Origin of the sequence: Dyadobacter sp. CY356 (assembly GCF_021440195.1) — a bacterium.
Classification (GTDB): Bacteria; Bacteroidota; Bacteroidia; order Cytophagales; family Spirosomataceae; genus Dyadobacter.
Window position 1 is genome coordinate 115,343 of the sequence record NZ_JAJTSZ010000009.1, and the last position, 175,086, is coordinate 290,428.

The following is a 175,086-nucleotide window of genomic DNA, read 5'->3' on the forward strand; positions in this document are numbered from 1 at the left end:
GGGAAAAAGCAAAAGTTGTTTGCGTTGATGGTACTTGCGACAATGAAAATACCGAAGTGGAAAAGATGATTGATGATGATCAGATCCTGACTCAGATTCCTCACACTTTTCAAAAAATTAATTTTACCGTTCCTCTCAAAACGGTTTTTTCATACACCATAGCGTGTGAAAATGAGATTTATAAAAATCTCTTCTCTCCCCCACCCGAATTATCCTGAGTTATTTCATCGGTTTTATTGACTGAATCAGACTGTCCATATCACTTTTCGCCATTTCTTACAGAACTGGCAATCAGTGCTTTTACAGCTTGTTCACAATCATTTTTTAACGATAATAATTTAGAATCTAATGTGTGAATCATATAATAAGCTTTTTGAAAATAATCAGCGTTGGGTACAAAACAGAATTGATAAAAATCCCGATTTCTTTAACGACCTGGCTGAAAGACAATCTCCGCAATTTTTATGGATTGGCTGCTCAGACAGCCGTGTTCCTGCCAACGAGATAACCGGGACAATGCCAGGTGATATTTTCGTGCACCGGAATATTGCCAACATGGTGATCCATACCGATATCAGCATGTTAAGCGTCCTGGATTATGCGGTAAATGTGCTTCATGTTAAACACATCATCGTTTGCGGACATTATGGATGCGGCGGTGTTGCTACTGCTATGGGTAATAAGCAAGTCGGACTGATCGATAACTGGCTTCGTCACATCAAGGATGTTTATCGTTTGCATAAGGATGAATTAAACGCAATTGAAGATGTAGCAAAAAGAAGCGACCGGCTTGTTGAGCTCAATGTTCTGGAACAGGTCCACGATCTTACAAAGACCTCAATCGTTCAAAATGCCTGGTCAAACGGAGACTCACTTCATGTGCATGGCTTGGTTTATGACATAAAAAACGGCTATCTGCAGGATCTTAATATCACAGTTGGCGATAATGAGGATATTGAAGCCGTGTATAAACTGGATGCACTGGAGCACGCCATCAGCTAGTCGACAACTTAAAATTTCTATTGAACCATTCCTATGTCAACGAATAAAAATAATCTGTTTTCGAATCTCAGGTTCGATTTCCCGGCGGGGTTAGTTGTTTCCCTGGTCGCCTTGCCTTTATGTTTGGGCGTAGCACTGGCCTCAACCGGAAGGCCTGACCTTTTGTTTTCCGGAATAATCGCCGGCGTAGTGGGCGGGATTGTTGTAGGTTTTTTAAGTGGTTCTTCACTCGGCGTCGCGGGTCCGGCTGCGGGCCTGGTTGTAATCGTTTTGACAGCAATAAAAACGCTGGGAAGTTTTGAAGCATTTTTGCTCGCAGTTGTTATTGCAGGCGCAATTCAGCTTCTCGCGGGATTTATGAATGCCGGCATTATCGGTTATTACTTCCCTTCATCAGTGATTAAGGGCATGCTGGCAGCCATTGGCATAACACTTATACTAAAAGAAATACCTCATGCATTTGGGTATGATGCCGATTTTATGGGCGATGAAGCATTCAGCCAAAAAGATGGGCAAAATACCTTTACAGAGGTTTATAACGCCATACGGTATAGCAGCACGGGTGCCATTATTATTTCGGTCGTTTCTTTGGGACTTTTGTTATTATTTGACAAACCCTTCATGAAACGTATTGAGCTTTTCAAATTTTTGCCCGGTGCATTGTTTGTCGTGTTAATGGGAATTTTGCTTAATGCTTTCTTTTTGAATTACTTCCCGGAAATTGCGATGGGTGGCGAACATCTGGTTCAGCTTCCGGTTGCATCCAACGTTGCTGAATTTTTAAGCTTTTTCAAGACGCCCGATTTCAGTGCCATCAACCGGATAGAGGTTTATACGGTTGCCGTGACGTTAGCCATAGTTGCCAGTCTGGAATCTTTATTGTCAGTCGAGGCAACAGATAAGCTTGATCCGTATAAAAGAACCACACCGACAAACCGTGAGTTGAAAGCGCAGGGTATTGGAAATATGATTTCCGGACTTATCGGAGGTTTACCCGTTACGCAGGTGATTGTTAGAAGTTCGGCAAACATCGAGTCAGGTGGGAGGACGAAAATGGGGACAATCATACATGGATCCATTTTACTGCTTTCGGCGATTTTTATTCCAGGATACATCAACTATATCCCCTTGGCATCTTTGGCTGCCATTCTACTTTTGGTTGGTTATAAACTCTCCAAATTCTCTCTTTATAGCGGCATGTACAAATTAGGGAAAGAGCAATTCCTTCCTTTTATCGTGACTGTTGTGGCAATTTTGAGTACAGATCTATTGAAAGGCATTGGGATAGGAATGGTTGTGGCGATCTACTTTATTTTGAGAAAGAATTACAAACACTCCTATCATTATAAAAAAGAGGAGTATAAAGACGGCGAGGTGATCACGATACAATTGTCAGAAGAAGTTACCTTTTTAAATAAAGGATCTATAGGAAGTACCCTCGACAGTTTACCGGAAAATTCAAAAGTAATTATTGACGGTACAAAATCGTTTAATATCGATTATGACGTTTTAGAACTTATTCAGGAGTTTAGAAAACATACGGCTCCGATGAAAAATATCATCGTTGAAACCGTCGGAATTGAAAATGTTGCCACAGTTGGAGGTCATTAATAAATATCGTAACCTTGATAATTCGTCAGCAAATGAAAATCCCCATAGCCTTTAATGGTTATGGGGATCATTTTTTTATTCAGTTTGAAAATCACTCATTCGGTTTTCCCTGTCTTTGTTTCAGCCTCTGAATCAGCATATCATTGAAAGTTCGTTCCGCTTTATATAATTCAATAATCTGGTTAGCAGAAATGACTTTTAGAAACCGGTTTTGATATTCTTTTTCAAGATCCAGATCCTGTTGTTTCAAATCTTGTACTTCTTTCAGGTTGTTTAAAACCTGCTCATCCGTTTTTCCCTCGGCCTTTTTATCATTAATAATTTTGCGCTGAGCACGATGAATTTCTCTTCTTTTTTGAGAATACTCGTTATAAATCGGCCAAAAGCCGGTTGACTGCTCCGGCGTTAAATTCAAACGATTGGTAATAATCGCGATCTTGGCATCCTGAATACGCTGCATTTCCTCACCGGATGGACGTTGTGCCCATGCCATAGCGGTGGAAAAAAGCGTAAAAAGCAAGATCAGTGATATTCCTTTAACGTTGCTTAATATTTTTGGTGAGTTCATTTTGTTAGATCAATAAATTTCAAATTTTTTCCGAACCGGAGCCTGTTTCAAGGATTTGCTGACGGAGGAATTCCTCGTCCATACCATCCAGATAGTTCAAAACAGTTGAGTCCGTATCAAAAGCTTTTTGCACAACCTGATGTTCACTTAGATCATAATAACTGATATTCTGATCTTCCAGATAACTTACAATTGAAGCATCACTTACTTTACTAAGCGGCTCCTGCCCCAGCGAACCCTGGCGTTCCGGGAATGTAACCCAAACCATTACGAGTAAAAAGCTCATCGCTGCGACCAATCCCGCTGACCTTTGCCAGCTCCATTGAATCAACGGCTTTCGAACAACTTCATTTGGTATCCTCGACTGAATGAGTTGGGGTAGATTTTCAAAATAGCCATCAGGTACCGAAAAAGGCGTCTCCTTTTTCAGATCGTCTAACCGTATGTGCTTTTTGTCCATGACTATACGTGTTTCTTTGTCTTACTTATCTTTGACCTAAACAATTACAAATGGTTTAATCCGTTTCGTTTAAAAAGTCTTCTATTTTTTTTACGGCCCAGTGATAGGATGCTTTTAAGGCTCCAACCGATGTACCCGTAATTTCCGAAATCTCTTCGTATGGTAACTCCTCATAGTATTTAAGGTTAAATACCAGTCGCTGCTTTTCGGGTAATTTCAATAAAGCTTTTTGAAGTTTTAATTGAATGGCATCTCCGCTAACCAAAGGATCGGCTTCCAGCTTTTCACTCAATTCACTTTCAACATCATAGATGGAAACAAAAAAGCGTTTACGTTTTTTGTTTAAAAAGTTGATGGCTTCATTACTTGCTATGCGATATAACCACGTATAGAGCTTGGAATCGCCTCTGAAATTTTCAAGCGCTGTCCAGGCTTTTATAAACACATCCTGCGTAATATCATTTGAGTCGTCGTGATCCACGACCATTTTCCGCACCAGCCAATACACCTTTTGCTGATACTTCCGCACCAGTTGGTTGAACGCGTTTCTACGCGTTTCGGGGTTCTGAAATAATGCTAATAATTCTTCGTCAGACATTTAATACTCAGTCCTAGTCTGATTGTTTGATAAAAGGGCTAAATCTTAAACGATTTTTACCTTTTCAAAATACAATGGTGGTTATTGAATCTTCACTAAGAATCAATAATAGTTTATTTTTTTGTACAGGGCAAATAAAATTCGAGTCTTGTACATAAGCAGAAAGTTATCTTACTTATATACAAGACTCAAAGGCATTCCGGTTCCAATGGCTATTTTAATTTGCCAGAAGAATATATTATTTTTTCTTGGCGATCGCACGTTTTGCAGCTGCAACAATATCAGCGGCAGTCAAGCCATATTTTTCCATCAATTGAGCAGGTGTTCCACTTTCTCCAAAACTATCGTTGACAGCAACATATTCCTGCGGAACCAGGTCATTTTTAACAATTACCTGTGCAATACTATCGCCCAATCCACCAATACGGTTATGCTCCTCAGCTGAAACAGCGCAACGCGTTTTTGCAATTGATTTCAGAATTGCTTCTTCATCAAGCGGTTTTATTGTATGGATGTTGATTATTTCAGCACTGATACCTTCTGCTTCCAATTGCTCACCAGCCTGGATCGCTTCCCAAACCATATGGCCAGTTGCAAAGATACTAACGTCCGTTCCTTCACTTACCATCCAGGCTTTACCTATTTCAAAAACCTGATCAGCAGCTGTGAAAATTGGAATAACCGGACGACCAAAACGTAAATAAACTGGTCCTTCGTAATCAGCAATTGCGATTGTAGCAGCTTTTGTCTGGTTGTAATCGCAAGGATTGATAACTGTCATACCTGGAAGCATTTTCATCATGCCGATATCTTCAAGGATCTGGTGTGTTGCACCATCTTCTCCCAAAGTTAGACCTGCGTGAGAAGCACAGATTTTTACATTTTTACCTGAATAAGCAACGCTTTGACGGATCTGGTCATAAACACGGCCTGTGGCAAAGTTGGCAAAAGTTGTTGCAAAAGGAATTTTACCACCGATTGTCAAACCAGCAGAAACACTGATCATATTGGCCTCAGAGATACCACACTGAACAAATCTTTCAGGATTTTCTTTGATGAAAGGTTCCAGTTTCAAAGAACCAACAAGGTCAGCACAAAGTGCTACCACGTTTGGATTCTTCTGTCCAAGTTCATGCATCCCGGCGCCAAAGCCCGAACGGGTATCTTTTTTTTCGGTGAAGGTGTATTTTTTCATTATTTGTATCGATCTAATGTCTAAAATTATTTTTTGCTATTTGTTCTAATTTACTCAGGAAATAAGTGGCACTTGGACAGTTTGGGTGGCTGGCTGCGTTTTGGACTGAGAAACCGTATTTAATCATTCTCGCCGTAAAAATATCCTTAACACCTATTCCCCTACCTTGCTGTTGAATAAAAATATTCTTCAATGTAACAAATGGCGAGGCTTCCTCTTCGGGTTTATCAAAGCTAAATTGCTCCTTTAACAAAAGACTCAAAGTTAAACTGTCAGCCAAAAACCATGATTCAATTTTTCTAACTGCTACAATTACTACTCTGTTCGTATCGCTGGTTATCCGATTTTTTGTTACTGTAATACAAGCATCTTCATCAAGATCAGTAAGAATTACTATTTTCTCTGCCTTCCTGGCTTTATACAATTCCAAGGATTCCCGAAGATTTTCAGGCAGCAAATTCCCACTACCCTTAGCATCCAGGACTGGCTTCAAACATTCAATTCCCAAATTGGTCAGGTATTGTTGAAAATTTTCAGATTCAATAATTTTCCTTTCAGTTTTACCTTCACAAATGAAACCAACTCTTACCATGGAAGACCAGCTCCAAGAGCATTTGTAAGCCAGGCTTCATCTGCATTTAGGCCATAAAATGCTCCTTTTGCCAACTGCTTAATTTCAGTTTTACCATCAACCTTATTTACCAAAATCATCTCATCCTCTTTCAAATGGCGAACCAGTGTTTGAGAATGCGTATTTAGCCAGATAATATGACCGTTGTCTTCACACTTACTTCGAAACATTTCTACTAATACTTCAATAGCATATGGACTTAATCCATTTTCTGGTTCTTCAATACATAAGAATTGAGGTTCATCCGATTGAAACACAGCTACCAATAGACAGATAATATTGTATGTTCCATCAGAAATAAGGTTTTTCGTAAACGGCTTTTTGGAGCCAATTTCGTATATTAAAAGTGAATCCGTTCCTCCAATATTGTCAGAATGAATCTCAACTCTCTCAAAACCTGGAATCAGCAATTGCAAATATTCTGTAATTTCTTCTCTTTTGCTTTCATCTTCAAGCAGACGTTTAAGAACTTTCTCGAGATTCGTATTAGCAAAGTTTAGTTTTGAAGAATCTGTATAGTTAATCTTTTGGTAATCAACTCTTCCAATGAAATATCTGGAAAAAGATTTCGAAAAAAGATAAAACTTGTCCTTTCTGTCAAACAAACTTAAAAAACCATCTGTTTCGAATTGATCAGCATAATAATAACGACCTTCCGTTTCGAAACTAAATTCTTCCGATACCAACTTGAACTCACATGTTTGATCTTCTAATTGTCGATTTTGAAGATTTTCAGCCGATCCAAAAATTCTTAAGCGGTTATTAGAATCCGGCCAAAGAAGAAACTCCAAAGCCTCAAAAATATTCGACTTCCCCACGCCATTCGCACCGACAAAAACCGTAAACGGGTTTGGCTCGACGATTTCGAGATCGACCAGGGATTTGAAATTCTTGATATGGAGCTTCTTTATTTTCACTTTATCGTGACAAATTTTCTGTTATTATCAATCAACAAAAACATCATTAAGATCTACTACTAACTCAGGAAACACAAAGGAGTTCATCTTTTCTTCCTCAGTAAAAGGCCGCTTGCCAACATATTTCCCCTCCTCATTCAACGTGTAAACCAACACAATTTTATCAGCAGGTTCAACCAACCAGTATTCCTTTACACCGGCTTCCTCATACACCTGAAATTTTTCAAACATTTCCTTTTTCGTATTTCCGGGAGATAGTATTTCAATAATAACATCCGGTGCTCCGATACAGCCGCGATCATCCAGTTTTGAAAGATCACAAACGATGCAAATATCAGGTTGCACAACGGTAATTATTTCATCATCTCCGTTTTTGTTACGACGAGGTAAACGTACGTCAAACGGTGCTGTATACCACTGGCAGGGAAGATCAAGCAAGTATTTATCAATTTGCCTCCCAAGATTTCGTGAAATATCCTGATGACGACGAGCCGGAGCGGGCGACATTTTGTAAATGTACCCTCTGATCAGTTCCAGACGTTCCTGAAATTGCCATTGCAGATAATCTGCATAGGTATATTGCCGCGAAAAGTCCAGTTGATCTATGCTTGTCATTTTTCGGAATTTCTGATCTCAATAATCCCCCATCGACTCTTCCAACTGCGCCAATGCTGCCGCTAATTGTTCGTCGTTTGGTGCAACACCGTGCCATTTATGGCTTCCCATCATAAAATCAACGCCATAACCCATTCCGGTATGAAGGATGATCATAATTGGTTTTGCATGCCCGGCTTTGCTTTTTGCTTCATAAAGAGCTTTTACAACCGAAGCCATATCGTTTCCTTCTTCAACTTCCATTACTTCCCAACCAAATGCTGCATATTTGGCACCAAGATCACGATTGTCCATAACTTTCGCCGTAGGACCGTCAATTTGCTGACCATTTAAGTCAACAACTGCAATCAGGTTGTCTACTTTGTGGTGTGGAGCAAAAGTTGCTGCTTCCCAAACCTGGCCTTCCTGCTGCTCGCCATCACCCATCAGGACATAAACAAGACTTGTATCGTTATTCAATTTCTTAGCCAAAGCAGCTCCGATTGCCACAGACATGCCTTGTCCCAATGAACCGGAAGCAATACGAATTCCTTCCAAATGTTCGTGAGGAGTCGGGTGACCTTGCAATCTTGAATTTAGTTTACGGAATGTAGCTAATTCAGGAACCGGGAAATAACCTCTGCGCGCCAGAACGCTATACAACAAGGGGGAAATATGGCCGTTTGAAAGGAAGAAAAGGTCTTCACCTGCGCCATCCATTTCAAATACTACTTTGCCGTCTTTCTCATTCAGCTTCATGCGTTCAAAATACAACGCAACTAATAAATCAGTACAGCCTAATGATCCTCCAGGGTGTCCCGACTGGCAACCATGTACCATACGAACGATATCCCTGCGAACTTGTGCTGCTACTTTTTCTAATTGTTCAATTTCCATTTCTCGATTTTATTATTTTATTGGAGCGTAAAACAGCTGGATTAAAATTCGCGACATCTATTAAACGAACTGCGAATTTCGGATTTATTAATATGAGTAATTGACTTTTAATTACTCAGTTTTACTCAAAATTTGATCAGTATGGTTTTTAGTATCCACTTTCTGGATTATTTCAGAAATAATACCGTTTTCATCTATGACGAAAGTTGTACGTGCTGTCCCCATATAAGTTTTGCCATACATACTTTTTTCTACCCAGACACCATAAGCTTCCACGATCGCGTGATCAGTATCGGCTAATAATGGAAAAGGCAGATCATACTTTTTGATAAATTTCTGATGTGATTTTTCGTTATCAACACTCACGCCCAAAACAACATATCCCTTTATCAAAAGCGATTCATAATTGTCTCTCAGGTTACAAGCCTGGGCTGTACATCCTGGCGTATCATCTTTGGGATAAAAATAAAGAATTACTTTTTTGCCCTTGAAATCGGAAAGTTTTACATCATTTCCGTTCTGGTCTTTTGCTGAAATTTCCGGTGCTGCCTCACCAATCTGAAGTCCCATAATTTATTTTCGTTTTCGTTTTTTGGGTGTGGTAACAGGTTCAACCAAATCAGTTTGCAAGATAGTACTATTTCCGGCCCCATCTTTAACTTCTAACATCAGATCGCCTTCAAAAAGTTGGCTTTCATCCATTTTTTCTGACCAGATAAAACCTGTTTTGGCATCATAGTTCATCAGAACCCATTCGCCGTTTACATAAGCTTTAAAATTATCAATCCCGGAAATCCCGTCACTGATGTAGGCCCTAATCCGTTTTGTGCTATGCTCAACCAGCCTGACCCGTGGTGGAATGGTATCTTTTTGAATGACAAAAGTGCCCAGCTCTCTGGTTTTAAAAGTAATTTCATCATCCTTCCAGGTTCCTCCGATAAAGCGATAACCATAACCCGTATACCTATAAATACCGCTTCTTTCTTTTTTAACCGGTATTTCTTCGGGTTTGAAAGAAATCGTTACATAATCTTTCAATGGAATTCCCTTATCATTAATCGTCAGCGAATTATAATTTTTCTGACCGACTACGTACAAAGTATCAAATAAAGTATTGGTATCAAATTTAAGTGACCACTTATCCGACTGATATGTTGTTAATTTACCCGGACTTATTTTCGATCTTAAATAAGTTCTTGCCGTTGTATTTCCAATTTTCACCGAATCAGGAATATAATCCCTTAAATCAGTCAGGAAAACTGCTGTTTCATTTTCATAAAGATCCGGCGCTTTTTTTACCTCTTTTCCATATACATAAAAGGTAGCAAGCGGCATTGTGCTGCGATAATATTTCGCCCTCACTTTTAATGTATTATTAGAAATTTCACTTTGGATCCATTCCGGATTTACTTCCATATCATAAACCGGAAGCGGTGGATTTGGCATTTCGCCTTTTATCGAAAAAGTCAGAATTGATGAATTTTCGTAGGAATCAAAAATTTTAATTATGACCTGATGCGTCAGGGTGTCATTGATAAAAAGTTTGCCTTTGTAGGCCCCCGTTTTGTAAAGATCAAACTGATTACCATCTGGCACATAACATTTCAAAAAACGCTGTCCGGTTTCCTGCTCTGTTTCGTAATCAATCAGGTTATTATAATCCCTTGTAGCAGCGTTTGGGAAAATCTCCATGTTATAGGCGAAAACTTCCTGTTCGTCCAGTTTTATTTCGATACACTGCAAACCATAGCGAAAGCCTGTTCCGGTCATCATATCATGCGCCAATAGTTCCAGACCAACCGTTCCCGTTGCAGTAATCGTTGCCGGAATATGGTATGTTCCGTCTTTTTGGCGAACCGGCGCGTATGTTTGTCTTTCAAATTTTCCGTTTACCCTGCCATTGATATCCGTCGGACGAATCGCAACATTGACAAATTTTGGCGGCGTTACATCTTTGATTTCATTAAAACCAAAATACAGCGGGTTCAAGTAATTATCTTTTGAATCACGTATTTCAAAATGCAAATGCGGCCCGGCAGACCCTCCGGTATTACCGGAAAGCGCGATAACCTCTCCTTTTCTGAAAGCATATTTACCAGCTTCCGGAAAAAGATCTATTTCAAAAGTCTGTTTTTTGTATTGTTCCGTACGAACATAATTGGCCAGCGAATCACTGAATTTCAGCAAATGGCCATAAACCGTTGTTTGCCCGTTTGGATGACGCAGATAAATGACATTTCCATAACCACTTCTTTGCACAGCCACTTTGTAAACATATCCTTCCGCAGCCGCATAAACCGGCAAACCTTCAACCTGTTGCGTACGAATATCCAGCCCTGCGTGAAAATGGTTTGAGCGCAAATCACCCAAACCACCAGCCAGAGAATTGGAAAGCCCGGGCCTGATCGGAAATTGATAATAACCTTGCGGATACGATTGTTTCTGAGCAAAACCAGAAAGAACAGCAAACAAAAAAAGAAAGAAAATGAAACTTGTGCGTCTGATTGCCAATGGATTATAAAACATGAATTGAAATTGATAAATAAACTTTCCCTCTCCTTACTTCACCGACAATTCCAAAAGTTTTTTACCCTCAATTGAACACGTCAACTTATCCCCTATTTGTACTGATGAAACGCCTTTTGGTGTTCCCGTAAAAATCAGATCGCCTTTTTTCAACATAAAATATTTTGAGACAAAAGAAATCAGGTAGTTGATGCGGAATAACATCATCGAAGAATTGCCCGACTGGCGTGTTTCTCCATTCACATCAAGGCTGAAATTAATATTCTGGATATCTTCAAAATCCGAAACCGGTAGAAATTCTGAAACAGGTGCGGAGCCGTTAAATGCCTTTGCCAGTTCCCATGGTAAACCTTTACTTTTCAATTCCGATTGCAAGTCGCGCGCAGTAAAATCGATTCCTATTCCGATTTCGTCATAATATTTATGTGCAAAACGTTCTTCAATATTCTTACCAACACGATTTATTTTGACAACCAGTTCAACTTCGTGATGAATGTCTTTTGAAAAATCAGGATAGAAAAAAGGTTCGCCGGCACGGATCTGCGCCGTTTCAGGTTTCAGGAAAATAACCGGCGACTCTGGACGCTCATTTTTAAGCTCTTCAATATGTTCCGTATAATTACGGCCTACACAAATAATTTTCATTAAAAAAGATTTGAGATTTAATGGATAGTAAGATCAGAAAATCGATTCTGATTAAAGACAAAACTACTGACAAAGCCGGCTCCCACATAATATTTCTGTCATTTTTTCAATCTAAAAAAATATGTTTTCAGGATGAAGTTCAAGGTATTAACAAATCCCTTCCTTCATTTTTCAAATTTTGATTCGACAATTTTTAATAGAAGTGTCGTTATTTGTATGTGTTATGGTAAGATTGAAATGAAATTAATCAACAAAAATTTAGACATGAAGAAGCAGATTTCCCTTTCTTTATTCAATACGATTTGCCTTTTCGTTTTTACAATTTTACTTTTTTCCTGTGATACGCTCCGCAAAAATCCTGCCCCGGTAGCTCAGCCCCGCAGAACAAATACCACAGCAAACCGCAGACCAGTAAGCACGCCTGCAAGAAAACCAGCCAATAACCGCCCGGCAGCACCAAAGGAAAAACCTGCCTATACAAATTCCAGTCCATCCGGAAATTATAGAAAAGAGATTCCACAAGTCGTGGAAGTAGCCAGGACATATTCCGGAACTCCTTATCGTTCAGGAGGTAATGACAAAAATGGAATCGATTGCTCAGGATTAATATGTTCTGTTTATTCAGAAGTGGGTATTAAAGTGCCAAGAATTTCATGGCAGCAATCTGAGTTTGGAACCGAGGTCGCCAGCATTCAGGAAATCCGTCCCGGCGACTGGGTATTCTTTGTTCCCGAAGCTGGCAAAGAAGGTTACGTTTCTCATGCCGGAATTGTCACGGATGTCCGCAATCAGCAGGAAATATTTTTCATACATGCTTCCACATCACGAGGCGTTCGTGAGGACAATCTTTTTTCTACTTATTTCAAAGGACGGTTTGTAAAAGCCATGCGCCCATTTTAACAATAGCCTGCCATGTGCTGTTTTGAGTAACAATAAATATTCTGTATCTTTTTATTCCTGAATGGAATAACTAAGGAATTTTATATCGGTTACTTATTAATAAATTACCCCCCAACCACTTTAACGAAATGCAAAATACAATAAGTCCGCCGCCAGTTCCGCCTGAGCGAGTCTTTACGCTGCATAATAATCAGGGAATTCCATTTTATATTTTTGCAACCGTTTTTTCTTCCTTTTGTGTCATCACCGGATTGATCTGGGATATTTGCTGGCATTTGAGTATCGGTCGCGACGGACTTTTTTCTCCTCCGCATTTAATCATTTATCTGGGCGCAATCGTTTCCGGCATATTTTCAGGGTATGAAATACTGAGGGTTACGTTTTGGGGAAGTTCTGTTGAAAAAAGCAAAAGCGTAAAAGTCTGGGGCTTTTTTTATAGCTCTCTGGGACAATTATTTTGCGTTTGGGGAGCATTGGCCATGCTCACTTCTGCCCCTTTTGACGACTGGTGGCATAATACCTACGGACTTGATATTACCATTCTTTCTCCACCGCATACGATTTTGGCACTTGGTATAATCAGCGTTCAGTTCGGTGCGATGATCAGTGTCATTTCACTAAAAAATCAGAATAAACTTTTCTTCAACGATGATCCTAAAAAGAAGAAAACCATAAACAGAATCTTGTTCTGGCTCTTTTCTCTTTCAGCCGGTTTTTTGTTGACGATGTGGTATACCCTGCTTTCCGAAGAAATGGGAATACGCAATACACACAAATCAGATTTTTATGTCATTGTATCTATCGTATTTCCCTTTTACCTCATGGCGTTGGGAAAAGCTGTAAAAAACAAATGGACCATAACGGCAGTTACAGGTGTTTACAGCTTGCTGCTGTTACTGACTTTATGGATTATTCCACTTTTTCCGGCCGAGCCGAAACTTGGCCCGATTGTTAACCACATTGATCATTACCAGGGATTTAAATTTCCATTATTACTGATCGTCCCTGCATTTTTCGCTGATATTTTAAGAAACAAATTCGCCTATCTGAACGACTGGATTTTGTCATTGATTTTAGGAACTGCTTTTCTCCTTACATTTTTTATCGTCCAATGGTGCGCAGGAACATTTTTAGTCGAATCTCCCTATGCCAGAAACTGGTTTTTCGGAAGCCACTACTGGTATTTCGGCAGCAATCCGGATTGGGAGTTTCGTTACAAATTTCCGGAATGGGCGCTTGATACCACCACCTTAGACTTAACAATAGGTTTGGCAATAGCCTGGGTCAGCAGTCTGATTTCTACACGAATAGGTTTGAAATGGGGAAACTGGATGAATAAAATTCAACGATGAAAAAATTACTATACATAATAATTCTGCTCCTGCTTTCCTTTCACATTTCCTGGGCTCATGTGGGAAGTTCAGGTGTGTTACTGCAAGTACAAGCCGGTCCCTATAAAGTCTTAATTGATATAACTCCTCCGGAAGTTATTCCCGGAACCGCCCGGATTACTGTTTTTGTTGAAAACGGGGATCCTCAGAAAGTTCTTGCACGACCATTCACCTACCGTTTCGGAAGTCAGGGTGCGCCTTCTGCTGATGAAATACAGGCCGTCCCCGGTCAACCCGGACAGTTCCAGGGTGTTGTTTGGCTGATGCAAAGCGGCTCCTCCAGCGTACAGATCGAAATATCTGGTAAAGATGGGAAAGGTGAATTTATTGTTCCTGTTGTAGCCGTTTCTACGGCGCAGGGCGAAATGCCAAAAGGACTTGGATTTGGCCTTTCTCTGCTTGGTATACTACTCTTTTTGCTAATGATCACTGCGATTGGTGCCAGTGTCAGTGACGGTTTATTGCATCCCGGTGAAGTTTTGTCATCTAAACAAAAAAGAAAAAGATGGTTGAATATGGGTATTGCAACTGTCGTTTGCGCATTGATCCTGTACGGAGGAAGCAGCTGGTGGAATAGCTGGGCGGCCCGCTATCATAAGAATGTTTACAAACCACTGAAAGGAAGTTCAAGAGTGATCAGCGAGGAAAGTCAGCGTATTTTTCAATTAAAAATTGATACGACCAATTGGCAGGAAAATAAAAGGGGTGCGATGCTTAGCACATTAATTCCTGATCATGGCAAACTCATGCACGTTTTTCTGGTACGGACTCCGGGCCTTGACGCTTTCGCTCATATTCACCCCGAACGAAAAGACAGCGCAACCTTTGAAGCCTACCTGCCAAATTTGCCTGCCGGAAAATATCTTATGTATGCTGATGTAGTTCAATATTCTGGTTTTGCTGAAACCATTGTAGATACTTTGGAAATTCCCGGACATCCTGCAAAAGTTGCCGAAACTAAAAAAACAGCCGAAGAAGATACCTATGTGGTGACGGACGCGATCAATGCCCCGGGCCAGATTCCTCTTGACGAAAATGTTGTCATTTGTGGAAAACCGGGAACAAAGACGGTTTTCAAAGATAGCTCTTATGCGATTTGGGAAGGGAAACCGGATAAGGCACTGGAGGCTGGAAAACCCTATTTGTTAAACTTTGAAATATTTAATCCGGATGGCACGCCAACTTTTCCTGAACCTTATCTGGGTATGATGGGTCACGTTGCTGTGCTTCGTTCGGATGGATCTGTTTATATCCATTTACATCCTTCGGGTACTTTTGCAATGGCCGCAGAACAGACTTTGAAAAATAGATTAAAGGATACAACTAAAATTATGCAAAAGCCGTCTCCGGCGATTTTCCGTGATAGTGTTGATCGTTATCTTTTGAGATTAAAAGCTATGCCGACCGCCGAAAGAGAAGAAGTACTGATGACCGAAATGGGTATGTATAAGCAAAATGAAAGCGGAGCGATGAACGCTATGGATCACAGTAACCGGATTTCCTTTCCATATGCGTTTCCCAAAAGCGGACGATATAGAATATTTCTTCAGGTAAAAAGGAATGGTCAGGTTTTGACAGGTGCGTTTGACGTGCGCGTCGTGGAATCGGTTGGAGCAACGGCCGGAATCTAAATGCGGTCATTATTCGGGCGATGGTAGGGGCAACCCTCGTGGTTGCCCGGAAATCACATGATATTTAATTGATCCATATCCAGGATAATTTGAGCCGGGCGACCACGAGGGTCGCCCCTACGAACGCCCCGGACCGGAGGCCCAAACGAATTAGTTAAATAATTCCGAAACCTTTAAAAACGACATTTCAGAATAATCTTTGATATAAAAATTACACGGCGGCAATTCTTCAATTGTATGGGACGTAAGCACACCAACTACCTTCATCCCGGCATTCAGCGCGGCCGAAACGCCTGAAAATGAATCTTCAAAAACGACACAATCTTCCGGCGACACCCCTAAGTTTTTAGCAGAACTAAGATAAACTTCCGGATCTGGTTTATGTTTTTTTACATCTTCACTGGCTAGTATTGAGCCCATCTTTTCCCGCAAAGGCACCTTGCTAAAAACCAGATCAAGATTGGCAACAGGCGCAGAAGTTGCAACACCAAGTTTTACTCCATTTTGAGACAGATCTTCAATAAAAGAGATAATACCCGAAACAGGATCAATATGTGGCTCGTAGATTTTCCGGAACAGACTTTCCTTTTCATCTTCCATCACTCTCAATTCCTCTCCTTCAATTTTTCTTTCCAAAAAATGTGAAAGAATATAACCATTGCTTTTCCCGAACATATGCTGAGAAAAATCTTCATCAGAGGGATGAAGATCACGGCTTGAAAAAAATTCACGAAAAGCTTTCGAATGATATGGATTGGTATGAACGATAACACCGTCCATGTCGAAGATAACTGCAATTTCTTTTTTCATCTGACAAAGGTATTATATAGGATATTTACATGACAACGGTTTAAGATTCAGCAGGTCCGGCTATTTTTTAAGTTTTGATAATGATTTACCGGCTATAAAGAAAATATGCATAAACCTTGTTTTTAGGACAATTAAAGCATTTTACAAAACATTATTTTCCAAATGACAATTTTTATAGCAATTTATCCACAGAACTTTTTAATTTAGCATTGTTAATTATACTACAAAATTATTATATAGCTTCAATCAAATATTTCTCACAAGGATAAGATTTTACTTTATTAACTACCATCTTCTCAGTTATAATCTCACCCTATAAATCTCTATCCGTTAAAAGTTAGCGTTAATATGAATGAACTTGAACGTGTAAATGATAATTCTGGTCAACAGGTAGCAACGAAGAATTCTGCTCCGTTGACAACGCTTGAAGTCTATGACCAGTATGGAGCCATGGCCTATGGCATTATTTTACAAATAGTACCTCAGCCGCATTTAGCTCAGGAAATTCTGGTAAGTGTTTTTTCGTCTCCGCTTTTACAATCCTGTAATAGTTACCCCTTTACATTTGCTGTCTGCGTTATTAAACTGGCCCGGGCAAAAGCGGTTGAAGCCAAAAGAAAATTATTGACCATTGCGCCTTTCAGCGCAGACAATGCATATTCTTCAAATGAAAATACTCCTGAACTGATTTTTGACCTTGCCTTTCGTCAGGGTTATTCACCGGATGAAGTTGCCGAAAAATTAAAAATTTCGAAATCAGAAGTGCTTAAAGCATTTCATGAATTTTTCAAATCTCCAAACGCATAATCACAACACACCTTGAACACTAAACAATTTATTGAAAGCGGGATACTGGAAGCTTACTTGCTGGGGATGAGCACGGATGAAGAGCAGCATCAGGTAAATCAGATGGTAATGTCGCATTCAGAAATCTCGGAATATCTGGTGCGTTTTGAAAAAAACATTCAGGGTTATTTCCTTCAGAATGCAGTTCCGCCTCCGTCTGATGTACGGCAACTTATACAGCTGAGAAATAATAAAACTGACATTACTTCAAAGGCAAATCATACCTATTATGATATGCCGAAGGATAATACGGTTAAAAAAGAGCAATACCTTGACATTGAAGTTAATGACACTTACATAAAAGTGCATAAATGGTGGCGTCCGGCTTTTGTTGCTGTTTTCATTCTTTCAAAAATATTTCTGATCGCAGGACTTTATTATTATTTTAAAGCTGCAAGTCAGGAAGATGAAATCCAAAAACTACGCACCGAAATCGCTGCTCCGAAACGCTAGCTGACTTACATAGAAAATCATAATCTCCGTCATCTTTCAGATTCCGGAGATTTTTTTTATCAGCCTGACAAAAAAATTCTATTAGATAATAAACGGTTTTTTTAACCTGTCCTACGGTAAAAAAAACCGTCGGACGGGGGTTGTCTTTCCCAAATTCAATCACCAACTTGCGCTTACTATTTATTAATCAAATTTCACATGTTTCCTTTTCGGATTGGACAAGGTTATGATGTTCATCAATTAGTTGCAGACCGCCCGTTCTGGCTTGGCGGCATTTTAATTCCACACACGCATGGCGCCAAAGGTCATTCAGACGCAGACGTTGTTTGTCATGTACTTTGCGATGCGCTTTTAGGCGCAGCCAATATGCGTAATATCGGCTTTCATTTTTCAGATACAGATCCACAATGGAAAGGTGTCGACAGCAAAGTTTTGCTATCAAAAGTTTTGGAAATGATTCGTGAAAAAGGTTTTGAAGTTGGGAATGTCGATGTTACCATCATCCTACAAAGGCCAAAATTAAATCCACATATTCCCGAAATGAAAACCTGTCTTGCACAAGTCATGAATGTTTCGGAAGAAGATATTTCTATTAAAGCAACAACATCCGAACATTTGGGATTTGTAGGAAGAGAGGAAGGAATTGCCGCCCATTGTGTTGCCTTAATTTATAAACCGGAAAAGTGAACAGTTTTTCTTCCTTTTAAATAATGCTCAAACCCATCCCTATGAAATTAATCAGACCTTTACTTTTCTCTTTATCCTTCGCTTTTACTTTTGGAGCTTTTTTAGAAAAAGCAAAAGCACAGAACGCGATAGAACCGCTTGGTTTTGAGGAATATGATCCTGTTTCGACTTTAAAAGTTGAAGAGCATAAACTCAGGCGCGCCAAATTTCCTTTCATTGATGTGCATAACCACCAATATCAAATGCCAACCCAGGATCTGAAATTCCTGGTTTCTCAGATGGATAGTCTGAATATGGGTATTATGATAAATCTGAGCGGTCGCGGATGGAGCGACAGCTGGGAGGAGGGAACTGCAACCTTGAAAGGGTCCCTGGAAAATGCGGCTAAAAATGCTCCTAAACGAATTGGCATATTCACCAATCTTCAATTTAAAGGTTTTGGAGAAAAAGACTGGACCGAAAGGGCTGTCAAACAATTGGAAGCGGATGTGAAAATGGGTGCCAAAGGTTTGAAAATTTATAAAAGTTTAGGTTTTAACGGTATAAAAGATGACAAGGGAAACCGTGTGGCTGTGAGTGATCCACGCCTTGATCCGGTTTGGAAAAAATGTGGCGAATTGAAAATTCCTGTACTGATTCATACTGCCGATGTACCATCCTTCTGGGATCCGATGGATCGTTACAATGAACGCTGGCTGGAATTAAAAACACATCCAGGGCGCCGCCGCGGCCCGAATGATCCGGTACCTTTTGATTCGCTAATTGCTGAACAGCACAAGATTTTCAGAGATAATCCAAAAACAACTTTCATCAACGCTCACATGGGCTGGTATCCTAACAATCTGAAAAAACTGGATAGTCTGATGATTGTTTTTCCAAATATGTATGTTGAAATCGGAGCCGTAATTGCCGAACTGGGACGCCAGCCAAGAGCCGCAAAGAAATTCTTTGACAAATGGCAAGACAGAGTTTTATTCGGAAAAGACAGTTGGGTTCCCTCCGAATACAGTACCTATTTCAGAGTGCTGGAAACAGAAGACGAATATTTTCCATACCACAAAAAATACCACGCCTTCTGGCGCATGTACGGCATGGGACTTTCTGATGAAGTTTTGAAAAAACTATATTACAAAAACGCACTAACAATCATCCCGGGCCTGGACAAATCCCAATTCCCTAAGTGAGTTGAAAGTGGAGAGCTGAAAGTGCTGCATTTTCAACTTTCATCCCTCCACTTTCAACTATTTATATGCTTTCGCCTCTTTAATAATCGATTTATATTCCGCTTTTTCCAGCGCTTTTTTATAATATTCTTTCGCTTTGTTCTTATCCCCGGCCCTGTTTGCAATACGAGCCAAACCGGCGTATGCCATGGCGTAATACTCACGGGTATACTGGTCGTCGTGCGGCGTGCGAAGTGCAGTCAGATATGATCTTTGTGCCGCGCTGTCATTTTTTGTACTCTTTTCAAAGATGATACCCTGAAAAGTGTTGTATGCAATTGGATAAAATCCTTTGTTATTGGCTTTCAGTTTTTCCATTCCTTTCCCCGCCTCATCATAATGGCCTGTTAGAAGTAATGCTTCGGTATTCACCATATTAAAAATATGGTTTTCGGGATACCAGCTGGCCAGTTTCTGTGTGTAAGTCAGCGCCTTTGGAAAGTTCGATTGATGTTCCAGATAAATATGCGAAAGATAAAAACAGGCTTCGGCTCTGGTAATAACGCCCTGGCGTGTGGCAATATCGATTTGTTTCAAACCCAATGCTTTGTCTCCGTTTTTGAAAAAAATCATTAAAGGTTTAACAATACCGTGATCCTCCGGATAATATTCAACATAATAATTATACATGCCGGAAGTGAAATAAAATTCCGGATTTCTTTCTGTCAGTTTCAATCCTGTAATCAGCGCATTGTACGCCTTCTTGGCCTCCCCTGCCGCACTCATTAATTCACCATTATAATTGTACATCATGGCAATGTAACCTCTGGCAACAATGGTATAAAAAACCGCTTCCGGATCCTTACTATCCTTGCCATATTTTTTATTAATCGCTTCAAGACACTGATTTAACTTGCTGACATACTCCTTCGATTTTGTGGGATTATCTTTAATAGGGAGATATTTCCAATACATTACAAAAGAATCCAGAATGTATGAAACAGGATGATTAGGATATTTTTTCTCAACCTGATTTAATATTGCATCGGCTTCGGCATATTCGTAATTGTAGATATGATCAAGACCTTTTTGAACCAGTTTGAGCGTGACAGGATCACTTAGTAATTGCGCCTTTGATGGCTTGGGAGTTAGAAGGAATAAGACAAATAAAAAACAAAACTGCAATGTAAATTTCATGACTATCAAGTATATCGGTATAAATGGTTTGGTGGAATCCCACCTGAGCATTAGCTTTGTTCATAACCACAAAACCTGCGTACGGGTTTCTCCATTTATTTTTATTTTGGAAAGAACTCTGCCGTTAACACTAATTGACCTGATTTTATGATTCGATACGAGCACTTTACGCTGGACAATGGTCTGAAAATATATGTTCATGAAGATTTCTCGACCCCGATGGCGGCGGTCAATATTTTATACAATGTAGGCTCCCGGGACGAAGATGAAGAACGTACAGGATTCGCGCATCTTTTTGAGCATCTGATGTTTGGAGGTTCTAAAAACATTCCAAATTACGATATCCCGGTGCAAACCGTCGGCGGTGAAAATAATGCTTTTACTTCTCCCGACGTTACCAATTATTACATCACTTTACCAGCCGATAATGTTGAAACTGCATTCTGGCTGGAATCTGACCGGATGATGAGTTTGTCCTTCGACCCGAATGTGCTGGAAGTGCAGAGAAAGGTTGTCATTGAGGAATTCAAGCAGCGCTATCTGAACCAGCCTTACGGTGATATGTGGTTAAAATTGCGTCCGCTGGCTTATCAGAAACATCCATACCGCTGGGCAACGATCGGAAAAGATATTGAGCATATTGAGCGCGCTACGATGGAAGATGTTCAGGCGTTTTTCTGGCGTTTTTATCGTCCAAATAATGCCGTTATGGTGGTAGCCGGTGCTGTGAAACTGGAACAAATTAAACAATTGGCTAAAAAATGGTTTGAAGGCATTCCCGCCGGTGCTCCTTATGTCAGGAATCTGGAAAAGGAACCGAAGCAAAATGAAGCGCGCCATCTGGAAACTTCTGCGTCAGTTCCTTTGAATTCTTTAATCAAAGTTTTCCATATGCCGGGTCGGTATGAGGACAATTTTTATGCTTCGGATTTATTGAGTGATATTTTAGGACGAGGAAAGTCTTCCCGCTTGTATAGTGCACTATTGAAGGACAAAAATCTGTTCAACAGTATCAGCGCAAGTACTACTTCTTCTCTTGATCCGGGATTACTTTTGATCAAAGGAAACCTGAATCCGGGTGTAACTTTGGAAGAAGCGGATGAGGCGGTAAAAGAATTACTGCAAGAGATCGTTGCTACGGGCGCGACGGATGAAGAAGTAACAAAAGTGAAAAACCAGACCGAAGCGACTTTGGCGTTTTCAGAAGTAGAACTTTTGAACCGTGCAATGAACCTTGCTTTTGCTGCCAATGCCGGAAATGTGGATTGGGCAAATGAAGATGCCGAAATTATCAGAAACATGAAATCGGAAGATTTGCACGAAGCTGCCAGGAACATTTTGAGACCGGAAAATGGTTCAACACTTTATTACAGAGCAGAAGAAAGTGTTTAGTTTATAAAATATTTCATAACAAAAGAGATTGGGAAAAGACGAATATCTTAACCCAATCTCTTTTCATTTTACTATAAAAATACAATGTCAATACCTGAAATTTATTTACAAACCGCCTGGGGCGATTCCATCGACGACGTAGACATGGAAGACATTCACGATGTGATCGAAGAAACACTTGAAATGGATGACGAAAATGGCCGTTTCTGGGTTGGAATATTTGTTGGCGATAACGAGGTCGTTCTGGAAAGTCGTAAGAATATGACAGTTCTGGGCATCTTCAATGAAAGCGAAGAAGAAGAGATTGAAGCGCAGTTTGACAGCTGGGAAGAGATAGAAGATTTATATAAATTGTTTCTGACCAAAGATTTTGTTCAGGTGGCTTCTATAATGAAGAAGAAGTAATACATTATTTCTCAATAATATTACGGTGCTCTGCACCTTAGAATGATATAGTGACTATTTCCACTTGCTACAAATATGGCGGTGCTCTGCACCTTTCTGTGATAAAGTAACCATTTTCCCTTGCTACAAATATGGCGGTGCTTTGCACCTTACTGTGATAAAAGGGTTATCTCTTTTCTAATTATTCGGTATTCTGCATGTTGATTATAAAGGGTGCAGAGCACCGAAATATTTGTAGCTGTATCAAAATTATGGCAACAGGTAAGGTACAGCGTACCGTAATAGTTTGTATCAACCAGATAAAATAAATTAGTGAAAGTAAACATTCACCTCCGGGTGCATTGTGTAAAATCTAAACTCCTTTCCATCATTCACCATAAATCCACTCGATTTATTTCCTTTCAAAATCGGATTTTTTTCATACTTTTTCCAATGGATCAAATCTTTTGAAACGGCAACATTTGTTGTCCATTCATGCCAGTCTTTGAAAGCTGAGGCGTGATAATAAGCGTAATATAATCCCTTGTATCTGATAATCTGGTTGAAAGCCACTGCAAATTTATCATAGACCTCCGGCCCGGAAGTTAGTACCGGCTCGTCCTGCACGTTCGTCCAGGCTTTCAAATCTTTTGAAGTAGCCAGCCAGACATCCGAATCATTTCTTTCATAGAACAAATACCAGGTATCACCGTCTTTCCAAACCACTGGCGTTCCAAAAGGACCTTTTGATATCGGAATTCCATTTTTTTGTCGAATATCCAATGCGCCTTTCTCTTCCCAATTAATTTTATCTTTTGAAATAAGCAGTCTTGCGATATCATCCTTACTTTCAGCAAACATGTAATAAGTCCCGGCAGATTTCAGCACAAACATATCCTCCACCCAGGTTTTTTTGTGAATCGGATTGTCAGGAAAACGCGTCCATTTTAAACCATCCGGGGATGTTGCCAGCCCGAGATATTTCATTTCTTTCCCCGTTTTTTTGGTATACCCGCAATACCACATGTAATAAGTTTTATCCTCTTTCAAAATAAAACCCCTTTCCCGGATCTGCTCATCCCAGGCCGTGGAGTCTCCTGTTGCTTTGAAAACAGGATTGCCATCGTAAGGTTTAAAATCTACGATTTCAGAAGGAAATTCAGAGGTTTGTATCTTTTTTCTTCTTTCAGATTTATCCCGCACATTCCACCCAACCAGTATAAAACCTGCCAAAACCAGAAAAATGTATCTCTTCATTGTTACAGAGCCTGTTAATTTTACTTTTTTGTTTGATCAGATAAAAAGCATCGTATAATTACGCTTCACCTACTAAATCAGGCTATCAACTTTTCTATTTAGAATTTGCCAAATCATCAACCGTTAAAAAAATAAAAGCAGTTATCCGCCAATGCGAATAACTGCTTTTTATACTGGTATTTAAAAAACGGATTACTCAGGAATAAAAGTCAGATAACTAAAATTCTCAGGGTTGAACATATCCTGCGCAATGGTCTGCAACTGTTCAGAGGTAATCTCCTGAATTTCCGAGAAAATCTCCGGCAGAGAATCCACGCGGCCAGTATCCAGCAAGCTCTTTGCCATCATCAGCATAAAGCTCATATTACTTTCCTCAGACATGGCCAGTTGTCCCATCAGCTGCACTTTTGTCTGGTGCAATTGCAAAGTGGATAGGGGAATTTCCCGGATTCTTTTGAATTCTTTATTAATCAATGAAATACTTCTCGCCAGTTGTTTTTGTTCTGTTCCAAAGAAAACACCAAAAAAACCTGTGTCCAGATAAGGTGTATAATTTGCTTCAATCGAATAAACAAAACCATATTTTTCACGTAGCGACAGGTTGAAACGGGAGTTCATTCCCGGTCCGCCCAACAAATTTACCAGCATGAAGAATGGCAGACGCCTGTCATCCGCAAGTGCATAAGCAGGTTGGCCCATTGCACACTGTGCTTGTGTAATCTGACGCTCTTTCTCCTGAATTATTGGTGAATAACTTTCGGGAGCCTGTCGAACTCTTGTCGTTTTTTTGAAAGGCACATTTCCCAGATATTTCTCAGCCACCTTCACCACTTTTGAAAAAGGCAAACGGCTGACGGAGGAAATTACGATCTGTTCGGTATCCAGATTTTCGTTGATAAACTGAAAAAGCTCTTCTCTTCCGAAGGAATTAACGGTATCCGGCGTGCCCAGGATATTATTTCCCAACGCGTGATCTGCAAAAATCAGCTGATCAAAATCATCCTGAATTGCATCTTCGGGAGAGTCGTTATACATCGACATTTCCTCGATGATCACATTTCTTTCACGCTCAATCTGCTTATCGGGGAAAATGGAATGGAACGCGATATCCGCTAACAAGTCAACTGCCTTGTCAAAATGATCATCCAGAACGGATGCATGGAAACAGATTTTTTCTTTCGTTGTGTAGGCATTCAATTCCCCGCCTACATTTTCAAGACGGTTTATGATATGGTATGAACTGCGTTTTTCAGTCCCTTTGAAAGCCATATGCTCCCAAAAATGAGCCAGTCCCTGCTGATGCGGCTGTTCATCCCGACTTCCAATATCAAGCATAATCCCGACATGCGCAATCTGCGTGTAGGGAACCTGTTTGTGTGCTATACGAATTCCATTAGCTAAGGTGTGTAACTTATATTCTTCTGTTGACGCTAGTGAGGGAGTTTCGGTATTCGCACGTTTATGCATATTATTTCTCTTCATTCCTTATGAACACAAATTACCTGTCAATAATTTTCGGTACTATCTACAAAATTACGGACTTTTGTTTGAAAGAAAGTTTTTTACTGGCTTTCGGCTGTCAGCTACGAGCCAATGGCGATGCAACAATTTGTATATCAATTGGTTATTGAAATCTGTATTGATATTTATTTTCTAAAATTTATAAAATGATTCCAAAGCGAATTCTTGTTATTCAAACCGCATTTATAGGCGACGTAATCCTGGCAACTTCGTTATTGGAAAATTTACATCAGGGCTTCCCGGATGCGCAGATTGATTTTTTGGTTAGAAAAGGAAATGAAAGTCTGTTTGATAATCATCCGTATTTATCCAATGTTTTGATATGGAAAAAGAAAGAAGGCAAGTTCAAAAGTCTCTTTCAACTGTTAAAACAAATCAGAAAAACAGAATATGACTGGGTGATTAACCTGCAAAGATTTGGCAGTACCGGAATTCTGACCGGTTTTTCAAAAGCTGCAAAACGCTCCGGATTCGATAAAAACCCATTCTCCTTTCTCTTCACGGATAAATTTCCGCATCAAATTGAAAACGGTATTCATGAGATAACGCGCAATAATGCTTTAATCAGAAATGAAGTGTCAGGAGCAATTTCCAAACCTAAACTTTATCCGTCCAATGCTGATCTTGATTTTGTAAAACCATATCAATCCAAACCATACATCTGCACTGCGCCGGCTTCTGTCTGGTTTACAAAACAATATACAGAAGAAGGATGGGTTCGCTTGATTAATAAGATTGATGGCCAATACAAGATTTATTTATTAGGCGGACCGGGAGATAATGAATTGGCAGAAAAAATTCAAAGCCAGATTATTTCAAAAGAAAAAGTTCAGAATCTTTGCGGCAAACTCACTTTTCTGCAATCGGCGGCACTGATGAAAAGTTCGGTTATGAACTTTGTTAATGACTCTGCTCCGATGCATATCAGTTCTGCTGTGAACGCTTCGGTTACCGCTGTTTATTGTTCAACCGTTCCGGAATTTGGATTTGGACCATTGTCTGATGATTCTCACATTGTTGAAGTTTTAGAAAAACTCGCCTGTCGCCCTTGCGGACTTCACGGCCATAAAGCCTGTCCGGAAGGTCATTTCAAATGTGCGGTTGATATAAAAACAGAACAGTTTCTTGAAGTGCTGCCTTAGCAGGTTCAAGAAACTGTTTAAATTTTATCATCCCAAAAATCTATTTTTCGCGATACTGCTCAATAATTCTGAATAATGCTTTTTGTTTTTCCAGCTCAGGAAAAAAGTCGAATAACTGCAAATGCGCGTCATAATCAAGCGTCAGCGCAACTTCCAGATTTATCAAAGCTTCACGATAGTCACCGGAGTGGATTTGGTAAACAGCCATCCGATAATACAGATCCGCCTCTTCCGGCATTTCCTCAATTGCCGCCGTCAACAAATCACAAGCTCTTGCATAATTTCCCTGTTCAAAAAGAACAAATGACCATTTCAGCCAGATATCAGGATTGGAAGGTTCAATTTCCGCGGCCTTTTCAAAAGCTTCAAAAGCAGATATTACATTACCAACCCGGAATTCTGTTTCGGCAAGTGCAAGCCAGTAATCAGGATTTAGTTCAGTGATCTGGATTGCCTTTCTTATAAAACCAACAGCCTCATACCAGCGGCCTAATTCGCTAAAACAAATCCCCAGACCATACCAGCCATCATCCCACTGGCTGTCCATTTTTACCGCTTCCCGGTAATATTTGATCGCCGTTTCATATTCCCCCAATTTCTCATAACAGGTTCCCAGACAGCAGCAGGTTTCAGTCTGCTTGCCTTCCAGTTCGATTGCTTTGAGATATTGAATTTTAGCCTGTTCATATTGTTCCAGGCTCATATAAGAGTTTCCTAACTGGAAAAAAGCAGAGGCAAAATCGTCCTTGACCAGCGTGGCATATTCATAAGCGTTCACCGCATCTTCATAGCGTTCAAGTTTACTGAAAGCAATTCCCAGATTATACCAGGCATGATGCGAGAACGGATTATTGTCAACCAGTTCGTGATAATAAGCCAGATGACTTTCAAGCTCACCGATCAGGTCCAGACAGTGCGCCAGTTCATATAAGGCACTTTCATTATTCAGATTATTACGAAGAGAAAGCTTGTAATACTGAATCGCTTCATCATATTTCCCCCAGTTCTGGTAAGTCTGGCCGATCTGGAAATAGACTTCATCCTTATCTTCCAAACGGTTTAAAAGACTCTCCAAAACGGAAATTGCTTCTTCATATTCGCCCATCATATTGGAAATCCCAACCTGCATAAACGAAATTTCTACATCTCCCGGATGGAACAGCGAAGCCCGCTCCAATATTTCCATAGCCAGATCATGTTCACCACGATTGGCATGAATTTGCACTTTATTTAGCAGCAGATCAAGTGAATATGGAAAATCAGCCAACCCAAGCTCACAGGCCTGAAAAGCCTTATCCCAATCACCCTTTTCCAGAAAATACTCCGTCACTTTCTCATATGCATCCAAATCAAAAAACTCCGACTCATTGGTTTTAAGCATACGCTCAAACCGGAGCAATGTTTCTTTCATGTAATCTTTTCTTTCCCCGAAGTTTTTCTCCATCATACGGATTAGTAGGTTAGAGTTGAGGGTTTTTATACCACACAATAATAAAAGTAAGTTAAAAATAAATCCGGTTTATTCAAATCCTGTCGGTCAAACTTTCGCATACCCTTGCGATCGTTTTTTCAATAGGCTGAAACTCAAACCCGATTGCTTTTTTGATTTTCCCGCTGTTGTAACGAAACCTGCGGGCGCTTGATTGCGCGGTTTCTTTTGTAATTAATGGCTTGGTTCCCAACAGCCAGGTTCGTACTGCTTCCACGCGCCATATCACAGAGGCCAGGCCGGAGCCTACTTTGAAGGAAGGCCTTTTCTTGCCCATGGCATCAGCAATATTGAAAAACAGTGATTTATAAGAAATGCTTCCCGCATTTAATAAAAACCGTTCCCCGGAAATCTCTGAAAAAACAAGTTTGTAAACTACTTGCGCAACATCCAGCACATCCACGTAATTGGCTATCCCTTCTGTGTAGAAAGGCTTTTCGTTGTATACATAACGGAAAATCTGCGTGCTGCTTTTTGTCCAGTCGCCCTCACCCAATATTAAAGTAGGATTTACAATCACAGCATTTAATCCTTCCGCAACACCCCGCCAGACTTCCAGCTCAGCCAGGTGTTTTGATTTTGCATATTCCGAATTTTCAGGAGACTCTTCCCAGCGTTGTTCTTCATCAATAATGAGATCTTCGCCGGAAATTATTTTGCGCGAATCAGGACGGCCCAAAGCAGCGATACTGCTTACGTGGCAGAATTTTTTCACTTTATTCTGAAGACAAACATTGACGACATTGGCAGTACCTTCCATGTTGACCTTATACATCATTTTCCGGTCTCGCGGCACAAAAGAGACCACCGCGGCCGTATGTATCACAAAGTCAACATCTTCAATTGCTTTTTCCAGAGAACCGATATCCAGCACATCACCTTCCATCCATTCAATTTCATTTTCTACATCGGCCAAAAGACTTCTGTCTGAACCCTGACGAAAAAGAGCAAGAACGTTATGATTTTCTTTAAGAAATAGCCGTGCAACAGCACTTCCAACTAAACCTGTGGCACCGGTAATAAGGATTTTCATGTATAGAGAACGAACTGTGGAACGTCAAAGTTCGCCAATGAAAAGACTAGTTCATAATCCTGATTTGCGTAATGAAGAAAAATGTTTATCAATTAGTAAAAGCTCGATCCACCAATTTTATAACTAATTAATATTCTGTCTATTACTTCCCAATACTCTTCAAAGCATCAAACCCGGCATAACCTTCCTCCGCAATCCTGATGCCGCGGGGAATATAACTTTGCTGATCCGTGGATGCCCAGGTACCCAAACCATCTACATACCGATTGAACATACAAAAAGAGGCGGCAATCAAAACGGCATCATGGATCTCATTATCCGTAGCACCTTCATTTCTGGCGGCTTCTATTTGATCAGGCGATACATTTTTCCCGCCTTTTTGCACGCTTGCTGCGATCCCAAGCAATGTTTTCATTTTCGCCGAAAGTGGGGCACTATCAAAATCTTTTTTTACCTGATTGATTAAAGTGCCGTCATCTTCCAGATAACATTGCGCTGCTGCTCCATGCACGCTTTGGCAAAACAAACAATCGTTCAAATAAGAAACGTAGGTGGCAATTAACTCACGATCCCCGCGTGTCAGATTATTATCCGTTTCTCTCAGCAAAGCCTCTGCCAGTAAATTGAGCGGACGTGCGGTTTCGGGTCTGAAAGCCATAAGTCCGCGAATGCCGGGAAGCTGATCTTCTTCGGGAATCTTTATATAAGCCATTTTTTAATTAAAAGTGAAGCGTTAGGAAATGTTACAATCAATCTTTTTCATGGCTAATAGATACAAAACTTACTAATATTTTTCCGTATCCGGATGAAAGGTCTGCCAGCTGTGCCAGAATTCCTGGTAAGCATTGACCGGTTTCAGATCAGGACTTTTTTCAGCCCCAATGTTTTTTCCCAATAAATTATAAGCTTTCGTTCCCAGATAAAGCGTATCGTTTTTAAGAATAACACCTTCCGATTCCGACGGTCTTGCAAAGGCAAAAAAGCTTTTATCATCTGAGGCCAGCACAAGCGCAGTCGGCTGGTTTCCAACCTTACTATTGATTATTCTTTCACTTCGCAGACGATTCCAGTCAAATGCTTTGCTTGCGTTTCCGTATTTTATACCCACAACCCAGGATTTGTCTTTCCAGGAAAGTGAATCCGTTTTGGTCAGCGTTGATTTCCCCTTTCCGCTTTCATATTTGCTCATCGAATCATATTTAGCCTGAAATGCAGGATCTGGCTGCATGATCAGTGTATTCGGATGTAATGCAATCCACTCCGATAATAAAGTTTGAGTACTGTTCTTTTCAGGTAATGTTTTTCCTTTCGACGGACCGGTAATTGCTTCTCCATTTGCCTGTCTCCACCAGCTATGCGTCGTTTCATCTTCAAACATCGCATTGAAATGATCCATACCCACCAGACGGAAAAGTTCAGGTTTATCGTCAACCAGCGGCTCGAAAACGCGTCCGGTGCGGCAAACAGTACAATAAGTAACAATAATCGGTTTGCCATTCAGCCTATCCTGAACCTGATGGTGGTAACCGATATATTGAATCGGATATGCTTTTGCTTCGCCGTTTTCCGTAACACCGATTACTAACCTATCTTTTCCAACTTTATTTTCAGAAACGTTTTTTAACAATAATGTTTTAGGTTGATAAAACATGGTATCTGCTGCCATTTCAAAGTTGGCTGCGTAGCTTATCCCGATTGTAATAAGAAGGAATAAGGCCGGAATCCATTTTCTCTTCGATTTAAAAACACTTGCCGCGCCAATGATAATCAGTAATAAAAAGAATATCCGGAAAGGCCACCGCCAGGTATGCAGGAAATAAGCCAGGTCGATGCTGTTCATACGCTGACTTCCAGGCATGGGCATAATGAAGTAGACTTTTGCTATTTCAAATAAAATAAAACCGATAATCCCGAGGTAAAATATTTTTTTCATTTGACTTATTTTGAGATCATTTAGTTGATGTTAATTTAGAGAAACGGACTCGTCAAATGACAAGTCCGTTTGCTTGAATTAATTAACCTATGATATATTTTTAATATTATTAACCGGGTCCCGGCTTAGCCAGGCAGTAATAAATGCGATTAGAAATGGTATTGAAAAAACCAGTAATGCGTTGCCAAAACCTCCCAAAACCGTAACCAGTGCCCCAATAAAAAAGACAGCAGTAGCCGTGAAAAACCGGCCTATATTGAAACAAAACCCCGTTGCCGTGGCTCTGATAATGACAGGAAATAATTCCGGAATATAACTTGACAATGAGCCCTGGCTAATTCCGAAAAACAACGCTAACAGCGCAGTTTCCAAATAGACAATTTTTGAAAAAGTATGATTTGTAATAAATAACAGGCAGCATACCATGATACAGCCGGCAAATGTGATCATCAGGGTTTTTCTGCTCCCCAGATTTTTCACCAGAAAACCTGATAAAACACCTCCGGTAATTCCACCCATACCTAAAAGAACCATCGTCAATCCACGTTCTTTTTGTCCATCCTGACCAACTGCCAGTAATGACTGAACCCACGTTGGGAGCCAGGAGAAAATCCCCCAAAGTCCAATCAATACCGCACCAAAAATGACCGATCCTTTTATTAGATTTGAACGGTTTGTCGCATCAAAAACACTTTCTGTATTATTAAACGGAGCCGACTTTACCATTCGCCACGAATGCGACTCAGGTGCTAAAAACAGAATTAATAACGCGATTGCAACAGGAAGCAACCCAAGTCCGAAAGCTGGCCTCCACGCCGAAAAGACCATATTCAAACTTCCTGTTGCCACAATGCCAATTGGAAAAGAAACAGCCAGAATACCGAGCATAACCGGACGGGTCTTCTTTTCCCAGATTTCAGAAATGTATACGGTTGAAACCAGAAGCACACCTCCAACACCCATTCCGGTCATAAAACGAAGCCCCATTAACGAATACCAGTTTGGCACGATAACGACAAGACAAGTACCAACGCCATATAGCGCGGTACAAAAAGCCAAAGTTTTCACTCTGCCAACGCGGTCGCTTACCAGCCCAAAAAGCAATCCGCCGAACATCCATCCATAAAGAAAAGTGGCGTTGATGAAGGCACCAATTTCTCCCATTTCTGCTTCGGAGATTTCACGGTGCATCAGATCCGGAATTGCAACGGGTAAGTATACTGACATCAGCGTTGATACTGTGCCGCTGAGAATGTAAGTGATCATGCATAGCGAAAACACAAGCCACTTGCGTGCGGCAACGGTTTCAACCAAAAGAGTTTCATTTAGCGTTTCCATTTTGAGCTATAAGATTTTTGGTGTATCGCAAACCGGGATTGATGTATTCAAACCCATATAACTAAGTTTTTTTAACGGGACCAGCGCTAATGTTTTTTCACCCTCCTTAATTTTATACAGTTGATTAGGCTTTACATTTCTAAATATTTCAGGCTGTTTTTCCCCTACCCAGCTAATTGCGATTTCATCAATCAAAGTGGCTTTCCCGATACCAATTTCTCTTCTTAACGGTGATGCTCCGAAACTACCGCCAGAATTCAAATCCCTGTAAACAACTCTGCTTATACCATTTTCCCGGAAACTGATTTTAACTCTGGCCCCTATCGCAGATCGGTTACTTTTGGTCCCTTCCAAGTCGAGTTTTACCCAGTTATTTGAATTTTGACCTGGGTTCATATATAAGGAATTGTTGTATGCATCACCCTTGTAAGCACCGCCCACTTCAATAAAAATATCCTGATCGCCATCATTATCCATATCCGAAAATGCCACGGCATGGCCTTTTTGAAGATTCCCGACTCTCCCCGAAATTGTTACATCGGCAAACCTTTTGCCATCAATATTTTTGTAAAGTTTATTTGGAATAAGTGAAGTATAATCAGGATTTCCTGTGCCTAAATACATATCCAGATATCCGTCATTATCAATATCGCCAAAATTTGAACCCATCGCAAAAACACTGTGATTCAGTCCTGCTTCTTCCGAAACATTTTTGAAAGTGCCGTCATGATTATTGTGGTACAGATACATTTTGCTTGATTTGTTCGGGATATTCAAGACATCCGTCGCCACAGAGTAAGCAAGCGTTCTATCCATTTGATAACCGCAAATGAAGATATCCTGCCAGCCATCGTTGTCATAATCCCAAAACCAGGTAGGAAAAGTAGATGCACCGATATTTCCAACACCAGAGATTTCACTTGCGTCTTCAAACCTTAGTTTGCCATTGACAAGACCTTTATTTTTCAACAACACTTTATAGCCAGACATGGTGGAAATAAAAATATCCTGAAATCCATCATTGTTATAGTCAGCCGCAGCAACGCCTTTTATAAATGCGTTTACATTGCAGCCGGCTTCCAATGCAACATTTGTAAACTTTCCATTTTTATCACTTAGATATAACTCACAACCATGTTGTTCACCTTCCTTTGCCGTTTCATTTCCAATAAATAAATCCAGCCAGCCATCATTATTAAAATCCCGCCAGATACCAGCCTGGCTCGGATGCAGTGAAAATAAACCGCTTTGAATTGTAACATCTGTGAAAGTATCATCCCCATTATTTCTAAATAAGGAGTTGGGTTGTTTACCGAATTCTCCTGCCATCCAAGCACCTCTCAAAACCAGAATATCAATAAACCCGTCATTGTTATAATCTGCCTGAATCATATTCAGGCCGCCCTTAAATCGTTCAAGTCCCGATTTCACAGAAATGTCTGTGAACGTTCCATCCGGATTCCCTTTGAAATAATGCATACTACCGTCCAAACCCCAGTCTGACGTTACGATATCATTGTACCCATCATTATTCAAATCGTCGATCACAACACCTCCTGCTCTGTTACGCTTATTCAGTCCAAGCTGCGGAGCGATATCTTTAAATGGCTTAATACTAACATCTGTCGGATCCTGGTCCATCCCAGGAATGAGCCATTTCGGGGGGACATTTGCCGGATATTCTCCCAATGTCATATAAGCAATATTCAAAAGCCAGCGCGCTTCATAATCCTCCGGATTTTTTTCAAGCATACCAGAATAAACTTGAATAGCCCTGTTTGATCCTGTTTTGATGGTATGAATGCCGGTATTCACAATAGGGATAAGACATGATTCGCTGGTGTGGTTTCTCACACAATTCTGGCGCTCACCCAAACGCATGTTTGCAATACCAAGGCTGCCTTTTAGCATATCTGCATAAGGGGTAAACTGGATATCTGCGAGAGGAGAAATTTTTTCAAGGATATCCACTGCCTTCTGCTCCTCCCCCAGTTTGAGATATGCAATCGCAGATTGATGCTGCATTACAAAACTTTTGTAAACATCCATATTGCTGCTGTTTACAGAAGCATAAAAAGCAAGTTCTGCTTCCGGACAAAATGGATTCAACTTGTTAAAATTATTTGTGTTAATCTCGTTAAGGACAGAAATCATTTTTTCCTCATTTCCCTTTTCGTGTCCACAGGAAAACATGGAGATACAAAAAGCAAGAATAAGGGCCTTTCCGCTATTAATTGTTATGAATACTAAGCCGGATTTTTTCATTTTTTTCATCTGAATAACTGATCAAAATTCAAGCTCACATAATATAATCCACCAACAGACGGAGATCCGAATGCCTGCACTACGTAATGATTTGTCAGATTTGAAGCACCCAATTTCACCGTCGTTTTCAAGGACGGAACCTTATAACTTACCTGTGCATCCAATAAACTGTATGCCGAAATTCTTCCCGGGCGCAATTCAGTAAACGTTCCATACCAGTCAAAGGCATTTTGCCAATGCCATGCTACACTGAATCCAATTTTATCTGTCAGACGTGCGTTGCTTAACGTAAGATTTGTTTTCCATGTCGGCGTGTTAAAAGCAGGAATATTATTGGCATTTGCATCACGTAAATTGAAATCAATCCAGGTCGCATTAGCACTGACTCTGTAATTTTTTGGCAAAGAATAAGTCAGCCCGGTACTTACACCCTGGATCGAAACTTTGTCCGACGCATTGGTATATAACTGAAATGCCTGGGTTTTTCCATTCAAGATTTCAGCCGCAGCATCCGGATTTATTGTTCCATCGGGAAGTAAAACGTTTGCTGTCGGACGAATTACAACCGTATTGATAATGAAATCCGTGTATTCACTGAAATAATAATTGACATCGATCAGCAATTTTTTACCAACAATTCCCTTATATCCAACCTCATAGCTTTTCACCTTTTCTGATTTGATATAAGGCACATTTGACTTCACCAGTTTTTCTTTGTTATTCGCAACGGCTTGTGGAAACGGTGTTCCCTGCTGCACCTGTGCTCCAAAAGCACTGGCAAATGCGCTGACCGAGGAAGCTGTAAATGAGTTTTCATATGCATTCAATCCCGCAGCATTTACCGGAGCACCGCCCAAAATAATGATTGGGCCAACATTCAGTTTTATGAATTGATCGCTGATCGTCGGGTTACGAAATCCTGTCTGGTATGAAGCTCTGAAATGATGATTTTCTCCCGGAGAAAAAACAGCAGAAGCGCGCGGCGTAAAACGTCCGTCAAAATTCTGATTTTTATCATAACGACCAGAAAACGTCAGTTTCAACATATCTTTAAGGAGCGACTTGGAAGCCTGGGCAAACATTCCAAATTCATCATTGGTCAGTTTTTTGTTCAAATCGTCAAACAAAGTACCACCCGTATCCAGATTGTATTTTCTGTAATTCCCGCCAACCTGTAAACTAAAAACATGCAAAAGCGAGCTCAGATCGTACATTCCTTCCACATGACGCAGGCTGCATTTACTCAAAATTCCCGCTCCGCCCAATCCTCTCGTTTTGATCAGCTGTTCCTTATCCGCATCGAATTCCGCAGTTCCGGGAAGAATTCTTCCCTGGTCTGCAAAGGCGCGGGCAGCCGTTGGATCCTTTAAAGTAACGCCGGCAATGGTTCCGTTAAAAGCAGCTGCATAACGCTGAAACCATGTCGCATCTGCTACATTGGGTGCCACTGTATTTCCATTCAGATCTTTTACCCAAAGACGGTTTATAAGCTGTCCAAGTGCGCGTGAGTTATAAGAATTTGTAGAAAGCTCCTGATTGGAGTAAGCGCGGACGTAAAAATTACTGCCTTTTACTTCCAGACGGTGTTGAATAAATTTGAAATCATTGATCACAAAACGGTTGCTGCCTGTATACTGCGCAGTTCCCTGATTGAAATTCCCCTGGTAGATCGCTTCAATTTTGTTTGTGATCCGGTAATGAACTGCACCGTTTAACTTCAGACTATATACGCCATACGTTGCCAGATCTTTTTCTTCATATCCTGTGCGGGATACCCGGCCAATGTTTGGTAAGGTTTGCGCTACTTCATCACCATAAATATTGACTGCATTTCTTCCCGGATTGTTCGGGCCTCTGTTTTCAGCCGGTGTATTTGGATCAATGTCCGTGTAATTATTTGCATACCAATCCGTTCCGGTCAGGTAAGAAGCATTTAGTTTAAAAGCCAGTCTGTTATTAATAGATCTGGCATAACGAATTGCCATATCATACATCGGTTTGGCACCAAGTCCGGTACCGTCATTGATATGATTGACACCCAGTTTTGTCTGAACACTGAGTCCCTGATAATCAAACGGATTTTTTGTGCGTGTATATAACATGCCATTAAAAGCAACCGGCCCGTAAAGCGCAGAAGCTGCGCCTGGAATCAACTCAACACTTTCAACATCAATATCATGGGGACCAAATAAATTCCCCATTGCAAATCCCAAACCGGAAGGCTGATTATCCACACCATCAACCAATTGCAGAAAACGGCTGTTTCCGGTACTGTTGAAACCGCGGGTATTTATTTGTTTGTATGTCAAACTGCTGGTTACCATATCAACCGATTTCATATTGACCAAACCATCATAATAATTTGCTGACGGTGTTTGCTGAACGCCTCTGATGTCCATTTTTTCTATACTTACCGGTGAACGAAGAATATTTTCCTCCACCCGGGATGCTGAAATAACAACCTGATCCAATTGCTCCGAAGCGGTTTTCAGGGAAACTGTAACCGATGAATTGTTATTTACTTTCACTTCCTGTTTTTCATAACCCACCAGAGAAATAACCAGAGAAGACGGTGTTACTATATTAATTTCAAAGTTTCCAGTTGCATTTGTGATTGTTCCGGAAAGATTACCCTTCACAACAACTGAGGCACCTGCCAGAGGCTGTTTTGTTTCAGCATCAAGAATTGTCCCTGCAACTTTGGCAGTCTGGGCATTTGCAATCTGCGAAATCAACAGACTTATTATTACTATAAATTGGTAGAAATTTCTTTTCATATAATTGTTAAGGAGAGTTTTGTTATTTATTTTTTTAAATGATCATAACCCTGGGGAAGCCTGTTGTAACCGTGGTTTACAATTCTTTCACCGAGATATTGATAGAACTCAGGATTGGCCGGCGTCACACTGTCAAGTCCGTCCACGTAGCGGTTGTACAGACAAAATAATCCGGCTATCAGAACTGTATCATGAATCTCTTCATCCGAGGCCCCATTTTCTTTTGCATTTGTTATAGCTTCCGGGGTAACTGCTTTTCCACTGATCTGCACCAGTTTGGCAATTTTTAGCAGCGATTTCATTTTATCACTTACCGGAGCGGAATCAATATCTTGTTTAACCATTTCACAGGTTTCTGACTCACCCAAAAGCAGATCAGCAGCGGCGGTATGTGCCGTTGTACAAAAGACACATTCATTGTTATACGAAACCACAGTTGCGATCAATTCTCTTTCTCCTTGTGTGAGCGTGGAATCTCCTCTTAATAAAATCTGGGTAAGTTCACGGATTGGACCCGCAGTATGCTGACTGTATTCAAGCAAGCCAGTTATGCCTGGCAAATGCGCAGGCAGATCGATGTAAGGCATTTTGTAATGGATTAGATGCTTAGAAAAATAGAAAACTCCGGATATCAATAGCGATTGTAACCGACAAATGCCATACGCTCACCCATTTCACGGTAAGCTTCATTTTCCTTAGGTGCCCAGGTCCCCAATCCGTCCACATAACGATTGAACATACAAAACGCAGCCGCAATTAAAACGGTATCATGGATTTCCTGATCTACCGCGCCGGCTTCACGAGCCGCGGTTATATCTTCTTCCAAAACATGTTTCCCGCCTTTCTGGACTTTCGCTGCAATGTCAAGTAAAGCGCGCAGTTTTTCTGAAACAGGAATGGTTACGAAATCCTGTTTGATATCATCCAGCAAATTTACATCGCAAGACAAATGTGCCATCGCCGCCGCACCGTGTGAGGTATGGCAAAAGTGGCAATTGTTAAGATTTGAAACGTAGGAAGCAATAAGCTCACGCTCGCCACTTGTCAATGAAGAAGGCCCTCTGAGCAAAACATCAGCCAAAGCGCAAAGTGGTTTTGCAGTTTCGGGTTTGAAATTAAAAAGACCTACGATTCCCGGAAGTTCCTCGTTCGGTAGTTGTATATGTGCCATTTGAAATGCGCCATTTTATCAGCCCAGGTTAAAGCTGACCGTTCATTATCGAAACTTGGACAATTGATAATAAACTAATTTTGAAATAGTTATAAGAATTCAGAAAACTATTTGCACAATAAAATGAGCCGGTATAAAACCACATTAACGACAGCAGACTGAATGATTTAATAATCGTTCAAAAGCCGGGTAAAACTCAGAATGTGCAAAAAGTAAGAAAACCTAAACTAAATCAGGTGGCGGGGAAGGAATACTCAGGAGAGCCCTAAGCGGACTTAAATTTTTGTAGGCTGAAGTGTAAATCGACTTTTCTGACCATTCCATTACATAGAAAATATGCTTCCTGTTTGAAGTCATGTATTCTTTTAGGAAACTTTTCAGTACTGTTGAAGGAGATTTTTTTTGCGTATCCGAAGCGGCTCCGGAAACTTCGTTATTAATATGAGAAACAAGGCTCATAAAACGATCACGGGCATTCTGGTCATATTCACAATGAACATACATCGTATCATTAATCAGCTGACGCGATTTCATTTGATAATATTCACCTTCATGCTGAATTTTACCTTCGGCTGGCTCCGGATTATCCCAGGTTGTCTGGTATGGAAGCGAAACCGGCACTTTGATTACAATGTCTTTTGAGAACGCGTGTCTTTCAATGAAATCTTCATTTCCAGCGCTTACGGCATACTTATCTTCCATCAAATAGACTACTGAATAGCCCATCATGTTGTAAAGCAAAAGCCCGAAAAGCAATATGGAAAGTATGCGACCCAAGGTTACAATAATAAAAGTTTTACTTGTAATTGTGCAAATATATGGAAATGAATAGAATTTGCAAGAATAGTGCATCAGGAGAAGTTAATTTTTGAGAATATAACTTCTCCTGACGCACCGGTTATGCTGTCAATCTCCTTCATCTAACTCGAAAACTTCATTTACAGTCTTTTCAAATTGTTGGGCAATTTTCATTCCTAACGCCAACGTTGGCGAATATTTCCCGGCCTCTATGGCGTTAATTGTCTGTCGCGATACCTGAACACGGTCTGCTAAATCTGCCTGGGTAATATTCATAATCGCTCGCTCAATTCTTATTCTGTTTTTCATGACAAACTCCTTTCTTTTCTGGCTTGTAAAGCTGGCCTGATGGTTAATAACCAGTAAAACCGGGCTATAAAAATAAGTAACGGTGTAAACATATTATAAGATAAAACCATCAAAAACGATCCGCCATAGATCAACAGAACACAAACAAAAAGCATTATATAATTTGCATAAATACCCCATTGTAATGCCTCCAAACGTATTTGAGCTATCCTTTCATCTTCAATTTTTTGCCTTGAAAATGCTACAATAAATAATCCTGTGATCATCAGAATACATAACAGCTCATCAGCAATATCATGTGTAATCATGCCATTATAAACCGGTGAATCCAAAAATCCTTTACCACCCGTAAAAGGCCATGGAAAACTTATTTCCAACTTAAAAGGAACAGCTTCACCAATCAGTAAACCCCAAAACATTATCGACAATCCCAGAACAGTGGCAACCCAGCCAAAAATCTGGTAATGGTGCGGCAAAAGATATTTTGTTTTCATACGTAACGGAGGTTTTAAAGTACAGCTAAACAACGCTATAAATGTAAAATATAATTTAATCAATGTAAAACATAATTTACATTTTATCTAACGAAACATACATGGAGGTTTTTCAAAAGTGTCATTTTGCGAATCGCGTTTCCCATAACTTTTAATACATATTGAACAACGACACTAAGTTCCGGTTTTTGTTGTTTTAAAATGTACCCTCCCTGAAACCGATTTCATTAACTTTGCACGATAAACTAAATTATAGTTAAAAATTAATGGCAATTATTGACCCTAAACGCTATACCGTCACGGCGGCATTGATTTATGCTAATGGACCTATTCATATTGGCCACCTGGCCGGATGTTACGTTCCGGCAGATATTTATGTACGTTACCTTCGTTCCAACGGAAAAGACGTTGCATTTATCAGTGGGACGGATGAACACGGAGTACCTATTACAATCCGCGCGAAAAAAGAAGGACTTACTCCTCAGCAAGTTGTAGATAAGTATTACACACAAATCGACGATTCTTTCAAACAGCTTGGAATTTCTTTTGATATTTATTCACGCACCAGCAAGAAAATCCATCACGAAACTTCTCAGGAAATTTTTAAGGATTTGTATGACAAGGGCGTTTTTATTGAAGAAACCACCGAGCAATATTACGACGAAACGGCTCAGCAGTTTTTAGCGGATCGTTATATTGTCGGTACCTGCCCGGTTTGTGCAAACCCTAATGCATATGGCGATCAGTGTGAACGCTGCGGTTCTGCACTTAGCCCGACAGAATTGATTGAGCCGCATTCGATGCTTTCAGGTGCAAAACCTGTGATGCGCCCAACGACCAACTGGTTTTTGCCACTGGATAAATTACAGCCTCAGGTTGAAGATTATGTAAACAGTCATCCGGAATGGAAAACGAATGTTCTGGGACAATGCCAATCCTGGCTGAAAGAAGGCCTGAAACCTCGCGCCATGACGCGCGACCTCGACTGGGGAATTCCGGTTCCGCTTCCTGACACAGACGGGAAAGTGCTTTATGTTTGGTTTGAAGCGCCTATCGGATATATTTCTGCTACCAAAGACTGGCTGATCCAGAAGAACGGTACCGACGAAGGCTGGGAAAAATGGTGGAAAAAGAATAATGAGGACATTGCGGACACCAAGCTTGTTCACTTTATCGGAAAGGATAATATCGTTTTCCATTGTATCATTTTCCCTGCTACGGTTATAGCAGAAGGAAATCTGATACTTGCAGACAATGTGCCGGCTAATGAGTTTATGAATCTTGAAGGTGACAAAATTTCAACTTCAAGAAACTGGGCCGTCTGGCTACATGAATATCTGGAAGAATTGCCAGACAAACAGGATGTTCTGCGTTATGTTTTAACGGCAAGTGCGCCAGAAACGAAGGATAGTGAATTTACCTGGAAAGATTTCCAGACCCGCAACAACAGCGAACTGGTAGGAATATTTGGTAATTTCATAAATCGTGCGGTCGTATTGACACAGAAATTCTGCGATAGTAAAGTACCTGCGGTTGGTGAGTTGACAGAAATTGATCGGATTGTTCTGGCTGAACTTGCCGCTTTTCCTGCGAAAATTGGTGAGGCGATGGAAAATTATCGTTTCCGCGAAGCACTTACTTTTATCATGGATCTTGCGCGTTTGGGAAATAAATATCTTGCTGATACGCAGCCATGGCATGCGATCAAAACAGATCCTGAGCGGGTGAACACGATCATGAATATTGCATTGCAGATTTCTGCTTCGCTGTCAATCGTTTCAGAACCCGTGCTTCCTTTCACAGCAGAAAAGATCCGTACACAATTAGGTGTAAAAAGTAAAAACTGGGCTGATGCCGGAAAATCTGATTTATTAGAAGCCGGTCAGGAAATCAGTGAAGCTGGTCTTCTTTTTGAAAAAATTGAAGATCAGGTTATTGAAAAACAAATCCAGAAACTTCATGACGCAAAACGCGCCAATGAACTGGAAGGAAAAGTGGTGGCAGAAGTAAAACCGGAAATCCAGTTTGATGATTTTGCCAGAATGGATATTCGTGTTGCTACGATCCTGGAAGCAGAAAATGTACCAAAAAGTAAGAAGTTGCTGAAATTAAAAGTTGATATCGGCAGCGAACAGCGCACCGTACTTAGTGGAATTTCTGAACATTTCAAAGCGGATGAAATCATTGGAAAAAAAGTGCTTTATCTGGCCAATCTTGCACCCCGCAAAATGATGGGTATGGAAAGCCATGGTATGATCCTGATGGCCGAAGACAAAGATGGAAGCCTGGCATTTGTTCAGCCGGGTAAAGAAGTCTGGAACGGCGGAACAGTCAATTAATTTCGATATAAAATTGAAAAGGAAAAGCCTGCCGCGATGTTCTGCGGCAGGCTTTATAGTATAGGAGTTATTAGATTTTCAATGTTAAGGGAGTGAAAATCATTCAAATTCTTTTTTCAATTTATCATATAAGGCATTCACACGGTCTACCAATACCTTACATTCAACGTCGCTCATTTGTTCAATGGTATTTGTAACGGCATTAGAAACAACTCTTCCCTCCTCATTTACTTTGGCTCCTGACTTTCTTGTCGACCCCAGAATATTTTCCCATTCTCCTGCCAAATCCTCCGAAAAGTATTTTGGTTCAATAATGTTAAAATAGGCCGCCTGGGATTTAAGCTGTTCTTTTAGTTTTCCGGCGTCAGCAGATGTACGAAGACCTTCCGCCAGCTTCGAAAATTCGATAAAGGCAAAAATATTTGACTTTTTCATAATATATGTTGTGTAAAGGGAGGTATTGAGTAAACAAATATACACAGATCAGACTTTAATTTTTTATCAAATGATATAGGTTTACTATAACTTAACATTAACTATTGGATGAATACCATTATAAAAACAAAAACCCCACAATTTACAATTGTGAGGTTTCTAGGATTGACTAGTCTGGTATTTTACGAGCCTACCAACGTTCGATTTCAACTTTTCTGCGGAAGTCATCTTGTTGGTGATTAAATGGAAGAAACAATACCAACTGACGTTTTTCACTGTCATATCTGGCTGTGATATTATCAGCATCCACTCCATCCGGAATCGCTAATGTGCTGATAAACCGAACTGTTTTCCACTGTTCTTCACTTTCTCTTTCCTGATGAAAAATTGGCAAGAGGTGATATAATCTCATTTTATCTTTTACAATTTCCAATTGAAGGTCTTCTGATTCTATACCGGGAGCCTTCACTGTAACTTCGTAACCATCTGTACCTTTTTCAAGATGTATGACCGGCTCGCTCAATCCTCCGTTAATGGTATTGGTAAAATCAATATGCATCAACATTTCTTTTGGTATTTTTATCTTGCTTTCCATGTTGTTTTCGCGTTTTGTATTCACAGATAATTGTTAGTAAAAAAGAATGTACCAGTAATTCCTTTTTTCTTAGAGCAGGTTTTGGTTAAAAGGTTTAATGCAGATAAACAATTTCTAATCAGCCATTTAACCAATAAATCTAAATGAATAAATATTTGAATAAATTAATGAATTATCTTAAACTGACATATTAACAGACTAATATTACAAAAATGTCATTATGTCGTTTAAATTGTCAATCTAATTATATCCAAATATTACCTACCCGGCAGCATCAAAATCAATTGATGAACCAAATTTTATACCCGACATACGACACAAGTCATCTTAACGATCATTATGACCTAAATTACGTTCCGGAGCAATCTGGTCACGAACACGTTGTTTCATTTCCTTAGGTTCCGGAAAATGTCCTTCCCGTTTTCTGTCCCACAAAAGATTTTCATCCAGCGTAATCGTGTAACGTCCCGCCACTTCCGAAGGAATTAAAGTAACTCCATGCAAGTCGTCCGGGAAAGTTGTCAGCAGTTCCTGCGCCATCCATGCAGCACGTAAAAGCCAGCCACATTTTGGGCAGTATTCTATGATTATAGTAGGTTTCATTTTAAGTTATTTTTTGATAAAGTTAGATAAACGTTCTTTATCAAATAAACCTTCATTGCTTACAAGCTATAAGTCATTTATAAATAATGCCTTTGTGTTGGAAGCAACAGCTATGCGGGTTGTTTTAGTAGTGATATCAAAAGACTGTTTAAACCGCTTTTCTCCATCGAATAACTCGAAGGTATATTGCCCGTCGATAAACGATGACAAGTCAAACAGCTTTTGATATTTTTTATAAACCAACACCTGCTCTGTGAATATAACATTGTTGTTACCATCTGAAATCCGGACTGAAACTCTATCAGTATCCGGCCAGCTGTATGAAATTTTAAACTTCATAGGCCTTACTTGCATGACATAGAAGTCTGAATAAAAAGCAATGTCACTTTTCAGGATTGTGTCCTGCGACCGGGCTTCGGAAAGAGCTGAAAAGATCAGAATCAGACAACTCAACTTGCGTAGGAAGTAGAAATCATATTTCATAGAAATACAGGTTTATTTATATTAAACAACTTTCACTCCTTAATTAAAATATAAAAAACAATAAGTTTTATTTCTTACATAAAACTATAAAGTATTGATTAACAAATCAATACGAAAACATCATGCTTGTTGATATTGTTCTTAAAACAAACCTTAAACTAGAAATAGTACAGCAATTATTGTTGTAATAATGAAGATTGTTCTGATAGTACCATTATTAAAACACCGTAGGAATGATTGTGATCCAATTGCTTTCCAGACCTTAAAATAAAGTATCAAAAAGCCGTCACAGATATCTGCGACGGCGTTGTAAATGTTCCTAACCTGTTGACCTTTCTATAATGTGCTGCGTAGAGAATAACGATTACAAATATAGAGACAACAAGATTTGCATTTAAGCGTGAAAACACGTGATTTTAAGGTCAGGTAACTGGCATTTCTACAAATCGTAATTACCCCTGATCTGGCAGGTATTATTACGTGTTTTACTTTTTGAATTATCAATAACCTACTTTAAGACAGATAGTTACAAAATCAGTAATTATTGACAAACAGATGCACTTTGACATTCGTAATTGTTAGAGGTAATTTTACATTGACTATTTAACTCTCTTCTTAAAAATAAAATCATGACAAAATTTAATGGCAACGAAGGCCGGCTGATTTCTTCATTGGAAGTGCAGGAATTGAAACGCCCCCATCATGCATTAGAAAATAGCATTAAAGCAAGAGGTGAAAACTTTATCCAGGCCGAATTTTTTGGATTGAATACTTTTAAGAAACTTATAGACCCTCTCGGTAAAGATTGTGTTGGTTTTCGTGTGTATTACGGTGCACAACATGAAGATCATGATGGTGACGAAGTGATTATCGGAAAGGGAAAACATACATCACGGCTAATCATTGTTCCGGTTGATGTCAATGGAAAAGACATTTCCAAAGGTACTGGCCTGAAAGATATGCCGGCAAGTGACGATGCAATGGCCGGTGGGCCAACATGCCCTTCTCATTGTAACTAATCGCTATTATATGTTGCTGATTGAATCATACCTTACTTTCATTCACAACCATTTAATAGTATGTCTTGCAGTCTTTGTAACGGTAATTCCTTTATTTCTGATTTTATACAGAAAAGCAAACGTTGATCCGTCATTTAATCTTCTTCTGATTTATTTGGTGACGAAGTTGATCATTGACCTAATCATGTTTCATTATGCCACGCAGCGAACAAATAATTTAATCTATTACAATCTTAGTATTCCGGTGCGGTATGCTTTGCTTAGTGGGATGTTTTATTTCAAAATTGAGTCCGGGTCATATAAAAAAGGAATTATTTATTCGATAATCGGTTTTTCGGTTTTCACAATCTGGGATGTATTTTATTCCAATCCCGATATCAAGGATCTGCACAACCATAGTATGGTTGCCTATGCCACAACGGTGGAATGCTTATTGATGTTATTTTGGATACTTGTATATTTTTATGAGGTAATTCGAATGCTCAAAATCCCGAATATTCTTACATTTCCATTTTTTTGGGTTTGCTCGGGACTGTTATTATACTATTCAAGCTTCATCTTTATAGCACCTATTTTACACTATACCGAAAAATGGGAAAACCCGCTTTATATTGGATTTTTGAATTTAGTACCTTACATTTTTGAAACACTTTGCCTCATATTTTTCAGCATCGGTGTTTGGATATTTTCAACGCGTTATTATGCAAAACAGTGACGGACTAACCTGGGCAATACTAATCGCTACACTTGCAATGTTGATGATGGCATTTTTTGTTATTCTTTTCGTTATGTTTTATCAAAAGAGGCAATTGCATCAGGAGAAAAAACTGCACGAAATTGAAAAAGATTATCAGCGGCTTTTGCTGGATACAGCATTAAATTCGGAGGAAACCGAACGCAGAAGAATTGCGCAGGATCTCCATGACGATATAGGTACAATGCTGTCTCTTACGAAGTTAAGTCTGAACCAGTTGAGTAAGCTAGTGACAGAATCTGGCATCAAAGAAGACCAGATTATGCGCAAGTCCCAGGCCCTTGTTGAGGAAACTATTTTACATGTGCGAAGGATAACCCGTGATCTTGTTCCCACAACACTGGAGCGTTTCGGACTGTCCGCGGCAATCGAGGAGTTTATAAACAAACTTGAAAACAGTAAAAATTTAAAGATTTCGTTTATTTCAAATACAGAAGAAGCCCCGCGCCAAAGTCAGAAAACTGAGCTGACTATTTACCGGATTACGCAGGAGCTGGTGAATAATTCGATCAAGCATTCGCAATGTTCGAAGATTGAAATTAACTTGCATATAAATAGTAAAATCATAGAACTTCAGGTAACCGATAATGGAATTGGCTTTGATCCTGATGCTTTGAGAAATAATAACCTGACCGGCCTGGGATTACTGGGTATTGAAAGCCGGCTGGCAATTGTCGACGGCACAATTAACTATGAAAAACCCAAAATGGGCGGTTCCAAAGCGTTTGCAATCGTGCCTGTTGTACCTGCAACTGATAGCAAGCCTGAACCGTTACATCCATTCCGCCGTCAACGTGCGACAATTTAAAAATAAAAAACCATGAAACTGGGCATAGCCGACGACCATGAATTGTTCAGAAAGGGATTTATCTCCATGTTGAGTAATGTTCCGGATTTTGATTTTGTTCTGGAAGCGGCAAACGGACAGGAACTGCTGGACAAGCTTCCGGCGAATATGCCTGACATCGTTTTTATGGATCTGCAAATGCCGGTAATGGATGGAATTCAGGCAACCGAGCTGGCGTTTGAGCGTTATCCTGATATCAAAATAATTGTTGTTTCCATGTATAATGAAGATCGCTTTGTGATCCATATGCTGGAAAAAGGTGTGCAGGGTTATTTATTGAAAGACACAAGTCCGGATGAAGTAGAAAAAGCGATCCGCCGCGTAGCCGAAGAAGGTTTTTATTATAATGATTTTGTTTCCAAAGCGATGCACCGGAAAATGGTAAACCGCCAGCCAAACAAACATCCGTTTTTCCCAAACTCCTGTAACGTAGCACTTTCAGCCCGCGAAAAAGAAGTTCTTCAATTAATCTGTGATGGATTGTCAACGGTAGAAATAAGTGAAAAACTATTTATCAGCGTGCGAACCGTAGAAGGCCATCGCTTACGCGTTCTTGAAAAAACCGGCACAAAAACCACTGCCGCCGCCGTTGCTTTTGCTTACAAAAATCAACTTTTGTAAAAATTAATTTCACGCAGAGTTTTAAAGATAACATTAAAGAACGCAAACAGTTTAGCGTGCTTTAATGTTATCTTTCTTGCTTCGCGTGAAATCATTCTTCAATTTTATTTATCTTTCTCATTCAAAATTCTCTCATTCAATCATTGATCAAATGAAAGTACTTATTGTTTGCACCAATCATGATTCTTACCCTTCTAAAACAGGAAAAACGGGATTGTGGATGAGCGAGTTAACGCATTTTTATGATGCAATGACGAGACGAAGAGTATTAGTAGATATTGTAAGTCCAAAAGGCGGGGCAATTCCGATTGATGAGAGAAGTTTTGATCTGAAAGACGAAATCAATCAGAAATGTTTTAACGATGCAGCCTTTCTTGCCAAGTTTGAAAAATCACTAAGTCCTTCCGAGATTATTGCAAAAGATTATCGTCTTATTTTTTTTACTGGTGGAGACGGTGGCATGTGGGACTTTCCGGAAAATATTGAATTACAGGAAATCACAAAAACCATTTACGAAAATCACGGCATGGTAACCGCCGTTTGCCACGGTGTAAGCGGACTTTTGAATGTGAAGCTTTCAGACGGCTCCTATTTGATCAGCGACAAATATGTAACAGGATTTTCTCATGTAGAAGATACCATCATGAGTTTTGTAAGCGAAATACCCTTTCATTTGGAAGACAAACTTCGGGAACGGGGTGCACACTATACCAAATCCATGATTCCTTTTATAGAATTCATCGAGATGGACGAAAGACTTATCACCGGGCAAAATCCAAATTCTGCCGGAAAAGTTGCATCAAAAGCTTTGGAAGAGCTTTTTGAAAAATAAATAAGATCGCTTAATAATTCAAGCGATCTTCTTCTTCAAATATCTTAAACGTATTTTTCAAATAACGCTTTAAAAGTTGGCAGGATAATATCCTTTTCGGAAACGATCGGATTCTCAATTCCCCAGTCAATTCCCAGGTCAGGATCATTCCATAGTAAACCGGATTCCGCTCCTTTGTTGTAGACGTTCGTACATTTATAACTAAACACAGAATCTTCCAGCGCTACAAATCCGTGGGCAAAACCTTCGGGAACATACGCCATATTATTTGTGTCGCTGCGCAACTCAAAAACTTCATGTTTGCCGAAAGTTGGTGATTCCGGACGGATATCTACGGCTACATCAAGCACACGACCAGAAATCACGCGAACCAGCTTTCCCTGAGCAAATGGCGCATTTTGAAAATGTAAACCTCTTACCACACCTTTGATCGAGAATGACTGATTATCCTGAACAAAGTTTGTCGGCAAGCCTAATTTCTTAAATAATTCTTCATTGTATGATTCAAAAAAGAATCCTCTGTCGTCCTGAAAAACGCGTGGGATAATTTCTACTAAACCGGCAATGGAGGTTTCGCGGATCTGCATAGTTATGTTATAAATTATCTTTTTTAAAGATTGTAATCATTTTATGTGTGTGCAAATTTATGAATCTATTTGCAGAGGTTGTAATTTCGGCACATTATTTCGAAATAACATGACATACGAAGCGCTTTTTGAACACATTTCCCAAAAGAAATCCTATCTCTGCATAGGCCTGGATACAGATATACGTAAAATTCCCGCTCATTTGTTAAAAGAGAGCGATCCGGTTTTTGAATTCAATAAACAGATTATTGACGCCACAGCTGATTATTGCGTTTCCTATAAACCGAATATCGCTTTTTACGAAGCGTTGGGAGCAAAGGGTTGGGAAAGTTTACAAAAGACGATCGAGTATATTCCAAAAAGCCATTTTACGATTGCTGATGCCAAAAGAGGTGATATCGGAAACACATCAGGACTTTACGCACGTACATTTTTCGATCCGTCGTCGTCTGGGCTTGATTTTGATTCGGTAACGGTTGCGCCTTATATGGGAAGCGACTCAGTAACGCCGTTTCTTGATTTTGAAGGGAAGTGGGTTATTCTGCTGGCGTTAACTTCCAATTCCGGTGGGGCAGATTTCCAACGACTTGAAACCAAAGAAGGATTTTTATATGAACAGGTGCTCAAAACTTCACAAACCTGGGCAGGTGCTGACCGGATGATGTATGTGGTGGGGGCAACACAAGCGCACGATCTGGCTAGTATCCGTACTATCGTTCCTGACCATTTTTTATTAGTGCCGGGTGTCGGCGCGCAAGGTGGAAATCTGGAAGAAGTTTCCAGGTATGGTATGAATAAATCCTGCGGATTGCTTGTCAATGCTTCCAGAAGTATCATTTATGCCAGCAACGGTCTTGATTTTGCACAAAAGGCGAAGGAAGAAGCGCAGGTTTTACAAAAGGAAATGGCTGTATATCTCGACAAGTATTGCAAATAAGTCAACTTCCGCTTTCTAAATATTAATTTAATACCATCCAATTATTTTCCAATGCAGCTTTCAGATCAAAATACATATACAATACAAAATATTGACCCGCTACAACTTGTCGAACAATACGGCAGTCCACTTTATGTTTACGATGGCGAAACGATCCGTCGCAAAGTACAGGAATTGCAAAATGCTTTTTCAGGCATTGATATGAAGATAAAATTCGCCTGTAAATCCAATACAAATCTTGCGGTTTTACGTTTGATGCGTGAAATCGGCGTTGAACTTGACGTAGTTTCAACCGGTGAACTGGAAATGGGAAAACTGGCCGGATATGATACCAAACAAATCACATTCACGCCAAGCGGTGTTCCGTTTGAGGAAGTAAAAGCAGCAGTTGAAGCGGGTTCGATTGTAAATGTCGATAGCATTCCTTTACTTGAATGGTTTGGACAAACTTATGGAAATACAAAACCATGTCTGATCCGTTTGAAACCAAATGTAGCCGCAGGAGGAAACATCAAAATCATGACTGCCCATGCAGATTCAAAATTCGGGATTTCGGTTTTGCTATTGGATCAGATTCTGAAAGTTGTTAAAAAATATGATATTAAAGTAATCGGTTTGCATCAGCATACGGGTTCCGATATTAAGGATGCCGAACCTTTCATACAAGTTGCTGATATTGTTTTTGAGGCTGCACTGCAATTTCCTGATCTTGAAATAATTGATTTGGGAGGAGGATTTAAAGTATCCTACAAACCAAATGATCCGATCACAGATATGGAGCTTTTGGGTAATAAAATTTCAGAGCGTTTTAAAAATTTCTGTGTGAAATACGGTCGTAAGCTGCAATTGTGGTTCGAGCCCGGGAAATTTCTGGTAAGTGAATGTGGATATTTATTGGTAAACACTACCGTTGTGAAGGAAGATCCGGCACGTACTTTTGTACACATCGATTCAGGTTTAAACCACCTGATCAGACCGATGATGTATGGTTCTTATCATCATATATTAAATATTTCTAATCCGGCAGGAAAGGAAAAAGATTATACTATTGTTGGTTATATCTGCGAAACAGACACATTCGCAACAGATCGTCCGTTACCGGAAGTGCGTCAGGGCGATGTATTAGCGTTTTTAAATGCAGGTGCTTACGGTTTCACGATGAGCTCAAACTATAACGCCCGCTTCCGCCCGGCCGAAGTTTTGGTCGATAACGGCACCGCGAAATTGGTGAGACGACGTGAGACTTTGGAAGATTTGCTGCGCACGCAGGTAGGTTTCACAGAGTAGAAAGAGATAAAAAAAGAGGGGCACAGAGTTTTATTTTAACATAAACTCTGTGCCCCTCTTCCTATCTCTGTGGTTCCCTGTGTAACCTACCCAATTTTCAAGTGGAAAGATTTTGCTTTGGTTAACGCTTCGTAACCTACTTTTGAAAGCGTTACTCCCCTACCTGAATTTTTAACGCCTGTCCATGCCAGGGCCGGATCCAGATAATCGCAGCGGTTCATGAACCAGGTTCCGGTTTCCACCTGCGCACCAATTTCCAGCGCTGCATCAATATCACTTGTCCAGATAGAAGCCGTCAAACCATACTGACTGTCATTCATCAAACGGATCGCTTCCTCATCACTTTTCACAGACATAATGCCAACCACAGGAGCAAAACTTTCTTCTGTCATCACCTGCATCGTATGATCCACATTGACCAGAACCTGCGGTGCCATATACGGCGTTCCCTCTTTGTGTGCCGGAAAAAGTGCAGTATCAATCAATGCTTTTGCACCTTGTCCTACGGCCTCTTCGATTTGTTTTTGCGCAAATGCTGCGGCAGAAGTTCTGACCATTGGCCCCAAGGTCGTATCAGCGTCAAGCGGATCGCCGAGGGTATATGTTTTTGTCAGTTCAACAAATCCTTCAACAAACTTGTCATACACATCTTCATGAACATAAATTCTTTCAATACCGCAGCAGGATTGTCCGGAGTTAAAAAAAGAACCATCAACAAGATTTTCCACGGCATCTGCCAGATTTGCGTCTGCACGAACATAGGCCGGATCTTTTCCACCAAGCTCCAAGCCACCAACAATAAAACGCTCATTAATTGATTTCTGAACGGCATGACCACCTTCCACCGAACCGGTAAAAGCAACATAAGCAGTTCTTGTATCAGCAATAACCGCGGCTACCTGCTCGTGACTTAAATGTAAATACTGAAAAACACCTTCCGGCAAACCTGCGTATGCAAAAGCTTCCGCATAACGTTCGGCGCAAAGCGGTGTCTGTTGTGCATGTTTTAAAATGACCGAGTTTCCGGCCATAATCGCCGGAATAACAGAATTGACAGAAGTCAGGTAAGGATAATTCCATGGCGCAACGACGAAAACAACTCCTACCGGATCGCGACGGATGAATCTTTTGAACCCAGCAATTTCTTCCACCTCAACATCAGCCAAAGCCTGCTCGGCAACAGAAATCATATATTTTGCACGTTCCTGAAATCCTTTTTTAATTTCATTGGCGGTGTAACGTACCGGCCGTCCCATTTGCCAGGTTAGCTCCAAACCGATCTCATCAGCGTTTTTGACAAAGTACTCTACTGCTTTTAAACATATAGCTGCACGTTCCTGAACGGTGGTTTTCTTCCATTCTTTCTGCGCTTCGGTTGCTTTTTGCAGCGAACTTTCAATCATTTCGTCCGTTGCTAACTGACGTTCCAGATATACTGATCCATCGATAGGACTAATTGTTTTTTGCATATACTTATAAAATGCTGTTCTATTTACAAAGGTGTTACGTAAGCGGAAGTAATACCGCCATCAACCAGAAAATCGGTGCCGGTTACAAAAGATGATTCATCCGATGCCAGGAAAAGAACGGCCGATGCCATTTCTTTTGCTTCGCCAAAACGTCCCATTGGAATGTGAACCAGACGACGTTGTTTTTTTTCTTCCGTATTCAAAAATTTCATTAACAATTCAGTCCGCAAGGGACCAGGGCATAACGCATTTACACGGATATTTTCACGTGCGTGGATAATCGCCAATTCTCTGGTTAATGCTAGAACTGCCCCTTTACTGGCAGTGTAGGCAACCTGCGGTGTAGCTGCGCCAAGTATGGCAACAAAAGATGCCGTATTAATAATTGACCCACCGCCAGCACGTTGTAGCGCAGGAATTCCATATTTACAGCCCAGGAAAACTCCCTTTGCGTTGATATTCATGGTTAAATCCCATATTGATTCTTCGGTTGTAACAGCGTTGTCATCATCACTATGCATGATACCGGCGTTGTTGAACATGATATTCAATTTACCGAATTTCTCTTCCGTAAATGCTACCATCGCTTCGCAATCAGCTGCCTTTGAAACATCTGCATGAAGGTAAAAAGCTTCGCCACCTTCGGCTACGATCATATCAGCCGTTTCCTGGCCGGCAACATCATTTACGTCTGTAATAACCAGTTTCGCACCTTCTTTGGCAAACAAAAGAGCCGTTTCCCGGCCAATCCCACCACTTCCACCAGTAATGAGGGCAACTTTATTTTCTAAGCGCATTGGGTTTTTATTTAAGGGATAAATTTAATAGTAATTGAGTTTTTGTTTAATTGGTTTAAAATTTACAGGCCTGCAGGAGGCTCCGATGGAGCCAACCTTGCCCGGTAACCATGTCTTTTCTATAAACAGGTAGCCGCTCTGCGGCTGATAAACTTCATTTCCGGAATAAATTTATTTCGGAAAGTCTCTTTCTTTGGTTAGCTCCATAGGAGCATTCTGTTTATAGCCTATTGCTTATTTAGACCTGGTTTGACTCCTTCGCAGTCTCCTAATTTTCATCAAGAATATTTTTCCAAATCCAAGGAGGCTCCTAAGGAGTCAACCCTACATGGTGATAATTATTTTCTAGAAACAGGAAGCCGCTCTGCGGCTGATAACTCCTACTTTTTTAAATTAAATTCCTTTTAAAATCTTCTTTTATCAAATTCGCTCCATAGGAGCATCCTGTTTATAGCCAAGTATTCAGTTTTAGCCTGGTTTGACTCCTTCGGAGGCTCCTAATTTTCATCAACAATATTTTTCCAAATCCAAGGAAGCTCCAAGGGAGTCAACCTTACATGGTGATAATTCATTTCTATAAACAGGAAGCCGATCTGCGGCTGATAACTCCTACTTTTTTAAATTAAATTCCTTTTAAAATCTTCTTTTATCAAAAATTCGCTCCATAGGAGCATCCTGTTTATAGCCAATTATTCATTTTTAGCCTGGTTTGACTCCTTCGGAGTCTCCTAATTTTCATCAAGAATATTTTTCCAAATCCAAGGAGGTTCCAAGGGAGCCTACCTTACATGGTGATAATTCTTTTCTAGAAACAGGAAGCCGCTCTGCGGCTGATAATTCCTATTTCTATATTATAACACCTTTTTTAAAACCTTCTTTTATCAAAAATTCGCTCCATAGGAGCATCCTGTTTATAGCCAATTATTCAGTTTTAGCCTGGTTTGACTCCTTCGGAGTCTCCTGGTTTTCATCAAGAATCCTTTTCCAAATCCAGGAGGCTCCTAAGGAGCCAACTTACATGGTGATAATTCTTTTCTAGAAACAGGAAGCCGCTCTGCGGCTGATAACTCCTACTTTTAAATATTCCTTTTAAAATCTTCTTTTATCAAAAATTCGCTCCATAGGAGCATCTTGTTTATAGCCAAGTATTCAGTTTTAGCCTGGTTTGACTCCTTCGGAGGCTCCTAATTTTCATCAACAATATTTTCCCAAATCCAAGGAAGCTCCAAGGGAGTCAACCTTACATGGTGATAATTCATTTCTATAAACAGGAAGCCGCTCTGCGGCTGATAACTCCTACTTTTTTAAATTAAATTCCTTTTAAAATCTTCTTTTATCAAATTCGCTCCATAGGAGCATCCTGTTTATAGCCAAGTATTCAGTTTTAGCCTGGTTTGACTCCTTCGGAGTCTCCTAATTTCATCAAGAATATTTCTCCAAATCCAAGGAGGTTCCAAGGGAGCCTACCTTACATGGTGATAATTCTTTTCTAGAAACAGGAAGCCGCTCTGCGGCTGATAATTCCTATTTCTATATTATAACACCTTTTTTAAAACCTTCTTTTATCAAAAATTCGCTCCATAGGAGCATCCTGTTTATAGCCAATTATTCAGTTTTAGCCTGGTTTGACTCCTTCGGAGTCTCCTAATTTTCATCAAGAATATTTCTCCAAATCCAAGGAGGTTCCAAGGGAGCCAACCTTACATGATGATAATTCTTTTCTAGAAACAGGAAGCCGCTCTGCGGCTGGATAATTCTGAAATCCGGAACAAATTATTTCAAAAAAAATTCCGATTCCATGCCCCGCTACTTAGGAGCATCCTGTTTCTAGTAATCGGTTTTATTCAATCTAAATTCAGACTCCTTCGCAGTCTCCTGTTATTTATCAAAGAACTCAAACAAATACTGATCGTCAAATGGCACTTCAAACTTTTTCAGAAAATCGTGATACTCTTCTTTAAAAGTTTTTTTTCTATGATGTTCTTCTTGGTTTAAAACATAATTTATGACCGAACTAATATGCGAATGTGAATAAGAAAACACACCATATCCTTCCTGCCATCCAAATTTATAATTCGTCCACTTTTTGCTATTTATAAATTCATTACTCTCAACCTTAATTTCTTTAATAAAATCAGGAATGGATAAAACAGGTTTAAAACCAACAAAAATGTGCGTATGGTCCGGCATGCAATTCACGGCCAACATTTTTGATTTTCTATTCTGGACCAAAGCCGTTAAATATTTATGCAATTCCTTTTTTTGATTTTGAGGGATTAAGCTTTGTCTGTTTTTAACCGCAAAGACAAATTGCAGATAAATTTGTGAATAGGTGTTTGCCATTTTTTTATTTGGTGTGTGTGTGATATAAATTAATGGTTGAAATTTCCAAGGAGGCTCCTAAGGATCCAACCTTGCCCTGTAACCATATCTTTTCTATAAACAGGTAGCCGCTAAGCGGCTCGATAATTACTAATTTTTATCCTGTTTATAGAAACAGATTTTCGTCTTACAAACCCTTTCTCCATCGGAGCCTCCCGCCTCACTCGTAAATTTGTCTTAAATTCTTTCAAAATACCGCTTCCTCTCCCAATCCGTCACCGACATATCATATGCCCGTTGTTCCGTTTTGAAGAAATGCGAATAATGTTTAACTACATCTTCCCCAAAAGTTTCCTTTGCAAATTCACTATGCTCGAAAAGCGTTGTGGCTTCTGCCAGGGTATATGGAACGCGTGGCAAATGTGCTGCGGCATAAATATCACCCACGAAACATTCCGGCGGTTCAATTTTATTTTTAATTCCTGCCAGTCCAGATGCCAAAGAAGCTGCAAAAGCCAGGTATGGATTACAATCCGCTCCCGGAATCCTGCATTCGATACGCATACTTGCGCCCTGACCAACTACACGAAAGCCGGCTGTGCGATTATCATAACTCCACGCAAGGCGGGTTGGCGCCCAGGAACCATCGACAAAACGTTTGTAAGAATTAACGGTTGGTGCATAAAACGGCATTAGGTCCGGCACATGTTTAATCCATCCGCCCAAAAACCATCTGAAAATATTCGATCCTTTTACAGGACCAAATTGTTGATCACCGGCAAATGCATTTTTACCATCTTTCCATAAACTCATGTGAATGTGGCTGCTGGAACCTGCCTGCCCGGTAGCAAATTTCGCCATAAATGTGACAGAAAAACCCATTGCATCGGCTACTTCTTTCATGCATTGTTTGTATATAACATGGTTGTCTGCCATTGGCAATGCTTCGGCATAACGCACATTCAATTCGTGCTGTCCAAGTCCCCATTCTCCTTTTGAAGTTTCAATCGGAACACCTGAATTTTTTAGATGTCTGCGGACAGTTGAGGTATACTTTTCATTACGCGTACCTTGTAGAATATGGTAATCTTCAAGGTAATATCCGGCTGGTGTTAAATCCTGATAATGTTTTTGAAAAGCATCTTTGTACGTATTTTCCAGAAGATAATATTCCAGTTCAGATGCCGCAAAACATTTCAAACCATCGAAATCAGCTGCATTTTCAAGTTGCTTATTCAGTATTGAGCGTGGAGCGACCGGAACCGGCGCGTGTGTTTTTTCATCAAAAACATCACAGATAACCAGTGCCGTTTTTTCAAGCCAATCTGCCATACGAAGCGTCGACAGATCAGGAACCATGTGAAAATCACCGTAACCCAGCTCCCAGTTGGCATAGGTATAACCCGGAACCGGCTCCATTTCCATATCGGTTGTCAGCAGATAATCACAGCCATGTGTACCAGAATCCAGAACGCTGTCAATAAAATAATCTGCATCTACCCGCTTTCCCATCAGCCTGCCGTAATGATCTGTGAAGGCAACGATTACGGTTTCAATTTCTTCAAGCTTAACTTTATTCTGAAAATCTTCCTGGGTAAGAAATCCTTTAACGGGCATAGGAATGATTGGATTAGCGTAATTTATCTATTTTTGCATTCATTGAAAATTTCAGCATAACCTTTTTTCCGGAAGCTTTTTCAAGCATAGGTGTCAGAATTTTGGTTGCATTTTCTTTGGTCTGTTCAAGAATTCCCATATCCAAAGCTGATTTTTGAATCTGTTTTTCAGCTTGCAAATAGGCTTCGTTTACCAACTGTCCTTCTTCCATAAAAGCATACTCTGTATTATAAACTTTGGAATGTTCATGGTCAATTTTAAAAACACAAAGCTCTGGTTCGGGCATATGAACCACCAGGGTTTCCTGTTCCGACGTAATGTCCGCAATCTGAATTTTAGTTAAATCCACACAGCCAATTGCTTCCCCCTGCACAATCAAAACCGCTTTGGCATTGGGAAGCCAGGTTTTGACAACTTCTTGTTCTACCACATCTTTAAAATTGTATTTTACCAGTTCAAGTTTACCCATCGCAGTCATTTCCTGCAACACCAGCGTATGAACTGTTTCCGTTTTATTTTTTCCTGAAACCCAATCCGGAATCCAGTTGCCAGAACTGAAATTATCCCACATCGACTTTAATCCTACCAGAATCAGTACAAACAAAATCAAACGTAAGATGAACGGAATCAATCGCATAGTAATCTCTTTTTAAGAATATCATTTCAGAAAATCTTCGGCTATTCCGAACCGGCAATTTCCAGGTTCTTTCTTGCCATCCGTTGTGCCAAAACACTTGCAGCAATGAGTTGCAACGCATGATACAACATAATTGGCAGCAACATTATCCCCGCATAAGATGCTCCTGAAAACAGCACTTTGGACATTACTGCCCCCTGAATCAGGGACTTTTTCGAACCACAAAATACTGCTGTTATTTCATCTTCCCTACTAAAATGCAAAATCCTGCTAAAAAAGCTCAGTAACAGATAAATGGAGAAAAATAATGCGACCATGCCTATCCCCAAAAATACAATATCACGCATCTTAAATCCACTAAACAAATGCTCCCCGAAGGATTCGCAAAATGATGTGTAAACGATCAACAAAATCGTAAACTGATCGAAATACCGGATTTTGCTTTTGTACTTTTCCGCAAATGCCCCCCAGGATTTGTTCATCAATATACCTAAACCAACTGGTAATATTACCTGCAACGACAGCTTTCCGACAACTCCAGGCAGATCATATTCTCCAGACGCATTATCCAGCACAAGTCCCATCCAGAGCGGTGTTATAAAAACGCCCATCAAACTTGAAATACTGGCATTGAAAATTGCAGCAGGAATATTTCCGTTTGCGATTGAAACCATAACCACAGAAGAGGAAACAGTGGATGGCAAAGTGGTCAGAAAAAATATTGATAACCACAGCAATTCATTTTCGGATCCCTTAAAAAGCGGACGGACAGCCAGCGCTAAAAGTGGAAAAAGTACAAAGGTTGAGAAATGGATCATCGCATGCAGTCGCCAGTTTGTTAAACCCGCTTTGAGCTTTTCCGGGCTCAATCTCAATCCATAAAAGAAGAAAATAACTGAAACGCCATAAGTTGCTATTTCCCCCAAAGGCACAGGGCTACTTTTCATACCCGGGTATGGATAAACATATGCCAGTCCGATCATGCTTATCAGCGCAAGCAGAAAACCATCCAGCCCAGCCTTTTCCGCAATATTGATAATCTTCTTCATTATGCTTAAAACAAAAAATATTAACAAAATCTTATCAGAAACAACAAGATTTAACCACTAAATAAATTAAAAGTCTAAAGAACAACTTTAACGCAAATTATAGGCTTCCGGCCGCAATGTTTTTTGGAAATGAGCTAATAACTATTTTATCTTAGTATCATACTTACGTTATGAATTCTTAAATAATTAGCCATGCTTTTTGAAAATTTCTACCATTCAGTCCTTGGGTGGATTGAGTTCAAATTACGGTCCAGACACTGGATATTAATATTGACATTATTTTCCGTTTCACTCTCCATTTTCCTTGCATTTCCTCCTTACACCGTTTTATGGAACCATCTGAATCATACCGGCAATCTGGATGCGTGGACTTTTATTCAACATCAGTCAGAAAATCTTTTACACCCCACGGATATCGGTTATGGCGTATATGTAAGACGGGACGCAATGATTTACCGTTGGACATTGCCCTTGCTTTCCTACGTTACACGTCATAATGTTGTGTTGATTTTGCTTTTTCAAGGTCTTATCGGAGTTGCGTTTATTAACCAGATCACGAAATATGTGTTTTCTGTTTCAAATGATAAAGTGATAACCTGCCTCTTCATTTTGTCACTTTCCAATATTTTCATAGGCGTCTGGCCTTATGCGGATATTCATGGGTATGGTGATACGTTCGCATACTTTTTCCTGCTCAATGCACTTTTTACAAGAAAACATGCGGCAATATTTTTCCTGATGCTTGCGGCTTTTTTTACTGATGAGCGTGCGGTGATTGCAGGAGGATATGTTTTACTCTGGTATATTCTCAACAAAGCTTATGAAACCAATGATTTCAAATTCTGGACTTTGATCAAAAATGCCTTTATCGGACGCGGGTGGGTGGTTTGGGTAAGCTGGATTATTTATTTTACAATTCGTATTTATATCGGAAAAACCTATTTTCCGGATCACAGATACACCTATAACTGGGCTCCGATTTTATTGCAGGATGGCAATCGTTACGGATTAGGAAGTAGTTTATGGAGCGTCTTTGAAGGATTCTGGATACTATTGAGTGCAGCATTTTTGGCATTAATACTTTCTAGAAAGTATGCTCTATTAATCGTACTTTCCTTTGGTTTTATCGTACTTATCTCAACAGGAATTTATGTTCATGATATCGACAGGGCACTTTCTTACGGATTCCCGTTTTTACTGATGGCGGTTTTTATACTTTTCAAAAATGCCTCATTGCGTTCAATTCGTGTCATCTTCTTCTTTGTATGCTTTGTCTGTGTGGTTCATCCTCTTGTTTTCACCATGGGATATAACAGAGTAATCTGGCTTGAACCGCTGCCTATGCGGGTAATTATGGGGATCGACCGGCTTTTCCATTGGAATCTTTTTAATTGACGATATTATGATGGTTTTCCGGTATACTTTTCTGTTTTTCCTTATTCTTACAATATCTGTTTCCACATTAAAAGGACAAGAAAAGCTGGTTTGGTCTGATGAGTTTAATATTGACGGAAAACCGGATCCAAAAAACTGGAAAGCTGAAAAAGGATTTGTCAGGAATCATGAAGATCAATGGTATCAGGCAGAAAATGCTTATTGTAAAAATGGCTTTTTAATCATTGAAGCCAGAAAGGAAGAAGTAAAAAATCCCGGGTACATTTCCGGTAGCAAAAACTGGAAAGAAGAACGGGAAACGGCCCATTATACTTCTGCCAGTCTGGTCACCCAAGGCATGCAAAGTTTCAAATATGGCCGGTTCGAAATGCGTGCCAGAATTGATACCCGGTCTGGTTTGTGGCCGGCATTCTGGACTTTGGGGAATGAAGGTGAATGGCCCGATAATGGAGAAATTGATATTATGGAATTTTACCGGGGTATGCTTCTTGCCAATGTAGCCTGGGGTTCAAAGGACAAATGGAAAGCAACCTGGAATTCAGTTAAAAAACCAGTTTCAGAATTTAATGATCCTGAATGGGCATCCAAATTTCACATCTGGCGAATGAACTGGGACGAAAAAAGTATCAGACTATATGTTGACGACATGCTGATAAATACGCAGGAGGTGGAAAAAACTTACAATACTATTGATCCCAAGTCAAATGGATTTATCCAGCCGCACTATATTTTAGTCGGAATGGCACTTGGAGGTGATAACGGGGGTGATTTATCCAATACCAAATTTCCGGCGCGATTTGAGATTGATTATGTGAGGGTTTATCAAGAATGAGGAACCTTAGCTTATCCGGTTTCATGCGTAGACTTGAATGCTTCTAACGATCCATTTATCACCAATTTCTGTTATGCTTTCTACAATGTATCAAATCAGCTATTATTCATTAGCACACCTCCTTCCCTTTCACCCAAAAAATCCGTAAATTTGCGGTCTGAAATTTAGGAAGAGCCAAATAACGAAGCTTAAAGCGACACGGCTTACAGCTAACTGCCAATATGAACTACAAAGAGTATAAAAACCTCAGTTATCCACAGATTGGTGATGATATACTGAAATTTTGGAAAGACAATAAGATATTTGAAGCGTCGATCGAAACACGCGAAGGCTCACCTTCCTTTACCTTTTATGAAGGTCCGCCTTCGGCAAATGGAAAGCCCGGTATTCACCACGTGATGGCGCGCTCAATTAAGGATATTTTCTGTCGCTACAAAACCCTTCAAGGCTTTCAGGTGAAGCGTAAAGGAGGCTGGGATACCCATGGACTTCCGGTTGAATTACAGGTTGAAAAGGAACTTGGGATCACGAAAGATGATATTGGAAAAACAATTTCAGTAGAAGAATACAACGAAAGATGTCGCCAGACGGTCATGAAATTCACCGACCAATGGAATGATCTGACGGAAAAAATGGGCTACTGGGTGGATCTTGAAAATCCATACGTAACCTACGAAAACGAATATATCGAAAGTCTTTGGAGCTTACTTAAAAAGCTTTACGACAAAGGATTACTATATAAAGGCTATACGATCCAGCCTTATTCTCCGGCAGCAGGAACCGGACTTTCGTCACATGAATTGAACATGCCCGGCACATACAAAGATGTGAAGGACACAACAATTGTGGCGATGTTCAAGGTGAAAGCGGTGGAAAGTCATCCTGTTTTTGCTGATGTTGAAGGTTTGGTTGATCTGCGCATTTTGGCATGGACAACAACGCCATGGACTTTGCCCGCGAACTCAGCTTTGACGGTTGGTGCGAACATCAATTATGTGTTGGTAAAAACTTTCAATCCTTATACCTACGAACCCGTTGAAGTGGTTTTGGCAAAGGATTTGATCGGAAAATATTTCACCGAAAAAGGAAAAGACGGAGATTTTGAAGGATATGCCGCGAGCGATAAGAAATTATTGCCGTGGGCTGTTTTGAAAGAATTCAAAGGTAAAGATCTGGAAGGTGTTGAATATGAGCAATTGATGCCATACGTTCAGCCAGAAAAACCTGCTTTCCGTGTAATTATTGGTGATTTCGTTACGACAGAAGATGGTACCGGCGTTGTGCATACTTCTCCAACTTTTGGTGCGGATGACTTCCGGGTTTCTAATGCCAACGGTATTCCTGCCATTATGGTGAAAGATGAAACCGGAAAAGAGGTGCCGATAGTAGATCGTCGCGGACGTTTTGTAAAAGAAATTACAGATTATGCTGGCCGTTTTGTGAAGCCTGAATATTATTCGGCAGAAGAACAGGCTGATCCGGAATTCCGCGCAACGGACGTTTTGATCGCGATCAAACTGAAAGAAGAAGGAAAGGCGTTCAAAGTCGAAAAATACGAACATACGTATCCGCATTGCTGGCGTACGGACAAACCGGTTTTGTATTATCCACTGGATAGCTGGTTTATCAAAACAACGGCGATGAAAGATAAGCTCGTTGAATTGAACAAAACCATCAATTGGAAACCGGAAAGCACAGGAACAGGCCGTTTTGGAAACTGGCTGGAAAACCTGGTTGACTGGAATTTATCGCGTTCACGGTACTGGGGAACGCCGCTTCCGATCTGGCGGAGTGAAGATGGAGAAGAAGTTTGTGTTGGTTCGATCAGTGAACTGAAAGAATTGCTTGAAAAGGCGAATACTTCGGGAAAATTATCGGCTGATCAGGCGGAAAGCAATTCGGTTTATCTTGGAAAATTAGGCGAAGGAGATTTTGATCTTCACCGTCCTTATGTTGATAATATTTATTTTGTGTCATCCCAAGGGAAAATCATGTTCCGCGAGCCGGATCTTATTGATGTCTGGTTTGATTCAGGTGCGATGCCATATGCACAATGGCATTATCCATTTGAAAATAACGAAACATTCAACGAAAGTTACCCAGCCGATTTCATCTCTGAAGGCGTTGACCAGACTCGTGGATGGTTCTTCACTTTGCATGCAATCGCCGGCATGTTGTTTGATTCGGTAGCGTTTAAAAATGTTGTTTCAACGGGTTTGGTTTTGGATAAAAACGGTAACAAGATGTCCAAACGTCTTGGAAATGCTGTTGATCCATTCGAAACACTTGGAAAATATGGTCCTGATGCGACGCGCTGGTATATGATCACCAATGCGGAACCCTGGGATAACCTTAAATTTAATATCGACGGAATCCAGGAAGTACAGCGCAAGTTTTTTGGAACGCTGCTAAATACTTACAATTTCTTCGCATTGTATGCGAATCTGGACGGTTATAACTTCCACGAAGCAACGTCTGTTCCTGTCGAAAGCAGAACGGAACTGGATCGCTGGATTTTGTCAAAACTGAATACGCTGATTAAAGAAGTTGGTGAGCAGTTTGATGATTATAACCCGACAAAAGCGGGACGCCTGGTTCAGGATTTTGTGACGGATCAGCTTTCAAACTGGTATATCCGTTTGAACCGCCGCCGTTTCTGGAATCCTTCAAGCGAAAATGCGGGATTGACAGAAGACAAAAAAGCAGCTTATGAAACGTTGCAACATTGTCTTGTTACGGTATCTCAGCTGATGTCGCCAATCGCTCCATTTTTTGCGGAATGGTTATACAAAAGTTTGACGGACGGAATCAGAGAAGAATTGATCAAAGCGGATTCTCATTTGAAATACGACTCAGTCCATTTGTCACACTGGCCGGTTGTTGAATACAATGAAATCGATCTTGATCTGGAAGAAGCGATGGAAATGGCCCAGTCGATCAGTTCGCTGGTTCACTCGATCCGTAAAAAACATAAATTAAAAGTACGTCAACCACTTTCAAAAGTTTTGATCCCGGCTTTGACAGAAAAAACAAGTCGCCAGATCCATCAGGTTGCTTCGATTATTTTATCGGAAGTTAACGTGAAAGATGTTGACGCGATCAATGATAACGACGGATTTTTCCATAAAAGAGCCAAACCAAATTTCAAGGTTTTAGGTAAGAAATTTGGGAAAGATATGCAGGCTGTTGCGGAGAAAATTAAACTTTGGGACAACACTGAAATCAAACAACTGGAAAAGGACGGTCAGTTTTTGATTACCGATCTTAATCCGGTAGCGGCGATTTTAATTGACGAAGTTGAAATCTATACCGAAGACGTTCCGGGTTGGTTGGTTGCAAGTGAAAACGGCCTGACTGTTGCTCTTGATATCACCGTTACTGACGAACTTCGTCTGGAAGGTATCGCGCGCGACTTTGTAAACCGTGTCCAAAATCTTCGTAAAGACAGCGGATTTGAAGTAACAGATAAGATTAAGATCACGCTGCAAAACAATGACGAATTATTGGCAAGCGCAGTGACTGCAAACCGGGAATATATCTGTCAGGAAGTTCAGGCACTGGATCTTAGCCTTGTAGGCGACCTTAACGGTTCTGCCAGCGAGATTGAAATGGATGAGTTTTTGTTGAAGGTAAAAATTGAGGTTGTTTCCTGATTCAGTTAGGAAACACAGAGTTAGAAGAGTTTTAAAAAGGAGTTTCACAGAGGTTTTTTCTTTGTGGGGCTCCTTTTTATTTTGGCTGTGTAACTTATTTTGTCGTGTTACGTACTAGATGTAGGAATCACAATTAGTTAGGTCTAAAGACTTTGTTATGTAATGAATTATAAACCATACGCACTAAATATAAATAAAGACCATACTCGGTTCCAATTTCAGAGCGTTGGCAAAAGAGGTGTTTTTGAAAAAGTAATTTTATTCCAATTATTAGCCGATGATATTTATAATCTTGCTTTATTGGATTACAATCCCACTTCTCAGGAATACAGTGATTTATCAGTAACTAACAATGGTGATATGCCGGAAATTTTTGCCACAGTAATAAATGCTGTAACAGCGTTTTTAAACGAATATCGAAATAGTAAAATTTACTTTGAGGGAAGTGCTTCTTCAAGAACTAGAATATACCAAATTGTTATTAACAAAATATATAACGCTGATATTCAAGATTTGATTATACTTGGACTTAAAAATCAAGAATGGTATCCATTCGAACCTAATATTAATTTTGAAGGTTTTTTAATTGAAAAAAAGATTTAATTTAGATGAAATTAATTTTCATAGAAATGAAAGTTGTAGAAAAAAATATCACAAAAGCGAGTGAGAGAGGAATGATATACAATCCTTCATTAGACGATTTACCTGTTCCACAAATCGCTTTGGAAAAAGCCGAAAAGGCAAAAGAAACATTGAGAAAGTATCCTATTCCTTCTCATTTTAAAAGGAATTAATTTACAATATGAAATCGTTAGAATCAAAAGTTGTTGATAAAAAGCCCGTTTACGGAGGAATTTTCATTGATAAATCATTAAATGACTTACCAATACCAGCAGCAGCGCAAAGAAAAAACGATGAAGCACGCGCATTTTTAGAAAAACATCCAATTCCGGAATATATATTGAATCGACATAGAAGTGATAAGTAATTAACACTAATTGGCCTTTACACTTCATGCAACTACAAAATTCGACAGTACTTATTACCGGCGGCGCGTCCGGGCTTGGTGAAGCCACAGCTCGGTTATTTCTTTCAGAAGGAGCGAACGTGGTTATTCTTGACCTCAACGAAACTTCCGGAAAAGCACTTGAACTAGAATTTCCTGCTAAACTGAAATTTGTAAAAACAGATGTATCAGATGAAGTTGATGTAAAACTGGCAGTGAATGCTGCTATTGAATTATTTAGTTCAATTCAGATTGTTGTGAATTGCGCAGGTATTGCGATTGCCCGGAAAACGATCGGAAAAGTGGATGGCGTTTATGGCCCGCATGCTCTGGATGCTTTTGAAAAAACTATCCGTATCAACCTGATCGGAACGTTTAATGTAATTCGTTTGGCTGGGTTTGCCATGGAGAAAAATGAACCGAATACGGAAGGTGAACGCGGCGTCATTGTTAACACAGCTTCCGTCGCCGCTTATGACGGACAAATGGGACAAGCAGCCTATGCAGCCAGCAAAGGTGGTATTGTTAGTATGACTTTGCCAATAGCGCGAGAATTTGCAAAAGCTGGTATCCGTGTCATGACCATCGCTCCTGGATTATTTGAAACACCGTTATTAATGGATTTACCGGAGGAAGCAAGAATTTCTCTCGGACAACAAGTTCCATTTCCATCGCGTTTAGGCAAGCCTTCGGAATATGCTTTGCTAGTAAAATCCATAGTCGAAAATCCAATGTTAAATGGCGAGGTGATACGGTTGGATGGTGCGATACGAATGGGGGCGAAATAATGAAATCGAATATGAAAAATAAACAACTTAACGGACTCAAAATTCCAATTTTCAGTTGGCTGTTATTTCTGTTTTTATCGTCCGGAATATCATCATATCACGACAATCTTCAATTTGGGAAAACTGTTCAAATTGAACGGGTTGATCAGTTTATTTTCAATTCCCGGAAGAAAAGAAGTTTTGCCAGCTTTTCAATTTGCACTGAAAAAAGCGGCTACTTTCAAAAATTCAATTTTCAATTTCTTCGAATAAAATCATTATCCAGAATGTGGGATAATCGTGTCCATATCTTTTTGAACAAACAATTCTCTCTTTCCAAATTAGTACTTCGCAATATTATTCTTCATTTCAGAAGCCGCAATCTGACTTCTGATTCCTTTGTTGATTTTCCTGATTTCGTTTGCTAAAAACAGATTCTAATTGTTTTAAACTTATAATTTTTGTCGGAATGCTTAGCAATTAATTGCGAAGTTAATGTCAGTTCCTGCCTATTCTGGAATCTGGTTTCGGCTATTTTATTACTTCCAATCAGAAATCATGAAAATCAATAAAATAATTCTCGGAGCCATAAAATGGCTCAGGTATATCACAATTGCCTATATGCTGGGATTTGCCAATGTTTTAAATCAGGAAACAAAAACGATGGATGATACGCTTAATAAGATTGAACAAACTTCGGAAGATGAAGACTAAACCATTTTGATGCCCATCGATTTGTAAATTTCAAATGCATCCAGATTGTCCGGCTGATCGGTTATTATTGTAGTTAACTGATTGGTCGGACAAACATAATATGCCTCAGCGGTTCCGAGTTTTTCCATCGTAGAGAGCGCTATAATTTCTCTGGAAGATTCAACCATGGCTCTTTTCACCTCGCTTTCTTCATAATCCGGCCCCGTGACACCAAAATCCGTATGAATACTGCATATTCCTGAAAAGCATATATCTGCTCTGAATTTTCTAAAATATTGTATCGTTTCATTTCCAATCGTTACAAATGAATTTTTCAAAAGCCTGCCGCCGGCAAATAACACTTCTACTTTTTCATGTTCTTCCAAAATACTGGCGATTGGAAAACTGTTTGTTACGACAGTCAAATGTATATCTTTTGGTAAAGCCTGAGCAATTAACATGGCGGATGTTCCGCCATCAAAAATGGCAACTTGCCCGTCTTTCAAAAAGCTTAATGCTTTACCAGCAATAATTTGCTTTTGTTCACTTCCATACTCAACGCGATCTTTAAAATTATGTGGACCAGGAGAATGAGGCACAGCTCCTCCCCTTACCGATTTCAGCAACCCCTGGTCCGCTAATTCTTTGATATCCCGTCGCACGGTATCCTCTGAAACTTTTAAAACATAACTTAGTTCGGCTAAGTGAACTTTCTGATCCTGTCCAAGCTGACTTAGTATAACCCGAAAGCGCTCCTCTTTTAACATATAAGTAAATTCAACTTTTTGCAAATATATTGATTTTTTGAAATCAATATTGCAAAATATTGCAATTAATATTTAATTTTGTCGCACAACATAGCAAACCAGATTTTATCCTTTTATGAAAAAAACGGTAGCCATCGACATGGATAATGTCATTGCAGATATTGAAACCAACTGGATTAATTTATATGAACAGCAGTTTGGCGTTCGGGTTGATAAAAAGGATCTCTTGGGAAAACCGGAAGATTTCGCCTTCCCCGATCCTGAGAAAGCAAGAAGCCTCATCTACAAACCAGGTTTTTTCCGAAACGCGCCCGTTATTGAAGGAGCTATTGAAGCATTAAAAGAATTGCAAAAAGACTTTGATGTCTATATCGTTTCGGCGGCTATGGAATTCCCAAATTCTCTGCTTGAAAAACACGACTGGCTGGCTGAACACTTTCCGTTTATTTCCTGGAAAAATATTATTTTTTGCGGAGATAAAAGTGTGATCGGTACCGATTTCCTTATTGATGATCATTTAAAAAATCTTGATTTCCATAAGGGAATGCCGATCCTGTTTACGGCCGGACATAATATCAATGTTACCAAACATACGAGGGTTAATAACTGGATTGAGGCTGTGGAATTGTTGAAAGAGAATATTCAGGTGGTTTAAGATTCAAATTACTACAAGTATTCCGGTGCTCCGCACCAATCTGAGTTCCAAAATACTTGTAATAATTATTTTGAGCTAAACCTTCTCCTTAGCCCGTTCCTTCAACTGCAACAACTCATCACGCAGCCTCGCAGCTTCCAAAAAGTCCATATCTTTTGCAGCATTTTCCATTTTTTTCTGGGTTTCCACGATCAGTTTTTGCAGATCATTTTTACCCATATACTGAACAACAGGATCTGCCGCAATCCTGATTTCACTTGGCTCAACATAAATTTTTCTTGGTTTTGAATCAGCCACCGAAGTTTGCGACATGATCGCTTCTTTCGATTTCAGGATTGTTTTTGGTGTAATTCCATGCTCTTCATTGTAAGCCAGCTGAATCGCTCTACGCCTGTTCGTTTCGCCAATTGCTTCTTCCATTGATCCCGTCATCACGTCTGCATACATCAAAACTTTTCCGTTCTCATTCCTCGCCGCGCGACCGATCGTTTGAATTAATGAGCGAATATCTCTCAAAAATCCTTCCTTATCAGCATCCATAATCGCCACCAGAGAAACTTCCGGTAAATCCAGACCTTCACGCAAAAGGTTAACTCCGACCAATACATCAAAAACTCCCAGGCGCAATTCACGAAGAATTTCAACCCGATCCAGTGCCTTTACTTCGGAGTGAATGTAGCGGCATTTGATACCAACACGATCCAGATATTTGCTCAGTTCCTCTGCCATTCTTTTGGTCAGCGTCGTGATCAAAACGCGGTCGCCCTGTTTGATACGAATATTGATTTCTTCCAGCAAATCATCAATCTGATTCAGACTTGGGCGAACTTCAATTTCCGGATCAAGTAATCCCGTTGGACGAATAATCTGTTCAACCACAACACCATCTGAACGACGCAATTCATATTCTGCCGGCGTTGCACTTACAAAAATTGTCTGAGGTGTAAGGTCTTCAAATTCCTGAAAAGTCAATGGACGGTTATCCATTGCCGAAGGCAAACGGAAACCATATTCCACCAAAGCTTCTTTTCTGGACCGGTCGCCGCCCCACATGGCTTTTAGCTGCGGCATGGTCGCGTGACTTTCATCGACAACCATCAGAAAGTCCTCGGGAAAATAATCCAGCAAACAGAAAGGCCGCTGACCAGGAATTCGTCTGTCAAAATATCTTGAATAGTTCTCGATACCCGAGCAGTAACCAAGCTCCCGCATCATTTCCATATCAAATTCTGTACGCTCTTTTACGCGCTCAGCCTCTGCTACTCTTCCGTTATTAGTAAAATAATTGATCTGTTTGACCAGGTCATCCTGAATTTCCTTGATTGATTGAGAAAGCACATCACGGCCAGTAACGAATAGATTAGCAGGAAAAATAGAAACTGCTTTTTCACTTGAAATCTTCTTTCCGCTCTCAGGTTCAATGCGCTGGATTTCTTCGATTTCATCTCCAAAAAAGATAAAACGATACGCGAAATCCGCGTATCCAGGATAAATATCAACGGTATCACCTTTTACCCGGAAAGTCCCACGCCCAAATTCTACTTCGGTACGACTATAAAGAATTTCTACCAGTCGGTATAAGAACTGATTGCGGCTGACAATATCTCCAAGTTTTGCCTTAACAATACTCTTTTTATATTCATTCGGGTTTCCTGCACCATAAATACATGATACAGAAGCAACTACCAAAACATCACGACGTCCGCTCATGAGCGAAGAAACCGTATGTAATCGTAATTTATCAATTTCCTGATTGATCATCAGGTCCTTCTCAATGTAAGTATTGGTGCTTGAAATAAAGGCTTCCGGCTGATAATAGTCGTAGTAACTAATAAAATATTCAACCGCGTTATTAGGAAAAAACTGCTTAAACTCGCCGTAAAGCTGGGCAGCCAGGGTTTTGTTATGGCTTAATACCAACGTAGGGCGATTGATTTCGGCTACGACGTTAGCGACTGTAAAAGTCTTTCCGGAACCCGTCACCCCAAGCAAAGTCTGGGCAGGCTCGCCGGCTGCAATTCCCTCTAAAAGTTGTCTGATTGCCTCGGGCTGATCTCCCGTAGGCTGGTATTCGGAAGTGAGTTCAAAATTCATATCAAAACATAAAAGGAATACAAGTCATAACGCATTCCAAAGATAAAATAGTTTCTTCGGAATGCGTCAGAATTCCTCTATGCTTCCTGAGCGATCAGCTGTTGTGCTTTTTCAACTGCTTTTTTCTCTTTCCAATGCTGCCATTCGAGACCCAAAAGAGAAGCCATACCTTTGTCAACGAAGGTGTGACGAACAAGATTCATACCACCACGAACCGCAGTGAAAACTGAATTATTTGCTCTCAACGCAAGGCTGAAACCTCCGTCGATATATCGGATATAATGCCACCAGAGCGAAGGAATAAATATTGTTTCACCGTGGTATAAAGTCGTTTCAAAACCTGTCGCACCTTTCATTGCCGGGAAGCGTTCGTAATCCGGATTGATCGGATCCACTTTGCTCATCACCGTAAACGGATGCTGATATAGTCTTGTGCTTTCTTCCGGAGAAAATAAAATAACCTGCTTGCGGGTATGGAATTGGGTCAAAAATACATTTGAACAATCCATATCGTAGTGAAGGTTTGTAATAGACCCTTCACCACCAAAAAATACAAATTTATAGTATTTCAAAAACCCGTCCATAATGGTTGGAAAACGGATATCTTCTGTCAGAGAAGGTGCTTTTTTGAAAATATCAAAAAGGAAAAGCCGAAGGTCTGTCGGGCCTTTTTCGATCAGGGACAAATACTCACCAAACTTCATTGTTTTTGCGATCTGGAAATATTTGTCAGCGTCGTGCATGTGGTTATCCACCAATGGAATTTCAATTTGGCCGTGGTTTTCACGAAGCCATTCGAATGTCCATTTTTGCATGGCCGGCCAGTCTTTTGCCAAATCTGTAAAAACAACAGGACGACTTGGTTTAAGATAATTTTCAATAAATTCTTCCCGGGTAAGTCCGGTACGCTTTTCTATGGGCACTAATTTCATGACAGAAACTGAATATAATTAGTAATCGACTGAGTAAAGAGATTGTTATGAGCTCGCAGCCGTTTTGTAACTGCTACCTATAACAATTCCAATTTGGGTATTAGTTCTAAAAGATTTGAATTTCATATTATTCATCAAAACGACGATAATTTTAGATACAACCCTTGTCTATTTGAATCAATATTGCCAATTTTTCTTCAAATGTATTAAAGGAAATCGGAAATATACCTATTGTGTTTTGAGTTAAAATTTAGTTGACTGATTTCATAATGTGTACTTTACAACTAATTATTTCTAAATAGTGCCGCTAAATTAGATGATCGCACAACGAAAAAATATGACCGGAATCAATCTCAAAATTATACATTAAACGTAACTTCACTTTTAATTATTGAATGGCTTTTTTTTAATGATTGACAGCCTGATCCATGGTATACCTGACCATTCCCCCGCCGCCAAAAATTGCAAGATTTGTTAGATTTTTTTGGGTTTTAGAAAATGAAGTCGGTTCTGAAAAACCTTATATCCATCGGGTCATGGCTGACGGCTGCGCAGAGATGATTTTTCATTATCAAACGCCTTTTGACGAAATCCTGTCAAACGATACTATCGAAACTTCTTTCCATTCAGGTGTTCACGGACAATCTCAAAATTTCCGCCGATTTATCGTCCGTCAAAATTTTGGAATTTTTGGTGTTTATCTCTATCCTTTTGCCATACCGATTCTCTTTTCAATACCGTCGGATGAACTGAGCAATGAAATGCCGGATCTTCCAACATTGATGGGAAATGAAGGCAAAGTTTTGGAAGAAAAAATAATGCTGGCGAAAACAAATGAGAAAAGAGTTGAAATCATTACCGCTTTTCTGGAAAAAAAGATTGCCGATAATTACAGACATGAGCCGGCTGTCTTTTCAACAATTTGTGATATAATTCAAACGAAGGGAGTTGCTAATGTCTGGCAACTTGCAGAACAAAGTTTCTTATCAACCCGTCAATTTGAAAGAAAATTCAAAGCATTTTCAGGTTTCAGTCCCAAGTTGTATACCCGGATTGTCCGCTTTCAATCCTCTGTAAATATGTATGGGAATTCTGAAAAATCACTTACAGAAATCGCGTATGAATGCGGGTATTATGACCAATCTCATTTTATTCACGACTTTAAAGAATTCTCCGGACAACACCCAAGATTTTTCTTTTCAGGAAAAGGAGAAGGGGCAGAATACCGGGATGTTTAATGTCGTGTTTCTCCAATTTTGGTCATTGCCGGTCTGTTACATTTGCTTAAACATAAAATAAAAAAACAATGAGCACTATGAAAATTCCAAACGGTCACCAGACGATAATGCCTTATTTAATGCTGGAATCATCTGAGAAATTTATTGATTTTACGACAAAGGTTTTTGATGCGGAAGTAATGTTTAAGAAAATGCGCGATGATACGGACGTTGTCATGCATTCTGAAATTCAGATCGGTGGCAGTACGATTATGTTTTGTGACAGTACTGATAAATGGAAAACAGAAACTGCCAATCTTTTTGTTTATGTTGATAATGCCGATGAAACTTATCAAAAAGCACTTTTAGAAGGCGCGATAACGATTATGGAACCGGCAGATCAGGATTATGGAAGGAGCTGCGGCGTGACAGACCCGAGCGGGAACGTTTGGTGGATTACTTCTGTGAAATAATTTGCAAGCCATCTTTAATTCGTACTTTTAAAACAAATTACCCGAATTAAAGATGGCCGAAATTTTTGATAAAGTTGACGATATTCTCGCCAACCAAAACGAGCAGATTAAAAAATTACATGATATTGTTACAAAAGCTTTTCAGGAAGAAGAACTGATCGTTGACAATCTGGCACATCCACCTCAGGAAATCCTTACCCAGGGACAACGCGTTTCTGATAAAGTGGCAAGATTTGGCGGCAGCTGGACTTTCATTATTATTTTCAGCGTGATTCTTATCCTTTGGATTATTTACAATTCAACGCTCCCAAAAGCAGAGCAATTCGATCCATATCCTTTTATTCTGATGAATCTGGTACTTTCCTGCGTTGCAGCGATGCAGGCACCTATCATCATGATGAGCCAGAACCGGCAGGAAGAAAAAGACAGGATCCGGGCGGAAAATGATTATCTGATCAATATGAAAGCTGAACTGGAAGTGCGCAGTCTGCATCAGAAAATGGATTTACTTTTGGAAGAACAGATCAAAACGTTATTTGACGTACAGGCAAAACAGCTCGACTTATTGAAAAAGCTGACCGAGCGCGTAGATAGTTTGTGCAGTAAAAATGATATTTAAAACCCGGTAACAGCAACTTTTTTATAAAATGATTAATTACGACGGCAAAACATTTATTCCTCTTTCGAATTCAGAAAATGGTGAAGTTGATTTAAAAATGCAGTTTCATTATAAACAATCAGGCAACCTTCTGACCTGCGATTACGTAGGCGCTAATATCCGTTTGGGACATTTAATTGCGCTTGTTGATGAAAACGGATGCCTGGATATGCGGTATCACCAGATTAATGACAAAGGTGAAATCACGACGGGCATATGCAAGTCGACGCCAGAAATATTACCAAACGGAAAAATTCGTTTACATGAAAAATGGCAATGGACTTCGGGAGATCTGTCGGAAGGCGATTCACTTCTGGAAGAACTTTGAGAATGTTCGGTCCCTTAATAACTTATTCTAAATTATGAAATCGACGATTTTTGTTTTTGTATTTACATTACTTGCTTATTTACAAGCACCTGCACAGACTTCAAAAGTAACTTCAGGCTCGACAGATTTTAGTGTAAAGTTTATCCTTGGCACTTGTAACGGCACCTTCGATGCTCCAAAAGGAACTGCCAATTTTGACCCGACTAATTTGAATGCCTCCGCCTTTAATCTCACTGTTGCTACAAATTCCTTCAAAACAAATAGTAATGGCCGTGATAAGGATATGAAAAGCGACAACTATTTTGACGTGACTAAATATCCGGAAATCCGTTTCAAATCTTCCAAAATTGAGAAGAAGGGCGATAAATATCAGGCAATCGGTTCGCTGACAATTAAAGATGTTTCCAAACCGGTAACCTTGCCGTTCGAAGCAAAGAAAAATGCTGACGGCAGTTATTCGCTTAACAGCACATTTGAGATCAACAGGCTGGATTATAAAGTTGGCGAGAGCAACTGGAAATTGAAAGATGTGGTAACTGTAACGATGAAGGCAGTGATTAAATAAATTTTATCTGTAACGGAATTTTTATAACAGCATTTTGAAATCTTTTCAAAATGCTTTTTTGTCCTTCGACGTAATTATTTCGGCCGTGCCTACGGCACTTCGATTGACTCTGGCAATAGTAGCAACCCCGTATTTCAACCCCGTTGCGTGGGGAAAATATTTCAATATCTTATCAAACAACAGAGACCAGCTCCGTCTTAAAATTTCATTCAGAAATCCAGCCATTAAACTTATAAAATTATTTTTTAGTAATTACTTTGTAATTAGTCTAATTAAGCATTTTATTTGTAAAATATATTTAGTCTAAATTGATATACCCTGGATGAAACATCTATATTCACTTATCTGGATTCTTTCCTTATTCAGTGCTCAGACAGTAATAGCACAAAGCGGAGAAGTTAGAGGGCAAATTTTGACTCAGAATAGCAAACCCTTTGAAGCTGTCAACGTAAGTCTGAAAGACACAAAGTATGGTAATACCACAAACAATGAAGGCAAATTTTATTTAAAAGCTCCGCAGGGAAAATATACACTGATTATTAGCATTTTAGGAAATGAAAAGAAAGAAATACCTGTTGAAGTAACCTCCGGAAAAATTCTGATACTGGAAAACATTCAGCTTCAGGAAAACGGCATTGCTCTTCAGGATGCGGTGGTTACAGGTCAGTTCGGAAAACAATCATTACGCAATTCAGTTTATCAGGTCCGGACAATTGATAGTGAGCGTATCCGTGCGAGAGGTGCTACCAATATTCAAACCATTCTCAATACTGAATTAGGAATTCGTTTTTCCAATGATCCTACGCTCGGAACAACAGATATCCAGCTGATGGGTATGAGCGGCCAAAGTGTAAAAATATTACTTGACGGAATTCCACTGGTAGACCGTGGGGCTACGCGCGAAAGTCTTGGGCAAATTGATATCAATACCATTGAACGTATAGAGATTGTCGAAGGACCGATGTCTGTGATATATGGTACTGATGCCCTGGCTGGTGTTATCAATATCATTACAAAAAAAGGCGACGGAAGCGACAACCTTTCTATTTCTGCGAGAATTCAGGAAGAAACCGCCGGTGATGAATACAATGCGTTTGACAAAAAAGGCACCCACAATGAGAACCTGGGTATCACCTGGCAGAAAAAAGGGTTTCAATTAAATGGCGGTTTCACGCGAAATAACTTTGGCGGCTGGCAGGGCGATTCCAGCGGCCGGCTGAAAGCCTGGATGCCAAAAGAACAAATGCTTTTCAACACAGGAATTGGCTATTCAAAAGAAAAATGGAATGTATGGTATCGCTTCAACGGGACAGACGAGACCATCAAATATCTTGGAAATATTAACGTTGCCAACATAGCCGGGGATAAAGATTATATTACCAAAAGATGGTTCCACCAGGCACAGAGCGAATATCAGGCATCGGACAAACTGGGCTTTACCGGCGCACTTTCGTACACGGATTACAGCCGGAAAACACTTAGCACAAACATAGATTTCAATACCGGAAAACGTACGCTTTCCCTGGATCCCGCCGCTCAGGATAAGTCAGTTTTTACAACTTTATTTTTCCGCGGAACAGCCCTATATAAAGTTTCACCAAATGTCTCACTGCTTCCGGGAATTGAAATCAATAACAACAACGCCAGCGGCGCAAGAATCAAGGGCTCGCCAACGATCAATGAATATGCATTTTTTGTATCGTCAGAATTAAAGGTAACGCCTGCTATCAAATTGAGTCCGGGCGTGCGTTTTATCAAAAATTCGGTTTATGACGCACCTCCGGTAATTCCATCCTTGAATGCCAAAATCACACTGAGCAATGCACTTGATTTGCGTATGGGATATGCAAGAGGCTTTCGTTCTCCCGCTCTGCGTGAATTATATTTTGATTTTCATGATGCGTCCCACTCCATCAATGGTAACGTAAATCTGAAAGCTGAATATTCCAACAGCTTCAATACGTTTCTGGTTTGGCAGATAAAACAGCAGTCGTCCTTACGAGTAACTTCAACGCTGGGTGGATTTTACAACATTTTCCATAACAGAATTGATACCGGTTTTGACCCAAACAACCCCACCCAGACGACTTATCTGAATATCAGTTTGTTCAAAACAACTGGTGTTAGCCTTGACAATAAGTTTTATTGGAAAAACATGCAGGCCACTTTGGGGGCGACATACATAGGAACCTATAATGAAATTCTGGATGAGTCAGAAACTGTAACCGAGGATCTGCCACAGTTTGTATGGTCGCCGGAAATCAATGCAAATCTTCTTTACAACTTTTCCAAAATCGGGGCGAGCATAAATTTCTTCTATAAATACACGGGTAAAAAACCTGCTTATGCCTTGATCAGCGGCACACCCGTCACAGCCAGTTTAAGACAAATCAGCGGATATAATATGGCTGATCTTACCATAACCAAAACATTAGGAAAGTACATTAATCTGATTGGCGGAGCAAAAAATCTTTTCGACCTGACATCAGTCAAAAACACAACAATTGGTACCGGACATGATGCCACCGGGCCAGGATTTAACGGTCGCTCCTATTTCCTCGGTATGAATATCCACTGGTCTAAAAAATAATTATTACCCTTTTTAAATTAATCAAAACAATTATGAACAAATTATTTAAACCGCTACTTCTTGTTGCCTTTCTGGCTATTTTCAATGCCTGTTCGGATGATGATCCGGCGTTGCCAGACAATACCGCCGCCTTTGAATCAACAACACAAGGTTTTGATGGTGAATCTGTTGACGTAAAAATCGTATTAAGCAGAGCAGCGGAAACTCCTACGAACATTTCAGTATCGCTGACACCCACTTTGTTGACTTACGGTACACAATTTACTACAACTCCTGCGGCCACTAATAATACCCTGGCACTAACAGTTCCTGCCGGAGCAACCAGTGTAACATTCAAAGTGCTTAAAACAGCCGGTGTTCTTTTGAATGGTGACGAAAGTATACAGTTCAAAATCACTTCTGTGGGCTCACCGGTTTTGATTGGCACAAACACGGAATTGAAACTTAGTTTTAAAGCCATTGTTTCTGACGGAACAAGTATACAGTTGAACGGGATTGCCGGAACGGAAGCTGGTTCAAGTGCTGCAAATTCTGTCTTTCTTGACCTGAGCGCGAATACGCAAACGCCTGTATTACGCGATAGCTGGGATCTTGGTTTCTATGCAGGAACTGATTTCAGAGTTACCATCAATACCAGTAACGGTGCTTCTGCAATCGGGATCGATAAATCTGATCTTAATGCGGTCACTGCGGCTGATATTGACCTGACGAAACTGGCAATCGGACAAGGACAGGGAACGCTGGCGTTATCTGACGGTTATTCTGGTAAACTTTCAGAGACACTTATCAAAGAAATTTCTGCAACAGATGCTGACAATAAAGTCTATATCCTGAATCGTAAAGGTGGATCGGCTACGGTTTTGCCAGCTGAACAGATCTATAAAATCCGCATTATCCGCAAAGGCACAACAGGTTATACTTTACAATACGCATTACTGAACGATACTACTTTCAAAACACTTGATGTTATAAAAGACCCAACTTACAACTTCCAGTTTGTTTCACTTATCAAAGGCGCGACCGTTGCCGTTCAGCCTGCAAAAGCGCGTTGGGATTTTGAATGGGGTTACAGCATGTACTATACCGCATCAGGCACAACCAATATTCCTTACGGATTCTCGGATCTTGTTTTCATTAATCAACTGGCTGGTGTAACCGCAGCGGAGGTTTTAACAACCACTTCGACGTATGACGCCTATGCAGAAAGCAATATCGCAAACACAACATTTAGTGCTGATCGTGATGTGATCGGTTCAAAATGGAGAGTGACATCAGGTGGTACTGTGGGTGTAAAAACCGATCGCTTTTACGTCATCAAAGATGCTGCCGGAAATGTTTACAAACTTAGGTTCATCAGCTTCACATCAACAGACGGCGGAGAAAGAGGAAAACCTAAACTGGAATACAAACTTGTTAAAAAAGGAGCTTAATCATTCCCAATTATTTTAAAAACCGGAGAAGACGAATGAAAAAACGTTTTCTCCGATTTTTTGGTTTAAACTGATATTTAGTCATGCTAACATCTCTTTTATTTATTACAACATTAGTAACTTCGGTGCCAAACCAGTCACCTTTTAGTTATTTTACTAAAACAGAATCCGTTATGCCTATCGAATTTTCCAACGCTGAAATTCATGTGATCAAAGATTTCAGTGCTATAACACAACCCAATACCTATCATTATTTCAGCCTCATCACCAAAAGCGAAGTAGCAGAGGCAGATGCAAAAACCACCAAATGGGATCTTGCATTCAGCGGAACAACAATCCTGACCAACGGCGGAACCAGCGGAGCCGGGCAAGGTGGCGCTATTGTAATTGAAAAACCATTTGAAGCCATCGGCGAAGCTCCAAAAGAAGGTTATAAAGTAGATGGCGGAAGCGGAAATGCCATTGCGAGCGGCAGTGGAAATTCCTGGTACAAATATGACATGACCGTCCATGCAATCCTTCCAATCCTGGGCAGAACGATTATTATAAAAACAGCAGAAGGCAAATTTGCCAAAATTGAATTTATCAGTTATTATAAAGGCGCACCAGAAAATGTACCGACAGAAGAATCAAAATACTATACTTTCAGATATGTTTTAGCTGACGAAAACGGAAAATTTTAAAAATGTTATCGGCTTTCGGCAGTCGGCTATCAACTTGCTCTGGATAAATTTTATCAAGGCAAATTCCGAAAGCCGACTGCTGAGAGCCGATTGCTATCTCTGATATTTCCAATTCCGGGTTTTCCCTTCTTCCATCCACACCACAGCCTGCTCCAATCTTTTTATCCGGGTTGCTTCACTTTTTGCTTCAACGATCCAGTCGACATATTCCTTTTTTTGCGACAAACTAAAACGTCCGAAATTTTCCCCGGCATCAGGATTGTCATTAATCGCATCAAGTATATAATCAGGTACCGTCAATTCTTTTACAACTTTCTTTTCGGGGTCTTTGGTAATTTTCACACCATTATCAATCAGCGACATTGCATCGTGAATCAGGGCAATGATCTGCTCTTCAGATGGCAGATCTTCAATTTTTGTAATCTTCCCAAACTGGCCCATACCATTGTTTTCTGCATCTTTTGAAAACAGATTATCAGGATCTTTCATCTTTGTATAAAGCCAGAAATGGAACCCGCAATGATATTTAAAGGAAGCCATACTGCACAAATTGCCATTTTTGTACTCAAAAAATGGCATACTCCACTTCATGACTTCCTTCACTTCCGGACAAGCCGCATGAACGATTTCCCGCCAATAATCCAAAACCGGAATAGCAAATTCAGCCGATTTAATAATATATTCATCTACTCGTGGTAATCTGGTCCCCATTTCAGATTGCTATTTTGTAAAGAAATTTTTGCGTTTGAAAGAAATAGATTGGTGAACATTCTTGAATTCGTGGTAAAACCAGAGTTTACTTTTCCAAAATCTCCTTTAAGTTTTTCAACCCATTGGCAAAATCACTGCCCACCGATTTTTCCATACCCATAAACGGCAGCATCGCATTCATCGGATACGGCATTTTTCCGGAAAAACCCCACTTCACTTTTGTCTGGTTTTCTCCAGCATTTTCGGTGATCATGTAAGCGTCGTTATTGGATTCGAAAGGTTTGATAAACCGCAATTCCGTATCAATACGCTCCCCTTCGCTAATCTTTTTTATTTCCTGCTCACCTTTTCCGACATCATCATTCCCTTCCCACATCGATGTAAAACCAATAGTTCCATCCGTCCCTTTATAGGTTTTTTTGATGTTCGGATCCATCTTCATCCAGACACTCCAGTTGTCCTGATTTTTCAAAGATTTAAGGTATTCAAAAACTTCCGCTTTCGGTTTATTGATTGTTATTTCTCTTTCAACCGCATAATCTTTTGGCATAATAAAGGCCGCAATCAGGAAAATCCCGATTAACCCAAGAATAATGTAGAGCGCTTTTTTCATGATAGAGTTCGTTTTAGGTGAATAACTGAATTTAAATTTCTCCTCATCAATATCTTCAATGCTTTCCACGTTCATCATTCCCGCTTTCTCCAAAACCCTGATCGACGCAGCATTTCTAATATTCACAAATGCAATAACAGCAGTCGGTTTAAATGTTTTTAACGAAAACCTGATCAGCGATTTCGCAATGGAAGTGGCCACACCTTTTCCCCAGTATTCTTCCATAATCCTGTATCCGATCTCCACTTCGGTCCCATAAGCTTCCAGTTTCGCTGCACCAACCAGGGCGCCGGTTTTAATTTCTTCAATCAGATACCTGCCGAAATAATCGTTGGTACCATTATCCCTCAAAATTTGTCCCAGCATTTTATCTGATTCTTCACGACTAAGCGCGGTGCCAGTCACAAATTTCATTACGTTGTCATTGTTGCTCAGCTGATAATATTTGTCACCATCAGCGCTCGTCATTTTTGTTAAAATGAACGCCGGTGTTTTAATTTGAAATACTTTCATATAAAAATAAGGATCACCTGGATTGACGAGTAACAGTCGTATTATCAAGACATTATCAACTTTGCCAATCGTTGTCGAAATATACGTTTTCTGCTTAAAAATAGAAATAAATTAACCGATATTTATTAACCAGTGACATTAATAAACCATTAGAAAAATGCACGGCAGGATATTTTTAGTTAGCCTGAAATATTTAATATCTATTTTGCAGGTATATATCCGCTTGTATTTAAACGTCAGGTAAATCCTTTCTAAACTATCTAAAATCCGACGCAGTTGTTCCGATGAAAAGATATCTTCAATTTATAAAAAAATACCAGACAGCGATGATCCTGGGGCCATTTCTGGCTATCATCGATGTTTTTGGCGAAATTGTCCAGCCGATGCTGATGTCGGATATCGTGGATGTTGGAATAAAAAACCAGGACACGCATTACATTCTTAAAATGGGTGCGATTATGATCGGTTTATCGCTGGTCGCCATTGTGGGTGGTATAGGGAATGTCTATTATTCTTCCAAATCATCCGTCGGATTTGCAAGTGAATTGCGACAAGGTTTGTTCAAAAAAATCCAGGAATTTTCTTTTTCCAATATTGATACTTTTAGCAGCGCATCTCTGGTTACGAGATTAACAAATGACATCAATACCTTACAGCAGGTTGTGATGATGTCTCTGCGGTTATTAATCCGCGCTCCTTTAATGTTGGTTTGTGCTGTAATTTTCGCTTTGCAGATTAACCGGGAACTGACCATAATTATAGCCGTAGCCATTCCCGTTTTAAGCCTTGCCATTTTCATTATTATGAAAAAAGGTATTCCGTATTTTACCAAAATGCAGAAAAAACTGGATCGGGTGAATGCAGCAATTCAGGAAAACCTGACCAATATACGTGTCGTAAAATCATTTGTCAGAAGTGATTTTGAAGAACAAAAATTTTCGGTTGCAAATAACGATCTGATGGAAATGTCGGTCAAGGCATCAACCATCGTGATCCTGGTCATGCCTGTCATGATGCTGATCATGAATGTTTCGATTGTAGCGGTGGTCTGGTTTGGCGGAAATAAAGTAATGACCGGGGATTTGCAGGTGGGACAGCTTATGTCATTTATCAGTTACATTACCCAGATTTTAATTGCACTGATGCTGCTTTCCATGACAATCATGATGTTTTCAAGAGCGAGCGCTTCTTCTAAAAGGATCATTGAAGTGCTGGACACACAAATTGACATTAACGATACGCCATCCGCATTAAGCCAGAATCTGAAAATTCATAAAGGGAAAGTTGAATTCCGGGATGTTTGTTTTAAATACAAAAGTGAAAGCGATCTTTTTGTTTTAAAAGACATTAGTTTCACAGCGACACCAGGTGAATTGATCGCAATCATCGGCGCGACAGGTTCTGCCAAAACAAGTCTTGTTCAACTTATTCCGAGACTGTATGATGTTACCGAAGGGCAGGTTTTGATTGACGATGTGGACGTTCGTGATTATTCTCTAAAACATTTGCGTGAAGCCACTGCAACGGTACTGCAAAAAAACGTCTTGTTTTCTGGTACCATCAAAAGTAATTTGAAATGGGGAAAGCCGGATGCAAGTGATGACGAGATAATTGCAGCTGCAAAAGATGCTCAGGCGCATGATTTTATCATGTCTTTCCCTTTACAATACGAAACTGTTCTGGGACAGGGCGGCGTAAATCTTTCCGGCGGACAGCAGCAGCGATTGTGTATCGCCAGGGCACTTTTAAAGAAGCCGACAATTCTTATCCTGGATGATAGCACCAGCGCCGTTGACACCGCTACCGAAGCAAAAATCAGGACTTCGTTACAGGAAAACCATAATAACACCACCACTTTTATCATCGCACAAAGAATCAGCTCTATTGAATCTGTTGACAGGATCATTATCCTGGACGATGGACGCATTATCGGCGTAGGAACACATGATGAATTGATGAAAACGAATGCTGTTTATCAGGAGATATTCCAGTCTCAACAGCAAAATGAAGCCATAGCCTCATGAGCGAAAACAATAAATCTCAATCAACAGCCGCCGCTCCGGGCGGAATGCCAGGGTCTGGTTCAGTAAGACGGTTCTCCGCAGAGAAACCAAAAAATGTAAGCCTGACCATGCGCCGGCTCTGGGGATATCTTCAAAAAAACAAAGCAGGACTTTTTACGGTCGTGTTGTTTATTTTGATTAATACATCAGCCTCCTTAACCGGTTCCTATTTACTCCGCCCGCTGATCAACGACTATATTATCCCAAAAGATGCTGATGGATTAATTCACATGCTTGGCATTATGCTGGTGATTTACGTAGCAGGCGCAACGGCGGCTTACCTGCAAAGCCGGTTTATGATTATTATTTCTCAAAAAACGGTTAACGAAATGAGAAATGATCTTTTCAAAAAGCTGCAATCACTTCCTTTACAATTTTTTGACACCAATAGTCATGGTGATTTAATGAGCCGGTTTACTAACGACGTGGACCTGATCAGTGAATCTCTGAATAATAGTTTGACCCAGATCTTCACCAGCATTATTACTTTAACCGGTACATTTCTGCTCATGCTTTACATCAGTCCTTTACTGACTTTGGTAACATTGGTGATGGTTCCGCTTATGCTGTTCCTGGCTTCTCAGGTGATCAAAAGAAGTAAGGCATATTTCATTTCACAGCAGGTAGCTGTGGGTATGACCAATGGTTATATTGAAGAAATTATCACAGGAATCAAAGTTGTGAAGGTATTTGGCTATGAAGAAAAAGCTGAAACTGAATTTGAAAAACTGAATTTCGATCTTCGTGATAAGGCAACGAAAGCACAGATGTTTTCTGGTATGATGATGCCGATTATGATCAACATGAGTACGATCAATTATGCTTTAACGGCTACAATCGGTGGAATTCTGGCTGTAACACGTGGACTGGATATTGGTGGGCTGGCTTCATTTCTTCAGTATTCAAGACAATTCGGAAGACCGATCAATGAACTTTCCAGTCAGCTGAATAGCTTGCAGGCGGCTCTGGCAGGTGCAGAACGTGTATTTGAAATGATGGATCAATTGCCGGAACCGGCGGATGCAGAAAATGCTGTAACCCTTTCAAAAGTTGACGGCGAAGTACGGTTTGAAAATGTTATGTTTAGTTACAGCCCTGATAAAGTCATTTTACATGATATCAATTTATCCGTAAAACCAGGGCATAAAATTGCATTTGTAGGTTCCACAGGTGCCGGAAAAACAACGATCATTAATCTACTTCCAAGATTTTACGATATCCAGTCGGGAAAAATCACCATAGACGGAATTGATATTAAAGACATTTCCAGAGAAAGTCTGCGCAAATCCATGGCCATCGTTTTGCAGGATACGCATTTATTTACCGGAACCGTGATGGAAAATATTCGTTACGGAAGATTATCGGCAACAGATCAGGAAGTGATTCATGCTGCGGAGCTTGCCAATGCGCATTCTTTCATAACCAGAATGCCGCAGGGTTATCAGACAGTGCTGGATGGAGACGGAAGTAATTTGAGTCAGGGACAAAGACAATTACTGAATATTGCGCGGGCAACGGTTGCCGAAGCACCGATTTTAATCCTGGATGAAGCCACCAGTTCTATCGATACCAGAACCGAAAAGTTGATTGAAGAAGGAATGGATACTTTAATGAAAGGCAAAACGACCTTTGTCATCGCGCACCGGTTATCAACGGTTAGAAATGCAGATGAAATTATTGTTCTGGAATTCGGACGCATTATTGAACGTGGAAACCATAATGATCTGATGCTGAAAAAGGGGAAATATTACCAGTTATATACCGGACAATTCGCGTAAAAATTTCGATTTGTTGAAACATTAATACGGAAACAAACGAACAAGTAAATTCCATTATTAGAAATAAATTAGAATTCATTAACACGCATTAACAATTGAAAAAATTTGCTTTAAAAGCCTGAATTATTATATTTGAATTATTGGATCACAGTATTGCATTTCCAATAAATTAATTCCAATCATTCTTGAATTCATTATAAAAATATGAATTTTTCAATGTTTTGATATTAGCTGATACCATGCTTAAAAGAACTTTTGTATTGTTTTTTTGCATTGGGCAAATTCTTGCCTCAGCCCTGTTCGTTGGACAGGCGGAGGCCTCTTGCAGGACCAATTTCGGTATCAGACAACTATCTCCTTTCAATAACAAATACTATATTGAAGAGGAAGAAGAAATTATCGAATTTGACCCTTCTATTTGTCATCAGCCAACATTCCTCAGCGCTGATGAATTTGAATGGAAGGAAAGTCTTACAAATCTTTTACTTCACAGAAATTCAAATTACCGTTTCATTTGTTTTGAATCGGTTTTATCTGAATACTTCCATTTTTCCGAAAAGTCTGTTTTTCAACATTATACCCGGCAGGTTATCGGCTCCATCGAGGGGTTACTTACCTTGCCGGATTATTACAGTTTCCTTCATCGACTTTGCCCATTCTAGTCTGACTTACAGGTTTTTTGCCTGATTTAACAATAATAGCCGCAACATTTTACAACGTATAACCTGACGCAAAACGCCGGATTTTAGCGCGTATCTTTTTGATTCAGTTTATACTTATTGCCAGGGTCCTGTAAGCTTTACGGGCCGCGAGTCTGTGTGCTATATACCATCCCAAAATCCATACAAAATATTAATTTTAACCACTTAACAACTTATTATGAAAAATCACCATTTGGCAGTTCTGCTGGGCCTATGCCTGTTTACCGCCAGTTGTTCTACTCAAAGTAAGGATACTACTGAAAGCAAAGATTCGATTCCAACAATACCTGTTACAGAACTAAAAACGCAGAAAACAGAATTACACCGGGAGTATGTTAGTGATATTCATGCTGTGAAAAATGTAGAAATCTACGCTCGTGTTAAAGGATATCTTGAACAAGTATATGTTGATGAAGGAAAGGAAGTGAAGAAGGGACAAATACTTTTTCGTATCAATAGTGAGGAATATGCCGCAGAACTCGCCAAAGCAAATGCCAGTTTGCAAAGTGCCATAGCTGATGCAAAAGGGGCAGAACTGGAAATGGGCCGGGTAAAAATGCTGGTCGAAAAAAATGTAGTTTCCAAAACGGAACTTGACGTTGCCAAGGCTAAATATGCAGCCGTGACGGCAAGGATTGAAGAAGCGAAATCGATGAAATCAAATGCGGCCATTCTGCTTGCTCATACTCAGATTAAAGCTCCTTTCGACGGTATGATTGACAGACTTCCCTTTAAAATCGGCAGTTTGATCAATGAAGGAACATTATTGACTACCCTTTCGGATACTAAAAATGTTTTTGCATACTTCAATGTCTCTGAAAACGAATATCTGGAATATACAAAAGCAAAAGACGCGGCATCTAATCAAAATGCGATCGTAGAGCTCGAACTTGCAGACGGCTCTTTTTTCAAACATAAAGGAAAAATAGAAACAATGGAAGGAGCTTTCGATGAAGGAACCGGCTCTATTGCTTTCCGGGCACGTTTTCCAAATCCGGAAAAACTCTTGAAACATGGTTCAACCGGTACAATCAGATTGACAAATACCGTTGAAAACGCCCTTTTAATTCCTCAGAAAGCTGCTTTTGAAATTCAGGATAAAAGCTTTGTTTACGTTTTAGGAAAAGATAACAAAATAAAGACCAGAAGCTTCGTACCCAAATCGAGGCTTTCAGGATATTATATTGTAAAGTCAGGATTGGAGCCGGGAGAAACAATTATATATGAGGGACTTCAGGGATTGAAAGATGGCGTTACGATTAATCCAAAAATGATCACTCTGGACTCTGTTAAAACAGAAAAGAGCAACATCGAGCTTACAGCACGATAAAACCTAAATTCCCACCTGAATTTTAAATCATGTTTCAAAAATTTATAGAGCGACCGGTTCTGTCGCTGGTCATTTCCATTTTCATCATCCTGCTGGGGATTTTGGCTTTTATAGGACTACCCGTTTCTCAGTTCCCTGATATTGTCCCTCCTTCCGTTGTCGTAACTGCCACCTACACGGGTGCCAACTCGGAAGTTTGCGTAGATGCTGTCGCAGTTCCGCTGGAAAAAGCCATCAATGGGGTACCTGGTATGACGTACATGACCAGTGTATCAGGTAACGATGGTGTTACTACGATCACTATTTCATTTAATGTAGGTGTGGATCCCGATTTGGCTGCGGTGAACGTACAAAACCGTGTTCAAACAGTTATTGATGAACTTCCGGAAGAAGTAATCAAAGCTGGGGTTACCACCGAAAAAGAGGTGAACAGTATGCTTATGTATCTGGATATCATGAGCACAGACACAACTGTTGGTGAAGACTTTGTATACAACTTTGCTGATATCAACATCCTGAAAGAGTTAAAAAGAATCGACGGTGTGGGTCGCGCGCAAATTATGGGAAGTAAGGATTACTCCATGCGCGTGTGGCTGAAACCCGATCGGATGAATAACTACAACGTGTCGGCCGATGAAGTTGTGCAGGCAATACGCGATCAAAATGTGGTTGCCGCGCCTGGAAAAACAGGCGTAGCTTCCGGCCGCGAAACGCAGGTTTTGCAGTATGTTTTAAAGTATACCGGAAAATTATTCGAGCCTGTTCAATATGAAAATATTGTATTACGCTCCAATCCGGATGGTTCAATGTTGAAATTAAAGGACGTTGCTGACATTGAATTTGGAACACTGGAATACGATATGGCTTCCAAATCCAATGGAAAACCTTCGGCATCGATCATGATCAAACAGCGGCCGGGGTCGAATGCACAGGAGGTTATTAAAAATATCAAAAGCAAAGTAGCTGAATTGAAAGGCACAAGCTTTCCTCCCGGAATGGACTACTTTGTTTCCTATGACGTTTCGAGGTTTCTGGATGCATCCATACATGAGGTTGTTCGCACACTGATCGAAGCCTTTATTCTGGTAATTATTATTGTGTTTCTCTTTTTGCAGGATTGGCGTTCAACACTTATTCCCGCACTGGCTGTACCGGTTGCTTTGATCGGGACTTTTGCTTTTATGCAATTATTCGGATTCTCAATTAATCTACTGACGCTTTTTGCATTAGTTCTTGCCATTGGTATTGTGGTGGACAACGCCATTGTCGTCGTGGAAGCAGTTCATGCAAAAATGGCTGAAAAACATCTCGACGCAAAAGAAGCTACCATTGAATCAATGAAGGAAATGAGCGGTGCCATTATTGCGATCACGCTGGTCATGTCGGCCGTATTTGTACCGGTTGCATTTATGTCAGGACCCGTCGGCGTTTTTTACCGGCAATTTTCAATAACGCTGGCTATTTCAATTGTCATATCCGGAATTAACGCATTGACACTTACTCCTGCACTTTGTGCATTAATGCTTAAAAACACCCATGGCCAGCCCGCTAAGAACACACCACTCGACCGGTTTTTCAGAGGATTTAATAAGGGCTATGATCGTATTTCTAATAAATACAGGAAACTGCTATCGCGCATCGCCAGCCGGAGAATGATAACCGTAGGTCTTTTAGTGGCTTTTTGCATTGGTACCTACGGAATCAATAGCATATTACCAACCGGATTTATCCCAACAGAAGATCAGGGTGTGATTAATGTGAATGTAACAACGCCGGTTGCCGCTACTGTTGAAAGAACGGAAGCTGTACTGGATGAAATACAGAAAGTAGCAGAGTCCCTGGAACCTGTCGAGTCTGTATCTTCTCTTTCGGGTTATAGTTTGATTACGGAATCTGCCGGTTCATCTTACGGTATGGCCATGATCAACCTTAAAGCCTGGGACCAGCGAAAAGAATCAGTAAAAGATATCATCGCGGAAATGGAACGAAAAACGAAGCATATTACCGATGCAAACATACAGTTTTTCCCTCCCCCAACTGTTCCCGGATTTGGTAATTCCAGTGGATTTGAACTCCGTGTTCAGGACAGGACAGGCAGTGACGACCTTCAAAAAACAGCTGAAATAACGAATCAATTTGTGAAAGCATTGATGGATACACCGGAAATCTCCAGTGCATTCAGCAGTTTTGATGCCAGCTTCCCACAGTATATGATCCATGTAGATGCGGATATCGCTTCCAAAAAAGGAGTTTCTGTTGATGTGGCTATGAGCACACTCCAAACCCTGATCGGGAGTTTATATGCTTCCAACTTCATCCGGTTTGGACAAATGTATAAGGTAATGGTGCAGGCGGACCCGAGTTTTCGTAAGACCCCGGAGGACATTTTGAAATTGTATGTCAAAAATAATCGTGGTGAAATGGTTCCCTTTTCAACTTTCATACGATTAGAGCGGGTTTACGGACCAGAACTGCTGACGCGCTACAACATGTTTACATCCGCAATGATCAATGGCGATGCCGCGCCTGGATTTAGTAGCGGAGACGCCATCAAGGCTGTTGAACGTGTTGCAAAAGAAAAGCTCCCAAAAGGATTTTCGTATGAATGGTCAGGTATGACGCGGGAAGAAATTCTTTCAGGCAACCAGGCGATGTATATTTTCGGGATATGTCTGCTTTTCGTATATCTGCTTCTTGCTGCACAGTACGAAAGTTTCTTGCTTCCCCTTCCGGTAATACTTTCTTTACCAACCGGGATTTTCGGAGCATTTTTGGCATTGAAACTTCTTGGTCTGGAAAACAATATCTACGCTCAGGTTTCACTGGTAATGCTTATCGGACTTTTAGGGAAAAATGCGATCCTGATCGTTGAATACGCTATTCTCCGCCAGAAAGAAGGCAGAACTGTTTTCGAGGCGGCTCTGGAAGGAGCCACAGAAAGGTTACGTCCCATTTTGATGACTTCCTTTGCATTTATCGCTGGACTTATACCGCTTTGTATCGCTTCCGGTGCTGGTGCTTTGGGAAACCGGTCTATTGGTACGGCTGCCGCGGGAGGTATGCTGATCGGGACGTTATTTGGGGTAATTATTATTCCGGGACTTTACGTGCTCTTCGCAACGCTGGCACTTCCTAAAAAACCTTCGGCACCAAAAATTCAGCGGAAGGAAGTTCTGCTCCATTGATCCCGAAAACGCATCGGCAGTCATGAAATTTCGTCATGACTGCCCTATTTTCACTAACAGCATTTATTTGATGAAAACATATAAAAAAACTTATCAAACCCTTCTGGTTGCTACCTTGCTTTTCCTGGGCGGATGTAAAACAATGCAGCCCGTCCAACATGCCTCTTCCATTAAAACCCCACAAAATTTTGACGGTCAAACGGATTCAACGGGAATTGCTGCTATGCAGTGGAAGTCATTTTTTAAAGATCCCAACCTGATCGCTTTGATCGATACTGCCCTCCTGAATAATCCGGATCTGAAAATGGCGGTACAACGGATAGAGATGGCGAAATCCAATATTTTTCTGGCAAAAGGTGCTTTATTACCAGCTATCAGTGCCGAAGTTTCGGGAGGTGGCCGAAAGTTTGGAGACTACACGATGGACGGTGTCGGTAATTATGATACCAATTTTTCAGAAAATATCGACGCCGACAGAAGACTGCCCGCTCCCTTCCTGCCTGATTATTTTGTGGGATTCAGAAGTTCCTGGGAAATTGATATCTGGGGTAAATTACGAACGCAGAAAAAGGCTGCATATACCCGGTTTCTGGCTACTCAGGCAGGCAGAAATCTGGTTGTAACAAGTTTGATTGCGCAAGTTTCCAGACTTTATTATGAGCTTTTAGCGATGGATGCCGAGTTGGCAATTATTCAAAAGAACATCACTTTACAGCAATCGGCCGTTGAAAACATTAAAATACAAAAAGAAGGCGGAAGAGCGAATGAATTGGGCGTAAGACAATTTACAGCGCAGTTGCTTAATACGCAAAGTCTTGAAATACAAATTAACCAGCGCATTGTGGAAGCAGAAAATAATCTGAATTTTCTGTTAGGCCGTTTCCCTCAAAAAATTACTAGAAATGGAAGGCTTAACGAAAATTTACCTGAGCGCGTCCAGGCTGGAATTCCTTCAAAAATGCTGATCAGACGCCCGGATATACAACAGGCGGAATTTGAATTACTGGCAAACCACGCTGATTTACAGGCTGCGAGACTGGCATTCCTGCCATCCCTAAACATTACAGGTTTATTAGGTTTCAATGCCTTCAAAGGTTCATTGCTATTTAATCCCGGCTCGATTGCTTACAGTGCACTTGGTGGATTAGCTGCTCCAATCTTTAATCGGAAAGCATTGAAAGCTGGTCAAAAACGATTTGAAGCAGCAAGTGTAGAAGCATTATTCGCTTACAACAAAGCAATTTTGACAGGTTTTCAGGAAGTAAGTACAAGTTTAAAAAAGATTGAAAACACAAAAAAAATCTCTGAATTCAAGAAACAGGAAGTTGATGTTTTGCAGCTAGCGGTTGTAACATCCCGGGATCTTTTTACAACTGGTTATGCTACTTATCTTGAAATCATTGCAGCTCAGAAAAATGTATTGGAGGCTGAATTGGCATTAACAGAAGTACAAAAAGATCAGCATCTGGCTTTGGTGGATTTGTATCGGTCGCTTGGTGGTGGTTGGGAATAGAACTAGCTTTTCACCAATTTAAATCGGCCATGCCTACGGCATTTTATTACGATAAATTCCGTCCCGAATCCCCCGGGTTGAAACCCGGGGCTACAATGTCGGTCATGCCTATGGCATTTTCAAATATTTCATAATATCATTGATCCCGGGGTTGAAACCCCGCGCTACAATGCGGTCATGCCTATGGCATTTCAAATATTTCATAATATCATTGGTCCCGGGGATGAAACCCCGCGCTACAATGCGGTCATGCCTATGGCATTTTCAAATATTTCATAATATCATTGGTCCCGGGGTTGAAACCCCGCGCTACAATGCCGGTCATGCCTATGGCATTTCAATATCGAAAATGGCCAATTTAACTATATACCACAAAGATTTTTTATTAAACCTATTTGATCAAAAATCACGAAAAAATGCCGTAGACACGGCCGACATTGTAGCGCAGGGTTTTATCCCTGGGCGCTAGGATCGAGAATTCGATATTAAAACAAAAGAACACGGCCAGCATCCGCCAACCGTGTTCTTTCAATATAATCTATCTTCTAAAAATTACTTTTTCTTAGCCCCTGCCAAACTTGGTTCTTTCGAAATAACGATCAAATCAGCCAGCATACGACCGGTTTCGGTAATATATATATCCTTTTTCTTTTTAACTTCTTTAGTTGCCTCAGCTGTTTTTGGTTTTGCATCCGCTGAATCTTCGTCTTCATCATCAGACTCTTCACCAAGTTGTTTCATAGCAGCGCGTTTCTTTTCTGCTTCGTCACGTTCCACTTTACGTTTTGATTCTAAAAGAGAAACCACTTTATTTTCGCGCGCTTTTTTAAACTCATCCATCGTTTTCGCCAATGCTTTCAGCTCTTCATCAGATTTCAAACGGTGATTATGTTTATCACGAAGCTGGCTTACGATTTTCTCATTAATATCATTTGTCGCTTCATATTTTGAAGATGCGATCTGATCCCAAGGCAAAGCACTTGGCTGAGAACCTTCACCATATTCATTTACTTTGAAAGCAGTCGGCATTTCAAGATCAGGCATTACACCTTTCAACTGCGTGCTGCTTCCATTGATACGGTAGAATTTGGCAACAGTCAATTTAACCTGTCCTAACTGATCCGTTTCTTTTGGAACCCACTGATTAAGATCGATCAAAGTCTGAACCGTTCCTTTACCATAAGTTTGCTCACCGACGATAATGCCACGTTTGTAATCCTGAATAGCCGCTGCAAAAATCTCGGATGCCGAAGCACTGAAACGATTCACCATAACCGCCATTGGACCGTTATAAGCAACCGTAGGATCGTTATCAGACTGCACTTCAACTTCGCCCTGTCCTTCTTTTACCTGAACAACCGGCCCTCTGTTGATAAACAAACCTGTCAGAGAAACTGCTTCTGTTAAAGAACCACCACCATTGTTACGAAGGTCAATTACAATACCGTCCACATTTTCAGCCTGCAATTCAGTGATGATTTTTTGAACATCACGTGTTGTGCTTGAAAATTCCTTCTCTTTTTGCTGCGCTCCTTCAAAGTCACGGTAAAACAATGGCACATCGATCACCCCGATTTTGTAATCTTTGTTTCCACTATTCACAGAAACAATTTCCTTTTTAGCACGGGAATCTTCAAGTTTGATCTTTTCACGAACCAGTCTGATTTCCTTTGGAGGCGTACTTGAAAGTGCATCGGCGGAAAGAATCTGCAAACGAACAACTGTACCTTTTGGCCCTTTGATAAGTTTAACCGCATCATCCACAAACCAGCCTACCAAATCTACAAATTTACCATCATCACCCTGGGCAACGCCGATAATCTTATCTTCTTTTTTAAGCTGTTTTCCTTTAAAAGCTGGTCCGCCAGGAATTACTTCAACGATTTTGATATAATTATCTTCCTCACGAAGTAATGCTCCGATACCTTCAACCGACTGGCTCATTTCCTGTTTGAAACGGTCAGCAGATGTAGGCGCCATATAACTTGTATGCGGATCCAGAGATTCTGCATACGCATTCATAAACATTTGAAAAACCTGCTCCGTACGAATACGGCTCAAACCACGGTCACGGTTTTTATAACGGTCACTCATTGTTTTCACGACAGATGAATCCGCCTTTCCTGCAAGTTTCAAATCAAGTGCTTCACTTTTCAGATACTTTCTCCAGGTATCATTCAACTCGTCATTTGACTTAGCCCATGCCACTTTTTCACGATCCGTGTTCAGTGATTCATCGACAGTATAATCAAACGGTTTTGGCGTTTTCAAAAGCGTCTGAATATATTCGCTTCTTTCCTGATAACGCTTTCTGAAAAGGTTATACATGTTGAAAGGAACGTCCAGTTCGCGCTTCTGTAAAAAGTCGTCGAAGGAAAATCTGTACTTTTCAAATTCCGCCATATCCGAAGCAAGAAAGTACAAACGACCGTGGTCGATACCATCAATGTATTTGTCAAAAATCGCTGACGATAACGAGTCGTTAAGTTTCGTTTTACGATAGTGATAATTTGATAGAATCCGCGTCGAAAGCTCTTCCGCCTTATACTGAGCTGCTGTCGGCTTTATATCTTCCGCCAGTGATGTTTCCGTAGTAACGACTGCATTTTGCTGTACGGGACCTCGCTGCCAGCCAAGTAATACAACAGGAATAAGAGTGATCAGGTATTTTTTCATTCGTCGAATTTTTGTTAACTATTTAACAATTTCTAATAATTCAACTTCAAAAACTAAAGCTGAATAAGCTGGAATCTGAGGACCTGCTGCACGTTCACCATAAGCCAACTGGTATGGAATATACAATTTCCATTTTGAGCCAACCGGCATAAGCTGCAATGCTTCTGTCCAACCTTTTATTACACCATTTACCGGAAACTCAACCGGCTCACCTCGGTCAACAGAACTGTCAAAAACTGTTCCATTGGTTAAAGTACCATGATAATGCGTTTTTACTTTATCCGTTGCAGAAGGCTTCGGGCCATCGCCCATTTTAATGACAGAATACTGCAAACCACTCTCCGTTGTTGTTACACCCGCCTTTTTCTTGTTTTCTTCCAAAAACTTTTCTCCTTCTACTTTCACGACTGCTCCTTTTGATTCCATCATTTTCTGAAAATATTCTCCAATAAATTTATTCGCTTCTTCTGATGAAAAAACTGTTTTTTCACCTTTAAGTGCTGCTGTAATGGTTTTTGTCAGGATATCGGTATTGATATCACTGATTCCCTGAGATGACAATGAATTAGAAAAACTGACACCGATAGCCGCCGATAGCGAATCCAGCTTATTCCTGAGTACATTTGATGATGGTGCTGCCTTTGCTGCTGTAACCGTAGTCTTTTTTGTTGTGGCCGCTGGTTTGGTAGCTCTTTTGGGTGCTTGTGCAAATCCCTGGGAAGCTGCTAAACCGATACATAAAACTGAGGCTAAAATGGTTTTTTCTAATTTGTACATTCTACTTAAGGATGGTCTGAAAATTAAATTTTTGATTTGTAATTGTTATTAACGAACTCAATTACAACAAAAACACAATTAGTACCTAAAAAAGTTTTAAAAACCTTATAAATGCCTGAATTTCCATATTTTTGCACCGCTATAATAGCGTAGTAAAGTAAACTTGGAAAAATCTAATTTTTATGGCGTAGTTTTTTAGGTGAAGTATTCTTTATTTAAAGAATTAACCATACCTTTGCGGCTGATTTCAAAAACTTACTACTATACTCTAAATAAGTCAATTATACTATGGTATCTGTTAGACCGGACGAAGTTTCGGCCATCCTGCGCGAACAACTTGCAGGCGCTAAATCTGAGGCTGAACTCGAAGAAGTAGGAACCGTCCTTCAGGTAGGTGACGGTGTTGCCCGCATTTATGGCCTGTCTCAGGTTCAGGCGGGTGAGCTGCTCGTTTTCGAGAATGGCCTTAAAGCCCTCGCGTTGAATCTCGAGGAAGATAACGTTGGAGCCGTTTTGCTTGGTGATTCAAGTGAGATCAAAGAAGGCGACACGGTGAAGCGTACCAAAGAGATCGCTTCGGTAAAAGTTGGTGAAGGTATTGTAGGCCGTGTTGTTAACACACTAGCTGAACCAATCGACGGAATGGGCCCGATTCAGGGTGAAACATTCGAAATGCCATTAGAGCGTAAAGCTCCGGGGGTAATTTTCCGTCAGCCCGTAACCGAACCTCTTCAGACTGGTATCAAAGCAATCGATGCGATGATTCCTATCGGACGCGGACAACGTGAGTTGATTATCGGTGACCGCCAGACTGGAAAGACTGCTGTTGCTATTGATACTATCATCAATCAAAGAGAATATTTCGATAAAGGCGAACCTGTATTTTGTATCTACGTTGCTTGCGGCCAGAAGGCTTCAACCATCAAAGGTATCGAAGCAACACTTCGCCGTTATGGTGCAATGGACTATACGGTAATCGTAGCAGCTGGTGCATCGGATCCTTCACCTATGCAATTCTATGCTCCTTTTACGGGTGCTGCCATCGGTGAATATTTCCGTGATACCGGTCGTCCTGCGCTTATCGTTTATGATGACCTTTCAAAACAAGCGGTTTCTTACCGTGAGGTTTCCCTGCTGCTTCGTCGCCCTCCGGGACGTGAGGCTTATCCGGGTGACGTATTTTATCTTCACAGCCGTCTTTTGGAAAGAGCTGCGAAGATCATCAATGATGACAGCATTGCAGCAAACATGAATGACCTTCCTCCTTCTCTTAAAGGAAAAGTTAAAGGTGGTGGTTCATTAACTGCACTTCCGATCATTGAAACACAGGCTGGTGACGTTTCTGCCTATATCCCAACGAACGTAATTTCTATTACGGACGGACAGATATTCCTTGAATCTAACTTGTTCAACTCGGGTATCCGTCCTGCGATCAACGTAGGTATTTCGGTATCACGTGTGGGTGGTAACGCTCAGATCAAGTCGATGAAAAAGGTATCAGGAACGTTGAAACTTGACCAGGCTCAATTCCGTGAGTTGGAAGCTTTTGCAAAATTCGGTTCGGATCTTGATGCTTCTACCAAACTTGCGATTGACCGTGGACGCCGTAACCAGGAAGTATTGAAACAACCTCAATATGCTCCGGTACCGGTTGAACAACAAGTTGCAACAGTTTATGCATCTACAAAAGGATTATTAGACAGAGTTCCTGTTGAAAAAGTAAAAGAATTCGATAAAGAATTCCTTACGATTCTTTCTGCGCAATACAGCGAAACACTTGCAGCACTTCGTGCAGGCAAGCTTGATAACAGCTTAACTGATGTTATTGACAAAGTAGCGAAAGAACTTTCAGCTAAATATTAACAGAGAAACTTTAAGTCAGGAACCGGAAAACTTTCGGATTCCTGACTTCTTGATTACCTCAGGCGGACCGCATTTAATTTCCCTAAGATGGCAAGCTTAAAAGAAGTACGTAACCGGATCGTTTCGGTTAATTCAACCCAGCAGATAACCAAAGCCATGAAAATGGTGGCAGCTGCAAAATTGCGCAGAGCTCAGGACAATATCATGCAAATGCGTCCTTATGCCCAGAAATTGGGACAAATGCTTTCGACAGTATCAGCAGGTTCTGAAAGTTCAGTGGAAAGCCCATTGAAAACAGTTCGTTTTGCTGAAAAAATATTGATCGTCGTTGTAACTTCCGATCGTGGATTGTGCGGTGCTTTCAATACAAATATTATTAAAGCTACACTGGCGCTGATTGAAGGAAAATATTCGGTACAGGCCAGCAAAGGAAATGTTGAGATTTTTGCGATCGGTAAAAAGGGTGCAGAAGCATTTGTGCGCAGAGGTTTTACTGTGAATACAACTTACACCGATTTATTTACAAGACTTAAATTTGTCAATGTAAAAGAAGCAGCAGAAAAAATCATGAAGGACTTTTCGGAAGGCCGTTATGATGTGGTTGACCTGGTTTATAACGAGTTCAAAAACGTTGCTACGCAAATCATACATACAGATCCATATTTACCAATCGTTGCGGATACGACTACACAGAAAGTAAAAGCACCGGAAGTTAATTATATATTTGAACCAAACGAGGAAGAAATTCTTGCTGAATTGATTCCAAAATCGTTGAAAATTATGTTGTACCGTGCCGTTCTTGAATCAAATGCTTCGGAACAAGGTGCCCGTATGACGGCGATGGATAAAGCAACTGAAAATGCTCAGGAACTTTTGAAAGAACTTAAATTGGTTTACAACAGAACACGTCAGGCTGCTATTACAACGGAAATTCTTGAAATCGTTGGTGGTGCTGAAGCGTTAAAAGGTGCATAATTAGTTTTAAGAACTTATATATTTTGGCGAGCGGACCACCTTTGTGGTTCGTTCGTTTTTTTATGCCCGGTCTGAATAATTATTTTCCCTGAACAATCTTTTTGTATCCGTCCGACTGATAATTTTTTATGCAAAGTTTGAATAAGGGTATCCCGGCTGAACCGTTTTTTAATATCCGTCCGACGGCAAAAAAGCCGTCGGACGGAACGAGCGACCCGTCGGACGCCTTTTTCTGCCGTCCGACGGGTAATAAAAATTAATTCACTCAGCAGCAATAATATCCACTCCTCCTCAATCCAATTCACAATTAGATTATTATTCCCTAGTTTTACACTTTATCAAAACAAACTCCACATGCTCAAAAAAACCTGTTTTAAGTCGCTTTTACTTTTAGTCCTTTCTGGAATATTTTCTTCTGCATTTGCGCAAAAAACACTGGATGAAATTGTTGCTTTGCACCTAACCGCCATGGGCGGTACAGAAAAATTGTCGAAACTGAAAAGTGTTAAAATCACCGCAGAAATGGATGTGATGAAAATGCAGATTCCTGTTACTACGACCATCGTTCAGGACCGCGGTTTTCGTAGTGAGACCGTTGTTCAAGGATCAACCATTACCCAGGTTATTGATAATAACACCGGCTGGTCAATTAATCCAATGGCAGGGCAAACAAAAGCCACACCACTTCCTGATGAAGTAGTAAAATCGCTTTCTGCGGAAACTGATCTGACCGGTTTGTATAATTACAAGGAAAAAGGCCAGACGCTAACATTAGATGGTGAAGAAGATCTTGGAGGTGCCAAAGTTTATAAGGTGACACAAAACCTGAAAAATGGCTCAAAACGCACCAACTACATTTCTCAGGATACTTACTATATTTTAAAAGTGGTAGCGTCAGTGACCGTTCAGGGACAGCAAATCCAATCCAAAAATACGCAGTCGGATTTCAGACAGATTGATGGCATCACTTATCCGTTTACATCAGAGGTAGAAACTTCTGCTATGCCGGGTGCGACGATGGCTATGAAAATTAAAACGTTAGAAGTCAACCCAAAAATTGATGAAGCGATTTTTGTTATGCCAAAAGAATAAAAGAAAGTAAATATCTGTTTATCAATACTTTAATTCTCAATCCAAAAAGATTGAGAATTTTTTTTGCACAATGTTAAACTTTTTGCGACATTTACATGTATATACATTAAATGTAGAAACATATTAATTTAAAACGATCATAGATTATGTCAACTAAAACATCATGGGTTATTGACCCAACGCATTCAGAAATTCAGTTCAAAGTAAAACACCTTGTCATTTCAACCGTAACAGGTTCATTCAAAACTTTTGAAGGTTCTGTTGAAACAGATGGTGACGATTTGACCACAGCAAATGTTCAGTTTTCTGCTGATGTAGCCAGTATCGATACCAACCAGACACAACGTGATGAGCACCTTCGTTCAGGTGACTTCTTTGACGCTGAAAACTATCCAAAGCTGACTTTCGCTTCAACCGGTTTAGAAAAAACGGGTGAAGATACTTATAAATTAAAAGGCGATCTGACCATTAAAGGCACAACCAAATCAGTAGTTCTTGATGCAGAATATGGTGGAGCAATGACTGATTTTTATGGTCAAAGCAAAGCAGGATTTGAAATCAACGGTAAAATCAGCCGTAAAGAATTTGGACTTACATGGAGCGCAACAACAGAAGCGGGTGGCGTAGTGGTAGGTGATGAAATTAAACTGGCAATCAATATCCAATTGATTAAACAAGCATAATTTCCGGAATCAAAAGTTCGAGTGGACAGAAAGAAGTAAGTATAAACTTCTCTTTGTCCACTTTTTTTGTTTGCAATTGGTTATAATTACAAAATTTATCAATCATAAAAAGCGTAATATTTTTCGAACTAGATACTTTTGGCCTGAATATAATTTAAGGGACAAATGTTAAGAGTGTCGTCAATTAGTTACTATTTTTGACAAAAAAAGACTCACTTTGATCATTGAAACGCGCGCTTACGCCCGGGCCGGGCTGCTGGGAAATCCTTCAGATGGTTTTTTTGGAAAAACAATATCAATTTCTGTCCGGAACTTCGGTGCATCTATTTCATTATACGAATCTCCTGAACTGCATATAGAGCCGGAGCCACAGGATGGCAGCACTTTCCGGAGCATTTTCCATTTGCGGGAATCTGTCAGCATGTTGGGTTACAACGGCGGTATTCCGCTTATTAAAGCAGGAATAAAGAAATTTGCTGATTACTGCGAAGACAATAACATCAAATTACCAAACCGCAATTTCACGGTCAGGTATCGCTCGTCGATTCCCCGGCAGGTTGGTATGTCCGGATCGAGCGCCATTGTCGTTGCACTGTTTCGTGCATTGATGCAGTTTTACAAAGTCGAAATTCCAATTGAAATACTCCCGCAGCTCGTGATGGTTTCTGAAACAGAGGAACTCGGCATTGCAGCCGGCTTGCAGGACCGCGTCATCCAATGTTACGAAGGGTGTGTTTACATGGATTTTGACAAAACCCTGATTGAAAAACAGGGTCATGGACTCTATGAAAGGATAGATCCCGCTTTACTTCCGAAGCTATATGTTGCGTACAATACAAATCTGAGCAAGGTTTCAGGGAAAGTCCACAGCGATGTACGGGCCAGATTTGATCGCGGCGAACAGGATGTAATTGACGTCCTGGGACAAATAGGCCAGAAAGCAAAAGATGGATTTACGGCATTACAAGAAGGAAGACCCGATGATCTGCATGAATTAATGAATGAAAATTTCAATCTTCGCTGCAAAATTTATAATGTACCGGAATCTAACAAAAGATTGATCAACGCAGCCAGAGAATGCGGAGCGTCCGCAAAATTTGCAGGTTCGGGAGGAACAATCATCGGAATTTATAAGGATGACGATATGCTTAACCAGCTTTTTGTCAAACTAAAAAAACATAACGCGAGAGTTATTAAGCCATTTGTTATCTGAGCTGTTGGCTATTAGCGATTGGCTTTTAGCTAAATTGCCCGAACCAACGTTTTGTAAAATAGAACTTATTTTTATTAAAAGATTAGTTAATCACGCACTAACACCTAACCACAACAGCTAAAACCTAAAAATAACTTATACGCGAAAAGTTGCTAGTCCCGCACTAACGCCCAACCGCTAATAGCTAAAACCTAAAAATATATGATTCGTAAAGCTGTAATTCCTGCCGCCGGACTTGGGACCCGATTTTTACCGGCAACTAAATCGATGCCTAAGGAAATGTTACCTATTATTGACATTCCTACCATTCAATACGTTGTACAAGAGGCTGTTGATTCTGGAATTGAAGATATTCTAATTATTTCCGGCAAAGGAAAACGCGCCATAGAAGATCATTTTGACAGAAATGTTGAACTTGAATCACGTCTGGAAGAAAAAGAAGATATGATCTGGTTCAATGAAATGCGTCGTTTGGCCGATATGGCGAATGTTCATTTTGTGCGTCAGAAAGAAGCGAATGGTTTGGGTGACGCCATTTATTATGCTCGGCATCATGTTGGTAATGAACCATTTGCAGTTTTATTAGGCGATACGATCATGGATTCTGTTATTCCTGTTACACAGCAATTGATGGATACTTATGAACAATATGGCGGCTCCGTGATCGCGGTGGAACAGGTTCCTGCTAATAAAGTAAATCGTTATGGTATTGTTGGTGGAAATTCTTTGAGTGATACTATTTTGGAGTTGACTACTTTGGTAGAGAAACCTGCCATTGAACTTGCTCCCTCCAATCTGGCCATTGCCGGGCGTTACATTTTGACACCGGAAATTTTCAATACCATTGAACAAACGCCAAAAGGTAAAAACAACGAAATTCAGTTAACGGATTCGTTATTGCTTCTTTTGAAACGTGAGAATATTTACGCACATCACATTGAAGGAAAACGCCACGACATCGGCGATAAGCTTGATTATCTTAAAACGACCGTTGAATTTGCTTTGAAAAGAAAAGAATTTGCAGAGCCTTTCAGAAAATTCCTGATTGATCTTTTAAATAAGTAGTTTCCGTTAAACTGGATAAGCATATGGCCAAAAATATAATTATAAGCGGTGCATCAGGTGGTTTGGGAAGGGACGTGGTCAAAAAACTTTCTGACCTTGGCAATCATTTATACGTAACATTTGGATCAAAAAATACCGACACTTTTTCCGGATTTGAAAATGTGACCGGGCAGGTTGTTGATCTGACGAATAATGACGAGTCTGTAAATTTTATTGACACCACATTAGAAAAAGCAAAGACTATTCAGGCCGGGATTTTCCTTGTAGGTGCTTATGCACCCGGAGGCTTAGACAAAACGGATGACGCATTGCTGGCAAAAATGTTCAACCTTAACTTTTTTACTGCTTTCCATCTGGTAAAGCCCTTAATGGAACATTTTAAAGCAAATGGTGGCGGACAATTTATTTTTGTTGGTGCAAGGCCAGCTTTGGAAGCTGACCAGGGAAAGGGAAATTTTGCTTACGCACTTTCCAAATCACTGGTCTTTAAAATGGCTGAGTTTATAAATGCCGAAGGGAAAGCGGATAATATCACCGCTACGGTTATTGTCCCAAGCACCATTGATACGCCCACAAATCGTGAAGCAATGCCGGATGCGGATTTTACCAAATGGATTTCAGCTTCCGATATCGCAGAAAGCATTGCGTTTATATTGACGGACAGCGGGCAGAAGCTCAGGGAAACGGTTTTCAAAATATACAATAACAGCTGAAAACTGAATAGAAAAACTCAAGAAAAAAGTCCGCAAGCTATCCAGCTTGCGGACTTTTTTCATTATGACGAAACTAATTTTTCTTCTTTTTGCTCTTTGTTTTAGGATCAGTATCCGCGTTTGGATCTTTTGATTTTTCAGTTGTTCTGATGACCTCGGCCGGTACTGAAATTTCTCCTGTTTTGTTAATCCTGATTGAACCATTCGAATTTATCTGATTGGATACAGGTGCTTTTCCGCCAGGAAACTCATGAATTCCTTCTTTATTTGTTGGAAAGCCGTAGTCAACCATTTCAGAAAATTTCGGTTTGATCTGCGCTTTTACAAAAACAACTTCCGAGGACTTTTTTGTTTGTCCGGAAGCAGTTTGAACGACCAATCCCGTGACAAAAATTCCGATCAAAATTTTGGAATAAAATTTCACAACAGTGAAGTTTAAAGAATGAAAATAGCTTATAACAGGTAGATTGAGAAGAAAAAACCCTTAAACTGAAAAGGTAACGACAGAATAAAACTCACATCAACGTTGACAATATGCAAATTAGCTATTTTTACAAAATTCTTATTTGTTTTCAATTTATCAGCTTTCAGTTATTATCTCAAAATAACATTTACGTTTCCCCTGATGGAAATGATGCAGACAATGGCACAATCCAGTCGCCGCTAAAAACTCCTGCTGCCGCCATAAACAGTATTGATAAATCAAAACAAAAGCATATTGCAATTTATATACGAAAAGGAATTTATAATCTTGATCAGACTTTATTGCTTACTCAGGATAAGCTGAATGGTAAATCGGTATTGATTGAGGCTTATAAAAATGAAAAAGTAGTATTTAGTGCCGGTCGTAAGGTAATTCCAAAATGGGAAAAACATACAAATACAATTTGGAAAACAAAAGTTGAAGGCTCTGCTTTTGAAAGTCTTTTTATTAACGAAAACCCACAAATCCTCGCCCGTTATCCAAATTATGATTCAACAGCCAGAGTATTCAATGGCAGCGCTGAAGACGTACTTTCACCTGAAAGAATAGCAAAATGGAAAAATCCGGTCGGTGGATATTTTCACGCTTTGCATCAGGGAGAATGGGGAAGTTTTCATTATCGTATCAAAGAAATAAAAGACGGAAAACCGGATCTGGAAGGTGGCTGGCAAAATAATCGTCCGGCTCCTTTACATCTTAAATATCGTTTTGCGGAAAATATCTACGAAGAACTGGATGCCCCCGGCGAATGGTTTTATGACAAAACTTCTAAAATTTTATTTGTTTATCCACGCACCGGAATTGATCTTACTACCGCAGCTATTGAAATTTCTAATCTGAAACATATTGTTGAAATAAAAGGGACACCAGAGAAACCCATTCATAATGTAACGATAAAAGGTATTCGTTTCGAGCATACAGAGCGGACGATCATGGATCATTACGAACCGTTATTGCGCAGTGACTGGATGATATATCGGGGCGGGGCCCTATTGATGGAAAATACAGAAAACTGCGTGATTGAAGATTCTGAATTTGCCAATCTTGGTGGAAATGCAGTAATGATCAGCGGGCATAACCACGCTTCCGGCGTGACAGGCTCTCATTTTCATGATATCGGATCCAGCGCCATTTGTTTTGTTGGTGATAGTTCAGCGGTTCGTTCGGCTGCATTTGGCTATGATAATTTCATTTCATACATTAAAATGGATAAAACGCCGGGACCAAAAAATAACCGGTATCCGTCCAATTGTTTCGCTGAAAATAATCTTATCCATAACATAGGCCAGATTGAAAAGCAGTCGACGGCGGTACAAATTGAAATGGCTTCCGAAATTCTGGTCAGGCATAATACCATTTATCGCGTTCCGCGAGCTGGAATAAATATTGGTGACGGTTGCTGGGGCGGACATTTGATTGAAAACAATGACGTTTTTGAAACGGTGCTGGAGACGGGCGATCACGGCGCATTAAATTCCTGGGGGCGCGATCGTTTCTGGCATCCGAACCGGAAAGTTATGGATAGCCTGGTGGCAGCACATCCTGAATTGATTTTACTGGACGCTCAAAAACCAGTTGTAATACGCAACAATCGTTTCCGTTGCGATCATGGCTGGGATATTGATCTGGACGACGGCAGCAGTAATTATCACATTTATAACAATGTTTGTCTGAGTGGCGGATTGAAATTCCGAGAAGGCTTCAAGCGGATTGCTGAAAACAATATCCTGATCAATAATTCATTCCACCCGCATGTCTGGTTTAAAAACAGCGGTGATATTTTCCGGCATAACATTGTCATGCGACCCTATTTCCCCATTATGGTCAGTGATTGGGGACAAGAAGTTGATCATAATCTTTTTCCTGACGCAGTTGCTCTAAAAAGTGCACAAGCCTTTGGTATAGATAAAAACAGCCGTTTTGGAGATGCTGAATTTGTTGATGCACCAAATGGAAATTACCAGGTTAAAACTTCAGGTCCTGCCACAAGTATCGGTTTTAAAAACTTTCCAATGGATAATTTTGGGGTAACAAAAGAAAGTCTCAAAGCAATTTCTGAAAAAGTAAAATTACCGGTTTTGCTTAATGCCTCACTCGAAAAGGAATTGCAGGAAACAATCTGGCTGGGAGCGAAAATCAGAAATGTACAAGGTTTGGGAGATCGTTCCGCTTTTGGCTTGCCGGATGAAAAAGGAGTTATTCTGGTAGAAATTCCATCAACAAGTATTTTGACAAAAAGTAAATTACAAGCAGGTGATGTGATCAGAACGGCCAACAAGGAAGCGGCTGATAATGTAGTCAGGCTTGAAGCGATTCGTCAGCAATACAACTGGACTGGAAATATGGAGGTTGAGATTTTGAGAAATCAAAAACCATTAATCATTAAAATTGATTTGAAATAGCCAGCTCGTTAGAGTTTCCTGTTTATAGAAATCCATGTTTGAAAAGATAACCAGGCTCCTTCGGAGCCTCCTAATTTCCTTAATGTTTTAATTATCAACAACTTCCTATTCTTCCAAAGCTGTTATCTGAACCAATGAAATGGTACTCCGCTGTTTTTTCAACACAACAAATTCATAATCTTTCGTCCGGACTTTTTCTCCGATTGAAGGTATTCTGTTGAATTTGGAAATCAGGAAACCAGCCAATGTTTCATAATCACCTTCACGTGAAATATCGTTTGGCAAGTGCTCATTAATATCGCTGATGGAAGCAGAACCAAGTACCAGATAATTCCCGTTTTCACTTTTTACAATCGGTGTTTCATTGTCATATTCATCCTGAATTTCACCAACCAGCTCTTCCAGAATATCTTCCATCGTTACAATACCTTCAACACCCCCATACTCATTAACTATCACAGCCATTTGCTGACGGCTTAATTGAAAATCACGTAAAATGGCGCCGATTGGCTTAGATTCGGGAACCATTGATATAGGCCTCACCAACTCAGAAAGAACTATTTCATTCCCTTTCCGCATTTTCATTAACAAATCTTTCAAATGCAGCACACCGATGATCTGATCCAGTGAATCCTCAAAAACCGGAATCCGGGAATATCCTTCTTCGATTACTTTTTCAAGATCTGCCTCCGTAAAATCGTTGATATCCACACCCACAACTTTCGTACGCGGAATCATCACTTGCCGGGCAATACGCTCAGAAAAATTAAACGCATTTTTGATCAGGTCATAATCCGCTGCTTCTATCATACCACTATCTTTCTGCTGCTGCACAAGATACCGTAATTCATCACTGCTATGCACTTCGCTTCCATGCGTGGGTGTGATACCCAAAAGCCCCAGAATGAAATTGGCAATACCATTCAGAATCCAGACGATCGGGCGGAAAACAAGGAAAAATGCGTGTAAAGGATAAGATAAAAATAATGTTGTTGCTTCCGGACGCTGAATTGCGATGGATTTTGGTGCAAGCTCTCCGAAAACAATATGCAAAACAGTAATAATGGCAAAGGCGGCCGGTAGTGCAATTTGATGCGCTAAAATCGGATCCAGTGTGATACCGATCAGCTCCATGCCTCCAATCAAAATTTTTGAAACAACGGGCTCCCCGATCCAACCTAAACCCAAACTTGCCAGTGTTATCCCAAATTGTGTGGCAGCCAGATATCCATCCAGATTGGAGACAATCTTTTTAGACAGAATCGCCATTTTATTACCTTCCTGTGCTTTTTGTTCCAGTTGGGAAGCTCTGATTTTAACAATAGCAAATTCGGCAGCTACGAAAAAACCATTCAGAAGTACAAGAACAAGGGTAATAATTACCTGAATTAACATTATTTATTTTTTAAGTGATTTGGCTTTAAAATGCAATGGTGAACGGGATTAATATATTTAGTTAAACCCGGTTATCTCAAAGATAAAAAAATTGAAAAGATCAAAAGCTTTTTGTTTGATGACTGGTCAAATTAACCAGTTTTTTGCGCCTTAGGCCTCATCACGAACTTTTCCGTCTTCTGCCGGCCCGCGCATATGAATGATCAAACCATTCAGGAAATTCCTCAAAAGCTGGTCACCACAAGGCTTATAATTTTCGTGCCCTTCCTTACGAAATAAAGCGCCAAGCTCACTTGCTGTGACTTTAAAATCTACAAGCGCAAGTATTTGAATTATTTCATCATTTCTTAAATGAAGCGCCACACGTAATTTTTTAAGAATATCGTTATTAGTCATCTTGTTGGGTTTTTCTTTAATTAATAATATCTGCAAATATCGCCCATGTTTTGCTCTTGTCTTTCTTAAAATGAAAAAAACTGAATTTTGAGTAACTTACAGCTATGAAAAGTGGACACGCGGATTTGCCTTTGCATTATGGAAGAGTGCCGGAATGGCTGGCTCAGCGTATGAGCTTGTTTGGCGGAGCCATTGTCGAATCCATCGTGATCGAATATGGAAGGGATGTTTTATTGCAAAAAATGAGTGATCCTTTCTGGTTTCAATCATTGGGTTGTGTGTTGGGTATGGATTGGCATTCATCCGGGATTACTACTTCGGTTATGGGTGCTTTGAAACGCTCCGTCAATAAAAGATCTGCGGATCTTGGAATTTATATTTGTGGAGGACGTGGTAAACAATCCAGACAAACGCCAACCGAACTTCTGGCCATAGCTGACAAAACCGGTCTGGATGGAAATCTTCTGGTATATAACAGCCGTCTTTCTGCCAAGGTTGATAATACCGCTATTCAGGATGGATTTCAGCTTTATCTGCATTCCTTTATTTTATCAAAAGAAGGAAATTGGGCCGTGGTTCAGCAGGGAATGAATACGGATGAAAAAATGGCGAGGCGCTATCATTGGCATTCTCCAAGTATTACATCTTTTATCGAAGAACCCCATACTTCTATCTACGGTAAGAATCAGGGACAAATATTAAATCTCACAGATAAAGCCGCAGCTCCTACCCGATCAGGAATTTTGGAATTAACGACCGAAAATCCGGATAAGATCATGCGTGAAATGCGTAAACTGATCATGCCGGACCATCACGACGTGCGCGCCGAAGATATAAATTTGAAACGACTGGGATCAGTATTGGCTTTGGCGCATGACAATCCGGTTCAAAATATGGAATCGCTGCTTTTGCTGGAAGGCGTTGGTCCAAGAACCATTCAGTCGCTAACATTGGTAAGTGAAATCATTCACGGCACACCTTCAAGATTTTCTGATCCTGCCAGATTTTCTTTTGCACATGGCGGAAAAGACGGACATCCATTTCCGGTACCCATCACGATCTATGATGAATCGATCCAGATTCTGGACAAAGCCGTTCAAAAGGCAAGATTGGGAGACAATGATAAATCCGAAGCACTGAAAAACCTTTCAAAAGTTGCAGCGCAACTTGAAAAAGATTTTCAACCCAACAACCGCTTCGATGATCTTATACAGGAAGAGCGTAACAATTCATGGAAATACGAAGGCCGGACCGTCATGGGCAAAGCAAAAAAGCCAAAAGGAAACAACGGACAGCTGGAATTATTTTAACAACTCTAAAACTCGCCTTCCATTAAAAAGTAAAATTCTGCCCGTTTACAGGAAGTTTGGCAATGTCACTGGCTGTTACCGAAGTTGCAGCTCATAAGTTTCTCTGCATTTTTTAAACCTGAGCCTGTAACCTGAACTGCATCCAGTTAGCTTGCCTTTTCTTTAATTTCAAAATCAACAAGTACTAAATCGCACGGATTTAAAGAATAACCGGTTTTCTTTTGTTCACCGAGGCCGATGTAAGAAACAAAAATTTGTGTATGGTTTACCTATGAAAGCTGCTTCACAATGAAGAAAAGTAATTACATGCGCATTAATCCCGGCGTCAAACGGAGATAGATTTGTCCCGATAACGGCATTTTACCATAAAATGATTTCAAATCTTTGTCAATATGATAAACACTTCCCTGAATTCCAGCCTGGACCAGTGTATTTGAAAATGAAAATATCTGGCGGTTTATACCCAATGTAAAAGAAGAAATTGGGTATTTATGATTAAACATTTTGTCAGCCGGAACAACATCAAGCTCTTCCTGGCTTTTCTGCACCCATTCATAACGGCCATAAACAGACCACTTGTCTAGCTGCAAATTAGACTCCGCCAGTACAGAACTTTCTTTATGGTTTTCTCCTGAATCATTTAATCCATAAACCAGTGAAGATGAAATCCATCGGTTTTTTGAACCTAAAACCATACTGTGCTGCGCAGAGACAGTTGTTCTCTTAACATTTTCTTCGGGATGATTGGCTTCCGGACTTTTGATATAACCATGTGAAGCCTGGAATGCCCAGTTTGCCGACGGGTTAAATAAAAGCCGGTAACTGTATGAATCAAAACGCGGTTTGTCAAAATTAAACCTGTTTTCATTTGGCTCACGCCCTGTGAAAGTGGAAGCTTCTAATTTAAATTTCCCATAACGAAGCCCTGCTGTCACCACTCCAAAAGTAATATGCGTCGCATCCTGCCAATGATGCCCAAGCGCAGCATCAGGATTGTTAAATGCCGACATGCGGTGCATAAAAGCAGTTGGACCCAGCGCGGGCTCTCCCGGATATCCTGCATAAATCGTGATATCCATTTTCTGATTTATCCGCTGCGTATAAGCAACCGCCAGTTCAGAAATCAGATCATGTGGATGCTGGCGATCCACCAAAGCGTTCCCTTTCCAGGTTTCGCCCGATTGAAATAATAGCGGATAACCCGAACCACCATCAAAAATCCGGTCAAGTGAAACCATGGATCTGATTGTTAACAAACCATTTTCGCCCACTTTCCTTTGCGCCATTCCCATCACATAGTTGGGCAAACTCACCTTATCACCAAAGCCCTTTCTGGTGATATGATTAAGATTTTGACGTGTATAACGCAGATACAAACTTCCGTGCAGCATGTAATTCCACTTGTCGCTATGTTTCATATATGCATACATCGGCGTTGCATCAGGTTGCCAGCTTGTGCCTGAGCCATTCCTGTTCATTGGCAGACTTAATGAAAACGAGTGATTCATCTGCATTTTCATCCCTCCCATTGAATCTGTCCTGTTCATATTCCCCATGTCATGTTTGTCAATCTTCTGGTGGTCATGCATTTCATGTTTTACAGAATCTTTCTTCATGGGCATTTCCATATGGTTATGCTGCGCGGAAACGGATGTTACCAAAAGCAGGGCGTAACCGGAAAAAAGGGAAATCAATGGTCTCGCTTTCATAACGTCTTCTTTTTGGTCAATGAGCCGCAGCAGTTTTGCGGCAGCAGCTTGGCAATTTATCGTGTGCTTTTTGATTGGCAGGCGATAGATCTGCGTCATAACCGGTGTTATTAATTGTTGCTTTTATCGCTTCCTCAGTTGTTTTATCCGGATTATATTTCACAGTTACCACCTTATCCTTCAAGTCCAGATTTGATTCTTTCACCCCTTTTGAAAGTCCCAGATTACGTTCAATACGCTCCTTGCACATTTCGCATATTGCAGAAGTTTTGAATTTCACTTCTTTGTCTTTGCCATCAGCGTTGACAAAATTTACACTTAAAAAAAGTGCTGCTACAAATAGAATGATTGTCTTTTTCATTAGTTTATTTTGATTAAAGATTAATGTGTATGAGCCGTAGAATCAGTTTCTGCCAATGCGACTTCCTGTAAATCCATTTTACAAACCGGGCATTTTCCAGCTTGTGCATACGTTTTTTCACCTTCGCACTGCATCGGACAAGCGTATTTTTTTTCAGCTGCTGCCTCGACCTTTGCTGGCCTTTCTAATGTTTCTTTGGCTTTTTCCTGGTTTCCTGAACAGGCAAATAGTAGTGTTAATGGCAAAGCAAAAAGAATTTTTCTCATTGTTTTTTTGATTTATATGGATTATATCGTTTTAATTTTCGGTTCCCCCACCTGATCAAGCGCTTTTCTTGGAAGACTATTTCCTTTTTTAAATTCTCCGGGTGTTATTCCGGTTACCTTTTTGAACTGATTACTTAAATGCGCGGAACTGCTGTAAGACAGCCTCCAGGCCATTTCGCTTAGACTTAACTCGTTATAAGAAAGCCATTCTTTTACTTTTTCCACTTTCTGAGCGATGATATATTGTTCAATCGTTTGTCCGGTTTCGGATGAAAACAGACTGCTCAGATAGGAATATTCATAACCTGTTTTTTGAGAAAGATAATCTGAAAAATTAACCGAAGCCGGTTTATGACCTTTCAGATATTGCACTTCTTCGATGATCAGAGTTTTAATATTTTCTACCAAAGTAGCACGTTTATCGTCCAGCAATTCAAATCCGTTTATTTCAAGCGTTTCCTTCACCCGAATTAATTTTTCAGCATCAAGTTCAGATTTCGTTTCAATTTCTCCCAATTCAATATGAGTTAACGCAATATCAAGTTTATCAAGTTCTTCTCTGACAACCTTGATACATCTTTCGCAAACCATATTTTTGATAAATAACCGCATTTTAAATTATTAATGATTAAGGCCGGGTCGCCGGTGCGATTAATTGTTAATGTTGGCAATTGGGATTTTCCTTAGTTATCTTACTATTTTGTATCTGACGCCTGCGTAGATCATTCTTCCAACTACTGGTCCCCAGGCCATTCCTGCGTCAAACTGTTTTCCAAAAGGATCGTTTGCCGCGTATATTGGATTTTTTTGGCGGAAATTGTTTAAATTTTCACCTCCCAGGTAAATATCCCATTTTGGAAAAGTTCTGGTGATCTGAGCATTAATGTTGAAATAGGACGGAGCATCAGACGACATAAATGTTGAATTATCCCCATGCCCTAACATACCATACATCGGATTCATATTAGGCAAACGTCGTTTTCCATTCCATTGCACCGTAGCGTCGAATTTCCATTTATCATAAGGTAAAGCATATCCAGCATTGAACAAAACCCTGTCGCGGCTTACCAGCATTTTTGGAAGTAAAACGTTTTCATTGCTCAATCCATAAACGGTTTGTTTCACATCAAATAAACGATACGCCAGTTTAAAATCCAGACGTTTTACTGGTGTCAGATTTACTTCTGCCTGGAAACTGTTTGCATATGCTTTTCCTTTCAAATTATAAAAACGAATATATTTGGGGTTCTCAAAATCGGCTACAAGCTGGTTTTCGAAATTTGTCCGGTAAAAATCTGTCACAAATGTTCCCTGCATTTCACCGATTTTAAATTCCTGTGTCAGACTTGCGCCATAATTCCATGAAACTTCCGGACGCAATTTTTCTAGAAAAACAACCTGCCGCGAACTGACCAGATTTCCATAATATTCAGCCAGTGGATTTGCTACACGAAAACCCCGGCCTGCTGATGCGCGTAACGCTGTGTTGCCCGTCAGACTGTATTTCATATGCAAACGCGGCGTAAACTGCGTGCCGTAAAGATTATGAAAGTCAACGCGCGAGCCGGCAACCAATACGAATTTATCAAGATTGTTATAGGTATATTCAACAAAAACTCCCGGAACCGATTCCCTCCTCAGCAAAGTTGTGTCCTTATACTTTTCGTTATAATTATCCAGCATATAACTAACGCCAGCCTTGTAAGAATGATTCGTGCTGCTCAGAATCGATTGATAGATCAGATTTCCATACAAAGTCTCCTGGCGGCCATTGTAATTGGTCAGGCCAAAATAGGATTTGGAATCATGCAGAGAAGCATTGATGATCAAGCCTAAACCTTTGTATGGTTTGTCAGGATAAAGGCGGGCAATTTTGGAAAAGAATTCATACCGATTAACATTTGCACCAAAACCATAGGCCTGGGTTGTTCCTTTCATTTCTTCCCGAAAGCCTGTTTGTCCGCCTAACCGATCTTCATGCAAGGCTTTTACACCCAGCTGAACCATCGTTCTTTCACTTTGGTATTTCCAGCGGTTGATTATATTGTATTGATTATAGAGCGGCAAATCAAGAAATCCGTCGCCATTTTTATCAATTCTATTTTTTAATGTGCTGGCATGGGTCAATAATCCGGTGCTCCATTTGTCAGATAGTTTGGTTGCCAGATTCAGATTGACTTCCGCCCGTCCAAAATTATTGACATAGGTATTGAAATAAAGCTTTTCGCGCGTATCCGGTTTTTGCAGTTCCACATTGATTTGACCGGTCATGGATTCGTAACCATTCACAACCGAGCCCGCACCTTTTCCAACATCAATGGCTTGTATCCAGGTCCCGGGCACAAAATTCATCCCAAAAGTTGAAGCCAGACCGCGGATTGTTGGAATATTTTCAATATTAGTCTGAATATACGTCCCATTCAGACCTAACATCTGAATTTGTTTTGCGCCAGTTACGGCGTCACTGTAAGAGACCGAGACGGAAGCATTGGTTTCAAAACTTTCGGAGAGATTACAACATGCGGCTTTTGCCAAAGCGCGGGTTGTGATAATTTCAGTCTGATGCGGGGATAATCTGTCAATAGAGGAAGCGTTGGCCTTAACGACTACTTCATTTAAAATCTGATCACTTTTCAGAACCACTTCCAATTCACTTTCCGCACCAATTTTGATGGTATCATTTTTAAATCCGACAAAACTGATGACCAGTTTGTTGGATTGTGTAATACGTGGAATTGAGAATTTTCCGGTCGTATCCGTTACAGAAGATTGCGAAGTTCCGGCCCAGTAAACATTAGCACCGGTGAGTGGTTTTAACTTTTTCTCACCAGTTATCTGCTCGTAAACTGCTCCGCTTATTCGTTGTGCAAATGAAAATTGCACACATAGAAGCAAAATCGCTCCAATTAAATATCCTTTCATTATTGACTAAATCACGATGTATGAGAAAACCGATATTGATCTCTAAAATAAGAGTCAACATTAAAATCTGATAATCAATGATTTATATCAAAAAAGACTGAACAAAAGAGAGCATACCTCTCCCATGAAAGCGTGAGGAGAATGATATGGTTTGAAGTGTAGATTTTGCAGATGGATAAACCCATTCATGCACCAAAAATATAAAAGACTGAGTCGACCAAAGATCGCCGTCAGCAATCATCTTAACCGATTTTGCATGAAGTGCTGCAAATGACGAAACGGCATCAACTTTTTCAAATTTCTGCTGGACCTTACAACAATCAGTCTTTTTGAAGAAATTTTTCTTTAAATCTTTTAGTGCTTTACTTTTTGCACAGCAGGAAGAAACAACTTTTTTCTTACAGGAATCAGCTTTTTTTTCTTTGACAAATTTCATAGTCATCCCCTGCATCAGGCACTGATGCTCCGTCAGTCCAAATCCTGTGCTGCTTACCAGCACCAGAACGGCCATCAGAATGGTTATGTATCTATAAAAACTTTTTTTCATTTAAGCTGTATATTTTCTTAAAAGATTCACAAAGTTACACAAAAATCAGGCTATTTCAGTTGCAAGATATCCTGCCTGTTTAACAACCTCAGACACTTCCTCAGCTGATTTATCAGTTTCAACCGACAAAATGCGATCAGGACTTTGCAAATCCACAGCCCATTTTTCAATTCCATTTTCAGAAGTTAAAAATGGAGTAACGGCAGCAATACAGCTTCCGCATTTGATATTGGTTTTAAATTTTATCGTTTCCATAAGATGAAATGCTATTTGACAGATTACTATTATCTCTTTGCAAAGATCGACAGGAAAGATTAAAAAATATTACAGAATTCGGGGTTGGTATTGTATAGTTATTGGTTTCCTGAAATAACTTAAAATCCCGGAGAATCAGTATCAGATAATTCAATGCCCCTATAAATATCTTCTAACAAAATTGAGCAATTATCTATTATCACGCTTTCATCATTATTAGTATAAATATGGCTAAGCCATTCTGATTCGTTCAACTTTCTGATTATTTCAATTTTCTTCTTTTTTGATGATATTAAAATATATTCCCTAAATGTAGAAATGGTTTTATAACAATCGAACTTCTCCAACCTGTCATAATGTTCAGTGGAATCTGATAGTACTTCTATAATGATTTCAGGGTTTTCAAGCGAGTCAAGTCCCCGGGAAGATTTTGCATAAACTGGTTTCTTACAAATAATTACAAGATCAGGAAAGGTAAACCTATCACATTTTTCCACTCTTATAAGTTGATCGCTTGTATAAACAAGACATCCTTTCTTTTTTAGACAATATCCAAGTTCAATGGTTATATTAGCTACGATAAGATTGTGAGCTGGTTGAGCCCCGGCCATAGCAAGAATCTCTCCTGCATGATATTCCAGTTTTACGTCAGATTTTGCCAATAAGTCGAAATATTCTTCGTGCGTCACCTGTGTAGTTGTTTGCATAAATGAAATTTGGTAGTGTGTGGATTATCAAATTTAACTTTTTATAAATTCGTTTGCAATTGAAAAAATCGCTCTAATCAAAATCTGAATAAAAAAGTCCGGACCCGGAATTTAAATTATTTCGGATTATAATTTCAAACCCCGCAACCTAAGACTATTAGTCACCACCGAAACCGAACTCAGCGCCATTGCAGCACCAGCAATCATCGGATTTAACAAAAATCCATTAATAGGATATAAAATTCCGGCGGCGATCGGAATTCCGATCAGGTTATAAATAAACGCCCAGAAAAGATTTTGTTTGATCGTCGCAACCGTTTTTCTGGAAAGTTGTAATGCTTTTGGCAAAACCATAAGATCAGAAGTGATTAAAGTCATTTTTGCAACATCCATTGCGATGTCTGATCCTTTTCCCATGGCAATACTGACATCAGCCTGTACCATTGCCTGAGAGTCATTAACGCCGTCACCGACCATCGCTACAATTTTTCCCCCGGATTGCAATTTTTGAATAAACTGCATTTTATCATCCGGTTTTACTTCTGCCAGGTAATTTTTAATACCCACTTGTTTAGCAACGGCTGCAGCAGTTTGTTCATTATCTCCCGTCAACATATAAACTTCGATGCCTTGTTCCTGTAACTTTTGAACTGCTTCGGCAGAGGTAGCTTTTAACTGATCTGCTATTGAAATTACCGCAATCTGGACTTGATTTAAACCTACTCCAATAACAGTTCTGGCAGCTTTTCGCTCATTTTCCGCTGTTTGCAACAGTACAGAATCCAGTAAAACTCCTTCTTTTTCTAAAAATGAAAGTGTCCCGATGATGTAGCTTTCACCTTTTACAATCCCCTTAACTCCGTTCCCGGTTATGGATTCAAATTTTTCAATCTTTTCAGAATTATTTGTTTTAACAAAACGGACAACTGCCTGCGCCAGTGGATGTTCGGAACGAGATTCCAATGCGCCGATTGCAGCTGCGTGTTGGTCCTTATTTTCCAGACTTTCAGTCCATTTCCAGTTTGTCACTTCCGGGTGGCCCTGAGTCAATGTTCCGGTTTTATCTAAAACGATAGCATTGACTTCTTTCGCCTTTTCAAGACTCTCAGCATCACGGATCAGAATGTTATTTTCAGCTCCTTTGCCCACGCCAACCATAATTGCCGTCGGTGTTGCAAGTCCCAATGCACATGGACAAGCTATAACCAAAACAGAAACAGAAGCCAGCAGCGCCTGGGTTAAGGCATTTTCGCCACCAAAAAACATCCAGACACAAAAAGTCATGATAGCAATGGCGATTACGACGGGCACAAAAATTCCTGCAATTTTATCCACCAAACGTTGAACCGGAGCCTTGCTTCCCTGAGCGGCTTGAACGGTTTTTATGATTTGAGCCAGAACGGTATTCTTGCCAATTTTTTCAGCTAAAAAAGTAAAACTTCCCTGCTGATTTATAGTTCCTGCAAAAACCTGAGAACCTTTGGTTTTTTCCGCAGGAACAGGTTCGCCAGTAATCAGACTTTCATCGACAAAGGAATTTCCACTGATTAACTTTCCATCAACCGGGATTTTCTCTCCGGAACGAATAATGATTTCGTCATGCAGCTGCACTTCCCTGACCGGGATTTCAATTTCTTTTTGGTCACGGATTACCTTTACCGTTTTTGGCTGCAAACCGATCAGTTTTTTTAAAGCATCGGAAGTATTGGTTTTCGCTTTTTCTTCAAGCAGCTTTCCTAATAAAATAAAAAAAATGATCACCGCAGTAGCTTCAAAATACACATGCGGATGAAAACCCCGTGCGTGCCAGAATTGCGGATTTAGCGTATTGAAAGTACTGAAAAGAAAAGCAATTCCGGTACTTAAAGCCACCAAAGTATCCATATTGGACTTTCCATGTCTGGCCTGTTTAAATGCATTGACAAAAAAATCTTTACCGAAAATAAATAAGACCGGTATCGTCAAAGCCATCATGATGTAGTTACTGAAAGGCAAATCCATGAAAAACATCCCAATAACGACAACCGGAACAGCCAATATGCCGGTAAGCATTGTTTTTCTTTTCAGATCATTATAGTGTTCAAGCTGGATTTTTTCCTGTTCCACAATGGCTTCTTCGTCATCATCATTGATAATCAAACCATAACCCACACTTTCCAGAACTTTGTCCAGAGCTTCCAGATTTGTTTCTCTGGGATCAAATTCTAACAGAGCAGATTGATTTGCATAATTTACACCAACATTTGAAACACCCGAAGTACTTTTCAATGTAGATTCCACACTGACCGCACAGGCCGCGCACGACATGCCGGTTACGGGAACTGTAACTTTTTTTATATTGATAACTTTATGATCCGCTTCCATGATTTCTAATTCTTTGATACAAAGTTAACTTATCCCGAAACGGACTACATTACAAAATTAAAGCCCAACCTTGCAAGATTATCAGGCGAGTCGTGTTCCATTTGGCAAAACCTTATCCGGACAAGCAAGAATTACTTCACCATCTTCCAAAACAAAACCGGTTGTCAGCACTTCTGATCGGAAATCTGCAATCTGTTTTACAGGAAAATTGACAACACATAAAACCTGTTTTCCTATCAATTCTTCCTTGGTGTACAGTCTGGTAATTTGCGCCGAGCTTTGTTTTGTACCAATTTCTTCACCAAGATCAATCCAGAGTTTATAAGCCCGTTTTCGTGCTTTGGGAAAATCTTCGGCACGAATGATCGTACCGGCTCTTTGATCCACTTTTTCAAAATCCTGCCAGGTTATTGCTTCCATTTTATATTGTTGAGGCTTGTTTCAATATATAATTCATTTCATCATTAAAAAGTTACAAATCATTGCTTTCCTGATCTAAGGCTCATTTATCAAAATACAATCTTATGAGAAAATTAGTAAGTTTCGCGCTGGTCCTGATCTTAGGATTTTCAGGTATTTCGTTCAAGGAAAAAACAGTTCTTTTCTATATCGGAAGCCAGGACAAATCTGAAAATGCTTCCATTTCTTTATGTGAATTAGATCTGGCAACCGGAAAGATCACTTTGAAAGATAATTTTAAAACTAGTCCGGGACCGGGGTATGTCAGTATTTCTCCCAATAAAAAAAACCTGTACACCGTAACTTCTGATAATAAGATTACTGCTTACACCATCGGGGCTGATCAAAAACTGACTTTCCTTAATAGCCAACCTTCGGACGGATTGAATCCCTGCCACGTATCGGTGGATCCTTCGGGAAAAATGGCTTTTGTATCCAATTACACAGGCGGAAGTTTTACGGCTTATACTTTGGCAGCGGATGGGACAGTGAATCCTGCCACGTATTCGCAACAATTTACAGGAACCGGCCCAAACGAAAAACGTCAGGAAAAACCACATGCGCATTTTACATCGACCACACCAAACGGGAAATATGTCTATGTTGTGGATTTAGGGACAGATCATGTGATGAACTATGTAGTCAATACGCAGACCGGCGAGCTGAAACCAAATCCGGCACAAGCAGCCTTCAATGCAAAACCAGGCGCTGGCCCAAGGCATTTTGTCATTTCACCTTCAGGAAAATTTATGTATCTGCTTAATGAACTTGATTTGACGGTAACTGCTTGTTCCATCAGTGAAACAGGTGTGATTACTGCGATTGCAAGTTATCCGACAATTCCCGCTGACTTCAAAGATGCAAGTACCAGTGCTGCCATTCATTTACATCCCAACGGAAAATTTGTATATACCTCCAACCGCGGGCATAACAGTATCAGTGCTTTTCAGATCAAGGCAAACGGGGAACTGGAAAAAGTGGATGAAGTAACGCAGGCTATCAAAACGCCGCGTGATTTCAATATCGACCCGACAGGAAAATATATGATCGTGGCCAATCAGGATAAGGACAATCTGGTGGTTTATGAGATTAATGCTAAAACAGGAAAACTCACTTTCAAACATGAAAGTATTGCGGTGAAGCTCCCGATTTGTATTGCTTTTTTATAGCCCTACAATACAGAATCCACAATAAGTGAATATTGTGGATTCTGAAAATTGAAATACATTTCTTCTATTTAGCGGATGCCAGCTGTTTCTTTTTGTAGTAATTAAGAAAATCATCCAGCTGCTCTACCGGCATTTTCCGGGCAATTATTTTTTTGTTTTTATCCAGTACGTAAATCGTTGGTGTGGTTACCACGTCAAATTTCCTGTTGAAATCAATCTGATTTAATGGATCAAAACCGTTGATCATTTCGTCCAGATGATAGGTGGATACAAAAGATTTCCATTCTTCCTGATTATGTTCTGTATCAATGGCGATAACTTTTACGCCATCCGCCTTATTTTTGTCATAAAACTTTTTCAAAACCGGCGATGCTTCCTTGCAATGTCCGCAAGTGGCTGCGTAGAAAAACAATATGGTGTAATTGGCATTAACGGTTTGTAAATCAACCTTTTTCCCTGCCGGGTCTGTAACAGTTAAGGCTGGAAAAGTTTTATTGACCAAAAGATATTTTAATGTATTTACTTTTTCACCAATCCGCTTTTTGGTATCTTCTGAAACGCCCATCTCGCCAGACAAATAATATTTATTGGCCATATGTACCCAAAGCGCCTCTGTGCCAACCGTTTTAGGATTTTCATATTGATTGATAATATAAAAAACCACATACGATTTCACCTCTTTGTTGGCAGAAGCTTTGGCAACCAGCCAGTCGGTATCTTTGATCAGTGAATCCGGTGTTTGCACAACCAGATTCTTGATATAGCGATCGAGTTTTGATTCAAGAAAAGGGGTGCGTAAAATTCGCTCGTCAGAAAAATCAACCTGATCCCAGTAATGCGCTTTGTAATAATTAAAAACCCAAAGTGAATCTGTTTTTCCATTTGCCAGTTTTGGAGCAGCAGGAACTTCCGGATCGCTGGACATTTTCAGTAATTTGGCCGTAAATGTATCTGCATTATCTTTAATAAACTTTTCACGGTAATTTTTGAACTCATCCTGCGCCTGTTTCATTTTTACAGAGGCATCCGCAGATTGTGTTTTATTCAAAACTTCGATTTCCTTAACCCGGCTTTTCAATTCTTTTTGATAGGCATAAAAGAGCTGATTTTCTTTTGAGCCCTTCACTTCCATAGCTCCCACAAAATCCGCAGTATCAGTGACCATTGAAAAATTGGTTTCCTTACCAGAATAAACAAATTCCAGCCATTTTTGATTACCGGGCAACAATAGCAAATAAAGTCCGCCGGGAAGATTTGTCTTCCCATCAAAAACCATATGACCATTTCCGTCAGCCTTGGCAGTGTCTTTGGCAACAAATTGTTTGTTGCTGTAACTCCAATGGCCCAAAACGCAGGAGCTGTCTTTCAAACCCTTCAACGTTGCTTCAATATGATAACCCTGACCGAAAGAATGTGTAGCTAAACTGAGGACAAAAAAAGAAATCAAAATGGCTGTGTGCGTTCTTTTTTTCATTTGAAAATGATGTGATAATTATGAACTGTTTAATTATTAAGCTAAATCGTGGCTGAGAATACAAAATTAAACTCAAAACGCTTACTTCTATCAGCTTCGTACCCAAATGTTTTATTTTCTCTCCAAATCAATTGATTTTCTATTAATGCCATTCAGTATAAGTCTGATTCTTATTCTCTATGGATTGATGACTAAAAAAGCCCGCAGAAAACGAATCGCTGTCATTTTTGCTTTTGTTATACTCTATTTAATTTCCAATTCATTTCTGATAAACAAGGCATTCAACTGGTGGGAGTATAAGCCTGTCAATATCAGTGAAGTAAAAAAAACGTATGATGTGGGCATATTACTTACAGGAGGAATGATCAGTACGCCTGATCTGACGATAGATCATCCGGATTTTGGCCCTCATGCAGACCGGTTCCTTCAAGCTTATTTGTTGTATAAAAATGGTAAAATCAGAAAAATACTGATCACAGGTGCCAGTCCGAAAGACTTTGTTGATGCCGGGAAAAGCGAAGTGCAGCAGGTTTCAACTTTGCTTATTCAATGGGGTGTAAAACCCGAAGATATTCTTCTGGAGCCAAATGCAAAAAACACGAGAGAAAACGCAGTGTATTCTGAAAAGATTCTGCATTCAAAATTTCCAGGAAAAAGCTATATTTTGATAACTTCCTCCTTTCATTTAAGACGTGCGCTGGCCTGTTTCAAAAAAGCCGGTGTTTCTGCCGATGTGTTTCCAACCGATTTTTACGGAGGTACCGGCAGTACGAAAATAAAGGATATGATTATACCAGACCCGGAAGTTGTTGGATATTCACAACCTTTGTTCCGCGAATGGGTTGGAATTATTATTTACAAATTAATGGGATACTGCTGATCCTTTGACGACGGTCAGGTAATGGTCATTTATTGTCACTGCCTGTATGGGTACAACAAATGACAACAAGTGACTATTCCTGACAACAAATTTCAGTATTCGTTAAACACTCAATATTTTAACCATTCTCAGCAAATCATCGCTGATTGGTTTTGGTAGGCGGATAGTGTCTTCAAACGGCGTATAAACGAGCTCATTGTTGATAATTCCGGCCATCACATTTTTTTGTCCGCCCAATAAACCTTCCAAAGCACCAAGTCCTAAGCGGCTGGCAAGGATACGGTCATAAGCCGAGGGAGAACCTCCGCGCTGGGTATGTCCAAGTGTTGTCACACGGATATCCGCGTTTTCGTCAACCTGCGATTTAATTTTTTCTGCTACTTCAACGGCACTTCCGGCCTCGTCACCTTCTGCAACCACAATAATCGAAGACGATTTTGAACGGCTCCATCCTTGTTTCAAAGTTTCCACAACTTCCGACAAGGGCGTCAATACTTCTGGTACCATCACCAATTCCGCACCACCGGCAATACCCGACTGAACGGCGATATAACCTGAGTCACGGCCCATTACTTCAATAAAGAAAATCCGGTCGTGTGAGCTGGCTGTGTCGCGGATACGGTCAATAGCATCCAATGCTGTATTTACTGCTGTATCAAAACCGATGGTATAATCAGTTCCGTATAAATCATTATCTATTGTTCCTGGTGCTCCAACGGTTGGTATCCCATATTCATTACCAAAAATCATAGCACCTGTAAAAGTACCATTTCCACCGATGGCAATCATTCCTTCAATGCCGTGGGCGGTAAGCTGATCGTATGCTTTTTTCCTTCCTTCCGGCGTCATAAATTCTTTACTCCGAGCCGATTTCAGGATTGTACCACCTCTTTGCACAATATTACTAACCGAGTGAGATTCCATTTTGTAAACATCACCGGCAATCATTCCGCTATATCCTCTTCTGATTCCAAAAACTTCTATTCCATGGTATACCGCTCCGCGCACCACAGCACGGATACAGGCGTTCATTCCGGGTGCATCTCCTCCTGAGGTGAAAACTCCAATTCTTTTCATTTATCTATCGGGTTACTACTAATCAATTCCTAATTCTATTGCGTTTTTGACTTAAAGGCACAATTTCTGCAAATTTATCGGGTATTTTCTTAAATTTTACTTCCTATTTCGGATTTCTATCAAAAAAATACTAAAACAAGATTCTAATTTTACATCCCAAACATATATCAATACTTTTATATTTGCGCTCGTTAACAAAAATTTAACGTACAAGGATAGATGTTCTTTGTGAGTATGATGAAAGAAAAGTCATATTTGTACGTATTATTGACATTATAATATCACATTTCAAATACCTCTCGGGCTTACTATTATCAAAATGAAAAATTTATTTTCCTGGCAACAAATCCGGCCGCATTTTTTCGCGGTGATAGGTTTTATGATTTTGTCATTAATTTATGCATTTCCCGTGCTGGAAGGCAAAAAGCTGAATCAGCATGATGATGTACAGGCAAAAGCAGCTGCCCGCGAAGTAGTAGCCTACCATGAAAAAACCGGGGAATGGTCAAACTGGACCAACAGCATGTTTGCCGGGATGCCTGCCTATATGATCGCGGGTGACTATCCGACGAGCATTTCGACGAAGATGGGGCAGATTGTTAATAAAATCTTACCTGCTCCGGCTAATTATTTTCTTATCGGCTGTGTGAGCGCTTATATTCTTTTTCTGGTTGCAGGCGCAAGTGTCTGGCTTTCCGCATTGGGAGCTATTGCATTTGGATTTGCAGCCTGGAATCTGGTCAGTCTGGAAGCCGGTCACGTTTCCAAAATGCTGGCTATTTATTATGCTCCAGGCGTTTTAGCCGGAGTTATTTTGGCATTCCGTAGAAACTGGCTGGCAGGAGCCGCAGTCACGGCAATATTTTTATCTCTTGAACTTTACGCCAACCACGTTCAGATAACCTATTATCTGGGTATAGGGATCATTGTTTTGGTCATCATTGAAAGTTTACCCTATCTGAAAAACGGGCAAATCAAAAAGCTGGCGTTTATTCTTGCCGGACTTGCTTTTGCCGCTACTGTTTCTGTGGGAACACACACAACAAGGCTTTGGAATGCATATGATTATACCAAAGAAACAATCCGGGGAAAACCTGAACTTAGTGTTTCAAACGGAGCAAAAACAAATGATAAACAAGATGGCTTAGACAAGGAATATGCATTTTCTTACAGCTACGGTATTGGAGAAACGTTAACTTTCCTGATCCCAAATGCCTACGGTGGTTCTAACCCGGGAGCACTATCCAATACTTCTGAAACTTATAAAGTCTTTGTCAACAGAGGATTGGACGCAGCGACTGCCAACAATGTAGTTCAGCAATTACCTTTATACTGGGGAGATCAGCCAATTGTAAGCGGACCGGTTTATGCCGGAGCCATTATTCTTTTTCTGTTTATTTTAGGTTTATTTATTGTTAAAAGTCCGCTGAAAAACTGGGCGGCAGGCGTTATTGTACTTTATCTTTTCTGGGCCTGGGGCAAGAACTTTGCAGCATTTAATTATCTTTTCTACGATTATTTCCCAATGTTCAACAAGTTCAGAGCCGTCACGATGGTACTCGCACTTGTGCAGCTTTTAATGGTCTTCGTCGCTGTTCTGGCCTTAAATACAATAGCCAAAAAAGAGATTTCCTGGAAAGATCTGCAACGTCCTTTTTTAATAAGTCTGGGTATAACCGGCGGACTTTCCTTGATTCTGGCTTTGATGCCCACTGTTTTTTTTAGTTTTCAGGGGCTCAACGACGCAGCAGTAGCTAACGAGTACGCACAAATGACGAAGGACCCGGCTTTTGGTCAACAGATTGTAAATGCAATTGTCCAGGACCGTGCCGGATTGATGCGCTCTGATGCTTTCCGCAGTTTATTTTTCATTCTGATAACAGCAGGTTTAATCTGGCTTTGGATGAAAGATAAGATTAAAACAGCATTGCTTTATCCGGTATTGATCCTGTTGCTGATCATCGATATGTTTGGTATTGATAAACGTTATTTGAACAATGCTGACTTTATTGGCAAAAGTGCGTCACTGGCCGCGCTTGCTCCAAGTCCGGCCGATGAAAAAATCATGACCGATACGGATCCGGATTACAGAGTTCTGGATGTTTCAAGAAGTACATTTAATAGTGCAGATGCTTCCTATTTCCATAAATCTCTTGGAGGGTATCACGGCGCCAAACTGAGACGTTACCAGGAATTATTTGAGCATCAGATAGCAAAACAAAATGCAAATCCAGGTATTTTGAATATGCTAAATACCAAATATATCCTAAGTGTTGATCAGCAGGGCAATCAAATTGTACAGCCAAATCCTGACGCATTCGGACATGCCTGGTTTGTACAGGAATATAAAATCGTCGCAAATGCTGATGCAGAAATGGCGGCGCTGGATTCTTTAAAACCAAAACAAACAGCAGTGATTGACCAGCGTTTTGCTGATAAACTGAAAGGATTAACACTTAAAGCGGATTCGACAGATAAAATCAGTCTGATCACTTATAAGCCAAATGAACTGATATACGAAAGCAATTCAAAAAGCGAAGGTCTGGCCGTTTTCTCTGAAATATACTATAACGTCCGGGATGAATGGCAAGTGACAATTGATGGAAAACCTGCTGATCTGCTGCGTGCGGATTATGTCCTGAGAGCACTTCGGGTTCCGGCCGGAAAACATTCAATCACATTCAAATTTGCCCCTGTTTCGGTTGCTACCGGAAAAACTGTTGATTTAATCAGTTCGATATTATTGGTTGGATTGATTGTTGGGGCAGTATTTGTTGAGGTTAGGAAGAAGAGCTAGAAAATAGAATTACAACGCAACAATAAAGTCCGGCAGTACAATACTGTCGGACTTTGTTGTTTTAAGATCAAATATCAATCCTATTAAAAAGTGGAATTACTTTTTCTCAATCCCACTTAAAATCCTGCCAATATCATTTGCTTTTGACATAAAATCCAAGCTAGTCGTCAGGTCCTTACTATCGATGGCCTCCTTAAATTTTTTCAAGAATTCAATATAATCTCCGAGTGCTTTTGAAACGTTGGTTTTGTTTTGGTCAAAAATCGGTGCCCACATTTGAGGAGAGCTTTTAGCCAAACGAACTGTCGAAGAAAATCCGGTACTTGCCATATCAAAAATAGCTTTTTCGTCACGTTCTTTTTCCAAAACTGTCAATCCCAGGGCAAAAGAACTGATGTGGCTTAAATGAGAAACGTAAGCTAGATGCAAGTCGTGCTCAACGGGCGTCATGTAATGGATTTTCATCCCAACATCACGCAGGAAAGTATCAACCAGTGTCAGAGAATCAGGATCACTTTTTTCTTTGTCACAAATTATTACATTTTTCCCAGGCAGTAATTCTTTAAATGCAGCACCCGGGCCCGAATTTTCGGTACCGGCCATAGGATGAACTGCAACAAACTGGGCACGTTTCGGATGCTGATCCGCAATGCTGCAAATCATTTCTTTGGTTGAGCCTAAATCCATAATGGTTCGGCCTTCCGGAAGGTGATCCAATAATTTTGGAAGCAAGGCCGTGATTGCGTCCACGGGTGTGGCCAAAACATTGAGCTCAGCAACCTGCAAAGCCTCCTCCAAAGTCATAATTTCGTCTACAATTCCTTTTGCAAGCGCAATTTTTTGATTGACCAAAGACTTGTCGACACCGACAAATTTGATATGCGGGTATTTTTCCCGGAGCGATAATGCGAATGAGCCGCCGAGCAGGCCAACGCCTATTATACTGATTATCATAAATATTAAAATATCCGGGTCAGAATTTCTCCCAGCCCGAAATAAGATTTTTTGTTAAGAATATTAATTTTTAAGCCGTTCAACCGCTTCCCAGATCCGCTCTTTTGGCATACAAAGGGAAAGCCGGATGTAACGCTGTCCTTTCGGCCCAAAAATAAATCCGGGCGCTATGAATACATGTTTTTCAGTCAGAAGATTATTAACCAGTTTTTCCGCAGATTCGACAGATTCCGGTAACTTTCCCCATAAAAACATACCTTCCTGTTTGTAATCCCATGTGCAGCCTACTGCATTTAAAAATGCCTCAGATGCTTCCAGACGTCCCTGATAAACAGCATTTCTCTGATCATGCCATTCCTGTGGATTTCCAAGTGCCGCTACTGCCGCTTCTTGTAAAGCCCAGAACATGCCTGAATCCACATTGCTTTTTATCGTCAAAACCGCATCAATATAGGGTTTGGCACCCGCAAGCCAACCCAAACGCCAGCCAGCCATATTATGCGATTTGCTCATTGAGTTAAGTTCAATCGCCACCTCTTTCGCTCCTTCAATTGACAACAGACTGATCGGTTCATTTTTATTTAAAACCAGACTATACGGATTGTCGTGACAAAGCAGGATTTTATGTTTTTTAGCAAAAGCCACGGCGGCTTCGAATAATTCTTTTGTTGCTGGTGCTCCGGTTGGCATATGTGGATAATTCAGCCACATTAACTTCGTCCGGGGCGAAACCAGGTTTTCCATCACTTCCCAATCCGGCTGCCATCCATGATCCTCTCGCAATGGATATTCTTTCACCTTTGCTCCTACCATCTGGCTCACGGCGCGGTAGGCCGGGTAACCCAGTTCAGGTACCAGCACTTCATCATCAGGATCAAGAAAAGTTAGAGAAATATGCGTAATTCCTTCTTTTGAGCCGATTAATGGCAGAATTTCAGAAGCGGGATTTAAGGTAACGCCATAGGTTCTTTGATAATATTCTGCAATTGCATTCCGAAAAGACACTGTTCCTACATACGGTTGATAACCATGTGCCTGAGGCTTTAAAGCTGCCTCTGAAAGTGTTGTAAGTGTTTGCTCAGAAGGCATCATGTCCGGATTTCCAATCCCAAGATTGATCACGTCATGTCCTTCGGCTACCAGTTTTCTTACTTCGGCCAGCTTTACTGAAAAGTAATACTCGGACGTTTGCCGGGTGCGCTGGGCAGTTTCTATTATCATTGTTTAATGCATTAATTATTATTTCCGGCTAAGCCGGTCAAAATGGGTCGCAATTTACGATATTTAACCGCAAAGGTTTAAACATCAAAAACAAAGTTTCACAATCACAGCCCTGAAAGGGCGTAATAATTCAGGATGGGGCATCGCCCTATCGAATGGGGGCATCGTCCCATCGAATCGGGCATCGCCCCATCGAATCGGGCATCGTCCTATCGAATCGGGCATCGTCCTATCGAATCGGGCATCGCCCTATCAAATCGGGGGATCGGGCGTCAAATCTGCACATCGCCCTATCAAATCGCGAATCGCCCCATCTATGCGACCATGTGAATAAATTTACCGTTTATCAATTTCCGACGCCATAGCCATAGGGCGATGCCCTATGCTAAGATATAACGCCCTTTCAGGGCTAAATTGGTTCCAAACATTTTTTGAATCAATCCGCCGTAATACATTAATTTAGCAAAATGAATATAAACCGTATTTTCTTTCCGATTCTGGTTCTTTTGAGTGGTTGTTCCAAACCATCAGATAAAATTATTGTGGCCACGGCAGCCAACGTGCAGTATGTAATGAAAGAACTAAAAACGGAATTTGAAAAAGAGACGGGTAAGAAAGTAGAAATAGTTGTAAGCTCATCCGGAAAATTAACTGCCCAAATACGTGAAGGAGCACCATTTGATGTTTTTGTCTCTGCTGACACAAAGTACCCCGAAGAGATTTTTAAAAAAGGCGGATCTGATGAAAAACCGAAAATTTACGCATACGGTACACTGGCACTATGGTCGCTTTCGATTCCTGAAAATGAATTAGACTTAAAGATTCTGTCTACTGAAAAAGTAAAGAAGATTGCAGTTCCAAATCCCAAAATGGCTCCATATGGCGAGGCAGCAGAGCAGGCATTGAAAAAGGAAAACTTATTAGAACCATTAAAAAGCAAAATCGTTTACGGGGAAAGCATCGCTCAAGCCGCACAATATATTACAACAGGATCGGTCGAAGCAGGTTTTACAGCATTATCAGTGATATTTGCTCCGGAAATGAAAGGAAAAGGTCATTACAAGATTCTCGATTCAACATCTTATAAACCAATAGCCCAGGCAGCACTATTACTTCGTCACAGCGGAAATTCTCCAAAAAAAGAAACAAGTCAGAAGTTTTACGATTTCTTATTTTCTGATAAAGCCAAAGCCATTTTCAAAAAATACGGTTATAAATAAATTAGCCAAACTGATACAAGGCCACCATTCGCTCACTCTATCATTCACTCATTCAAAATTAAAAATGGATTGGCAACCACTTTGGCTAACCTGCAAGCTCGCAACGTTTACCACTTTCATCCTTTTTATCTTGGCACTTCCGTTAGCTTACTGGCTTGCTTACACGAAATTTCAGGGAAAAGGTGTGATAGAAGCAATCATTGGAATGCCGTTAGTATTGCCGCCATCCGTTCTTGGTTTTTATTTACTGCTTGCTTTTAGTCCTTCGCACTGGTTTGGCGCCTCAATCGAAAATGTTTTGGGGCTAAGACTGGTTTTTTCTTTTCCCGGTCTTATCATTGGTTCCGTAATATACAGTTTACCATTTATGGTTTATCCATTACGCGCAGGATTGCAGTCGCTTCCCGTTTCATTACGGGAAGCATCGTTCACATTGGGAAAAGGACGGTGGGAAACGTTTTACAAAATTTTATTGCCAAATTGCAAATCCGCTATATTAACATCACTTGTTCTTACTTTCGCGCATACCATTGGTGAATTTGGAGTAGTTTTGATGATAGGAGGAAATATTCCCGGTGTTACAAAAGTGGCATCCGTGGCCATTTATAATGAAGTGGAGGCTTTGAATTACGGTGCGGCAAATCAATATGCGCTTGTACTTTTTACCATAACTTTTGTTATTTTACTGCTTGTATATTCCTTAAACAACCGATTCCTGCGTGTCCGACAACCTTCTTGATATTTCCATCCGGCATACTTTGCAGACAGCGCACGGAATTCTTCCGATGGAAATTTCACTTCGGGCTGACAAGGGAAGTATTGTTGCCATAACAGGGCCCTCGGGTGCAGGAAAAACTACCTTGCTCCGACAAATCGCAGGTCTGGTCATACCTGATTTCGGATATATTAAATTCGGACCGGACGTTTGGCAGGATACTGATCATAAAATTTTCCTGTCGCCTCAGCTTCGTCCCATTGGTTTTGTATTTCAGGATTATGCACTTTTCCCTCATTTGACTGTTAAGGAGAACTTACATTTTGCATTAAAAAAAGGAGACAATACTGATATAGTAGATGAACTTTTAGCTTCTGTTGAACTCACAAGACTTGCTGACAGAAAGCCGCATCAGCTTTCCGGTGGCCAGCAGCAGCGTGTAGCCCTGGCAAGAGCGTTGGTTCGCCAGCCGGATTTACTGTTACTTGACGAACCGCTTTCTTCGCTAGACCATACCATGCGCCTTCGATTGCAGGAATATTTATTGAAACTGCAAAGACAACGAGGTTTTACGATGCTTATCGTTTCGCACGATCTTGGCGAAATATTTCGGATGGCTCATCAGGTATTGGTCTTAGAAAACGGAAAAATCCTGAAACAAGGATCGCCATCGGAGGTTTATGTTCCGGAAAATACTAATAATGAAGAACTTACAATTTATGGCGAGGTACTGACCTGTACTCAACATAATGATCATTTAATTGTAAGCGCACTGATACAGCAATCTGTCAGAAAATTACGATTACCTCTTTACTGGCTTTCAAAAATGTCGCCCGGACAATCTTTTGTTCTATACTCATCTATGGAAAACCCACACATTGAGCTGATAAATTAATTAGGGTAATTTTATTGCGTCCTTGCCTTTTCTTTCAAAAACTAATCATTTTATCTCATGCGCATTCTTTTACGATTTTTACAAATTGCTCTGGTCGCTTTCCCTCTTTTAGCGATGAAGCAGGATAAACCATTACGCGTTATATTTTTTGGTGATTCAATTACTCAGGCAGGAGTTGGCCCCAAAGGTTACATCACGATGATGTCCGATATGCTGAAAACCAACAACCAAAGCAGTCAATATGAATTGATGGGTGCAGGAATTGGTGGCAATAAAATATATGATCTTTATCTTAGGATTGAGGATGATGTTTTATCAAAAAAACCGGATGTTGTTTTTGTTTATATTGGAATCAACGACGTTTGGCATAAAAGTTCATCAGGCACAGGAACCGACCCTGACAAATATGTGAAGTTTTACGAAGCTATTATCAAAAAACTGAAAGCGCAGAATATCCGTATTGTCCTTTGTACGCCTACTGTGATCGGTGAGAAAAATGATAATTCAAATATGCAGGATGGCGATCTGAATCAGTATTCAAAAATTATCCGTGATATCGCATCCAGAAATAGTCTTCAGCTATGTGATCTCCGCAAATATTTTCAGGATTACCTAGCTCAGAATAACCCGGAAAATAAAGAAAAAGACATTCTTACAAGCGACCGTGTCCATTTAAATGAAACCGGAAACAAGTTTCTGGCTGATAAAATGATGGAGGCTTTGTTGAAGAAATAAAAACTTATAAAATAATTAAAATTTAAAATGCAAAAGGGTCAGTTGATCCTTTTGCATTTTGAAAATCATTATAACTAATGTATAAAAGCTCCTATTCCCAAAGCTTCCCAGGATATTCACCATTGTCATGCAAAGCCGATAAAGAAGCTTGAACTGTGGGTTTGTCTTCTGGATAAGTAACACCAAACCAGTCGGACGAACTGCGGAAAACGCGGCAATCACCCAGACCATTTTTAATAATATAAGACATTACCGTAGGAATGTAGAACTCTGCTTTTGGTGTATGTAAATTTACACGGGCATATTCTTCAAACAATTCTTTGGTGATCGGAAACATAGAAGGTTTAAATCCCCAGAAATTCATAGAAACAGGCGTCTCAGGTTCCAGTTCCGTTTTTACATCTTCTTCTTCAAAATAAATTTTACCTCCTTCTTCAAATATCTTGGTACGTTCTACTACGGACGACAAGTTATGATCTTCTCTTTCGATACAAATCCCCCGGGAAACTGTCCCGTTTTCAGAAAGTGTTCTTTTCAATTCATAACCGATCATGGCATGCTGACTATCGTTGGTATCAGTCTGCAAAAATTCAGACATCGTTTCAAAAGCACCACGACCGTAAAAATCATCCGCATTGATTACAGCAAATGGCGTGTCTGTTTTATCCCAGGCGCACAGCGTTGCGTGCCCGGTTCCCCAGGGTTTCACGCGTTCAACCGTCCCAAGATCTTCCGGCACATAAGACTGCACACCCTGTATAGCAAAATCATAATCGATTTTCCCTTTTAATTTTGGAGCAAATAATGCTTCTGCCTCGTCTTTTATTTCTTTCCGTACGATGAATACTACTTTGCCAAAACCGCTTCGAATGGCATCATATAAGGAATAATCAATAATGGTTTCACCATTGGGACCAAACTGGTCAAGTTGTTTTATTCCTCCATACCGGCTTCCTATGCCGGCAGCCAAAATTAAAAGCGTTGGTTTCATTTAATTAGTTGAAAAGTTGAAATTTAAAAACGGCTGACTGCTGCCATTTTCTTTTGATAAAATATAACAGGAACAGAAATGCGGGCATTTATCAGTAATACCGTCAACCTGACACAATTATTACAGAAGACACATGAGCACCATCTTTCCCATACACAAAAAAACAATAATTTAAGGAAAATATACTACTTCCATCGTTTTTAGGTTTAAGATAAAATGAAAAAAGCGCCGTGATAGCTCACAACGCCTTTACTATTATCCACAAAATCTAAAAATTTAAACGGCAAAACTTTCGCCACACCCACAAGTGCGTGTAGCATTCGGATTAACAAACTGAAATCCTTTTCCATTCAGACCATCTGAAAAATCCAGAACAGTACCGGCAAGATACAATATGCTTTTTTTATCAACAATAATCTTAACACCTTTATCTTCAAAGACCATATCCGTAGGATTTGTATCAGAATTGAATTCAAGATTATAGGTCAAACCTGAACATCCTCCGCCCAAAACACCCACACGAATCTGATAATCTTCATCGTGTCCGTCTGCCTTACGCAATTCTATGATCTTATTTTTTGCAGTATCGCTTACAGTAACCATAATCTATAATTTTAATGCTCTGGACTATGTAACGTTTAAAATTACGCAGAAAGTTCGTTTTATGTCAATTTTGAGTAGCATAAAAAACAGAAAATTGAAACGGCAATTATAATGCTCAGATTATAATACATTTCCCCTTATCAGTACTTTTCCAAAATCACCGGACCTCCCTTATTAATCATAGAAACATGAGAACTTGACTCGATGCCCGCATTTGCAAAAGTCGCTTTCATCACCTCTGCTACTTTCTTTGCATTTTCAATACCCCGGCTTAATGCAAACATGGATGGTCCTGATCCTGAGATACTGCATCCTAATGCGCCATTGTCCAAAGCCGCCTGTTTTACAAGGTTAAAATCAGGAATTAAAATAGACCGGACTGGTTCAATAATTACATCCACCATCGAACGACCAATCAGATCATAATCTTCCATCATTAAACCAGCCACTAATCCGGCCACATTCCCCATCTGGGAAATCGTATTTTTTAAAGACACTTCATCTCTTAAAATATACCGCGCATCTTTGGTGTTGATTTCAATATCCGGATGTACCAACGTGCAGAAAAGATCGCCCGGTACAGGAATGGAAAAAACATCCAGCGGCGCATAACTTCGAATGATGACAAAACCGCCCAGAAGCGCCGGACCAACATTATCAGCATGTGCTGAACCGGAAGCGATCCGTTCACCCTCCATAGCGAAAGGCAAAAGTTCGGTTCTTGAAAGCGGACAATCCAATAATTCGTTCATCGCCACAACACCTGCAACCGCACTTGCCGCGCTTGAACCCATACCGCTGCCGAGTGGCATATTTTTATGTAAAATGACTTCGCAACCAAAATCTTTAATACCAAGATGTTTCAGTAGATGAAGCATAACGCCTGTCACAGCATTTTTTTCAGCTTTCCGTGGCAATCTTCCGTCATCACCAAAAATATCTTTAATAACAACACCTGGCTCCTCACGACGGCGTATTTCTACAACATCACCCGGCTCTTCAATCGCAAAACCGAAAATATCAAATCCACAGGAAACATTGGCAACAGTGGCGGGTGCAAAGACTTTTATATAATTCACTTTAAAAAATTGTTTTCCTTTAGATATTGGGTAGTGGCGACCAGAAATTTTTGTGCGTCATCAACAGACTCCTTAGCATCTTCATACAGGACCTCATCGTACTCATAGTTGCCAAATTGGCGTTTTTCAAAAGTACGTTTTAACGCAAGACCAAGATCCTTTGAAAATCGTTGTGTTAGAATAAATTCTTTATGAAAAGCGTTATGCGCTCCTGAATGGGATTTTGCAACAAATTTCACAGTTGAAAGTAAGGCTTGAATACAATGAAACATTGAATAATAGGATCTGTTTAATGCAGCTTCATACCTTTCTTTGGCTAAAAATTCTTTTGAATCATCATAGCAATCCACGGCTTTTGAGATAATATCATCGACTGGGTTAATTTTCATAACATAATTCCATCCTCATGGACATTCTGATATAATGGCGACCAGTTTTGTTTGAACTTAGTCTGAGTTACCGGAATTGCCGAAACCGATATTGAGTAACTCAGAGATAGTTCAAAAGTTATAGGAGATAAATTACTAATCTCTTTAAACGTTTTAATGTCTTCATCATTCAACACGACCAAATAGTCTACATCAGAATCCTCATGTTGCTCACCTCTGGCATATGAACCATATAAAATCACCTTATTAAGACGATCTCCATATAATTCACTAACCTGACTAACAAATTCTTCGGTTAACCTGGCAACCGATTCAGGAACCTTTCTATTGCTCATAATTTATAATGGCTTTTGAAAAATCTCCAACAATTTAAAACCTTCTATCCCAAATAGCTACTAATGCTCATAATATCTGCAAACACGCCTGACGCAGTAACTTCCGCTCCCGCGCCTGGTCCTTTAATTACCAGAGGACGGTCTTTATAACGCTCCGTTGTGAAGGAAACAATATTATCACTTCCTGACAAAGTATAAAAAGGATGCTGCTGATTTACAGTTCTTAATTCAACAACCGCTTTTCCATTTTCAAGTGTTGCGATATATCTCAGTTTTTCTCCATTGGCTTCGGCATCTGACTGCAGTTTGGCAAAATAGTCGTCGGAGATAACCAATTCATTTAAAAACGCGTCGACATTTGGTGCAGCAAGGCAATTTTCAGGTAATAACTGAGCTACTTTCACGTCAGCCGACTCCAAAGGAACACCCACTTCACGTGCAAGAATCAAAATTTTTCGGGCTACATCCGCTCCGCTTAAATCATCGCGTGGGTCGGGTTCGGTAAATCCTTTTGCTTTTGCTTCTTTTACAACATCCACGAATTTTATTCCCGGACCAAATGAATTGAAAATATAAGATAAAGTCCCGGAAAGAATTGCTTCAATTTTCAGGAATTTATCTCCGCTGGCCATCAATCCCTGAATCGTATTAATAATCGGCAAACCTGCACCAACATTGGTTTCGTATAAAAACTTCACGCCTCTTTTCAAAGCAGTACGTTGCAGGGAAATATATTCTGCATAAGATCCGGAGTTTGCCACTTTATTTGGTGTCACAACCGAGATACTTGCATCCAGCAGCATATTGTAATACTGGACAATATCCTTATCAGACGTACAATCCACAAAAACGCTGTTTGGAAGATTGAGCTCGATCATGCGCTGAACGAATGCCGGCAAGCTGGTCTTTACACCTTCGCCATCAATTCTTTCTTTCCAATGTGCGGACCCAATTCCGTCCGGATCCAAAAGCATTTTTTTGGTATTGGAAAGTCCTGCGATATTCAGGTTCAAAAACTTTTCTTCCCGTAAATATTGATTCTGTTTTCTGATTTGTTCCAGAAGCGTACTTCCGATCAGTCCCACACCCACAATAAACAAGTTTAGTGAACGCGTTTCAGAATGGAAGAAAACGCCGTGAATAGCATTCAGAGCCTTTGATAAATCACTTTTTGAAATAACAACCGAGATATTAAGCTCCGAAGAACCCTGCGCGGTAGCGACAACGTTGATACCGTTTTTACCTAAAACAGAAAAAAGCTTTCCTGAAACACCGGTACTTTTTTTCATTCCTTCACCGACAATGGCGATGATCGAAAGATTTTTTTCTATCGTAATACTATCAATATATCCGTAGCTGATTTCAGATGCAAATTCTTTTTCCAAAACCTCACTCGCCTTTTGCGCGTCACGCGGGTCGATTGAAAAACAGATGGAATGCTCGGAAGATGCCTGAGAAATCAGGATTACGCTAATATTATTCTGTGATAAGGCAGTGAAAAGCCGGCCAGAAATCCCGGCTACGCCGATCATCCCGCTGCCCTGAATATTGACCAGCGCGATTTCATCAATCGAGGAAATTCCGGTTATCGGGAAATCTTTTTTATTTGCGTTCTTCTGTACATAAGTACCTTCAAAATCAACATTGAAAGTATTCAGTACTTTTAGTGTTATATTTTTGGCAAAAGCCGGCTGCAAACTTGGCGGATAAATTACTTTCGCGCCAAAGTGAGAAAGCTCCATAGCCTCGGCATAGGAAATCGAAGGAATTGTAAAAGCGTTATGTACTTTCCTAGGGTCCGCCGTCATCATTCCGTCCACATCGGTCCATATTTCTATGGAATCTGCATCAAGCGCGGCGGCCAGAATGGATGCTGTGTAATCGGACCCGCCCCGGCCCAGTGTCGTCGTAATTCCTTCTGCGGTAGACGCTATGAAACCGGTTACACATTGCAGAGCGGCTGCTTTTGCAAAATATTCCAGCACGAGCTGATTGGTAACAGCAAAATTCACATCGCCCATTCCATAAGTTTCGTTCGTACGGATGATCTGGCGAGCGTCACAAAATTCAGCTGCAATGCCTTTGCTTTTTAGTATTTCTGTAATTACAAGCGTGGAAAGTCGCTCACCAAAACTCATGATCAGATCCATGGTACGCGTAGAAAGCTCACGGATCCAGGAAACACCTTTCAGAATATCTCCCAATTCATTAAAAAGTCCGCGAACGGCAGCGAATGTACTGCTCTGACTTTTTACATTGATCAGTCCGCGAACGATAACGAAGTGGCGTTCTTCAACCATCTTCAGGAACTCAATATAATCTCCGTTACCGGCAGCGGCCATCTTTCCAATTTCGATCAGGCGGTTTGTGACACCACCCATGGCTGAAAAAACAACAGCGATTTTCTCACCGTTTGCCAGATTATTTTCAAGAATACCGATTACCTGTTTGATACTATCGACCGAACCGACCGACGTGCCGCCAAATTTGAGAACCTTCATTTAAAGCTATTACGAATTAACAAAATTTTGAATGAGCTGTGTGGACCACCCATTTACATCAGGTTGCAAATATAGTAATTCAAACGCCTTATAGGTTGATTTTAAGAATGAAAAGCAAGCTTGAATCCTACACTTATGACTTTTCCCTTTGTAGATGATTACATTTTTTGAAATGTGGAAAATTTGTCGAATCTGAATTTACAATCAGATACCTGATGTGCATATAATTTTTTACTAATCTGATCTCACAATTTTACGGTAGTAACCAAAAACATATAAACATGGTATAGTACAATTAAAATTATTTTGGCCAAAATCTTATACTATTTAAAGAAATACTAAAATTATATATTAGAAATATGTTATAAATGGTATTAATATTCTCTTTTTTCTATTTTTAAAGTGTTTTAATTTTTAAATTTTTTACTTTTATAAAATATTCTTCTGAATTAAAATAATTTAATACAAAACTTAAAAAACTGAATTTTGTAAATTTATGATCATTAATTCCTTAATTAACCTCTTGTTTATTGACTTAACTGACGTTTTTTCTAAAATACCTTAATTTTATTTTAATACCGTTTTTAATCTTTCACTCCTTTTTTATTTAAATATTACTATTGGTAACTTAACTATTTTATGATGAGAAAACTTTTTACAACTGGTTTCATGTCACTTCTACTCGTACTAAGCCTGGCTGGGTACGGACAAGAGTTAGCCATTAAAGGCAAGGTGACATCCAAAGGAGACGGTGGCGCATTGCCCGGCGCGAGTATTCTTGTAAAAGGAACAAATCGGGGGAGCACAACCAATGCGGATGGAGAATTTACGATCAGCGCCTCTTCCAATGCAACGCTAGTAGTTTCTTTCATTGGTTTCAAATCATTAGAACTTCCGGTGGGCTCTCAGACAACGCTTAACATTAGTCTGGACGAAGACGCAACACAATTTAATGAAGTGGTTGTAACTGCGCTTGGTATCGCACGTGAGAAAAAAGCCCTTGGTTATGCCGTGCAGGAAGTTAGTGGAAAGAATTTAACCCAGGCACGTGAAACCAACCTGATCAATTCCCTTTCAGGAAGATTGGCTGGTGTGCAGGTAACAAATTCCAACGGAGCACCTGGCGCATCTTCCCGTATGATCATCCGTGGAGCAAGTTCTATCGGGAGCAATAACCAGCCGCTTTTTGTAGTGGATGGGGTACCAATCGACAATAGCAATTTCGGATCAGGAACTGGTGTGGATTATGGTAATGCTGCGGCTTCCATCAACCCGGATGATGTTGAGTCGATCAGTGTTTTGAAAGGACCAAGTGCTGCGGCCCTTTATGGATCCCGTGGTGCAAATGGTGTGGTTTTGATCACAAGTAAAAGTGGAAAAGGCTCAAAAGGCATCGGTGTTTCTTTCAATACCAACACCTCTTTTGAATCCGTATTTCGTCAGCCGAAATGGCAAAATGAATATGGACAAGGCGCAAAAGGCCTTTTCTCTTATAAAGACGGACAAGGTGGCGGCGTAAACGACGGCGTAGATGAAAGCTGGGGACCAAAACTTGACGGTAGATTATTACCTCAATTTGATTCGCCTGTCGGAGCTGACGGCGTCAGAACCGCAACGCCATGGGTAGCTCATCCGGATAATGTTGACCAGTTTTATCAAACAGGGAAAACGTATACAAACAATGTTGGAATTACTGGCGGTAACGAAAAAGCAGATTTCCGTTTGTCTTTTACCAATCTGAAACAAAATGGTATTTTACCAAACACAGATTACAAACGTCAGACTGTTTCTTTAAACGCTGGCTGGAATCTTACACCTAAACTGAATGTAAGAGCAACGGTTAATTATGTAAAAGACGGCAGCGATAACCGTAATAATTTTGGCTTATATTTCATCTGGTTCGGTCGCCAGGCTGATATGAACTCCCTGAAAAACTACACAAAACCAGGGAGCATTTACCAAAACAACTGGAATGATAACTACTGGACAAACCCTTACTATTTGTTAAACAACAGCACACGCGAAAACCAGCGTGACCGTATGTATGGCAATATCGTTGCAACCTACAAATTGACTGACTGGCTAACCTTAACTGGTCGTTCAGGAACTGACTTTTATGAAGATCGTCGTAAAACCAGATCGGCAGCCCGTCAGGCTAAGCTGGGAACTACGTCATTGTATGATGCTTATAACGAAGAGCAAATTTTTGTTCGCGAATCCAACTCCGACTTTTTATTAAACGCTACGCATAAATTCGGCCAGTTTGATGTTACTGCCAACATTGGAGGTAACCATCGTTCAAACTACGCGCAAAGAAACTATATGGGCGCTACTGAACTGGCCATTCCGAGAGTTTGGAATATGGGTAATTCACGCCAGCGCCCCGTGGTTGAAAACTCGTATATCGAAAAAACAGTCAACAGTTTATATGCTTCGGCTAACTTAGGTTTCCGCAACTATTTATTTGTTGATTTGACTGCCCGTAACGACTGGTCAAGCACTCTGCCAAGCAATAACAGATCGTATTTCTATCCTTCTGCGGCTGTGAGTGCAATTATTTCTGACATGTTTGACATTAAATCATCGATTTTATCTTTTGCCAAAATCAGAGCTGGTGTTGCGCAGGTTGGTAATGATACCGATCCTTACCGTTTAGCAAGTACATATAAATACGAAAACCCATGGGGAAGCACGCCAAGTTTATCTGAAAACAACGCTTTACTAAACGCTGAATTGAAGCCTGAAATTACTTCTTCTTATGAAGTTGGAGCTGATATCAGACTTTGGCAGAACCGCGTTGGTTTGGATCTTACTTACTACAAAAAAGTATCCTCTGATCAGATTCTTGACGTAAACGTTTCCAATGCAACAGGTTATTTATCAAAACTTTTGAACGCCGGTAAAATTGAAAATAAAGGTATCGAGCTTCAATTAACGGTTACGCCTGTAAAAGTTGGTGCGTTCCAATGGGATATCGGTTTAAACTGGGCACGTAATAAAAACAAAGTGGTTTCTCTGGCTAATGGTTTGACAACCTATCAGTTGAACACAAGTTACAATACGCTTACGCAGGCAACTTCTACAAGCAGTTTCCGTGGATTATCTGTTGAAGCCCGTGTTGGCCAGCCTTATGGAACATTCTTTGGAAAAGGATTTATGCGCGCTCCTGACGGACAGGTTGTTTATGATGCACAAGGCTATCCGATGATTGACCCGGTTAGCCGCGTATTAGGAAACTTTACTCCTGACTGGATTGGCGGTTTTTCAAACACATTCAAATACAAAAATTTCACACTTAGTACTTTGATCGATGTGAAACACGGCGGAGATATTTTCTCTCAATCCATCAACATCGGTCGTTACACGGGCGTTTTGGCCGAAACGACATTGGGTCGTGAAAATGGTGTAGTTGGACAAGGTGTTGTTAACACGGGAACTTCTGAAAATCCTGTCTATGTACCAAATACAAAGAACCTTTCTTCGGAAGAATATCACCACAAATATTACCTGCTGACAAACAACGAAAACACCATTTTCGATGCGAGTTATGTAAAACTTCGTGAAGTGAAATTCACTTACATGATTTCTGGTAAAGTGATGAAAAAACTTCCTTTCCGTGACATTGCAGTATCAATTGTTGGTAGAAACCTTGCTCTTTTACACAGCAATCTTCCACATATCGATCCTGAAACAAGCTATTACAACGATGGTAATTTACAAGGTATAGAAAATGGTCAGATCCCGACAACAAGATCTGTTGGCTTCAACATCAGTTTCAATCTATAAGTAATCCTTAACTGATTTTTTATGAAAAGCATTATATATTCATTTCGCTCAAAGCTAATATTGGCAGCAACCCTTCTGTGCGTGTCCGCATGTACAGGAGATTTTGACGAACTTAACACAAACCCAAACAGCGCAGCCACCGGAACAGCCGACCTTTTTCTGCCACATGGTATCCAAAGTGCGGTAGATATTCAGTCGGGCGGATCGCTTGGGATGGATATTGGCGAAGGATTCTCCCAACACTGGGCCAGAATTCAGTATACCGACATAGATCAATATACGGTTTCCAGTGATGTTTATACCGCCGGATGGTCCGGGCTATACATTGAATCGCTTGCGGATTATACCCGTATTTACAAACTTGGTGCAGAATCAGGAAACACGAATTACCAGGCTGTTGCAGTGATTTTACGCTCCTGGGTTTTTATGTTGCTGACCGACATTTATGGTGATATCCCTTACACGGATGCACTTAAAGGATTGGAAGGCACACTGTTGCCCGCATACACTGCGCAAAAAGATGTATATGCCGGATTGGTTGCTGAACTGAAAACAGCGGGTGAATCCATCAATGTTGCGAATACTTCGATGCCTGTTTCGGGAGATATTCTTTTTAACGGAGATATGTTGAAATGGAAAAAATTCGCAAATTCATTGAGTTTGAAAATTCTAAGCAGAATGATTGACAAGGCAGACGCTCCCATCAATGTTAAATCTGAAATTACAAGAATTCTGTCTGATCCGGCAAAGTATCCGGTAATCGCTTCTGTTTCAGATAATATTCAGCTTAACTATCTGGATGCGACCAACAACCAGAATCCTGTTAATGTCAACCGCAAAACCCGTGACGATCACCGTGTGAGCGCAACTTTGGTAGATCGCCTGACAGCACTTAATGATGCACGTTTACCAATTTACGCGAACTTGCCGGCAGATGGCGGACCATACAAAGGTGTCCCGAACGGCTTGTCTTCTTCTGATGCCAATGCACTTGGACTTACAAAAACTTCAAAAGTTGGAAGTTATTTTGTAGCGGCAACTGCGCCGGGTGTGATTATGACTTATGCTGAGTTACTATTCCTGAAAGCTGAATTTGCTTATAAAGGAGTAACAATTGCCGGTGAGGCTGCAACCAATTATGCCGCGGCGATCACAGCCTCCTTTGCACAATACAAACTGGCGGCACCAACCGACTACATCTCGGCAAATGCTTTGAAAGCCGGAGCCGATGGCTTTACGCAGATCATGGAACAAAAATGGATTGCATTGTATGGACAAGGTTTGGAAGCCTGGACAGAATACCGTCGTACGGGGATTCCTGCGCTTAAAATACCTACTTTGAACACAAACCAAAACGTTCTTCCAACGAGATTGCCGTATCCAGGTTCGGAAGAATCTCTGAACTTTGATAATTTCTCGTCGGCCCTTACAAAACAGGGTGGCAAGAATGATATGAAACTTAAACTATGGTTTGCAAAATAGACATTAAATAAAACATAATTTTCGACTTGTATTATAACAAAAACAGGATATCAGCTTCGTGCGATATCCTGTTTTTTTTGTTTATCAAACTAAACAATTACAGATATTTCTTTATTAAAATGCCAATCCTAAACCGGCTCCAACATTTACAACACCAATAAATCTTCTCTCGTTTAAACGATCAGAATAAGGATTTCCACCAACATTTGCTACAATGGCGAGATCTTTAACCTCTGCTTTGGCGCCGATAACATCACCGCTTATTTGGAAAAACAATGCTTTAAACAGCGGCAAGCGAATACTTGCTCCTGCTCCAAATCCAATGGGCTTAACGATTGTGTGATTTAAACTCACATCCACTTTTGTCGCCGTAGGATCTATATTTCCATCGGCCGTTAACCCTTGCCCGGTCAAATAAACAGATGGTGTACTTGCCCTCACTATTCCTCCTTGCAAGTGCGCTTCAATTTGCACTCTGTTCATATTCAAATATATAGCAGGTCCAAAAAGAACTGCACCCATTTTCCATTCCGACACATCACTTTGCCAGGTATAAGTCCTGCCGATAGCCTGAACATAAGAATTGGCCTTTTCGATGATCGGGTCAGAATTCGTTTTATTAACATTTAAGCTTCCGGAAAGCCGGAAACCAAACCCGCGCCAGATCCGATGATCAAAATTAACCTGACCAAAATGACCAGACCCGGCCAAACCTGCCAGTGGGTCATTCAACTTTTCTCTGGCAAGCTGCCCGACAGGCAGGCTATATCCTCCTGTTACCGAAAAAAAATTTTTAGTATCCTGCGCTTTGCTTTCCTGATTCGAAAAAATCAGGATTGATAAAATCATGGCTGTAAGTAATGAGTAGCATTTCATATTTTGAGAGTCTGTTTATAAAAAAACAAAGAAGTTGGATTTCGCGTGAGTTCAGGAAACTAACATAAATTCAACGCTTTTAGTATATTATTTGTTCGTTTAAACACGATTTAGGGTAATTTTTTCAACACAATTACACCTAAACCTTATTTAATGGTAAGATTTTGATTTGGTATAAAAATGGTATGCCAGTTTTAAAACCAAATCACTACAATCATGGACAGAAAAGAAACAGATAACGAAGCGAGAGCTACTAAAAATACGAAAAAAGTGTGGGTATGGGTGTTAGTAGCCGGTGTGACACTGATGGCAATTGCTTTTTGGGGAGGTTTTTTGAATCACAATGAGAACTTCAAAGAATCAGAAACACCATCCGAGAATGCAACCATGCCCGCAGATACTGCTGCTTATGACACAACGATGGAAGTACATCCGGACACGATCATGAAAAGCGTGAGAGGCACTGAATAATCAATTCAGTGCTTCCCATAATATTTCGATCGGATGTTTAGCCTTACGTCCGGTCCCATCCTTTATTTGATGTCGGCAGCTGGTTCCGGGTGCGGCTATAATAACCTCATCCGGCTGTTGACGCACAGTTGGAAATAACACCAGCTCTCCAATCTGCATGGAGACTTCATAATGCTCTTCCTCATATCCAAACGATCCGGCCATTCCGCAGCAACCTGACGGGATCAGCTGTACCTTATAATTTTCGGGCAACGACAAGGCTATTTTTGAAGTAGACAGAGACGACAGTGCTTTTTGATGACAATGACCGTGGAGTTTGATCAATCGCTGTTCTTTACTAAAAGACGCTTTTGTAATCCTTTTGGCCTCAATTTCTCTTGAAATAAATTCTTCAAAAAGTAAGGCATTTGCAGCTATGTTTTGCGCATCGATTTTTAAATGTTCGGGAACAAGATCAATATATTCGTCTCTGAAAGACAAAATTGCCGACGGCTCAATACCGATCAATGGTGTTTTTTGCGTAATAATATCTTTCAGTAATTCAATATTTTTAACGGCTAACTTCTGTGCTTCTTTGACTAATCCTTTTGATAGATAAGACCTACCCGATTCTGCATGTTCCGGAATGATTACTTCATACCCAAGTTTCTCCAAAAGCATGACTGCTTTTTTTCCAATTTCAACATCGTTATAGTTGGTAAATTCATCACAAAAAAGATAGACTCTGGAATGCGTTTCGGTATTGTTATTTTTAGAATTCCTTTTCTCCCACCAACGTTTTAAAGTTGTACCTGATAGTAGAGGCATGGAACGTTCCGGATGGAAACCAACCATTTTATTCGCTACCTTTCTTAATGCAGGTGTTCCAAAAACAGCGTTAAACGCCCAGGGTGCAATAGAAGCCAGCTTCATCTGTTTGCCAAAATTTGCAATCAGACTGGTCCTTAACGGAATGGCGTGCGTTTCATAATATTGCTGGGTAAATTCCGCTTTCATTTTTCCGACATCAACGCTTGATGGACATTCAGATTTACAACCTTTGCATGACAAACAAAGATCCAGAATCTCTTTTACCATTTCCTGAGATGTTCCGGTATCAGCTGGTCCAGTTCCCGGTGTTAAATACTGACGTAAAATATTTGCCCTTGCGCGCGTCGTATCGCGTTCCTTGCGTGTGGCCATATAACTTGGGCACATTGTTCCGCCGGTTAGCTCTGTTTTGCGGCAATCTCCTGATCCGCTGCATTTTTCAGCCAGACGAAGAATTCCCTCCTGTTTAGAAAAATCGAAAGTCGTGGCAATCTGAGGCTGCGGTTTATCTTGTTCATATCGGAGAAACTCATTCATCGGCGGCGTATCAACGATCTTGTTTGCATTAAAAATGCCATTTGGATCCCAGATCCGTTTCACCTGACGGAAGATTTCGTACACCTCTTCGCCCATCATAAACGGAATAAATTCTCCGCGAAGACGCCCGTCTCCATGTTCTCCGGAGAGTGCTCCGTTATATTTTTTGACAAGAACCGCAGTATCTGCCAGTACCTGTCTGAATTTCTGTTTCCCTTCGCTTGTTTTCAGATTGATCATTGGCTCGACGTGCAACTCGCCCGCGCCAGCATGTGCATAATAGGATGCGTGCAAACCGTGACCAGCAATCAGTTTTTCAAGATCTTCGATATAATCAGGCAAATCTTCAACAGCCACGGCGCAGTCTTCAATTAAATTAACCGGCTGTGTATCGCCCGGCAAATTTCTGATCAAACCTAAACCTGCTTTTCTGATGTCCCAGGCCCTGGTTGCATCGTCACCGAACAAAACCGGATAGGCATAACCTAAACTTTCCGAGAGCAGATCAGCGATCAATACATCCGCTTGCTTTTTCACTTCCTCATCTGTATTTCCCCAAAACTCAACCATCAGCAAAGCAGCCGGATCACCTTCCAGAAAAAATCTGTTTTTGGAATAAATATGGTGACCTTTGGTGAAGTCCATGATATACCGGTCCACCAATTCAGACGCTTTCGGATTGTATTTCATCGCAACACGGTTTGCATGAAGCGATTCCGCAAGAGAATTGGCATGAATACAAACCACACCCACCGAAGCCGGCGGCATATCCACCAAAGCAATTTTAGCTTCGGTCACAAAACATAAGGTCCCTTCAGAGCCAGCGATCAAATTACATAAATTGATCTGATCTTTTTCAAAATTACTAACCAAAGCATCAAGCGCATAACCCGAATTGCGGCGTGTTACCGTTGGTTTTGCAAATTGTTTTTTGATCAATTCCTGATCAACAGGATTTGACAAAATCCCCCACATACCCGCATAAATTGACTGCTCACGTTTCCCGGCAGTGTTTGAGGATAGTTTTTTAGTATAATCTCCAACGGCTGAATTGTTAAAAACAGTTTCTGAACCATCGGATAATAAAGCTTTCACTTCCAACAAATGATCCCGCGTAGTTCCCCAGCTTATCGAATGAAGGCCGCAGGAATTATTCCCGATCATTCCGCCGATCATCGCACGACTGGCCGTAGAAGTTTCCGGCCCGAATAACAAACCATATTGCGCGAGATGTTTGTTCAAATCATCCCGGATCACGCCCGGCTGCACCCTCACCCATTTCTCCTCCGCATTAACTTCCAGAATCGCGCCGAAATGTTTTGAAATATCAACAACGATTCCTTTTCCCACAACCTGCCCGGCCAGCGAAGTTCCTGCCGCTCTTGGAATCAGCGTCACTTTCTGGTTGTTGGCAAATTTTATAAGTCTGCGAATATCCTCTACCGTTTTAGGCAAAGCAACGGCAAGCGGCAGTTCCTGATAAACAGAAGCGTCGGTTGCATAAATTTTTCTTTGTGCAGTATGCAGCGTTGAATCATCGAAGTAAAGTTCTCCTTCAAATTCATCACGAAAGTTATTAAAATCCAGTAAGGTCAGGCGATTCATCATATTATGGTGCCGAAAAATGGCGAAATTTCTTTGGACTCAGGAATTCCTGATCCACAGTCAAAGATAACGCTGCGTAACGAAAAATGGAATGTTCAACCCGACATCGGTCGTATTAACAAAAAGAAATCCGATATTGGCATAATTATTTCATTTTCTGGTAATGACAAAAGGATTATAATCCTTTGATTATAAAATCCTTATTATACTTAAAACTAAAAAAACCAATCTCTGCATTCATGAAAAAAATTACCACACTTATTTTTCTTCTTTCCAGTCTGTTATCTTTTGCACAAAAGACCTCGACCATCACATTAACTGCCACCAAACCCGATGAAGGTATTGTTTCTCTTGTTTTAGAAGATGTACACTTTCACCCCAACCTGGGCATCGGATTAGCGGACACAAGACTGGAACCACTGGCAATGGTTAATTTTAAGGAGAAAAACTCTGAACATGTTAGTGCCGCATTAAGCGAACCTAAAATTATGCGCCTTCAATACAGCGGTGGTGGCGTAAATAAAACCTGGATGTTATTTATTCAGCCGGGAGATGATCTGACTGCCAGTTTTGCAGGAAATGCTGATGTTACCTTTTCCGGTAAAAATGCTGCTTACCAGAATTTCCTGAAAACTTATTTTCTTGAAAATCAATATCAGTATTTGCCGGTTTTTGGTTACAAACCGTCACAGATCGACAACAAAAGCGTAGCGCAACAAAGCGATAGTTTGCAGAAAGTCAGACAAACGGCTTATGCAACATTCAAAACCTCAAATCCGCCATCACCCGCTTTTGATGCCTATGTAAATGCGACTACAACGACTGAACCTTTTCTGATCCACAGATTGCTTCAGGAAAAAATCATGCGCAGAAACAGGGTAAAAAAACTGGATCCGGCTCAGCAAAAGGAATTGGAAGATCTGACTTTGGCAAATTTTAAAGTATTACCGGATGAAGCCTTATTAAGTCAATCTTATCGTGAAGAGCTTAGAAACTGGATACTTATTCCAACAACACGGAAGTTCCCATTGGATTCTGCAACCCGTTATGAGCTGAGTCCGCAGGCGATCACGGATGTTTATCATTACAGCAAAACAAAATTACAAGGCCATCCAAAACAGGAAGAATATCTTCAGACTTATTGGTTAAACTATGCGGCAACGGCGATTCCAACGCTTGAAACCAGCCAGAATTTATTAACCGATTACAAAGCAAAATATCCAAAATCTGAATACACGGATTATTTTACCAAACTTTTGGAAACAAAAGCAAAACTGACTCCCGGCTCCAATGCACCTGATTTTACGCTACTGGGCAGCGATAGCTCAGCAGTAACTTTGAGAAATCTGGAAGGCAAACCGACTGTGATGGTTTTTCAGTTTAATATCGGTGCACATGAGCCAAGTTTGAAAGCGATGGAAGCTAAATATGGTGATAAAGTAACTTTCGCTTATGTAACGCTTATTTCAGGAATGCCATTTGGCAGCTGGAAAACCTATGCACAGGACAGAGCCGGTGTAAAACATTTATGGGCTTCGGAAGATGCTGCTGAATCATTAAGACAGAATTACGCGGTGGATATTCGTTATCCATTCGTGGTAATTAATGCTTCCGGAAAAATTGTGGAACGCTGGTTACCGCAGGAATTTCCGAATAATCAGAGTTTGGAGAAGGCTGTGATTAAGGCGGTGGGGAAGTAAAGAATTTTGATTTAATAAAGCCATTATTTAAAGAAGAAGTTGTCTATATGGCAACTTCTTCTTTGTATATTACAGTTAATTATATTTGTAATTGCAGCAATACTAGACTACACATTCAAAACCCAAATCCTGGGACTCATTAAAGAACCTAAGGATCACTATCAGTAAATATTTACTCCATTCAATAAACACACACAACTATGACAATTAAATCAATCGAAACCGAAGGATAATACGATCAAGCCATAACACGGATTGATCAGTTATTTGACTCACCGAAAGGAAGTATCAAAGCAAAAGAACTAGACTTACTCGTACTTGTCGTTAATAAATATGAAGCAGAAAACTATCCTATCGACGAACCTGATCCGATAGAATATGTTAAAATTCGTATTGAAGAAATGGCATGAAATAATTACCACAGATTTGCTTTACAATTACCAGCCACAACCCTACTGATTCTGCCCCGGCGGATTCTTTTTTAAACCGCCCGCATTTGTATACAACTCACATGAAACGTTTGAAAACAAGATGCACCATGCTGCCAAAAGTACAGCCCACCACCATATAATAACCTACACCATAAATAAAATGGGAGACAACGCCGAAACGTTATCTCCCATTTTATTTAACTCCCGACTTTTTACTTTGAACTATAAGTATCCGCAGTTGCCTGAGGGAATGTTCTCAAAATATCAGCCATCGTGTTTTTTACCATAGTTTCACGATCATCTTTTTTTGTAGGAGGTTTCACTTTTCCGGAAGCCCAGCCCTGCCAGATCATTTTATCATTATTCTTTTGATAAATGTTCAGGATGAACCGGCTTTCCTGATAATTGTAAGTAGAAATATTATTTCCACCACCATACCACCACATGTAAGGCGAATAACTATTGTTCGAACGTACCTGCTGACGCTCCTTAACATCTGTCATAAAACGAACTACAATCTCCGGATTCTGATCCAGTTTATAGCCTTTGCCCTGCATAACCTCAATCACAGCATCCCGGAGTCTTCTCTTATTCAAATCGCTACCCAACAGTGGATCTTGCTCATTACTACGCTCAGGTGCTACGTTAAAAGTTTTGAATTGTTTAAGATTTACGGACGAGTCGTAATCATAACTCGTTTGAAGTGCCTGACTACAGGCCAGCATTAAAGTCCCCGCCACAACCATCATCACGATGGATTTTGTCATTTTCACTATCCTTTTCATACAGTTGGATTTATTTTAGTTTACGATATATCTGACAGCTTTTCAACGGAAAGGTTTAAATCCTGATTTCAGATATCTATTTAACTAAAAAACCAATTAAATTAATATATCAAAAGAAAAAATCATTTATCCTTATTTTGTAAACTGCTAAAAATCTGTCGACTAATACTAAAAACCGTACCATGACGAATTCAATGTGGGAAACTGATATGATCGGAAATATATTCCCGCTTCTGCATAACTTTCGATCCATAATGCAAAATTAGACTTGTTTTATTGAGCCGTCAGGAAGAAGAGACAGCGTCTCCAGATTACTTTTATTGATAAACAATTCTTCTGATGAAAGTTATGTGGTATTATAACAAAAAAACAGTCCTTTCATTTTTCCGGATCACCATGAATTCCAGAAAAAGAAAGGACTGAGAAACCACTACCAACTTCACTTTTCAACCACACAATTTTTAAGGCATTAAAACCTTGTCAATTACATGAATTACACCATTTGACTGATATACGTCAGCTGTTGTAACTTTTGCAGAATTTCCTTTTGAATCTGTTACCATCAGATTTTTTCCTTTCATAGTGAAAGTCAGTTCTTCACCCTGAACGGTTTTTGCCATCGCTTTTCCACCGCCATCTTTGATCATCATCGCCACAGCTTTTGAATCCACTTTACCAGGAATAACGTGGTAAGTAAGGACCGAAGTAAGCATGTCTTTGTTTTCTGGTTTCAACAAATTGTCTACTGTTCCTTTTGGTAAAGCATCAAATGCTGAATTCATTGGTGCAAAAACAGTGAATGGACCTGTTCCTGATAATGTTTCTACCAAACCAGCTGCTTTTACTGCTGCTACCAAAGTAGTGTGATCTTTGGAATTAACTGCATTTTCAATGATGTTTTTAGAAGGATACATCTCTGCACCGCCAACCATTACTGTTTTTTCTTTTTGAGCAAATGCGCCAAATGTTGATAATAGAGCGACTGCCAATAACCCTGCAAATTTTAGTCTAAGCGTTTTCATATGTTCAATTTAGTTTTATTGATTTGCAGGATATACGCCACCAGAATCGTTTCAGATTGATTTATAAAAAGAAATAATATTATTTATAAGTAAAAAACGCTTCAATCTTTCAGTTTTTCAGATCAATAGGTCTGATCTGCTGAAAGTTAGAAGCGTTTTTTAATTGGGATTAACAAATTGTTATCTGGTTGGTATCGGATCTCCCGGCGTTTTTAATTTTGGATCAAAAACAGCCACGCCAACTCTGGAATCCGCACAGCCATAATATAAAAGCCACTTTTTCTTAAAGTAAACCATGCCTTCGATAAACACGGTACCGGCAACGTACTGACCACTTTTTTCAAAAGGCTCCATGGGCCTGAAAAATGGAACATCCATTCTACTGATCAATTTGGAAGGATCATTTTTATCAAATAAAACCTGACCTGCGCAATAACTATTAGGTGTAAATCTCAGATCACCATCAGCACCCTTATCATTTTTTCCATTGTATAACAAAACAATTCCTTTGTCCGTAACAATAGCCGGCGGGCCACATTCCGTAAGATTACTATCAAAAAATCCTTTTCTCGGCGAAATCAGATTGATCAGGTTTTCCTTATCATCCACCAAGGGCGTCCAGTTAATCAGGTCGGTTGAAGTAGCCACATTTACATTCGCTTCCCCAAAATACAACCAGTATTTTCCGTTTATCTTAGCGATTACCTGTTTGTCATTAACCAGTTTGGTTACAATAGAGCCAGACTTTGACCAGATATTATTAAATTTCCCATTATACGCTTTAACAAAAGCAGGACCGTGTTTTTCCCATTTTACCAGATCTTTTGAAGTAGCTATACCCAGTCTGGCTTTGTCCCTGTTCCATTGTGTATAAATCAAAACATAGGTTCCGTCCTCGGTTACCGCCACACGCGGATCTTCGCAACCTCCCGGCCATTCCATTGCCTTTTGATTATCATCCCCGGGATAAAAAACCGGTGTTTTTTTCCTTTTAAAAGTAATTCCGTCTGTACTTTCAGCATAACCCAAACGGGATGTGCGCATCCCTATTTCCCTTCCTAACTTATCCTCAGCACGATAAATGACCACAATTTTCCCATCTTTCATGGTCGCCGCCGGATTGAAAGTATCATTCGATTCCCAGGCTACCATCTTTTTGGTCATCGGATCCAAAAACCGCGTAGTAGTATCAGGAGATATAACCGGATTCACATTTGCCGGTCTCACAAAACCGCCAAAAGCCCAGTCAGGAAGCTCATTTTTTGTTTGTGCATGAACCTGCATTGATATCAATAAAATCGCAGGAAGTAGGCCCTTGGTAAAGTTTCTCATTAGTATAGTTTTATGATGACGAATTAATTAAAGAGTAAAAGCCAGCTCAACTACTTGGATGAGGAGCTGTTGGCTATTCGCTTTAGCGGTTAGGATGGCCTCGCAAGACGATTCAAGATTATCAGGAATATAATCTTTTTATTTAAATCTTAACAAAAAACTACCCGCTGAAATAAATCAACGGGTAGTTTCAACAAAAATCGGTCGGGCAAAAAGCTATTTCCTATAAGCCAACAGCTATTTAGCTATCAGATTTACATCCAGAACAAAATCGTTTGAAATCGCTTTGTCGCCAAGATTTTCGAAGAAATTTGTTGAGCGGAATTTAATATCATATTTTGTACGGTCCACCGTTATTTTCGCTGTGGCTGCTACTGCTTTTCCATCAGCCTTAACAGTTGCGGGAAAAGTGACATCATTTGTAATACCCTTGATCGTCAATTTTCCTGTCACATCGTATACGTTTGATCCTTTTGCAGTTACCGAGGTTATGTCAAGTTTTGACTGTGGGAATTTTTCTACCGCAAAAAAGTCATTGCCTTTCAAATGTCCGGTTAATTTTGCGTTGGAATCGTTGTCAGTTAAATCAGTAACTGTCAGAGATTTGGTATCCAGAACAAAACTCCCGCCTTTCAATTTATCTTTATCCAAAATCAAAGTTCCGCTGCTTACCGGAACAGTGCCAGTGTGTTCTCCTGTTACTTTTTTACCAACCCATACCACTTTGCTGGCTTTGGTATCAACACTTAAAGTTTTGTCCGCAGCTTTTGATTTAGCAGGATCACCTGCAATCGCAGCAGCATTTACCCATAGACCTACCAAAGCGAATACAAAGATCTTTTTCATCGTTTTCTTGAATTAAATGGATTAAAGATTATATAGATGTAAATAAATTCCTGATAAAGGTAATCGGGCGCGCAAATCGCACCCGATACACTGTACTAGCCCAATTACTACTTGATTTTATTGATAACTTCACTTAATGTCAATGATCTCAGGACTCACCAGTTGTTTCAGAATTTCTTTTCCTTCCGGCCAGTCTTCCAGTTTTGAAACGGCATTGATATGACCCTTTTTCCCAAGATTTATAAATTCGCTGCCCCAGGAAGCTGCGAAAAACTGTGAGCGTTTGATAGACGCGTAAATATCATTGGTACTGGCTACAACGATACTTTTAAACGGCAAGGGCGAAAAAGGAATTGGAACAAAACCTTCTACAAAATTCAATCTTTTTGATAGTTCCGCATCTGCCGGAGCTACCAGCAGAGCACCCTCAATCCATGGTGACGAATATTTAGCTGCCCAATGCACTACCGTTATACATCCAAGACTATGCGCCACCAGAACCGTGGGAGAAGTCAGCTTGCTGATGCTCTCCTGTAACCTTTCAACCCAGTCTTCACGATTTGGCCAGTCCCAGTTATCCTGTTGAATTCTTTTGAAAAGATCAGGTTGCTGAACTTCCCAAATCGTTTGCCAATGCTGCGGGCCTGAACCCGCTAATCCGGGAACTGTCAAAAAACGAGTACTCATATACGACGACAATCCGTTTCTAATAATTTAATTTTCGATCGTAAATTAAATCTTATATTACAAAGTAATGCCTAATTCCTGATAAAAACAATAGAATACTTAATCTATTAAGTTTATAGAGTATAAATATTTATAATTCTTATCAACTTAGACGACATTATTGGCATAAACCATTCAAAATGAATAAATTATACTTTCGGAATTATTTTGCAGCCATCACACACCGAAAACCCAGATTATTACTTCCGCTGGTAACTTCACCTTTCCCCCGACTTCCTGCCTTGTAACGAATGCAATATTCATCGCTGCACAAAAACGATCCGCCGCGCTGAACGCGTTTTACAGCACCAGGCTCGTCTGGATCGTAGCTGTCTGTTGGGCCGGTTGGGTTTTTAGCAGGACTTTTCTGATAATAATCCGGACGGTACAGATCTTCGCACCATTCCCAGACATTACCATCCATATCATACAAACCAAAAGGATTGGCAGGAAAGGTTTTTACCGGAGCCGCCGCAGCATAACCGTCCTCTTTTAAATTATGATCCGGAAAACTTCCCTGGTAAATATTGGCAACCCATTTGTTTCCCGGTTTCAGCTGATCGCCCCAGTAATAGGTGTGATTACCTCTCCCACCCTGCGCAGCAAATTCCCATTCTGCTTCCGTTGGCAAACGTTTGCCAGCCCATTTGGCATAAGCCGATGCATCTTCGTAAGACACATGGACAACCGGTAAGTTTTCACGGCCTTTGATTGAACTTCCTTTTCCTTCCGGCTGTGACCAGCTTGCGCCTGGCACATAATTCCACCATTGCAACGGATTTTCCAAAGAAACTTTTTGTGCTGTTGGCGTAAAAACCGCTGAGCCCGGAACAAGTTTATCCGCAGGAACGCCCGGATAATCAGCCGGATTCAGGGGACGTTCAGCGACTGTTTTGTAATTTGTAGCTTTTACAAAACGGGCGAATTCAGCATTTGTAACCTCATGTTCGTCCATATAAAACGGGTCAACATTGACTTTATGCATCGGCCGCGAATCCGGGAATTCATCGGCGCCCATCAGAAATTCACCGCCTTTGATCAATACCATTCCGTCTTTGCTGCCTTTTCCTTCCACAATATTTTCCTGACTTGCCAAAATTGCAGAAGCGCGTGTAGGCATTCCGTCAGCAATACACTTGGCCAGACTATCCTTTGTTTTTTCTTCTGCTGTCTGTTTTGTCTGGCAGCTTAAACCAATCATAGCAAGTGACATCATCAAAAATAAATTTCCAAAAACCTTCATCTCAAATTTTATTTTATTCATTATCAATGACCTTATTCACAAGTTTTATTTAACTAATTGAAATTTTAAAAATATCTTTCAAAGCGGTTTTCGCAGCATGAAATCCACACATACCATGAACGCCTCCGCCCGGTGGCGTGGAAGACGAACAAAGATAAATACCTGCATTGGAAGTCCGGTAAGGCGATAAACTCAATACCGGGCGTGTGTATAATTGAAAAATATCCTGAACGCCGCCATTAATATCTCCCCCGATATAGTTCGGGTTGTAAGCTTCCATTTGCTCCGTGTTCATCGTACTTCGTGCAAGAACAAGATCCTTGAAACCTGGCGCAAAGCGCTCCACCTGATTTTCAATTGCAGCAGTCATATCTTCCTTTGAGCCGCTGGGAACGTGACAATATGCCCAGGCAGTATGCTTGCCTTCCGGCGCGCGACTTTTGTCAAATACAGTGGGTTGTGATAAAAGCACAAACGGTTTTTGAGATTGTTTCCCCTCAGAAGTCATTTTTTCGCCTTCAGCAATTTCTTCAAGTGTATTGCCTAAATGGACCGTTCCTGCGCTTTGACAGGCATTGGCCTTGAAAGGAATAGGTTCACTTAATGCCCAGTCGATTTTAAAAACACCCATACCGTATCGGTATTTTGCCAGGCGATTTTTATAGGATGAATTTAATTTTTCTCCGGCAATAGCTACTAACTGCTTGGGTGTTGTATCAAACAAAACAACTTTTGCCGAAGGAAGCTGGTTTAATGATTTTACAAAAAAATCAGTTTGAATTTCACCTCCTAATGCAAGAAATTTGGCTGCTAACGCATGAGCAATAGACTGCGAACCACCTTTCGGAATGGGCCAGCCGGCTACATGCCCTGCTGCCATCAACATCAATCCGATGGCTGATGTCGTCAGATTTTCCAGTGGCTGGATCGCGTGAGCGGCCATGCCTGCCCAAAGTCCGCGTGCCTGTTTTGTCTTAAATTTATTCGCCATAAAAACAGCGGATGGAATGGCTTTCAATCCAAATTCTGCCAAGGCCAGCGGATATTTTGGTATAGGGAAAGGCCCTAATAAATCCGGTAGTAATTTTGGCAAATCCCGTACAACCGGACCCATAAAATTCAGATAAGCCGCCTCATCCATACCCAAACCCCTTGCCGTTTCCTCCACCGACTGATCCAGGACACCAGCTGTGCCGTCATCAAAAGGATGCGCAGCAGCATGTTTTGGCTGAATTAATTCCAGCCCGTATTCTTCAAGAGACAAACTTTTAAAAAAAGGAGAAAGCACCGCCATTGGATGAACAGCGGAACAGACATCGTGCAAAAAACCAGGAAGTGTTAAAGCCTGTGTTCTCATTCCCCCACCGATTTCCTTTTTGCCTTCAACCAATAAAACAGAAAGCCCCTGTTGCTGTAAGGTTATTGCGGCAGCAAATCCGTTTGGACCTGACCCTACAACTACGGCATCATATTCTGTTTTTTGCACAATTAATTCTATTTAATTATATACCAAATTCCATCAAATCACTTTCTGGAACCATCAGAGAAATACGCATGATTGAATTACTCTATAAATTTAGTAGACAAAATAACTTTATATACTTTCAAAAAACAAGAATTAATTAAAATAAGAACCGGACTTTCATTTAATACGCATAAAAAAAGCGGAACAACCTGAGGTCATTCCGCTTTCAAAAATATTAATATCGATTTTATTTCAACGTTTCTTTCAGGCCCTGTACCGTTTCAAGATGATGATTTAATGTTGGCAGTTTTTCAGCCGCCCATGTTTTTATATCGGCATCTTTGCCATCTTTCGCAGCTTCTTCAAATTTCTTGATATCTTCTTTGTGGTCATCAACCATGGCTGATACATAAGCTTTGTCAAAATCTTTTCCTGTTTTTTCAGCAAGATCATTATACATTTTCTGACATTTTTCGCTTAATGCCGTAGGAAGTGTAATGTTCTTTTTTTCTGCCAAGGCCTTTAATTCATCATTTGCCTTAGAGTGATCTTTTGCCATCATTTTACCGAAATCCTTAACGCCTGGTGATGCTGCGTTTTTTTCAGCAAGCTCTCCCAATTGTACTTCCAGCATACCGCCATCTGCCGCTGCAACAGCAAACTCTGTATCGTCTTCAAGCTTAGTGTCATCAAATTTTTTCTCATTAGCGTCCTCAGCCATTTCCTTGCTGTCTTCCTTTTTTTCTGTATTACAAGCTGAAAATGTTAATATACTTGCCAGGAATAATGCGCTTAATGTTATCTTTTTCATAATTTTTGTCATTTTAAGTGATATACAACAGTTAAAAGCAAAAAATTATGCCACCCAAATTATCTTTGGGACATCTGCTAAATCCTCGTTATCTACAATCTATGCACAATTCCCGCTTCTCATAGTGACGAATTTATTCAACATGGAGCCTTTTATTATGGTTATAGAAAAAATTTGATCGACTGTGTGCAAAGTACAGCGGTTAAAAATGTATTTTGAAAAAAGTTATATTAATTTTATGACCGATTTAACCTAACAAAATCTCTGATTGAAACGGTAAATAGAACTTTGCCGTCGCATAATAGACATTTGGACTAAAACACAACTAAGGAGTACCGAATATGACCCCCGAAAAATCTTATAATATTTTTTTAGCTGATGATGATGAAGATGATACCTTCCTTTTTCAGGAAGCATTAGAACAACTTCCCTTATCATCCAGCCTTGTTACTGCTGAAAATGGTTTGGAGTTGATGAAAAAATTAAAATCAAGTGAAATTGTTCCCGACATGATATTCCTGGACATGAATATGCCGGTTAAAAACGGACTGGAATGTCTTTCAGAACTAAGGGCAACAGATGTTTTTCGGGAAACTCCGGTTATTATTCTCTCAACTTCTGTGGCCGGATATCTTCTGGAGTCAGCTTACAGTGCAGGTGCTAATCTGTATGTTCAAAAACCCACAAGTTTTTCGAGCCTCATCAGTATCCTTGAAAAATGTTTGTCCAAGAAAGGTGATTTAGCCCTGCGACCCGATATCAGCAACTTCCTTATTGCCAACAATAATTAATCTCTACGGAAATATCTGCCATTTTGATCTGCCCGTGATTCTAAACTGAGTAGATACTTCCGCAATTTTCAGGTAAGCAACTCCTTACTTTCTGCTTACCTGAGGTTTAAAAATCTGAAAATCAACAATTTAATTTCATCTTCTCTTTACTGATCAGTTCTTTAATTATACTGGTATCGATTTATTATAATGCCAATAAATCACATAACAGTACAAGAATCATGTCTGGAGCAGTAGCCGTTGGAACACTTACAGAACCGCCTGTAATTTCCGCAAGACAAATTAAAAAACTCAAAAAAGATCCCGCACTGACAGCAGCTGCGGCAGGGCTTCATTACATTTCGGGAAGTGATGCACCGGGATATATCCGTAAAGGAAAATCGCCAAGGTTTTATTATGTTGAAAAATCGGGTGAAAGATGTAAGGATAAAGAGGCCATTGCCCGAATTAAATCACTGGTTTTACCACCTGCGTGGCAGGAAGTTTGGATCAGTAAAGATCCGGAAGGACATCTTCAGGCCACTGGTATTGACGAAGCGGGACGTAAACAGTATCGTTATCATCCGCATTGGAATTTGATACGTAATCAAACAAAATATTACCGGTTACTGACTTTTTCCGATTCGCTGCCACAGCTTCGCGAAAAGGTAGAAAGTGATCTGCGCCGCCGTACTTTTGATCTGGATAAAGCCATCGCACTGGTTATCAAATTAATGGATAAAACCTGTATCCGTGTTGGAAATCAGCGATATAAAATAAAACATGGTTCGTCCGGTATTACTACTTTGGATGCTAAACACGCTACTGTGAAAGGTAAAACGATCCGTTTTATGTTTAAAGGCAAAAAAGGCGTAAAACAGGATATTACCTTGAAGGATATACAGTTAGCAAGGCTGGTAAAACAATGCAAAGAGATGCCGGGACGCAGGCTGTTTCAGTATATCAATGAAAAAGGGGAAAAATGTTCTTTGTCGGCAAGTCATGTAAATGAATATATCAGAATACATACCGGAGCCAGTTTTTCTGCAAAGGATTTCAGGACGTGGATGGGCACGGTCACTGCTTTTGAGTTTTTGAGTGGACAATCTGAATATAAAACCAAAAGGGAATTTAATAAAACTGTAAATACCTGCCTGGATGCTGTGGCTGCACATTTAGGAAATACGCGTACCGTTTGTCGAAAATACTATGTGCATCCTGCCGTTTTTCTGGCCTACGAAAAGGGAAAAATCCAACGCATTTTTAACAAAGAAGTAGCGCATGAAAAGTATCTTTCGGATAATGAATTACATGTAAAATCTTTATTGGCGCATCCGTCTTAATCCGCTGCAAGTTTGAGAGCGTATGTCTCTTACTATGCGAAAACTATTTCTGACATTTATTTTATTAATCCCTCTGGTTTCATCATTTGGCCAGAGGATAGACAATCTTGCCTCATACCGAAATGTGACAGGCGAAAAATATTTCCGGATTCACTACGATAATGACTTTTATGGTAAAACGGATTATTACTACACGCAGGGTTATAACTTTGAATTTGTAAATCCGGGATTAAGGAAGAATCCATTAACCCGGACATTGCTTCATTTAAAAAACAGTCGCACCAAATACGGCATTTCTTTTGAACATTACGGTTTCACACCTACCAGTATAAAAAGTAATGAAATTCTGCGAAACGACCGTCCATTTGCCGGCGTGATCATGATTAAGAGTTTTGCCGCTTCTGTTGACACCTTACATAAATCCAGATTAACATCGGTACTGAGTACCGGAATGCTTGGACCGGCTGCTTTTGCCGGTAAAATGCAAAAGAAAATTCATAGCTGGACAGGTGATCAGGAACCCATGGGTTGGCAATATCAGATCAAAAATGAGGTGGTTGTTAACTATGAACTGAATTACGAAAAGGAGATTTTCAACGTACCTAATATTATTTCCCTGAATACAAATTCCGGAATTCGCCTGGGTACACTTTCTGATAAAATCCAGGGCGGAGCAACCATAACGATAGGACGGTTTGATTCTCCATTTCAAACCCATGAAAAAAGAATTAAAAATAATTACCAGCTATATTTCTATATGCAGCCGCTGGTCAGCCTTGTTGGATATGACGCTACAATGCAGGGAGGAATTATTAACCGGAGCAGCCCTTACACTTTGACGGCAGGACAGATTAATCGTTTTACTTTACAGAATTCCTATGGTGTGATTTTAAGTGTCAGGAATTTATATGTTGAATATTACAGAACGTACCTAAGCAAGGAATTTGAAACAGGCAGGACACATAAATGGGGCGGTTTAAAAATTGGATTCGCGTTTTAATTTTATAACTAGCTTAATATCATATACTTAACAACAGTAAGCGACATTATCGGTGACAGCCCAATTTCTCTTATTCCTCACAGCCGGGAAAAAACAGCAACACTTCACCACGGTTTCACTAATTATAAACACCATATACGGCAAATCTGACGATGGCATAAAGTTTTTAAATGTCATATCAATATTCATTTAAAATTACACTGTTATGTCAACTACGAACGAAAATCTTATAGAAGTATTAAATGACCTGATCCAAATTAATAACGACCGTATTGAAGGATACGAAAGAGCGATCACGGAAACTGACGATATCGACGTAGACCTGCAAGGTTTATTTCAGAAAATGGCAAATGAAAGCAGAGGTTATGTATCAGAACTTACATCTCAGGTATTAAGCCTTGGCGGTGAAGTGGAAACGGGTACTACAAATTCAGGAAAAATCTACCGTATCTGGATGGACGTGAAAGCAACCTTCACAGGCCATAGCAGACAAGCAGCATTGGAAAGCTGCGAAGGTGGAGAAGATGCCGCACAGGATGCTTACGAAGATGCATTGGCATCAGATGCTGAAATCCCGGTTGAGGTAAGACAATTGATCACGGATCAAAAAGCATCTTTGAAAACATCACACGATCTGATCAAAAAGTATCGTGATGCACATAAAGCGGTAAACAGCTTATAATAAATAAGATATATTGAAAAAGCCGGATCGAGAAATTTCTCAATCCGGCTTTTTTTACTTTCAGACTAGAATTAAATTATAAAAACCAATTCCGCCGTCATTAACAATTAAATATTAACCATTAACTTAAAGTCTTGCCAGTAATTCAGCCTTTTTAGCTTTATATTCTTCTTCGGTAATATGTCCTTTCTCAAATAAGCCAGACAATTTTTCAATCGTTGAAAATATCGAATCTTCTGAAATTGGAGCTAATGTTGGTTTTGAAGTGTTCTCATTTTCTTTCCATCCCTCCGATCGGGTTACGTCATAAGCGAGTCCGGGCGTTTCCTGGGTCAGACTTCCCGGTTCCGAAATTAATGGTAAAGTTGAAATATCAACCGGGCCATCCTGGCTTGTCAATAAATAAGACTGTCCGGAACCCTGCTGCTGAGAAACACCCGAAATCTGATGGTGCTTTGTATCGTAAATCGCTCTGCTCCCATTTTGTTCAATGACCAAACGATGTACCGGGCCAAAGTAGGCATACCGGAAATTGTTTTGAGAACCGCTTGCGGTGGGATTACCAAAAACGGTTGGCCAGGGTTTGTCCGAAGCTCCATTTTTGATTTCATTACTTTTTTCGGAAGGTTCTTCAAACAAAATTTCTGTTGATACCAATTGCGCAAGTTCAGTACAAAGCTGATCGACGGTAATTTTCAAAGTCCGGTTAAACATATCACCAACCATTGTCATTCCACCTTTCATCCATTGACCGCTACCGCCCAGTTCCGGAATATTGAATTGTGCCATTGTTGCATTTCCGCTAATGACTGCTTTCAACATTTCAGTAACACTGTCTTTGCTTAATTCATATCTTAATGCTATATCTTCAATTTTCTTCTGACCTTCTTTCGTGAGCGTTTTCATATGACTTTCTTTTTTTCCAAAACATTATATTTCAATTCAATATAACAAAAATGGTGCCATACGGGGCAATTTTATTTCATTTGCTCAACGATTTCCTGCCATTTCCTATCAAGTTTTTCATTATTTCGAATTCCTTTTTGACGAAGTGCAGCGTCTTTTGCATACCTGATTCTATCATCGGTCAGTGGATGCGTGCTTAACAAATTTAAGGTTCTGGAATCATTTGATTCAGATTTTAACAGTTTAAACAGATCTGCAAAACCTTTTAAGTCCAATCCATTTGCCTGCAAAATCCTCACCGCTTTTTCGTCAGCATCCTTTTCCAGGCTTCTGGAATAATTTAAATTCAACAACATATTAGAATTATCAGCCAAAACAGCGGTGATACCATTGATATCGTTGAAAATCAGAGAAACCAATAAATAACCGGATAAACTTCGTGAAACACTTTTCAGAGCATGACGGTAATGCACATGCGCAACTTCGTGAGCCAGAACTGCCGCAAGCTCTTCCTTCGTTTTCATGTTTGAAATGATGTTATCAAAAATAATAATATGTCCGCCCGGCAAGGCAAAAGCGTTCATTTTATCCTCTTTAACAACTGTAATCTCAACCGGATAATCCGTTTTAAAATCAATTTCCTTTACAAAATCATTAACCTTATGCGTCAGGCTATCATCTTTATTATATTGAGAAATAACATTTTCATACATTCTTTCTCCCAACTGCGTTTCCATACCCATAGGTATTTTGTCTGCAACAGTTTCTGCAAACCATGGAAGAATATAAAAATAGGCAGCAACCAGCAGCCCAATTAATGCACAAGCGAGCCCGGCAATAATCGTTGCATTCTGGTTTAATAATAAATCAATTCTTTTGCTAAAAAACGCCTTTTCAGGGTAAAGCTGTTTCAGAGAAACAAGCAGATTTCCATCCTTACATTCGATGGTTTGTTTGGGAAAATCACCATATCTGAAAATATATAGCGAATCAAAATTGAGATCCCGTTCAATATTATTAATTTCCCAGCGGACAATCTGATCGTTGAAATCCTGATCCACATATTGAATAATCCAGTGATCTGGCTTCAGATCCAATGTGGCCTGATGAGTTATTGAAAGCTTTCCGTCGAAATATAAAATATGGAAATGGTACATAAATGACTTTTCCTTAGACCAGACCAATATCCATCATATCCGTAATATCTTCACCGGTTGCATCGCGATAATCCATTTCTGTTTGCTGAATTGCGTTCACATCCAGATTTCCTTCAATCAGAATATTTGAAAAAATAAAACTTAGCGTACGCACTGTCGCCCAGGGAGTTCCGAAGCCAAGCGTAAAAATTATGATAAAAAGATTTCCCATAATCAGTTTAAAGTACTGACCGACAGTCGCAGTTGAACGGAAATTTATGATTTCGCCATCTTGCTCCATTTGAATATTATCAACAAAAAACCGGAACAAGTCTTTTATATACCAGAATGAATAAATGCCGAGCGTAATTAAAGTAAGAAAATATCCTTTCAAATGAAGCTTGAAATATTCCGTTCCGCCACCATGATACGAAAATGAAATGTTTCCAAAACGCAGGTGACCAAATATGTATTTCCTGATTTTAACAATAAACCAGAAATAGTAAATTCCCATTGTGGAAATTGTGATGAGCGCGCCAATAATAAATTCCTGCAAAAATTCCTTCCTGACGCCGCGATAGCCAAAATGTATTCCACGCCATGATGAACGTGACGCTCTGTATTTTGTAGAACCGTGAATGGCAATTGGAATCAATAAAATGAAAGCTGCGTAAGTCACAAGAAATCCGATACTCATGATAAATGGCTTTTTTGACAAAACACAGATTATCAAAAATGCGTAGATTACGATGAATATTGCAATCGCTTTGATAAACCCGATAAACATTTCTTTGCCCGTTCCATGAAAAGTAAAACGGCTGCCTTCAAATTCTGTTTCCTGATAAATGTATTGCAGAATTGCCGCTTTTGCCCATGGATAATACATGCCAAGTGTTACAATGGTTAACAGCAAATTGACGATGTAGATACCAAAAAGTTTACTACCTTCTCCGTGAAAGGAAATCTGGCGCAGTTCTTTTTCTTCCATTTTAAAAAATTAAGAGGATAATGCGCTAAATATAGGATAAATAATATAAAATCAATTTTTTATACCTTCCAATCTCCATGTATTTTTAATTGTGTTCTTAAAACAAAGAAACCAGTAACCAGCAATGTTTTGAATCTTTTGTTCAAAAATATACTAAAACTGAAAATGAAATATTTATTAATTCCTCTGCTTTTTCTTCTGATTAGTCCGGTACTCAAAGCATCAAAAGTCGATACCGTTTCCACATACAGCCCGTCCATGCGGAAAAATATCAAGGCGGTTGTTATTACTCCCGACGCAATCAAATCAACCGAAAAACTTCCTGTTTTATATTTACTGCATGGTTATAGCGGAAATCAGGCTGACTGGATCAGCAAGGTAAAAGCGGTGGCAGAATATGCGGATCAGTATAAGTTGATGATTGTTTGTCCGGATGGAAATTTTTCCAGCTGGTACTTTGACAGTCCCGTTGATACCACCTCGAAATACGAAACTTATGTTAGTTCCGAGTTGGTTTCCTGGATTGATTCACATTATAAAACGATCAACAATAAATCAGGGCGAGCCATTACCGGTTTGAGTATGGGCGGACACGGAGCATTATTTCTGGCACTGAAACATCAGGATATTTTTGGAGCAGCCGGCAGTATGAGTGGTGGCGTTGACCTACGGCCTTTTCCTTTAAACTGGGATCTTTCCAAAAGACTTGGATCATATGCAGAGTTCCCTGAAAGATGGGATAAGAATAGCGTAATTAATCTGACACATCTTTTGACCTCAAAAACCCTTCCGCTTATTATTGATTGCGGAACGGAAGATTTCTTTTTTCCTGTTAATGTGAAACTGCATCAGAAACTTCTGGACAACAATATTCCTCATGATTTCATTACCCGGAAAGGTGCGCATAACTGGGAATATTGGTCAAATGCGATTAGTTATCAGGTTCTATTTTTCTCAAAATTTTTCAAAACGGCTGCATAAGTTATAAATCAAAAGCGGGTTGCACTTTCCATTCCTTAGAAAATGCAACCCGCTTTTTTTATGTATCTGAGATTAGGTCAGCCTCATTGCAAACAGATCTTTTGATTTACTGTAAACGTAGGTAACCACTAAAAGTGTTATAGCTCCGCCAACTAAAACCGTTGGAATTGGACCTGCTATTCTTGTTGCAAGGCCGGATTCGAAAGCGCCTAACTCATTAGAGGAACTTACAAATATCCCACTCACAGAAGCGACACGTCCACGCATTTCATCTGGCGGGAAAATCTGCATGATGGTTTGACGGATCACAACGCTTATACTATCACAAATTCCGGTAGCAAATAAGGCCGCGCAAGACAGCCAGAAATTGGTCGAAAGTGAAAATATAATTGTGAAAACACCAAAACCGGCTACGGAAATTAACATATTTCGCCATGCCTGATGTGTTGGTGGAAAATGCGCCATGGCAAACATGGTGATTAACGCACCAACGGATGGCGCGGCTCTCAGCAATCCTAATCCTTCCGGGCCAATGTGCAAAATATCCTCCGCAAAAACCGGTAAAATCGCAATTACACCTCCGAATAAAACTGAAAACATATCTAGCGAAAGTGCGTATAAAATTATTTTAGTGCTGAAAACAAATCGTAAACCATCTCTGAGACTTTCCCAGATAGAGATCGTTGATAGTTTATTGTTGACCGGATTCGTTTTTATCAAAGTGATCAACACCAGGCAAACCACCATCGTGATCATGATCGCGAGTAAGGTGTGTGTCAATCCCATATACACATAGAGAAAACCTGCAATTCCCGGCCCGATCACAGCGCCAGCCTGGGAAAATGTGCTGCTCCATGTTGAAGAATTACTATAAATTTCACGAGGAACGAGAAATGGTTTCAACGAAGAAGAGGCCGGAGAATAAAATCCTTTCGCCAGTCCAATCAGAAAAAAGACTGAATATACAGACCATAAATGCTGGTTTGTAGTTAACGCGGCAATCCATTGAGGCTGGAAAAGAAAATATAAAATCGCAGAGCCGGCAATAATAACAGACAAACTAACGCGAAGGATAATCCGTCTGTCGTTGCGGTCAGCAACATGGCCGCCAAAAAGAGATACGGCAATAAATGGAACAACTTCCGCCAGACCGATCATGCCCAAAGCCAGAGGATCATGGGTGAGACGGTATAGCTCATAGCCAATGATCACTTCCTGAATCAGGAGCGCACATCTGTACAAAAAACTGTTGGCAAGAAAAAAGCGGAATTCGGAATAGCGAAGTGCGGAGTATGCGTCGTGTTTGACTGGTGTATTCAACTTATTACTAAATTAGTTAAAAGAACCAACCCTTAAAAAGGATTGATGAACCCATATATATTTAACAATAAAATGCAATCTGAGTTCATTCTATCATTCTATCATTCTATCATTCTATCATTCTATCATTCTATCATTAAAAAACTAAACCCTCACCCCACTCAGTTCATTTTGTACAAATAAATAATTCTCCTCATCAAAACAGACAAAAATGACCTTTTCAATTTTGTCATTTTTTGATAAGAATTTGGAAACCGTTTGCACGGCGACTTGTGCGGCCTCAAATTTTGGATAACCATAAATACCTGTGCTGATGTTTGGAAAGGCAACAGATTTACAGTTGTTCATGGCGGCCAGCTGCAACGAATTAATATAACAATTGGAAAGTTTTTCAGCCTCATTATTTTCTCCCCCATTCCAAAACGGCCCGACGGTGTGGATCACGAATTTTGATGGTAATTTTCCAGCCGTGGTAATCACTGCTTCACCGGTTTTACATCCGCCCTGTCTGGCTATAATTTTCCTGCAATCTTCTAAAATGTCAGGCCCCCCGGCTCTGTGAATGGCACCATCAACACCTCCACCACCTAACAGAGAAGAATTTGCCGCATTCACTATCGCGTCCACGGCGAGTTTTGTTATATCGCCTTTAATTAATTCAATTCTGGATATAGCGTTAATCATAACTTTAAGGAAAGATTTTAGTAGTACTGATCATTTACTCCGTCCATTGTAATTAAAAATATTCTGCCGGTGATATGCATCCTTTCCAGTAATCGACAATCGTCCGTATAGTATTTTCAAAATCTTCATATGACGCCGGCTTCTTAAAAAAGCCCTGGATAGAGCTGGAATAAGCATCCATTACAGACTCCCGGTGTGCATCTGTTGTGAAAAACAAATAGGGAATACATTTGATATCTGGCTGTTCATGATTGTGCACAATATCTCTGATCTCCTGGCCGCTCATTTTCGGCATGTTGATATCAGACAAAATAAGCAGCGGTTTAGAATCTGTCGAGTCAAGAAATTCCATTGCTTTTATTCCATCTTCGAAAAACAACACCTCGTTGTCATATGGAAGGTTTTTAAAAGTTTCTCCAATCAGAAACTGATCTTCCAGATCGTCTTCAATGACAATAATTGGCCCGTTAATATTCATAATTTTGCTAAGTTATTTCAGTAACCAAACTGATTAAAACACGCATTAAAATAACCATTCCCATATACCAAACAATCACTTATTTCTAAACCTGATTGCGCAATAACAAAAAAGCCCGGAAAATCCGGGCCGGTAAAAAATGTTATTTGCTGATTAATTTCAGATATTCTTCTCCGAGTGGTGATAAAGTATATCCTGGTTCATGGCTGATCGTGAGGCCCAGGGCTTTCAGTTTCCTAATATTCAATTTCAGCCATTCCTTTTCTTTTTTCGCTTTAATCGCTAAATCAGCTGCCCGCAGTTTCGGATTTTCCTGAATCGCGATTAATGTTTTTGTAGTCCATTTCCCAATTTTACTGAATTTATCCAGGTTATCCAGCGCCAGTTTCAATTCTTCTAATTCTTCTTCGGTAATATTTGCTTTTTCTCTCAATTCGACCCGGGGATCTTCGGAGTCAAAAACAACCTCTATTTTATAAATATCACCATCTTTCTGGCTTTCCAGGAGCTGAATCAACGGTTGTGCTGCTGTAAATCCAGCCTTTTGCGCATCAGCATCAGTAATTTTATCAAGATCCGTTTTCTCGATCGAAACGATCCGGATCACACCCACGCTGGTTTTTACAAGACCGCCGGCACTCACCTGAAGCTTTTTCCATTTACGAAATGCCAGTGAAATGCTTCCTGCCTTTATTCCTTCGAGATGTTTTTGTTTAATGAGCATAGTTAAATCAATTTCAAAATTTTTATAAAGATAACCTTTCTCGCCCGAAAAGTCTGAATTGAATATTTGATCGCTATCATCAAGGCAATCAAAAAATCTGGCAGGATTATTTACAACATGCCGTAATAACGATTATTTCCTTAACTAACTCAACCATGACTAGCCCAATACTGCAAAACTGCATCGATCTTTGTAATGCATGCGTTGCTGCCTGCAACTACTGTGCAAGTGCCTGTTTAAAAGAAAAAGATGTTAATATGCAGGCAAAATGCATTAATCTGAATTTGCAATGCTCAGCTTTATGTTATGCAACAGCACAGTTGCTAAGCCTGGACAGTGAATTTGCAGATGATCTTTGCAAGGTATGTGCCGACGTCTGCAATGCTTGTGCCGAAGAATGTGAAAAACATGCTGCAATGGGAATGGAACATTGTAAAATATGTGCAGAAGCATGTAGAAATTGTGCCAATGCTTGTGAAGAAATGGTACAGATGGAAACTAAATAAATAAGGTTTAACTTACGTTTTATTCAATAAGATATAGGAAAGCTCCATGCTATTTATTTAGTATGGAGCTTTCTTCATTTAGTACAATTAACTACAATATCCATTGCGAAGTATTTCTATAAATTTTTGAATTTTATCTACACAGATTGTTAACAAACTGTATATTAGACGAAAAATTAACCACATCACATTATATGAAAAAACTTTTCCTCAGCTTAATTTTCTTTTGTTCACTTTTTGAAGTTAACGCGCAGAATAATCAGCCTTCCCCAGGAAGAACCGAGGCCGAAAATTACTCACAAATGAGCGGTGTTTCCACAGAAAACACAAGCGATGCCGGTGGTGGACTTAATGTTGGTTATATTGACGCGAACGACTGGATGGATTACCAGATTCAGCCTTCGGTGGCCGGAACTTATACTTTTAATTTCCGGGTAGCTAATAGTTATGGCAACGGTATAATCGAAATCCAGAATGCGAATGGTGTTATACTAGGACAAATAAATGTTCCGAAAACAGGCGGATGGCAAAGCTGGACCACAATCAGCACACAAGCAACATTGCCCGCGGGAAGCCAGAAAATCAGGATTTTTGCCCGTGGTGGCGAATTCAATTTTAACTGGTTTGAAACATATCAGGAAAATTTTATCCCCGGAAAAATTGAAGCTGAGAATTTTTCAGCGATCAGCGGATCCGGAACGGATACTGCGGAAGATATCGGCGGCGGGTTGGATGTTAGCTGGATTGGTGATAACAGCTGGATGGATTACAATGTCAATGTGGCTTCTTCGGGATTCTATACTTTCAAATTTCGTATTGCAAATGGTTTCAGTGACGACGCATCACTTTCATTAAAGTCTTCGGACGGAACCGTTTTAGGAGAAATTAACAATCTTCCGCGCACAGGTGGTATGCAGGGTTGGGCCACAACCAGTATGCTTGTGAATTTACCTGCCGGAAAACAGACGCTGCGCGTCTTTGCAAAAAAGGGAATTTTCAGTCTTAACTGGTTCGAAGTTTCAGGTTCAAAAGCACTGCCAGGCAGGATCGAAGCCGAAGATTATGATGTTGCCAGTGACGTTCGTCCTGAAAATACGGCAGATTCTGATGGCGTGAAAAACCTGGGTTACATCGATGATGGCGATTTTATGGATTATAATGTCAACGTGGCAACGGCCGGTACTTATAATTTCAATTTCAGAATCGCCAATCAATATGGAAACGGTAATATTCAGGTAAAAAATGCCGGTGGAAATGTACTGGGTGAGGTGGATGTACCTTTGACTGGCGGATGGCAGGTGTGGAAAACCATTAATACAACGGCAACATTACCTGCCGGAAATCAGGTTATCAGAATTTATGCAAACCGCGGAACCTTTAATTTTAACTGGTTTGAGTTGACTAAATCAAACCTGATCCCAGGAAAAGTACAGGCTGAAAATTTCAGTGTCGTAAATGGTGTTGCTCCTGAAAACACAGAAGATGTAGATGGCGGTCAGGATATTGGCTGGATAGGTGACAATAACTGGATGGATTATAATGTAAAGGTGGTATCAGCTGGTTTTTACACTTTCAAATTCAGAATTGCTAATGGATTTAGCGATGATGCTTCTCTTGAACTTCGCTCCGCAAATGGTACTGTTTTAGGTCAAATTAATAATCTGCCTCGCACAGGCGGTATGCAAGGCTGGGGATCTGCAAATCTGGTGGCTCAGTTACCAGCCGGAGACCAGGTTTTACGTGTTTATTCAAAAAAAGGGGTTTGGAGCCTTAACTGGTTTGAAGGAACCGCTTCACGATCACTACCTGCAAAAATAGAAGCAGAAAGTTTTGACGTGGCGAGTGATGTCAGAACTGAAGATACACAGGATGTCGACGGTGTTAAAAATGTAAATAATATTGATGCCGGAGATTATCTTGACTACAACGTTGCTGTGACATCAGCCGGAACATATACTTTTAAATTCCGCGTTTTCAAAAGTTACGGAGACGGTCTTATTCAAATAAAGAATACTGCCGGAGCAATTCTTGGTCACGTAGAAGTACCGATATCAGGCTGGCAGAATTACGTGACCATTAGTACCATAGCAACGCTTCCGGCTGGAAGTCAGGTGATACGACTATATGCTGAAAAAGGTGACTTCTACTTCAACTGGTTTGAAGTGACCAGCGGTGGAACGGCACCAGTTAAATCTCCATCCGTAATTACTTTTGGTGAACTTCCTATAAAACTGACAGGAGCTGCACCTTTTGACCTGACTGCATCCAGTACAAATACAGAATCACCTATCACATTTGCTTCTTCAAATCCGTCAGTCGTTTCTGTCTCAAATCAAACCGGAAGCTGGAAGGCAACAATTCTAACAGCTGGTTCGGCTACAATTACAGCATCTCAAACTGAAAGTGCTGGTTTTAGCGCAGCAGAAAATGTAGCCAGAACACAGGTTATTCAATCTGTATCAACACCTATTGATCCGCAAAACCCTTCGACAGCTGTCAAAATTCCACTGGATCCAAAACGTTGGTATCAATTAAATAATACCAGTAACGGACTTGACGCCCTGTTTGATGGTGATACGCAGACTGAGGTAAATACGGGATACGGACTTGCGCTGGATCGCTATGATGCTTATTATCCATTGCTTGAAGGCGAAGAGATTTCGTTAGAAAGTGTTAAATTTTTTGACTTCACAGGTACTTTTAAAGATAATCCGATGATCTTGTCAGTGATTACAGATCAATGGGAGAGAATTCCAGTTGCAACTTTTACAGGCGAGGTTTATAACGGTTGGGTTGGTCCTTACCCTGGCAGACAAACAGCGGGCGATGGATTGTTCAAACTCGATAATAAAGTAACCAATATCCGTTATCTGGTATTAAGCATCAAACACGGTTTCCCAACAGAAATGGAATTGTATGGTACTTATAAACCTACAACCAAAGCAGTTACACCGATCCCTAAAAAGGATATCAAATTAAGAGATTTGTTTGGCGTAAATGCTTACGAATGGAATTTTGAAGATGGTCAAAGTCCATGGCAAATCAGTGAAACCAAAATGAATGCTGCAAAAAGTTTTACAGGAATCCGTCATTATATGGACTGGGAAAAACTGGAAGCAAATGAAGGTCAGTTTTCATATAATCCAACACTAAGCGGAGGCTGGAATTATGATGCGATTTATGAGCGTTGCAAAGCAGCAAATATCGAAGTACTGGCTTGTTTGAAAACCGTTCCGGGGTGGATGCTTGCTACTTATCCAGAAACGGAACGTGATGCTGAAAATGTTCCGGTTCGTTATGGAAAAGATTTTGCTGATCCTTTATCTTATAAAGATCAGGCAAGAGTTGCTTTTCAATACATTGCACGTTATGGCAGTAATACCAATGTAGATCCTTCTCTACTGAGTGTTTACAGCGTGCCAAGATGGAATGGTGATAATCCCAACACTATAAAGATCGGACTTAATCTGATCAAATATATTGAGTGCGACAATGAACGTGACAAATGGTGGAAGGGAAGAAAGGGCTATCAAACTGCCAGGGAATATGCAGCCAATTTATCTGCCTTTTATGACGGACATAAAAATACAATGGGTCCGGGAATTGGTGTAAAAAATGCTGATCCAAATATTAAGGTTGTAAATGCAGGCTTAGTAACCGGTCCGGATTATATAAAAGGTATGGTGGACTGGTGCAGGGAATTCCGCGGCTATAATGCTGATGGCACTGTAAATCTTTGTTGGGATGTAATTAATTTCCATTTGTACACTGATGATGCGTCGTCATCTCAAAGTGGAACGTCAAGCCGCGGAGTAGCGCCGGAAGTTGGTAATGCCAATCAGATCCTAGAAAATTTCGTTCAGGTTTCTCATGATATTTCCCGTGATATGCCGGTTTGGATTACCGAAGCAGGATATGATATAGCTCAAACCAGCCCATTAAAAGCAATTCCGGTAGGGAATAAGTCTGCTCTTGAAACACAAGGCGACTGGATATTGAGAACTTCTTTATTTTCTGCCCGTCATGGTGTATCAAAAATGTTTTTTTATCAAATGTATGATGATAACGCAGGAGGTGGAATATTTGGCAGTTCAGGTTTAATCAACGAGGATCAGTCGCGCAGACCATCTGCCGATTATCTTTATCAGGTAAACAAGGTCTTTGGAGATTATAGTTATAAAGAAACTACCTACCAGGATCCAATTGTCGATCGCTATGAACGTGATGGAAAATCTTTATTTATTCTGACGGTTCCTGACGAAAAAGGAAGAACTGCGAATTATACCTTACATGTAGGCGACTTCTCTCATGCCAAAATATATCGTCCCAAAGCAGGAAGTGATAATATGGATATGCAAGAAGTGGAAGTTGTAGCTGGAAATATAACAGTAACCGCTACTGAAACTCCAATGTTCGTTGTAGGTTCCGCATCTAACGCAAGGGTAGCAGCAATAGATTCTGTTACGGCGTTGGCTTCGCTTACCACAACTCTGCCAATCACCGAAACTAAGTTGACATTACATCAGTCTGTTCGGGTTTATCCTAATCCTACGGCACGTTATATTTCTATTGATGTATTGAATAAAAATGATTCGCCGGTAGAAATAAATGTGTTCGATGCAGGTGTTGGACGACTTCACAAACAAATACGTATCAATAAAGAAAATCAGTCTGAGTTAAAAGAAATCGATATTTCGACCTTACCGGTTGGCATTTACATTATTGAAATTAAACAAGGCAACGACCGGGCTTTCAGAAAAGTGATTAAGGGTTTGTAGCCAGAGATATTTATTTGTTATACATTGTAAAGGTTGGTCGGAATCCGGTCAACCTTTACTTTTCGTCAGAACAGATATTTACAGGATCACTTTTAGTATTAATAATGCCAAAAGACTTTCGAAAAGAATAAACCATGAAAATGTTTCAGCAGGGATTCCAGCTTAAAGAAAAAAGAAGAGGATTTCATTTGATTACTTCTGAGGTGCTCTACGCAATGCCACAGATTGCTGAGTTAAAAACCGGAATGTGCCAGGTTTTCATCCAGCATACTTCTGCCTCTTTGACTATTAACGAAAATGCAGATCCTACGGTTAGGAAAGACTTTGAAATGTTCTTCAATAAAACCGTTAAGGAAAATGATCCGGATTACCAGCACGATTATGAAGGTTCTGACGATATGCCGGCTCATTTAAAAGCTTCTCTTCTGGGTAGCTCAGTTACAATTCCTATTCGAAATGGAAGATTAGCACTGGGAACCTGGCAGGGGATATATCTGTGCGAGCATCGGGATTTTGGTGGCTCACGAAGTCTAATTGTTTCGGCTTGGGGTATTTAGATGAATATGTAATAACAGGTATGATTTAAACATAACTGCTCTGATATTGTTACGCCAGACTAGGAAACATAAACAAAAAAATCCCATCTCTTATGAAGATGGGATTTTTTTGTAATGGTATTGTGGCGACTACCTACTTTACCAGGTTTGACCCAAGTATCATCGGCGGTTCTGGGCTTAACTTCTCTGTTCGGGATGGGAAGAGGTGAACACCAGGCCAATAGTCACCAACAAGA

General features: G+C 40.2%; 157 protein-coding genes and 1 rRNA gene (1 of these 158 running past the window's edge). 72 read left to right on the forward strand and 86 right to left on the reverse strand.

Annotated features, from left to right (window positions below):
• The 3 genes from LXL81_RS24325 to LXL81_RS24335 all read left to right on the forward strand — a co-directional run.
• Window positions 1-218, forward strand: partial view of a hypothetical protein gene (locus LXL81_RS24325; protein WP_234649767.1) — the 3' portion only. The gene continues 82 nt to the left of window position 1, outside the view; the window shows 218 of its 300 coding nt (coding positions 83-300); its start codon lies beyond the left edge, outside the window; it ends in the stop codon at window positions 216-218.
• 130 nt (window positions 219-348) lie between these two features.
• Window positions 349-1,002: a carbonate dehydratase gene (can, locus tag LXL81_RS24330; RefSeq protein WP_234649769.1), complete on the forward strand. Its 654-nt coding sequence runs from the start codon at window positions 349-351 to the stop codon at window positions 1,000-1,002.
• Window positions 1,003-1,035: 33 nt separating this feature from the next.
• On the forward strand, window positions 1,036-2,613 hold the full coding sequence (locus LXL81_RS24335) for a SulP family inorganic anion transporter (protein ID WP_234649771.1): 1,578 nt from the start codon (window positions 1,036-1,038) through the stop codon (window positions 2,611-2,613).
• A 91-nt stretch (window positions 2,614-2,704) separates the two neighbouring features.
• Here the strand turns inward: LXL81_RS24335 and LXL81_RS24340 are convergent, their stop codons facing one another.
• From LXL81_RS24340 to LXL81_RS24390, 11 genes are all read right to left on the reverse strand, one after another.
• Window positions 2,705-3,181, reverse strand: a complete 477-nt coding sequence (locus LXL81_RS24340; RefSeq protein WP_234649773.1) for a hypothetical protein — start codon at window positions 3,179-3,181, stop codon at window positions 2,705-2,707.
• 19 nt (window positions 3,182-3,200) lie between these two features.
• Window positions 3,201-3,641, reverse strand: coding sequence for a hypothetical protein (locus LXL81_RS24345; RefSeq protein ID WP_234649775.1), 441 nt, complete (start codon window positions 3,639-3,641; stop codon window positions 3,201-3,203).
• Between the two features lie 55 nt (window positions 3,642-3,696).
• Window positions 3,697-4,239 (reverse strand): RNA polymerase sigma factor, encoded by a 543-nt coding sequence (locus LXL81_RS24350; RefSeq protein ID WP_194118747.1) that lies wholly within the window; start codon window positions 4,237-4,239, stop codon window positions 3,697-3,699.
• 238 nt (window positions 4,240-4,477) lie between these two features.
• Window positions 4,478-5,434 (reverse strand): transketolase family protein, encoded by a 957-nt coding sequence (locus tag LXL81_RS24355; protein ID WP_234649779.1) that lies wholly within the window; start codon window positions 5,432-5,434, stop codon window positions 4,478-4,480.
• Window positions 5,435-5,447: 13 nt separating this feature from the next.
• Window positions 5,448-6,026: a hypothetical protein gene (locus LXL81_RS24360; RefSeq protein WP_234649781.1), complete on the reverse strand. Its 579-nt coding sequence runs from the start codon at window positions 6,024-6,026 to the stop codon at window positions 5,448-5,450.
• Window positions 6,020-6,982, reverse strand: a complete 963-nt coding sequence (locus LXL81_RS24365) for an AAA family ATPase (RefSeq protein ID WP_234649783.1) — start codon at window positions 6,980-6,982, stop codon at window positions 6,020-6,022. Before LXL81_RS24365 ends, LXL81_RS24360 begins: the two co-directional genes overlap by 7 nt.
• Window positions 6,983-7,009: 27 nt before the next feature.
• The gene (locus tag LXL81_RS24370) at window positions 7,010-7,597 is read right to left on the reverse strand and encodes a Uma2 family endonuclease (RefSeq protein WP_234649785.1); all 588 of its coding nucleotides are present in this window, start codon (window positions 7,595-7,597) and stop codon (window positions 7,010-7,012) included.
• 18 nt (window positions 7,598-7,615) lie between these two features.
• A complete protein-coding gene (locus LXL81_RS24375; protein ID WP_234649787.1) occupies window positions 7,616-8,473 on the reverse strand; it encodes a transketolase in 858 nt (285 codons plus the stop codon).
• Window positions 8,474-8,584: 111 nt separating this feature from the next.
• The gene (bcp, locus tag LXL81_RS24380; RefSeq protein ID WP_234649790.1) at window positions 8,585-9,043 is read right to left on the reverse strand and encodes a thioredoxin-dependent thiol peroxidase; all 459 of its coding nucleotides are present in this window, start codon (window positions 9,041-9,043) and stop codon (window positions 8,585-8,587) included.
• A gap of 3 nt (window positions 9,044-9,046) precedes the next feature.
• Window positions 9,047-10,999, reverse strand: coding sequence for a M23 family metallopeptidase (locus tag LXL81_RS24385; protein ID WP_234649791.1), 1,953 nt, complete (start codon window positions 10,997-10,999; stop codon window positions 9,047-9,049).
• 33 nt (window positions 11,000-11,032) lie between these two features.
• Window positions 11,033-11,644 (reverse strand): fumarylacetoacetate hydrolase family protein, encoded by a 612-nt coding sequence (locus LXL81_RS24390; protein WP_234649794.1) that lies wholly within the window; start codon window positions 11,642-11,644, stop codon window positions 11,033-11,035.
• Between the two features lie 264 nt (window positions 11,645-11,908).
• Here LXL81_RS24390 and LXL81_RS24395 point away from each other — a divergent pair, with 264 nt between their 5' ends.
• The 3 genes from LXL81_RS24395 (at window position 11,909) to LXL81_RS24405 (ending at window position 15,566) form a co-directional block, all read left to right on the forward strand.
• Entirely contained in the window at window positions 11,909-12,544 is a 636-nt protein-coding gene (locus LXL81_RS24395; protein ID WP_234649795.1) for a C40 family peptidase, read from the forward strand.
• Between the two features lie 128 nt (window positions 12,545-12,672).
• Window positions 12,673-13,896: a hypothetical protein gene (locus LXL81_RS24400; protein ID WP_234649797.1), complete on the forward strand. Its 1,224-nt coding sequence runs from the start codon at window positions 12,673-12,675 to the stop codon at window positions 13,894-13,896.
• Entirely contained in the window at window positions 13,893-15,566 is a 1,674-nt protein-coding gene (locus tag LXL81_RS24405) for a hypothetical protein (protein ID WP_234649798.1), read from the forward strand. The genes LXL81_RS24400 and LXL81_RS24405 overlap by 4 nt, the downstream gene beginning before the upstream one ends.
• A 150-nt stretch (window positions 15,567-15,716) precedes the next feature.
• Here LXL81_RS24405 and LXL81_RS24410 read toward each other — a convergent pair whose 3' ends face one another.
• The gene (locus LXL81_RS24410) at window positions 15,717-16,376 is read right to left on the reverse strand and encodes an HAD family phosphatase (RefSeq protein ID WP_234649800.1); all 660 of its coding nucleotides are present in this window, start codon (window positions 16,374-16,376) and stop codon (window positions 15,717-15,719) included.
• A 348-nt stretch (window positions 16,377-16,724) separates the two neighbouring features.
• Here LXL81_RS24410 and LXL81_RS24415 point away from each other — a divergent pair, with 348 nt between their 5' ends.
• The 4 genes from LXL81_RS24415 (at window position 16,725) to LXL81_RS24430 (ending at window position 19,546) form a co-directional block, all read left to right on the forward strand.
• Window positions 16,725-17,183: an RNA polymerase sigma factor gene (locus tag LXL81_RS24415; protein ID WP_234649802.1), complete on the forward strand. Its 459-nt coding sequence runs from the start codon at window positions 16,725-16,727 to the stop codon at window positions 17,181-17,183.
• A gap of 12 nt (window positions 17,184-17,195) precedes the next feature.
• Window positions 17,196-17,675, forward strand: coding sequence for a hypothetical protein (locus LXL81_RS24420; protein WP_234649804.1), 480 nt, complete (start codon window positions 17,196-17,198; stop codon window positions 17,673-17,675).
• A 198-nt stretch (window positions 17,676-17,873) separates the two neighbouring features.
• The gene (ispF, locus tag LXL81_RS24425) at window positions 17,874-18,362 is read left to right on the forward strand and encodes a 2-C-methyl-D-erythritol 2,4-cyclodiphosphate synthase (protein WP_234649806.1); all 489 of its coding nucleotides are present in this window, start codon (window positions 17,874-17,876) and stop codon (window positions 18,360-18,362) included.
• Window positions 18,363-18,403: 41 nt separating this feature from the next.
• On the forward strand, window positions 18,404-19,546 hold the full coding sequence (locus tag LXL81_RS24430; protein WP_234649808.1) for an amidohydrolase family protein: 1,143 nt from the start codon (window positions 18,404-18,406) through the stop codon (window positions 19,544-19,546).
• Between the two features lie 57 nt (window positions 19,547-19,603).
• Here the strand turns inward: LXL81_RS24430 and LXL81_RS24435 are convergent, their stop codons facing one another.
• Entirely contained in the window at window positions 19,604-20,722 is a 1,119-nt protein-coding gene (locus LXL81_RS24435) for a lipopolysaccharide assembly protein LapB (RefSeq protein WP_234649810.1), read from the reverse strand.
• A 147-nt stretch (window positions 20,723-20,869) separates the two neighbouring features.
• Here LXL81_RS24435 and LXL81_RS24440 point away from each other — a divergent pair, with 147 nt between their 5' ends.
• Complete coding sequence (locus LXL81_RS24440; protein WP_234649811.1) at window positions 20,870-22,114, forward strand: pitrilysin family protein; 1,245 nt, start codon at window positions 20,870-20,872, stop codon at window positions 22,112-22,114.
• Window positions 22,115-22,198: 84 nt separating this feature from the next.
• Window positions 22,199-22,519, forward strand: coding sequence for a hypothetical protein (locus tag LXL81_RS24445; protein WP_234649814.1), 321 nt, complete (start codon window positions 22,199-22,201; stop codon window positions 22,517-22,519).
• Between the two features lie 309 nt (window positions 22,520-22,828).
• On the opposite strand, the gene LXL81_RS24450 is transcribed toward LXL81_RS24445, so the two are convergent.
• Both LXL81_RS24450 and LXL81_RS24455 read right to left on the reverse strand, forming a co-directional pair.
• Complete coding sequence (locus tag LXL81_RS24450; RefSeq protein WP_234649816.1) at window positions 22,829-23,755, reverse strand: glycosylase; 927 nt, start codon at window positions 23,753-23,755, stop codon at window positions 22,829-22,831.
• Between the two features lie 192 nt (window positions 23,756-23,947).
• On the reverse strand, window positions 23,948-25,237 hold the full coding sequence (locus LXL81_RS24455; RefSeq protein WP_234649818.1) for a pitrilysin family protein: 1,290 nt from the start codon (window positions 25,235-25,237) through the stop codon (window positions 23,948-23,950).
• 185 nt (window positions 25,238-25,422) lie between these two features.
• Here LXL81_RS24455 and LXL81_RS24460 point away from each other — a divergent pair, with 185 nt between their 5' ends.
• Complete coding sequence (locus tag LXL81_RS24460; protein ID WP_234649820.1) at window positions 25,423-26,418, forward strand: glycosyltransferase family 9 protein; 996 nt, start codon at window positions 25,423-25,425, stop codon at window positions 26,416-26,418.
• A 40-nt stretch (window positions 26,419-26,458) separates the two neighbouring features.
• Here the strand turns inward: LXL81_RS24460 and LXL81_RS24465 are convergent, their stop codons facing one another.
• The 12 genes from LXL81_RS24465 to LXL81_RS24520 all read right to left on the reverse strand — a co-directional run bounded on the left by LXL81_RS24465 (window position 26,459) and on the right by LXL81_RS24520 (window position 40,025).
• Complete coding sequence (locus tag LXL81_RS24465; protein ID WP_234649821.1) at window positions 26,459-27,865, reverse strand: lipopolysaccharide assembly protein LapB; 1,407 nt, start codon at window positions 27,863-27,865, stop codon at window positions 26,459-26,461.
• Window positions 27,866-27,941: 76 nt separating this feature from the next.
• Window positions 27,942-28,940 (reverse strand): NAD-dependent epimerase/dehydratase family protein, encoded by a 999-nt coding sequence (locus LXL81_RS24470; protein ID WP_234649823.1) that lies wholly within the window; start codon window positions 28,938-28,940, stop codon window positions 27,942-27,944.
• Window positions 28,941-29,082: 142 nt separating this feature from the next.
• Window positions 29,083-29,652, reverse strand: a complete 570-nt coding sequence (locus LXL81_RS24475) for a carboxymuconolactone decarboxylase family protein (RefSeq protein ID WP_234649825.1) — start codon at window positions 29,650-29,652, stop codon at window positions 29,083-29,085.
• 72 nt (window positions 29,653-29,724) lie between these two features.
• Window positions 29,725-30,873 (reverse strand): DUF3179 domain-containing (seleno)protein, encoded by a 1,149-nt coding sequence (locus tag LXL81_RS24480; protein ID WP_234649827.1) that lies wholly within the window; start codon window positions 30,871-30,873, stop codon window positions 29,725-29,727.
• Between the two features lie 87 nt (window positions 30,874-30,960).
• Window positions 30,961-32,211 carry an MFS transporter gene (locus LXL81_RS24485; protein WP_234649828.1) on the reverse strand — a complete coding sequence of 417 codons (1,251 nt, stop codon included), beginning with the start codon at window positions 32,209-32,211 and terminating at the stop codon, window positions 30,961-30,963.
• A gap of 6 nt (window positions 32,212-32,217) precedes the next feature.
• A complete protein-coding gene (locus tag LXL81_RS24490) occupies window positions 32,218-34,476 on the reverse strand; it encodes a CRTAC1 family protein (protein ID WP_234649831.1) in 2,259 nt (752 codons plus the stop codon).
• Between the two features lie 5 nt (window positions 34,477-34,481).
• Window positions 34,482-37,253 (reverse strand): TonB-dependent receptor domain-containing protein, encoded by a 2,772-nt coding sequence (locus LXL81_RS24495; RefSeq protein WP_234649833.1) that lies wholly within the window; start codon window positions 37,251-37,253, stop codon window positions 34,482-34,484.
• Between the two features lie 26 nt (window positions 37,254-37,279).
• Window positions 37,280-37,840, reverse strand: coding sequence for a carboxymuconolactone decarboxylase family protein (locus LXL81_RS24500; RefSeq protein ID WP_234649835.1), 561 nt, complete (start codon window positions 37,838-37,840; stop codon window positions 37,280-37,282).
• A gap of 44 nt (window positions 37,841-37,884) precedes the next feature.
• Window positions 37,885-38,424 (reverse strand): carboxymuconolactone decarboxylase family protein, encoded by a 540-nt coding sequence (locus LXL81_RS24505; protein ID WP_234649836.1) that lies wholly within the window; start codon window positions 38,422-38,424, stop codon window positions 37,885-37,887.
• 222 nt (window positions 38,425-38,646) lie between these two features.
• Window positions 38,647-39,201, reverse strand: a complete 555-nt coding sequence (locus LXL81_RS24510; protein ID WP_234649838.1) for a hypothetical protein — start codon at window positions 39,199-39,201, stop codon at window positions 38,647-38,649.
• A 129-nt stretch (window positions 39,202-39,330) separates the two neighbouring features.
• Window positions 39,331-39,531 carry a helix-turn-helix transcriptional regulator gene (locus LXL81_RS24515; RefSeq protein WP_234649840.1) on the reverse strand — a complete coding sequence of 67 codons (201 nt, stop codon included), beginning with the start codon at window positions 39,529-39,531 and terminating at the stop codon, window positions 39,331-39,333.
• Window positions 39,528-40,025, reverse strand: coding sequence for a hypothetical protein (locus tag LXL81_RS24520; RefSeq protein ID WP_234649841.1), 498 nt, complete (start codon window positions 40,023-40,025; stop codon window positions 39,528-39,530). The genes LXL81_RS24515 and LXL81_RS24520 overlap by 4 nt, the downstream gene beginning before the upstream one ends.
• Before the next feature lie 266 nt (window positions 40,026-40,291).
• On the opposite strand from LXL81_RS24520, the gene metG reads away from it, so the two are divergent.
• Window positions 40,292-42,364 (forward strand): methionine--tRNA ligase, encoded by a 2,073-nt coding sequence (metG, locus tag LXL81_RS24525; protein WP_234649842.1) that lies wholly within the window; start codon window positions 40,292-40,294, stop codon window positions 42,362-42,364.
• A 99-nt stretch (window positions 42,365-42,463) separates the two neighbouring features.
• Here metG and LXL81_RS24530 read toward each other — a convergent pair whose 3' ends face one another.
• From LXL81_RS24530 to LXL81_RS24545, 4 genes are all read right to left on the reverse strand, one after another.
• The gene (locus LXL81_RS24530) at window positions 42,464-42,799 is read right to left on the reverse strand and encodes a hypothetical protein (RefSeq protein WP_234649844.1); all 336 of its coding nucleotides are present in this window, start codon (window positions 42,797-42,799) and stop codon (window positions 42,464-42,466) included.
• 190 nt (window positions 42,800-42,989) lie between these two features.
• Entirely contained in the window at window positions 42,990-43,394 is a 405-nt protein-coding gene (locus LXL81_RS24535) for an Hsp20/alpha crystallin family protein (RefSeq protein ID WP_234649847.1), read from the reverse strand.
• Window positions 43,395-43,721: 327 nt separating this feature from the next.
• On the reverse strand, window positions 43,722-43,997 hold the full coding sequence (locus tag LXL81_RS24540) for a SelT/SelW/SelH family protein (RefSeq protein ID WP_234649849.1): 276 nt from the start codon (window positions 43,995-43,997) through the stop codon (window positions 43,722-43,724).
• A gap of 66 nt (window positions 43,998-44,063) precedes the next feature.
• On the reverse strand, window positions 44,064-44,480 hold the full coding sequence (locus LXL81_RS24545) for a hypothetical protein (RefSeq protein WP_234649851.1): 417 nt from the start codon (window positions 44,478-44,480) through the stop codon (window positions 44,064-44,066).
• 629 nt (window positions 44,481-45,109) lie between these two features.
• Between LXL81_RS24545 and LXL81_RS24550 the strand changes: the two genes are divergently transcribed.
• The 5 genes from LXL81_RS24550 (at window position 45,110) to LXL81_RS24570 (ending at window position 48,553) form a co-directional block, all read left to right on the forward strand.
• Window positions 45,110-45,499, forward strand: coding sequence for a hypothetical protein (locus LXL81_RS24550; protein WP_234649853.1), 390 nt, complete (start codon window positions 45,110-45,112; stop codon window positions 45,497-45,499).
• Between the two features lie 10 nt (window positions 45,500-45,509).
• Entirely contained in the window at window positions 45,510-46,214 is a 705-nt protein-coding gene (locus LXL81_RS24555; protein WP_234649856.1) for a hypothetical protein, read from the forward strand.
• Window positions 46,201-47,061 (forward strand): sensor histidine kinase, encoded by an 861-nt coding sequence (locus tag LXL81_RS24560; protein WP_234649857.1) that lies wholly within the window; start codon window positions 46,201-46,203, stop codon window positions 47,059-47,061. The genes LXL81_RS24555 and LXL81_RS24560 overlap by 14 nt, the downstream gene beginning before the upstream one ends.
• A gap of 12 nt (window positions 47,062-47,073) precedes the next feature.
• Window positions 47,074-47,721, forward strand: a complete 648-nt coding sequence (locus LXL81_RS24565; RefSeq protein ID WP_234649859.1) for a response regulator transcription factor — start codon at window positions 47,074-47,076, stop codon at window positions 47,719-47,721.
• 151 nt (window positions 47,722-47,872) lie between these two features.
• Window positions 47,873-48,553: a type 1 glutamine amidotransferase domain-containing protein gene (locus LXL81_RS24570; RefSeq protein ID WP_234649861.1), complete on the forward strand. Its 681-nt coding sequence runs from the start codon at window positions 47,873-47,875 to the stop codon at window positions 48,551-48,553.
• 44 nt (window positions 48,554-48,597) lie between these two features.
• On the opposite strand, the gene rfbC is transcribed toward LXL81_RS24570, so the two are convergent.
• On the reverse strand, window positions 48,598-49,140 hold the full coding sequence (rfbC, locus tag LXL81_RS24575; RefSeq protein ID WP_234649864.1) for a dTDP-4-dehydrorhamnose 3,5-epimerase: 543 nt from the start codon (window positions 49,138-49,140) through the stop codon (window positions 48,598-48,600).
• A gap of 109 nt (window positions 49,141-49,249) precedes the next feature.
• On the opposite strand from rfbC, the gene pyrF reads away from it, so the two are divergent.
• Together pyrF and lysA are read left to right on the forward strand one after the other, a co-directional pair.
• Window positions 49,250-50,077 (forward strand): orotidine-5'-phosphate decarboxylase, encoded by an 828-nt coding sequence (pyrF, locus tag LXL81_RS24580; RefSeq protein ID WP_234649866.1) that lies wholly within the window; start codon window positions 49,250-49,252, stop codon window positions 50,075-50,077.
• Between the two features lie 51 nt (window positions 50,078-50,128).
• Window positions 50,129-51,364, forward strand: a complete 1,236-nt coding sequence (lysA, locus tag LXL81_RS24585; RefSeq protein ID WP_234649867.1) for a diaminopimelate decarboxylase — start codon at window positions 50,129-50,131, stop codon at window positions 51,362-51,364.
• Window positions 51,365-51,450: 86 nt separating this feature from the next.
• Here the strand turns inward: lysA and LXL81_RS24590 are convergent, their stop codons facing one another.
• The 6 genes from LXL81_RS24590 to LXL81_RS24615 all read right to left on the reverse strand — a co-directional run bounded on the left by LXL81_RS24590 (window position 51,451) and on the right by LXL81_RS24615 (window position 59,255).
• A complete protein-coding gene (locus LXL81_RS24590; RefSeq protein WP_234649869.1) occupies window positions 51,451-52,833 on the reverse strand; it encodes an aldehyde dehydrogenase family protein in 1,383 nt (460 codons plus the stop codon).
• 23 nt (window positions 52,834-52,856) lie between these two features.
• Window positions 52,857-53,630 (reverse strand): glucose 1-dehydrogenase, encoded by a 774-nt coding sequence (locus tag LXL81_RS24595; RefSeq protein WP_234649871.1) that lies wholly within the window; start codon window positions 53,628-53,630, stop codon window positions 52,857-52,859.
• Window positions 53,631-55,508: 1,878 nt separating this feature from the next.
• Window positions 55,509-55,973: an IS200/IS605 family transposase gene (gene tnpA / locus LXL81_RS24600; RefSeq protein ID WP_234649873.1), complete on the reverse strand. Its 465-nt coding sequence runs from the start codon at window positions 55,971-55,973 to the stop codon at window positions 55,509-55,511.
• Window positions 55,974-56,189: 216 nt separating this feature from the next.
• Window positions 56,190-57,569: a glutamine synthetase family protein gene (locus LXL81_RS24605; RefSeq protein WP_234649876.1), complete on the reverse strand. Its 1,380-nt coding sequence runs from the start codon at window positions 57,567-57,569 to the stop codon at window positions 56,190-56,192.
• Window positions 57,570-57,582: 13 nt separating this feature from the next.
• On the reverse strand, window positions 57,583-58,206 hold the full coding sequence (locus LXL81_RS24610) for a DUF4230 domain-containing protein (protein ID WP_234649878.1): 624 nt from the start codon (window positions 58,204-58,206) through the stop codon (window positions 57,583-57,585).
• A 41-nt stretch (window positions 58,207-58,247) separates the two neighbouring features.
• Complete coding sequence (locus LXL81_RS24615) at window positions 58,248-59,255, reverse strand: bile acid:sodium symporter family protein (protein WP_234649881.1); 1,008 nt, start codon at window positions 59,253-59,255, stop codon at window positions 58,248-58,250.
• Between the two features lie 192 nt (window positions 59,256-59,447).
• On the opposite strand from LXL81_RS24615, the gene LXL81_RS24620 reads away from it, so the two are divergent.
• From LXL81_RS24620 to LXL81_RS24655, 8 genes are all read left to right on the forward strand, one after another.
• Complete coding sequence (locus tag LXL81_RS24620; RefSeq protein WP_234649883.1) at window positions 59,448-60,650, forward strand: hypothetical protein; 1,203 nt, start codon at window positions 59,448-59,450, stop codon at window positions 60,648-60,650.
• Between the two features lie 10 nt (window positions 60,651-60,660).
• Complete coding sequence (locus tag LXL81_RS24625) at window positions 60,661-61,482, forward strand: family 16 glycosylhydrolase (protein WP_409013968.1); 822 nt, start codon at window positions 60,661-60,663, stop codon at window positions 61,480-61,482.
• A 221-nt stretch (window positions 61,483-61,703) separates the two neighbouring features.
• The gene (gene ileS / locus LXL81_RS24630; protein WP_234649888.1) at window positions 61,704-65,135 is read left to right on the forward strand and encodes an isoleucine--tRNA ligase; all 3,432 of its coding nucleotides are present in this window, start codon (window positions 61,704-61,706) and stop codon (window positions 65,133-65,135) included.
• A gap of 162 nt (window positions 65,136-65,297) precedes the next feature.
• Window positions 65,298-65,738, forward strand: a complete 441-nt coding sequence (locus LXL81_RS24635; RefSeq protein ID WP_234649891.1) for a DUF6934 family protein — start codon at window positions 65,298-65,300, stop codon at window positions 65,736-65,738.
• A 26-nt stretch (window positions 65,739-65,764) separates the two neighbouring features.
• Window positions 65,765-65,929, forward strand: coding sequence for a hypothetical protein (locus tag LXL81_RS24640; RefSeq protein ID WP_234649893.1), 165 nt, complete (start codon window positions 65,765-65,767; stop codon window positions 65,927-65,929).
• An 8-nt stretch (window positions 65,930-65,937) separates the two neighbouring features.
• The gene (locus LXL81_RS24645) at window positions 65,938-66,123 is read left to right on the forward strand and encodes a hypothetical protein (RefSeq protein WP_234649895.1); all 186 of its coding nucleotides are present in this window, start codon (window positions 65,938-65,940) and stop codon (window positions 66,121-66,123) included.
• A 26-nt stretch (window positions 66,124-66,149) separates the two neighbouring features.
• A complete protein-coding gene (locus LXL81_RS24650) occupies window positions 66,150-66,929 on the forward strand; it encodes a 3-hydroxyacyl-CoA dehydrogenase (protein ID WP_234649898.1) in 780 nt (259 codons plus the stop codon).
• 537 nt (window positions 66,930-67,466) lie between these two features.
• Complete coding sequence (locus tag LXL81_RS24655) at window positions 67,467-67,622, forward strand: hypothetical protein (protein WP_234649900.1); 156 nt, start codon at window positions 67,467-67,469, stop codon at window positions 67,620-67,622.
• On the opposite strand, the gene LXL81_RS24660 is transcribed toward LXL81_RS24655, so the two are convergent.
• On the reverse strand, window positions 67,619-68,392 hold the full coding sequence (locus LXL81_RS24660; RefSeq protein WP_234649902.1) for a DeoR/GlpR family DNA-binding transcription regulator: 774 nt from the start codon (window positions 68,390-68,392) through the stop codon (window positions 67,619-67,621). The genes LXL81_RS24655 and LXL81_RS24660 overlap by 4 nt on opposite strands.
• A gap of 91 nt (window positions 68,393-68,483) precedes the next feature.
• On the opposite strand from LXL81_RS24660, the gene LXL81_RS24665 reads away from it, so the two are divergent.
• Window positions 68,484-69,023, forward strand: coding sequence for a 5' nucleotidase, NT5C type (locus LXL81_RS24665; RefSeq protein ID WP_234649904.1), 540 nt, complete (start codon window positions 68,484-68,486; stop codon window positions 69,021-69,023).
• Between the two features lie 75 nt (window positions 69,024-69,098).
• Here LXL81_RS24665 and uvrB read toward each other — a convergent pair whose 3' ends face one another.
• Window positions 69,099-71,117 carry an excinuclease ABC subunit UvrB gene (uvrB, locus tag LXL81_RS24670; RefSeq protein WP_234649906.1) on the reverse strand — a complete coding sequence of 673 codons (2,019 nt, stop codon included), beginning with the start codon at window positions 71,115-71,117 and terminating at the stop codon, window positions 69,099-69,101.
• A 77-nt stretch (window positions 71,118-71,194) separates the two neighbouring features.
• On the reverse strand, window positions 71,195-72,049 hold the full coding sequence (locus tag LXL81_RS24675) for a cupin-like domain-containing protein (RefSeq protein WP_234649908.1): 855 nt from the start codon (window positions 72,047-72,049) through the stop codon (window positions 71,195-71,197).
• Between the two features lie 428 nt (window positions 72,050-72,477).
• Between LXL81_RS24675 and LXL81_RS24680 the strand changes: the two genes are divergently transcribed.
• The 8 genes from LXL81_RS24680 to LXL81_RS24715 all read left to right on the forward strand — a co-directional run bounded on the left by LXL81_RS24680 (window position 72,478) and on the right by LXL81_RS24715 (window position 79,993).
• Complete coding sequence (locus tag LXL81_RS24680) at window positions 72,478-73,287, forward strand: helix-turn-helix transcriptional regulator (protein ID WP_234649910.1); 810 nt, start codon at window positions 72,478-72,480, stop codon at window positions 73,285-73,287.
• A gap of 68 nt (window positions 73,288-73,355) precedes the next feature.
• Complete coding sequence (locus tag LXL81_RS24685; RefSeq protein WP_234649912.1) at window positions 73,356-73,739, forward strand: glyoxalase/bleomycin resistance/extradiol dioxygenase family protein; 384 nt, start codon at window positions 73,356-73,358, stop codon at window positions 73,737-73,739.
• A 52-nt stretch (window positions 73,740-73,791) separates the two neighbouring features.
• Complete coding sequence (locus tag LXL81_RS24690; RefSeq protein ID WP_234649914.1) at window positions 73,792-74,358, forward strand: DUF1003 domain-containing protein; 567 nt, start codon at window positions 73,792-73,794, stop codon at window positions 74,356-74,358.
• A gap of 28 nt (window positions 74,359-74,386) precedes the next feature.
• Window positions 74,387-74,725 carry a n-acetylglutamate synthase gene (locus LXL81_RS24695; protein ID WP_234649916.1) on the forward strand — a complete coding sequence of 113 codons (339 nt, stop codon included), beginning with the start codon at window positions 74,387-74,389 and terminating at the stop codon, window positions 74,723-74,725.
• A 34-nt stretch (window positions 74,726-74,759) separates the two neighbouring features.
• Window positions 74,760-75,290, forward strand: a complete 531-nt coding sequence (locus LXL81_RS24700; protein ID WP_234649919.1) for a YceI family protein — start codon at window positions 74,760-74,762, stop codon at window positions 75,288-75,290.
• Between the two features lie 322 nt (window positions 75,291-75,612).
• A complete protein-coding gene (locus tag LXL81_RS24705) occupies window positions 75,613-77,880 on the forward strand; it encodes a TonB-dependent receptor domain-containing protein (RefSeq protein WP_234649921.1) in 2,268 nt (755 codons plus the stop codon).
• A gap of 32 nt (window positions 77,881-77,912) precedes the next feature.
• Window positions 77,913-79,310, forward strand: a complete 1,398-nt coding sequence (locus tag LXL81_RS24710) for an HmuY family protein (protein ID WP_234649922.1) — start codon at window positions 77,913-77,915, stop codon at window positions 79,308-79,310.
• Window positions 79,311-79,483: 173 nt separating this feature from the next.
• The gene (locus LXL81_RS24715) at window positions 79,484-79,993 is read left to right on the forward strand and encodes an HmuY family protein (RefSeq protein ID WP_234649925.1); all 510 of its coding nucleotides are present in this window, start codon (window positions 79,484-79,486) and stop codon (window positions 79,991-79,993) included.
• A 93-nt stretch (window positions 79,994-80,086) separates the two neighbouring features.
• Here LXL81_RS24715 and LXL81_RS24720 read toward each other — a convergent pair whose 3' ends face one another.
• Both LXL81_RS24720 and LXL81_RS24725 read right to left on the reverse strand, forming a co-directional pair.
• On the reverse strand, window positions 80,087-80,704 hold the full coding sequence (locus tag LXL81_RS24720; protein ID WP_234649927.1) for a YdeI family protein: 618 nt from the start codon (window positions 80,702-80,704) through the stop codon (window positions 80,087-80,089).
• A gap of 85 nt (window positions 80,705-80,789) precedes the next feature.
• Window positions 80,790-81,830, reverse strand: a complete 1,041-nt coding sequence (locus LXL81_RS24725; RefSeq protein WP_234649929.1) for a GNAT family N-acetyltransferase — start codon at window positions 81,828-81,830, stop codon at window positions 80,790-80,792.
• 284 nt (window positions 81,831-82,114) lie between these two features.
• Here LXL81_RS24725 and LXL81_RS24730 point away from each other — a divergent pair, with 284 nt between their 5' ends.
• From LXL81_RS24730 to LXL81_RS24755, 6 genes are all read left to right on the forward strand, one after another.
• Entirely contained in the window at window positions 82,115-83,854 is a 1,740-nt protein-coding gene (locus tag LXL81_RS24730; protein WP_234649931.1) for an ABC transporter ATP-binding protein, read from the forward strand.
• Window positions 83,851-85,671 (forward strand): ABC transporter ATP-binding protein, encoded by a 1,821-nt coding sequence (locus LXL81_RS24735; protein ID WP_234649933.1) that lies wholly within the window; start codon window positions 83,851-83,853, stop codon window positions 85,669-85,671. Before LXL81_RS24730 ends, LXL81_RS24735 begins: the two co-directional genes overlap by 4 nt.
• A gap of 239 nt (window positions 85,672-85,910) precedes the next feature.
• Complete coding sequence (locus tag LXL81_RS24740; protein ID WP_234649935.1) at window positions 85,911-86,333, forward strand: hypothetical protein; 423 nt, start codon at window positions 85,911-85,913, stop codon at window positions 86,331-86,333.
• 217 nt (window positions 86,334-86,550) lie between these two features.
• Entirely contained in the window at window positions 86,551-87,702 is a 1,152-nt protein-coding gene (locus tag LXL81_RS24745) for an efflux RND transporter periplasmic adaptor subunit (protein WP_234649937.1), read from the forward strand.
• Between the two features lie 29 nt (window positions 87,703-87,731).
• Window positions 87,732-90,887 carry an efflux RND transporter permease subunit gene (locus LXL81_RS24750; RefSeq protein WP_234649940.1) on the forward strand — a complete coding sequence of 1,052 codons (3,156 nt, stop codon included), beginning with the start codon at window positions 87,732-87,734 and terminating at the stop codon, window positions 90,885-90,887.
• Window positions 90,888-90,957: 70 nt separating this feature from the next.
• On the forward strand, window positions 90,958-92,400 hold the full coding sequence (locus LXL81_RS24755; protein ID WP_234649942.1) for a TolC family protein: 1,443 nt from the start codon (window positions 90,958-90,960) through the stop codon (window positions 92,398-92,400).
• A gap of 552 nt (window positions 92,401-92,952) precedes the next feature.
• Here the strand turns inward: LXL81_RS24755 and LXL81_RS24760 are convergent.
• Both LXL81_RS24760 and LXL81_RS24765 read right to left on the reverse strand, forming a co-directional pair.
• Window positions 92,953-95,076: a carboxy terminal-processing peptidase gene (locus LXL81_RS24760; RefSeq protein WP_234649944.1), complete on the reverse strand. Its 2,124-nt coding sequence runs from the start codon at window positions 95,074-95,076 to the stop codon at window positions 92,953-92,955.
• Window positions 95,077-95,094: 18 nt separating this feature from the next.
• The gene (locus tag LXL81_RS24765) at window positions 95,095-95,853 is read right to left on the reverse strand and encodes an FKBP-type peptidyl-prolyl cis-trans isomerase (protein ID WP_234649945.1); all 759 of its coding nucleotides are present in this window, start codon (window positions 95,851-95,853) and stop codon (window positions 95,095-95,097) included.
• A 288-nt stretch (window positions 95,854-96,141) separates the two neighbouring features.
• On the opposite strand from LXL81_RS24765, the gene atpA reads away from it, so the two are divergent.
• The 7 genes from atpA to LXL81_RS24800 all read left to right on the forward strand — a co-directional run bounded on the left by atpA (window position 96,142) and on the right by LXL81_RS24800 (window position 103,457).
• Complete coding sequence (atpA, locus tag LXL81_RS24770) at window positions 96,142-97,716, forward strand: F0F1 ATP synthase subunit alpha (protein WP_234649946.1); 1,575 nt, start codon at window positions 96,142-96,144, stop codon at window positions 97,714-97,716.
• Window positions 97,717-97,803: 87 nt separating this feature from the next.
• Window positions 97,804-98,691 (forward strand): ATP synthase F1 subunit gamma, encoded by an 888-nt coding sequence (atpG, locus tag LXL81_RS24775; RefSeq protein ID WP_234649948.1) that lies wholly within the window; start codon window positions 97,804-97,806, stop codon window positions 98,689-98,691.
• A gap of 354 nt (window positions 98,692-99,045) precedes the next feature.
• Entirely contained in the window at window positions 99,046-99,783 is a 738-nt protein-coding gene (locus LXL81_RS24780; protein WP_234649950.1) for an outer membrane lipoprotein-sorting protein, read from the forward strand.
• Between the two features lie 146 nt (window positions 99,784-99,929).
• A complete protein-coding gene (locus LXL81_RS24785; protein WP_234649952.1) occupies window positions 99,930-100,466 on the forward strand; it encodes a YceI family protein in 537 nt (178 codons plus the stop codon).
• Window positions 100,467-100,683: 217 nt separating this feature from the next.
• Window positions 100,684-101,679, forward strand: coding sequence for a mevalonate kinase (locus LXL81_RS24790; protein ID WP_234649954.1), 996 nt, complete (start codon window positions 100,684-100,686; stop codon window positions 101,677-101,679).
• A gap of 201 nt (window positions 101,680-101,880) precedes the next feature.
• Window positions 101,881-102,744: a UTP--glucose-1-phosphate uridylyltransferase GalU gene (gene galU, locus LXL81_RS24795; protein ID WP_234649956.1), complete on the forward strand. Its 864-nt coding sequence runs from the start codon at window positions 101,881-101,883 to the stop codon at window positions 102,742-102,744.
• 23 nt (window positions 102,745-102,767) lie between these two features.
• Window positions 102,768-103,457: an SDR family NAD(P)-dependent oxidoreductase gene (locus tag LXL81_RS24800; RefSeq protein WP_234649958.1), complete on the forward strand. Its 690-nt coding sequence runs from the start codon at window positions 102,768-102,770 to the stop codon at window positions 103,455-103,457.
• Between the two features lie 73 nt (window positions 103,458-103,530).
• Here LXL81_RS24800 and LXL81_RS24805 read toward each other — a convergent pair whose 3' ends face one another.
• Entirely contained in the window at window positions 103,531-103,881 is a 351-nt protein-coding gene (locus LXL81_RS24805; RefSeq protein ID WP_234649961.1) for a hypothetical protein, read from the reverse strand.
• A gap of 110 nt (window positions 103,882-103,991) precedes the next feature.
• Here LXL81_RS24805 and LXL81_RS24810 point away from each other — a divergent pair, with 110 nt between their 5' ends.
• Window positions 103,992-106,343 (forward strand): PDZ domain-containing protein, encoded by a 2,352-nt coding sequence (locus LXL81_RS24810; protein ID WP_234649963.1) that lies wholly within the window; start codon window positions 103,992-103,994, stop codon window positions 106,341-106,343.
• Window positions 106,344-106,448: 105 nt separating this feature from the next.
• On the opposite strand, the gene LXL81_RS24815 is transcribed toward LXL81_RS24810, so the two are convergent.
• The gene (locus LXL81_RS24815; protein WP_234649965.1) at window positions 106,449-107,738 is read right to left on the reverse strand and encodes a hemolysin family protein; all 1,290 of its coding nucleotides are present in this window, start codon (window positions 107,736-107,738) and stop codon (window positions 106,449-106,451) included.
• Between the two features lie 150 nt (window positions 107,739-107,888).
• Window positions 107,889-108,134 (reverse strand): DUF1456 family protein, encoded by a 246-nt coding sequence (locus LXL81_RS24820; RefSeq protein WP_234649967.1) that lies wholly within the window; start codon window positions 108,132-108,134, stop codon window positions 107,889-107,891.
• A 104-nt stretch (window positions 108,135-108,238) separates the two neighbouring features.
• Between LXL81_RS24820 and LXL81_RS24825 the strand changes: the two genes are divergently transcribed.
• Entirely contained in the window at window positions 108,239-109,444 is a 1,206-nt protein-coding gene (locus tag LXL81_RS24825; protein ID WP_234649969.1) for a DUF763 domain-containing protein, read from the forward strand.
• 302 nt (window positions 109,445-109,746) lie between these two features.
• Here the strand turns inward: LXL81_RS24825 and LXL81_RS24830 are convergent, their stop codons facing one another.
• The 10 genes from LXL81_RS24830 to LXL81_RS24875 all read right to left on the reverse strand — a co-directional run bounded on the left by LXL81_RS24830 (window position 109,747) and on the right by LXL81_RS24875 (window position 118,995).
• Window positions 109,747-111,153 (reverse strand): hypothetical protein, encoded by a 1,407-nt coding sequence (locus LXL81_RS24830; protein WP_234649971.1) that lies wholly within the window; start codon window positions 111,151-111,153, stop codon window positions 109,747-109,749.
• A 16-nt stretch (window positions 111,154-111,169) separates the two neighbouring features.
• On the reverse strand, window positions 111,170-111,514 hold the full coding sequence (locus LXL81_RS24835) for a heavy-metal-associated domain-containing protein (protein ID WP_234649973.1): 345 nt from the start codon (window positions 111,512-111,514) through the stop codon (window positions 111,170-111,172).
• A gap of 20 nt (window positions 111,515-111,534) precedes the next feature.
• The gene (locus LXL81_RS24840) at window positions 111,535-111,780 is read right to left on the reverse strand and encodes a heavy metal-binding domain-containing protein (RefSeq protein WP_234649975.1); all 246 of its coding nucleotides are present in this window, start codon (window positions 111,778-111,780) and stop codon (window positions 111,535-111,537) included.
• Between the two features lie 21 nt (window positions 111,781-111,801).
• Complete coding sequence (locus LXL81_RS24845; protein ID WP_234649977.1) at window positions 111,802-112,392, reverse strand: AraC family transcriptional regulator; 591 nt, start codon at window positions 112,390-112,392, stop codon at window positions 111,802-111,804.
• A 75-nt stretch (window positions 112,393-112,467) separates the two neighbouring features.
• The gene (locus LXL81_RS24850) at window positions 112,468-114,702 is read right to left on the reverse strand and encodes a TonB-dependent receptor (RefSeq protein ID WP_234649979.1); all 2,235 of its coding nucleotides are present in this window, start codon (window positions 114,700-114,702) and stop codon (window positions 112,468-112,470) included.
• Between the two features lie 82 nt (window positions 114,703-114,784).
• A complete protein-coding gene (locus tag LXL81_RS24855; protein ID WP_234649981.1) occupies window positions 114,785-115,249 on the reverse strand; it encodes a hypothetical protein in 465 nt (154 codons plus the stop codon).
• A 45-nt stretch (window positions 115,250-115,294) separates the two neighbouring features.
• The gene (locus LXL81_RS24860; protein ID WP_234649982.1) at window positions 115,295-115,504 is read right to left on the reverse strand and encodes a heavy-metal-associated domain-containing protein; all 210 of its coding nucleotides are present in this window, start codon (window positions 115,502-115,504) and stop codon (window positions 115,295-115,297) included.
• 119 nt (window positions 115,505-115,623) lie between these two features.
• Window positions 115,624-116,211, reverse strand: a complete 588-nt coding sequence (locus LXL81_RS24865; protein WP_234649985.1) for a Uma2 family endonuclease — start codon at window positions 116,209-116,211, stop codon at window positions 115,624-115,626.
• A gap of 126 nt (window positions 116,212-116,337) precedes the next feature.
• Window positions 116,338-118,575 carry a cation-translocating P-type ATPase gene (locus LXL81_RS24870; protein WP_234649987.1) on the reverse strand — a complete coding sequence of 746 codons (2,238 nt, stop codon included), beginning with the start codon at window positions 118,573-118,575 and terminating at the stop codon, window positions 116,338-116,340.
• A gap of 81 nt (window positions 118,576-118,656) precedes the next feature.
• On the reverse strand, window positions 118,657-118,995 hold the full coding sequence (locus LXL81_RS24875) for a tRNA-binding protein (RefSeq protein ID WP_234649990.1): 339 nt from the start codon (window positions 118,993-118,995) through the stop codon (window positions 118,657-118,659).
• 104 nt (window positions 118,996-119,099) lie between these two features.
• Here LXL81_RS24875 and LXL81_RS24880 point away from each other — a divergent pair, with 104 nt between their 5' ends.
• Window positions 119,100-120,203 (forward strand): lactonase family protein, encoded by a 1,104-nt coding sequence (locus tag LXL81_RS24880; RefSeq protein WP_234649992.1) that lies wholly within the window; start codon window positions 119,100-119,102, stop codon window positions 120,201-120,203.
• A 64-nt stretch (window positions 120,204-120,267) separates the two neighbouring features.
• Here the strand turns inward: LXL81_RS24880 and LXL81_RS24885 are convergent, their stop codons facing one another.
• Window positions 120,268-121,677 carry a TlpA family protein disulfide reductase gene (locus tag LXL81_RS24885; RefSeq protein ID WP_234649994.1) on the reverse strand — a complete coding sequence of 470 codons (1,410 nt, stop codon included), beginning with the start codon at window positions 121,675-121,677 and terminating at the stop codon, window positions 120,268-120,270.
• A gap of 145 nt (window positions 121,678-121,822) precedes the next feature.
• On the opposite strand from LXL81_RS24885, the gene LXL81_RS24890 reads away from it, so the two are divergent.
• Window positions 121,823-122,557, forward strand: coding sequence for a YdcF family protein (locus LXL81_RS24890; protein WP_234649998.1), 735 nt, complete (start codon window positions 121,823-121,825; stop codon window positions 122,555-122,557).
• 102 nt (window positions 122,558-122,659) lie between these two features.
• Here the strand turns inward: LXL81_RS24890 and pfkA are convergent, their stop codons facing one another.
• Window positions 122,660-123,634: a 6-phosphofructokinase gene (pfkA, locus tag LXL81_RS24895; RefSeq protein ID WP_234650000.1), complete on the reverse strand. Its 975-nt coding sequence runs from the start codon at window positions 123,632-123,634 to the stop codon at window positions 122,660-122,662.
• 319 nt (window positions 123,635-123,953) lie between these two features.
• Here pfkA and LXL81_RS24900 point away from each other — a divergent pair, with 319 nt between their 5' ends.
• Window positions 123,954-126,431: a YfhO family protein gene (locus LXL81_RS24900; RefSeq protein ID WP_234650002.1), complete on the forward strand. Its 2,478-nt coding sequence runs from the start codon at window positions 123,954-123,956 to the stop codon at window positions 126,429-126,431.
• A 96-nt stretch (window positions 126,432-126,527) separates the two neighbouring features.
• On the opposite strand, the gene LXL81_RS24905 is transcribed toward LXL81_RS24900, so the two are convergent.
• Window positions 126,528-127,385 (reverse strand): prephenate dehydrogenase, encoded by an 858-nt coding sequence (locus tag LXL81_RS24905; RefSeq protein ID WP_234650004.1) that lies wholly within the window; start codon window positions 127,383-127,385, stop codon window positions 126,528-126,530.
• Window positions 127,386-127,448: 63 nt separating this feature from the next.
• Window positions 127,449-128,606, reverse strand: coding sequence for a pyridoxal phosphate-dependent aminotransferase (locus tag LXL81_RS24910; protein WP_234650005.1), 1,158 nt, complete (start codon window positions 128,604-128,606; stop codon window positions 127,449-127,451).
• Between the two features lie 467 nt (window positions 128,607-129,073).
• Between LXL81_RS24910 and modA the strand changes: the two genes are divergently transcribed.
• The 4 genes from modA to LXL81_RS24930 all read left to right on the forward strand — a co-directional run bounded on the left by modA (window position 129,074) and on the right by LXL81_RS24930 (window position 132,171).
• The gene (gene modA, locus LXL81_RS24915) at window positions 129,074-129,826 is read left to right on the forward strand and encodes a molybdate ABC transporter substrate-binding protein (protein ID WP_234650007.1); all 753 of its coding nucleotides are present in this window, start codon (window positions 129,074-129,076) and stop codon (window positions 129,824-129,826) included.
• A gap of 64 nt (window positions 129,827-129,890) precedes the next feature.
• On the forward strand, window positions 129,891-130,565 hold the full coding sequence (gene modB / locus LXL81_RS24920) for a molybdate ABC transporter permease subunit (RefSeq protein WP_234650009.1): 675 nt from the start codon (window positions 129,891-129,893) through the stop codon (window positions 130,563-130,565).
• Window positions 130,546-131,436, forward strand: a complete 891-nt coding sequence (locus LXL81_RS24925; protein ID WP_234650011.1) for an ABC transporter ATP-binding protein — start codon at window positions 130,546-130,548, stop codon at window positions 131,434-131,436. Before modB ends, LXL81_RS24925 begins: the two co-directional genes overlap by 20 nt.
• Before the next feature lie 57 nt (window positions 131,437-131,493).
• Entirely contained in the window at window positions 131,494-132,171 is a 678-nt protein-coding gene (locus LXL81_RS24930) for an SGNH/GDSL hydrolase family protein (protein ID WP_234650014.1), read from the forward strand.
• A 91-nt stretch (window positions 132,172-132,262) separates the two neighbouring features.
• On the opposite strand, the gene LXL81_RS24935 is transcribed toward LXL81_RS24930, so the two are convergent.
• From LXL81_RS24935 to thrA, 6 genes are all read right to left on the reverse strand, one after another.
• Window positions 132,263-133,162 carry a sugar phosphate nucleotidyltransferase gene (locus LXL81_RS24935; protein WP_234650017.1) on the reverse strand — a complete coding sequence of 300 codons (900 nt, stop codon included), beginning with the start codon at window positions 133,160-133,162 and terminating at the stop codon, window positions 132,263-132,265.
• A gap of 276 nt (window positions 133,163-133,438) precedes the next feature.
• The gene (locus tag LXL81_RS24940) at window positions 133,439-133,765 is read right to left on the reverse strand and encodes an iron-sulfur cluster assembly accessory protein (RefSeq protein ID WP_234650019.1); all 327 of its coding nucleotides are present in this window, start codon (window positions 133,763-133,765) and stop codon (window positions 133,439-133,441) included.
• A gap of 140 nt (window positions 133,766-133,905) precedes the next feature.
• Complete coding sequence (locus LXL81_RS24945; RefSeq protein WP_234650021.1) at window positions 133,906-134,844, reverse strand: homoserine kinase; 939 nt, start codon at window positions 134,842-134,844, stop codon at window positions 133,906-133,908.
• Window positions 134,841-135,233 (reverse strand): HEPN domain-containing protein, encoded by a 393-nt coding sequence (locus LXL81_RS24950; protein ID WP_234650022.1) that lies wholly within the window; start codon window positions 135,231-135,233, stop codon window positions 134,841-134,843. Before LXL81_RS24950 ends, LXL81_RS24945 begins: the two co-directional genes overlap by 4 nt.
• Window positions 135,230-135,568: a nucleotidyltransferase domain-containing protein gene (locus LXL81_RS24955; RefSeq protein ID WP_234650025.1), complete on the reverse strand. Its 339-nt coding sequence runs from the start codon at window positions 135,566-135,568 to the stop codon at window positions 135,230-135,232. The genes LXL81_RS24950 and LXL81_RS24955 overlap by 4 nt, the downstream gene beginning before the upstream one ends.
• A gap of 44 nt (window positions 135,569-135,612) precedes the next feature.
• Window positions 135,613-138,069, reverse strand: coding sequence for a bifunctional aspartate kinase/homoserine dehydrogenase I (thrA, locus tag LXL81_RS24960; RefSeq protein WP_234650027.1), 2,457 nt, complete (start codon window positions 138,067-138,069; stop codon window positions 135,613-135,615).
• 669 nt (window positions 138,070-138,738) lie between these two features.
• On the opposite strand from thrA, the gene LXL81_RS24965 reads away from it, so the two are divergent.
• Both LXL81_RS24965 and LXL81_RS24970 read left to right on the forward strand, forming a co-directional pair.
• Window positions 138,739-141,855: a SusC/RagA family TonB-linked outer membrane protein gene (locus tag LXL81_RS24965; RefSeq protein WP_234650030.1), complete on the forward strand. Its 3,117-nt coding sequence runs from the start codon at window positions 138,739-138,741 to the stop codon at window positions 141,853-141,855.
• 21 nt (window positions 141,856-141,876) lie between these two features.
• Window positions 141,877-143,337 carry a SusD/RagB family nutrient-binding outer membrane lipoprotein gene (locus tag LXL81_RS24970; protein WP_234650032.1) on the forward strand — a complete coding sequence of 487 codons (1,461 nt, stop codon included), beginning with the start codon at window positions 141,877-141,879 and terminating at the stop codon, window positions 143,335-143,337.
• Window positions 143,338-143,451: 114 nt separating this feature from the next.
• Here LXL81_RS24970 and LXL81_RS24975 read toward each other — a convergent pair whose 3' ends face one another.
• Window positions 143,452-144,213 (reverse strand): hypothetical protein, encoded by a 762-nt coding sequence (locus tag LXL81_RS24975; RefSeq protein ID WP_234650034.1) that lies wholly within the window; start codon window positions 144,211-144,213, stop codon window positions 143,452-143,454.
• Window positions 144,214-144,429: 216 nt separating this feature from the next.
• On the opposite strand from LXL81_RS24975, the gene LXL81_RS24980 reads away from it, so the two are divergent.
• Entirely contained in the window at window positions 144,430-144,684 is a 255-nt protein-coding gene (locus tag LXL81_RS24980; protein WP_234650036.1) for a hypothetical protein, read from the forward strand.
• Here the strand turns inward: LXL81_RS24980 and LXL81_RS24985 are convergent, their stop codons facing one another.
• Entirely contained in the window at window positions 144,685-147,636 is a 2,952-nt protein-coding gene (locus tag LXL81_RS24985; RefSeq protein ID WP_234650102.1) for an FAD-binding and (Fe-S)-binding domain-containing protein, read from the reverse strand.
• 239 nt (window positions 147,637-147,875) lie between these two features.
• On the opposite strand from LXL81_RS24985, the gene LXL81_RS24990 reads away from it, so the two are divergent.
• Window positions 147,876-149,336, forward strand: a complete 1,461-nt coding sequence (locus LXL81_RS24990; protein ID WP_234650038.1) for a hypothetical protein — start codon at window positions 147,876-147,878, stop codon at window positions 149,334-149,336.
• Window positions 149,337-149,979: 643 nt separating this feature from the next.
• On the opposite strand, the gene LXL81_RS24995 is transcribed toward LXL81_RS24990, so the two are convergent.
• The 8 genes from LXL81_RS24995 to LXL81_RS25030 form a co-directional block, all read right to left on the reverse strand.
• Window positions 149,980-150,552: a DUF4136 domain-containing protein gene (locus LXL81_RS24995; protein WP_234650041.1), complete on the reverse strand. Its 573-nt coding sequence runs from the start codon at window positions 150,550-150,552 to the stop codon at window positions 149,980-149,982.
• Window positions 150,553-151,013: 461 nt separating this feature from the next.
• On the reverse strand, window positions 151,014-151,574 hold the full coding sequence (locus LXL81_RS25000; protein WP_234650043.1) for a fasciclin domain-containing protein: 561 nt from the start codon (window positions 151,572-151,574) through the stop codon (window positions 151,014-151,016).
• A 180-nt stretch (window positions 151,575-151,754) separates the two neighbouring features.
• Complete coding sequence (locus LXL81_RS25005; RefSeq protein ID WP_234650045.1) at window positions 151,755-152,906, reverse strand: glycoside hydrolase family 130 protein; 1,152 nt, start codon at window positions 152,904-152,906, stop codon at window positions 151,755-151,757.
• A 237-nt stretch (window positions 152,907-153,143) separates the two neighbouring features.
• Window positions 153,144-153,752, reverse strand: coding sequence for a YceI family protein (locus tag LXL81_RS25010; protein WP_234650047.1), 609 nt, complete (start codon window positions 153,750-153,752; stop codon window positions 153,144-153,146).
• Window positions 153,753-153,881: 129 nt separating this feature from the next.
• Window positions 153,882-154,439, reverse strand: a complete 558-nt coding sequence (locus LXL81_RS25015) for an alpha/beta hydrolase (protein ID WP_234650049.1) — start codon at window positions 154,437-154,439, stop codon at window positions 153,882-153,884.
• Window positions 154,440-154,641: 202 nt separating this feature from the next.
• Complete coding sequence (locus LXL81_RS25020; protein ID WP_409013969.1) at window positions 154,642-155,694, reverse strand: formylglycine-generating enzyme family protein; 1,053 nt, start codon at window positions 155,692-155,694, stop codon at window positions 154,642-154,644.
• Between the two features lie 76 nt (window positions 155,695-155,770).
• Window positions 155,771-157,207, reverse strand: a complete 1,437-nt coding sequence (locus tag LXL81_RS25025) for an NAD(P)/FAD-dependent oxidoreductase (protein WP_234650054.1) — start codon at window positions 157,205-157,207, stop codon at window positions 155,771-155,773.
• Between the two features lie 226 nt (window positions 157,208-157,433).
• Window positions 157,434-157,997, reverse strand: a complete 564-nt coding sequence (locus tag LXL81_RS25030) for a DUF4142 domain-containing protein (protein WP_234650055.1) — start codon at window positions 157,995-157,997, stop codon at window positions 157,434-157,436.
• Between the two features lie 341 nt (window positions 157,998-158,338).
• Here LXL81_RS25030 and LXL81_RS25035 point away from each other — a divergent pair, with 341 nt between their 5' ends.
• The 4 genes from LXL81_RS25035 to LXL81_RS25050 all read left to right on the forward strand — a co-directional run bounded on the left by LXL81_RS25035 (window position 158,339) and on the right by LXL81_RS25050 (window position 161,792).
• Window positions 158,339-158,788: a response regulator gene (locus LXL81_RS25035; RefSeq protein ID WP_234650057.1), complete on the forward strand. Its 450-nt coding sequence runs from the start codon at window positions 158,339-158,341 to the stop codon at window positions 158,786-158,788.
• A 221-nt stretch (window positions 158,789-159,009) separates the two neighbouring features.
• The gene (locus LXL81_RS25040) at window positions 159,010-160,110 is read left to right on the forward strand and encodes a DNA topoisomerase IB (protein ID WP_234650059.1); all 1,101 of its coding nucleotides are present in this window, start codon (window positions 159,010-159,012) and stop codon (window positions 160,108-160,110) included.
• Between the two features lie 34 nt (window positions 160,111-160,144).
• The gene (locus LXL81_RS25045; RefSeq protein WP_234650061.1) at window positions 160,145-161,110 is read left to right on the forward strand and encodes a lipid A deacylase LpxR family protein; all 966 of its coding nucleotides are present in this window, start codon (window positions 160,145-160,147) and stop codon (window positions 161,108-161,110) included.
• A gap of 205 nt (window positions 161,111-161,315) precedes the next feature.
• Window positions 161,316-161,792 carry a PA2169 family four-helix-bundle protein gene (locus tag LXL81_RS25050; protein ID WP_234650063.1) on the forward strand — a complete coding sequence of 159 codons (477 nt, stop codon included), beginning with the start codon at window positions 161,316-161,318 and terminating at the stop codon, window positions 161,790-161,792.
• Window positions 161,793-161,918: 126 nt separating this feature from the next.
• Here LXL81_RS25050 and LXL81_RS25055 read toward each other — a convergent pair whose 3' ends face one another.
• From LXL81_RS25055 to LXL81_RS25065, 3 genes are all read right to left on the reverse strand, one after another.
• Window positions 161,919-162,698 (reverse strand): SHOCT domain-containing protein, encoded by a 780-nt coding sequence (locus LXL81_RS25055; RefSeq protein ID WP_234650064.1) that lies wholly within the window; start codon window positions 162,696-162,698, stop codon window positions 161,919-161,921.
• Between the two features lie 71 nt (window positions 162,699-162,769).
• Complete coding sequence (locus tag LXL81_RS25060) at window positions 162,770-163,855, reverse strand: M48 family metallopeptidase (protein ID WP_234650067.1); 1,086 nt, start codon at window positions 163,853-163,855, stop codon at window positions 162,770-162,772.
• A 13-nt stretch (window positions 163,856-163,868) separates the two neighbouring features.
• Entirely contained in the window at window positions 163,869-164,822 is a 954-nt protein-coding gene (locus tag LXL81_RS25065; RefSeq protein WP_234650069.1) for a YjgN family protein, read from the reverse strand.
• A gap of 165 nt (window positions 164,823-164,987) precedes the next feature.
• Here LXL81_RS25065 and LXL81_RS25070 point away from each other — a divergent pair, with 165 nt between their 5' ends.
• A complete protein-coding gene (locus LXL81_RS25070; RefSeq protein WP_234650071.1) occupies window positions 164,988-165,803 on the forward strand; it encodes an alpha/beta hydrolase family protein in 816 nt (271 codons plus the stop codon).
• Between the two features lie 72 nt (window positions 165,804-165,875).
• Here the strand turns inward: LXL81_RS25070 and LXL81_RS25075 are convergent, their stop codons facing one another.
• From LXL81_RS25075 to LXL81_RS25090, 4 genes are all read right to left on the reverse strand, one after another.
• Window positions 165,876-167,123, reverse strand: a complete 1,248-nt coding sequence (locus LXL81_RS25075) for an MFS transporter (protein ID WP_234650072.1) — start codon at window positions 167,121-167,123, stop codon at window positions 165,876-165,878.
• Window positions 167,124-167,267: 144 nt separating this feature from the next.
• Complete coding sequence (locus LXL81_RS25080) at window positions 167,268-167,807, reverse strand: O-acetyl-ADP-ribose deacetylase (RefSeq protein ID WP_234650075.1); 540 nt, start codon at window positions 167,805-167,807, stop codon at window positions 167,268-167,270.
• A gap of 52 nt (window positions 167,808-167,859) precedes the next feature.
• A complete protein-coding gene (locus LXL81_RS25085; RefSeq protein ID WP_234650077.1) occupies window positions 167,860-168,285 on the reverse strand; it encodes a response regulator in 426 nt (141 codons plus the stop codon).
• A gap of 142 nt (window positions 168,286-168,427) precedes the next feature.
• Window positions 168,428-169,009 (reverse strand): hypothetical protein, encoded by a 582-nt coding sequence (locus LXL81_RS25090; protein ID WP_234650079.1) that lies wholly within the window; start codon window positions 169,007-169,009, stop codon window positions 168,428-168,430.
• Between the two features lie 155 nt (window positions 169,010-169,164).
• On the opposite strand from LXL81_RS25090, the gene LXL81_RS25095 reads away from it, so the two are divergent.
• The 3 genes from LXL81_RS25095 to LXL81_RS25105 all read left to right on the forward strand — a co-directional run bounded on the left by LXL81_RS25095 (window position 169,165) and on the right by LXL81_RS25105 (window position 174,850).
• Window positions 169,165-169,515 (forward strand): four-helix bundle copper-binding protein, encoded by a 351-nt coding sequence (locus LXL81_RS25095; RefSeq protein ID WP_234650081.1) that lies wholly within the window; start codon window positions 169,165-169,167, stop codon window positions 169,513-169,515.
• Between the two features lie 194 nt (window positions 169,516-169,709).
• The gene (locus LXL81_RS25100; protein WP_234650083.1) at window positions 169,710-174,293 is read left to right on the forward strand and encodes a carbohydrate-binding protein; all 4,584 of its coding nucleotides are present in this window, start codon (window positions 169,710-169,712) and stop codon (window positions 174,291-174,293) included.
• A 134-nt stretch (window positions 174,294-174,427) separates the two neighbouring features.
• Window positions 174,428-174,850 carry a secondary thiamine-phosphate synthase enzyme YjbQ gene (locus tag LXL81_RS25105; RefSeq protein WP_234650086.1) on the forward strand — a complete coding sequence of 141 codons (423 nt, stop codon included), beginning with the start codon at window positions 174,428-174,430 and terminating at the stop codon, window positions 174,848-174,850.
• A gap of 120 nt (window positions 174,851-174,970) precedes the next feature.
• Here the strand turns inward: LXL81_RS25105 and rrf are convergent.
• A 5S ribosomal RNA gene (gene rrf / locus LXL81_RS25110) occupies window positions 174,971-175,082 on the reverse strand.
• Between the last annotated feature and the right edge of the window lie 4 nt (window positions 175,083-175,086).

Bases quoted from the DNA above. Each gene is read 5' to 3' on its own strand.
- LXL81_RS24955 (WP_234650025.1), bottom strand. From the start codon at position 135,568: ATGAGCAATAGAAAGGTTCCTGAATCGGTTGCCAGGTTAACCGAAGAA.
- LXL81_RS24435 (WP_234649810.1), bottom strand. From the start codon at position 20,722: ATGAAATTTACATTGCAGTTTTGTTTTTTATTTGTCTTATTCCTTCTA.
- LXL81_RS24450 (WP_234649816.1), bottom strand. From the start codon at position 23,755: ATGAAGAGATACATTTTTCTGGTTTTGGCAGGTTTTATACTGGTTGGG.
- LXL81_RS24465 (WP_234649821.1), bottom strand. From the start codon at position 27,865: ATGATGGAGAAAAACTTCGGGGAAAGAAAAGATTACATGAAAGAAACA.
- LXL81_RS25100 (WP_234650083.1), top strand. From the start codon at position 169,710: ATGAAAAAACTTTTCCTCAGCTTAATTTTCTTTTGTTCACTTTTTGAA.
- LXL81_RS24680 (WP_234649910.1), top strand. From the start codon at position 72,478: ATGGTATACCTGACCATTCCCCCGCCGCCAAAAATTGCAAGATTTGTT.
- LXL81_RS24810 (WP_234649963.1), top strand. From the start codon at position 103,992: ATGCAAATTAGCTATTTTTACAAAATTCTTATTTGTTTTCAATTTATC.
- LXL81_RS24430 (WP_234649808.1), top strand. From the start codon at position 18,404: ATGAAATTAATCAGACCTTTACTTTTCTCTTTATCCTTCGCTTTTACT.
- LXL81_RS24735 (WP_234649933.1), top strand. From the start codon at position 83,851: ATGAGCGAAAACAATAAATCTCAATCAACAGCCGCCGCTCCGGGCGGA.
- LXL81_RS24375 (WP_234649787.1), bottom strand. From the start codon at position 8,473: ATGGAAATTGAACAATTAGAAAAAGTAGCAGCACAAGTTCGCAGGGAT.
- LXL81_RS24870 (WP_234649987.1), bottom strand. From the start codon at position 118,575: ATGGAAGCGGATCATAAAGTTATCAATATAAAAAAAGTTACAGTTCCC.
- LXL81_RS24825 (WP_234649969.1), top strand. From the start codon at position 108,239: ATGAAAAGTGGACACGCGGATTTGCCTTTGCATTATGGAAGAGTGCCG.
- LXL81_RS24815 (WP_234649965.1), bottom strand. From the start codon at position 107,738: ATGTTAATTCAGGTAATTATTACCCTTGTTCTTGTACTTCTGAATGGT.
- LXL81_RS24845 (WP_234649977.1), bottom strand. From the start codon at position 112,392: ATGCGGTTATTTATCAAAAATATGGTTTGCGAAAGATGTATCAAGGTT.
- LXL81_RS24685 (WP_234649912.1), top strand. From the start codon at position 73,356: ATGAGCACTATGAAAATTCCAAACGGTCACCAGACGATAATGCCTTAT.
- LXL81_RS24755 (WP_234649942.1), top strand. From the start codon at position 90,958: ATGAAAACATATAAAAAAACTTATCAAACCCTTCTGGTTGCTACCTTG.
- LXL81_RS25065 (WP_234650069.1), bottom strand. From the start codon at position 164,822: ATGGAAGAAAAAGAACTGCGCCAGATTTCCTTTCACGGAGAAGGTAGT.
- LXL81_RS24505 (WP_234649836.1), bottom strand. From the start codon at position 38,424: ATGGCACATATACAACTACCGAACGAGGAACTTCCGGGAATCGTAGGT.
- LXL81_RS24970 (WP_234650032.1), top strand. From the start codon at position 141,877: ATGAAAAGCATTATATATTCATTTCGCTCAAAGCTAATATTGGCAGCA.
- LXL81_RS24740 (WP_234649935.1), top strand. From the start codon at position 85,911: ATGCTTAAAAGAACTTTTGTATTGTTTTTTTGCATTGGGCAAATTCTT.
- LXL81_RS24675 (WP_234649908.1), bottom strand. From the start codon at position 72,049: ATGAAATTAGTGCCCATAGAAAAGCGTACCGGACTTACCCGGGAAGAA.
- LXL81_RS24720 (WP_234649927.1), bottom strand. From the start codon at position 80,704: ATGGGGACCAGATTACCACGAGTAGATGAATATATTATTAAATCGGCT.
- LXL81_RS24830 (WP_234649971.1), bottom strand. From the start codon at position 111,153: ATGAAAGCGAGACCATTGATTTCCCTTTTTTCCGGTTACGCCCTGCTT.
- LXL81_RS24695 (WP_234649916.1), top strand. From the start codon at position 74,387: ATGATTAATTACGACGGCAAAACATTTATTCCTCTTTCGAATTCAGAA.
- pyrF (WP_234649866.1), top strand. From the start codon at position 49,250: ATGACATACGAAGCGCTTTTTGAACACATTTCCCAAAAGAAATCCTAT.
- LXL81_RS24700 (WP_234649919.1), top strand. From the start codon at position 74,760: ATGAAATCGACGATTTTTGTTTTTGTATTTACATTACTTGCTTATTTA.
- LXL81_RS24765 (WP_234649945.1), bottom strand. From the start codon at position 95,853: ATGTACAAATTAGAAAAAACCATTTTAGCCTCAGTTTTATGTATCGGT.
- LXL81_RS24385 (WP_234649791.1), bottom strand. From the start codon at position 10,999: ATGTTTTATAATCCATTGGCAATCAGACGCACAAGTTTCATTTTCTTT.
- LXL81_RS24875 (WP_234649990.1), bottom strand. From the start codon at position 118,995: ATGGAAGCAATAACCTGGCAGGATTTTGAAAAAGTGGATCAAAGAGCC.
- LXL81_RS25015 (WP_234650049.1), bottom strand. From the start codon at position 154,439: ATGAGTACTCGTTTTTTGACAGTTCCCGGATTAGCGGGTTCAGGCCCG.
- LXL81_RS24905 (WP_234650004.1), bottom strand. From the start codon at position 127,385: ATGATAATCAGTATAATAGGCGTTGGCCTGCTCGGCGGCTCATTCGCA.
- modB (WP_234650009.1), top strand. From the start codon at position 129,891: ATGGATTGGCAACCACTTTGGCTAACCTGCAAGCTCGCAACGTTTACC.
- LXL81_RS24990 (WP_234650038.1), top strand. From the start codon at position 147,876: ATGAAAAAAATTACCACACTTATTTTTCTTCTTTCCAGTCTGTTATCT.
- LXL81_RS24730 (WP_234649931.1), top strand. From the start codon at position 82,115: ATGAAAAGATATCTTCAATTTATAAAAAAATACCAGACAGCGATGATC.
- LXL81_RS24590 (WP_234649869.1), bottom strand. From the start codon at position 52,833: ATGCAAAAAACAATTAGTCCTATCGATGGATCAGTATATCTGGAACGT.
- LXL81_RS24865 (WP_234649985.1), bottom strand. From the start codon at position 116,211: ATGCAAACAACTACACAGGTGACGCACGAAGAATATTTCGACTTATTG.
- LXL81_RS25080 (WP_234650075.1), bottom strand. From the start codon at position 167,807: ATGATTAACGCTATATCCAGAATTGAATTAATTAAAGGCGATATAACA.
- LXL81_RS25005 (WP_234650045.1), bottom strand. From the start codon at position 152,906: ATGAGAAACTTTACCAAGGGCCTACTTCCTGCGATTTTATTGATATCA.
- LXL81_RS24855 (WP_234649981.1), bottom strand. From the start codon at position 115,249: ATGAAAAAAAGTTTTTATAGATACATAACCATTCTGATGGCCGTTCTG.
- LXL81_RS24965 (WP_234650030.1), top strand. From the start codon at position 138,739: ATGTCACTTCTACTCGTACTAAGCCTGGCTGGGTACGGACAAGAGTTA.
- LXL81_RS24750 (WP_234649940.1), top strand. From the start codon at position 87,732: ATGTTTCAAAAATTTATAGAGCGACCGGTTCTGTCGCTGGTCATTTCC.
- LXL81_RS24635 (WP_234649891.1), top strand. From the start codon at position 65,298: ATGAATTATAAACCATACGCACTAAATATAAATAAAGACCATACTCGG.
- LXL81_RS24340 (WP_234649773.1), bottom strand. From the start codon at position 3,181: ATGAACTCACCAAAAATATTAAGCAACGTTAAAGGAATATCACTGATC.
- LXL81_RS24835 (WP_234649973.1), bottom strand. From the start codon at position 111,514: ATGAAAAAGACAATCATTCTATTTGTAGCAGCACTTTTTTTAAGTGTA.
- LXL81_RS24335 (WP_234649771.1), top strand. From the start codon at position 1,036: ATGTCAACGAATAAAAATAATCTGTTTTCGAATCTCAGGTTCGATTTC.
- LXL81_RS24840 (WP_234649975.1), bottom strand. From the start codon at position 111,780: ATGAGAAAAATTCTTTTTGCTTTGCCATTAACACTACTATTTGCCTGT.
- LXL81_RS24470 (WP_234649823.1), bottom strand. From the start codon at position 28,940: ATGAAAATCCTTATTACCGGTGCCACAGGTTTAGTTGGAAGTGCTGTT.
- LXL81_RS25050 (WP_234650063.1), top strand. From the start codon at position 161,316: ATGTCAACTACGAACGAAAATCTTATAGAAGTATTAAATGACCTGATC.
- LXL81_RS24650 (WP_234649898.1), top strand. From the start codon at position 66,150: ATGCAACTACAAAATTCGACAGTACTTATTACCGGCGGCGCGTCCGGG.
- LXL81_RS24500 (WP_234649835.1), bottom strand. From the start codon at position 37,840: ATGCCTTACATCGATCTGCCTGCGCATTTGCCAGGCATAACTGGCTTG.
- LXL81_RS24620 (WP_234649883.1), top strand. From the start codon at position 59,448: ATGCTTTTTGAAAATTTCTACCATTCAGTCCTTGGGTGGATTGAGTTC.
- LXL81_RS25010 (WP_234650047.1), bottom strand. From the start codon at position 153,752: ATGAAAAAGATCTTTGTATTCGCTTTGGTAGGTCTATGGGTAAATGCT.
- LXL81_RS24935 (WP_234650017.1), bottom strand. From the start codon at position 133,162: ATGAAACCAACGCTTTTAATTTTGGCTGCCGGCATAGGAAGCCGGTAT.
- LXL81_RS24690 (WP_234649914.1), top strand. From the start codon at position 73,792: ATGGCCGAAATTTTTGATAAAGTTGACGATATTCTCGCCAACCAAAAC.
- LXL81_RS24480 (WP_234649827.1), bottom strand. From the start codon at position 30,873: ATGAAAAAAATATTTTACCTCGGGATTATCGGTTTTATTTTATTTGAA.
- LXL81_RS24535 (WP_234649847.1), bottom strand. From the start codon at position 43,394: ATGGAAAGCAAGATAAAAATACCAAAAGAAATGTTGATGCATATTGAT.
- LXL81_RS24395 (WP_234649795.1), top strand. From the start codon at position 11,909: ATGAAGAAGCAGATTTCCCTTTCTTTATTCAATACGATTTGCCTTTTC.
- LXL81_RS24345 (WP_234649775.1), bottom strand. From the start codon at position 3,641: ATGGACAAAAAGCACATACGGTTAGACGATCTGAAAAAGGAGACGCCT.
- LXL81_RS24995 (WP_234650041.1), bottom strand. From the start codon at position 150,552: ATGAAAAGGATAGTGAAAATGACAAAATCCATCGTGATGATGGTTGTG.
- LXL81_RS24355 (WP_234649779.1), bottom strand. From the start codon at position 5,434: ATGAAAAAATACACCTTCACCGAAAAAAAAGATACCCGTTCGGGCTTT.
- atpA (WP_234649946.1), top strand. From the start codon at position 96,142: ATGGTATCTGTTAGACCGGACGAAGTTTCGGCCATCCTGCGCGAACAA.
- LXL81_RS24530 (WP_234649844.1), bottom strand. From the start codon at position 42,799: ATGAAAAAGTCAAATATTTTTGCCTTTATCGAATTTTCGAAGCTGGCG.
- ispF (WP_234649806.1), top strand. From the start codon at position 17,874: ATGTTTCCTTTTCGGATTGGACAAGGTTATGATGTTCATCAATTAGTT.
- LXL81_RS25045 (WP_234650061.1), top strand. From the start codon at position 160,145: ATGCGAAAACTATTTCTGACATTTATTTTATTAATCCCTCTGGTTTCA.
- lysA (WP_234649867.1), top strand. From the start codon at position 50,129: ATGCAGCTTTCAGATCAAAATACATATACAATACAAAATATTGACCCG.
- LXL81_RS24785 (WP_234649952.1), top strand. From the start codon at position 99,930: ATGTCAACTAAAACATCATGGGTTATTGACCCAACGCATTCAGAAATT.
- LXL81_RS24975 (WP_234650034.1), bottom strand. From the start codon at position 144,213: ATGAAATGCTACTCATTACTTACAGCCATGATTTTATCAATCCTGATT.
- LXL81_RS24890 (WP_234649998.1), top strand. From the start codon at position 121,823: ATGCCATTCAGTATAAGTCTGATTCTTATTCTCTATGGATTGATGACT.
- LXL81_RS25020 (WP_409013969.1), bottom strand. From the start codon at position 155,694: ATGATGTCACTTGCTATGATTGGTTTAAGCTGCCAGACAAAACAGACA.
- LXL81_RS24645 (WP_234649895.1), top strand. From the start codon at position 65,938: ATGAAATCGTTAGAATCAAAAGTTGTTGATAAAAAGCCCGTTTACGGA.
- LXL81_RS24930 (WP_234650014.1), top strand. From the start codon at position 131,494: ATGCGCATTCTTTTACGATTTTTACAAATTGCTCTGGTCGCTTTCCCT.
- LXL81_RS25000 (WP_234650043.1), bottom strand. From the start codon at position 151,574: ATGAAAACGCTTAGACTAAAATTTGCAGGGTTATTGGCAGTCGCTCTA.
- LXL81_RS24900 (WP_234650002.1), top strand. From the start codon at position 123,954: ATGAAAAATTTATTTTCCTGGCAACAAATCCGGCCGCATTTTTTCGCG.
- LXL81_RS25035 (WP_234650057.1), top strand. From the start codon at position 158,339: ATGACCCCCGAAAAATCTTATAATATTTTTTTAGCTGATGATGATGAA.
- LXL81_RS24570 (WP_234649861.1), top strand. From the start codon at position 47,873: ATGAAAGTACTTATTGTTTGCACCAATCATGATTCTTACCCTTCTAAA.
- LXL81_RS24540 (WP_234649849.1), bottom strand. From the start codon at position 43,997: ATGAAACCTACTATAATCATAGAATACTGCCCAAAATGTGGCTGGCTT.
- LXL81_RS24410 (WP_234649800.1), bottom strand. From the start codon at position 16,376: ATGAAAAAAGAAATTGCAGTTATCTTCGACATGGACGGTGTTATCGTT.
- LXL81_RS24940 (WP_234650019.1), bottom strand. From the start codon at position 133,765: ATGGTTACTGTAAGCGATACTGCAAAAAATAAGATCATAGAATTGCGT.
- LXL81_RS24980 (WP_234650036.1), top strand. From the start codon at position 144,430: ATGGACAGAAAAGAAACAGATAACGAAGCGAGAGCTACTAAAAATACG.
- LXL81_RS24725 (WP_234649929.1), bottom strand. From the start codon at position 81,830: ATGAAAGTATTTCAAATTAAAACACCGGCGTTCATTTTAACAAAAATG.
- rfbC (WP_234649864.1), bottom strand. From the start codon at position 49,140: ATGCAGATCCGCGAAACCTCCATTGCCGGTTTAGTAGAAATTATCCCA.
- LXL81_RS24910 (WP_234650005.1), bottom strand. From the start codon at position 128,606: ATGATAATAGAAACTGCCCAGCGCACCCGGCAAACGTCCGAGTATTAC.
- LXL81_RS24405 (WP_234649798.1), top strand. From the start codon at position 13,893: ATGAAAAAATTACTATACATAATAATTCTGCTCCTGCTTTCCTTTCAC.
- LXL81_RS24545 (WP_234649851.1), bottom strand. From the start codon at position 44,480: ATGAAATATGATTTCTACTTCCTACGCAAGTTGAGTTGTCTGATTCTG.
- ileS (WP_234649888.1), top strand. From the start codon at position 61,704: ATGAACTACAAAGAGTATAAAAACCTCAGTTATCCACAGATTGGTGAT.
- LXL81_RS24715 (WP_234649925.1), top strand. From the start codon at position 79,484: ATGCCTATCGAATTTTCCAACGCTGAAATTCATGTGATCAAAGATTTC.
- modA (WP_234650007.1), top strand. From the start codon at position 129,074: ATGAATATAAACCGTATTTTCTTTCCGATTCTGGTTCTTTTGAGTGGT.
- LXL81_RS25090 (WP_234650079.1), bottom strand. From the start codon at position 169,009: ATGCTCATTAAACAAAAACATCTCGAAGGAATAAAGGCAGGAAGCATT.
- bcp (WP_234649790.1), bottom strand. From the start codon at position 9,043: ATGGGACTTCAGATTGGTGAGGCAGCACCGGAAATTTCAGCAAAAGAC.
- LXL81_RS24400 (WP_234649797.1), top strand. From the start codon at position 12,673: ATGCAAAATACAATAAGTCCGCCGCCAGTTCCGCCTGAGCGAGTCTTT.
- LXL81_RS25070 (WP_234650071.1), top strand. From the start codon at position 164,988: ATGAAATATTTATTAATTCCTCTGCTTTTTCTTCTGATTAGTCCGGTA.
- LXL81_RS24485 (WP_234649828.1), bottom strand. From the start codon at position 32,211: ATGGAAACGCTAAATGAAACTCTTTTGGTTGAAACCGTTGCCGCACGC.
- LXL81_RS24850 (WP_234649979.1), bottom strand. From the start codon at position 114,702: ATGAAAGGATATTTAATTGGAGCGATTTTGCTTCTATGTGTGCAATTT.
- LXL81_RS24880 (WP_234649992.1), top strand. From the start codon at position 119,100: ATGAGAAAATTAGTAAGTTTCGCGCTGGTCCTGATCTTAGGATTTTCA.
- LXL81_RS24665 (WP_234649904.1), top strand. From the start codon at position 68,484: ATGAAAAAAACGGTAGCCATCGACATGGATAATGTCATTGCAGATATT.
- LXL81_RS24760 (WP_234649944.1), bottom strand. From the start codon at position 95,076: ATGAAAAAATACCTGATCACTCTTATTCCTGTTGTATTACTTGGCTGG.
- LXL81_RS25085 (WP_234650077.1), bottom strand. From the start codon at position 168,285: ATGAATATTAACGGGCCAATTATTGTCATTGAAGACGATCTGGAAGAT.
- LXL81_RS24610 (WP_234649878.1), bottom strand. From the start codon at position 58,206: ATGCGATTGATTCCGTTCATCTTACGTTTGATTTTGTTTGTACTGATT.
- LXL81_RS24520 (WP_234649841.1), bottom strand. From the start codon at position 40,025: ATGAAAACAAAATATCTTTTGCCGCACCATTACCAGATTTTTGGCTGG.
- LXL81_RS24440 (WP_234649811.1), top strand. From the start codon at position 20,870: ATGATTCGATACGAGCACTTTACGCTGGACAATGGTCTGAAAATATAT.
- LXL81_RS25030 (WP_234650055.1), bottom strand. From the start codon at position 157,997: ATGAAAAAGATAACATTAAGCGCATTATTCCTGGCAAGTATATTAACA.
- galU (WP_234649956.1), top strand. From the start codon at position 101,881: ATGATTCGTAAAGCTGTAATTCCTGCCGCCGGACTTGGGACCCGATTT.
- LXL81_RS25095 (WP_234650081.1), top strand. From the start codon at position 169,165: ATGACTAGCCCAATACTGCAAAACTGCATCGATCTTTGTAATGCATGC.
- LXL81_RS24515 (WP_234649840.1), bottom strand. From the start codon at position 39,531: ATGAAAAACAGAATAAGAATTGAGCGAGCGATTATGAATATTACCCAG.
- LXL81_RS24625 (WP_409013968.1), top strand. From the start codon at position 60,661: ATGGTTTTCCGGTATACTTTTCTGTTTTTCCTTATTCTTACAATATCT.
- LXL81_RS24390 (WP_234649794.1), bottom strand. From the start codon at position 11,644: ATGAAAATTATTTGTGTAGGCCGTAATTATACGGAACATATTGAAGAG.
- LXL81_RS25060 (WP_234650067.1), bottom strand. From the start codon at position 163,855: ATGTACCATTTCCATATTTTATATTTCGACGGAAAGCTTTCAATAACT.
- uvrB (WP_234649906.1), bottom strand. From the start codon at position 71,117: ATGAATTTTGAACTCACTTCCGAATACCAGCCTACGGGAGATCAGCCC.
- LXL81_RS24360 (WP_234649781.1), bottom strand. From the start codon at position 6,026: ATGGTAAGAGTTGGTTTCATTTGTGAAGGTAAAACTGAAAGGAAAATT.
- LXL81_RS25105 (WP_234650086.1), top strand. From the start codon at position 174,428: ATGAAAATGTTTCAGCAGGGATTCCAGCTTAAAGAAAAAAGAAGAGGA.
- LXL81_RS24350 (WP_194118747.1), bottom strand. From the start codon at position 4,239: ATGTCTGACGAAGAATTATTAGCATTATTTCAGAACCCCGAAACGCGT.
- thrA (WP_234650027.1), bottom strand. From the start codon at position 138,069: ATGAAGGTTCTCAAATTTGGCGGCACGTCGGTCGGTTCGGTCGATAGT.
- LXL81_RS24640 (WP_234649893.1), top strand. From the start codon at position 65,765: ATGAAAGTTGTAGAAAAAAATATCACAAAAGCGAGTGAGAGAGGAATG.
- LXL81_RS24885 (WP_234649994.1), bottom strand. From the start codon at position 121,677: ATGAAAAAAAGAACGCACACAGCCATTTTGATTTCTTTTTTTGTCCTC.
- LXL81_RS24370 (WP_234649785.1), bottom strand. From the start codon at position 7,597: ATGACAAGCATAGATCAACTGGACTTTTCGCGGCAATATACCTATGCA.
- LXL81_RS24745 (WP_234649937.1), top strand. From the start codon at position 86,551: ATGAAAAATCACCATTTGGCAGTTCTGCTGGGCCTATGCCTGTTTACC.
- LXL81_RS24705 (WP_234649921.1), top strand. From the start codon at position 75,613: ATGAAACATCTATATTCACTTATCTGGATTCTTTCCTTATTCAGTGCT.
- LXL81_RS24550 (WP_234649853.1), top strand. From the start codon at position 45,110: ATGACAAAATTTAATGGCAACGAAGGCCGGCTGATTTCTTCATTGGAA.
- tnpA (WP_234649873.1), bottom strand. From the start codon at position 55,973: ATGGCAAACACCTATTCACAAATTTATCTGCAATTTGTCTTTGCGGTT.
- LXL81_RS24495 (WP_234649833.1), bottom strand. From the start codon at position 37,253: ATGAAAAGAAATTTCTACCAATTTATAGTAATAATAAGTCTGTTGATT.
- LXL81_RS24605 (WP_234649876.1), bottom strand. From the start codon at position 57,569: ATGCCCGTTAAAGGATTTCTTACCCAGGAAGATTTTCAGAATAAAGTT.
- LXL81_RS24560 (WP_234649857.1), top strand. From the start codon at position 46,201: ATGCAAAACAGTGACGGACTAACCTGGGCAATACTAATCGCTACACTT.
- LXL81_RS24800 (WP_234649958.1), top strand. From the start codon at position 102,768: ATGGCCAAAAATATAATTATAAGCGGTGCATCAGGTGGTTTGGGAAGG.
- LXL81_RS24460 (WP_234649820.1), top strand. From the start codon at position 25,423: ATGATTCCAAAGCGAATTCTTGTTATTCAAACCGCATTTATAGGCGAC.
- LXL81_RS25040 (WP_234650059.1), top strand. From the start codon at position 159,010: ATGTCTGGAGCAGTAGCCGTTGGAACACTTACAGAACCGCCTGTAATT.
- LXL81_RS24615 (WP_234649881.1), bottom strand. From the start codon at position 59,255: ATGAAGAAGATTATCAATATTGCGGAAAAGGCTGGGCTGGATGGTTTT.
- LXL81_RS24455 (WP_234649818.1), bottom strand. From the start codon at position 25,237: ATGAAGAGAAATAATATGCATAAACGTGCGAATACCGAAACTCCCTCA.
- atpG (WP_234649948.1), top strand. From the start codon at position 97,804: ATGGCAAGCTTAAAAGAAGTACGTAACCGGATCGTTTCGGTTAATTCA.
- LXL81_RS24475 (WP_234649825.1), bottom strand. From the start codon at position 29,652: ATGGCTTATATAAAGATTCCCGAAGAAGATCAGCTTCCCGGCATTCGC.
- LXL81_RS24950 (WP_234650022.1), bottom strand. From the start codon at position 135,233: ATGAAAATTAACCCAGTCGATGATATTATCTCAAAAGCCGTGGATTGC.
- LXL81_RS24985 (WP_234650102.1), bottom strand. From the start codon at position 147,636: ATGAATCGCCTGACCTTACTGGATTTTAATAACTTTCGTGATGAATTT.
- LXL81_RS24415 (WP_234649802.1), top strand. From the start codon at position 16,725: ATGAATGAACTTGAACGTGTAAATGATAATTCTGGTCAACAGGTAGCA.
- LXL81_RS24490 (WP_234649831.1), bottom strand. From the start codon at position 34,476: ATGAAAAAATCCGGCTTAGTATTCATAACAATTAATAGCGGAAAGGCC.
- LXL81_RS24655 (WP_234649900.1), top strand. From the start codon at position 67,467: ATGAAAATCAATAAAATAATTCTCGGAGCCATAAAATGGCTCAGGTAT.
- LXL81_RS24555 (WP_234649856.1), top strand. From the start codon at position 45,510: ATGTTGCTGATTGAATCATACCTTACTTTCATTCACAACCATTTAATA.
- LXL81_RS24780 (WP_234649950.1), top strand. From the start codon at position 99,046: ATGCTCAAAAAAACCTGTTTTAAGTCGCTTTTACTTTTAGTCCTTTCT.
- LXL81_RS24710 (WP_234649922.1), top strand. From the start codon at position 77,913: ATGAACAAATTATTTAAACCGCTACTTCTTGTTGCCTTTCTGGCTATT.
- pfkA (WP_234650000.1), bottom strand. From the start codon at position 123,634: ATGAAAAGAATTGGAGTTTTCACCTCAGGAGGAGATGCACCCGGAATG.
- LXL81_RS24565 (WP_234649859.1), top strand. From the start codon at position 47,074: ATGAAACTGGGCATAGCCGACGACCATGAATTGTTCAGAAAGGGATTT.
- LXL81_RS24595 (WP_234649871.1), bottom strand. From the start codon at position 53,630: ATGCGCTTAGAAAATAAAGTTGCCCTCATTACTGGTGGAAGTGGTGGG.
- metG (WP_234649842.1), top strand. From the start codon at position 40,292: ATGGCAATTATTGACCCTAAACGCTATACCGTCACGGCGGCATTGATT.
- can (WP_234649769.1), top strand. From the start codon at position 349: ATGTGTGAATCATATAATAAGCTTTTTGAAAATAATCAGCGTTGGGTA.
- LXL81_RS24445 (WP_234649814.1), top strand. From the start codon at position 22,199: ATGTCAATACCTGAAATTTATTTACAAACCGCCTGGGGCGATTCCATC.
- LXL81_RS25055 (WP_234650064.1), bottom strand. From the start codon at position 162,698: ATGAAAACGCTCACGAAAGAAGGTCAGAAGAAAATTGAAGATATAGCA.
- LXL81_RS24820 (WP_234649967.1), bottom strand. From the start codon at position 108,134: ATGACTAATAACGATATTCTTAAAAAATTACGTGTGGCGCTTCATTTA.
- LXL81_RS24860 (WP_234649982.1), bottom strand. From the start codon at position 115,504: ATGGAAACGATAAAATTTAAAACCAATATCAAATGCGGAAGCTGTATT.